The sequence below is a fragment of the Nocardiopsis synnemataformans genome, assembly GCF_965343085.1.
GTDB classification, from domain to species: Bacteria; Actinomycetota; Actinomycetes; order Streptosporangiales; family Streptosporangiaceae; genus Nocardiopsis; species Nocardiopsis alborubida.
Map to the genome: position 1 here is coordinate 1 of NZ_CBDRFA010000007.1, position 173532 is coordinate 173532.

General features: G+C 67.6%; 166 protein-coding genes, 1 tRNA gene and 4 pseudogenes. 90 read left to right on the forward strand and 81 right to left on the reverse strand.

Features of this window, described 5'->3' with window-relative positions:
- Positions 1 to 1344 precede the first annotated feature (1344 nt).
- From ACSIH6_RS05230 to ACSIH6_RS05240, 3 genes are all read right to left on the reverse strand, one after another.
- A complete protein-coding gene (locus ACSIH6_RS05230) occupies positions 1345 to 1638 on the reverse strand; it encodes a transposase (protein WP_435107068.1) in 294 nt (97 codons plus the stop codon).
- Between the two features lie 297 nt (positions 1639 to 1935).
- Positions 1936 to 2118, reverse strand: a complete 183-nt coding sequence (locus ACSIH6_RS05235; protein ID WP_435107069.1) for a DUF397 domain-containing protein — start codon at positions 2116 to 2118, stop codon at positions 1936 to 1938.
- Complete coding sequence (locus tag ACSIH6_RS05240) at positions 2081 to 2920, reverse strand: helix-turn-helix domain-containing protein (protein WP_435107070.1); 840 nt, start codon at positions 2918 to 2920, stop codon at positions 2081 to 2083. Before ACSIH6_RS05240 ends, ACSIH6_RS05235 begins: the two co-directional genes overlap by 38 nt.
- A gap of 472 nt (positions 2921 to 3392) precedes the next feature.
- Between ACSIH6_RS05240 and ACSIH6_RS05245 the strand changes: the two genes are divergently transcribed.
- A complete protein-coding gene (locus ACSIH6_RS05245) occupies positions 3393 to 4022 on the forward strand; it encodes a hypothetical protein (RefSeq protein ID WP_435107071.1) in 630 nt (209 codons plus the stop codon).
- Between the two features lie 2609 nt (positions 4023 to 6631).
- Complete coding sequence (locus ACSIH6_RS05250) at positions 6632 to 8110, forward strand: tyrosine-type recombinase/integrase (RefSeq protein WP_435107072.1); 1479 nt, start codon at positions 6632 to 6634, stop codon at positions 8108 to 8110.
- Positions 8111 to 8251: 141 nt separating this feature from the next.
- On the opposite strand, the gene ACSIH6_RS05255 is transcribed toward ACSIH6_RS05250, so the two are convergent.
- Together ACSIH6_RS05255 and ACSIH6_RS05260 are read right to left on the reverse strand one after the other, a co-directional pair.
- Positions 8252 to 10123, reverse strand: a complete 1872-nt coding sequence (locus ACSIH6_RS05255; RefSeq protein WP_435107073.1) for an NB-ARC domain-containing protein — start codon at positions 10121 to 10123, stop codon at positions 8252 to 8254.
- Entirely contained in the window at positions 10120 to 10548 is a 429-nt protein-coding gene (locus ACSIH6_RS05260) for a hypothetical protein (RefSeq protein WP_435107074.1), read from the reverse strand. Before ACSIH6_RS05260 ends, ACSIH6_RS05255 begins: the two co-directional genes overlap by 4 nt.
- A 448-nt stretch (positions 10549 to 10996) precedes the next feature.
- Here ACSIH6_RS05260 and ACSIH6_RS05265 point away from each other — a divergent pair, with 448 nt between their 5' ends.
- The 3 genes and pseudogenes from ACSIH6_RS05265 to ACSIH6_RS05275 form a co-directional block, all read left to right on the forward strand.
- Positions 10997 to 11764 (forward strand): DUF2637 domain-containing protein, encoded by a 768-nt coding sequence (locus ACSIH6_RS05265; protein ID WP_435107075.1) that lies wholly within the window; start codon positions 10997 to 10999, stop codon positions 11762 to 11764.
- A 213-nt stretch (positions 11765 to 11977) separates the two neighbouring features.
- On the forward strand, positions 11978 to 12691 hold the full coding sequence (locus tag ACSIH6_RS05270; RefSeq protein WP_435107223.1) for a DUF2637 domain-containing protein: 714 nt from the start codon (positions 11978 to 11980) through the stop codon (positions 12689 to 12691).
- A gap of 203 nt (positions 12692 to 12894) precedes the next feature.
- Positions 12895 to 13134 (forward strand): annotated as a pseudogene (locus tag ACSIH6_RS05275) (IS5-like element ISMt1 family transposase); the annotation flags it as partial.
- Between the two features lie 389 nt (positions 13135 to 13523).
- On the opposite strand, the gene merA reads toward ACSIH6_RS05275, so the two are convergent.
- Positions 13524 to 14924, reverse strand: a complete 1401-nt coding sequence (gene merA, locus ACSIH6_RS05280) for a mercury(II) reductase (RefSeq protein ID WP_435107076.1) — start codon at positions 14922 to 14924, stop codon at positions 13524 to 13526.
- A 123-nt stretch (positions 14925 to 15047) separates the two neighbouring features.
- On the opposite strand from merA, the gene ACSIH6_RS05285 reads away from it, so the two are divergent.
- Positions 15048 to 15434, forward strand: coding sequence for an ArsR/SmtB family transcription factor (locus tag ACSIH6_RS05285; protein WP_435107077.1), 387 nt, complete (start codon positions 15048 to 15050; stop codon positions 15432 to 15434).
- Between the two features lie 170 nt (positions 15435 to 15604).
- Here ACSIH6_RS05285 and ACSIH6_RS05290 read toward each other — a convergent pair whose 3' ends face one another.
- From ACSIH6_RS05290 to ACSIH6_RS05350, 13 genes are all read right to left on the reverse strand, one after another.
- A complete protein-coding gene (locus tag ACSIH6_RS05290; RefSeq protein WP_435107078.1) occupies positions 15605 to 16882 on the reverse strand; it encodes a L,D-transpeptidase in 1278 nt (425 codons plus the stop codon).
- Positions 16883 to 17109: 227 nt separating this feature from the next.
- Positions 17110 to 17517: a hypothetical protein gene (locus tag ACSIH6_RS05295; RefSeq protein WP_435107079.1), complete on the reverse strand. Its 408-nt coding sequence runs from the start codon at positions 17515 to 17517 to the stop codon at positions 17110 to 17112.
- Between the two features lie 141 nt (positions 17518 to 17658).
- Entirely contained in the window at positions 17659 to 18984 is a 1326-nt protein-coding gene (locus ACSIH6_RS05300) for an MFS transporter (protein ID WP_435107080.1), read from the reverse strand.
- Positions 18981 to 20132, reverse strand: a complete 1152-nt coding sequence (locus tag ACSIH6_RS05305) for a PLP-dependent cysteine synthase family protein (RefSeq protein ID WP_435107081.1) — start codon at positions 20130 to 20132, stop codon at positions 18981 to 18983. The genes ACSIH6_RS05300 and ACSIH6_RS05305 overlap by 4 nt, the downstream gene beginning before the upstream one ends.
- A gap of 177 nt (positions 20133 to 20309) precedes the next feature.
- Entirely contained in the window at positions 20310 to 20744 is a 435-nt protein-coding gene (locus ACSIH6_RS05310) for a hypothetical protein (RefSeq protein ID WP_435107082.1), read from the reverse strand.
- Positions 20745 to 21125: 381 nt separating this feature from the next.
- Positions 21126 to 22151 (reverse strand): cytochrome c oxidase assembly protein, encoded by a 1026-nt coding sequence (locus ACSIH6_RS05315; protein WP_435107083.1) that lies wholly within the window; start codon positions 22149 to 22151, stop codon positions 21126 to 21128.
- Between the two features lie 191 nt (positions 22152 to 22342).
- Positions 22343 to 22987 carry a vitamin K epoxide reductase family protein gene (locus tag ACSIH6_RS05320; protein ID WP_435107084.1) on the reverse strand — a complete coding sequence of 215 codons (645 nt, stop codon included), beginning with the start codon at positions 22985 to 22987 and terminating at the stop codon, positions 22343 to 22345.
- The gene (locus ACSIH6_RS05325) at positions 22984 to 23664 is read right to left on the reverse strand and encodes a DsbA family protein (protein ID WP_435107085.1); all 681 of its coding nucleotides are present in this window, start codon (positions 23662 to 23664) and stop codon (positions 22984 to 22986) included. The genes ACSIH6_RS05320 and ACSIH6_RS05325 overlap by 4 nt, the downstream gene beginning before the upstream one ends.
- A gap of 179 nt (positions 23665 to 23843) precedes the next feature.
- On the reverse strand, positions 23844 to 24266 hold the full coding sequence (locus ACSIH6_RS05330) for a hypothetical protein (protein ID WP_435107086.1): 423 nt from the start codon (positions 24264 to 24266) through the stop codon (positions 23844 to 23846).
- Positions 24267 to 24442: 176 nt separating this feature from the next.
- A complete protein-coding gene (locus ACSIH6_RS05335) occupies positions 24443 to 25033 on the reverse strand; it encodes a cadmium resistance transporter (protein WP_435107087.1) in 591 nt (196 codons plus the stop codon).
- Positions 25024 to 25539, reverse strand: coding sequence for a signal peptidase II (locus ACSIH6_RS05340; protein WP_435107088.1), 516 nt, complete (start codon positions 25537 to 25539; stop codon positions 25024 to 25026). Before ACSIH6_RS05340 ends, ACSIH6_RS05335 begins: the two co-directional genes overlap by 10 nt.
- Positions 25536 to 27509, reverse strand: a complete 1974-nt coding sequence (locus ACSIH6_RS05345; protein ID WP_435107089.1) for a heavy metal translocating P-type ATPase — start codon at positions 27507 to 27509, stop codon at positions 25536 to 25538. The genes ACSIH6_RS05340 and ACSIH6_RS05345 overlap by 4 nt, the downstream gene beginning before the upstream one ends.
- Positions 27502 to 27891 (reverse strand): ArsR/SmtB family transcription factor, encoded by a 390-nt coding sequence (locus ACSIH6_RS05350; protein ID WP_435107090.1) that lies wholly within the window; start codon positions 27889 to 27891, stop codon positions 27502 to 27504. The genes ACSIH6_RS05345 and ACSIH6_RS05350 overlap by 8 nt, the downstream gene beginning before the upstream one ends.
- A 25-nt stretch (positions 27892 to 27916) precedes the next feature.
- Here ACSIH6_RS05350 and ACSIH6_RS05355 point away from each other — a divergent pair, with 25 nt between their 5' ends.
- From ACSIH6_RS05355 to ACSIH6_RS05375, 5 genes and pseudogenes are all read left to right on the forward strand, one after another.
- The gene (locus tag ACSIH6_RS05355) at positions 27917 to 28555 is read left to right on the forward strand and encodes a class I SAM-dependent methyltransferase (RefSeq protein ID WP_435107091.1); all 639 of its coding nucleotides are present in this window, start codon (positions 27917 to 27919) and stop codon (positions 28553 to 28555) included.
- A 32-nt stretch (positions 28556 to 28587) separates the two neighbouring features.
- Entirely contained in the window at positions 28588 to 29202 is a 615-nt protein-coding gene (locus ACSIH6_RS05360; protein ID WP_435107092.1) for a methyltransferase family protein, read from the forward strand.
- Between the two features lie 98 nt (positions 29203 to 29300).
- Entirely contained in the window at positions 29301 to 29516 is a 216-nt protein-coding gene (locus tag ACSIH6_RS05365; RefSeq protein ID WP_435107093.1) for a MerR family transcriptional regulator, read from the forward strand.
- Positions 29517 to 29702: 186 nt separating this feature from the next.
- Positions 29703 to 30101, forward strand: a complete 399-nt coding sequence (locus ACSIH6_RS05370; RefSeq protein ID WP_435107094.1) for a hypothetical protein — start codon at positions 29703 to 29705, stop codon at positions 30099 to 30101.
- Positions 30102 to 30323, forward strand: a pseudogene (locus ACSIH6_RS05375) (arsenic resistance protein); the annotation flags it as partial.
- A 414-nt stretch (positions 30324 to 30737) separates the two neighbouring features.
- Here ACSIH6_RS05375 and ACSIH6_RS05380 read toward each other — a convergent pair.
- Positions 30738 to 30974 carry a hypothetical protein gene (locus ACSIH6_RS05380; protein WP_435107095.1) on the reverse strand — a complete coding sequence of 79 codons (237 nt, stop codon included), beginning with the start codon at positions 30972 to 30974 and terminating at the stop codon, positions 30738 to 30740.
- 212 nt (positions 30975 to 31186) lie between these two features.
- Here ACSIH6_RS05380 and ACSIH6_RS05385 point away from each other — a divergent pair, with 212 nt between their 5' ends.
- From ACSIH6_RS05385 to ACSIH6_RS05405, 5 genes are all read left to right on the forward strand, one after another.
- Positions 31187 to 31603, forward strand: a complete 417-nt coding sequence (locus ACSIH6_RS05385; RefSeq protein WP_435107096.1) for a hypothetical protein — start codon at positions 31187 to 31189, stop codon at positions 31601 to 31603.
- A 268-nt stretch (positions 31604 to 31871) separates the two neighbouring features.
- A complete protein-coding gene (locus ACSIH6_RS05390) occupies positions 31872 to 32882 on the forward strand; it encodes a C40 family peptidase (RefSeq protein ID WP_435107097.1) in 1011 nt (336 codons plus the stop codon).
- Positions 32883 to 33022: 140 nt separating this feature from the next.
- Positions 33023 to 33421 (forward strand): DUF6153 family protein, encoded by a 399-nt coding sequence (locus tag ACSIH6_RS05395; protein ID WP_435107098.1) that lies wholly within the window; start codon positions 33023 to 33025, stop codon positions 33419 to 33421.
- Between the two features lie 129 nt (positions 33422 to 33550).
- Positions 33551 to 34204: a DUF305 domain-containing protein gene (locus ACSIH6_RS05400; protein WP_435107099.1), complete on the forward strand. Its 654-nt coding sequence runs from the start codon at positions 33551 to 33553 to the stop codon at positions 34202 to 34204.
- A gap of 83 nt (positions 34205 to 34287) precedes the next feature.
- The gene (locus ACSIH6_RS05405; RefSeq protein WP_435107100.1) at positions 34288 to 35181 is read left to right on the forward strand and encodes a F510_1955 family glycosylhydrolase; all 894 of its coding nucleotides are present in this window, start codon (positions 34288 to 34290) and stop codon (positions 35179 to 35181) included.
- A 121-nt stretch (positions 35182 to 35302) separates the two neighbouring features.
- Here the strand turns inward: ACSIH6_RS05405 and ACSIH6_RS05410 are convergent, their stop codons facing one another.
- Positions 35303 to 36019 carry a DUF1326 domain-containing protein gene (locus ACSIH6_RS05410; protein WP_435107101.1) on the reverse strand — a complete coding sequence of 239 codons (717 nt, stop codon included), beginning with the start codon at positions 36017 to 36019 and terminating at the stop codon, positions 35303 to 35305.
- A gap of 195 nt (positions 36020 to 36214) precedes the next feature.
- Positions 36215 to 36496: a metal-sensitive transcriptional regulator gene (locus ACSIH6_RS05415; protein WP_435107102.1), complete on the reverse strand. Its 282-nt coding sequence runs from the start codon at positions 36494 to 36496 to the stop codon at positions 36215 to 36217.
- A 457-nt stretch (positions 36497 to 36953) separates the two neighbouring features.
- Between ACSIH6_RS05415 and ACSIH6_RS05420 the strand changes: the two genes are divergently transcribed.
- On the forward strand, positions 36954 to 38162 hold the full coding sequence (locus ACSIH6_RS05420) for an NAD(P)/FAD-dependent oxidoreductase (protein WP_435107103.1): 1209 nt from the start codon (positions 36954 to 36956) through the stop codon (positions 38160 to 38162).
- Positions 38163 to 38276: 114 nt separating this feature from the next.
- Here ACSIH6_RS05420 and ACSIH6_RS05425 read toward each other — a convergent pair whose 3' ends face one another.
- The 8 genes from ACSIH6_RS05425 to ACSIH6_RS05460 form a co-directional block, all read right to left on the reverse strand.
- Positions 38277 to 39371: a serine hydrolase domain-containing protein gene (locus tag ACSIH6_RS05425; protein ID WP_435107104.1), complete on the reverse strand. Its 1095-nt coding sequence runs from the start codon at positions 39369 to 39371 to the stop codon at positions 38277 to 38279.
- 100 nt (positions 39372 to 39471) lie between these two features.
- Positions 39472 to 39621: a hypothetical protein gene (locus ACSIH6_RS05430; protein WP_435107105.1), complete on the reverse strand. Its 150-nt coding sequence runs from the start codon at positions 39619 to 39621 to the stop codon at positions 39472 to 39474.
- Positions 39622 to 39697: 76 nt separating this feature from the next.
- The gene (locus ACSIH6_RS05435; RefSeq protein ID WP_435107106.1) at positions 39698 to 39955 is read right to left on the reverse strand and encodes a heavy-metal-associated domain-containing protein; all 258 of its coding nucleotides are present in this window, start codon (positions 39953 to 39955) and stop codon (positions 39698 to 39700) included.
- Between the two features lie 346 nt (positions 39956 to 40301).
- Positions 40302 to 42563 (reverse strand): heavy metal translocating P-type ATPase, encoded by a 2262-nt coding sequence (locus ACSIH6_RS05440; RefSeq protein ID WP_435107107.1) that lies wholly within the window; start codon positions 42561 to 42563, stop codon positions 40302 to 40304.
- 215 nt (positions 42564 to 42778) lie between these two features.
- The gene (locus tag ACSIH6_RS05445; protein WP_435107108.1) at positions 42779 to 43657 is read right to left on the reverse strand and encodes a M56 family metallopeptidase; all 879 of its coding nucleotides are present in this window, start codon (positions 43655 to 43657) and stop codon (positions 42779 to 42781) included.
- A 2-nt stretch (positions 43658 to 43659) separates the two neighbouring features.
- Positions 43660 to 44016, reverse strand: a complete 357-nt coding sequence (locus tag ACSIH6_RS05450; protein ID WP_435107109.1) for a BlaI/MecI/CopY family transcriptional regulator — start codon at positions 44014 to 44016, stop codon at positions 43660 to 43662.
- Positions 44017 to 44119: 103 nt separating this feature from the next.
- Positions 44120 to 45178, reverse strand: coding sequence for a hypothetical protein (locus ACSIH6_RS05455; protein ID WP_435107110.1), 1059 nt, complete (start codon positions 45176 to 45178; stop codon positions 44120 to 44122).
- A 3-nt stretch (positions 45179 to 45181) separates the two neighbouring features.
- Positions 45182 to 46177, reverse strand: coding sequence for an ATP-grasp domain-containing protein (locus ACSIH6_RS05460; RefSeq protein WP_435107111.1), 996 nt, complete (start codon positions 46175 to 46177; stop codon positions 45182 to 45184).
- A gap of 181 nt (positions 46178 to 46358) precedes the next feature.
- Between ACSIH6_RS05460 and ACSIH6_RS05465 the strand changes: the two genes are divergently transcribed.
- The 4 genes from ACSIH6_RS05465 (at position 46359) to ACSIH6_RS05480 (ending at position 49639) form a co-directional block, all read left to right on the forward strand.
- The gene (locus ACSIH6_RS05465) at positions 46359 to 47030 is read left to right on the forward strand and encodes a GNAT family N-acetyltransferase (RefSeq protein WP_435107112.1); all 672 of its coding nucleotides are present in this window, start codon (positions 46359 to 46361) and stop codon (positions 47028 to 47030) included.
- A 97-nt stretch (positions 47031 to 47127) separates the two neighbouring features.
- Positions 47128 to 48870, forward strand: a complete 1743-nt coding sequence (gene murJ, locus ACSIH6_RS05470) for a murein biosynthesis integral membrane protein MurJ (RefSeq protein ID WP_435107113.1) — start codon at positions 47128 to 47130, stop codon at positions 48868 to 48870.
- A 143-nt stretch (positions 48871 to 49013) separates the two neighbouring features.
- Positions 49014 to 49496 carry a methyltransferase family protein gene (locus ACSIH6_RS05475; protein WP_435107114.1) on the forward strand — a complete coding sequence of 161 codons (483 nt, stop codon included), beginning with the start codon at positions 49014 to 49016 and terminating at the stop codon, positions 49494 to 49496.
- Complete coding sequence (locus ACSIH6_RS05480) at positions 49493 to 49639, forward strand: hypothetical protein (protein ID WP_435107115.1); 147 nt, start codon at positions 49493 to 49495, stop codon at positions 49637 to 49639. The genes ACSIH6_RS05475 and ACSIH6_RS05480 overlap by 4 nt, the downstream gene beginning before the upstream one ends.
- A 178-nt stretch (positions 49640 to 49817) precedes the next feature.
- Here ACSIH6_RS05480 and ACSIH6_RS05485 read toward each other — a convergent pair whose 3' ends face one another.
- Both ACSIH6_RS05485 and ACSIH6_RS05490 read right to left on the reverse strand, forming a co-directional pair.
- Positions 49818 to 50237 carry an arsenate reductase ArsC gene (locus ACSIH6_RS05485; protein ID WP_435107116.1) on the reverse strand — a complete coding sequence of 140 codons (420 nt, stop codon included), beginning with the start codon at positions 50235 to 50237 and terminating at the stop codon, positions 49818 to 49820.
- Between the two features lie 11 nt (positions 50238 to 50248).
- The gene (locus ACSIH6_RS05490; protein ID WP_435107117.1) at positions 50249 to 50914 is read right to left on the reverse strand and encodes an arsenate-mycothiol transferase ArsC; all 666 of its coding nucleotides are present in this window, start codon (positions 50912 to 50914) and stop codon (positions 50249 to 50251) included.
- Positions 50915 to 51013: 99 nt separating this feature from the next.
- Between ACSIH6_RS05490 and ACSIH6_RS05495 the strand changes: the two genes are divergently transcribed.
- From ACSIH6_RS05495 to ACSIH6_RS05505, 3 genes and pseudogenes are all read left to right on the forward strand, one after another.
- Positions 51014 to 51298: an ArsR/SmtB family transcription factor gene (locus tag ACSIH6_RS05495; RefSeq protein WP_435107118.1), complete on the forward strand. Its 285-nt coding sequence runs from the start codon at positions 51014 to 51016 to the stop codon at positions 51296 to 51298.
- Positions 51298 to 52380 (forward strand): ACR3 family arsenite efflux transporter, encoded by a 1083-nt coding sequence (arsB, locus tag ACSIH6_RS05500; RefSeq protein ID WP_435107119.1) that lies wholly within the window; start codon positions 51298 to 51300, stop codon positions 52378 to 52380. Before ACSIH6_RS05495 ends, arsB begins: the two co-directional genes overlap by 1 nt.
- Positions 52381 to 52562: 182 nt before the next feature.
- Positions 52563 to 53060 (forward strand): annotated as a pseudogene (locus ACSIH6_RS05505) (pyridine nucleotide-disulfide oxidoreductase); the annotation flags it as partial.
- A 299-nt stretch (positions 53061 to 53359) separates the two neighbouring features.
- On the opposite strand, the gene ACSIH6_RS05510 reads toward ACSIH6_RS05505, so the two are convergent.
- Together ACSIH6_RS05510 and ACSIH6_RS05515 are read right to left on the reverse strand one after the other, a co-directional pair.
- The gene (locus ACSIH6_RS05510) at positions 53360 to 55801 is read right to left on the reverse strand and encodes a heavy metal translocating P-type ATPase (protein WP_435107120.1); all 2442 of its coding nucleotides are present in this window, start codon (positions 55799 to 55801) and stop codon (positions 53360 to 53362) included.
- Positions 55798 to 56019, reverse strand: coding sequence for a heavy-metal-associated domain-containing protein (locus ACSIH6_RS05515; protein WP_435107121.1), 222 nt, complete (start codon positions 56017 to 56019; stop codon positions 55798 to 55800). Before ACSIH6_RS05515 ends, ACSIH6_RS05510 begins: the two co-directional genes overlap by 4 nt.
- Positions 56020 to 56133: 114 nt before the next feature.
- Between ACSIH6_RS05515 and ACSIH6_RS05520 the strand changes: the two genes are divergently transcribed.
- Positions 56134 to 56541 carry a MerR family transcriptional regulator gene (locus tag ACSIH6_RS05520; RefSeq protein ID WP_435107224.1) on the forward strand — a complete coding sequence of 136 codons (408 nt, stop codon included), beginning with the start codon at positions 56134 to 56136 and terminating at the stop codon, positions 56539 to 56541.
- An 81-nt stretch (positions 56542 to 56622) separates the two neighbouring features.
- On the opposite strand, the gene ACSIH6_RS05525 is transcribed toward ACSIH6_RS05520, so the two are convergent.
- The 5 genes from ACSIH6_RS05525 to ACSIH6_RS05545 form a co-directional block, all read right to left on the reverse strand.
- On the reverse strand, positions 56623 to 56961 hold the full coding sequence (locus ACSIH6_RS05525; protein ID WP_435107122.1) for a four-helix bundle copper-binding protein: 339 nt from the start codon (positions 56959 to 56961) through the stop codon (positions 56623 to 56625).
- 506 nt (positions 56962 to 57467) lie between these two features.
- A complete protein-coding gene (locus ACSIH6_RS05530) occupies positions 57468 to 57767 on the reverse strand; it encodes a hypothetical protein (RefSeq protein WP_435107123.1) in 300 nt (99 codons plus the stop codon).
- A gap of 58 nt (positions 57768 to 57825) precedes the next feature.
- The gene (locus ACSIH6_RS05535; RefSeq protein ID WP_435107124.1) at positions 57826 to 58875 is read right to left on the reverse strand and encodes a flavin-containing monooxygenase; all 1050 of its coding nucleotides are present in this window, start codon (positions 58873 to 58875) and stop codon (positions 57826 to 57828) included.
- A 65-nt stretch (positions 58876 to 58940) separates the two neighbouring features.
- Positions 58941 to 60179: an MFS transporter gene (locus ACSIH6_RS05540; protein ID WP_435107125.1), complete on the reverse strand. Its 1239-nt coding sequence runs from the start codon at positions 60177 to 60179 to the stop codon at positions 58941 to 58943.
- The gene (locus ACSIH6_RS05545) at positions 60176 to 61507 is read right to left on the reverse strand and encodes an FAD-dependent oxidoreductase (protein WP_435107225.1); all 1332 of its coding nucleotides are present in this window, start codon (positions 61505 to 61507) and stop codon (positions 60176 to 60178) included. The genes ACSIH6_RS05540 and ACSIH6_RS05545 overlap by 4 nt, the downstream gene beginning before the upstream one ends.
- 93 nt (positions 61508 to 61600) lie before the next feature.
- Here ACSIH6_RS05545 and ACSIH6_RS05550 point away from each other — a divergent pair, with 93 nt between their 5' ends.
- Both ACSIH6_RS05550 and ACSIH6_RS05555 read left to right on the forward strand, forming a co-directional pair.
- Positions 61601 to 62500, forward strand: a complete 900-nt coding sequence (locus ACSIH6_RS05550; RefSeq protein ID WP_435107126.1) for a helix-turn-helix domain-containing GNAT family N-acetyltransferase — start codon at positions 61601 to 61603, stop codon at positions 62498 to 62500.
- Between the two features lie 47 nt (positions 62501 to 62547).
- Positions 62548 to 63420, forward strand: coding sequence for an alpha/beta hydrolase (locus ACSIH6_RS05555; protein ID WP_435107127.1), 873 nt, complete (start codon positions 62548 to 62550; stop codon positions 63418 to 63420).
- Positions 63421 to 63504: 84 nt separating this feature from the next.
- On the opposite strand, the gene ACSIH6_RS05560 is transcribed toward ACSIH6_RS05555, so the two are convergent.
- From ACSIH6_RS05560 to ACSIH6_RS05575, 4 genes are all read right to left on the reverse strand, one after another.
- Entirely contained in the window at positions 63505 to 63705 is a 201-nt protein-coding gene (locus tag ACSIH6_RS05560; protein WP_435107128.1) for a BldC family transcriptional regulator, read from the reverse strand.
- A gap of 399 nt (positions 63706 to 64104) precedes the next feature.
- Entirely contained in the window at positions 64105 to 64428 is a 324-nt protein-coding gene (locus ACSIH6_RS05565) for a hypothetical protein (protein WP_435107129.1), read from the reverse strand.
- Positions 64425 to 64655, reverse strand: coding sequence for a hypothetical protein (locus tag ACSIH6_RS05570; RefSeq protein ID WP_435107130.1), 231 nt, complete (start codon positions 64653 to 64655; stop codon positions 64425 to 64427). Before ACSIH6_RS05570 ends, ACSIH6_RS05565 begins: the two co-directional genes overlap by 4 nt.
- Positions 64656 to 64791: 136 nt before the next feature.
- On the reverse strand, positions 64792 to 65046 hold the full coding sequence (locus ACSIH6_RS05575; protein ID WP_435107131.1) for a hypothetical protein: 255 nt from the start codon (positions 65044 to 65046) through the stop codon (positions 64792 to 64794).
- Positions 65047 to 65595: 549 nt separating this feature from the next.
- Between ACSIH6_RS05575 and ACSIH6_RS05580 the strand changes: the two genes are divergently transcribed.
- The 3 genes from ACSIH6_RS05580 to ACSIH6_RS05590 all read left to right on the forward strand — a co-directional run bounded on the left by ACSIH6_RS05580 (position 65596) and on the right by ACSIH6_RS05590 (position 67391).
- Positions 65596 to 66459, forward strand: coding sequence for a helix-turn-helix domain-containing protein (locus tag ACSIH6_RS05580; protein ID WP_435107132.1), 864 nt, complete (start codon positions 65596 to 65598; stop codon positions 66457 to 66459).
- An 8-nt stretch (positions 66460 to 66467) separates the two neighbouring features.
- Positions 66468 to 66668, forward strand: a complete 201-nt coding sequence (locus ACSIH6_RS05585; protein ID WP_435107133.1) for a DUF397 domain-containing protein — start codon at positions 66468 to 66470, stop codon at positions 66666 to 66668.
- A gap of 186 nt (positions 66669 to 66854) precedes the next feature.
- Positions 66855 to 67391: a class IV adenylate cyclase gene (locus ACSIH6_RS05590; RefSeq protein ID WP_435107134.1), complete on the forward strand. Its 537-nt coding sequence runs from the start codon at positions 66855 to 66857 to the stop codon at positions 67389 to 67391.
- Between the two features lie 4 nt (positions 67392 to 67395).
- Here the strand turns inward: ACSIH6_RS05590 and ACSIH6_RS05595 are convergent, their stop codons facing one another.
- Genes ACSIH6_RS05595 through ACSIH6_RS05610 form a run of 4 tightly spaced genes read right to left on the reverse strand, consistent with a single transcriptional unit; the run spans position 67396 to position 70702 of the window.
- Positions 67396 to 67827: an NUDIX hydrolase gene (locus tag ACSIH6_RS05595; RefSeq protein WP_435107135.1), complete on the reverse strand. Its 432-nt coding sequence runs from the start codon at positions 67825 to 67827 to the stop codon at positions 67396 to 67398.
- A gap of 19 nt (positions 67828 to 67846) precedes the next feature.
- Positions 67847 to 68470: a dTMP kinase gene (gene tmk, locus ACSIH6_RS05600; protein WP_435107136.1), complete on the reverse strand. Its 624-nt coding sequence runs from the start codon at positions 68468 to 68470 to the stop codon at positions 67847 to 67849.
- The gene (locus ACSIH6_RS05605) at positions 68467 to 69933 is read right to left on the reverse strand and encodes a B12-binding domain-containing radical SAM protein (RefSeq protein WP_435107137.1); all 1467 of its coding nucleotides are present in this window, start codon (positions 69931 to 69933) and stop codon (positions 68467 to 68469) included. Before ACSIH6_RS05605 ends, tmk begins: the two co-directional genes overlap by 4 nt.
- Entirely contained in the window at positions 69908 to 70702 is a 795-nt protein-coding gene (locus tag ACSIH6_RS05610) for a DNA glycosylase family protein (protein ID WP_435107138.1), read from the reverse strand. The genes ACSIH6_RS05605 and ACSIH6_RS05610 overlap by 26 nt, the downstream gene beginning before the upstream one ends.
- Positions 70703 to 70955: 253 nt before the next feature.
- Between ACSIH6_RS05610 and ACSIH6_RS05615 the strand changes: the two genes are divergently transcribed.
- The 22 genes from ACSIH6_RS05615 to ACSIH6_RS05715 all read left to right on the forward strand — a co-directional run bounded on the left by ACSIH6_RS05615 (position 70956) and on the right by ACSIH6_RS05715 (position 88556).
- Complete coding sequence (locus tag ACSIH6_RS05615) at positions 70956 to 72320, forward strand: NsdA family TPR-like regulatory protein (protein WP_488185961.1); 1365 nt, start codon at positions 70956 to 70958, stop codon at positions 72318 to 72320.
- Positions 72321 to 72356: 36 nt separating this feature from the next.
- Positions 72357 to 72827 carry a TrmO family methyltransferase domain-containing protein gene (locus ACSIH6_RS05620; protein WP_435107140.1) on the forward strand — a complete coding sequence of 157 codons (471 nt, stop codon included), beginning with the start codon at positions 72357 to 72359 and terminating at the stop codon, positions 72825 to 72827.
- Between the two features lie 393 nt (positions 72828 to 73220).
- Positions 73221 to 73754: a hypothetical protein gene (locus ACSIH6_RS05625; protein WP_435107141.1), complete on the forward strand. Its 534-nt coding sequence runs from the start codon at positions 73221 to 73223 to the stop codon at positions 73752 to 73754.
- 305 nt (positions 73755 to 74059) lie between these two features.
- Entirely contained in the window at positions 74060 to 74527 is a 468-nt protein-coding gene (locus ACSIH6_RS05630; protein WP_435107142.1) for a hypothetical protein, read from the forward strand.
- 16 nt (positions 74528 to 74543) lie between these two features.
- Positions 74544 to 75179, forward strand: coding sequence for an SAF domain-containing protein (locus tag ACSIH6_RS05635; protein ID WP_435107143.1), 636 nt, complete (start codon positions 74544 to 74546; stop codon positions 75177 to 75179).
- On the forward strand, positions 75179 to 75916 hold the full coding sequence (locus ACSIH6_RS05640; RefSeq protein ID WP_435107144.1) for a CpaE/TadZ family protein: 738 nt from the start codon (positions 75179 to 75181) through the stop codon (positions 75914 to 75916). The genes ACSIH6_RS05635 and ACSIH6_RS05640 overlap by 1 nt, the downstream gene beginning before the upstream one ends.
- Complete coding sequence (locus ACSIH6_RS05645) at positions 75913 to 77223, forward strand: TadA family conjugal transfer-associated ATPase (protein ID WP_435107145.1); 1311 nt, start codon at positions 75913 to 75915, stop codon at positions 77221 to 77223. Before ACSIH6_RS05640 ends, ACSIH6_RS05645 begins: the two co-directional genes overlap by 4 nt.
- On the forward strand, positions 77220 to 78107 hold the full coding sequence (locus ACSIH6_RS05650) for a type II secretion system F family protein (RefSeq protein ID WP_435107146.1): 888 nt from the start codon (positions 77220 to 77222) through the stop codon (positions 78105 to 78107). The genes ACSIH6_RS05645 and ACSIH6_RS05650 overlap by 4 nt, the downstream gene beginning before the upstream one ends.
- Entirely contained in the window at positions 78104 to 79009 is a 906-nt protein-coding gene (locus ACSIH6_RS05655) for a type II secretion system F family protein (RefSeq protein WP_435107147.1), read from the forward strand. The genes ACSIH6_RS05650 and ACSIH6_RS05655 overlap by 4 nt, the downstream gene beginning before the upstream one ends.
- Before the next feature lie 21 nt (positions 79010 to 79030).
- Positions 79031 to 79198 carry a hypothetical protein gene (locus ACSIH6_RS05660; RefSeq protein WP_435107148.1) on the forward strand — a complete coding sequence of 56 codons (168 nt, stop codon included), beginning with the start codon at positions 79031 to 79033 and terminating at the stop codon, positions 79196 to 79198.
- A 5-nt stretch (positions 79199 to 79203) separates the two neighbouring features.
- Entirely contained in the window at positions 79204 to 79608 is a 405-nt protein-coding gene (locus ACSIH6_RS05665; RefSeq protein WP_435107149.1) for a TadE/TadG family type IV pilus assembly protein, read from the forward strand.
- Positions 79605 to 80027 carry a TadE/TadG family type IV pilus assembly protein gene (locus ACSIH6_RS05670; protein ID WP_435107150.1) on the forward strand — a complete coding sequence of 141 codons (423 nt, stop codon included), beginning with the start codon at positions 79605 to 79607 and terminating at the stop codon, positions 80025 to 80027. The genes ACSIH6_RS05665 and ACSIH6_RS05670 overlap by 4 nt, the downstream gene beginning before the upstream one ends.
- Positions 80024 to 80440, forward strand: coding sequence for a TadE/TadG family type IV pilus assembly protein (locus ACSIH6_RS05675; protein ID WP_435107151.1), 417 nt, complete (start codon positions 80024 to 80026; stop codon positions 80438 to 80440). Before ACSIH6_RS05670 ends, ACSIH6_RS05675 begins: the two co-directional genes overlap by 4 nt.
- A gap of 7 nt (positions 80441 to 80447) precedes the next feature.
- Entirely contained in the window at positions 80448 to 82889 is a 2442-nt protein-coding gene (locus ACSIH6_RS05680) for an AfsR/SARP family transcriptional regulator (RefSeq protein WP_435107152.1), read from the forward strand.
- 618 nt (positions 82890 to 83507) lie between these two features.
- Positions 83508 to 83729 carry a DUF8033 domain-containing protein gene (locus ACSIH6_RS39455; RefSeq protein WP_488185964.1) on the forward strand — a complete coding sequence of 74 codons (222 nt, stop codon included), beginning with the start codon at positions 83508 to 83510 and terminating at the stop codon, positions 83727 to 83729.
- An 86-nt stretch (positions 83730 to 83815) separates the two neighbouring features.
- Positions 83816 to 84166 (forward strand): hypothetical protein, encoded by a 351-nt coding sequence (locus ACSIH6_RS05685; protein WP_435107153.1) that lies wholly within the window; start codon positions 83816 to 83818, stop codon positions 84164 to 84166.
- Between the two features lie 106 nt (positions 84167 to 84272).
- Positions 84273 to 85511, forward strand: coding sequence for a DNA polymerase III subunit beta (locus ACSIH6_RS05690; RefSeq protein ID WP_435107154.1), 1239 nt, complete (start codon positions 84273 to 84275; stop codon positions 85509 to 85511).
- A gap of 84 nt (positions 85512 to 85595) precedes the next feature.
- Positions 85596 to 85940 (forward strand): hypothetical protein, encoded by a 345-nt coding sequence (locus ACSIH6_RS05695; protein WP_435107155.1) that lies wholly within the window; start codon positions 85596 to 85598, stop codon positions 85938 to 85940.
- Positions 85941 to 86013: 73 nt separating this feature from the next.
- Complete coding sequence (locus ACSIH6_RS05700; protein WP_435107156.1) at positions 86014 to 87132, forward strand: DUF3560 domain-containing protein; 1119 nt, start codon at positions 86014 to 86016, stop codon at positions 87130 to 87132.
- Positions 87133 to 87152: 20 nt separating this feature from the next.
- Positions 87153 to 87662, forward strand: coding sequence for a hypothetical protein (locus tag ACSIH6_RS05705; protein ID WP_435107157.1), 510 nt, complete (start codon positions 87153 to 87155; stop codon positions 87660 to 87662).
- A 130-nt stretch (positions 87663 to 87792) separates the two neighbouring features.
- The gene (locus ACSIH6_RS05710) at positions 87793 to 87990 is read left to right on the forward strand and encodes a hypothetical protein (RefSeq protein WP_435107158.1); all 198 of its coding nucleotides are present in this window, start codon (positions 87793 to 87795) and stop codon (positions 87988 to 87990) included.
- Complete coding sequence (locus tag ACSIH6_RS05715) at positions 87987 to 88556, forward strand: hypothetical protein (protein ID WP_435107159.1); 570 nt, start codon at positions 87987 to 87989, stop codon at positions 88554 to 88556. Before ACSIH6_RS05710 ends, ACSIH6_RS05715 begins: the two co-directional genes overlap by 4 nt.
- Before the next feature lie 436 nt (positions 88557 to 88992).
- On the opposite strand, the gene ACSIH6_RS05720 is transcribed toward ACSIH6_RS05715, so the two are convergent.
- Positions 88993 to 89670: a TetR/AcrR family transcriptional regulator gene (locus ACSIH6_RS05720; protein WP_435107160.1), complete on the reverse strand. Its 678-nt coding sequence runs from the start codon at positions 89668 to 89670 to the stop codon at positions 88993 to 88995.
- Between the two features lie 119 nt (positions 89671 to 89789).
- On the opposite strand from ACSIH6_RS05720, the gene ACSIH6_RS05725 reads away from it, so the two are divergent.
- Complete coding sequence (locus ACSIH6_RS05725; RefSeq protein ID WP_435107161.1) at positions 89790 to 90260, forward strand: hemerythrin domain-containing protein; 471 nt, start codon at positions 89790 to 89792, stop codon at positions 90258 to 90260.
- A 435-nt stretch (positions 90261 to 90695) separates the two neighbouring features.
- Positions 90696 to 90962 carry a hypothetical protein gene (locus tag ACSIH6_RS05730; RefSeq protein ID WP_435107162.1) on the forward strand — a complete coding sequence of 89 codons (267 nt, stop codon included), beginning with the start codon at positions 90696 to 90698 and terminating at the stop codon, positions 90960 to 90962.
- Between the two features lie 144 nt (positions 90963 to 91106).
- Here ACSIH6_RS05730 and ACSIH6_RS05735 read toward each other — a convergent pair whose 3' ends face one another.
- From ACSIH6_RS05735 to ACSIH6_RS05750, 4 genes are all read right to left on the reverse strand, one after another.
- The gene (locus tag ACSIH6_RS05735; RefSeq protein WP_435107226.1) at positions 91107 to 92609 is read right to left on the reverse strand and encodes a SulP family inorganic anion transporter; all 1503 of its coding nucleotides are present in this window, start codon (positions 92607 to 92609) and stop codon (positions 91107 to 91109) included.
- A 480-nt stretch (positions 92610 to 93089) separates the two neighbouring features.
- A complete protein-coding gene (locus tag ACSIH6_RS05740) occupies positions 93090 to 94274 on the reverse strand; it encodes an MFS transporter (RefSeq protein ID WP_435107227.1) in 1185 nt (394 codons plus the stop codon).
- Between the two features lie 189 nt (positions 94275 to 94463).
- Positions 94464 to 96089 carry a peptide chain release factor 3 gene (locus tag ACSIH6_RS05745; protein ID WP_435107163.1) on the reverse strand — a complete coding sequence of 542 codons (1626 nt, stop codon included), beginning with the start codon at positions 96087 to 96089 and terminating at the stop codon, positions 94464 to 94466.
- Positions 96090 to 96113: 24 nt separating this feature from the next.
- The gene (locus ACSIH6_RS05750; RefSeq protein WP_435107164.1) at positions 96114 to 96521 is read right to left on the reverse strand and encodes a MerR family transcriptional regulator; all 408 of its coding nucleotides are present in this window, start codon (positions 96519 to 96521) and stop codon (positions 96114 to 96116) included.
- A gap of 601 nt (positions 96522 to 97122) precedes the next feature.
- Between ACSIH6_RS05750 and ACSIH6_RS05755 the strand changes: the two genes are divergently transcribed.
- On the forward strand, positions 97123 to 97365 hold the full coding sequence (locus tag ACSIH6_RS05755) for a hypothetical protein (protein WP_435107165.1): 243 nt from the start codon (positions 97123 to 97125) through the stop codon (positions 97363 to 97365).
- Positions 97366 to 97492: 127 nt separating this feature from the next.
- Positions 97493 to 98503, forward strand: coding sequence for an ADP-ribosylglycohydrolase family protein (locus ACSIH6_RS05760; protein WP_435107166.1), 1011 nt, complete (start codon positions 97493 to 97495; stop codon positions 98501 to 98503).
- A gap of 73 nt (positions 98504 to 98576) precedes the next feature.
- Here ACSIH6_RS05760 and ACSIH6_RS05765 read toward each other — a convergent pair whose 3' ends face one another.
- Positions 98577 to 98780, reverse strand: coding sequence for a DUF2795 domain-containing protein (locus ACSIH6_RS05765; protein WP_435107167.1), 204 nt, complete (start codon positions 98778 to 98780; stop codon positions 98577 to 98579).
- Between the two features lie 319 nt (positions 98781 to 99099).
- Positions 99100 to 100497 carry a DHA2 family efflux MFS transporter permease subunit gene (locus tag ACSIH6_RS05770; RefSeq protein ID WP_435107168.1) on the reverse strand — a complete coding sequence of 466 codons (1398 nt, stop codon included), beginning with the start codon at positions 100495 to 100497 and terminating at the stop codon, positions 99100 to 99102.
- Positions 100498 to 100601: 104 nt separating this feature from the next.
- Here ACSIH6_RS05770 and ACSIH6_RS05775 point away from each other — a divergent pair, with 104 nt between their 5' ends.
- Positions 100602 to 101243 (forward strand): TetR/AcrR family transcriptional regulator, encoded by a 642-nt coding sequence (locus ACSIH6_RS05775; RefSeq protein WP_435107169.1) that lies wholly within the window; start codon positions 100602 to 100604, stop codon positions 101241 to 101243.
- Between the two features lie 41 nt (positions 101244 to 101284).
- On the opposite strand, the gene ACSIH6_RS05780 is transcribed toward ACSIH6_RS05775, so the two are convergent.
- The 10 genes from ACSIH6_RS05780 to ACSIH6_RS05825 all read right to left on the reverse strand — a co-directional run bounded on the left by ACSIH6_RS05780 (position 101285) and on the right by ACSIH6_RS05825 (position 112214).
- Positions 101285 to 101701 (reverse strand): MerR family transcriptional regulator, encoded by a 417-nt coding sequence (locus ACSIH6_RS05780; protein ID WP_435107170.1) that lies wholly within the window; start codon positions 101699 to 101701, stop codon positions 101285 to 101287.
- A 519-nt stretch (positions 101702 to 102220) separates the two neighbouring features.
- Entirely contained in the window at positions 102221 to 102457 is a 237-nt protein-coding gene (locus tag ACSIH6_RS05785) for a hypothetical protein (protein WP_435107171.1), read from the reverse strand.
- 13 nt (positions 102458 to 102470) lie between these two features.
- Positions 102471 to 103538 carry a C40 family peptidase gene (locus ACSIH6_RS05790; protein WP_435107172.1) on the reverse strand — a complete coding sequence of 356 codons (1068 nt, stop codon included), beginning with the start codon at positions 103536 to 103538 and terminating at the stop codon, positions 102471 to 102473.
- Positions 103531 to 104415: a replication-relaxation family protein gene (locus tag ACSIH6_RS05795; protein ID WP_435107173.1), complete on the reverse strand. Its 885-nt coding sequence runs from the start codon at positions 104413 to 104415 to the stop codon at positions 103531 to 103533. The genes ACSIH6_RS05790 and ACSIH6_RS05795 overlap by 8 nt, the downstream gene beginning before the upstream one ends.
- A gap of 26 nt (positions 104416 to 104441) precedes the next feature.
- Complete coding sequence (locus ACSIH6_RS05800) at positions 104442 to 106763, reverse strand: type IV secretory system conjugative DNA transfer family protein (RefSeq protein ID WP_435107174.1); 2322 nt, start codon at positions 106761 to 106763, stop codon at positions 104442 to 104444.
- Entirely contained in the window at positions 106760 to 108565 is a 1806-nt protein-coding gene (locus ACSIH6_RS05805) for a VirB4 family type IV secretion system protein (protein ID WP_435107175.1), read from the reverse strand. Before ACSIH6_RS05805 ends, ACSIH6_RS05800 begins: the two co-directional genes overlap by 4 nt.
- Entirely contained in the window at positions 108565 to 109494 is a 930-nt protein-coding gene (locus tag ACSIH6_RS05810; RefSeq protein WP_435107176.1) for a PrgI family protein, read from the reverse strand. Before ACSIH6_RS05810 ends, ACSIH6_RS05805 begins: the two co-directional genes overlap by 1 nt.
- A 1-nt stretch (position 109495) precedes the next feature.
- Positions 109496 to 110716 carry a TrbL/VirB6 family protein gene (locus tag ACSIH6_RS05815; RefSeq protein WP_435107177.1) on the reverse strand — a complete coding sequence of 407 codons (1221 nt, stop codon included), beginning with the start codon at positions 110714 to 110716 and terminating at the stop codon, positions 109496 to 109498.
- Positions 110717 to 110937: 221 nt separating this feature from the next.
- Positions 110938 to 111222 carry a pilin gene (locus ACSIH6_RS05820; RefSeq protein WP_435107178.1) on the reverse strand — a complete coding sequence of 95 codons (285 nt, stop codon included), beginning with the start codon at positions 111220 to 111222 and terminating at the stop codon, positions 110938 to 110940.
- A 242-nt stretch (positions 111223 to 111464) separates the two neighbouring features.
- Positions 111465 to 112214, reverse strand: a complete 750-nt coding sequence (locus tag ACSIH6_RS05825) for a hypothetical protein (protein ID WP_435107179.1) — start codon at positions 112212 to 112214, stop codon at positions 111465 to 111467.
- Positions 112215 to 112511: 297 nt separating this feature from the next.
- Here ACSIH6_RS05825 and ACSIH6_RS05830 point away from each other — a divergent pair, with 297 nt between their 5' ends.
- The 5 genes from ACSIH6_RS05830 to ACSIH6_RS05850 all read left to right on the forward strand — a co-directional run bounded on the left by ACSIH6_RS05830 (position 112512) and on the right by ACSIH6_RS05850 (position 117776).
- Positions 112512 to 113372, forward strand: coding sequence for a hypothetical protein (locus tag ACSIH6_RS05830; protein WP_435107180.1), 861 nt, complete (start codon positions 112512 to 112514; stop codon positions 113370 to 113372).
- Between the two features lie 514 nt (positions 113373 to 113886).
- A complete protein-coding gene (locus ACSIH6_RS05835) occupies positions 113887 to 114324 on the forward strand; it encodes an XF1762 family protein (protein ID WP_435107181.1) in 438 nt (145 codons plus the stop codon).
- A gap of 126 nt (positions 114325 to 114450) precedes the next feature.
- On the forward strand, positions 114451 to 114699 hold the full coding sequence (locus tag ACSIH6_RS05840) for a hypothetical protein (RefSeq protein WP_435107182.1): 249 nt from the start codon (positions 114451 to 114453) through the stop codon (positions 114697 to 114699).
- A gap of 68 nt (positions 114700 to 114767) precedes the next feature.
- Positions 114768 to 116594: a recombinase family protein gene (locus ACSIH6_RS05845; RefSeq protein ID WP_435107183.1), complete on the forward strand. Its 1827-nt coding sequence runs from the start codon at positions 114768 to 114770 to the stop codon at positions 116592 to 116594.
- A gap of 471 nt (positions 116595 to 117065) precedes the next feature.
- Positions 117066 to 117776, forward strand: a complete 711-nt coding sequence (locus ACSIH6_RS05850) for a hypothetical protein (RefSeq protein WP_435107184.1) — start codon at positions 117066 to 117068, stop codon at positions 117774 to 117776.
- Between the two features lie 257 nt (positions 117777 to 118033).
- On the opposite strand, the gene ACSIH6_RS05855 is transcribed toward ACSIH6_RS05850, so the two are convergent.
- Genes ACSIH6_RS05855 through ACSIH6_RS05865 form a run of 3 tightly spaced genes read right to left on the reverse strand, consistent with a single transcriptional unit; the run spans position 118034 to position 125150 of the window.
- Entirely contained in the window at positions 118034 to 120658 is a 2625-nt protein-coding gene (locus tag ACSIH6_RS05855) for an RNaseH domain-containing protein (protein WP_435107185.1), read from the reverse strand.
- An 11-nt stretch (positions 120659 to 120669) separates the two neighbouring features.
- On the reverse strand, positions 120670 to 123957 hold the full coding sequence (locus tag ACSIH6_RS05860) for a hypothetical protein (RefSeq protein WP_435107186.1): 3288 nt from the start codon (positions 123955 to 123957) through the stop codon (positions 120670 to 120672).
- On the reverse strand, positions 123954 to 125150 hold the full coding sequence (locus ACSIH6_RS05865) for a restriction endonuclease-related protein (RefSeq protein ID WP_435107187.1): 1197 nt from the start codon (positions 125148 to 125150) through the stop codon (positions 123954 to 123956). The genes ACSIH6_RS05860 and ACSIH6_RS05865 overlap by 4 nt, the downstream gene beginning before the upstream one ends.
- A gap of 453 nt (positions 125151 to 125603) precedes the next feature.
- Here ACSIH6_RS05865 and ACSIH6_RS05870 point away from each other — a divergent pair, with 453 nt between their 5' ends.
- From ACSIH6_RS05870 to ACSIH6_RS05885, 4 genes are all read left to right on the forward strand, one after another.
- Positions 125604 to 126905 (forward strand): GNAT family N-acetyltransferase, encoded by a 1302-nt coding sequence (locus ACSIH6_RS05870; protein ID WP_435107188.1) that lies wholly within the window; start codon positions 125604 to 125606, stop codon positions 126903 to 126905.
- Between the two features lie 106 nt (positions 126906 to 127011).
- Positions 127012 to 127584 carry a tyrosine-type recombinase/integrase gene (locus ACSIH6_RS05875; RefSeq protein WP_435107189.1) on the forward strand — a complete coding sequence of 191 codons (573 nt, stop codon included), beginning with the start codon at positions 127012 to 127014 and terminating at the stop codon, positions 127582 to 127584.
- Positions 127500 to 128213 (forward strand): site-specific integrase, encoded by a 714-nt coding sequence (locus ACSIH6_RS05880; protein ID WP_435107228.1) that lies wholly within the window; start codon positions 127500 to 127502, stop codon positions 128211 to 128213. The genes ACSIH6_RS05875 and ACSIH6_RS05880 overlap by 85 nt, the downstream gene beginning before the upstream one ends.
- A gap of 207 nt (positions 128214 to 128420) precedes the next feature.
- The gene (locus ACSIH6_RS05885) at positions 128421 to 131444 is read left to right on the forward strand and encodes a hypothetical protein (RefSeq protein ID WP_435107190.1); all 3024 of its coding nucleotides are present in this window, start codon (positions 128421 to 128423) and stop codon (positions 131442 to 131444) included.
- 330 nt (positions 131445 to 131774) lie between these two features.
- Here ACSIH6_RS05885 and ACSIH6_RS05890 read toward each other — a convergent pair whose 3' ends face one another.
- The 5 genes from ACSIH6_RS05890 to ACSIH6_RS05910 form a co-directional block, all read right to left on the reverse strand.
- Entirely contained in the window at positions 131775 to 131960 is a 186-nt protein-coding gene (locus ACSIH6_RS05890; RefSeq protein WP_435107191.1) for a DUF397 domain-containing protein, read from the reverse strand.
- The gene (locus ACSIH6_RS05895; RefSeq protein ID WP_435107192.1) at positions 131960 to 132538 is read right to left on the reverse strand and encodes a DUF5753 domain-containing protein; all 579 of its coding nucleotides are present in this window, start codon (positions 132536 to 132538) and stop codon (positions 131960 to 131962) included. Before ACSIH6_RS05895 ends, ACSIH6_RS05890 begins: the two co-directional genes overlap by 1 nt.
- Before the next feature lie 181 nt (positions 132539 to 132719).
- Positions 132720 to 134924, reverse strand: coding sequence for a tetratricopeptide repeat protein (locus ACSIH6_RS05900; RefSeq protein WP_435107193.1), 2205 nt, complete (start codon positions 134922 to 134924; stop codon positions 132720 to 132722).
- 870 nt (positions 134925 to 135794) lie between these two features.
- On the reverse strand, positions 135795 to 136340 hold the full coding sequence (locus ACSIH6_RS05905; RefSeq protein ID WP_435107194.1) for a GNAT family N-acetyltransferase: 546 nt from the start codon (positions 136338 to 136340) through the stop codon (positions 135795 to 135797).
- A gap of 10 nt (positions 136341 to 136350) precedes the next feature.
- Positions 136351 to 136488: a hypothetical protein gene (locus ACSIH6_RS05910; protein ID WP_435107195.1), complete on the reverse strand. Its 138-nt coding sequence runs from the start codon at positions 136486 to 136488 to the stop codon at positions 136351 to 136353.
- Between the two features lie 291 nt (positions 136489 to 136779).
- Here ACSIH6_RS05910 and ACSIH6_RS05915 point away from each other — a divergent pair, with 291 nt between their 5' ends.
- Genes ACSIH6_RS05915 through ACSIH6_RS05945 form a run of 7 tightly spaced genes read left to right on the forward strand, consistent with a single transcriptional unit; the run spans position 136780 to position 142609 of the window.
- Positions 136780 to 137472, forward strand: coding sequence for a pyruvate phosphate dikinase (locus ACSIH6_RS05915; protein ID WP_435107196.1), 693 nt, complete (start codon positions 136780 to 136782; stop codon positions 137470 to 137472).
- Positions 137469 to 138368, forward strand: coding sequence for a hypothetical protein (locus ACSIH6_RS05920; RefSeq protein ID WP_435107197.1), 900 nt, complete (start codon positions 137469 to 137471; stop codon positions 138366 to 138368). Before ACSIH6_RS05915 ends, ACSIH6_RS05920 begins: the two co-directional genes overlap by 4 nt.
- Complete coding sequence (locus ACSIH6_RS05925; RefSeq protein WP_435107198.1) at positions 138361 to 139020, forward strand: thymidylate kinase; 660 nt, start codon at positions 138361 to 138363, stop codon at positions 139018 to 139020. Before ACSIH6_RS05920 ends, ACSIH6_RS05925 begins: the two co-directional genes overlap by 8 nt.
- On the forward strand, positions 139017 to 140036 hold the full coding sequence (locus tag ACSIH6_RS05930; protein ID WP_435107199.1) for a nucleoside phosphorylase-I family protein: 1020 nt from the start codon (positions 139017 to 139019) through the stop codon (positions 140034 to 140036). The genes ACSIH6_RS05925 and ACSIH6_RS05930 overlap by 4 nt, the downstream gene beginning before the upstream one ends.
- Entirely contained in the window at positions 140033 to 140965 is a 933-nt protein-coding gene (locus ACSIH6_RS05935; RefSeq protein ID WP_435107200.1) for a DUF2797 domain-containing protein, read from the forward strand. Before ACSIH6_RS05930 ends, ACSIH6_RS05935 begins: the two co-directional genes overlap by 4 nt.
- A gap of 29 nt (positions 140966 to 140994) precedes the next feature.
- On the forward strand, positions 140995 to 141666 hold the full coding sequence (locus ACSIH6_RS05940; protein ID WP_435107201.1) for an HIT family protein: 672 nt from the start codon (positions 140995 to 140997) through the stop codon (positions 141664 to 141666).
- Between the two features lie 55 nt (positions 141667 to 141721).
- Positions 141722 to 142609: a phosphotransferase enzyme family protein gene (locus ACSIH6_RS05945; protein WP_435107202.1), complete on the forward strand. Its 888-nt coding sequence runs from the start codon at positions 141722 to 141724 to the stop codon at positions 142607 to 142609.
- Here ACSIH6_RS05945 and ACSIH6_RS05950 read toward each other — a convergent pair.
- Positions 142603 to 143925, reverse strand: coding sequence for an NsdA family TPR-like regulatory protein (locus ACSIH6_RS05950; RefSeq protein WP_435107203.1), 1323 nt, complete (start codon positions 143923 to 143925; stop codon positions 142603 to 142605). The genes ACSIH6_RS05945 and ACSIH6_RS05950 overlap by 7 nt on opposite strands.
- Positions 143926 to 144216: 291 nt before the next feature.
- On the opposite strand from ACSIH6_RS05950, the gene ACSIH6_RS05955 reads away from it, so the two are divergent.
- Both ACSIH6_RS05955 and ACSIH6_RS05960 read left to right on the forward strand, forming a co-directional pair.
- Positions 144217 to 144735 carry an ATP-binding protein gene (locus tag ACSIH6_RS05955; protein WP_435107204.1) on the forward strand — a complete coding sequence of 173 codons (519 nt, stop codon included), beginning with the start codon at positions 144217 to 144219 and terminating at the stop codon, positions 144733 to 144735.
- A 2693-nt stretch (positions 144736 to 147428) separates the two neighbouring features.
- Positions 147429 to 148907: pseudogene (locus ACSIH6_RS05960) on the forward strand (tyrosine-type recombinase/integrase).
- 168 nt (positions 148908 to 149075) lie between these two features.
- On the opposite strand, the gene ACSIH6_RS05965 reads toward ACSIH6_RS05960, so the two are convergent.
- The 4 genes from ACSIH6_RS05965 to ACSIH6_RS05980 form a co-directional block, all read right to left on the reverse strand.
- Positions 149076 to 150974 (reverse strand): ATP-binding protein, encoded by a 1899-nt coding sequence (locus tag ACSIH6_RS05965; RefSeq protein ID WP_435107205.1) that lies wholly within the window; start codon positions 150972 to 150974, stop codon positions 149076 to 149078.
- Positions 150971 to 151396, reverse strand: a complete 426-nt coding sequence (locus ACSIH6_RS05970) for a hypothetical protein (protein ID WP_435107206.1) — start codon at positions 151394 to 151396, stop codon at positions 150971 to 150973. The genes ACSIH6_RS05965 and ACSIH6_RS05970 overlap by 4 nt, the downstream gene beginning before the upstream one ends.
- A 314-nt stretch (positions 151397 to 151710) precedes the next feature.
- Positions 151711 to 151781: transfer RNA gene (locus ACSIH6_RS05975), tRNA-Ser, on the reverse strand.
- A gap of 173 nt (positions 151782 to 151954) precedes the next feature.
- Positions 151955 to 152605, reverse strand: a complete 651-nt coding sequence (locus ACSIH6_RS05980; protein ID WP_435107207.1) for a hypothetical protein — start codon at positions 152603 to 152605, stop codon at positions 151955 to 151957.
- Positions 152606 to 152731: 126 nt separating this feature from the next.
- Here ACSIH6_RS05980 and ACSIH6_RS05985 point away from each other — a divergent pair, with 126 nt between their 5' ends.
- The 5 genes from ACSIH6_RS05985 (at position 152732) to ACSIH6_RS06005 (ending at position 157828) form a co-directional block, all read left to right on the forward strand.
- Positions 152732 to 153865: a sensor histidine kinase gene (locus ACSIH6_RS05985; RefSeq protein ID WP_435107208.1), complete on the forward strand. Its 1134-nt coding sequence runs from the start codon at positions 152732 to 152734 to the stop codon at positions 153863 to 153865.
- The gene (locus tag ACSIH6_RS05990; RefSeq protein WP_017566055.1) at positions 153862 to 154539 is read left to right on the forward strand and encodes a response regulator; all 678 of its coding nucleotides are present in this window, start codon (positions 153862 to 153864) and stop codon (positions 154537 to 154539) included. Before ACSIH6_RS05985 ends, ACSIH6_RS05990 begins: the two co-directional genes overlap by 4 nt.
- Before the next feature lie 130 nt (positions 154540 to 154669).
- The gene (locus ACSIH6_RS05995; protein WP_435107209.1) at positions 154670 to 155527 is read left to right on the forward strand and encodes a CPBP family intramembrane glutamic endopeptidase; all 858 of its coding nucleotides are present in this window, start codon (positions 154670 to 154672) and stop codon (positions 155525 to 155527) included.
- 311 nt (positions 155528 to 155838) lie between these two features.
- Positions 155839 to 156306, forward strand: coding sequence for a transposase (locus tag ACSIH6_RS06000; protein ID WP_435107210.1), 468 nt, complete (start codon positions 155839 to 155841; stop codon positions 156304 to 156306).
- A 394-nt stretch (positions 156307 to 156700) separates the two neighbouring features.
- The gene (locus tag ACSIH6_RS06005; protein ID WP_435107211.1) at positions 156701 to 157828 is read left to right on the forward strand and encodes an ISAs1 family transposase; all 1128 of its coding nucleotides are present in this window, start codon (positions 156701 to 156703) and stop codon (positions 157826 to 157828) included.
- A 311-nt stretch (positions 157829 to 158139) separates the two neighbouring features.
- Here the strand turns inward: ACSIH6_RS06005 and ACSIH6_RS06010 are convergent, their stop codons facing one another.
- Positions 158140 to 158730 carry a TetR/AcrR family transcriptional regulator gene (locus ACSIH6_RS06010; RefSeq protein ID WP_435107212.1) on the reverse strand — a complete coding sequence of 197 codons (591 nt, stop codon included), beginning with the start codon at positions 158728 to 158730 and terminating at the stop codon, positions 158140 to 158142.
- A 112-nt stretch (positions 158731 to 158842) separates the two neighbouring features.
- Between ACSIH6_RS06010 and ACSIH6_RS06015 the strand changes: the two genes are divergently transcribed.
- Positions 158843 to 159355, forward strand: coding sequence for a PH domain-containing protein (locus ACSIH6_RS06015; protein ID WP_435107213.1), 513 nt, complete (start codon positions 158843 to 158845; stop codon positions 159353 to 159355).
- On the forward strand, positions 159352 to 161034 hold the full coding sequence (locus ACSIH6_RS06020) for a PH domain-containing protein (protein WP_435107214.1): 1683 nt from the start codon (positions 159352 to 159354) through the stop codon (positions 161032 to 161034). The genes ACSIH6_RS06015 and ACSIH6_RS06020 overlap by 4 nt, the downstream gene beginning before the upstream one ends.
- Positions 161035 to 161225: 191 nt before the next feature.
- On the opposite strand, the gene ACSIH6_RS06025 is transcribed toward ACSIH6_RS06020, so the two are convergent.
- The gene (locus tag ACSIH6_RS06025; protein WP_435107215.1) at positions 161226 to 161411 is read right to left on the reverse strand and encodes a DUF397 domain-containing protein; all 186 of its coding nucleotides are present in this window, start codon (positions 161409 to 161411) and stop codon (positions 161226 to 161228) included.
- Complete coding sequence (locus ACSIH6_RS06030) at positions 161411 to 162283, reverse strand: helix-turn-helix domain-containing protein (RefSeq protein WP_051064393.1); 873 nt, start codon at positions 162281 to 162283, stop codon at positions 161411 to 161413. Before ACSIH6_RS06030 ends, ACSIH6_RS06025 begins: the two co-directional genes overlap by 1 nt.
- Before the next feature lie 483 nt (positions 162284 to 162766).
- Between ACSIH6_RS06030 and ACSIH6_RS06035 the strand changes: the two genes are divergently transcribed.
- The 6 genes from ACSIH6_RS06035 (at position 162767) to ACSIH6_RS06060 (ending at position 167552) form a co-directional block, all read left to right on the forward strand.
- Positions 162767 to 163078 carry an ATP-binding protein gene (locus ACSIH6_RS06035; protein WP_435107216.1) on the forward strand — a complete coding sequence of 104 codons (312 nt, stop codon included), beginning with the start codon at positions 162767 to 162769 and terminating at the stop codon, positions 163076 to 163078.
- Between the two features lie 290 nt (positions 163079 to 163368).
- On the forward strand, positions 163369 to 163575 hold the full coding sequence (locus ACSIH6_RS06040) for a BldC family transcriptional regulator (RefSeq protein ID WP_435107229.1): 207 nt from the start codon (positions 163369 to 163371) through the stop codon (positions 163573 to 163575).
- A 32-nt stretch (positions 163576 to 163607) separates the two neighbouring features.
- Positions 163608 to 164765 (forward strand): glycosyltransferase, encoded by a 1158-nt coding sequence (locus ACSIH6_RS06045; RefSeq protein ID WP_435107217.1) that lies wholly within the window; start codon positions 163608 to 163610, stop codon positions 164763 to 164765.
- Positions 164762 to 165460 (forward strand): hypothetical protein, encoded by a 699-nt coding sequence (locus ACSIH6_RS06050; protein WP_435107218.1) that lies wholly within the window; start codon positions 164762 to 164764, stop codon positions 165458 to 165460. Before ACSIH6_RS06045 ends, ACSIH6_RS06050 begins: the two co-directional genes overlap by 4 nt.
- Positions 165457 to 166674: a glycosyltransferase family protein gene (locus ACSIH6_RS06055; RefSeq protein ID WP_435107219.1), complete on the forward strand. Its 1218-nt coding sequence runs from the start codon at positions 165457 to 165459 to the stop codon at positions 166672 to 166674. Before ACSIH6_RS06050 ends, ACSIH6_RS06055 begins: the two co-directional genes overlap by 4 nt.
- A complete protein-coding gene (locus tag ACSIH6_RS06060; protein WP_435107220.1) occupies positions 166659 to 167552 on the forward strand; it encodes a glycosyltransferase family protein in 894 nt (297 codons plus the stop codon). Before ACSIH6_RS06055 ends, ACSIH6_RS06060 begins: the two co-directional genes overlap by 16 nt.
- Here the strand turns inward: ACSIH6_RS06060 and ACSIH6_RS06065 are convergent.
- On the reverse strand, positions 167506 to 168027 hold the full coding sequence (locus ACSIH6_RS06065; protein WP_435107221.1) for a P-loop nucleotide/nucleoside kinase family protein: 522 nt from the start codon (positions 168025 to 168027) through the stop codon (positions 167506 to 167508). The two genes, ACSIH6_RS06060 and ACSIH6_RS06065, sit on opposite strands and share 47 nt — an antisense overlap.
- Before the next feature lie 57 nt (positions 168028 to 168084).
- Here ACSIH6_RS06065 and ACSIH6_RS06070 point away from each other — a divergent pair, with 57 nt between their 5' ends.
- Both ACSIH6_RS06070 and ACSIH6_RS06075 read left to right on the forward strand, forming a co-directional pair.
- Positions 168085 to 168948 (forward strand): FkbM family methyltransferase, encoded by an 864-nt coding sequence (locus ACSIH6_RS06070; protein WP_435107222.1) that lies wholly within the window; start codon positions 168085 to 168087, stop codon positions 168946 to 168948.
- Positions 168949 to 171657: 2709 nt separating this feature from the next.
- Positions 171658 to 173133 carry a tyrosine-type recombinase/integrase gene (locus ACSIH6_RS06075; RefSeq protein WP_435107230.1) on the forward strand — a complete coding sequence of 492 codons (1476 nt, stop codon included), beginning with the start codon at positions 171658 to 171660 and terminating at the stop codon, positions 173131 to 173133.
- Positions 173134 to 173532 lie beyond the last annotated feature (399 nt).

The following is a 173532-nucleotide window of genomic DNA, read 5'->3' on the forward strand; positions in this document are numbered from 1 at the left end:
GTTCTGGGTGCCCGACCTGCAGCAGTGGGTGGACGCGGTCGACCTGGCTCCGGGGATGTGGTTGCAGACCTCTTCGGGCACGTGGGCGCAGGTCTCCGCGGTCCAGGCCTGGACGCAGGCCGCGACGGTCCATAACCTGACCGTCCAGGGCGTCCACACGTTCCATGTCACTGCTGGGGACCTGGATGTCCTCAACCACAACTGCGGTGGTGGGACGACTGTCTATCGTGGGGTTTCAGAAAGAAGTGGCCAGACGGGCATGTATAACCCTGCATTTGATGATGCTGTCAATGGTGTTGCCAGCCCTCGGGGCGGAGCTGCGAGCCCGGAGTCACACCACCTTGGAAACACTAATAGTGAGTATACTAGCTGGACCACAAGCTCAAGGGTTGCACTCACAGCAGCTACTAAGGATGGAGGTGCCGGGGCTGTGCTAAGGTCAACCATTCCATCGGGTCGATTTCATGTGCATTCGAATGATCAGCCGTGGGTTGAATTTCGAGGAGAGCATGAAGTGATAATTCAAGGTAGGATGTCTGGTGAGACTTCCCCAGCGTGGTCTGGCATGTCTCCGGATGATTTGATGTTTCGCTGAAATTGAGAGGACTGGGCTTTTTGGGTACTATTGGAAGCCTGCTTTTTGAGTGCGGGATTCCGATTCACCTCCTCTGATTTTAATTGATGTACGGTGCCACTGTGCTCAGATCTTTTCTGGCGGCCTCGGCTTGATCGGTTCTTGGGAACTCTCTATTCTTGGAGGGTTGTGGTGTGGATTTTCGCTAGGGTGCGATTTTTGGGGTGGTGTATGTGGGTATCCAAATACCAAGAATTCAAGTTATCGACCTCCTTGCTGGAGCATCTTGTTTGGCCCTTGCGGAGGTCCCCTTTGAAGATTTGGCGGATGCGTGCGGCGATGGTCGAATTTTTTTTGAGGTTGACATTGTTTCGGACTCAGATCTTCTCGATATCTACAGACTGAGGCGAATGTCCGACATGGAGGGTTTGCAGAGTAAATTTGGATGGAATGAATTTATCTCGTCTTTGGGTGATGGGTGCCAGAGTGGAGTTCTCGCTGTGAGGGGTCCGGAGTGGAGGGTCATTGCCTTGACTGATTCTCGGGTTCGGTCAATAAAAGGTGCCCTCGTTGGTCCGCCGGGATACTTTGCATTCACGGATTACGTGAAAAGTATTTAGAATAATACCGTTAATATTTTCTTTGTGCTTCCTTTGGCTTTTCTGTCTCAGTTTGAGGTTTAACCTCGACTCGTCAGAAGGCTGACGTGCTCTTCTGGTCCGGTACTTCGCCCGTAACGTCCCTGGTCCGAGCAGGAGCAGGCCCTCGCGTCAGGGGCCCGGCAAAGTCGGGTAGTGGAGGTGTGACCTGTGCCCGATCACGGTGCGGTAGATTGCCGCGTTGAGTCGGCGGTGGCCGCCATGGTTGATGCGGTGACATCCGCTCGTCATACCGGACCCGGTGGGCACCGGAGCGATCCCGGCGAGTTTGGCGAAGGCGGCTTCGGACTTGATGCGCTCAGGATTGTCACCGACCACCACGAGGATCTCGGCAGCGGTGTCCGTACCGATGCCGAACGACTCGACCAGCTGCGGAGCGGCACGGCGCACGAGAGCGCTGATCATCTCCGTGAGTTCCTTGGCCTCACTGTTCAGCTACTGCCACCGCCGGGCGAGCGTGCGCAGGGCGTGACGCAGAGCGCCCTCGGGATCGTGCAGCCCTCGCGGGCGCAGACCAGCCAGGTGTTTCGCGCCGAGTTCGATGGAGGCCCTGATGTGTGCCGGGATCGCCTCCTGTCACTCGTCTCGGCGGACAGCATCCACGATCGGGGTGCCAACGTGCTGACGGCCGAGGGAACCGGAGGCAGGAGACACGAAACGCCTCTGAAGATGTCGTCTTCAGAGGCGGAAAATCGATGGGTGTCAGAGGGTTTGGTGCTTGAACTGGACCAAGAAGCCACGCCACTCCGAAACGGGGAAGGTCAGTTCGGCGTCGTCCCGGTGCTGCGTGTCACGAACATCGGCCCCGCTCGCATGCTCTCGCACCTCCACGCAGTTCGAGCCGCCGTCACTGAAGCTGCTCTTGTGCCACCTGGGCCTGTTCATCGTCCAACCTTCTGATCTCGTCCTGCAATCTGGACAGCGCCACCTCCGGGCTGGTCGCCGCGGCCTGCAGAGCTGCGAACTGTCCTCGGAACTGCGCCACTTCCACCGTGTCGGTGACAAGTTGACCTTCACGAGCGGACTCCGCGAACAGCACATCCGGTGCGTTGTCCGTCGTGATCAGCTTAAAGGCCCCCGAGTTCCCGGGATGTTTGGAAGCCCCCAGGGGCACGAGCTGCATCGTGATCCGCTCCCGTTCGGCCAGGTCCGCGACGAACGCCAACTGACCCCGCATGATCTGCGGCGATCCGTAGCGGCGCAGCAGGATCGTCTCATCCACCACCACCCACAACTTGGGACGCAGACTCTTGGCCATGCGTGTGGCCCGCTTGAACCGCTCGCTCGCGCGTGCCGTTCGCTCCTCCTCGGACAACCACTGGGCTCCGTAACGGATCAGAGTGTGGGCATAGGCCTCGGTCTGCAGATGAGCGGGCCATACCAACACCTGGTACTCGTACACCGCGCTCGCCCCGTCCACCAGGGCCGCCACCTCGTACTTCCACGCCTCACGGCCTGATCCGGTCAACTCGGCCCACACACGTTCCAGCCGCCCTGACCCCAGGACCGCGTCCAGGTCGGCGCGCAGTTGGGGAGTGGGCGCGGTCCTGCCGCATTCGATGTCGGAGATTGTGCTCTTGCTGACGGAGACCCGCCGGGCCAGCGCGGTCTGGGTCAGTCCTGCTTCATCGCGCAGAGCACGCAACTCACGGCCGTAGCGGGCCAGCGCTTTCTTATCAGGGGGCATGGCACCCATGAGACCACAAGAGCCCGGACCACACCGGTCTTTTCCAGAATTTTCCAGCCTCCTAGGGCTGACTCCAGGAAAGACACAACAGCCTTCACCTGTGGGTTTCCGGTTACGACACTGGTTTCCGTCACGCACCACGTGAGGGAGAACCCTGATGCCCCCTTCGACCGGACCATGCCGAAAGCACCGGCGACCGAACTCCACCGCCATGGAAAGAACTCCCACTCCTTATCGGGAGGAAACGGACCCTTCTGGTGAGCGCACCGCACCGGACAGGCCCCCGGCACCCTTCAAGGAGCACCGTTCCTCCAGGGCTGCCTCCGGCGGCACTGCCCCGCGTGGGTCGAGTGAGTTCGGTCCGTTGCTGCCCCCTCCCCGGGCCGATGACCCGGTGGGACACGGATACACCGCTGTGCAGGTGGTGCGGTTGGCGGTGTGGGCGGCCCGGGAATGCCGATGGGTGGACGCCATGGACCCCGCACACCGCGCGGAAACCGCATGGGAGGCCATCACCGAACATCTCCAGCTCGCCCCCGAACGCCCGCAGGAGACCGAGCTGATCGCTCTGGGCTGGAAGGCGATGAAGGCCCAGCACTACCAGGACCTTAAAGTCCGCGGACTGGGCGGCAAGGACAAGTCCCTGGTCTCCCGGGCGTTCGTGCGCTACTGGACCAGCGCCTCGGCCCCCGCCCACTCCCACGAGGACCACATCGTCGACCGCCTGGCCCTGGCCCAGATCTGGACCGCACTGAAACCAGCCCACCGCCAGGTCCTCACCGCCCTGGCCGAACACGAGGACCGGCGCCGCGCCGAACGTTCGCTGAACATGGACCCGCCTGCCTTCACCCGCGCGCTGGGGCGGGCCCGCCGCGCGTTCCTGGCCTTGTGGCACGAGGGCGAGACCCCTTCCCAGCTGTGGGGTTACGACCGGCCCGGGGCACGGCACCAGAACGTGATGTACCTGGTCCGGCTGCGCAAACGCCGAGCCCTGCAACGCAAGACCCAAGGAGGGGTCTCGCCCCGCCGACATCGCTCGCCCCAGGACCTGGAATTGAACGACGTCTTCGATCGGCCCGGACGTGTGCGTAGCCAGCAGTGACGAATAGCCAGCGCACAGGGGCGGGCTGTATTTCGTGGCTGGGGTTGAAGGTGCTCGTCCACCCAAGGGAACATCGACCACCCCAGGCGGGAAAGGAAACCCGTTTCGTGGGGTTAGGGATTTTTGTGACTCATTGTGTGGGTTTGTGGGTGATAAGCGCAGTTTCGGGGGTGTGCGCTCCCAAGGCCATTGACACTCACCCGCAACGTCACAGGAAGAACCGGCCTCGTTCGCGGGGTCGCTGACAAGAGAAAAGGGTGCCCCGAACCGGTGCTGCGAACACCGGCCCGGGGCGTGATTCCCACCTGACTACAGCAGGAGGAAACCGTGGAGAAGCATAGCGGGCGGCACCGCAGGCGCCGCCAGGGTTGGGGCGAACAGGTGCGCTGGGTTCTCGGGGCGGTGCTCGCCGCGCTGTTCTGCGGCCCCACCGGCCCGAGTGCGCGACCGGTGGCCGAGGTCCGCCCACCGCTGCGCTCGCGGAGTGCGCGAGAGAACCGTGAACCAGCCTCGGTGCGAGTTGCGGCCAAGGGGCGTACGGATGTTCCTCGGCCTCGGCCTGGAGAGGAACAGCCGAGGGAGGCTCCGGTGCGGGTGCCGCCGCAGCGAACTCCGTATACGGGGCCGCGTGGGTGGTGTGAGGACGACGAGGGGGTGCGCGGGGTGCGCCCCTATCTTGCTCGGCACGAGGACCGCGTCGTCCGTGCCCACAGCAGGGGAGGCGTGCAGGTGAGCCGAGGCAGGGAAACGGCGGGTGCTCGAGGCCCGGCGACATCACCGCTTTCTGCTCCTGGGGGCGGTGGCAAGGGTGAGTTCGCTGAGCTGGCCCACCTGGTGCGGCGCTGGCAGGCAATCTCCACCTGAGAGAATCCACGCCGGGGTGGTGCTGACCGTGGCGCCGCCCCGGCCTCACGTGGCGGAAGTCAGAAGAACCTTGCGTCAGGGCGAGGGCCGTTGGAGGGCCTGTGACTCCGCCTGTGACTGGGCCTTTCCGGGGGCCTGTGACTCCGCCTGTGCCTCCGCCCGTGGGTGGGCCGCTTTGATCGGCCCACCTCTCGGGCGTTATCAGTGCAGGTCAAAGGCCCTTTGGGTGGGCCGTTGGAAAGCCAGACTTATACCCCAATGGGTAGTCCCCTTCACGTAGGCGGGCGGGCCCGCCCCGGCAAGCGGGGGCGGACACGCCCGCCTACGTCTACCGTGGCCTCAACCCAACTGCGCCTGACTCCCTCTTCCGCTGCGCCTCCTTCTTGACGGCCTGGTCTGCCCTCTCTTGCTCTCACCAGACCAGGAGCGTGCAATTTCTGTCACGTGCCACTCGCAGGATTCTCCTGGCCAAGAAGCCATGGAAAAAGGATTTTCTCCTTCCGGATGGCAATCGCGATCCCTTCTCATGAAGAGTTGGTCTGGTGCGATCGAGGTGGTTGAAGCGCTCTCGCCTGTCGAGTGACAAAGAACGGGTTGCTGCTCCTGCGAGAAGCGCATGCACGCTTTTCCTCCGGCTTCTTTGGAAGCGGGAAGGTGGGGTGTGAACCTCCACTGAACCGGAAGTGAACCCCTGGCCAGCGACTGGGCCAGCGGGTGGGCCACTCTTAGCTGGCCCACCCCTACTCGTGCTGCTGTGCAGGTCAACGCCCCTGTGGGTGGGCCAACGGGCGTCCAGACTTATACCCAAGTGGGTAGTTCTCCTCACGTAGGCGGGCGGGGCGCCCTCCCGCGCGGGCGAGCGCGCCCGCCCCGCCCGCCTCCACGAGCGCTCTACTTGTGTGGTGTCCCTTATTTCTTCGCCTCTTTCTCAGTGAAAGTCTTTCGGCTTCATCATGAGATAAGAATTTAATTCCTTACTCTTGCGCAATCTCCAAGATCGTCCCGCCCTGGGCGTCGCATGACAGAGCTCTTTCCCCACCGGCCGTGCGTTTTTTGTTGTCCCGAGCCGCGCTTCACGCAACCTGGTCTGCCAGCGGTGAGAGGTGGCGGAGGCCGAGCCGTGTGAGGCCCTGAGGTCGGGTGTCGCATCTTCGTTGGGTGCGTCTTCATAGGGGTTCATCAGGGCGAAGAGGCCCAAGACGACGTCGGGGGAGGGGCCGAGGCGTGGTGGCGAGGAGAAGCACTGCTCGAAAACGGGACGGTTCGCGGCGGGTTCCAGGCCCATGGTGTGGCCCCGGGCTGTGGGCGAGTGGCGTGGGGCTGTCAGCGCCCCGACGTCGGCCCCACCGCGCGGCAGGGCCCAGGCGTCCTGGGGCGGGCCGGTCGGCGCGGACGGGCCGCGTGCCGGGCTCGGTGGGGCCCGCGTCGCTGGCTCCCGGCTCGGCCCAGAACGGGGCGGCGGCAGGAACCGGACGAAACCCTGCGTATCGGACGGCCAGACGGGGGTGTGCGCCCATCGGACGACGTTCCTGCTGAATCCGCTTGACCACCTCTACGAGGTCGAGCGTGGATGCGTGGTGCCCCGCCACATGCGGGGTCGTACGCCATATTCATCCAGTTCAGAAGTGGTGGTGAGGTGGGCCGAGTGGATGTGAGTACTCCAGACACGGCGGTCGAGGTCGACCCGCTGCCGGTGGTTGATGGATGTGGTGTGCGTGGAGAGCGAGACGAAGGTGAGGCCGTGCATGGCCGCGCGTGAGGGGTCCACGTTCAAACGGTGCGGATGCCGCGACGAGAGCACCGGCAGGGCGTTGGGGGCAAGGTGTCCGCAGCTCAAGCGCCGGACCGGAGGTTGGAATCCGGTCCATGGGGCGTGGGCGTTCCAGTACGAGCTTCCCCCGACCGGTGAGGGCGGGCGCCGCCAAGCCCGACGGGTCGGCCTGCCCTCCCAAGAGCAAGCCCGGAAAGGGCTGGAGCACGTCAAAGCGCTCATCGCCCTGGCGGAGAAGGACCCCACGGTCGAAGTGCAGATCGCTGACCTGGTCCAGGCGGCGTTGAAGCAGCGCCACCCGTTGCCGGAGGTGGAGGAGGTACGCAAACGGGTGGCGATGGCGGTGGACGTGCGCGCCGAACCACCCACCGTTGAGGCGTGGTTGGGGGAGTGGTTGGCGGGCAAGCCCGATCTGGCCGCGGGAACCCGGGCCTCCTACGCCGGGCACATCCGCACCTACCTCGTCCCGCACCTGGGTCGGCTTCGGCTGGACAAGCTCCAGGCCCGCCACGTCGAGACCATGTTCAACCTCATTGAGGAGACCAACGCTCACATCTTGGAGTGCCGCGAGTCCGACGACCCTCAGGTGCGGGCCTCGGTCAGGGGGCGGCGGGTGATCTCGCTGTCCACCAAACACCGCATCCGCGCCACCCTCCGCAGCGCGTTGTCGGAGGCGGTGCGCCGCCCGGATCTGCCGGTGTCGGTGAACATCGCCTCGCACGTACGCCTGCCCTCCTGTCCCAGAAAGCGTCCGCTGGTGTGGACACCCGACCGGGTGCGCCAGTGGAAGAAGGACGGCACGGTGCCAGGGGAGGTGATGGTGTGGACCCCGGAACAGACACGTACGTTCCTGGTGCACGCGAGGAAGTACCCGTGGCTGTACCCGATGTTCCACCTGATCGCAGTCAAAGGCCTACGCCGAGGAGAAGCGGTCGGACTGCCCTGGTCCAACACGAGGTTGACGGACGGGCAGATCGACATCCGCGTCCAGGTGGTCCAGTTGGCGTGGGAGACAATCACCTCCACACCCAAGAGCGTGGCCGGGCAGCGCACCATCACTCTGGATACGGACACCATCAAGGTGTTGCGGGCTTGGAAGCGGTTCCAGAACGAGGCCCGTCTCAAGGCCGGAGCGGCATGGACGGACAGCGGTCTGGCCTTCACCCGGGACGATGGTTCGGGGTGGCATCCGGGGCAGGTCAGTGACTGGTTCCTACGCATCGCCAGGGCCGCTGGACTGCCGCCGATCACGTTGCACGGGCTCCGCCACGGGGCCGCCTCGCTGGCGTTGGCCGCAGGAACGGACGTGAAGATCGTGTCCAGCGAGTTGGGGCACGCGACCACGCACTTCACCCAGGACACCTACCAGTCGGTGTTCCCGGACGTGGCCAAAGCGGCGGCCGAGGCCACCGCAGCTCTGCTGCGCGGTCCGGCTCCGGTGAGGGTCGGGTAGCCGAACCGGCGAGCACACCAGGAGCCACACGGCGTCACCGACCCCAGGCCAGTGCACGGGTTCGCCCTGGCTGGCCTGGGGTTTCCTCGCACTCGGGGCCGGTAACCGATCGGATCAAAGGTCTCATGCTTCTGCAGGAAGCTACTCTAGCGAAGACTCTCCTTGCCACCGTTGCATTTTCTGTTTGCTGTTCTTAGTTTCGGCGTGATCAGGGCCGAGGACCCGATTTTGATCGGGTATGAGGAATTTAAGGATTGCAATAGCCTTAACTGTTTCGCCGCAGGTGTAAGACCAGCGAGCGAGGTTTCCGCGTGTGGTGAGGGTGGTTGGGTGATCGTGGCCGAGGGTGTTTATTTGGTCAATGAGGAGGTGTTCGAGTTCGCGTGCAGCTCTGGTGGGGTGTCCGGCTTTGCCGCGCCAGTGGGCGAGGTTTCCGCGTGTGGTGAGGGTGTCTGGGTGGCTGAAACCTAGATGATGATAGGCTTTACAATTCATGTATTCCCAGTAGGTCACAGCCTCGCTTGCATGTCCGGCTTCTTCCAGGCTATGTCCCGCATGGAACAACACCATGTGAGTTCTAGGCACCCACAGCCAATCTTCAGTGTTCTTTCCATTGGTCAAATAATGACTTCTCAATGCGGTGGTGTTCTCGCGCAACTGTTGATTAAATACTGTGTTGCGTTCCGTCTCGGGCCACACGTCAAGGAGTGCGTCGGCCAAGGCGTGCACACTTTGGCGAGTCGGTCTAGTCGTGGTGTGTTCGCGAACCGCACGTTGGACGAGCTGGTGCAAGTGGATTGCCGGTGTTCCTGTGCTGGGAATAGCTTCAGGCTCTTGCTGAGTGGGCGGGGTGGTACGAGTGATCAGACTCAGCCGACGCAAACATGCCAGAGCAGCGTGGACATCCTGGGCTGCTAGCGTCGTTTTAGGTCCCTCTGGAGAAAGTTTGTGGCTTATGTCGAATATATATTTCTGCGCGCAACAGTCGGATAAATACTTTAGGACGGGAGGTGTGGTCAGTACATTTTCCGGGATTCCAGTTCCATTCAACAGGGCCAGTAATCCCATGAGTGGGCGGGCCACCCCCTGGGGGGTGAAGGTGTCGGCCTGGTCCAGGGACAGGTTCCAGGTCGCAGCGAGCGGGGTCAGGGTGTCCCAATCGGGGAACACCTCCTCCAGCGTGGTCATCCGGTCCTGGAACAACTCCAGATAGTCGGCACAGCCCAGGTGGAGTTCGGCCATGTAGGCCACCGCCTGGCCCAGAGCCAGCGGCAGGTGCCCCAGCGCGTCGGCGAGGGCGTCCAGCTTTGCGGTGGTCCGGAGAACTCCGGCTTGATTCAGGGCACGGGTGAGGAAGGCACGGGACTCGTCGGGGCTGTAGACGTTCACATCCAGCAGGCGACGTCCTTGGACGGTGAGGGAGTGATCGCGTCTGCGGGTGGTGACCAGGACCCGGCCGCAGGATTGGTCGTGCGGGGGCCACAGGTCCTGCACGTGAGCAGGGTCAGCCAGGTCGTCCCACACCACCAGCCAACGCCGGTCATGGTGCTTGTTGGGGTCGGCCAGCCAGGCCAGGAACAGCTGCGCAGCCTCCTCGGGACCCTCCGGAACGGTCGCATACAGATGGCGGGCGGCGTGAGCGTAGGCGGAGGCGATGCGGTCGCGGCTGGAGGCGTTGGCCCATACCAGGACGTCCACCCGCTGTTCGGGGTCGGTGACGCGGGCCAAGATGCGGGCCAGGTGGGCGGCGAGTTGGGTCTTGCCGACGCCGCCGGTGCCGGACAGGACCTGACGCGGGATGACCGTCCCGTAGCTGTGCAGCTCCCGGCCAAGCTGGTCGGTGATGGCCCGGTGCTGGTAGTGGGCGGCCTCCTCGGGGATGGCTCCGATGCGGATGGGCCAGTCCACCTCATGGGAGGCGTAGTGGTGGTGGATCTCCTGCTTTCCGGTGACCGGGCCGTGGAAGTCGCCGCCGCCGAAGTCGATGTGGTCGCCGTGGTAGAAGGCGCTCACCGCTCCGGATCCTGCCCTTCATCGCCGAGCCCGGGGCGAGGGCGGTCGACCTGCTTGCCGATGACAGGGCCGTGGAAGGTGCCGCTGCGGAAGTCCAGGTGGTCTCCGCCGTAGGAGGGGTTGTCCACACGCGCCTCCTGCCCCTGGACGATGGTGCTGCCGGAGACGTCGCCGTTCACCGTGTTCGCGGTAGTGCTCACGCTGCCCGAGCCCGGAGAAGGCGACGCGGGAGAGGATCTGGAGGTCACGGCCCAGGTGATGGCGGTGACGATGAGCGCCAGCGCGGTGGTGATGCCCGCTGACCATGAGGCGGCTTCCCAGCCGTCGCGCGTACCGGGGCCGCCGCCGAACCACAGCCCGGCTCCCAACGCGGCGAAGATCGCGACGCTTGCCGCTGCTGCCCAGATCCACCTTGCCCTGTTCATGCCATCTGATTGTGGCGCGTGTAGCCCGGCAGGGTAAGAGGTTTTGGCTGAAACGGCTGTGTGTGGTCTGGGCGACCTGCGGCGTACATAGGTCCCGCGCAGGTGTCTGGGCGTCTGTGGGAGGCTGGCGGGCGGACGCGGGGTTCGGGACCTGGGCCGCTAGGGTCACGGAACGGCAAAATGCTCCGCGAGATGGGTGCCCACCTGTACTGGACCTTGCACTGCGGAGCACACGGGGAGCATTTCAGGCCCGGATCCGGGCCTCGCGCCTCGTCTGTTCGACTCGCGCACCCCGTCTGACCTGGGTTTTTGTGGCGCACCCAGCCCGACACAATGCGAACCTTCAGCCTGTGATCGAGGGGCCACAGATCGAACTCCTCCCAGCTCACGCCAAGGTTCGCAGGGACGGATACCACGGCCCGCGGACTGAGCCTCAGGGAGCGGGGGAGTGAGCGTGATGACTTCTTCCCGTTGGTCCCGCTGGGTCACGATCGCTGCTGTGCTGCTGTTGGCGCTCATTGCGGCGGTTGTGAGCTATAGCCACATGTACGAACTGGCGCTGCGCCACGGCGAGCCCGAGTGGCGCGCGGCCCTGTTCCCACTGTCGGTGGACGGGATGATCGTCGGTGCCTCGATGACGCTGCTGAGCGACGCCCGTAACGGTCGCAAGGGCGGCCTGCTGCCCTGGACTCTGCTGATCATCGGCTCAGCTGCGTCGTTGGCAGCGAACGTCGCCGTGGCCGACCCCACGACGTGGTCGCGGATCATCCATGCCTGGCCGTCGTTCGCGCTGATCGGCGCCTACGAGCTGCTGATGAGAGAGTTCCGCACCGCTGCCCGGAGCGTGCGCAGCGCTGACGCAGTGCGTACGCACTCTGGAGACGGGCCGCTCCCCGACTCCGGGGCGGAGGTTGAGCCCGCCTCGCCGGAGCCGCAGGAGGGGCGGCACCTGCATGTGGTGAAGGAACAGCGCGTGGCCGCAGGGGACGTCGATCCGTGTGTGGCAGGTGTCGGTGATCGACTTCCTCCCCAGGTGCAGCGGGAGGCCTGGCGGTGGGCTCTGGAGAACCCGCAGGAAGACGGCGCACTTCCGACTGGCGAACAGATCGCGGCGCGCTTCCACCGGAAGGAACGTTGGGGGCGGCTGATCAAGGAATGGGGTAAACAGGGGCGCTTTGACCAGCTGCCTGAAGCGACCTCCACTGTGTCGAGGTAGTCACTGCTTCTCAGTGACCTGCAGATACAAGCATCCACGCAGTTCAGAGGGTTCCGTTGAGGGACCTTCACGGCGGTTGGGTGCCGTTGGGAGACGTTCGCGTCTCCCAAAAATCTCCCAGCCCGGGGTGGGAGACGGTCATCTCCCACCCCGGACTGCGGGGCGTTTCCTACCCCGTGAAGGTCCCTCGGTCACCAGGAAAGGGTGATCGGGATGGAGTCCTCCCGTTTGTCACGATGGGTCACCATCGCGGCCGTGCTGCTGCTCGCGGGCATTGCCGCGGTGGTGTCCTACAGCCACATGTATGAACTCGCCCTGCGCCATGGCGAACCCGAGTGGCGCGCGGCCCTGTTCCCGCTGTCGGTGGACGGCATGATCGTCGGCGCATCCGTGACACTGCTCAGTGATGCCCGCCAGGGCCGTAGGGGCGGCGCGTTGCCCTGGGTTCTGCTGATCGTCGGCTCGGTCGCGTCGTTGGCAGCGAACGTCGCGGTCGCCGACCCCACGGCCTGGTCCAGGATCATCCATGCCTGGCCGAGCTTCGCGCTGATCGGTGCGTACGAGTTGCTCATGAGCGAGTTCCGCACCGCGGCGAGAACCGTACGCACTGCGTACGCAGATGATCAGCAGGGCAAGGCGAGCGTCGAACCCGAACACGTTGGCTCCCCTGAACCAGCTGCGGGGTGGACAGAGATGGGGCTCCGAGTCGTGTCCCCTGGGAGGGGCAAGGAGGTTTCCGAATCCTTGTCGCCGTTCCAGGCCAGAGCATGGCAGTGGGCCGAGGAACAAGAAGAGGCGACCGGGAAGGAGATCGCCGATCGCTTCGGCCGCAAGGAGCGCTGGGGGAGATTGGTCAAGAAGCGAGGGCTCCAGATGCGGTGTGAGGTGGTCGAGGATACGCCCGATGCTGTTGCTGGTCGACGTTGATCAGCTGTCGACAGGAGCGGCATCTAATGCGTCGCCTGCATCGGCCCGATGCCACGATTCCCCTGGCCTTGGAGGACGAGCCGACTAGGTGCTGCGCACAACCATCTGCCAGGCCCATTTACCCTTTGTTGCAATCCGATGAGCCTTGCCGCCATGCGCTCGGCGATCCGTCGCACCCAGGGGAGCCGGGCAGCGATTAGGAGATCGCAGTCAAGGCCGACCAGGCCGCCAACCGCGCGAGGAAGGGATCGGCCGGGGGTCGTCCGGTCAGCTACGACGCCGAGTTGTACAAGGACCGCAACACCGTGGAGCGGACCATCAACAAGTTCAAGGAATGGCGGGGGCTGGCCACCCGCTACGACAAGACGCCCGAGAGCTATCTCGCGGAGCTTCACCTGCGCGGGGCCGTCCTGTGGTTGCGCAGCCTGCCCGCCACTCCATGATCCAAACTCAGAACAGACCCTAGTTCCTAAGGTGTTGCTCATTCCACCTGTACGCATGACGTATCCGCCCGAACCGCGACAAGGGCCGCGACCGGTTCAATGGACAGCTCGCAGCTCGTCATCGCCGGCCCGCCGCTGTAAGCCATTCCACTCGCCCTGATGGTCGGCGCCATCACGTTCCTGTCTCCCCACTGTCTGCCACTCGTGTTCGGCCACCTCTTGGGACGTGCCGGTGGTGACGGACCGGCGTTGGCTGAGGAGTCGGAACAGGGTGCGCCACACCCAGGGGTGGGCCTGCGCGTTCTCGGTGGTGTTGAACGCCGTGGTGAGGCGGTCGGCAAGCTGTTCGGGAGGGTGCCCATGGCCGGGGTGCCTTTCGTGGTCGTGGGTCAGGAGGCGCAGCAGGAGAGTTTGGCGACGTCGCGGGTGAAGGTCTGGGCGGCCAGCTTCAACCCTTCGGCCATGGTCAGATAGGGGCTCCAGGTGTCGGCCATGTGCTCGACGGTCATTCCCGCTCGGACGGCGTAGACCGCGGCGGCGATCACGTCCCCGGCGCCCTCGGCGACCGCGGTCACCCCGACCACGCGGCCGGTGCCGCGTTCGGCGACGATCTTGACCAGACCCCGGGTGTCGCGGTTGACCAGGGCGCGGGGGACGTTCTCCAGGGGAAGGACGCGGCACTCGCAATCCAGGCCCGCCTGCTCGGCCCGGGCGTCGGTCAGCCCGACACCGGCGATGGCCGGGCTGGTGAAGGTCACCCGCGGCAGGTACGTGTAGTCCGGTGTGCGCTCGGCTCCGTCCAGGGCGTTGTCGGCCACCATCGCCCCGTGGGCTCCGGCGACGTAGACGAATTGCGGGTGCCCGGTCACGTCCCCGGCCGCCCAGATGCGGGGGTTGACGGTGCGCAGGTGTTCATCGACCACGACCTCGCCGCGCTCGCCGATCTGGACTCCGACCTTGTCCAGGCCCAGACCGTGGGTGACGGGGCGGCGCCCGGTGGCGATCAACACCTCCTCGGCGGCCAGTTCCCCGTCACCGACTGTGGCCACTACGTGGCCGTCCTCGCGCCGCAGGCGTGAGACCGTGACACCGGTGCGCACGGTGATGCCCTCATCGGCGAACACCTGGGCGATGGCCTCGCCTGCCTCGGGCTCCTCGTTGGGCGCGAGGCGGTCCATCATCTCCACCAGGGTCACCTCGACGCCCAGGCGGGCGAAGAGCTGGGCCTGTTCCAGGCCGATGTAGTTGCCGCCCACCACCAGCAGCGACGAGGGCAGCCGGTCCTGCTCCATCGCCGTGGTGGAGGTCAGGTACCCGGCCTCCTCCAAGCCTTCGATCGGCGGCGCCCAGGGGGCCGAGCCGGTAGCGATCAGGTAGTGGGCGGCCTCGATGCGTTGGGTTCCGCCGTCGGCCGGCTCCACCTCCAGCACCGGGCCCTCGGTGAAACGGGCGTGCCCGGTCACGATCTCCCAGCCGTACTCCTTGGCCAGGTCGACGTACTTGTCGGCGCGCATGTCCTCCACCAGCGCGCGCTTGCCGCCGATCAGCGCACCGAAGTCCACCTCTTCGGCGCTGGCGCGGATGCCGGGGAACCGGTCCGCGGAGAGGGCGATGTGGCGCGCCTCGGCGGCGGCCAGCAGTGCCTTGGAGGGCACGCACCCGGTGTTGACGCAGGTTCCGCCGATGGTTGCGTGCTCGACCATCACCACCGAGCGGTCTTTGCGCCGCGCGGCGATCGCGGCGGCGAAGGCCGCCCCACCTGAACCGATGACCGCCAGATCGAAAGCCATGATCGTTCCTCCTGCACTTCGGCTACTCGGCCGACCTGGTTTTATTCGCTTTGGCAAATGTGTTTCGCCCATATAGTATCTGCTTAGGCAAATACATCAAGGGAGTGGGAGGGACGTGTTCCTGTGAACGACACCGTGAGCGAAGAGCAGGCTCTGCCCGGGTCGCAGACGCTGTTCCCCGACTCGGGGGCCGGGGTGGAGGTGGTCGCGAAGTTCTTCCGTGCTCTGGGTGATCCCACACGGCTGCGGCTGCTCGAGTTCCTGTTGCACGCCGAGCACACCGTCACCGAGTGCGTCGAGCATGTGGGCCTGTCCCAGGGACGCGTGTCGACGCATCTGTCATGTCTGGCTGACTGCGGGTACGTGGCCGCACGTCGTGAGGGTCGCCGTGCCTACTACCGGGTGGTCGACCCGCGGGTGGCCGACCTGGTGGTGCTCGCCCGCGCCCTGGCCGCTGACAATCGGTCCGCCCTGGCGTGCTGTGAGCGCATCGACGCCCACACCCATTAGAGGGGCGGCGCCTTCTCCATGGCCCTGTTCAACGCGAAGACGCAGTTGTCCCAGGCTGGGGACCGGGCCGAGCGTACCGAGTGTCCCTTCGGGCCGACAGGCGTGCGATGCACCGGGACAGAGGCGGGGCCCGCGGGGATGGCCGCAGGCCCCGGCCGGTTCAGGACGCCTTACTCGGCCTCGCCGTGAGGGGAGCCCGGGGTGCCGGGTTCGCCGGTGTCATCGGCCGTGCCGGTGCTGCTGTTGGCCAGCCATTCGTCCCAGGGGCGCTGCCAGTAGCCCCATCCGTTGTCGACTTCGAGTTCGCGGTCGGTTCCGGTGACGATCAGCGGGTCTCCCATGGAGGAGTTCTCGTAGAACCACTTGGCGTCGGAGGTGGCCAGGTTGGGGCAGCCGTGGCTGAGGTTGGCCTCGCCGAGCTGGTCGTTCCACGGGGCGGCGTGGGTGAACTCGCCGCTGTCGGAGAAGCGGACGGCGTACTCGACTTCGAGCTTGTAGCCGTCGGGACCGTCGACCGGGACGCCCACGGTGGAGGAGTCCATGACCAGCTCCTCGTACTTCTCCATGATGAGGTGCACGCCGCTGGTGGTGGTGTACCTCTCGACGTCGGCCCGGCCGATGCTGGTGGGGAAGTCCTGGATCTGTTCGCCGTCGCGTTCGACGGTCATGCGCTTGCTGTCGCTGTCGATGGTGCTGATCTGGGATCGGCCGACGGTGAAGTCGAGCTGGTGGTTCTCGACGCCGTAGACGCCGTCGCTCGCCTGGACGCCGGCCAGGCGCAGGTTCACGGTGACGTTCTGGTTGGGCTGCCAGTACTCCTCGGGACGAAAGACCGCCGCCTGGTCGCCGAACCAGTTCCAGGCCCCCAGCACCGGTTCCTCGGAGAGCACCTCCATCGCTGCCTCCACGCGCGCCTTGTTCTGCACGGGCAAGTCGAAGTTGACGATGACGGGCATGCCCACACCGACGGTCTGGCCGCTGGTGGGGAAGTTCGATTGCAGTCCCAGGCGCTGGCCCTCGGCGGCGGCGAGCGTGGAGAACGCGCTGGTGACCTCGGTCTTCTCGCCATCAGCGGTCTCGGCGGTGGCGGTCACGGTGACGTCGGCGCCGGGGACCAGCGTCCAGTCGCTGGTCCATTCGGTCTTGTCGTCGTTGAGGGAGCCGGTCATCTCGTTGGCGCCGGAATCCTCCTGCCCGGCCGTCCTGACCCGCACGTCAGCGAGGGTGCCTCCTTCGGCCTTGACGATGATCGGCAGGTCGGGGCGGATATCGACCGCACCGTCCTCAGGAGAGATGCGGACAGCGAGTTGGCTGGCGGTGTCCTGCGGTTCCTCGCCACCTGAGGTGTCGGCTCGGGGGGCCGAGCACGCGGTCGCGCCCAGCACGCCAAGGGCGAGCAGGCCGAGTGCAAGGCGTCTGTTCGGAGTGGGAGGGGTGGTGCCCGTCATCGTGGATGCTCCGTCTGGGGTTTCGGGACCTCTGTTCCGGGAGAACAGGGGAGGCCCGGGAGGAAATCGGGGGAGTGGGGAAGGGTGATGACGCGGTGCCGTCCAAGTCGCGCGGCGGCCGAGGTCGCGGGCGTCGATGGTGCCCGGCGCGAACAGGAAGCCGTCTCCGCGGTCATGGTGCGGCGACTCCGCGCGGAGAACAGGCCGGGTATTCGGAGAAACCGGGGTTAGACCCGCTGCACGCAGAGCGAGAAGAGCAGGCGCGTCCCGCTCCAGGGAACGGCGGCAGCGGTCGAGAGCTGCCACGGGAGTGCGCGTGGAAGGGGTGCTCGCAGCAGGACCGTGCCAGTGCCCAGACCCAGCAGGACGGCCTTCGCGACCGGGGAGGTGCGCTGATCGGCGCTGGCGCTCGAATCCGCCTGGCACAGATGGTGTTCTTCGGCGGTGCCGTCGGAGACGGGAGAGCCGGCTCCCGCCGACGCCGATCCGGCAACGGCGGTGGTCCCGTTGGTCTCCGCCGCCGCAGCGGTGTCCATGGCGCCGGCGGCGCAGAGGAAGTGGGCGACGAACAGCAGCGGCAGCAGCACGGCCCATGTTCGGGGTCGCCACCGCCGCCTCGGGATCATCGCCAACACGGCACAAACCCTACCCAAAGAGTCCGGCGACGACGGCCGCGAGGACGCGCCGGTGTGCCACTGACGCGTCCTCTGTCCATGCCACCGAGCGTGGGTGCCTGTCAGTCCGCGGTGGTGTGTCCCACACCGCGGCCCGGCCGGTCAGTCCACCGGTGAGGCAGCGGGTTCACCAGGCTTGGATGCGGCCGTAATCTTGCCGGTCCGGCCGATCAGCCCCACGCTCAGCGCGCACACCGCTCCCAGCGCCGCCAGGGCGAGCCAGGGAGCCGTGGTGGAGACCGGCGGATCGAGTTCCAGCCCCGCTCCGACGAGGAGGTTGCCCAGCGTGATGCCGATTCCGGAGACGGTGTTGTAGAGGCCGTAGTGGGTGGCGACCAGCCGGTCTCCGGACAGCCGGACCACCGTGTCCATCTCGAAGGGATAGACGAGCGCCGTGCCGAGGCTGAGCAGGACGACGGTGAGCATCGCAGGCGCCACGATGAGCGCGGCGACGGCCAGGGGCGGCGCCGTTGAATCGCGTACGGCTCCGGTGACGGGCGGCATCGCGAGAATGGGCAGGAAGGCCAGGGCCATGACGGCAAGGCCGCGCGGGAGCGCCTGCGCGGCGTCCCAGCGGCGTTTGGCCCAGTCGGTGATGCGGACCTGTCCGATGATCGCGACCAGTGCCGAGACCCCGAACAGGGCCGCGACCGCCGCGCTTCCGCTGTCCGAACCCAGGCCCACCGCTGCGACGGAGTCCTGGACCGCCAACGGGATCGCCAGGTACACCTGGAAGTTCAGCACGTAGGACCCGGCCATGGCGACGGTGAACACGACGAAGCCCCGGTTGGCCAGGACTGTGCGCCAGTCCTCCAACACACCGAGGACGCCTGCACGCTGCTGGACGGACGGGGCGCGCCGGGCGGGTAGAGCTCGGGCCTGGAGCACGGTCAGGGCCAGGAACAACGCCGCGGCGACGCTCGCCACCACGGAGAAATCCACGGCGATGAGCGCCATGCCGATCAGCGGTCCGATGAGGATGCCGGTCTGGTAGAAGACGTTGAACAGGGCGAAGGCCTCGACGCGCCGATCGCCGGCGTCCTGGGCCAGATAGGCGCGCACAGCCGGGTTGAACAGCGCCCCGGCGAAGCCGGTCGCGGCCGAGGCGAGCAGTAGTACCGGGAGGGAGTCGGCGAAGCCGAGTGCCGCGAAGCCCACGGTGCGCAGGGCGCAGCCGGCCAGGATCGCTGGTTTGTAGCCGAGCCGGTCGGCGATGCTACCGCCGACGAGGAACATGCCCTGCTGGGTGAGGTTGCGCATGCCCAGAACGAGCCCGACGGTCCACACGGCCATACCCACGCTGTCGGTGAGGTGGAAGGCGAGGTAGGGCATGAGCATGTAGAAGCCGGTGTTGATGGTCAGCTGGTTGACCATCAACAGCTTCACACTGCGGTCGAATCCCCGCAGGCGCCTCCAGGTCTCGATCATCGCCGTCCCTCCAACGCCATGGCCGCGTCGGCGCCGTGCCGACGCGGATCGGTGACCCGGGTGCAGCGGGTCCAGCGGGTTACGGCGCGTTCGCGCGGATGGGCGATCTCGTCGGGATCGTCGAGAACCGGCCGTCCGAGCAGACCGTGCGCGACGCAGTAGTCGTCGTTGAAGACGGTGTCGAAGTAGCGCTGGGGTCCGTCGGGGAAGACCGCGACGATGCGCTCGGTCGCCGGTCGGGTGCGCGAGAGCCAGCGGGCCACCGTGGCGACCGCGCCGACGCTCCATCCTCCGCTGGTGTAGTGGGAGGCCGTCAGGGCGCGGACGCCTTGCACGGCCTGGGCGGCGTCCACCCAGTGCACCTCGTTGAAGGCGGCGTAGTCGACGTTGCGGGGGTGGATGCTGCTGCCGAGGCCGCGCATCAGCCGCTCCCCGGCGGGCTGGCCGAAGATGGTGGAGCCGACCGTGTCGACGCCCACCACCCTGAGATCGGGGAGGAACCGGCGCAGAGCCCGTGAGACCCCGGCCGAATGGCCACCGGTCCCTACGCTGGTCACCAGGGTGTCGATCCGGCCCATCTGGGCGATGAGCTCGTGGGCGAGCGAGGTGTAGGCCCCGACGTTGTCGGGGTTGTTGTACTGGTCGGGGCAGTAGGCGCCGGGCTCGTCCGCGAGGAGTTCCCGTACGCGGTCCCGCCGGGTCTGCTGCCATCCGCCGCTGGGGTGCGGCTCGGTGACGGTGTGCACGGTCGCGCCGTAGGCGGTGAGCAGCCGTTGCATCAGCGGCTCCATCCCCGGATCGGTGACCAGCGCCACCGGGTGCCCGTAGGTGATCCCGGCCAGGGCGAGTCCCAGGCCGAGGGTTCCGCTGGTGGATTCCACGATCATCGCCTTCGGTGCGAGCTGTCCGCGTTGGCGGGCGCGATCGACCATGTACAGCGCGGGCCGGTCCTTGATACCGCCGGGGTTGTGGCCTTCGAGCTTGGCCCAGAAGCCCTGTCCAGTACCGCAGAATGGTTCTCCGATCCACAGCAGTGGCGTGTTGCCGACGACTCCGGCCAGTGTGTGCTGGGCCATCGCGGTCGGGGTGGCCAGCAGGCGGCCGGGACTGGTTTCGGGCATGGCCTCGCCCAGGGTGTTGGTCTGCACGGATCTCTCCCACCCGCTGCGTCACAGCGGGATACGTGAACCATCGGGACGCGCGCCTCGAAGGCGCCGCGGCCCGCCGTGTCCGCGCCCGGCAGGAGGCCGCGACGCGAAGACGGTGAAGGACGGATGAGGTCCTGTTCGGGCCGACGTGATCGGCCGGAACAGAAGAAGGTCCTTCTAGACTCGCCAGACACAGAGTGAGAGCAGGAGCCGGGCGGCGTTTCGCCGCCGAATCCGCCGCTCTGCGACGTGTCGTCGGAGATGGCCGCGCGGCGGAGGACACCACAGCACGGCGGTGGACGCCATACCCGTGTCGAACAGCAGCAGCCACAGCTTCGCGGTGGAACCGCGCTGGTCGGCGGTGGAACCGGCAGTGCTGTCGTGGGCGTGGTGCTCTCCCACGAAATGCTTGTGAGGGGCGGCGGAGGTGGAAACGGCACCCCTGTCCGGCTTCTCGGCCGCCGCGTGGACCGCAGGGGAAACCGACGGCGCCTCCACCGTGTCAGCCGCATGCCCAGCCAAGCACAGCACGTGTGCGACGGCAACGAACGACAGCAGCAGAAGGGGCCACAGCCCCCGCCGCTCCACGATCGCCGCCTTTTCCACGCGCACACACGAAGACTACTTAAAGTAACCACATGGTTGCGTCAGGGTTGCGATCGGAATCGGAGTGAGCTGCGTCACTGGGCTGTGGTTTGGCGTGTTCATCTGTCCGTGGTGCGGTCGGTGCCGATCGCGGAACCGACCTACGAGTGCCGTCGAGGAAAGCCGTCCACGGCTCAACGGCGACGACGTTCGGTCAGCGGTCCGCATCGCGGAGCCGACCCACCGGTCCCCTTCTGCTCCTCCCCTCCTCTCTCCGGTGTTCGACCAGAGGAGGGGAGGGACAGGGGGCCACCGGGAGAACCTGCTGCTCGTCGTACTACTGGCGCTCGTGCCTGCTGCGGCCAACATGCTGGGCGGACTCGTCGCCGTGGCCCTGTGGGTTGACCGTCAGCGCCTCACGACGAACGGGGCGGGACGGCCACCGGCTTCCCGTGCCGCGGCCTCATGGTCGGCCAACCGCTGGAGATAGGCGTTGTAGGAGTTCAGTTCTGCGTCTCCGTCACGCTCGGCCTGGCGGTCCTTGCGCCGGGCGAGCCGGTCATCGGAACGCATCCACAGCACGGCGAGCACAAGCATCACCACGATGGTGGGGATGTCACCGAACACCCAGGTGAGGCCGCCCGCCCAGAGTTGGTCATCGATGACGTCCACGTTCCACGACGGAGGCGGGGAGGCGAAGAAGCGCACGATGGGACCCGGGGACATCATCATCGCGATCGCGAAGAAGGCGTGGAAGGGTAGCCCGGCCATCATGAGCATCATCCGAATCAGGTGGTTCTTCGTCCCGGGCCACGGGTCCACCATCAACACCGGCCCGAAGAAGATGATCCCGGTGACGAGGAAGTGCAGCAGCATGAAGTAGTGCCCCCACACGCTGCTCATGAGGGTGTCGAAGATCGGAGTGAAGTAGATGCCGTAGAGGCTGAAGACGAACAGCGACAGGGTGAACACCGGGTGCGCGCCCACCTTGGCGATCGGGCTGTGCAGCAGCCACACCAGTGCGCGCCGCGGCGCCGCCCGCTTCCCCTTGCCAGCGGGCAGCGTCCTGAGCATGAGGGTCACGGGTGCGCCCATCAGCAGGAAGACCGGCGCGAGCATGGTCAGGATCATGTGCTGGAACATGTGGACGCTGAACATCGCCATGCCGTAGCCCTCGATGCCGGTGGCCGTCACCCACAGCACCAGGGCCACCCCCACCAACCAGCTCACGGTACGGCCGATCGGCCAGGGGATGTCGCGCTGCCACAGGCGGACCAGGCCGACCGCGTACAGGCCGGCGAGCAGGGCGCACAGGATCGGGAAGATCGCATAGGGCTGTGGATGCCAGGCGAGCAGTCCCTCCAGGGTGGGCGGTTCCACGGGCACCCACATCGGACCGGTCATCCCGTGGTCCATGCTCATACTGTCGTTCACAGTTTCTCCAAGAGGGCAGAGAGGCTGGGACGTCGGAGCGCGCTTCGAAACGACTGGTGCACACCGCTGGCGCGTTCCGGCCCGCGCCGCGTACGTGCATGCCGATTCGTCTCGCGCGGTCCCGGCCCCGTTGGTCGGTACGTGGTGATGGGTACGCGCCCAATCGCATCGGCGGTATCGGGCGGCCGCTTCTACAGCAGCGTCGTCCAGTAGGTCCAGAAAGCCTGGGTGATGGCCGCGATGATCGCCAGGGCCCACAGGGTGAGCACCACGGTGTGGTTGCGGGCGAGCACGTCGATCGGCCGGTGCAGAGCGGTTGGTAGGGGGACGTGGCCGGAGCGCAGGTTGTGCAGGGTGACGTACCAGAAGAGCGGGATGGTCACCGCCCACACGACCATGCAGTAGGGGCACAGCGCGCTGATCCGGTACAGGCTCTGGAAGATGAGCCAGTGCACGAAGCCCACCCCGAACAGGGTGCCTGCCTGGAGCCCGAGCCAGAACCAGCGGTCGAAGCGGGCTCCGGCGATCAGTGCCATACCGATGGTGGTCACGATGGCGAAGCCGGCGACGCCGATGATCGGGTTGGGTATCCCGAAGGCCGCGGCCTGGGGGGTGTCCATCACGGTGCCGCAGGAGAGCACGGGGTTGATGCTGCACGAGGGCACGTGGTCGGGGTCGTCCAGGACGCGGATCTTCTCGACCAGCAGTGCCATGGCCGCGACGAGCCCGATCGCGCCGCCGACAGCCAGAAGCCAGGGCAGAGCGCGGCTGATGACGGGAACCCCGGCGCCCGGGGCGGTATCGTCGGTCTCCTGGAGCACGGGTGCGGTGCTCATGCTCCCAGCTCCATGTCGATCATCGACGACAGCGTCTCGTAGTTGGGCATCGACGCGGTCTGGCGGCCGTTGACGAAGATCGTCGGGGTGCCCTGGACGCCCAGTTGGACGCCGTCGGCGAAGTCGTCGCGCACACGCTCCAGGGTGGCGGGGTCCTCCATGGTGACGGTGAACTCGTCCACGTCGAGGCCGAGCTCCTCGGCGAAGCCGACGAACACCTCGGCCTTGGATTCCTGGGACTCGCCCCACTCGGGCTGGGTCTCGTACATCCTGACGTACATCTCCTCCAGCGCGCCCTGCTCGGCCGCGGCCTCCACAGCGGTGGCGGCGGCCTCGGAGTTGGTGTGGCCGGGCAGGGGGAGGTAGCGGATGACGAGGTTGATCCGCCCCTCGTAGTCGGCGCGCAGCTTCTCCATGACGGGGAACTGGGCGCGGCAGGCCTCGCACTCGAAGTCGAGGAACTCCACCACCGTCACCTCGGAGTTCTCGGCTCGGGACAGGTAGTGGCTGTTCTCGCGCACCAACAGGTCCTCAGGCGCGAGGGCAGGAGACGGAGCGGCGGCGTTGGAGGCGCCCTCGGGAGCGGCTGGGCCTCGGTTGGCGCTGTAGGCGAAGATGCCGAGGGAGAGCACGGCACCGGTGAGCAGGACAAGGGTGACAGCGAGATTTCTGGTCATGTCACATCCAGACTTGAGCGGGTCGGCCGCGAAAGGTCCGTGTCCGCGCGCTTAACCGCCATGTCCGACAGGTCTTCGGTCGGTAGGCGGAGCACGACGGCGGTCGGGCCAGGGCACAGGGAAGAAGGCCGTACACGGGCGTGCGCGTCAGCGCCGAAGCCCGTGAAAGAGGATTCGGCCTATACCCGCTGGATGCACAAGGAGAGGAGTAGCGGTGGCCCGCTGCGCGTGGTGATGAGGGGGCGGCGGGTGAGCCATGGGCCCGGGCGCGGGGGTGCCAGCCAGAACGTGGCGACGACAACCATGCCGAAGATGAGAAGTATGAGCATCTCTGCCGCGGTGAGGCGCAGATCGACGCTGACGTCACCTTCGGTGGCGCAGACGGACCGACCGTCCTCATCCAGACCGTGCAGTGCCACACTGCTGGCCGTTGCGCCCGTCGTCTGGACAGCAGCGGGTGCCGAGCCGACCTCGGCCGTGGTGTCGGCCGTGGCGAGGGCGACGTGGCAGACCGAGCAGAGGAAATGGCCGAACACCAGCACCGAGAGCAGCAGGACCCGCATGGGGGTCCGCTGTCGTCGCGTACTGGTCACCTCGGCCACGAGTCGAACAATACCCAGGTCACCGCGTGACCGTGGTCAGACCCCGCTTTTCTCGTCAAGGGCTGCGCACTTGTTCGAAGAGGCGGTACTCCCCGTCCTTCTCTGTCCGGGTTATGGCTATCGGGAGCTGGGATGCTCGGATCCACCGGTACGTGACGGGCCCGGGCGGGGTGGGCCTACAGTCCGAAGGCGCCTCCTTCGATGAGGATGACGATGCCCAGGACGATGAGGACCAGGGGCAGCAGGATGTGCCCCCAACGGCTGAGTGCGCGGGCGATGGGGGCGCGGGTGGCCAGGAACTTGCCGACCGCGCACAGCACACCGACCAGGACGAGGAAGACCGCGGCGTAGACGGCCAGGCTGGCGTAGCCTACGGTGACGAAAACGGGGACGTAGACGCCGATGTTGTCGCCGCCGTTGGCGAAGGTGACGGTGGCGACGGTGAGCAGGGCCGGGCCGCCGTTGCTGTCGGGGGCGTCATCGTCGTCATCGCCGCGCCACAGTTTCCAGGCCGCGCGCAGGCCCAGTAGCAGCGGCAGTAGCCCGAAGTAGGCGCGCACCGCTTCGGGCAGGAAGGTCGCGCCGAGGGTGGCGGCCAGCGCGGCGGCCAGGATCGCGGCGAAGCCCAGGTACTGCCCGGCCACGATTCGAGCGGTGGCCCCGCGGTGCCCGGCACCTTGGGCGAAGAACAGCGCGAGAACCACGATGTCGTCGATGTTGGTGACGGCGAACAGGCCGACGGCCTGGGCGATGGTGGTCAGCTCCACGGGTCAGGGTCCTTGCCCGGCGGTGCCGATTCGGGCTGGCGGGCGGCGGTGAGCACGAGGAGCACCGCGCCGCCGACGATGAGGGCGTCGGCGAGGTTGAAGGTGGGCCACCAGCCGGTGTGCAGGAAGTCGGTGACCACGCCGTCCAGGCTGCGGTCGATGAGGTTGGCCAGCGCACCTCCCAGCACCCCGGTCAGGCCGATGCGGCCCACGAGCGGGGTGGTGGGAGCGGTGCGCCAGGTATAGGCGGCCACGGCGGCGGTGATGAGCCCGGTGACTGCCACGATGGTCCAGGCTGGCAGGGTCGCGCCCAGGCTGAAGGCGACGCCGGGGTTGTAGGTCAGGCGCAACTCCATCAGCCCCAACAGATGCGGTCCGGGCCCGCCGGTGAGCCGGTGCTCGGCCAGGGCCTTCAGGGCCAGGTCGGCTGCTGCGAGCGCGGCTGCGGCGGCCAGCACGCCCCAACGGGAGAGCGTGCTGACCGTGGCCGGTGTCGTCGGCGTCACGCCCCGGCCTCCACGCTCTCGCGCGGTGTGGCGGTGGCGGGGCCGCCGGGGGTCAGAGCCAGCTTGCGGGTGCGTCCGGCGCGGATGCCGTTGCCGATGACCACGACCTCGGCGACCTCGTGGACCAGGACGACCGCGGCCAGGCCCAGGATGCCGAACAGGGCCAGGGGCATCAGGCCGATGATGATGGCCAACGACAGCCCCACGCTCTGCCACATGATGGCGCGGGAGCGGCGGGCGTGGCCCAGGACCTGGGGCAGGTGGCGCAGGTCCTCGCCCATCAGGGCGACGTCGGCGGTCTCGATGGCCACGTCGGTGCCCATGGCGCCCATGGCGATCCCCAGGTCGGCCGTGGCCAGGGCGGGCGCGTCGTTGACGCCGTCACCGACCATCGCCACCGGGCCGTGTTCGCGGAGTTGGCAGACGATGCGGGACTTGTCCTCGGGGCGCAGGTCGGCGTGCACGTCGCCCGCGTCGATGCCCGCCTGGGCGGCCAGGGCGGCGGCGGTGGCGTGGTTGTCGCCGGTGAGCATCGCCACCCGGTAGCCCGCACCGCGCAGGGAGGCCACGACCTCACCCGCTTCGGGGCGCAGCTCGTCGCGCACCGCGATGGCGCCCAGCAGCGCGCCGTCCTCTTCGACCAGGACGGCGGTGGCACCCGCGTGCTGCATCCGCTGCACATCCTCGGCCAGGGGGCCTGGGTCGATCCAGCCCGGTCGGCCCAACCGCACGCTGCGCCCGTCCAGGGTGCCGGTGAGCCCTGCGCCGGTGACCGCCTCGACGTCCTCGATACGTTCGGGTGCGGGGGCGGCGGCCAAGATGGCGCGGGCCAGGGGGTGTTCGCTGCGCTCCTCCAGCGCGGCGGCCACCGCCAGTACCTGCTCGGCGGTGTGGCCGGGGGCGGGGGCGGTCTCGATGACGGCCGGCCGGTTGCGGGTCAGGGTGCCGGTCTTGTCCAGGGCCACGGTGCGGATGCGGCCCATGGCCTCCAGGGCGGCTCCGCCCTTGACCAGGGTGCCGTGCTTGGAGGCGGCGCCGATCGCGACCACGACGGTCACGGGCACGGAGATGGCCAGCGCGCACGGGGAGGCGGCCACCAGCACGACCAGGGCGCGTTCGATCCAGGTCAGCGGGTCACCGAACAGGGATCCCAGGGCGGCGATGAGCACGGCGGCGACCATCACCCCGGGCACCAGGGGCCTGGCGACCTTGTCCGCCAGGCGCTGTGCGGCGCCCTTGCGGGACTGCTCGGCCTCCACGATGGACACGATGCGGGCCAGGGAGTTGTCGGCGGCCGTGGTGGTCACCCTCACTTCCAGCACGCCGGTGCCGTTGATGGACCCGGCGAACACCTCGTCTCCCGGCGCGGCCTCGACGGGCACCGACTCGCCGGTGATGGCGGAGGTGTCCAGGCTGGTGTGCCCGGAGGCGAGGACGCCGTCAGTGGCCAGGCGCTCGCCGGGGCGCACCACCAGGGTGTCGCCCACGACCAGTTCGGCCGGGTCGACGGTGCGCTCCACACCGTCGCGCAGCACCCGGGCCTGGTCGGGGACCAGGTCCAGCAGGGCGCGCAGGCCGCGCCGGGTGCGGGCCACGGAGTACTCCTCCAGCCCTTCGGCGATGGTGTAGAGCACCGCCAGCATCGCGGCCTCGCCCACCTCGCCCAAAAGCACGGCGCCGACGGCGGCGATGGTCATCAGCGTGCCCACGCCGATCCTGCCCTTGGCCAGACGGCGCACGGTGCCGGGCACGAACGTCCAGGCCGCGACGGCCAGGGCGGCGGCCTTGAACACCAAGCCCACCAGGTCGGGGGCACCGACCCAGCCCGCGCCGTAACCGGCCAGCAGCAGCGCCGCGGCGACGGCGGCGAAGCGGATCTCACCGACCTGCCACAGCGTTTCCGGCTCGTGCTCTTGGGCCTCTTCTCCTGTGCGGGGCTCGTCGCCGCCGCATCCGCACGCGTCACTCACCGCGCACCTCCATCGTCGTCGTGGTCTGGCTGTCGGTTCCGTAGTTGGGGCACAGCGCGACCGCCTGACCGGTCGCGGCCAGCAGGATCTCGGCTGAGGCCAGCAGGTCCAGCAGTTCGGGGCGGGCCAGGGAGTAGAACACCTGCCTCCCCTCGGGCCGACCGTCCACCAAGTGGCAGTCGCGCAGGCACGCCACGTGCTTGGAGACCGTGGACTGGGCCAGCCCCAACTGGGACACCAGGTCGGCCACCCGCGCCTCGCCCTGGGCCAGACGGCGCACGATGGCCAGCCGGGTGCCGTCGGAGAGGCTGTGGAAGAGGGCTTCGGCGGCGCCCACGCCCTCGGTTGTGGCGAGGCACTCATCCGTGCTATTCATCGTCATAAGACGATCATATCCTAAAATAGCGATGATGGAAGGTGTGGGCATGCTCATGAACCGCGTGGAGTCGGCGCTGATCGACTCACCGCCCCGGCGGCTGCTCCAGCACTACGAGGCCAACCTGCTCATCAAGCTGGGCGGGCGCACCCCCGGCGCCCGGGTCGCCGAGCTGGGATGCGGACCCGGATACGGCACCAAACTCATCCTGGACACCTTCGGTGCCGCCTCCGTGGACGCCGTGGACCTGGATCCGGCCATGTTGGTCAGGGCCCGGCGGCGGTTGGAACGCCACGGGGAGCGCGTCTACCTGACCCGGGGCTCGGCTACCGACCTGGCCGCCGCCTTCGCCCCCATTGGTGGCGGCAAGGACGCCTCCTACGACGCGGTGTTCGACTTCGCGATCATCCATCACATCCCGAACTGGCGCGACGCCCTGGCCGAGGTCGCCCGCGTCCTGACGCCCGGCGGCCGGTTCTTCTTCGACGAGGTCACCGCCACCGCCCTGGCGCGTCCCACCTACCAGGCCCTGTTCGACCACCCCACGGCTGACCGGTTCAGCGCGGGTGAGTTCCTCGCCGAACTGCCCCGCCACGGGTTGCAGATCGGCACCGCCTGGCGCACCCGCATCGGCGGCGACTACCTCCTGGGCGTCGCCACCCGGATCTGAGTACTGTCCGCCCCACCTGAACGGAGACCCCCGTGGTCGTGACCGCACTCGTCCTCTATCTGCTCGGCCTGGCCCTGGCCTTCGGCGTGCGCACCCTGGCCGCGTGGCGGCGCACCGGCGACACCGGATTCCGCCGCCCGGACACCACCGCCTTCACCGCCCCCTGGTGGGGGAGCGTGCTCTTCGCCGGCGCGCTCGCCTTGGGCCTGGCCGCACCCGTGGCCGCCCTGTTCGACCTGGCCACGGCGAGCCCGCCCCGGAGTGTGGGAGCCATTGGTTTGGCCCTGATGCTGCTCGGCCTGGTTCTGGTGCTCGTCTCCCAGGGCGCGATGGGGACTTCCTGGCGCATCGGCGTGGACGAGGACGAGCGCACGGAGCTGGTCACCCGCGGCGTCTTCGCGCTCGTGCGCAACCCGGTCTTCACCGGCATGGGGGTACTACTGTTCGGGCAGGCGCTCGCCGTTCCCTCGGCGCTGTCGGTGGCGGCTCTGGTGGTGTTCGTCGCCGCCGTGCAGGTGCAGGTCCGAGCCATCGAGGAGCCCTACCTGCTGCGCACCCACGACACCGCCTACCGCTCCTACGCCGCCCGCACCGGACGTTTCGTCCCCGTACTCGGACGCCTGCTATCCACTCCTGGCCACCCGTAGGAGGCTGGTCCGGATACTGGACGCCGCTTGATCGACGGCCGACAGGGGCGAGGGTCGGGGTTGACCTTCAAGTCGACTCGAAGGTCTACCTTGGGCGCATGGTGTTGATGCGTGTCTCTGAGCTGGCCGAACGCTCCGGCGTTCCGGCCTCGACCCTGCGCTACTGCGAGGAGCGCGGCCTGCTTCCGGCCCAGCGTTCTCCGGCCGGGTACCGCCTCTACGACCAGCGGGCGCTGGAGCGGTTGGCGTTCATCACGGCCGCGAAACAGCTCGGTCTGGACCTGGACGAGATCGGTGAGCTCACCGCGATCTGAGCCGACCACCACTGCGCACAGGTCAAGGCCAGCCTGAAACCACGTATTGCCGACTGACTCGCCGAGGCCGACCGGAAGAGCGCGGCGCTGGAGGAGTTCCGGAACCTGATCAGTAACGCGCTGCGGAGCCTGGCGCAGTTACCCGACCGTGAGACCCCCTGCGACCCCAGCTGCTCCTTCCTCACCATGAACCCGTCCGCGCCGGTAGAGCCCACCCCACGGAAACACCCGGCGCTCGCGGCGGTCACCGAGGCGCCGTCGTGTTCGCTGGACGGAGCCGACTACCAGCAAAGGATCGACCGCTGGCGTCTGATGCTTCAGGACGCGCGCCAGACCTTCGGTCCCCAGGGGTGTACCTGGAGTCTTCCTTTGGACCAGGCGGGTCCCTTGGCCGAGTTGGCCGCGGCCGAACGCCAGTGCTGTTCTTTCCTGCGCCTGCGCCTGGACTTCACCGCACAGCGGGTGCGCCTGCACGTGAGCGCGGACCCCCGTCGCCTTCCCGAACCCGGCAGCCGCGCCGAACAGGCTGCCCGCCTGCTCGGCGCCTTCAACGACGCCCCCGTCGGCGTCGCGAAGGAGCAGTAGATGTCACTCGCCGAACGGCTCCAGGGCCTACTGGTCGCTGCCTCCGCTCTGGCCGGACTGGGCCTGGGGTTGGTGCTGCCAGTCGGAGAGGTGGCAGGCCACCTGGTGCTGCCCGCCCTGCTGGTGATGCTCACCGCCGTGTTCGTGCAGATGAACGCCGCCCACGTCGGCGAGGTTCGCCTGGCCAAGACCCTGGTCGCCACCAGCTTGGCCCTGAACTTCACGAACGGCGCTGATCGGGGACCATCGTCCCGCATGTCTATCTGACGTGCGTTTCCTCGCTCTCGGGCCTGCTGCCACCGCTCTTCTCACACTTGCTCTTTATACACCCGGGGGGTATATGTGAAGGAAGAGCGCCCCCCGGCTATGGGGGTATCGAGCCACAAGTAGGGGAGTAGCTCATGGCCGCCGTGTGGAATCGCAAGGTGCTGGTACGCGTCGCCGGGGCCGCCGCGCTCAGGGTGGCTCAGGAGGTCGTTACCGTCGAGCAGAGGCGCGCCGCGGCGCCGGGAGCGAACTCAGAGGGTGGTGCGACCCCTGCGGCTTTGGGTGCTCTTGCCTGCCTGATCGGATGCTTGACCCGGCTGGCTGAACAGGGGCAGCCCACCCTGGAAGGGCCGCCCCCGCCCTGAGCTGTCACCGTCCGGCGTATTCCGTGGGGTCGGCGTCCCACAGGGCGCCGCAGGAGTCACAGCACAGGTAGTACAGCTGCCCTTCGTGCTCTCGTGCGAGGTCGTTCTCCTCGGCTTCGGCTTTGACGACCATCGTGCCGCGCATGACCGGGCACTCGGCGACTTCGGTTGATTCGAGGTGTTCGGTGTCCGGCTCGTGCCCGTGGCCGTGTCCGTGACACTGCTTCTCCTGCGCGTCCATGGGGGTCTCCCTCGTTCGATTGGCTTCTGGGCGGTGCGGCGCAGGTCCATGGCTTCACCGGCCGCCGTATCGCGCTCTTTTTCGAATATACCCCTAGGGGGTATTTGCAAAACCCTATGCCGTGTGGGGGAGGAAGGCAAGGGCAGGGGGAGAGCGGTTGTCGGTTTCCGGTCTGGTCATGGTTTCTTGACAGTTTCGGTAGCCTGTCACTCGTGCCCACAGCATCGCCGACGTCAATGACGCCGCTCTGGATCAGAGCGGTCCTCACCATGCTGTTGGCCCTGGGCGTCGTGGCCATCTCCCTGTGCCACCCCCACGCGGCCTCGGCCGCCGACGGCGTCGCGTCCCCGGTCGGATCCAGCCAAGCGGCTGAGCACGTGATGGGTTCCTCCGACACCGCGCACGGCCACGAGGACGACGCGTGCGATGACAGCGCGGACGTCCTGTCGGACCAGCGCGTGGGATCGCTGTCGGCGTCTGCGCTGCTGGGCTTCGGCGTCTTCGCGTTCGTGGGTCCGCTCCTGCCCTCGCCGCGCCGGGTCGTCGGTCACCGCGCCCCCTGGTACCACCGCGTCCTTCCGCTCGGAGGCACCAGGGCACTCGTGTCCCTGTGCGTGCGCCGGGTGTAGACCGGCCGACCCAGCACACCCGACCGAACGCGCAGGCGCGCGTTCGCCTGTCGTCCGCGCGATATCCCCGGTTCCCCGAACGGGTCCGGACCAGCCGTTCTCTGAACGGCTGCCCTCGCCGACCGTTCGGCGACCCGGCCTGATCAGCACGCCTCCGGCGCCCTCGCGCCGCCCCGACACCAGAGCGCTCCGCCGTGTCGGCCCCCATCGATCTTTCCCCCTTTTCTCCCGCGCTCCACGGGGCGCGGTACCCGACTCTGAGGTCTTCATGGAGAACAACCACCGCATCGCCGGGAACCGGATCGCCTCCGGCCTGGCCTTCGCGATCATCGGGAGCCTGCTCCTTCCCTCCGCCGTTGCCCACGCCGAACCCGAGCCCACCCGTGAGGAGGTCGAGGAGCAGATCGAGGAACTCCTCCAGGAGTCGAGCACCCTCGTGCAGGAGTACAACGAGGCGGAGGAGACCCTCGAAACCGCTGAGTACAAGGCCGAGGAACTGGACGAGCAGGTCGGCTCTGAGGAGGAGCGCTACGAGGAACTCCAGACGAAGGCGGCCCGGCTGGCCAGCGCCAGCTACCAGTCCAACGACCCCGACTCGGTGCGGACCTCGCTGTTCGTCGACAACCCCGCAGAGATCTACGAGCAGTCCGCCGACCTGTCCTACCTCTCCGAGTCGAGCAGGAGCGAACTGGAGGCCTTCGCCGAGAGCGACGCGCGCCTGATCGCCCTCAAGGGCGAGGCCGAGCTCGCCCGCGACGAGACCGCCGAACAGTTGGAGGAACTGGAGGAACAGAAGGACGAGGTGGACACCAGCCTCACCGAACAGGAGGAACTCCTGGCCTCGTTCGGCGGGGAGAACCCCGCCAACGCGGGTGAGACGGCCGCGGGGGGAGGCGACGCGCCCACCTACACCGGTTCGGCCTCAGGCAACGCTCGTGCCGCCATCGACTTCGCCTACGGCAAGATCGGTACTCCGTACCTGTGGGGCGGAACGGGTCCCAACGGCTACGACTGCTCCGGTCTGACGCAGGCCTCCTGGGGAGCCGCCGGGGTGAGCATCCCCCGGACCACCTACACCCAGTACGACATGCCCAACCAGGTCTCGTGGGAGAACATCCAGCCCGGCGACATCCTCTTCTTCTTCCCCGACCTGGGCCACAACGGCCTCTACGTGGGCAACGGCCTGATGGTCCACGCTCCCAGCAGCGGTAAGACCGTCTCAGAGGTGCGGCTCGCCGACTACTGGGCGCAGCACTTCGTCGGCGCCCGTCGTCCCTAACGGGCGTCGGCCGGACCGGGACAGGAGGAGAGAGGGTGGAACACGTTCACGCGGTCGTCGGCGTCTCCCTCCGGCTTCGTGGCGGACCGCGATCACCGAGGCCGCGAAGCCAGCGGAGACAGTGGTGTTACCCTGCGGTTATGTCGTTGTCCACGTCATCGCGCAGCCGTCGCGTGGGGCTCGCCTGGGTGCGGATCCTGTTGCTGGCGGCGCTGGTGCTGGGCGTGGGCGCCATGCACACGCTCGGCCATCCGCATGACGGCGAGCACGGTGGCGGCCAGGAGATGGCGGTCATGGTCGCGGGCCCGGAGCCGGGCCACTTCGCCGTCGACACCGATCCGCCTCCCATGGATCCCACGTTGATGTGCCTGGCGATCGTGGGTGTCGCGATCGCGCTGTTGGGCGTCGCCGCGGTGGCGTTCCACCGTTGGCCGCAGGCGCCGCAGCGCGCGGTGTGTCTGCTTCGCCGATCCATCCGGAACCTCTCTCCTCCACCCCGTGCCCTCTCTCTGACGCAGTTACAGGTGCTTCGCATATAGGAGGCCCGCGGACGGATGTCGACCGGCGGGTCCGGAAGCGACGCCTGTCCTGATGTGTGCCCCACAGCCGCTGCGCCGACGCGAGTTCGTCCGTGCGGCGGAATGACTACAGAGAGAGATGAATCGACCATGAGCGTGTACAAGCGTGCCTTCGCCCCGGCGGCCGTCGCCGTCGCGGCGACCATGTTCCTGGCCTCGTGCGGTGGGACCGACGACGAGTCGACGACCGCCGCGCCGGAGTCCTCCGAGCAGAGCGAGACCGAGTTCAACGACGCGGACGTCAGCTTCGCGCAGATGATGATCCCGCACCACGAGCAGGCCGTGGAGATGTCGGAGCTGGCCGAGGCCCGGGCCGGTGAGGACGTCCGCGGGCTGGCCGCGGAGATCGAGGCGGCCCAGGGCCCCGAGATCGACCAGATGACCGGCCTGTTGGAGTCGTGGGGCGAGGAGCCCATGGACGACATGGGCGGGATGGACCATGACGGCATGGACGGCATGATGTCCGAGGACCAGATGGCCGACCTGGAGCAGGCCGAGGGCGACGCCTTCGACACGATGTTCCTGGAGATGATGGTCCAGCACCACGAAGGTGCCATCACCATGGCCGAGACCGAGATCGAACAGGGCGTCAACCCCGAGGCCCAGGAGTTGGCGCAGGAGATCGTCGACGCGCAGCGGACCGAGATCGAGCAGATGAACGACATGCTCGGCACCGGCGGCGGTGATGGCGGCGAGGACCACGCGGAAACGTCCTCCGACGACGAGGACCACGGCGGGCACTGACCGACCCGTCACGGGTGCCGGGCGAACTGCTCGGCACCCGCTTCCGCGTTGGGCGATGTCTGGTGAGGGACGGGTACGGAAAAGTGAACACGAACAAGAGGCCTCGGCTGGCGGTCGCCGTCGGGGTGAGCGCGGGCCTGATCGCCGTGTCGGCCGGGTGTACGTCGGCGGATTCGGGTGGTGTGGGACAGGGCGGGGACACGGAGTCCGCCGTGGTGGGAGTCGAGTTGCCGACGGAGGTGTCGCACGTGCACGGGGTCGGGATCGATCCCGATACCGGTGACGTCCTGGTCGCTTCCCACGAGGGCCTCTACGTCCTGGCCGCTCCAGGGGGGCCGGGAGAGGAGTCGGTGGTGCCGGAACGGATCGGGCCGGGCGTCGACCTGATGGGCTTCTCGGTCGCCGAACCGGGCCGCTACGTGGCGAGCGGCCACCCCCATGAGGGTGTCGACATGCCGAACCCGGTGGGCCTGATCGAGTCCCGCGACGGCGGGGCGACCTGGCAGGCCCTGTCCAGAGCGGGGGAGTCGGACTTCCACGCCCTGGTCGCGACCGCCGAGCGCGTGGTCGGGTTCGACGGGAGCCTTCGTGCGACCGAGGACGGCAGCACGTGGAGCACGCTCGACGAGGACATCGAACCGTTCGCCCTGTCGATGGCCGATGACGGCCGAACCGTCGTGGCGACTACACAGGGCGGGCTGATGCGCTCGAGCGACGGCGGGGCGGCGTTCGCTCCCGTCGAAGGGGCACCGCCTCTGGCGTTGGTCGACTGGGTCCCGGACACGGAGGTCGTCTTCGGTGTCGCGCCGGACGGGGGAGTGCACCGCAGTGAGGACGCCGGTGCGACTTGGGAGTCGACCGGCCGCATCGAGGGAGAGGCGCAGGCACTCCATGCCGACGCCGAACAGCTCGTCGTGGTCGCCGACCACCGGGTGAGCAGGTCCACCGACGCCGGGGCCACCTTCCGTTCCTGGTGAGAGTTGGTCCTGGAAACGGCTGGGGCCCGTCGGTGTCACGTACGAAGCCGTGCGTGACGCCGGCAGGCCCCTCCACCCGGGCGTCCTACCAAGGCGGTCCGCGCCGAGCGGGTTCCGCAGGTCAGCTCGGGCGCCAGTCGAAGGGGAAGTGCTTGCTGGATCCACCCTGGTACGGGTGAGAGAAGTCGAAGCCGGTGGCGTGGTCATCCGCCACGACGCCCCAGGTGGCGACCTGTCCGGGGCCGACCTCGGCGCCTGGTGCGTTGACGAGCTGAACCCGCCGGGTGGGGTCGGCCGTTGGACCGGTGAGAGCGGTGGCGCCGACCCTGACCCGCCCGGGGATCTCCGCTTTCCAGTAGGCGAGGTCGGCGGCGGCCTCGAAGGTGATCGGGGCGTACTCGATCCCCCTCAGCTCGCTGATGAGAGAGCCGAATTGTCCCGGCCAGCCACCTTCGCGGCCTGTGAAGATCCTCTCCAGGTGGTCGCGCTGGGCCTCGTCCGCCTTGGAGTCGATGTAGAACATCAGCTTCATCGTGGCGTTGGGGTCGTCGATCCACATGTTCCCCTCGAACTCTCCGACGGCCACGACCCCCAGCCCGCTGAGGTCGATGTCGCCGTGGTGGCCCTCATGGACCTGCCAGGCGAGTGTGAAGAGGCAGTCCCCGTGGGTGGGCGCCTGCGCGAACGTGCAGGGGCAGGGCAGGGCGCAGCTACAGACGTCGAACCACTCGCCCCGGAGGTGCCAGTCAGCACTCGGCGTCGGGGACGAGACGGTGCTGTCGGACGGCGTGTCCTGCGAGACGATCCCGTCTGGCGACCGATCGTTGCCCGCGCGCATGAGCAGAGGCGTGGGCTGGGCCCCTTTCGTTGCGCCTTCGGAGTTTCCTCGTTCCATGCCGCAGTTGCAGGTACCTGCGCACATCGCCATCACTCCTTCATTCTCGAAAAATACCCATAGGGGGTATTTTTCCACCGTAGTTATACCCCTAGGGGGTAGTCAAGAGGTGGTTCCTTGTTCGGGCTCTTCGGCGGGTCAGGAGCGGACCAGGCGGGCGATGGCGGCGGAGGCCTCGTCGATCTTCTCCCCGGCCTCGGGGCCTCCGCGAGCGGCGGCATCGGCCACACAGCAGTGCATGTGCTCGTCGAGCAGTTCCAGGGCGAGCACCTGCAACGCCCGGGTGGCGGCGGAGACCTGGGTCAGCACGTCGATGCAGTACTTGTCGTCCTCGACCATGCGGGAGATGCCTCGGACCTGTCCCTCGACGCGGTTGAGCCGCTGGAGGTTGCGGGTCTTCCTGTCGCTGCTGGTGTCCATGTGCGCTCTCTCATCCTTGGTGTTGTGGCGTGTGCGGCGGTCGTCCGGTCTGACCTGGCACCGGGTGTGTGAGAGGGCCGATGCCCCGGACCGCGCGGGCGGACTCTCTGCGGTCGGCTACGGAGAGCAGGGGGTCGACCACGGTGCCGACTCCCGGGGCGCCGCCGAAGGCCACGGCGAGGCCCAGGCCGTGGAGCCCCAGCTTGGCGGGAGCGTTCGCCCTCGGGCCTTTCCTCGTGGCGGCCCTCTTGGGAACCGCGCGGGCTTGTGACGCTCGTGTGGCGAAGGGCCTCCGGGTCGGAGGCTCCGCCCAACAACCCAAGGGATGATATGCCCCCGTAGGGTATGTAAGTCTCATTCTGTGAGCCTGCTTCACTGCTTTGCATACCCCCTAGGGGTATGTTAGTACTGGAGGTGCGACCCGCCTTCGGGTCGCCAGCTCCTGAGGAGGACAACCATGAACGCCCCCCGCGACATCGTCATCGTCGGTGGTTCCCTGGCAGGTCTGCGTGCGGCCGAGACCCTGCGCAAGGAGGGGTTCGCGGGAACGCTCACCGTGATCGGTGAGGAGGACCGCCTCCCCTACAACCGCCCGCCCCTGTCCAAGGGGGTACTGACCGACGCGGACGGCCACGTCGACCACATCGAGCTACCCCGATCCGAGGGCCTGGACGCACGGTGGCTCCTGGGCGGCCGTGCGGTCGGCCTCGACCGCGCCGCCCGCGAGGTCCACGTGCAGGACGGAACATCTGTCCCCTACGACGGCCTGGTCATCGCCACGGGGGCGCGGCCTCGGGGCCTGCCCGGTCTGACGAACGGACTGGACGGTGTCCACGTCCTGCGCACCCTGGACGACGGGCTCGCGCTGCGGGCCGCGCTCGACGCCCGGCCCCGACGCGTCGCGGTACTGGGGGCGGGGTTGATCGGCTCGGAGGTCGCCGGAGCGGTCCGGACGCTGGGGATCGACGTGACACTCATCGACAGCTCGCCCCTACCGCTCGTCGCCGCTCTGGGGGGACCCGTCGCACGCTGGATCGCGCGGACCCACGCTTCCGCCGGAGTCGACGTCCGTTTCGGAACGGGGATCCGGACGGTTGAGGGCCGGGACGGCAGGGTCGCGCGGCTCCGTCTCACGGATGGGTCCGAGGTCGAGGCAGACCTCCTTCTCCTGGCCCTCGGAGTGGAACCGAACACCGGTTGGCTGGAGAGCTCGGGCCTCCCACTCGACGGCGGCGTGGTGACGACCGCCGCGCTGTTCGCCGAGGGAACGACCGACGTGGTGGCGGCAGGTGACGTCGCCCGATGGCCGCACCCGCTCTACGAAGGTCGCCCTGTACGCGTGGAGCACTGGGGGAACGCCGTGGAACAGGGTCGACATGCCGCAGTCAGCCTGCTGCGCGGCCCGGGGGAGGCGGGGACGTTCGAGCCTCTTCCGTCGTTCTGGTCACACGTCCATGGCGCGAAGTTGCAGATCCTCGGGCTCCTGGACCTGGCGGACGAGGCGAGACTGGTCCATGGCTCCGAGGAGAAGGGCCGCTTCGTCTACGCCTACGCCCGCCAAGGCCGTCTCGTCGGTGCCGTCGCCGTCGGTTCGGCCCGCCAACTCCTGAAGTACAAACCCGCCCTCACCGATCGGGCGCCGATCGACACCCTCGCCGCTGCCTAGATGTTCTGTCCTGAGAGGCAGGGGCAAGCGGCGCCCCGTCCGGAGAAACCCCGTCCTACAGTGCGAGGACGGGGTTTTTCCGTGAAAGACGCTTGTGGGCGGGCGTACCCCTCCTCAGTTGTCCGGCACCGGGGTGAGGTCATCACCCAGGACCGTCGCGATCGCGGCGGCGCGGGAGTGGTCGTCCAGTCGACGCGTCAGGTAGGCGCAGGCGTGGCCGTGCCGGATGGACCACCAGGCGGCTGAACCGCCGATCCCGCCCTTGGCGATCTTGGCCCGGTCGCGCAGCAGCCCCAGCGTCCAGGTCAGAGCGGTTCCGAATACCTCGTCGTGTCCGGTGACCTGCGGCGCGATGAACTCGGCGTGCAGAGGGGGGCCCAACAGTGCGCTCACCGGGCCGTCCGGATCGGTGAGGACGGAGAAGAACTCCGCCAGCCCGGACGCGGTCGCGTGCAGGTTGACTCCTCCGAAGACCGACTGCCGCCAGGGGCGGGAGTTGGCCCGGTCCACGTCCAGGGCGCCGGTGGGAGTCTCCAACCACGGCGCGGCGGGAAGCCGCCCGGGCCAGCCCGGATCGGCGTACTCCAGGTCGGCGACGCGGTGCAGCGCGTGTTCTGGCACCCCGAACCAGGCGTCCAGTCCCAACCCTGGTCGCACCACGTCGTTGAACACCTCGCCCAACGACGTTCGGGCCCCCGCACGCAGGACGCCGTCGATCAGGTGCCCGTAGGTGAGCGCGTGCTCGCCCAGCGACGTCCCGGGGGTGTACTCGGGCGCGGCCCCTGCCAGGCTTCCGCGCAGTCCGGTGTCGTCCAGCAGGTCCAGCCCCGCCGCCTGGGCGGGGAACCGGGGCTGGCCCGCCTGGTGGGTGAGCACGTGCCGCAGCGTGGTGTGCTCCTTGCCGTGGCGCCCGTACTCCTTCCAGTAGTCGGCGATCGGGGTGTCAAGAGCCAGCGCGCCGTCCCGGACTGCCACCAGGGCCGCGAGCGCGGCGAACGGCTTGGACACCGAGTAGGGCTGGACGAGCGTGTCGGACCGCCAGGGGCGTTCCCGTTCCGCGTCGGCCCACCCGCCGCTCAGCCGGACGACCTCGCGCCCCTGCCGCCAGACGGACAGGCCCGCGCCAGTCTCCCGACCGTCGTCCACCAGTTCCTGGAAGGTCCGGCGCACCGCCTCGAACCCGTCCGCGGTGAATCCCTCCACCTTCATGCCACCACTCCTCGCATCCATGGTCGTGTCTCCTTCGCTGGCAGTTGCACAGCCGTAGCCGGGCCGCTCCCTTCGGGCGGCCCGGCTACGACGCGCGGGTTCAGACACCGGTCTTCGTGGACTCCTCCTCGCCGGACCGGCTGTCGGTGGACTTCGCCGAACGCATCAGGGCCAGGCCCAGGACGGAGTCGAACGGGTAGGAGATGTTGACGATGCCTGAGGTCAGACCCGCCTCCTGTGACGCGGACATGGGGTTGTCTTCTGATGCGCGGTCCCGCTTCGCGGCGAGCCAAGGGGGTGATGTGAAGCTGGACCACGAGGGGTCGTCAGACGCTCGCGACCTGGTATCCGGCCTCGTCGACCGCGGCGCGGACTGACTCGTCGGTGAAGCCCGAGCCGCCGACCGTCACCCGGCCCTTGGCCAGGTCGACCGCCACGCCGGTGACTCCGGGGATCCTGCTGACCTCGGTGCTGACGGAGCTGACGCAGTGTCCGCAGGTCATTCCCTCGATCTGGTAGACCCGCGCGTCGGCGGCGACCGTGGTGACAGCGGGGGTGGCGTCAGTGGAACAGGTGCCGCACATGTTTCTCTCCCTGGTGGTTCGGATACCCCCTTGGGGTATCTGAGAACAAGATTTAGCATACCCCTGGGGGGGTAGTCAAGCGGCATGTCTCCAACGTGCCCGCCAGGGCTGTCCCGTGGGGCTTCGGCATCCTGCTTGGCCTGCGGTGACGTGCTCGGAGGCCGCCGGGGAGGCAGGTTCACCCCCGTGCGTCAGCTGCCGCGGAGAGCCAGGAGGGGGCCCGCGAGGGAGTCCCGCGAGGGAGTCCCACGAGGGAGCCGCCCGTGAGGTGGGCCTGACAGAGCACGAGCGCCGGTCACCGCCGTGGCGGTGACCGGCGCTCGTGCGTCGGCTGTTCTGGACGTCCCTAAACGCGAGCCGCATCGCGAGGAGTACCGGCTGCCCGAAGGACGGCGGCGGTGCTGGCCTCCGGGGTCAGGTCGAGCCGACGCAGCAGCTGCGCGTTCAGGGCGACCACGACCGTGGACAGCGACATCAGCACCGCGCCGACGGCCATCGGCAGCACGAACCCGACGGGGGCCAGCACGCCGGCCGCCAGCGGTACGGAGATCAGGTTGTACCCGGCCGCCCACCACAGGTTCTGCTGCATCTTGCGGTAACCGGCCCGGGAGAGCTCGATGACCGAGAGCACGGACCGGGGGTCGTCGCTGGCCAGGATCACCCCGGCCGAGGCGATCGCCACGTCGGTGCCCGCACCGATCGCCAGTCCGACGTCGGCCTGGGCCAGAGCGGGGGCGTCGTTGACGCCGTCCCCGACCATGACGACCTTGCGCCCCTGGTTCTGGAGCTCGGCGACCTTGGCCCCCTTGTCCTCGGGCCGCACCCCGGCGAAGACCTGGTCGATGCCCAGGTCGGCGGCGACGGCGTTGGCGACGGCCTCGGCGTCACCGGTGATCATCACGACCCTGATGTCCAGGGCGTGCAGGGCCTTCACAGCCTGCCTGGACTCCTCGCGGACCTCGTCGGCCAGCGCGAGCGCCCCGATGACCTCGCCGTCGGCCAGCACGTGCAGGATGATCGCGCCCTGGGCCTTCCAGGTCTGCGCGATGGCCGTCTCGGCGGCGCCGTTCGCCTCCAGCATGCCGGGTCCGCCCACGCTGATCCGCGTGCCCGCCACGGTTCCGGCCACACCCACGGCGGTGGACGCCCTGAAGTCGCTCGCCCTGGGAACGTCGACGCCCCGGTGGCGGGCGGCGGCCACGATGGCCTTGGCCAGGGGGTGCTCGCTGTCGGCCTCCACCGCGGCGGCCAGGGCCAGGACCTCGTCCTCGCCGAGCCCGTCACCGGGGGCGACGTGGGTGACGGTGGGCTCGCCCTTGGTCAGGGTGCCGGTCTTGTCGAACAGGACGGTGTCGGCGGTGCGCATGCTCTCCAGCGCCATGCGGTCCTTGACCAGCACGCCGCCCTTGGCCGCGCGTTCGGTGGCGATGGAGACCACCAGCGGAATGGCCAGCCCGAGGGCGTGGGGGCAGGCGATGACCAGGACGGTGATGGTGCGGATCAGGGCGTCCTCGGCCAATCCGAAGACCGACCAGGCGGCGAGGGTGATGCCCGCCGAGACCAGGGCGAACCAGAACAGCCAGGCGGCGGCCCTGTCCGCCAGTCGCTGCGCACGTGAGGAGGAGCTCTGTGCGTCGGCGACCAGCCGCTGGATGCCCGCGAGGGCGGTGTCCTCGCCGACCGCGGTGATCCGTACCCGCAGCGCCGTGTCCGTGGCGACGGTTCCGGCGACCACCTGGTCACCGGGGCCCCGGCTGACGGGGCGGGACTCACCGGTGATCATCGACTCGTCGACGTCGGCGGTGCCCTCGGTGATGCGCCCGTCGGCCGGAACCCGGCCGCCGGGGCGGACGATGACCGTGTCCCCCAGGGCCAGGTCGGCGGGGGCGACGGTGACGACCTCGTCGCCGACGATTCTTTCCGCCTCGTCGGGCAGCAGCGCGGCCAGGGACTCCAGGGCGGAGGAGGTCTGGGCCAGGGAGCGCATCTCGATCCAGTGGCCCAGGAGCATTATCACCACCAGCAGGGCCAGTTCCCACCAGAAGTCCAACTCGTGGGACAGGATGCCCAGGCTCGCGCCCCAGGAGGAGAAGAACGCCACGGTGATGGCCAGGGCGATCAGCAGCATCATGCCGGGCTTGAGCGCCCTGATCTCGCTGACCGCGCCGGTCAGGAAGGGCCAGCCGCCCCAGAGGTACATCACGGTGCCCAGTACCGGGGAGACCCAGGCCGCGCCGGGCACGTCCGGAACGGTGTAACCGAGGATGGACGCGAACATCATGCTCAGGCCGACCGTGGGCACCGCCATGGCCAGCATGACCCAGAACAGCCGCCGGAACTGCCCCACGTGGTCACCGTGCCCGCCGTGACCGCCGTGATCCGCGTGCTCTCCGTGGCCGGTGTGTCCACCATGGCCCGCGTGTTCTTCGTGGCTGGTGTGGTCTCCATGACCGGAGTGGCTGTCGTGGTTCGCGTGACTGCCGTGCCCCGCGTAGTCGCCGTGCCCCTCGGCGGAGTGGCCTTCCGCCTTCACAGGGGGCTCACCGGGACTCGTGCTGTGGTGCTCGTGGCTGGAGTGCGCGTTGTGGTCAGGGGGCGTCGTGTTCATGTCGCCCAACATATACCCCTGGGGGGTATATGGCAAGGATGCGTGTCGCGCGGGGGAAGGAAGCGGGGTGCGAGCCTGGGACGGGGTCACCTACGGACGCGGACGATTCCTCCGCCAAACAGGGCGATCGACAGAGTCGGATCTGCGTTGACTCAGTAGGCGCACGTGCCGTCGCCCGCCCGTTGCGGAGTCGGAAACCGCCAAACGCTCCCGGCTCAGATCAGCAGGAGCGCGTAGAGGTGGTGAAGTTGAAGGCAACTGGACGCGATGCCGCTGGACGCCACACCCGTGCTGCCCAACAACGCCGGACCTGCCACACGGTTGCTCGAAGGGGCGTCACCGAGCAGGGCCCGGACCCGTTCCAGGACGTGGGATTCCGCGAGCGCCAGGTGCCAGCCGGGTCGAGGACGCGGATTGGCCAGAGCCACCTGGGCGATGGTGTGGGCGACCAGTTCACGATCACCCGTCGCCGTCGCGGCGTCCTCGTCGGCCCAGCGCTCCAGCGCGAAGCGCAGCGACTGGTTGAGCGTCCTCAACGGAGGGAAGACCGCTGCGGCGAGGGCGCCTAGCGTGGTGTACACGTGGTGGTTGTGCCGCAGGTGGGAGTGCTCGTGACGGAAGACCACCTGCAGTTGCTCTCGTGAGAGGACGCGCAGGAGACCCTTGGATACCAGCACGCCGCCGTGGTGCCCGGGTACGGCCATGGCGATGGGTCGTTCCTGGCCGGTGATGCTGGTGACGTCGGTGCGTACCGTGCGTATGTCCCTCCACCAGCGGGCGCCCAGGCGACTGACCCCGAAGAGGCCGACGAACAACAAACCAAGGGCCATCAACCCGAAGTGGGTGGGGACGGGCCCGTGGTCGAGGAGGAGCCTGCCCTTCCCCGAGGACAGGACCGAACCCGTAGGCAGTAGACCCGCCACGAAGACCGCAGCCACCAGGAGCGTGGTGCTCAGCACGGCCAGGGCCGTGGTGACCGCTGAGATCACCAGGATCCGTGAGGCCCAGGACGGATGGATCGGCAGCGGGCGCCATCCGAGAATCAGGCTCAACACCATCAGGACGACGGCGGGGATGAAGGTTGGCCAAGTCACGGCTACTCCTGTTGTCGGTTCAGGAGCGTTCGGAGTGCCTCCTCCTCCGAAGCGCTGAGCCCGTGGACGAACTGGTTGAGGACGTTGGAGGGATCGCTGGCGACGCGCAGGTGGTCGAACATGCGCCCGGCGGCCAGTTCTGACTCGTCGACGAGCAGCCGGTAGAAGAAGGCCCTGCCCTGTTGGGAGCGCTCGACCATCTTCTTGTCCAGGAGACGGAACAGGACGGTGTTGACCGTGGTGTAGGCGGGGGTGCTCTCCAACCTCTCCCGCAGCTCTCCAGCGGAGAGGTAGCCCTCGGCACCCGCGAGAACGGCCAGCACCTCGGCCTCTAGCTGTCCGAGTTTTCTTCGTGACATCTCATCCTCGAACTTTTCCTTGTTCTCGTAGCAAACCCGGTATCTCCCGCAGGCGTTCCGTTGACCCGAGGGGCCACACCTTCTGCGAGCCGGTGCGCGGACCTCACTGCTTGAAGCCGATGTGCAGGTGGTCCTCGTGCACGGTGTCGGTGAAGGTCGCCCCGTTGGTCGTGCTCAGAGCCCACGGCCCGCCGACCTCCGTAGCGCCTTCCGCCAGTGCCATCTCCATCAGCCTACCCGCGGGTCCCTGGGGGCCCTCTTGGCGAAGGTCGGCGACGGTGATCCCGTCGATGGCCCAGATGTCGACGGCCCGCCCATTGGTGTGGTTGCTCACCGAGGAGCTGTCGAAGACGTTGACGGGGTGGCCGGTGGACAGGACCGCGACCGAGATGGTGTGATCCGCGGTGATGTCCAGCATCATCTGGAGAACCCGTTCGTCGATATCCCCGGCGAGCACGTCCCAGCGGGCGCTGCTGGGCAGGTCGATCTTCGACGAATCCAGGACCTGGGCGGCGACACCTTCGACAGCAACCCATTCCTGCTCGCTCCCGCTTTCGGGGGCCGGTGTCCCGGTCGGGTCCGCCTGTTCCGGTGCGGCCGGGTCGCTTCCTATAGAGGCGACCTCAGTCACCTCCCAGGCTTCCCCCCTGCGGTCCAGCCTCAGGTCGATGACGCGCGTGACGGAGGTCAGGGAGTCGTCGAGCAGGGTGGAGATCTCGGTGACGGCCATGATGGAGGCCTGATCGTCGGTCAGACCGCCCAACTGCGGGTAGACGACCTGGGCCGCCCCCGCGTGGCCGTCGCCGGGGAAGAGTCCGGCGTCGGTGACGGCTTCGGAGTCGAGCCCGGCCGCGGTCAACCGTTCACGGGCGGCATCGGCGGTGCCCTCTTCTGCCTCGTAGTTGAAGACGGTCTCCAGGAAGCGTACGGCGGAGCGCTTCACCCCGGGCGCGGGCTCTCCGTCGGCGACGTCGTAGGCCGACACCGAGGGCAGAGCGGGCGCCCCCGGTTCGTTGTCGGCGGAGGAGGAGCCCGTGCCGGAGGGGCCACCGCAGGCGACCAGGAGGGAACCGGTGGCCAACACCGCCAGCGCCTGCCACGTACGTGGAGCGAAGGTTCCACGAACCGGACGGAAAGTACGTGGCGGGCTCTTGTGGGTCATGAACTAGCTGTTCCTTTCGAGCGATCGGTGGCGATCGGTGAACGCGGGCTCGGCGACGAAGGTCTCGGTGGAGTGCCGGATCATGGCCACACCCTCATGCCAGGAGTCACGGACCACGGAGCGGTGATCGTCCAGGGCCTGGGCCAGGAGCCCGCCGATCTCGTCCACGCCGGCCGCGGCCGTGAGTATGGCGCTGCCGGAGAAACGCGGATTGATCTCGAACACGTAGGGCGTCCCCGATGCGTCCACGCGCAGTTGGACGTTGAGGGGGCCGTCGGCGTCGAGTGCGTGGGCGGCCTTGACGCACTCCTCGGTGACGACACTGTCGTGTCGGCTGATCGCATAGCGCGAGGAGCCGTTCTTGAAGACCACTTCCTTGGGAACGACCGCCTGGATCCGCCGGTCCCGCCAGGCCACCACCGACACTGAGAACTCCGGTCCGGTGACGTACTCCTGCACGATGATCTGGTCGGGCTCAGTAGCACTTCGGCCCATGGCTTCCTTGAGCTCGGAGGGGTCGCGCGCGAGGAAGACGCCCCGGCTTCCTCTTCCCCGGCGCGGCTTGCCGATCACGGGGAAGGCGAGATCCTCGGTTCCACGCGTGGCCAGGCGCGTCCGTGGTACGGACACCCCGGCCTCATCCAGGAACTCCATGAGAGTCAGCTTGTCCAGGCACCGGGTCACGAGGTCGGCGTGGGGGAGCAGGATCTGGATGCCGAGCCTGGCCAGCGCCCACACCGCGACCAGTTCCTCGTCGACCAGCGGCACGATCGCACGGATCCGTTCCGCGGCGCAGATCCGTGTGATCTCCGGAACGTACTCGGGGCTCTGCCCCGGTGGGACCACGTAGGCCTGGTCGGCGAGGTAGAGGCCGGTCGCCTCGGGATCGGTGTCCACCGCGACGACCCGGTACCCCGCGTCCCGCAGTCCCAGGATCTTGCCCGCCGTGCCCTCGGCCCCCGCCGCGGTCACCAGGATGCTCGCTCTGTCGCTTGGCATGTGATCGCCCTTTCCCCAGCCGTACCTGGCGGTACGCCATCCTCAACTACTACACTAGTGGTAGATGATTTGGTGTGCGCTGAACTGGCCAAATCCGGACATCGGGCCTATTGGGCGTGACTCCATTGCCCGCTTGGGCGTCGCGATCGGTCTACTATTACAAGTGTAGTAGTTTGGGGCCATGTCTGCCACCACGCCCACGGGGACGCCCCCGGTGTCGCTGCGCGTCATGGAGCTCAGCGATGTCCCGGTCGCGGTCCACCTGCACAGGACGAACCTGCCCACCGGCTTCTTCGTCGAACTCGGGGACCGCTTCCTGAGCCGCTACTACCGAACATTTCTCACCAGCCCCGCAGCCGTCGCTCTCGTCGCCGAGGTCGAGGGCCGGGCGGTCGGCTTCCTGGTGGGTTCCACGGACGAGGCGGTGCACCATCGCCACGTGATCGACCTCAGCCGGTGGGATCTCGCCCGGGCCGGAGTAACGGCCTTGCTCTTTCGGCCCGAGCTGACCGCCCGCTTCATGCGCACCAGGGCCCGGCGCTACCTCAAGGGCATTCGCCGCGCCCCCGAACGGGCCACCACCTCCCAGGAGGGACCGCGGGGAACCGTCCGAGCGGGGGTGCTCAGCCACATCGTGGTGGATTCCACCCTGCGGCGGGGCGGGGTCGGGGCGGTACTGGTCAAGGGATTCGCGAGCATCGCCCGAGTCCACGGCGTGAAGCGTCTGAGCCTCTACACGAGCCACGACAATCACGCCGCGCAGCGGTTCTACCAGCGCCTGGGCTGGCAATCGCACCCTTGGCAGACCGACATCGACGGAAAATCCTGGACGCCCTTCACCCTCGACCTGTGAGTTCGGACTTCCTCCGCAGCAGTCCTCACCCCGAACCCCCGACCACACGAAGCGCGCTTGGATCCCCGTGACGTCCGGGTGCGCAGAACGGAGGCGCATGTCCACCGACGGTGACGACGGCCGAGACGAACCGGCCCACAGGAGTCGCGCGACGACACCCGCACAGGTCACCGCATCCCCGCCGATGGCGACCGAGGGCGGTACCGGGCTGGTCAGGTCCGGTGCTCTGATGGCCGCCGGGACCCTGGTCTCCCGGGCGACCGGTTTCGTGCGCACCATCGTCCTGGCCGCGGCGTTGGGGACCCAGCTCCTCGGTGACGCCTACAACACTGCCAACACCCTGTCCTTCATCGCCTACGACCTGCTCATCGGGGGGCTGATGGCGAGCGTCATCGTCCCCTTCCTCGTGCGGCGCCGCAAAGCCGACAGCGACGGGGGCCTGGCCACTGAACAGCGCCTGTTCAGCGCCGCCCTCCTTTTCCTCCTCATCGCCACGGCCCTCGCCGTGCTCGCGGCCAAGCCGATCGTCGGCCTGTACGCGGGAGGCTTCACCCCGGCACAGCACGAGGTCGCGGTGCTGTTCGGGCGGTATCTCCTGGTGCAGATCCTCTTCATCGGCGTGAGCGGCCTGTCCAGTGCGATGCTCAACAGCCGGAGCAGGTTCGCCTCCTCGGCCTGGGCGCCGGTGCTCAACAACCTGCTGATCATCGGTGTGGGCGCGGCGTTCCTGTGGATCGCCGGGCCGGGCCGCACGCCGGAGAGCATCACCCAGGGCCAGATCGCCCTGCTGGGGGCGGGGACGGCAGGCGGAGTGGTGCTCCAGGCGCTTGTCCTCCAGATCGCCCTGCGCAGGTCCGGGTTCCGGTGGCGCCTGCGCCTGGACCTGCGTGGTTCCGGACTGGGCGAGGCCCTGCGCTCCGCTGGATGGATGTTCCTCCTGGTCTGCACGATGCAGACCGGTTTCCTCATCACAGCCAACCTCGCCAACCGTGCCGGGGCGACCGCCGCCTCCGAGGGATCCGGGGTCGGCGCGGGGCTGACCGCCTACAACTACGCCTACCAGCTGTTCCAGCTGCCCTACGCGATCATCGCAGTCTCGGTGATCACCGTTCTGCTCCCCCGGATGAGCGCCCACGCGGCCGACCACGACTGGGAGCGGGTCCGCGACGACTTCTCCCGAGGGTTGAGGGGCTCCTCGGTGGTCCTGGTCCCCCTCGCGCTGGCGCTCATGGTGTACGCGGTGCCGCTGTGCGTCGCCGTCTTCGCCAGGGGCAGTACCTCAGTCGAGGACGCACAGGCCATCGCGGGGGTCCTCACGGTGTTCGCGGCGGGGCTGATCCCGTTCACCGCCTATCAACTGCTGTTGCGGGTCTTCTACGCCACCGGCGACACCAGGACCCCAGCCCTGCTCAGCGTCGGCAACGTGGCCGTGCACGGCACCATCGCCGTCATCTCCTACCTCGTACTTCCCCCACCCCAGGTCGTCATGGGCATCGCGGGCGGGTTCATGCTCTCCTACGTCAACGGTCTGGCCTTCGGTGGAATCATCCTCAGCCGTCGCCTCGGTAGTGTGGACGCCTCCCGCATCGGCGCGACGGTGGCAAGGCTCTACCTCACGGCCCTACCGGGCGCTGCTGTCGCATGGGCGATCCAGGTGTTCTGGTTCGATGATCCGGCTCGGGGACTCGCCGCGACCATGGCGGGCCCCATCGTGGGCTGCGTGGTCGCGGGCGTCCTCTACCTCCTGCTGGGATACCTGTTCAGGATTCCGGAGATGCGTGACCTGTTGCGCTCCGTCCGTACGCGCGCGGTGTCACGTCGCAGATCGCACACACCCTAGGTGTATCGACCTGACAGGTTAGGTACCCGCTCGGTCTGGTCCTGGCCTTCGGTGTGCGCACTCTGGCCGCGTGGCGGCGCACCGGCGACACTGGGTTTCGTCGCCCGGACACCACCGCCCTCACCGCTGCCTGGCGGGGGAGCGTGCTCTTCGTCGGCGCACTCGTTCTGGGCCTGGTCGCACCGGTGGCCGGACTGTTCGACCTGGCCACGGTGATCCCGCCCAGAAGCATGGGGACCACCGGGCTGGTCCTGATGCTGCTCGGTCTGGGTGTGGTCCTCGTCTCCAAAGCGGCGCTGGGTACCTCCTGGCGCATCGGTGTGGACGAAAGCGAGCGCACGGTGTTGATTACGCACGGCGTCTTCGCGCCCGCGCGCAACCCGGTCTTTACCGGCATGGGGGCACTGCTGTTCGGGCAGGTCCTCGCTGTTCCCTCAGCGCTGTCGGTTACGGCCCTGCTTGTCGTCGTCGCCGTGCAGGTGCAGGTCCGCGCCATTGAGGAGCCCTACCTTCTGCGCACCCCCCACGGCACCGCCTACCGCGGTTACGCTGCACGCACCGGTCGTTTCCTGCCTGGGATTGGTCGGCTCGACGTCCACGACACCACCACGGAGGAGCCCCGGTGAGCGGCTGTTGCACCCCCAGCGACCACGAGCCCACGCCGAAGGAGGAGCGCGTCGGCCGGATCGCGCTGGCCGTCATCCTCACCATCAGCGTCGCGACCCTGGCCACCGTTGGCGTCCTCGCCTTGGGGTGGCCGAGACCATGAACGTTCTCGATCGTCGGCATGCCGGTTCGGCTGGGAACTTGCGCACACCCCCCTACGCCGATCTCTCCGTCCCGTGCCGCGATACCGGTGTCAGTGAACGCTTACGCGGTCGTTGAAGTTGCCCCCCGCCCTCGACGAGGCAAGGGAACCCGTGTTCGGGCTGTGGATGGCAGGGGAATCAGGACCCAGGACGAGGGCTGATCTCCGTGATGAGTTCCTCGACGCGCTTTTTGATGTCGTCGCGGATGGGGCGCACGGACTCCACGCCCTGCCCGGCGGGGTCGGGTAGTTCCCAGTCCAGGTAGCGCTTGCCGGGGAAGAACGGGCAGGTGTCGCCGCAGCCCATGGTGACGCACACGTCGGAGGCCTCGACTGCCTCGGTGGTGAGGATCTTGGGGCTCTGGTCGGTGATGTCGATGCCGACCTCGGCCATGGCCTCGACGACGGCGGGGTTGAGGGCGTGGGCGGGGGCCGAGCCCGCCGAGCGGACCTCGATCCGGCCTTGGGAGAGGTGGTGGAGCCACGCGGCGGCCATCTGGGAGCGGCCGGCGTTGTGGACGCAGACGAACAGCACGGACGGCTTGTCATGGGTGGTCATTGGTGGTTCCTCTACTTCGGCTCAGTTGTGATGGAGGGGGAGGTTGGCGCGGCCAGGAAGGCCACGAGGTCGGCGATGTGGGCGTCGATGGCGTCGCGAATCTGGCGCAGCTCCGCGAGGGAGGCGCCCTGGGGGTCGGGTGTGGGCCAGTCCAGGTAGCGCCGCCCCGGAACGACCGGGCAGGCATCGCCGCAGCCCAGGGTCACGACGACGTCGGCCGCCTCGACGATCTCCTCGGTGAGGGGCTTGGGGTAGGCGGGCCCCAGGTCCGCGCCCACTTCGGCCAGAACCTCGGCGAGGTGGGGCTCTACCTCGGCGCCGGGCGAGGTCCCCGCGGAGGAGACGGTGACGGACCCGGTGGCGCGGTGAGCCAGGAGGGCGGCGGCGATCTGCGAGCGCCCGGAGTTCTGGCCGCACACGAACAGCACGCGCGCCGGTCGTGAGCTCGGTGCGCTGTGCATGGCGGCGAGGGCGTCCAGGCGTTCCGCGGCCAGACGCTCGGCGAGGACGTCCAGGTGGGTGGTGACCCGGGCGGTGGTGGCAAGGCGCTGGCGGGAGTCGATGATGAGCGCCTGCACGGTCTCGGTGGAGAAGCTGCCCTTGTGTCGGGCCGCCAGCCGTGCGGCTCCCACATCGACGCGTTCGTGCAGGAGTGATTGCGGTTCGGGCGTGGCCATGCTCTGGACCCCCTGGGAGAAAGTAGCCGTTGGCCAACTCATCAGTGTTAGCTGATGCGATAGTATCAGCCCATGCTGATATCAGTAGAACCTGATTTGATGAGAGTGCTGTCCGACCCGCTGCGCCTGAGGATCGTCACCCTGCTCTCCCGCGAGACCCTGTGCACGACGCACCTGATCGAGGAGACCGGGGCGCGGCAGACCAACCTGTCCAACCACCTGCGGATCCTGCGCGAGGCGGGCGTGGTGGAGACCGAACCGTGCGGCCGGTTTACCTACTACCGCTTGTGTCCTGACAAGCTCGAAACCCTGTCGGAGGCTCTGACCGGCCTCGCGGCCACGGCTCGCTCCACTGAGGCTGCGGGAAACAGGAGGCCCTGCTGATGTCACGTGTGGACAAGGTGGTCGACAGCGCGGATTCCTCCGTCGTCGCGAAACTCTCGGCCTTGGACCGGTTCCTGGCCGTGTGGATCCTGCTCGCCATGGCGGTCGGGCTGGGTCTGGGCCGGGTGGTCCCGGGACTGAACGAGGCCCTGGCCGCGATGGAGGTCGGCGGGATCTCGCTGCCCATCGCCCTGGGCCTGCTCATCATGATGTACCCCGTGCTGGCCAAGGTCCGCTACGACCGCCTTGACACCGTCACCCGCGACCGGCGCCTGCTCATCTCCTCGCTGGTGATCAACTGGCTCATCGGCCCGGCGGTGATGTTCGCGCTCGCGTGGATCTTCCTGGCCGACCTGCCCGAGTACCGCACCGGGCTGATCATCGTCGGCTTGGCCCGCTGCATCGCCATGGTGATCATCTGGAACGACCTGGCGTGCGGCAACCGCGAGGCCGCCGCCGTGCTGGTGGCGCTCAACTCGGTCTTCCAGGTCCTGGTGTTCGGCCTGTTGGGCTGGTTCTACCTCGACCTGCTGCCCGGTTGGCTGGGCCTGGACACCGGGGGTCTGGACGCCTCACCGTGGCTGATCGCCCTGAACGTGGTGATCTTCCTGGGCATCCCGTTGGCTGCGGGGTTCCTGACCCGCCGGGTCGGTGAGCGGCGGATGGGGCGGGAGCGCTACGAGTCGAACTTCCTGCCCAGGATCGGCCCGTGGGCGCTGTATGGGCTGTTGTTCACCATCGTGCTGCTGTTCGCCCTGCAGGGGGATCGGATCACCAGTCAGCCTTGGGACGTGGTGCGCATCGCGGTGCCGCTGTTGGCCTACTTCGTCATCATGTGGTTCGGTACGTTCGCCTTCGGCAAGGCGATCGGGATGGACTACGACCGGACCACGACTTTGGCGTTCACGGCCGCGGGCAACAACTTCGAGCTGGCCATCGCGGTGGCGATCGCGACCTTCGGCGTCACCTCGGGTCAGGCTCTGGCCGGGGTGGTCGGTCCGTTGATCGAGGTGCCCGTGCTCATCGGACTGGTGTACGTGTCGCTGGCCTGGCGCAAACGGTTCGCACCCGAACGCAGGTAGATGCGCCGCGCGCGCGGCCAAACCCGGCTCTGGGGGCCGGTACCGGTCTCTGGTGCGGGATCACACGCCGGGGGCCGAGGGCCGGGGGCCGGGGGCCGGGGGCCGGGGGCCGCAGCGGACGGCGGCGGACGGCGGCCAACAGGAACAGGGTTCACCAGGGCGAGGTCACCCGGGACACCACGGTCGCACAGACCACCTGGACCACCTCGCGCCCGCCCCGGTTCCTGCCCGACGACCTGGACGGCCGGGCGCTGTTCGCCATCGCCACCCGCCGCCAGCAGGCGGCCCAGGCCGGTCAGGCGGCGGAGGGCGTCAGCGATCTCGGCGACGTCGTCGTGGTGCCGAGCGTGCGCGAGGCCCGCGAACGCGGCGCGCTCAAGGCCGAGCCGATGTTCGACCGGCTCACCCGCACCGGTGTGGCCTGGGCCGACGGCACGACCCTGGACTGCGACGCCATCCTGTGGTGCACGGGCTTCCGCCCGGCCTTGGACCACCTGGCCCCGCTGGTGCCGTCAGCCGGGAAGGGGCGGATCGCACTGGAGGGGAACCGCGCGGTAGCCGAGCCGCGCCTGTCCCTCCTCGGCTACGGCGACTGGACCGGAGCCGCGTCGGCCACCCTCATCGGCGCGGCGCGCGCGGCCAAGGCGACCGTTGCTCAGATCACCCGGGAGCTTAGAGAGCGAGGCACGACCCGAAGCGGTGTGAGGTGCAGGGTGTTCAGTGCCACTGGAGAGCGCGCGCACCGCGCGGGGTGGCGCGGTAGACCCCCGGTATATCGGTGGGTTCGGCGTAGTCCAGGGACTCCAGGACCCACAGCAGCCGTCCGATGAGAGGGGGCTAGCCGATCGGAGTGGAGCCACCTCCGGGCAGGAGGTACAAACCAGACACGGCCGCCATCGCACGCAACAGCGTCCGGTTCCCCGATATGTGCGACAGCTGCTTCCGGTAAGGCGTGACTCGGACAGCCATCTTCCTATTCTCATGTGCCGGTGGACTGAGCGCGGCCGACGCTGTTGATGGCGTCGATGAGCAGCTTGGGGCGGGTGCCGATGGAGTTGCCGAAGATGGCGGTGACCGAGGCGGCCATGGCGATCATGGCCCACACCGGGTAGATGAGCCCGGTGGCGGCCAGTGGGACGCCGATGCCGTTGAAGGCGAAGGCCAGTGCGACGTTGGCGCGGGTGCGCGCGTAGGAGCCCCTGCTGATGTCGCGGGCTTGCAGGACCGCTGAGACCTCACCGCGCAGCAGCACGATGTCGGCGGACTCCACGGCGATATCGGTGCCCCCGCCCGCGGCGATGCCCACGTCGGCCTGCATGAGGGCGGGGGCGTCGTTGATGCCGTCACCGACCATGGCCACCCGGACGCCACCTTGTTGCAGTTCGCGCACGATGGTCGCCTTGGCGTCGGGCCGCACCCCGGCGTGTACCCGCTCGATTCCGACCTGGTGGGCGATGTGGGCCGCGGCGCGCTCGTTGTCGCCGGTGAGCAGCACGGGTTCCAGCCCGGCGCGGCGCATCGCCGCGACCGCTTGGGCGGCGTCCGGGCGCAGCTCGTCACCGAGCGCGAGCACACCCAAAGCGGTGGTATCGGCGGCCACGGCGATCACGGTGTGCCCGGCACTCTCCCACTGTTCGATGCGTTGGGCCAGTCCGGAGAGGTCGATGCCGTCCTGCGTGAGCAGTCCGGGGCGCCCCACCACCACGGTGCGGCCGTTCACGGTGGCGCGCACACCTGAGCCGGTCAGCGAGGTGAAGTCCGCAGCTTCGGGCACGACCAGCTCGCGTTCGGTCGCGGCGGCCACGACGGCGCGGGCCAGTGGGTGCTCCGAATGGTTCTCGGCGCCAGCGGCCAGGATGAGCAATTCCTGCTCATCGCCCAGGGCCTCGATGCCCCGCACGGTGGGCTTGCCTTGGGTGAGGGTGCCGGTCTTGTCCAGGGCGATGCGCCGTACCAGGCGCAGGGTTTGGAAGGCTTCCCCGGTGCGCATGATGATGCCCGCATCGGCGGCGGCGCCGGTGCCGCGCACGATGGCCAGCGGCGCGGCGATCCCGACCGCGCACGGGTAGCCCATCACCAGCACACTCAAGGAGGCGAAGACGGCGCGGCGCACATCCACTTCCCCGGCCAGGGCCCAGCTGCCCGTCAGCCAGCCAATCAGGGCCAGGGCGGACAGGGTCAGCACGGTGGGGGTGTAGACGCGCAGGACCTTGTCGACCAGGTGCAAGATGCCGGGTTTGAGGGCGCGGGCGTCCTCCACATGGCGCACCACCTGGGCCAGGAACCCCTCGGTCCCGGTGGCGGTGACCTCGATGAGCAGGCTGCCGGTGGTGTTGATCGCACCGCCCACGACCTCCTCGCCCTCTCCGCGCTCAGATGGGACCGGCTCCCCGGTCACGAGGGAGAAGTCGACGGCGGAGTGGCCCAAGACGATGCGCCCGTCCAGCGGAACGCGCTCGCCGGGGCGCACCCGCACCAGGTCACCCACGGCGACCTGGTCGAGGGGGACCTCGGACTCGGTGCCCTCAGCGGTCACCGTGCGTGCCAGGTCGGGCTGCAGGTCGAGCAGTTTCCGCACGGACTGGCTGGAGCGGGTCTTGACCAGCAGTGAGAGCCATTCGGAGAAGACGTGGTAGTTGACCACCAGCACGCTCACGGCGAAGAACGCCGCCGTGGGATAGCCGGGCAGTACGCCGCTCAGTCCGATGAGGCCGCCGGCGATACCGGCGAAGGCACCGGCTTCCAGCAGCACGTGCTGATTCAAGATCCCCCGGCGCGCTGACTGGTAGGCCATGCGCAGGATGTGCGGGGCGATGCCCAGCACAACGGCGAACGCCAGGAGCGCGGCCAGCCAGCCGATCACCGGCCCCTCCAGCACGCCGGTGGCGCGTAGTCCCAGCGCGGCCAGGCCAGGTGCGACGATCGCTGCGGTTCCAGCGGCCGCCGTGGCGTTCCCGGCCCGGCGCAGCAGCGCGAAGGACAGCGGCACCATCACCACGACCACCGAGGCGGGGACCAGCACCGACCAGATACCGGTGACCTCGGCGATCAGCCCGATCGCCGTGAGAGAAGCAGCGACGGCCGCCAGCAGCCGACGGCCCTCAAAGACCAGGTCGGCCTCCTCGTCCTCGAACGGGCGCAGCTTGCGCGGGTCGTAGAGGTCATAGCCCACATCGCGCAGCGTGGACAGGATCCTCTCCGGATCCACCACCTCGGGGTCGTAGTCGACCAGGGCTTGCTCGTGGGTCAGGCTCACCGCCACCGTGCCCACGCCGTCCATGCGCCCCAGCGCCTTTTCGATCGTGCCGGTGCACAGCGAGCAGTGCAGCCCCGCGATCCGGGCCCGGATACGCCGGTGCCCCGGGGTGGTGCTGGGCTCGGAGTCCCACAGCCGCGGCTGCTCCTCGTTGACGGTGGTCATCTGTGCGCCCCCTCCACGACCTCGAAGCCGGCCGTGCGGATGCGCTCGACCAGCAGCCCGTACTCGGTCGAGGCGGGGTCAAGGCGGATCTGGACCCGGCCACTGGTGTGGTCGGCCGCCACTGCGCGTACTCCTTCCACACGTTCGAGCACCCGCTCGATACGGCTCGCACACCCCTGGCACGACATGCCCTGCACCCGCAGCACCACGGTCTCCATCAGCGCATCTCCCTGTGTTGACGTGCGGTTTTACCGTTCACCGCATACGCTAGAACCTTGCCCGAGGGGCAAGGTCAAGTGTCGATAGCGTCGCAAAAGGAGACCGTCGTGGAGATGACTGTGGGGGCCGCCGCCACGGCTGCCGGGGTGAGCGCCAAAGCGGTGCGGCTGTGGGAGTCCAAAGGGTTGTTGCCCTCGGCCCAGCGGACCGGGGCCGGCTACCGGCTGTTCACCGACGCCGACGTGGAGGTGCTGTGCTTCATCCGCCAGGCCAAGACCCTGGGGCTGAGCCTGGCCGAGATCAAGGACGTCCTAGACCTGCAACGCCGCGGTGATGTGCCGTGTGAGCGGGTCACCGGCCTGTTGGACGCCCACATCGCCGACATCGACCGCACACTCGCCGACCTGCGCCAGCTGCGCCGTACCCTGACCAGGGTGCGGCGCACCGCCCACGCCAACCACTGCCAGAGCACGGATGCCGCCATCTGCCAGATCATCGAAACCGCCCCCCGCGCCGGTTGAAGCTCCCACCCCGACGCGGGGAAACGACAACGGGGGCGTGGACCGCACGGTCCGCGCCCCCGCCTTGACGCGCGAGCCGACTCAGGCCGAGGCCATCTCCCGGCACGCCTGCGCGCAGCGCCGACACGCCGCCGCGCACTCACGGCACGCCTGGGCGTCGTACTTGTCGCACTCCTGGGCGCACGCCTCACAGATCTCGGCGCACAGCTGACACACCCGCGCCGCCCACTGCGATCCCCGCGCCAGCAGCGTCACGCACAGCGCGCAGAACGCCGCGCAGTCCAGGCACAGCCGCGCGCACTGGGCCATCTCGGAGTCGTTGACGCAGCAGGTGTAGGCGCACGCCTCACACGCCTGCTGGCACTCGCTGCACGCGTCCACGCACGCCTTGTTGCGTTCCTCCACCGTTGCCACTGCCATGACCATCCCCCTTTGACCATCGTTTTCGCTGTTCAACGCGGTCGCCTGCCCGCCGGTAGCGAAAGCGTGCCCACGCGCAGCCGATCACATCCGCACGCTAAGCCCCTGCCCCCGGGGCAAGGTCAAGGACCGACACGGGCCAGCACTCCGCGCGAGGTGTCCGCGGCGTGCCTACGGGGTGCAGCCCCTTGAGGTCGGGCATGTGGCCGTACAGCGTTTCCGGGCTCACTCCGAGCAACTTGGCGATAGAGGTCACTGGCTACTCGGGGTTGGGCAGCATGTCGAGGGCTACGGAGTGGGTGCCAGACCAGGGCCACTCACCGGTCCACAATGGGCCCCTTCACGGTCCGCGCCTTGTTCACCTCGGTGAATAGCGGTGGGCGGTGTTGCTGTCGGCGTGTCGCATCAGTCCGGCCACCCACAGGTCGGCCCGTTAGGCCGAGTGGCAGATCACCCGGGAGCTGGAGAGCGAGGCACGGCCCGGAACCTCGTGAGGTGCCGGGTTTTCAGTGCCATTGGAGAGCGCGCGCACCGCGCGGGGTGGCGCGGTAGACCCCCGCGGTCTCGGTGGGTTCGGCGTAGTCCAGGGATTCCAGGACCCACAGCAGCCGTGCGATGAGGTGGGCCCGTGCCGTGAGTGGAGTGCTGTGCCGCCACATGTCGGCGATGTCCTGGGCCGAGGCCGGTCCGTCGTCGCACAGGGTCCTCAGTGCCCGGCGCCTGGCCGCGCTGAGGTGGCGCAGAGAAACCGTCTTCTCCTCTTCCACGTTGTCCATCTCGGACATGGTGGCCTCTACCTGCCGCATGCTTGTCTTCTCTCCCGTGAGCCGGTTCAGCCGGGCCATACGCGTGCGAGCGCTTCCGTCAGCGGCGTGCTCTGGCGAGAAGTCGTCGCACGACGTGGCGAGCGTCGCGTCCGACCCCGCGAAGCGTTGCCGAGGAGAAGCTGCGCTGGAACTCCAGCCCCACGTATCCCAGCCCTGGCACAGTGGTGGATATTCCGCCCCGGTGCAGCGGACGCCCACCGGAGTCCAGTGCGCCGGTCGAGGAGAGGTAGTTCAGGGCGGGTTGGTAGCCAGTGGCCAAGATGAGGGCGTCGGCCTTGTCCACGGTGCCGTCGACCCAGGTGATCTTGTCACCGTCCAAGCGGGTGAACATCTCCCGCCGGTCGGGGTTGCCCGAGGCGAAGGCCGTACGGTAGCGGCCGTCGTCGTTGACCAGGGTCGGGCCCTTCTCCCACAGGCCGCGCAGCGGTGCGGCGTCCAGACCGCTGCGGGTGAACCACCAGTGGATGTCACGTCCAAGAGGACGCTGGTTCGCCCAGGACACCGGGGAGCGGGTGGCCAGGCTCACCCGGGCCACGACAGCGAGTTCCGCGGCGATCTGCATCCCGGAGTTGCCGCCGCCGACCACCACGACGCGCTGACCAGTGAAGGGCTCGGGGATGCGGTACTCGGCGACGTGCAGCACGGTCCCGGTGAATTCCTCCAGCCCCGGTAGCTGGGGCCGGTGGGGCCGGGCGAAGCCGCCGGTGGCCGAGACCACCACCGAGGAGCGCACCTGGGAGCCGTCGGCGGTGGTGAGGAGAAACCCGTCCCCTTCGCGCTCGACCCGATCCACCCGCTGGTCGTAGCGCAGGTCCGCATCCAAGCGGGAGGCGTAGTCGCGCAGGTAGGTCACCACCTCGTCCCTGCGGGGGTAGCGCTCCGGGTCGCCTGGCATCGCACGTCCGGGCAGTGAGGAAAAGCGTGTGGGGGAGAACAGGGTCAAACTGTCGTAGTAGTGCGACCAGGAGCCGCCCGGCCGGTCGGCCGCCTCCAACACGAGGGGCCGCACGCCTTTGCGTTTCGCGGCCCAGGCAGTGGCCAGACCTGCCTGACCGGCACCGATAACGATGAGGGGGACGTCTTCCATGACGGAGATTTCCTTCGTTCGTGTGCAGGCGAAACCTCGCACGGGGGAGCGCGCCGGGGCGATGGTCAAGAAGGAGTGGAGGGAACCTGTTCGCTCCTGGTGCGGGTGGCCAGGGCGATCAGCGCGCCGAGTGCCGCCAGGGTTCCCAACACCGCGAACGCCGCTGAATATCCGCCCAGCGGACCGGCCATGGCGGCGCCTGCCCAGGGGGCCAGCGCGATGGCCAGCATGAGCGGGGTGTGCATGATGCCGTTGAGGGTGGCGTAGTGCCGGGTGCCCCACCGGTCGGCGACAGCGGTCGCCTGGAGGAGGGTGAGGATGCCGCGTGCCATGCCCGCCAGCACCGCCAGGGCCAGGACCAGCACCCAGGGACCCGGTACCAGTGCCAGGAGAAGGGTGGTTCCGGAGCAGGCGGCCAGCACGGCCGTGGTGCGCGGCACCGGGCCGGTCCACCGTTCCAGGGGCGCGTAGACTAGGCGGCCGAGCACCTGTCCCACACCGCCCACACCCAGGGCCCAGGCCGCTTCCGTCGTGCCGAAGCCCTGTCCCTCCAGCAGGGGGACGATGTTGACCACGACCGCGAAGACGGTGAAGGACCCCAGGGCCAGAGCCGTCGTCAGAGCCCAGAACGCACGGCTGCGCAACACGGTGTCCACACTCCGTCCCCGGTCGCCTCTCTGCCCGCTGCCGTGGGGGATCCACTCCCGGGGCAGGGCGAAAGCGTGCAGGGGCACCACCACGGCGAGCAGTACGGCCGCGAGCACCAGATAGGCGCTCCTCCACCCCCAGGCCCCCTCCAGGAGCGCGGTCAGGGGAGCGAAGATCGTGCTGGCCAACCCGGCGACCAGGGTCAGCGCGGTCAGGGCCCGCACCTTGCCTTCCCCGTACCAGTGGGTCAGGGCGGCGAAGGCCGGAGGATAGAACAGTCCGGCCATCGCGGCTCCGGCCACCAGCCAGGCGGCGGCGAGCACCCACACGTTCGGGGCCAGGGCGACGGCCGCCACGGCGGGAGCCGCGACCAGCGCTGCTGCCGTCATCGCCGGGCGCGGTCCCCGGGCCTGTACCCAGCGCCCCACCGGGACACCCGCCAGCCCCGCCATGATCTGGGACGCGGAGAACAGCGCGGTCACCGTGGTCAGCGACCACCCGGTGTCGGCGGTGATGCCAGCTGCCAGGACGGGGAAGGCGTAGAACAGCACTCCGTAGCTGGTGGTGACGGTGACGCACAGGGCCCACAGGCCCCGGCGCGCACCGACTACGGTGGGTGCGGGCGCGCCGGAGACCTGGTCGGGCAGAGGGGTCACGCGACCCGTTCCGGCTCGGGCAGCGTGCTCTCCTGGGGCGAGCCGCAGGAGCCGCCGCTCTCCGCGGTCGCATCCGCTTCGTCGGACAGACCTCCTCCGCTGCACACCCCCGTCTCGGGCAGGACCAGTTCGACGCGGAGGGCGGCCTCGTGGTCGCCGACCAGGTGGGCCGCGATGCTGCGCACCTGCTCGTATCCGGTGAGCGCGAGGAAGGTGGGCGCGCGCCCGTAGGACTTCATCCCCGCCAGGAAGAACCCCTCCTCCGGGTGGGAGAGCTCCCTCGCGCCGTGCGGGTAGACGGTGCCACAGGAGTGGACGTTGGGGTCGATGAGCGGGGCCAGCTCCACCGGCGCCTGGAGGGCCGGGTCCAGGCCAAGCCGGATCTCGGAGAGGAAAGACAGGTCGGGACGGAACCCGGTCAGCGCCACGACCTCGTCCACCGGCTCCAGTTTCCGGCCGTCCTCACCGGTCAGGACCAGGCGCTCCTGTGCCAGGCGCACCTCAGCGGTGCGGAATCCGGTGACCACATCGAGATGCCCGGCCTCGACGGCCTGGCGGGCGCGCTCGCCGAGGGCGCCGCGCGCGGCGAGCTGGTCGTCCGAGCCTCCGCCGAAGGCATCGCCGATCTCGCCGCGGCGCAGCACCCACACCGCCTTGGTCCCCGGGTTCTCCTCGGCCAGCGCGGCCAGGGAGACCAGGGCGGTCAGCGCCGAGTGGCCGCTCCCGACGACGGCCGTGGTGCGTCCGGCGTGGCGGGCCCGGGTGCTCGCGTCGCCCAGGTCGGGGGCGCGGTGGGTCAGGTGTGCGGCCGCGTCGGTCTCGCCCAGGGCGGGCAGGCCGTCGCCGCCCACCGGGTTGGGCGAGGTCCAGGTGCCGGAGGCGTCGACGACGGCGCGGGCCAGGACGCGCTCCTCCCCCTGGGAGGTGCGGATGCGCACCGTGAAGGGCTGCGAATCGCGGTCGGCGTCGACCACCCGGTCCCGGCCCAGGCGGCTGACCCCGGTGACCTCCGCACCGAAGCGCACCCGGTCGCCCAGGACGGCGGCGAGCGGGGCCAGGTACGACTCGACCCACTCCCGGCCGGTGGGGTAGCCGTCATCGGCTGGGCGCTGCCACCCGGCGGCGGTGAGCAACTTTTCCGCGGCCGGGTCGACCAGGTCGCGCCACATCGAGAACAGGCGCACATGCCCCCATTCGGCCACCGCGGCCCCAGCTCCCGCTCCCCTCTCCAGGACCAGGACCGGTAGTCCCCGCTCGGTCAGCTCCGCCGCCGCCGCGAGTCCCACCGGACCCGCACCGATCACCACGACCGGACGCTCCTCGACCATGACACACCCTTTCATCGATTGGTGTCTATGGAACGAGACTTTATCGATGCTCGCCTATGGACGCAAGCATAGATCTTCGTCGATAATGGCGGTATGACCGTGATGCCGCTCGAACACACCGCTCGCCGCCTCCCCGTGGCCGAGGCTGAGACCTACGCTGCGTGGTTCGCCTGCCTGGCCGAACCCACGCGAGTGCGCCTGCTGCACGTCGTCGCCACCACGCCGGGGTCGATCAGTGTGGGAGAGCTCGCCGAGATGGTCGATATCCGCCAGCCCACTGTCTCCCACCATCTACGCAAGCTCGCCGACGTCGGCTTCGTGACCCTGACGAAGGTGGGCACCTCCACCCGTGTGGCGATCAACCCGGCCTGCTGCACAGGGCTGCCGCACGCGGCCGACATCGTCATGGGCGTCCTCAGCGCCCGCCCCTGCTGCCCCACCGACCTGCCCGCCGACGTCACCACCCGAGCCATGACCGACGACGACCTGGGGCCGGTGCGGGAGATCTACGCCCAGGGCATCGCCACCGGCGACGCCACCTTCGAGACCGAGACCCCCGACATCGAGGCTCTGAGGGGCAAGTGGCTCGCCGGGCACCGTTGGATCGCCGAGGCTGACGGCAGGGTGGTCGGCTGGGCCGGGGCCTGCGCCGTGTCAGCGCGCGATGTCTACGCGGGGGTCGTCGAGACCTCCGTCTACGTCGCCGAGGACGCACGCGGGCGGGGCGTGGGCAAGGCGCTGCTGTACCGACAGGTCATGGAGGCCGACGACACCGGACTGTGGACGCTCCAGACGTCGATCTTCCCCGAGAACAAGGCGAGTCTGGCCCTGCACCACCAGGCGGGCTTTCGCACCGTCGGCGTACGCGAGCGCATCGCCCGGCACCACGGCCGCTGGCGCGACACCGTCCTGCTGGAGCGCCGTCACGTCGCCGAGGGAACCGGCCCGGGCGCCGTGCCGTGCGCCGACGGCTCCACCGGTGCCCCCGCATGATTCCTGCACCAGCTCCGCCGCCCGTTCCCGACCCGGAGAAGACGCTCGTGCCCCCCACTCCGGACTGGGTGTACGAGGCCCGCCAGGCACACGTCAAGGACATGGCCGTACTGCCCAGACCCGATCTGGCACAGGTGCGCGACCTCGTGATCGCGGGTTTGCCTGTGCGGCTGTACGTGCCCGACACCACCGCCCACCTGCCGGTCCTGGTCTACTTCCACGGTGGGGGCTGGATCCTCGGCGACGTCGAGTCCTACGATCCGGCCGCCCGCACTCTTGCCCTGGCCTGTGGAGCAGCCGTGATCTCGGTGGACTACCGCCGCCCTCCCGAACACCCCTTCCCCGCAGCGGTGGACGACGCCGAAACCGTGGTGCGCTGGGTGGCCACTGAAGCGGGAACTCTCGGCCTGGACGCCTCCCGTTTGGGCGTCGCAGGTGACAGCGCGGGCGGACAGATCGCCGCGGCCACCGCGCTCCGGCTGACCGCCAGCGGCGACGCACCGCGACTGGCCGTGCAACTGCTCATCTACCCGGCACTCGACCTCACAGCGGCACCCTCCACACCTGAGGGAAACCCTTCCGCCAACGACCCGACAAGAAGACTGCTGGAGCAGATGTTCACCCTCTACCTGGGCGATACCGACCGCACCCGTCCCGAAGCATCCCCGCTCCTGGCCTCCGACCTGGAAGGCTTACCGACGACCGTCGTGGTCACCGCCGAACAGGACCTCCTGCGAGGACAAGGGGAACAATTCGCCCGCCGAACCCGGGCCGTCGGCGTGCCGACCACTCTCATCACCGGCCACGGCCTCCCCCACGGCTTCCTGGGACGAGAGCCCTCCATCCACCCCGAAACCTCGGCCACCGGCCGATTCGGACAGCGCACCCGTACGGCGTTCGAAGCGCTCCAGAGCCGGTGACCTCGGCGACGTCCCGTGTCTGTGGGATGGGGGCGGTTCCACACGCCCGGCGTCCCTGTAGCAGTCAGCCGAGTGTGCGGGGGCTTAGGCGTTGGCGATGTTGGGTGCGTCGCCGTACAGCAGGGTGTGGATCTCGGACGCGCGGTAGCGGCGGTGCCCGCCCAAGGTGCGGATCGACGTCAACTTGCCTTCCTTCGCCCACCGGGTGACGGTTTTGGGATCGACACGGAAAGCCTTCGCCACTTCAGCGGGGGTCAGGAGTTCGGGTGCTTCGTGGTTGGTCATAGGGGTCTTTCGGTAGGAGCGGTCCCGCACACCCGGCGCAAGGGGTAGTTGGGTGTGCGGGGGTCAGTTGTGACCTAGTCACGGTGATGACGTCTCGGCAGTGGCGACAGGTCATCGTGCGGATGAGTGGTGTCTGCGGTTCCGCCGGGTCGGGTACGTGGTCGTGCTGGCCGGATACTGTGCCGGTGCAGGCCGTAGCTCCGTCCATCGCCTCACTCCGGTCCTGGGCGCCCACAGGAAGTGGGCAGCGGGAGGATATGGGAGGGGCGACTCCCCCAGTTGGGGCGTGGGGGAGTCGCCGGGGCCGCGTGAATCACGCGGCCTCAGGGTCGCGGGGCCTCTCGAACCTGCGACCCGGCACCGGGCCCGGGGCCGGGGAAAGCCCCAGGACCGGTGAGATCAGAGGGTCCGGCGTCGGATCGCTTGGATACTGGCGACGACATCGTCGTCAACCTGGGGTCTTCGGTTGGTCAGTGCCTGGCCGACGGCTTCGGTGGGCGTGGGCACCGGCCAGGTGGGGGGAGTGGCTTCGACAGCGTCGCGGAGCATGACGGCGGCTTCGTTGAAGGCCCCAGCCCTGGTCGCGTGCGCCGTGGCCTCGCGGACGGCGATGGCGCGGGAGCGCAGTAAGTTCGCACGTCTTACCCCGTCCGTAACGGTCGCGACGGCGGGCAGTGTAAGTGCCGTGTTGATCTCGGCGAGAAGCTTCTCAGCAGAGGTCATGCCTTGGCCTCCAGGCGCTCCAGCGGGCTCTTCCAGATGACTGGGTGGGTGTGGGGGTCCGGTTGCTGCTCGACCACCACGCGGGTCACCGCTCCCTGGGTCGCTCCGTAGACGGGCTTGCCCTCCAGAGTGGGGCCGAGATAACGGACCTTGGTGCCGTGCTGGTGCGCCCAGGTAGTCAAAGCGGGCAGGTCGGGCAGTTCGTGGATGTCACATACGAGGGTCACCGGACCATCACCGCCGGGAGTGTCAGGGGCACGCTTCGCACGATGGGGATGGCACCGGTCGCCACGGTGGCCCGAGCGTTCTCGACATGTGTGAGGAAGGGGCGGCATCGAGTGCTGCGGCGCCGCTTGGGGGTGCTCACCGTTCACCCACCGCCTCGATCCGTGAATGGACGCTGACCAGTGCTGCGATCAGCCTGTCCGGCTGCGCGGTGTCCAGGGTGTCCGACGCCGTCTGCTGGTGCAGGGACACGCCCTTGGTCATGTCGACCAGGACGACCCCGGGCGTCAGGTCCGGCACGTTCTTGGCCCACGCCGTGCGCATACCGGCTGCGTTCGGCTGGCTGATGGACGCCTGTTCGACTGCGGTGGTTCTGGGGATCTTCGCGCTCATGATCGCGCCCTCGTTACGACCTGCCAGCTTCGGACCGCCCTGGCCAGGTCGCCGACGTCGGCGGACGGCTTCGGACGGGAGATGTCCTGAAGGACTCCGAGCCCGAGACGGTTGAGGTCGTTGCGCCGCCGGGCCTGCTCCTGCTCCCACGCGAGGTAGTACGGCGGTATCCGGAGCGGGTTGTCAGGGGCGTCGGGGGTGGGCTGTGTGGGCGGCGCTTCCCAACGCGGGGGCGCCACGAGCGACCTGTGTGGTCGGACCTCCGACGAGTCTCGTGTGGACGGAGAAGTGGTGGGGTGAGAGGGCCGGGCGTGGTGGCGGCCGGAAACCGGGGGAGCGAGCAGGCGCCTCAGCCGCCAGAGCAGTTGCAGGCATCGCACGGGGGGCGACCTCCTGTCAATCGGATGCCGGATGGAGGGTCCGACGGGAGTAGATGAGACTCCATCATGGAGTCGCACAGTTGAAAAAGCAATGCCTAAATAGCAATGTCTAAAAAGTCCGCTTGGGGCTGTCGCGGGCCGTAGGATTTCCACACACGGAGGAGGCACCATGACGGAGGACTTCAGCCCGACCGCGAGGCGAAGGCGGTTGAGCGCTGAGCTCGCAGGCCTGCGGGAGAGACACCGCCAGCCGGACGGGCGCAAGACGACTTCCGCCGATGTCGCCGACGCTCTCGACTGGCAGAGATCCAAGCTGTCCAGGATCGAGACCAACCAGTGGAAGCGACCGAGCAGACGCGATGTCAGTGACCTTCTGAACTACTACGGCGTCACCGACGAGACCTACCGTGACTACCTCCTTGACCTGGTCAAGGAAGGGCGTAGCCGGGCGTGGTGGACGGACGTCGAGGACCTCTACGGATCCACGAACTACATCGGGCTGGAAGCCGTCGCACGGCGGGCCAGGAGCTGGGGAGTCATCGTTCCCGGCCTCTTCCAAACGCGGGACTACGCCGCCGCGGTGGTGATGGGAGGCGGCATCCGGGACCTGACCGAGGTCGACCGACGCGTCGACACAAGAATGACCCGCCAGCTGATCCTGGAACGTCCCGAGCCCCCGCAGGTCTGGGCCGTCGTGGACGAAGCGGCCATCCGCAAGCCCGTTGGCGGACGCGAAGTCCAGCGAGGCCAGGTGCAGCACCTGCTCGACCTGACCCAGGCCGAACATCTCACCCTCCAGGTGATGCGGGACGCGACGGGAGCCCATCCGGGGATGGGCTCGTCGTTCTCGATCCTGGATTTCGAGTCCGGGGACAGACCCGTCGTCCATCTGGAGACCCTCACCGAGAGCCTCCTGCTGGAGGACCCCAAGAAGACCGACCGGTATGACCTGATGTTCAGCCACGTATCGGCTGCGGCTGCGTCGCCGGTCGAGACAGCGGACTACCTGCATGAAGTGCTGCACGACCTGTAAGGAAAACTGTGACTCGTCTACCCCACTCCGCCGATGACTTCGAATACCGCAAGGCCAGCTACTCCACCGCACACGGTCAGGACTGCGTGGAAATCGGCGACCTCCCCGGGGCATCGGCCGTGCGTGACACCCAGCACCGCGAGCAGGGAGCACTGCTGTTCGAGTCCACCGAATGGACTCGCTTCCTGACGGTCGCGAAGGCCAGGTAGTCCCCGAAACGGAAGGGAGCCCCACCGACCGGCGGGGCTCCTCATCTGCTCCGCCAGTGAAAGCAAGCGCTCCTTCGAGCATCAGACACCCACCTGAAGGCCTTCTTCTGCCAACAGCCGGATACGGCTGCCGTGATCTCGGTACGCTCCTGAGGCACGATGACGGCGAGGCCCAGGGGGCGCGTGATGCGGGAGATCGAAACGAAGTACCGGGTGACAGACCCCGAAGCGCTCATGCTCGCACTCAAGGCCGCCGGGGTCGAGCTGGGAGAACCGGTCTTCCAGGACGACCAGGCCTACGCCCCCGGGGGCTGGACACCGGAGATGGGCAAGGTAGGCCACACCTTCGCCCGGTTGCGCAGCCTGGACGGCGGCGTGCACGTCTTCACGACGAAGACACCGCTGGCCAACTCCATGGAATGCGTCGAGCACGAGACGGTCGTCGCCGACCGGGAGCGGATGCACGCCGCCGTACTGGCCATGGGCTACGAACCCACCGTGCGCATCGTCAAGAGCCGACAGACCGGTGCCGCCGATGAGATCTCGGTGTGCGTCGACGTGGTCGAGGGTGTGGGGGCTTTCGTCGAACTGGAGCTCGTCATCGACGACGACCGCGACGGCCTGGCGGTACAGGCCGAACTCGACTCCTGGGCGCGCGGGCTCGGCGTGGAGTTGGAGCGCACCACCGACACCTACGACACGCTCGTACGCGCAGCGGCCTGAGGGATCACCAGCCGTGTGGGGCGAACCCCGCTCCGTCGAGCCAGGCCCGGATGCCCTCGGCAGGGTAGGCGATGGTGTTCGACGGCAACAGGTGCGGGTCCACCCACACGAGCTTGCCGCACTCGTCGGGTTCGGCGTTGCGGGGCTCGCCCTGCCACTCGGTGGCCACGAAGAACACACCGATCCGGGCGTGCCCTGGCGCCTGTTGGTGATGGACGACAGCCGCCAGGGTGAGGTGGTCGGTGTCGATGAGGACTGCGGTCTCCTCCTGCGCCTCACGGGCGGCAGCCACGTGCAGGGGCTCGCCCTCCTCCAGGTGCCCGGAGGGCAGGTGCAGCATCCCGTCGCAGTACCCCGTGCCCTGCCGCTCCAGCAGCACGATCTCGCCGTCCCGGTGCAGGATGACGTGAACGTCGACAACACTGGTGTGCGGCATGGCGGGGTCCTGTTCATGATCAGGCAGCGGCTCGATCCTGCGACCATAGCGCCCTGATGAGGCCCGCGAGGTGCGACACGGTCTTCTTCACTCCTGGGGAGGTGTCCACGACCTCGGTGAGTACACCCTCTCGGGACAACTGGTCGGCGACCCGTGCGTAGAGCGCCACCTCCCGCGCCGCGGTGGTGGGGTCGTCTTCGAACCGACCGTGTGAGCCCCGCGCGGTCAGCCGCTCGCGTAGCTCCTCGGCCGGAGCGGTGAGGATGACCTGGAGGTCCGGCGGCTCCGCGAACCTGTTGAGTTCGCGCACGAACTTCTCGGGGACCTCGTCCAGTCCGGCCTGGAGCACGAGCGAACTGGCGGTGTAGCGGTCGCACAGTACAAGGTGGCCGTCGGCGAGGGCGGGCCGGATCTGGTTCTGGAGGTGGTGGTAGCGGTCTGCGGTCACGAGACAGGCCAAGGAGAGCCCGCCTAATTCTCGGGTGCTGGTGCGGGCGAGCTGGCCGATGGCCGCCCGCGAGGGTTGGGTCGTGGCGAGCACCGGCGTACCCGCCGCGGCCAGGAGCCCGGCGAGAGCGGCGACGGTGGTGGACTTCCCGGCTCCGCCGGGGCCGTCGAAGGCAACGAACATACCCTTGCTCACGCTGCGCTCCTTCGCTCGTGCTCCCCATGGGACAGTCCGACCAGAGCGGCGCGCACCTCGTCCACGCTGGCCTCACCGAACTGGATGTTGGAGGAGAAGTTGAACTCGTCCCTCTGCCTCATGCCCTCGTCGACGCCCTGGTCGGTGAGATCGACCGCGGTGTAGTTCAGGAGCTGGGCGGGGGTGTAGCGGCCGGTGGCGATGAGGCGACCCCATTCCGGGGTGCCGGGATAGGGCCGGAACTCGAACACCGAGGACCGGAAACGGCCGGGCGCGGTGGCGGTAAGGTCCCACAGCTCGCGTACCAGAGCCACGGTTTGAGCCATCTCGGCACGGGTCTCGCTGGGAAAACCGACGATGAAGTAACCCTTGACACTGATCCCGCGCGCGACCAGGCGTGCCACGGTGGAGCGGATCATGTCCCGGGTGATCCGCTTGTCGATGTGGGCGAGCATCCGTTCAGAACCGGACTCAATCCCGAGCGCGACCTCACGCAGGCCGTTGGTGAGCAGGAGGTCGAGAGTCGCGTCGCTCTCCCGGGCCAGGACGTTGATCCGTCCGGTGGCGTCCCACACCGCCCATTGGCCGACACGGTGTTCGGCGAACCCCGCCATCATCTGCGCGATGACGCGTCGGGCACCGAGGAAGAGGTCGTCCACGAACCGGAACGCGCTCACGCCGAGGGCGTCGCGCAGGTGCTCCATCTCGGCGACCACGTTCTCCGGATGCCGGACCCGGATGGTCACGTCAGGGTTCGCTGACACAGCCGCGCCGCAGAACGAGCAGTCGTAGGGGCACCCGCGCGCACCGACCATGTTGGCCTCCAGGCGCCCGTTCTCGAAGTGCGGGTCCTGGGCCAGGAAGAGCCGGTCCACGAACGGCAGGCCGTTGATGTCGGGTGCCAGGTGGTGTCCCTGCCCCGGCCTGCCGCCGGTGACAGGTGTCTTCAGGATCGGGTCGAGCCACATCACCCCGGGTAGGTCGCCCCGGGTGCGGTGGTCGGTGAGCAGCTCGACCGTGCGGGTCTCGCCTTCGCCGATGACCAGCGCCTCGCATCGGGCCATGCGGGGGTCGGTGAGGATCTGGGTGGGCATGGCCTTGGCCTGATGGCCGCCGAGCATCACCTTGATGTCGGGGTCCAGCAAGGAGGCGATGCCTGCGGAGATCTCGTAGGTGGGGGCGAGTAGGTTGAACCCCGCCCAGCCGGGACGTGCGGCGTTCACGACTCGGACGACGTCGGCGACCGGGAGGCCCAAGGCTTCGGCGTCGAGCACGCCGACGTTGAACCCCGCGCGGGCAGCGTAGGTGGCGATGTACCCCATGCCCAGGACAGGCAGGGTGAAGTCGTTGACGCGCGGGCGTTCCGCGTAGTCGCGCAAGGGGGCGTTGACGAGCAGCAGGTCGAGGTCGCGAGCGGGGTCGTGGCCGCTGATCAGCTCATGAGGGCGGTTGGTCCTGTCCACGAGGTCCTCCCAGTGCGAGGGTGAGCACGGTCAGGGTGGAGAGTTCTGAGGAAGTGGTGACGAAGGTCCGCCACAGGCGGGCGAAGCTAAGTTCGTCGGTAGGCCAGTTGAATCCGGGGACGGAGTCGGCAGCCCACTTGCGCACGGCCATGTCGCCGTAGGGGTAGAAGGAAAAGTCGCCGGTGTAGTCCGCGAGCGCGGCACCGGCGGTCCAGGGGCCGATCCGGGGGACCGCTTGGACCTCGGCCACGAGGTCTTCCGGAGGCAGCTCCGCCCACCTGTCACCGAGTTCGATGAATGCCTGGGCGGCGGCCGTGAGGGGGCGGGCCTTGAACTTCATGCCGAGTTCGGCGAAGTCGGACTCGCGCAGGGCGAGGACGGTCCGAGGAGTCGGGAAGGGGTGAGGGCCTTCTTCGGCGGGTGCCCCGAAGGCTTTGCTGACCCTCTGGTACATCAACCGGGCCTGGTCCGCGCGGATCACCTGACGGATAATCGCGGTCGCCAGTGCATCCCACAGGTCGGGGTTGCGTAGGCGCTGGACGGGCCCCTGTCCTACCAGCGTGGAGCGCAGCTCGGAGGGGGTCCGGTCGGATAGGTCGGCGGGGTCGTAGAGGTCCACTGAGGGTCCGGGGCCGGAACCTCCGCTGATGCGTGTGGTCGTGATCTTCTCGCCAGCGAGCGCGAGCCAGACGTCGGTGGCGGTGAGCACCGTTCGGCGGCGCCCGGTTTCGTTGGTCTGCCAACCGGGGTGCTCGCAGATCAGGTGCATGAGAAGTCCTTCCGGGGGTGGGCGATGGCTGTGACTATTCCAGCCCTCTCAGGGCGTCTCTGCTCGTTTTGCGCCACTCCTCGTACAGCTGGGAAAGGGGTCGGCCGGTACTGGCCACGTCGGACTGGATGAAACCTCCGGACGCCAGTGTCACGGGCCGTTACGGTGAGACAACCATTTCCTGGGCCGTGTCGGTATGGGTGCGTGGCCGGGGACCCTGCCAAAGCTGCCAAAGGTGTTTCGGAGAGCGGAAATGCGCAGCCCCAACCTGAAGCTGAAGGCCGTGATCACTGAACTCGGGTGGTCACAACAGCAAGTCGCAGCTCGGTTCGTGCGCGTCGCGAGAGAGATGGGGCACTCTGACCTGCTGAGCGTGGGACGATCCACCATCTCCATGTGGGTCACCGGCACACAGCCGCAGGGTCATGCGCCGGACGTGTTGCGTGAAGCGCTCGCCCGAGGACTCGCGCACCCTCTGCACCTGGAGGACATCGGGCTGGGGCGTTCCCCGATGCCGCCTGTCCAGAGCCCATGGGAGGCCGATACTCTGGCCGCGCTGGCCGAGGTCGGGAGCGACGTGCACAGAAGGCGATTCATCGGCACCGCCGTCTACTCAGTGGCCGGACTCGCGCTCCCCGGGGGATCCTGGTGGCGGGCGAGCGTTGACCGTGCAAGCGCCCGGTCGGCGGGCCGTGGGGTCGTCACGCAAGAAGACGTGGAAGCGATCAGGGACGCGACCCGTCTCTTCCAGCGCCTGGACCAACAGCGAGGTGGAGGCTACGGAACTTCTGCCGCCACCGTCTTCCTCACCGACGAGGTCCTCCCGACGCTGCGCAGGCAGGCTCCCGAACGGATCCGTCATGAGGTGTTCTCCGCCGCGAGCGAGCTGGTGTACGTCCTGGGTTGGTCCTCCTTCGACGCCAACCGCCACGGCACGGCCCAACACCTCTTGCAGTTGGCGGTCAAGCTCGCCGCTGAAGCCGGGGACCGGGCCCTGGCCGGTCACGTGCTTCGGGCTCTGGCACACCAGGCCATGGACCTCGGGCATTTCCCGCAGGCCGCAGACCTGACCGCCGCCTCCATGGCCCCGGCCTGCTACGGCGCCGCGAGCCCTCGCGAACGCGCACTCCTCGGCGTGGTGCACGCCCGCGGACTCGCCCGCGTGGGTGACCGCAAAGCCTCGGCAAAAGCCCTCCTCCAAGCCGAGAACGACCTTTCCGACGCCACCGACGGAGACGACGAGCCCGGTCGAGTCTGGTTCTTCGCCCAGGCCAGCCTCGCGCACGAGACGGCTCGGACCCTTCAGGCGATGGGCGACCTCGGTGCCGCCCAGCGCGAGTTCGAGCGCAGCGCCCAGCTACGCGGTGCCGAGTTCTCGCGCACCCATGCTGTGACCCTCGGGTACCTCGGTGAGATCCAGGCGGACCGCGGTGAGATCGAGGCGGCGTGCACCACGTGGACCCAGGCGTTGGACGCGATGAGGGGAGTACGGTCCGGGCGGGCCAAGAACACGGTCCAGACCATGCGCACGGTCCTCGGTACCGTGCGCGGCCGCGGGATCGACGCGGTGCGCGAGGTCGATGCCCGCGCAGCCGAGATCCTGCGAGATATACCCTGATCCGGGCCCGCCCCAATCCGAAGGGACACAGGACTCATGGAGATCACGCTCCGCCCCATTGCCACCGTCGTCGGCGGACGCGCCGAGGTCGCCGACGACTACTGGGGAGGAGTCCGGTCGATCATCCGGCTCAGCGAGGACCTGCCCGTGAGCACCCTGAAGGGCCTGGAAGAGTTCAGCCATCTCCAGGTCGTGTGGCACTTCAGCCAGGGCTCCGGCGCCGACGTGCACCTTGGCGCGCGAAACCCCCGTAACAACCCGGACTGGCCGGAGACCGGCACGTTCGTCCACCACAACCACCGTCGGCCCGCCCGGATCGCCATCTCCCATCCGCGCCTGCTCCGGATCGAAGGTAGAGACCTGCACGTCGAGGATCTGGACGCGGTTGACGGGACGCCTGTCCTGGACTTCGCGCCGTGGTTCGACGAGTTCGGCCCCCGTGGAGACGTGAGGCAGCCGTCGTGGCCGGGCGAGATGCTGAAGGATTACTGGGCTTCCGCGGAGTAACTCTCGGCAGTGCTCCAACTCCTCGAAGGTCAGATCTGCCAGAGATGTCTTCCTTGGACGTGTTCACGCTTCAGGGAAAATGCCTCGGTGTTCCCTCGGACACGGTGCGGTGGTTCGAAGGCGGTATCTGACACTCGTAGAAAACATAACCACACTTTCAGGGGTGTCTCACTTCTTCCTATGAGGAATATGGGGCACCCTTTTCGGCGCCTGGGTTCGCTAGAGACGTGATCCATAGGTGAGACCAGAAGGTGAGGTTTCGTGATGGAACCTTACCTATCGGTGAGGGTTCTCTTACTTGGAGGAGATCTGGGGTGCTGCTTATTGGAATGAGGGCGGTCCGGCATTAGCCTCGTCACTCCGAGTGATAGTCGAAGAGGCTCTGGAGGCAGGATGAGGCTCCACAGCATTGCAGTGGTGACCTTTGTGATGACGGCCAGCGCTGCCTGCACGACTCAGGGTGCGGAACCGGACGATCCTCCGAGCGAGCAACCTGACGCGTCGTCTCCACCCGAGGTGTCGACGGAGGAGGCCGCGCTGGAGGCCTACGAGTCCATGTGGTCTGTGCTGGTCGAGGAGTCCCACCACGTGGACCCCGACTACTCGGACCTGGAGCTCTATGCCAGTGGGGACGCGTTGGCCTTGGTGGAACACGGCTTGAACGCCGAAGCCGAGGATGGATTCGTCTCACGCGGCGAGCCCACGTTCAGTCCGGAAGCTGCGGCGGACGATGACGAACTCGTGACGATCGAGGACTGTATGGACTCGACCTCTTGGCTTCGCGAGGACGGCGAGACAGGAGAGCTGGTAGAGCCCTCTCCGGAAGATCCTATTCTTCGGCAGGTGGACGCCACCGTGGATTTCGACGGGCTCTCATGGAAAGTGACCGACCTGCGAATTTGGGAGAGTGGATCGTGCGATGGATAGGAGACTCTGCTTTCTTGGCGTTGGGGACTGCGACTGTGCTCCTCTGTGTTGCAGCACCAGCATGGGCAGATCCTGAATTTCTCGGTGGTCACGTGGAATGCGGTCCATCAGGCGGGACAGGCTGCGATGTCGGTGCGGAGTCCGGGGGCGGGAGCCCTGGAGCCCCCGGCGCTGGCGGCACGGACAGCGGCGGAGACGGCGAGGGGGCGCAGGAGGCGTCGGCCGAGCCCGCGTGTGAAGTGGCCGGGTCTTTGGCGCGGTGCAGCACCACTGTCGGTGGTGGCGGGGAAGCCGCTGAGGAGGAGGTGGACTTCGAGGCGCTGGCGTTCGCGGCCCGCGCGGCCTTCACTCTCTCGGAGCCGTCCATCTCGATGTCGCCGAGCGCGGATTCCCCGGTTCTGGTGCGAGTTCCGGTGTGGATGTGGATCGGCACCGAGGACTGGCAGGAGGAGACCGCGACCGCGACGGTGCCCGGTGGTTCGGTGACCGTGACCGCCACACCCTCCTCCACCTCGTGGTCGATGGGTGACGGGACCACGGCGGACTGCGAGGGCGCCGGGACCGCCTACGACCCCCAAGAGCACGACCCCGCCGAGGAGTCCCCGGACTGCGGGCACACCTACACCTTGATCGGAACCCACGACCTGACCGCCAGCTTGTCCTGGGATGTGGAGTGGTCCAGCTCCGACGGGGAGAGCGGCACGCTCCCCGCGCTGGTCACCGAGACCTCCACCAGCGTGCGGGTGGTCGAGTCCTCCGGGGTGGTCACGTGAGGACGAGGGAGACGTGATGGTGGCGACGGCTGAGCCCCGCACAGGGGAGAAGATGGCTCCGGTACGGCTCGCGGGCAGGTCGGGCCGCCGGTGGCGTTCGGTCCTGGTCGCGGTGGCGCTCATGGCGGCCGGTGCCACGGCGGTGGTGCTCGCCCTGGGCCAGGTCGACCAGCGGGTCCCCGTACTGGTCGCGGCGGGGGACCTTCCCGCCGGCCACCAGCTCACCGCCGCCGATGTTCGCGTGGTGGAGGTGGCTGGGGCCGAGGGCGCCTCGACGGTCTCCGACGTCGACCAGGCGGTGGGCGCCACCCTCACCGTGCCTGTCGTGGAGGGCGCGGTCCTGCCGGAGACGGCCCTGGGCCAGGAAGGGGACCAGCTCGCCGCAGGGCAGGCGACGGTGGGCGCCCAGCTCACCTCCGGGCGGATTCCCTCCTCGGTCCGGGCGGGTTCGCAGGTGACGGTGGTCATCACCGACGACGGCGGGCAGGCGTCCTTCCCCGCGCTGGTGCAGACCCTGACCCCCCTGTCCGAGGAACCGGGCAGCGATGTCTTGGTGGATCTGGTGGTGGATTCGGCTCAGGCGGCGCAGCTCGCCCGAGCCGCGGCCGAGGAGCAGATCACCGTGGTCCACACCCCGCATGGGGGCAACTGATGATGGTTGCGGTGTTCTCCCTGTCGGGCGCTCCGGGGGTGACCACGTTGTCGCTCGCCCTGGCCAGTACCTGGCCCGCACCAGGCATGGCGCGGGTGGTGGAGGCGGACGCCTCAGGCGGAGATGTGGCCGCGTGGTGGCGTCTGGCGCCGTGGCCGGGGGTGGTGGATCTGGCGGCGGCCAGCCGCAGCGGCCAGGACCACGAAACCCTCGACCTGGGGTCCTTCTCGCAGGTGTTGCCGGGCGGGCTGCGGGTCTGCGTGGCGCCGCCCACGGCTGAGCGCACGACCGGGGCGGTGGGGGTGCTCGCCCACAACCCCAAAGCCCTCACCGAGACTGTGGTGGATCTGGGGCGGGTGGCCCCATCCACGCCTTCTGCCTCCTTGCTGGAAGCGGCGGATGTGGCGGTGTTGGTCACCACCGGCGACGTCGCCCACCTCAAACGCGTCAAGGAGTCCGCCCCCGGGCTGCGTTCGCGGTGTGCGCATGTGGGCGTCGCCGTGGTGGGTGCGGACCGGAGTGCGGCGGAGATCAGCGGCGCGGTGGGTCTGCCCGTGTGGGCGCGTGTGCCCCATGATCCGCGCACGGCCGCGTTCCTGTGGGGGCAGGGCGAGGTGCGCCGGGTGAACCGGCGCCCACTCATTACCGCCGCCCGGACTCTGGCCCACGCTCTCGAAGAGCAGGGGCGAACCGAATCCTCCTCCTCTGCCTCGGCGCTGGCTGCGGAGGTGCCATGAGCCAGGAGATCGTTGACCGGGTTCCGGTGGTCACCGCGGAGGCCACTCGACGGCTGAGCGTCCGCGCGGCGCAAACCGACCCGGTGGTGGGGCAGGAGTACCGGTCCCTGGCACGTCGGGTCATCCGCCAGATCCTGGAGGAGCACGCCAGCCGGGCCCTGGCCACCGGCAATCCGGTTCTGGACCGTCCCGCCGAGGACGCTATCGCCCGTCAGGTGCTGGCGCGGGTGTGCGGGCTCGGCCCGTTGGAATCGCTGCTGGAGGACGGCGAGATCGAGAACGTCAACCTCACCGGGACCGCGGTGTGGGTGCGCTACGCGGACGGTCGCCGCGAACACCTGCCACCTATCGTGGACAGCGCTGACGAGCTGGTGGCTTTGGTGCGTCGGATCGCCGCCGACTCACCCACCGGGGAGCGCCGCTTCGACCCGGCCGCCCCCATCTTGGACATGGCCCTGGCCGACGGTTCCCGGCTCAACGCCATCCTTGATGTCTCCCACCAACCGGCGGTGTCGATTCGCCGTCACCGCTACCGCACCACCGGCCTGGGCGAGCTGCGCCGACTGGACACCCTGGACCCCACCCTGGTCGCTCTGCTGCGTGCCGCTGTGCGTGCCCGCAGGAACGTCGTCATCACCGGCGGAACCGGTGCCGGGAAAACCACTCTGCTGCGCGCCCTGGCCACCGAGGTCCCGCCGCAGGAACGTGTGGTCACCATTGAGGACGTGCCCGAACTCGCCCTGGAGCGGGACACCTCCGCGCACCCGGACGCGGTCGCCCTGCACGCCCGACCGCCCAACACCGAAGGCCGCGGCGAGGTCACCGTCGCTGATCTGGTGCGGGCGGCGCTGCGGATGTCCCCGGACCGCGTCATCGTTGGAGAAACCCGCGGCTCGGAGACTGTTCCGCTGCTGACCGCGATGTCGCAGGGCAACGACGGGTCCTTGACCACCCTGCACGCGGCCAGTTCGGCGGGGGCGTTCACCAAGTTCGGTGCCTACGCTGCCCTGTCCGACCGGCTTCCGTTGGAGGCCACGTCTTTGTTGGTGGCGGCGGCCGTGCACCTGGTGGTGCACCTGTCCGCGACCCCCACCGGAGGGCGCCGGGTCACGAGCGTGCGTGAGGTGGTGGGCTCGGACGGCGCCCAGGTGCTCTCCAACGAGATCTACCGCTATGACACCGTGCGGAACTGTGTCGCCTCCGCTGCGCCTCCCAGCCCGGATACTTCTCAGGCCCTCGGCTCTGCGGGGTTCGATGTTGCTTTGCTGGCCGGTCCTGCGCCGTCGGTGAACGGGCGGCGGCGATGAACCTCCCCGGATTGGTGCTTGGAGGCCTGGGCGGTGCGCTGCTGGGCGCGGGCGTGTGGCTGACGCTCCGACTGTTGGTGGGGGCCCTGCCCGACCGCACACCCACATCCACATCCACAGCGTTGTCCCTGGAAGGGGTGACTCGGGCACGTCTTCTCCGCGTCGCTGGGGTGGTGGCGGCCGGGGCCGTGGTGTGGGTGCTCACTGGCTGGCCGGTGGCCGCGATCCTGGTCGCCGTCGCTACGTGGTGGCTGCCCCGACTGCTCGGCCCGGACCACGAACACACCGTCCAGGTCGCCCAGGTCGAGGCGGTGGCTGGCTGGGCCGAGCAGATCCGCGACCTCATGGCCGGAGCTGCCGGGTTGCACCAAGCCATCGCGCACACCGTCCCCACCGCCCCCGCGCCGATCCGCGCAGACGTCGCCCACCTGGCCGACCAACTCCAACACGGCGTCCCACCCGAGGACGCCTTGCGCGCGTTCGCAATGCGGGTGGACGTGCCCACCGCGGACCTGGTGGTCGCGGCTTTGTCCGGGGCGGCCACCCGCCAGGCTGCCGACCTGGGCGGACTGCTGTCCTCCCTGGCCCAGGCCGCACGCGAGCAAGCGGCGATGCTGGTGCGGGTGGCCGCCACCCGCGCACGGGTGCGCACCTCCGCGCGCATCATCACCGGCACCACCCTGGGCATGGCCGCCATCCTGGCCCTGATCAACGCGAACTACCTGGCCGCCTATGACACCGGCACCGGGCAGGTAGTCCTCGGCGTTATTGGTGCTTTGTGGGCGGTGGGCATGGTCTGGCTCGCCCGCCTGGCCCGCACCGACCTCGGACCCCGCGTGCTCGCCCGCGAACACCCCAAAACCGCATCGGAGGTGGACGCGTGAACCCGTTCCTGCTGGCGGCGATCGGAGGCTCCTTGGTGGCGGCCGGGGTGTGGGTGGCCCTCCTACCCAGGCTGTCCCGTCCGTCCCTGGCCGAACTCCTCGCAGATCCACTCCCACCCGCTGAGCCCGCTCCTGGCCAGGAGCAGACAGCCGGTTCCTCGGGGTGGTCGCGCAGGCTCGGCGCCCCCGCGGTGCCGCTGCTCGCCGCTGTCGGGTTGCCGACCAGCCGCACCCGCCGCCACCTGGCCGCCTGCGACCGGGACGTACCCGGATACCTGTCCCAGAAAGCCGCCATGGCGGCCCTCGCCCTGGTGGTGCCACCTTTCCTCGCGGCGGCTCTGACCGCGTGGGGCATCGCCGTATCCCCACTGTTCGGCATCGCGGCGTGGGGGGTGTTCGCGCTGGTGCTGTGGATGGCCCCCGACCTGGAGGTCCGCGACCAGGCCAAGGAGCGGTCCGAACAGATGCGACACACCATCGCCGCGGTCTGCGACCTGGTCGTCATCGCCCTGGCCGGAGGCGCCGGAGCCACCGGCGCCCTGACCGACGCCACCAGCACCAGCGACACCTGGGCCATGCGCCGCATCCGCACCGCCCTGTACGCCGCCACCATCCGCCACGACCCCGCCTGGGTCGCCCTCGAAGAACTCGGCGAACGCTACGACGTGCCCGCCGCGGCCGAACTGGCGGCGAGCCTGCGCCTGGCCGGAGCCGACGGCGCCCGCGTGCGCGCGAGCCTGGCCGCCAAAGCCACCTCCTTGCGTACGCAGCACCTGGCCGAACTCGACGCCCACGCCCAGTCCGCCACCGAACGCATGAGCCTGCCCGTGGTGCTGATGTTCGCCGGATTCCTCGTCTTCATCGGCTACCCCGCGCTGCACCTCATCCTCACCGGAATGTGACCCCACCCTGGAGAAACGACCATGCTCTCTTACCTCCTCGCCCGCTGGCGCAGACACACCCGCCCCGATGACGGCTACTCCACCGAAACCGTCGCGGTCACCGCCACCCTGGTCGCCCTGGGCCTGGGAGCCCTCGCTTTGATCGGCCCCGAGGTCCTGGAATGGGCCGGATCCATCAGCCTCGGATAACACCGATGCGCCCCCTGGCCCCACCACCCACCGACCCCGACAGCGACCGGGGCAGCACCGAGCTGGTCGTGGCCACCCCCTTGATGCTGCTCCTCCTCGTACTGGTGGTCCAGGTGGCGTTGTGGGCGCACGCCGACCACGTCGCCCAGACCATCGCCCAACACGGCCACGCCGCCACCCGGGGGGTGGAGGCCACCGAGGCCGACGGGCACACCCGCGCCACCGAGGTCGCCACCCAGCTCAGCGGGGACCTGCTCGACGGTGTGGACATCGAGGTCGAGCGCACCGCCACCACCGCCACCGTGCGCGTGCAGGCGAGTGTGCCCACGATGATCCCCGGCCTGGACTGGCCGGTGAACGCCGAGGTCTCCGGGCCCGTGGAACGCCTCACCCCAGGCGGCGGGCCATGATCGGCCGAAGCGGGGGAGGGGACCGGGGTTCGGCGTCGGCGGAGCTGGCCCTGCTCACCCCGATCCTGATCGCCATCGCCCTGCTGGTGATGCTTGCCCACCGCATCATCACCTCGACCATGGCCGTGGACACCATCGCCCACGCCGCAGCCCGGGCCGCCACCCTGGAACGCACCCCTGCTTCCGCTTCCACTGCTGCTGAGGCGGCCGTTGCGCAGGCGGTGCGTACGCACTCCCTGAGCTGTGCCAGCTACGACCTGGCCTTGGACACCAGCGGCCTGGCCCCCGGCGCCACCGTGACGGCCACGTTCACCTGCCACGCCGACCTGTCCGACCTGACAGGCCTGGGACTGCCCGGCACCCGCAGCATCGAAGGGGTTGCCTCATCGGTGGTGGACACCTACCGGAGCACCCCATGAGAGAACCACACCACTCCGATGACGGGGGGCAGGCGACCGCGTTCCTCATCATCATGGCCACCGCCCTCCTGCTGCTGGTGGCGTTCGTCTTCGACGTCGGCGGCGCACTCGCAGAACGCTCCCGCACCCTGAACCTCGCCCAGGAAGCAGCCCGCGCGGGAGCCCAGCAGATCGACCTGGCCGCCTACCGCGCCGACGGCACCCTGATCCTGGACCCCACCGCCGCCTCCGCCGCGGCAACCGGGTTCCTCACCGACGCCGGAGCCCAGGGCACCGCATCAGTGGACGGCGACGTCATCACCGTCACCGTCGAAAGCACCTTCACCTTCCGCCTGCTGCCGTTGGGCTCGCGCACCGCTTCGGGGACCGCGAGCGCCACCCCTTTGACCGACCCGGCCACACCCACGCCGTGAGGCACCCATGACACACCTGCGTCTTCGCCAGTTCGCCGTACTCCTGACCACCGCCGGCCTGCTCGCCGGGCTGCCCTGGCTGGCCACCACCCTCACCTGGCCCACCCTCGACCTCACCCTCCTCAACGTCGAGGTCCACCTGCGCAGCGCACGCCTGCCCGAAGGAGTGGCCACCGCCGCCCTGATCACGCTGCTGTGGGGAATCTGGGGGCTGTACCTGCTGGCCTTGGCCACCGAAGCCCTCACGATGGTGCGCCGCAGGCCCGTTCACCTGCCACTGTTGCGCCCCTTACAGCTCCTGGCCGCCACCACCCTGAGCACTCTGGTCGTGACCCCGACCGCCGCTCACGCCACGTCCACCACCAGCACGGTCACCGCAGCACCCGAAGAGCCAGATGACACCGCCCCGGCCACGACAGCGGAGGAACCCGACGAACCCGTCCTGGTCGAGCGTTCCCGCACCGTGGACGCCTTCGGCTACGACTCCGCCGAACTGACCGAGCAGATGCGCACCAACGTTGAGGCCAGCGCCGACCTCATCTCCCGCCACGGAGCCCCCGAGATCCCGATCGTGATCACCGGGCACACCGACGCGGCAGGGGACCCCGACTACAACCTGGCCCTCTCGGAGCGGCGCGCGGAGGCGGTCGCGGACGCGCTGCGTACGCACCTGGGTGAAGACGGGGTGGTGATCGAGACCCGGGGAGAGGGAGACCAGGCCCTGCTTGAGGCCGACGACGACGCCGAGCAACGACGCGTCGAGATCTCCTACAGTGTCGTCGTCGCTCCGCCCACCGAACCCACAACCCCCGCAGGACCCGACGACACGGGGACCGCCGACGATTCCGACGACGCTCAAGGCCCGGCTGTGGGCCTGTCCCTGCCCAGCGGGCTGATCCTGGTCATGACCACCGGTGTTGCTGGAATCCTGACCGGCGCGGCGATCGAACGGCGCCGAGACCTGCGCGGCCAGCGCGAAGATGAAGGGCAGGAGAGCGACGGCTTCGAGGACAACGACCCAACAGAGGGTGCGTCCGAGTCCACCACGTTCGCCACTGGTGCCCAGGGCCGAGTCGATAGCCAGGATCAACAGGACCTGGCAATCCTGGATCTCGCCCGAGCCCCCGGGCTCGGCATCACCGGCCCCGGCGCCGAAGGGGCGGCCCGCACGCTTCTGGCCCGAGCCTTGGAGACCACCGACAGCGATCTCACCATCGTTGTCCCCAGCGCCGACCTACGCTCCCTGTTGGAGGACACCCGGCGTTTTCCCCTGCCAGGCGAAGACTCCCCGGTGATGGTCACCGACACCGTCGAAGATGCTCTCACGCTGCTCCAGCTTCAGGTGCTTGCCCGCCATCGCGCCGAGGACGAACAGGCCGAGGACGACGGCATCGCAGCCGCACAGGGGCCCCAGTTCGTGTTGCTGACCCGGGCCGAGACAGGCGTCGCCGCGGAGGCCACCTCCCTACTTGCCCACACTGATCGGATGCCCCTCAGCGCCGTCCTGCTCGGCCCCTGGCCGGACGAGGCTGGTGCGACCTGCACCCTCGACAGCGAGGGCACCATCACCGAAGCAGGGCCCCCCTTTGCCGATGTGGTTGGCCACCGGTGGGCCCCCACCACCTCCACAGAGCTGCTTCAGGCCCTGACCCGCCACCAGAGTTCTCCGACGCCCACCAAGGCCAGCGAACAGGACGACGACCACGACGACGAAACCCGCGAGGTCGCGCCCTCTCAGGCTTCGCCAGAAGGGTCCATCAGCCCTCAGACGAGCGGAACTGTGTCGATCACTGTGCTCGGCCGCATCACCCTGGCCGTCCACGGCCAGCAGGTGCGTCCCCACCGCAGGGCCGCCTACGAAGTTCTGGCCTACCTGGCCGCCCACCCGGCCGGGGCGCGTCTGGAGGCCGCGGTCGACGCGATGTGGCCCGCCGACGCTTCTCACCGCGGCATCCGGCGCTTCCATGATGCCTGCACCGCCGTGCGAACAGCGTGCCGTCCCCTTCTCGGGGAGGACGCGACAGCCGTCATCACCCACGACGGTGACTTCTACCAGCTCAACAGGGACCTGGTGGTGTGCGACCTGTGGCGGATCGACCAGCTCCTGGACGAGGCAGACCACAACGGCGATGCTTCCTCGCTCGTCACGGCCGCAGCGGCCATGTTCGACGACGACTTCGCCTCCCAATCCGACTTCGTCTGGGCCGAAGGAGTGCGCACGCGAATTCGAGCCAAGCTCGTTTCCGCGTTGACCGAGTGTGCGAAAAGAACGGAATCAGACGCAGCTATTTCGATGCTGCAAAGAGCGCTCAGAATCGAACCGACTGCCGAAGAAGCCGCGCAAGAACTCGCTGCCAGGTATGATGACAAGGCGGATGCGAGGTCGGCCGAACGGGTCCGTGCCTCACATAAAGCGGCCCTCGAAGAAGCTGGAACCTCCCTCCGGTAGCCGTTTCTTTTCGGGTGCTGACGGCGGCGCCCACGAAGCATAGAAGTGTTCCGGTTTTGCCTTTCCTGCTTTGTGGTGCTCCATATTTTCCCCAGGGTCGCATCTCTCCCTTTTCTGCGGTGGCTGGGTCCGCCCCAGGGCTAGCCGTACCCCTCGCCGTGCACCCCACCCCTCTGGTTGGCTGGTCCCGGCGTGTGTAAAGCCCCAGTTCAGAAGACCCTTAGGGGTCACCGGCAGTACCCCGGACTGGTGCCGCCTGCGGCTATAGAAAATTCGGCTGGCGGTCGCTGGCGTGTCCTTGTTCCTTGAATCAGCGTGATCTCCCTTGTCTTTGAGTTACTCCTCCCATTTCTATTATCCATCCCTTTCTTCCATTTGATTGTGGCCACTGTTGTTTCCTTGCGATTCCTTCCTTTGGTTCATGTGGCGCTGATTGATTCGCCTGAAAAAGGGTGGATCTAATTCCCTTCGCTCTGTTATCCGTGCCTGCGTTTTGGGTATGTTTATAGGTGACTAGCAAAGGGAGTTGATCATATGTCTGTCGTGTCGATTAGGCATGATGTTGGCGGACCGTTCGGTCTGCTGTCTGGCCGTACTCCGTTCCAGTCCCACGGTGCCATGCGTGCCCACGGATTCCCGTTGAGCAGTACTGGGCGCCTTCCTGCGGAATGGGTCGAGGTCTACCGTTCCGACCGCGAGAGCCCCGGAATCGCGTACGTCGTCTACTCCTACGCGACCCCTATCGCATGGGTGCGTAAGGACGGCGAAACCGTCATCCCCGACGTTGGCTATTCGGTGACCACGTCACGGCACCAAAGCCTGTGCCGCGCGTGGATCTAGCCCGATTGTCCGGCAGTGCGCCCGGTCACACACGCGCGCGCTGCCCACTGTCGGACTAGCTCACGCCAGCAGAAGGGGAAACGAAAATGCGAGTTCTTTTCGTCGGATTCTTCCATGACGGGCCGGCCTGTTCCTTCGGTGATGTCGGCACCGAAGCGGAAGCGTTCACGTCGCGCGCCGACGCGGGACGCAAGCTGCGTGAACGCGTCACCGGTAGCGGACACTGCGACTCGGCCTATCCGTTCTGCCATGAAGACATGGTGGCCACGCACGTGTGGGAGGAGTGTTCGGAAATCCTTCCCGCGTCCGAAGACGCCTACATCGACCTGTATCGAGTTGTTCCCAACGACCGTGAGGGATGGGGCTACGTCGCGCCCGAACCGGAATGGCGGATTACGGTCGGTCCCCGTGGCGGGATCCATTTCGAGTCGTTCTAGTTTGGCCGCGATGGTGGGTCGCAGCACACGCGTTCTGTGATCCGCCACCGAGGCCAACAAGAATCCTCGGAACCGAATCACCGTATCCGTTTCCTAGGGAGGAAACATGACGACGGTAACCGAAACGACGCGTCCGACCGAACCCAAGGCGCCTTTGTCCGGAGAGTTCACCGCCACGCGCGCCGAACTGCTCAACGCGCTGACCACGGTGGGCGCGTCGATCTCGACCCAGCCCGCCATCCCCGTGATGGCTGGTGTGCTGCTGGAGAGCCAGGGTGCGGACCTGTTGGTCCGTGGCTACGACTACGACACCAGTACCACCGTCCGTATCGTCGGCGCGGTCCGCACCTCCGGGCGCGTGTTGGTCTCACACGCGCAGCTGAACAAGCTCTTGACCGTGTTGGTCAAGGGTGTGCGCAAGCGCGACGCGGACAACCTGCCGGTGACCATGCGTGTGGAGGACACCCAGTTCGCCACGGTCGAGTTGGCCGACAGCGTCATCCCCTTGGAGCTGCTGCCCGTGGAGGACTACCCGGACCTGCCCGAGCAGCCGAACGTGTTCGCGCACGTGGACGCTGGAGAGTTCACGGCCGAGACTGGGCGCGTGCTGCGCGCGGTCGGTCGCGATGACACCCTGCCTGCTCTGACCGGCATGAAGATCGACGTCGGTGACCACGGGCTGACTCTGGCAGCGACCGACCGCTACCGTCTGGCCGTCGGCTACGTGCACGCGGACATCGCCACCGACGCGCCCGAGAAGGGTGCGCTGATCGACGGCGCGCTGCTGGGCAGGATCCTGCCCAAGCTGGCCGGTGGCGACATCCGACTCGGCTACGGACCAGGCCCGTTCGGTGGCCTGGTCTCGCTGGAGAGCGGACACGTGTCGGTGGTGGCGCGCCTGCACAACGACGGTGAGTTCATCAAGTACGCCGAACGCCTGCCCACCGTGGTCCAGGGGACCGTTGTCCTCGACCGTGCCGACCTGCTGACCCAGACCGAGCGGGCAGCGGGTGTCCTGGCGGCCACGATGTCGAAGTCCCAGAACACGCCGGTCGAGGTCACCGTGTCCGCTGACTCGGTCCGCGTGGCGCCCCATCTGGGGGAGGGTGCCGAACACGTGCGCACCCGCGCGCTGTCGGCGCAGGTGAGCGGTATCAGCGAAGCCACCTGCTTTGGGCTCAACCACGTGTTCCTCATCGACGCGCTGAAGAGCTTCACCGGCGACACGGTCACCCTGCACACCATCTCCCCGACCAAGCCGTTCCTGCTGACCGACGCTCCGGGCGGGCTGGTCGACCACACCGCGTTCCGCCACCTGCTCATGCCAGTGCGGCTGACCGCGTAACGCAACCGCCTGGTCCGTGCACCCCACGGGTGCGCGGACCAGGCCCCACCCCGGTCACCCACAACGCCTTACGGAGTTGTCGCCATGGCGCTGCTGAACCTCCAGATATTCGCGCTCGCACCCGAGCACACCCAACCGTTGAGCCCTACCCGCCAGTTCGAGGTCTTCGAGGAGTTCACCGGCGCGGTGATTCCCCTCCTGGAACCCACCTGCAGGGACACGACCCCGAGCACGGTGGTACTGGGATGCGCCGTCACGCCCTATGAGGGCGGCGCCCTGATCACCGTCGTGTGTATGGCCGCGTCGGCCGACACCGCCACGGACGAAGTCGCCCGACCGCTGGAAGCGGTCATGGACGACGGCCTGGACTTCTTCGAGGACTGGACACTTCACGCTGGCGAAGTCCGAGTGACCTGCGCCGACAACTAATCCCGCAGCACCCAACCAGGGTTCTGCACCCCTACCCCGATGACCGCACGTTCGGTTCAGGAGGTAACCCACGATGTCCATCACCATCCGCCACACCCGTGCCACGGGCACGCTCGTCTACGGCACCGCCAGAGGCGACGGTGCCGCCCCCGTGCTCAAGGCGGCGCGGTTCCGTCCGTCCCGCCACCTGCCCGACGGCGCTTACTGGTACCTGCCGCAGTCCCGTGACAAGGCAGCCCGACAGTGGAACATCACCGAGGCCGCGGACACGCTGCGCGCGGCCGGATTCACCGTCGCCGTCGAGATCGACGACGCCGCTTCCGGTCGGTCCTTCGCCGAAGCCGAAGCAGAGCGGTACAAGCGGGCGAACGAGCGCACGGAACGCTACGACACCTACACCAGCAACGCAGCCGACCGCTCCCACACCCACGAGCAGGCCTACCGCACCATGGCGGACCACTGGCCGCTTGGGCAGCCCCTGATCAACGATGCCGCACGGCGCTCGCACGCCCGAATGCTCTCCGCGGACAAGCGAGCCCGAACCGAGGGCGACAAGGCCAACCACTGGGCCACGCGCGCTGACACGGCCGGACGTTACCAGAGCGGTCGACAGAACATCCCGACCACGCTGCGACGCATCGAGAAACTGCAAGCCCAGCAGCGCCGCATCGAACGCGAGCTGGACGGCCCGATCGACGTGCTGTTGGCGAGCACCACACCGCCTGAGGGCGCCGTCAAGGTGGAAGAGACCCCGTGGGGCATCGCCTACCGACTGGTTCCCGTCGGAGAGCGCCGGGCACGGTTGGAAGCCGACCTTAGGCAGGTGGTCGAGGAGATCGACCACTGGCGTGACCACGTGGCCCAAGCGCAGCAGCGAGGGGTCAAGGTCTGGGACGCGACGGACTTCGCCAAGGGCGACTTCGTCAAGGTCCACGGCACGTGGGTGGAAGTCCTGCGCGTCAACCCCAAGTCGCTGACCGTGCCGTGGTCCCACATGTGGGTCGGCCGCAAGGTCTATACCCGCGCCGACGCCGAATCCAGCGACCGGGGTCGCCGCACCGACGGCAAGCTCTACACCGACCTGTTGCCCTACGACAAGGTCACCGGCCACGCGAGCGCGGACGACATCCGCCGCAAGTTCCCCCAGCAGGCCACCGAGCCCCACCCCAGCACGGAAGGAGAGGAAAAGTGATCACGCTGCCACATACCGGCATGCGAGCCCCCACGGACCGCATCCGCGTCACCAGTCTCAAGGAGGTCGACACCGGTGACGGAATCGCCTGGACGGCGGTGCTGCGCGCCGACCACCGCAAGCTCGGCACCCTCGGTGACCACGGCAGGGGCGGCGCGACCCAGCTCTACCCCGTGAACTCCAAGGCGCGACAGATCATCGAGGTGTTCACGGCCCTGTGCCGCGACCGCGACGGCGAGCCCATCAGCGAGGAGTTCGTCCTTGCCGCACTCGCCGAAGAGTACGAGTGGGCGCGCGACGTCGCCAAGGCGGACCGGACGGGGCACTACCTGGTGCGCTACTTCGACCGCATCGACATCCCCGGTTCCCTGCCACCGTTCACGCTCGCGCACGCCACTCCGCCCGACTACGCGCCCGCGCTGAAGGCCACCGAGCTCGTGACTTTGCCGCCCGAAGCCGTCCGCGCCGAACTGTGGATGGGCGAGCGGGGCTGGGTCGAGTTCCACCGCACCGCCGAGGCGAGTGAGTGACAACCCGAGCGTGGACGCGCTCACGCCCGTTCACGCTCCATAGGTCGGGGCCGACCTGTAGGCGCAGGTCGGCCCCTGCACCGCACCCCGAGAACCAACGAGATGACATCGCAGAACGAGGAGATACGGCATGTCCAGCGTACCCAGCGCGCCCGTGGTGGGCGCTTCCGTGCAACCCGACACCTGCCAGGTGATGGTGTGGCTGTGCCCCGCCGGGCAGCTCGCCCACCTGGTGCCGTTGCCGCCCGCCAGCGCCCGTGAGCTGGCCTCCCAGCTCACCACGGCAGCCGACGTCGCCGACCAGCTGAACAAGGGGGAGGGATCATGAGCACGCGCGGAGCCATCGCCGTCCCTGCCACCAGCGGCAAGGGCTGGTGGGGGCGCTACCACCACTACGACGCGCACCCCCTCGGACTCGGAAGGGAGCTGTTTCACCTGTACCACGACACCTTCGGCCGTGACCACGAGGCCATGGCGAAGGTGCTGGTCAAGGACCACCCGGCCGGATGGTCCACCGTCGTTCGCCCTTACACGCCCCAGGTCTTCGAGCGTGCCGACTTCGAGCAGGCCGGATTTCGCGACCTGAACGACCCCGACTTCGACCTCTACCCGCTCTGCTACTGCCACGGGCGGCGCGAGGAGACCGAACAGATCCTCACCTGCCGGTGCCCCAGCGACCCCGAGGGCTGCGCCCCGGTGTTCATCGAATGGGCCTATACGATCACCAAGGCGGGCATGTTCGTGGCCACTTCCTGGCACCCCGACCCCGGGGCGGGGCAGGCGTTCGTGCACCGGCCGGTGGCGTTCGTGGACTGGGACCGCACGACTGAACCGGACTGGCGAGAGGCGCAGCAGCGCGCGCGCCTGATCGACGTCCCGGATCTGACCCTCTGAGGGCTTCGACCCACACCAACGCGTGTCGGTCCTGGTGCCTGCCGGACAGAGAAAAGGGGTGGCCGGACTAGGTCCGGTCACCCCGGTCAGAACTCAAAGTGACTAGCAAAGAGATCGACCAGGTCCCACGGTAGCGCACCGGCCCACGCCCGCACATCCGCTGAACCGGTCGACACCGACAACGCCTCGGAGGGGCAGCGCCCGCGCCGTCACGAACGCGGCGGCGGCACCCTCGCTGGCAACGGATGCACCCCTGCGTACGCACTGCCCACCAGGTGTGGACCGGTCGCCGCGAATTGGGGGTGCTGGACCACCTGGTTGCCGAACACGGCTGGGCCCGCGCGGCGGGTGGGGCCGATCGGCAGCACTGCTTGGCATTCGGCCAGTCGGTAGGGCCATGCCAGGCCCGTGTGAGGAACGATTCCCGTCCAACGGCTCACGTTGGGCGTGAGCGCGAATACGAGTCCGGGGCCAGCTCCAATGCTCCAGGAAAGGCGTCGAAGGCCAGGACTACCTCCCGGATCAGCGACTCGCCGTCGCCGGGCTGATCGCGGTGGCGGTAGGTCCGCAGCCAGTTCTTGCTGCCATACCGCACCGCGGCCAGGGCCATCTCCCCGATCAGCCGGAGCCGGACGTCTTCGCGGCCGTCGATGCCGAGCTTGCCCTCCAACAACTCGACGAGTCGCGCCTGGAGGTCCTGGGTCGTGCCCGCGTGGTAAACGCGCAGAGCCGGGGTACGGGCCGCCAGCCCCCGGGTGAGCAGGTAGCGCCTGGTCCAGTCCGGGGAGAGGCCGCGGACCGCCTCCGCGTAACAGTCGCGCAGGTGCGGCAGCACCGGACCGGTGAGCCGGAGTTCTTCCACCTGGGCGGCGTAGGCGTCCCACAGCTCGCCCTCGGCGGCCATGGCGACCTCCTCCTTGGAGGAGTAGTAGCGGAAGAAGGTCCGCACGGACACCTCGACCGCGTTCACCAGGTCGTCCAGGGTTACTTCGTCGAAGCCACGCTCCTGGAACAGGTGTAGCGCGGTGTCGGCGAGGATGCGGCGGGTGCGCAGCTTCTTGCGCGCGCGTAGCGGGAGTGAGGACTCCTCGAGTTCGGAGGGGCGACCGGTCATCGGGCCAGCATAACCGCGATGGGACAGGGCCAGGAATGCCCGTTGCCCATTTTTGCCAGTCATGGAATAGTGCCAGTGACTGGCTTTTTCCTTGTTGCCCCTTCCGCGAGAGCGAGCACATGAACGACGCGAGCAACGCCGACCACGACGACCGCGTACAGGCACTGGGCGACCAGCTCGTCAAGGTCCACAACATTCTGCGAGGTGAACTCAACTCCCTGCGGACCGCCCTCGACACCGCCCAAGGGGAACCCTCCCCGCCACCGCGTCCCCTGGAGGAGCAGCTCCGCAAGAAGTGCCTCTCGTTCTGCACTTTCCTGCACGGCCACCACACAGCCGAGGACGAACACATGCTGCCCGGCCTGGCCGCGAGCCACCCGGAACTGACGCCGGTCCTGGAGCGCCTGACCCGCGAGCACGGGGTCATCAGCACGTCCCTGGACCAGATCGCGAAACTCGTGGAGAACGGTGACCCCGCCCGGATCCGCGGCGACGTCGAGCGCCTCGCCACCGAGGTCGAAGCACACCTGGACTACGAGGAGAAGCAGATCGTGGAGGCCTTGAACTCCTACGGCCCCGTGGAGATTTGAGCCTCGGCACACCAGGCGGGCCGTCGACGGAGTCCCGTCGGCGGCCCGCTGTCCGTTGATGAGCAAGCACGCGCAGGCGCCGCATCGAGGACACACACGTCAGTCCTCATCGCGATCCTCCGCAGGCGAGGGCTCCGCGCCGGAGTCGGCCATCCCTCCACGCCGGGAGGAACGCGGTTGCGTCGCAGATGAGCGCCCCCACCCAAGCCCCGTCGACCACCTCTCCGCTCCCAGAGCGGGCGTGCTCGACCCTGCCCGGGTCATGACTCCCTACGCGAGGCGCCGGGGTGCACCCTTGCAGTAACTACTCTTACGTTAGAGTAGGTTCGAGTTGGCAAGCCGTACCGACTCGCCCCCAGCCATACCGCACGACCTGAGCGCATTCGGGCCACCCCAGCGCCAGAGCCCCCGCCAGAAGCACAGGACGGGAACGCCTTGAGCGACTACCGAAGCGCTGACATCTCCACACTTCAGAAAGAGTTCGTCAGGACCAGTACTGCACTGTCGAGGCGGTACGTCGCCCTACACGACCAGGCCCCGGACGCGTACGAAGAGCAATGCTGGTTGGACCGGATCATCGAACTGCGCACTCAGAAGCGCGGCGTGGAGTACACCGACAGGGGTGCCCTCATTCGTTGTATCGACCAGTGGGCCACAAGGCTGAACGATCTGGACGTGATGGAGCGGGGCTACCAGGCCTGAGGAAAGCTTCCCTGCGGGGCTGCTCGGCTCCTGGCCCGTCGGTCCGCACCTCCTACGGCCCCGCGCATGCTCGGGACGGAAAGTCAGAGCGGGTCGCCATGGTGTTCCCCTGGCGGCCCGCTCCACGTTCGTTCGCGTTCCTGGTCAGTGCCCGCCGACCAGGGTCCCGGTCAGTTCCTTGTGCAGGTGGGCGCTGGGCTCGTTCAGCCCGGTGATCTCCACCTCCACGTCGTGCTTGCGGAAGTGCTCGGTCACCTGGTCCAGGGCTGCGACGGCGGAGGAGTCCCACACGTGTGCGCCGGACATGTCCACCACGACCTTGGTCAGACCCTGCTCGGCGTAGTCGAAACGCTGCACCAGTTCGCCGGTGGAGGCGAAGAACAGCTCGCCGTTGACCGAGTAGACCCGGGTTCCGCCGTCGGGGTCGAGCACGCTGGTCAGACCGGCGTGCACAGCGGCCTTGCGGGCGAAGAGCACCATGGACACGATCACACCCACGATCACGCCGAGAGCCAGGTTGTGGGTGTAGACCACCACGGCGACGGTGACGACCATGACCAGGGTCTCGGTCCAGGGCATGCGCTTGACGGTGGCGGGGGCGACGCTGTGCCAGTCGAAGGTCACGATCGCCACGAAGAACATCACCGCGACCAGTGCGGCGATCGGGATCATGCCGACGATGTCACCCAGCCCGACGCACAGGATGAGCAGGAACACACCGGCCAGGAAGGTGGAGACACGGGTGCGGGCGCCGGACTTGATGTTGATCATGGTCTGGCCGATCATCGCGCAGCTGGCCATGCCGCCGAAGAAGCCGACCAAAACGTTGGCGATGCCCTGGCCCCGCGCCTCACGGGCGTGGTTGGAAGAGGTCTCGGTCTGGTCGTCGACGACCTTGGCGGTCATCAGCGACTCCATCAGACCCACCAGCGCCAGGGTGATCGCGTAGGGCAGGATCAGTGTCAGCGTCTCCAGATTGACCGGCACGTCGGGGATCAGCGGGATCGGGAAGGTGCTGGGCAGCTCTCCCATGTCGCCCACGGTGCGCGCCGGGATCCCCATGGCCAGGGCGCCCACGGTGAGCACGACGATGGCCACGAGCGGCGCCGGGACGGCCTTGGTGATCAGGGGCAGGCCGAAGATGATGCCCAGGCCGATGGCGACCATGGCGTAGATCGGTACCCCGGCTCCGGCCAGGTGCGGCAGTTGGGCCAGGAAGATGAGGATGGCCAGGGCGTTGATGAACCCGGTCATGACGCTGGGCGGCACGAACCGCATCAGCTTGGCCACCCCGAGCAGGCCCAACGCGACCTGGATGAGACCGGCCAGGATCGTGGCGGCGATGAGGTAGTCGACGCCGTACTCGATCGACAGGGGAGCCACCACCAGGGCCATCGCGCCGGTGGCGGCGGAGATCATCGCCGGGCGCCCGCCCAGGAAGGCGATGGACACGGCCATGACGAAGGAGGCGTACAGGCCCACCCGGGGGTCGACCCCGGCGATGAGGGAGAAGGCGATGGCCTCGGGGATCAGCGCCAGAGCGACGACCAGTCCGGCCATCACATCCGCGCGCAGTTGCGCTCCGCTGGGCATCTTGGACATCAGGGACCCGCGAGGGGTCTTCACAGGCAGATTCATGGAACCCATCTGGTTCGGGCGGCCCGCGGTACGGACAGCGTTGTTCACGTCAGGTGTTCGGCGGCGGCGCGCGGAGCCGAGCCGCTGGCTCAGGTGAGTCGGCGGCGGGTGGGCGCCTGGGATTTCCGGTGCGGCACTCGGTGGGTGCCCCGGAGCGCGGCCTCGTCGCCGCATGCCCGGCCGTGTCCGTCAGAACCGGCCGGAAAGAGGGCGGTGATTCGCGAAGTGGCTCGCGTGATCAACCTGGTCCAACCTTACGCTTACGTAAGAGTTCGAGTCACGCAGGGCGACTGAGACAACTCTCACATGGGCACCATTTGTGCCGTTTTTCCAGATGGGGGCGGATTATTGGAGTAACGAACGCGTTTCGGGTCCGATAACACAAAGTGAGTTTCTGATACGAAACCTGGGGCGTTCACATCTTCGGATCACCCTGGGGGTTGTTCCGCATGGCTCGGTCCGCTCCAGTCGCCCGATGAGCGTGGCCGCTCACGTGCCGGGTGCCCCTGTGCGCGGATGTGAGCGGTCGGCTCTGGGTCGTCGGGCAAAGCACACCGCGACCGCCGTCAGGCCGCACAGCACGGCCAGTCCCATCACCCCGGGTCGGTAGGAGCCTGCCCACTGGTGGGCCAGGGACAGCAGGATGGGTCCCACGGCGGTGGAGGCCACGGCGACGGACTGCGTCACCCCACGCAGCGTTCCGAGGTTGGCCGTGCCGAAGTAGTAGGGCAGCGCGGCGCTCTCCACCGCGCGGGCCCCGGACGCCGCCGCTCCCAGCGCGATGCCGTACAGCAGGGCGGCTGGCCCCGGTGAGACCAGCGGCAACAGGACGAGCGCCCCCGCGTGCAGCGCCATGGCCACACTCATCAGGGCCTTGGGGGAGAAGCGGTCGGCCGCGAAACCGAACAGCAGGGCCGAGCCCAGCCCGGCAATCGTCTGGGGAAGGAAGTTGGCCGCGGCCTCGACCGGTGTGAGCCCCTGTTCTCCCAGGACGGAGATCTGATGGAAGAACACGGCGGTGACCACCAGGCCGCTGCACGCGACCGCTCCGGCCATCGCCCAGAAGACCGAGGTGCGCATGATCGCCCTCAGCGGCCACTGCGGCTCCACGGTGACGGTGGGAGTCCTCGTAGGGAGCACGGTGGTCTCGGGCTCGGCCCGGGTGACCCCACGCAACCCCCACCACGCCAGCGGCAGCACGATGACCCAGATCAGGACCGCCTCCGCCATGAAGGTGTACCGCCAGCCGAGCAGGGTGATCACGCGTTCGGCGATGAGCGGGAAGAGGGAGATCCCGGCAGCTCCGACCGAGCTGGTCAACCCCAGCAGGACACCCCGGTTGCGGGTCACCGAGACGGCTACCGCGGTCGTGGCGATCAGCGACATCCCGCCCTGCCCCAGGGCTCGCACACCGACGAACCCCACCGTCAGGCCGACCAGTTCCTGAACACTGGCCAGAACGAGCAGGAACCCCCCGAACCCCAACGCGACCAGGCCCAGGATCCGCTGGACGCCGAACCGGTCCACCGCGCGCCCCAACCAGGGGAGGGCGAGCGCACCGGTCAGCGTGCCGACCATGTAGGCCAGCGAAACGGCAGAGCGGCCCACTCCCAGGTCCGCGATGACGTGGTCGACGAAGACGGCGATGCCGGCCGTCTGCCCGGGACCGCTCATCGCCAGGACCAGAGCTGAGGCGGCGACGATCCGAAGAGTGGAGCGACGCCCGGCTGCGTCACTGGTCACGTGTTCAGCGGGAAGCGCGGTTGACAGCACGACTCCTTCGATGCGGGGGAGGGAGGGGCGCCCATGCGGGTTGGCCCCGCAGGCCTTCGGACGCCTTCCCGAGCAAGGGAGGCCGACGTTCTAGTATTCCTCGTCAACTCCACCCGCCAGCAGCGGTTCCATGAACAGCGTCGGGTGGTCGCGCTCGATGACCTTCAGGCGCCACTTGTTGTGCACCAGCACCAGGAGCTCACCGTCGGTGCGGCGCTTGAGCACCTCGGCCCCCGACAGGGCGTGCAGGACGGGAGCGGACTCGGTGTCGGTGCGCCGGGCCACCGAGTACTCCAGCGGCGAGGCCTCGATGGGGCTGCGGAACTCCTGCTCCATACGGTGCCTGACCACGTCGAACTGGAGCGGTCCGACCGCCGCCAGGACCGGCGCCTGCTCACCGCGCACGTCGGAGGTCAGCACCTGCACCACGCCCTCGGCGTCGAGCTGGGCGATCCCGCGCTGGAACTGCTTGTACTTGCCCGCGTCCACGGCCCGCGCCACCACGAAGTGCTCGGGGGCGAAGCTGGGGATCGGCGGGAAGTCCACCTTCGGGCCGTCGTAGAGGGTGTCGCCGACCGCCAGCGCCTGGGCGTTGACCAGCGCGATCACGTCGCCCGGGTAGGCGGTGTCGATGGTGGAGCGGTCCGAGCCGAACACGGCCTGGGTGTACTTGGTGGCGAACGGGCGTCCGGTGGAGGCGTGGGTGAGGACCATGCCCCGGTCGAAGCGGCCCGAGGTGATGCGCAGGAACGCCATCCGGTCCCGGTGGTTCTTGTCCATGTTGGCCTGCATCTTGAAGACCTGGCCGGAGAACAGCTGCTCCACCCGGCGCAGCTCACCCTTCACATCCGGTTTGGGAGAAGGCGCGGGGGCCAACTCCACGATGGCCTCGAGCAGCCGACCCACGCCGAAGTTGGGCAGGGCGGCGCCGAACAGCACCGGGGACGACTCGCCCGCCAGGAACGAGGCGGCGTCGAAGTCCGCGCCCAGGGCTTCCAGGAGTTCGATCTCCTCGACGGCCTGGTCCCACTCGGTCCCCTCGATCCGCGCGGCCTGCTCATGTGTGAGCGCTTCCTCGACGGCCTTGGTGGCGCCGCCGGGGGTGCGGGTCATCTTGGTGTAGACGCCGTTGCCGCGGTCGACGAGGCCGCGGAAGTCACCCGCGATGCCGACCGGCCAGTTGAGCGGGGTGGGGCGCAGTCCGATGCGCTGCTCGATCTCGTCCAGCAGCTCCAGCGGCTCGCGGCCGGGGCGGTCCCACTTGTTGACGAACGTGATGACGGGCATCCTGCGCGCCCGGCACACGTCGAAGAGCTTGAGGGTCTGCGGCTCCAGGCCCTTGGCCGAGTCCAGCAGCATGATCGCGCAGTCCACGGCGGACAACACGCGGTAGGTGTCCTCGGAGAAGTCGGCGTGGCCGGGGGTGTCCACCAGGTTCAGGACGCGGTCGTGGTAGTCGATGCGCAGGGCGGCCGAGGTGATGGAGATGCCGCGGTCCTGCTCCATGTCCATCCAGTCGGAGGTGACGCCCTTGCGGTCGCCCTTGCCGTGGACGGCGCCCGCGGAGGAGATCGCCGCCGCGTGCAGGGCCAGGGCCTCGGTGAGCGTCGACTTTCCGGCGTCGGGGTGGGAGATGACCGCGAAGGTCCTCCGCCGCCCGGCCTCACGGGTGACCGCGGCCGCGGCCTTCTCCGAAACCGGCGCTGTCGTCGTCACTTCGCGTCCTCCATCACTGCCGAATCACGTACTGGTGGGCTGCCGGTTCCGCTGCTCCCGCAGCCGTCCGGCGAACTCCTCCGCCATCGCCAACTGGTCGCGCAGGGCCTGGCAGCGGGCCGCGATAGCCGCCTCGAAGGCGTCCAGCCTCTCGCCCAGGCGGTCGCGCTCCTCCTGGTCGGTCCCGGCCGAGTTCAGCCGGTCGAGGGCCTCCAACAGCTCGCGGGTCTCCTCCAGGCTGAACTCCAGAGGTTTCATCCGCTTGACCAGGTCGAGGCGGTCCACGTCGGTCTCGGTGTAGAGGCGAAAGCCACCGCGTGAGCGCGCCGAGGGCTCGACCAGGCCTACTTCGCCGTAGTAGCGGATGGTGCGCAGGGACAAACCGGTCCGCTCGGCGACCTCGCCGATCTGCATGTGCTGCACCTGGGCCATCGCGGCACTCCTTCTCGTCAACTCTACTCTAACGTGAGATTTGTTTGGGTGGTGTTGGCCATTGAGTGCGCAACGTTAGCGCGCCCGTACGCCAGGAGGGCGCCCTGCCACGTCAGATGATCCGTCTGGGATGTGGGGGAGTTCGTCAGCGAACGCACGGACTCTGGGATCCGCGTCCGCCGCATTTCCCGATGCGGCTGGCCCGGGGGCCCTGCTCCTGGGCGGCGTGCCGGGGCGGGAATGTCTATCTGAGGCCATGGGTGCTGACGTGGTGCTTCCGAGGTGTACGGCTCTGCGTCGTCTCCTTGAACTTCGTCCCGCTGCGTCCTGTGCGCGACGCGGGCACGTCCGTCCGAGCCAAGCAGCAAGAATCCGCTCCCGGCCGACAGGAGTCGGGTGCAAGCTGCGAACTCGGCAGCCCCTGAGTGCTCAAAGGTCCTGATCGTGTTCGATGGAAACGGGGCTGTATTTCTACCCTCACGTCAAGGTAGTGTTTGCGTGCGGGCGGCAACAGCCTCCTCGGGGTCCGCCTCTTCCCCCTCGGTGCGGGCACCGGGGAGCGCCGCCGCACCTCACGCACGGCCCCCGACGACGGAGCAGCATGGCCCACTACCGGATCCATCTCAGAAACGGTTCCCGGCACACTCACCAGGCCACCCGCACACGAACCGACGCGCACAACCTCTACCTGGAGGAGCGAACCGCTGGTTCCTGGAGCGAGGTCACCGCCGCGCCGTTGGACGACGTCGCGTCCCTACAACGGCGTTTCACCGAGAACGACGGCTCGTGGACCTGGTTGAACGAGTCCTTGCCAGCGCCGGTGGGGGTGCGTGGCTGGCACTGACAGACGCCGCCTTCGCGCGGCCTCGAACGTGCCCGGCCCGGCCCTGCGACCGCCGGGCCGGGCACCTCATTTCCACCGGCGAAGATCTGAGTCCCGGGGCCAGGACCCCATCGACGGAAGCGGGCACATGTCCCCTGAACGGACTCCCTCCACCCCGCGCGCTACCGGCGCCGCCCCCGACCATCAACGGCACGCGGGCTGCCTGCTCGCGTCGGCGTGTGGCGACGCTCTCGGGGAGTCGCTTGCCGAACGCTCCCGGGGCGCTCTTTCCACAACCCCCGGATCCCCTGACACCATCGACGGGACAGCGCCGTTGCGCTCCACCGCCAGCACCGCACTGACCCTGGCGCTCGCAGACCAGCTGACGTACGGCTCCTTCCTGCCCAACACCGAACTGGATCAGGACGCACTCGCGCGCCGACTGGCCCGAACGTGGCGCGACGACGCCTCACGGGGCTACGAGGCCGGTGCGGTGCGCGTCTTCCTGGGCATGCAGAACGCCATTCCCTGGCAGGAGACCACGGCCCTTGACTCCGCCAGGGCGTCCGGCGACGACACGACGGCACCAGTGCTTCCCATCGGGCTGCTCTCGCTGCCGCTGAACCGACTGACCCAGATGGCCCGGGCAGCCGCGCGGGTCACCCACACCCATCCCCTGGCGCTGGACGGCGCGGCCCTCCAGGCCTGCGCCATCGCCTACGCGCGCCGTTCCCCCAACGACCAGCCTTTGGCGGCGACGCATCTGATCTCCACTGTGGGCCGCTATGCCACCACTCCGGAGCTCCGGACGCGACTGTCCCGCCTCAGCGGCCTCCTGCGCGGCTCCTACACACCCGCCGACGTCGCTCGGGAGCTGGGCCGCGGACCCAGCGCGCTCGAAACGGTTCCCGCCGCACTGGCGGCCTTCCTCCACTCACCCGACGATGTCGCCGCAGCGGTGCGCTTCGCCCTGGACGTCGGGGGCCAGTCCACCCGGCTCGTTTTCCTGACCGCAGGACTGGTCGGAGCGCGATGCGGACGGGATGCGATTCCGCACGCCTGGGCCGCCCGGTTGGAGGGGTGGAGGGGCATCATCGCCACGGCTCAGGCACTCCACAAACGAGATAAGCAACTCCTGCACTCCGGCTCGCCCCGGTGAGCGGTGGCCCCTTGCCCGGCCACCACTTACCGAGCCCAGCCCCCTGGCGCGGCCCCGTTCGATCGGGAGGCGCTCAGGTCGACCGGGGAACCTCGGACAGCTGCGGCCACAGGTCGCGCAGACTGGAGTAGGTGCCCTCGGGAAGCTGCCCCAGAGTCCTCAGGACCTCCTCCGACGCCCCGCGCAGATCGGCAGCGACGATGATCTGCCGACGACTGAGGACCCCGAAGCTGAATGCTCCTTCCAGGCATTGCGCGATCTCTGTGCGTGTGACCACCGTCGGTACCTCCAGGTGTACGTGCGCGCTATGCGCGAGGGGTGGGAGTAGCGGCACGGGCGCTGGTACGAAGTGGAGTCGCGCCCGCGCCGCCACGGGCGGGGCGGTGAACAACCAGGAAGCAGAACCGCCCCATATTAACTCTACCCTCTCGTGAGAGTAGAGTACCGTTCGGTCCCTGGATTTCGGATGCGCGTATCCGGTCGCCGTGTTTCGCACGAACCTGACGGGGCTCCGTGGCGTTTGAGCGAGACGTCCGCGGAAATCGGGTCCTGCCGAAAGACCCGGCCCGTGGCCCTGAGAACGGGCGATAGAAGGGTCATCCGGCCTTCTGGGCCTGCTCGGCGCGGCGCAGGAACGCCGCCGAGACCAGGGTGAGGAAGGAGAGCGCGGTCAGCGCGGCGAACGCCCACGCGTAGCCGTCCCCGTCGGAGGAGGCTCCGGCCTGGGCGAGCACCACGACCACGCCTGCGGCTCCGACGGCGCCGCCGACGCGCTGGACGATGTTGACCAGGGTGGTGGCGTCACCGATCTCGGCGGTGGCCACCGAGGCGTAGGCCGCCGCCGTCGCGGGCATCTGGGCCAGGGCCACGCCCGCACCCCGGGCGATGAGGACCACGATGAGAAGCGGGGCGGCGGGGGTGTCGGTGGCCAGGAACGGCAGCGTGGTCAGGACCAGGATCGCCGCCCCCGCCAGTGTGACACCGCCCGCTCCGTAGCGGTCGCTGAGTGATCCGCCGAGGTAGAGGGCGGCGGCCGATCCCAGCCCCATGGCCAACAGGAGCAGCCCTGTCTGCGCACCGTCCCGGTCCTGTGTGAGTTGCAGGTACAGCGGGAGCAGGAGGAGGCCGCTGTACATGTTGGCGCCGGTGAACCCGGTGGTGAGGGTGGCCCAGGCGAAGGTCGGGCGGCGCAGCAGACGCAGGTCGATGAGCGGGTGGGCGCCGCGCAGCGCGGTGAGGACGAAACCAGCGGCCAGCACGGCCCCGGAGACCACCGCGACCACCGGGAGGGCGGAGGGGCCCGCACTTCCGGCCTCGGTCCCGCCGTACAGGAGCAGGGACAGGCCCACGCCCAGGAGTACGAGTCCTCTGAGGTCCAGGGGGCGTGCCGCACTGGTCGCCCCGGCGGGCACCAGGCCCCTCGCGGCGATGAGCGCGGCCACACCCACGGGCACGTTGATCCAGAACAGCCAGCGCCAGGACACCGCTTCCAGCAGCAGCCCGCCCACGGCCGGACCCACCGCGGGGCCCAGGCTGATGACCACGCCCAGGGCGCCCATCAGCCTGCCGAGTTGGGAGGCTCCGGCCACCGATCCGATGACGGCCTGCCCGGCCGGGACCATCAGCCCTGCGGCGAGCCCCTGAAGGACGCGGGCTCCGATCAGGGCGGGCAGTCCCGGAGCCAGGGCGCACAGCACCGAGGCAACAACGAACGCGGCCAGGGACGCGGCCCACAGGCGCCCGTACCCGTAGCGCCCGCCCAGCCAGCCCGCCGCTGGCAGCGAGAGCGCCAGGGAGACGAGGTAGGCGGTGGCGACCCACTGCACGAGGCCCAGGGTGGAGCCGAGGTCGGCGCGGATGCTCTCCAGGGCGAGGTTGGCCACGGTGGAGTCCAGCATCGCCAGGAACGCCCCGGCGCCGGTCACCGCGGCGATCCACCAGGTACGGGCCGGGATCGGGGGCGGGGGTTCGGTGCGGGTGTCAGGGTCGCTCACGGCAGCGGGCCTCCGGCACTGATCGGGGTCTGGCTTCGAGCCCGGGTCCGGGTCCGGGTCCGGACACTTTTCATGGTACAACGGTACGATAAAAAGGAGGTCGGATGCCCAAGCGGGTCGATCACGAGCAGCGCCGCGGCGAGATCGCGGCGGCGCTGGTGCGCTGCGCCCGATCGCGCGGCCTGCACACCGTCGGATTCCGGGAGGTCGCCGCCGAGGCGGGGATCTCGGTGAACCTGGTGCAGTACTACTTTTCGACAAAGGAGCAACTGCTCCAGGGCGGCCTGGTCCACCTGCGCGCGCGCATCACCCAGCGCCTGCGCGAACAGCTGGCCGCGCTACCGGACCCACACGATCCGGAGCAGCGGGTGCGCACGATCCTGGCGGGCCTTCTGCCCACGGACGAGGCGAGCACCGACCTCTACTGCGTGCACGCCGCCTACGCGGCCCTCGCGCTCACCGACCGGGCCCTGGCCGCCCAACCCCACGCCTCCGGGCCCGACGAACTCCACCCTGAGCTGTGCGACCTGCTGGAGGAGGCGCGGATCCGGGGCCGGTTCTCCCCGGAGCGCGACGTCCGCTCCGTGACCACCGGACTTCTGGCACTGGCCACCGGCCTGTCCGCCTACGTCGTCTCGGGATTCCAGGGCGTCGACGAGGCCGCCGGGGAGCTCCAGGGCCGCCTCGACGAGGTCTTCACCGCCTCCGCGCCGGAGGTCCGGGACACACCACCCTCGGGGCGGTGAGCCGGGGCGGCGGACCGGATCCCACGCCGACCGCCGCCGCATCACGGACGGTCCCGCGCGCCGCCTTCGAGCCGGGCACGTTGGTCCTGGAGCCGACCGGCGAACTCCTCGGCCATGTCCAACTGCTTGCGCAGGACGCGACAGCGCTCCTCAGCCACCTCGCTGAAGGAGTCCAACCGGGCCAACAGGCCGGAGCGCTCATCCGGGGTGCCCCCTCCTGCCTCCAGGACGTCGAGGGCGCCCAGCAGGTCGCGCATCTGGTCCAGGCTGAAATCCAGCGGCTTCATCCGCTTGATGAGCAGCAGCCGATCGACGTCAGAGCCGGTGTAGAGGCGAAACCCGCCCTTGGAGCGCGCGGACGGCTCCACCAGCCCGACTTCCCCGTAGTAGCGGATCGTGCGCAGCGACAACCCAGTGCGCTCGGCGACCTCGCCGATCTGCATGTGGTCTTCGCCCATACGGCCCCCTTCTGGAACGGCGCGCTCTGGCGCCGGCGAGCAGCCAGCTCGCGCACACAAGGTTGCCACGTGATGGAACCCGGCGGGGTCGTCAGCGGCCTGGAAGGGATCGGGGGCCCTCGATCGTTGCAAGGTACGACGGCTCCGACGACGCGACGAGCGTCGCCTGATGCGGCATGAGTGGGCGCGAGACCTACCCCAACGACATCATCTGATCAGGGGGTGACACGTCTGTGTCGCCCCCCAACGGACGTTTGGTTCCAGTTGAACCACGCACCCTGCCCGACGCTGTGGAGACGGGCTTCGCGTGTTCCGCACGCAGCGCGAGGTAGTTCCGCACTGACCGGAGACGCTGCTGGGTGCCTTCTCGTCAGCTTCACAGACCACGCGAAAACGCAGGGTCCTTCGCGAGATCGGCTGGCAGAGTTCGGTGCGGTCTCCGCTCGGTGCCGGAGACCGTACCGGGGTCGAGGTGGGCATCCCGGTGTGGCGACCAGCACCGCAGGTCAGTCCGTGTATCTAGCTCTCCGCGTCGCCGCGACGGAGCCGCCGCGGGTAGCGCACCGTCAGGAACATGCCGATCGAGATGACGGTCAGCCCGGCGAGCCACAACACCGGCGGCCAGGTCAGCGACGTGCCGGTCAGCCAGGGGTAGAAGGCCAGCATGACGGCGAGGACGACGGGGAAGCCGACCAGGTCATACCCGTCAACGAAGCGGTTGCGTGGAATCAGGTGCTTCTTCGTGCGGTGGGGCATGGCGGGCTCCATGTCAGGGGGAGGGGCGCACGGCCCCCATGAACCGCGGGGCGTAGAACGTACTTTCGATGGACTCCACCCGCACGTCCTTGCCCGTCGAAGGCGCGTTGACCATCTGCCCCTCACCGACGTACATGGTGACGTGGGTGGGCGGATCCCCCGGGGCGTAGGGGCTGGTGTCGTAGAACAACAGGTCACCCGGGGCAAGTGCGGCCACATCCACCCTGGTTCCGGCCTGGTACTGGTCGGTGGTCACCCTCGGGATATCCACCCCCGCCGACTCCCACGCCCGCATGGTGAGTCCCGAGCAGTCGAACCCGTTGGGGCCGACTCCTCCCCACACGTAGGGTGTGCCCACCTGCTCCAAGGCCCACCGCGCAGCGCGGTGACCGGCCTCGCTGCCGCCTTCGGCCCCAGCGCTCACCGACAGACTGTCGTAGCGGTCGACCTCGGCCATGACGTCGTCCACGTACCAGTCGGCCGGGTTGTAACGGAACAGGGCGTCTTCGAGGTCATCACGGCTCGAGAAGTCCACGGGTGCGCCTTGGGCGCTCTGACAGAGTTCGACGGCGGTCGAGGCCACGCTGTCGAACACGTTGTGCGGGTCGGGTTCCCCGCTGCCACGGGCGCTCACGCCGTACCTGTCCCAGTTCGCCGGAAGGTGCTGGGTCACCCCGACCGCGGCGTCGTACTCGTCGTCACCGTCCCACCGGCCGCCGTCGGTGTCGTAGTGCGGGGTGAGGTTACCGCCGACACCGGAGCCGTCCAGGCGCGGCCCGACGAACGGCGGATCGGTGTCGCCGTCGGGGGAGATGGTGGCGGCGGCGCCGTGGTCGGACTCCACCGCGCCGATCCCAGCCAGGACGGCCCATCGCATGCCGGTGCAATGCGCGTACTCCTCGGTGGCGAGGATCTCGGGGCCGCGCACGTACGCCTGCAACAGGGTGGGGTCGATCCCCTCCACGCGGTCGGGCGCCCCAGCGCCGGGGGCGTCCAAGGCCGAGACCGCCACCGAGATCAGCAACGCGGGCACGAGAAGGACCCCCAGCCCGAGGGTGAGTCCGCAGCCGACGCTAGCCACGCGTGTCCCTCCAGTCGAACAGGGCCGGTTGGTGCGCTTCCTCGGGCACCAGGCCGGTGAGTTCGCGAGGGCGCAGGTGCGGGTCGTCCAGGCGCGTCCACACCCGCCTGGCGGGGTGGTCGCCGTGTATCGCGGTGGCCACTGGCACGGGCGTGTTGGCGCCCAGCGCTCGGCGCACGTGAGCTTCACGGGTGTGGGATGGCAGGTGGAACAGCACGATCCCGCGCACGTCCGCGGTCGTCGCCAGCTCGTGGTACGCGTCGAGTTTGGCGGCCAGACGACGCAGCCGCTCGGTGCCGTTGTCGTACTCCAGGAAGAAGGACACCGACGTGGAGCCCAGGGTCCACTGCCCGCCGCCGTCGGGGCGGACGATGTCGCCCCACAGGTCGGCGCACTCACCCTCGGTCCACCACACAAGGTCAGCGTCGTTGGTCTTGTCGCGGGTGTGGGCGTACAGGTCGGTGAAGACCTGGTTGACGCCCACGGTGTGGGAGAGCTGGGTGGTGGTGGCGTTGGCCAGGGCGCGGTCGCGCCGGTAGCCGAACTCGCGCAGGGTCCTGCCGTCCTCGGCGGCCAGGATCTCGGCGCCGGGCTGGTCGAGCACATAGTGCCACGGGGAGCCGCCGCGGGGCTGCCAGGGGCGGATCCGGTCCAGGGCGCGAAGCCGGTGCAGGGTGGCCAACCTCTGTTTGGCGGTGTTGTAGGAGTTCCACCCCAGGGCGGTGAGCTGGTCGGTGGTGAACACCTTGTGGCGCCAGATCAGCCGCATGAGATGGCGGTCGCGGTCAGTGAGGCGGCGGGCGAGGGTCTTGATCACCTCGGGGGAGCTGCGGGGGCGGATGGGGGCGCGGTGGTCGGGGCGAAGGACGACGGACACGGTTCAACCTCCAAGAGGCGTGGTGGTCAGGGTCGGGTGCGGTTGGCGCGGGCTGCCTTGCGCACGGCGGTGGCCCGCCCCGGGATCGGGGGAGGCAGGGGCCGGGTGCGCAGGGTGAAGGCGGGGGCCAGGGCTCCGTCGGTCACCAGTCGGGTGGCCGCCTGGTATCTGGCCAGGTGGGACAGGTCGTGTTCGGTCAGTTCGGGCTGGACGTGGCGCACCAGCGCCCGGGAGTCTTCCGGGCTGAGGTCGAAGAAGACCTTGGAGCGGGCGTTGGTGCTGGTGGCCTCGCGCAGATCGCGGGGGAGCTGGGCGAGGTCCTGGTGGGCGATCACGAGTCCGGCGCGGTAGGCGCGCGCTTCGGCGAGCATGTCCCCGAGCCCGTAGGGCAGGGTCAGGAAGTTGTGCGCCTCATCGAGGAAGATGCCGATGTCCTGGCGGTCTCCCTCGCGCTGACGTGCTCTGGACAGCACCGCGTTCCAGGTCTGGGCCAGCACCAGTGACCCCAGCAGGGAGGCGGTGTCCTCACCCACCACACCCTTGGGCAGGCGGGCGATGACCACGGCGTTGTCATCGAGCAGGCCGGGCAGGTCCAGCGCCTCGCGCGGGCGCGCGGCCAGCAGATCACGGGCGAAGTCGCGCAGCAGCACGGCGCGCAACTTGTTGAGCAGGGGCGCGGTCGCGTGCGAGCAGGCCTGATCGGAGAGGTTGTCGTACCAGCGCCAGAACCCGCCCAGCACCGAGTCCCCCGCCAGGTGGGCCGTGGTGCGGCGGCGGAAACTGGAGTTCTCCAATAGACGGGGGATGTTGGCCAAGGACGCCTGCGGAGTGGCGGACAGGGTCAGGCAGCAGGAGCGGAGGATGTCGTCGGTACGCGGCCCCCAGGACTCGCGGTAGATCCGGGAGAAGATGCCGGTGACCATGTCGGCCACCCGGACCGGGTCGGTGCCACCGAGCACATTGAGGCTCGGCGGTGGCGCGTCGTCGTCGGGGTCGATGAGAATGACCCGGTCCATCGCGGACTCGGGGATCCGGGACAGCAACAGGTCGCTCTCGCCCTTGGGCTCGATGACCACCACACCGCGCCCCTTGGTGATGTCGTCCAGCGCCATCCCCATGAGCAGGGTGGTCTTCCCGACGCCGGTACCGCCGATGATGTGGGTGTGCTGGCGCGCGTCAGCCGTGCGCTGGGCGACGGTGCGGCGTTCACTCTGCTCGGCCGTGCCCAGGACCCGGGTTCTCGGGGCGTCGGTGGCCACCTGGGGCGGGGGTGGCACGGTCCGAGCGGATGCGCGCTGGAGCCCGGGAACGGTCTCGTCCAGGGGAAGATGGGCGAGCGCCGCGAGTTCACGCGCGGTCAACAGGTCACCGTCACCCATCGTGCGAGCCTGACACCGCACCTGCGGCGCCAGAAGCAGCCGGTGGCGCCGGTAGTAGTTGTGGCCGCTGAAGACCGCCCACGCGGCGGCCAGGGCGTGGGACCGTCCCCGGCGCCGCTGTCGGGCTTGGCCGCCGGGGCCGGCAGAGGTGACCAGGTACCGGACCTGGGCCGCCAGCCTGGGTTGGGTGGACTTGTTCAGGATCGCCTGGATCTCGCGCCCGACCTCGGGCCGCAGCGCCAGCAGGTTCGCCGCCCGGTGATGTCCGGGTGTGATGGCGTCGAACACGCTGCTGTTGGGCGTGTAGTCGTAGCGCAGCGAGGCCGCTGCCCGGTTGGCGCGGCGCAGCCGACGCCCGGTGATCGGCCGTACCCCCACCTGGACCAGGACCTGCTCGTCACCGGTCAGGTCTCCGGCGGCGCCGATGAGGGCCCGCAGCGGGTCTTCCTCGAACTTGTCCTTGATGGGGTAGTGGTCGGGGCGGGCGAGGCGGACCGAACCCGCGTGGGCGTACACGCCACTGCGTGTGGGCGCGATGGGTCGGGTGGTGGTCGAGGCTCCGGGCCAGGCGGAGGAGATGGCGCGTTCGACCATCCCGGGTGGCAGGGGGCCGGGCACCCACATGCGGATGCGCAGCCCGTGCACGCTCATGGCGTACTCCCACGCCAGGTGCGGTTGCCCGAAGAGCACACGTTTCCAGGCCGGGCGCAGTGTCCCCAGTATTTGACGCCACAGGTCCTCAGCCCCGGCCAGGTCGCTCTGTGGCGGGGGCAGGATGTCGACCAGGCGTGCGCCACGCATCCAGGAACGCTGGCGCGCCCACCTCGCGAGGTGGCGAACAAGGACGAGCCCTGTCACCGTGATCGGCAGGGCTGCGGCGAGCGCGAGGCCGTGGGAGAGCACCACCCCGGCCAGGAGGGCTCCTAACGCGGCAGGGATCTCGTCCAGTTGGATGAGCCAGCTGGTCACAGGAAGTCCTCCTCGTCGTCGCCGAGGGTCGAAGGACCTGCGAGGTCCTGGTCCGCGGGAGGTTGGTGCGTGAGTTCGGCCGGGTTGGTGGTGACCAGGGCGTGCTCGGCGTCGCTGGCCACCACCCGGTAGGCCACCCGCAGGTCAGTGCCGCTGCACAGCAGGGCGTCCCCCCGCGAGGCGGTGAGAAGGAACTGCTGCTCGCCCTCGGAGAGGTTGAAGGCCCGGGCGACTTCCTCGATGGCCTGAGGTGCTTGGCGCATCAGGATCTGCGTCGCCGCGTTGGCGACCACGGCCTTGCCCAACTCGCTCCCGAGAACGTCGGCGGCGTCCTGGGTGGCCACGGTGAGACCCGTCCACCGTTTCCGGGCGGCCTTGGCCAGCCGGAACAGGAACTTCGCGCCTTCGGGTTCGGACATGAGCAGCCAGGCCTCGTCCACGAGCACCATGCGCGGGTGGGTGGCATCGCTGTCGGCCACGGTGCGCCAGATCGAGTCCAGGGCCAGGAGCGTCCCGACGGCTTTGAGTTCGTCGGGCAGCGCGCGCAGCGACCACGACACCAGATGACCTGCGGGTCGTTGGGTGGTGGGGGCGCGAAACAGTTCGGCGTAGCTCCCGGACACGTACGGAACCAGCTGTACGGCCAGGTCCTGGGCGTGCTCGTCACCATCGTCCTTGAGGGTGGCGACCAGGTCCGCCAGCAGCGGGGCGGGTCGCGTCCAGGTCGACTCCGTCGCCGTGATTCCAGCCTTGCGGTAGGTAGTGACCAGGGCCCGGTCCAGGGCGGCTCGCTGCCGTGCGGATAGGGTGCCGCCGAGCATCACCGCCATCAGGGTGTGCAGGAACAACGCCCGGCGAGAGACCGCGTCGCGTGCGGCGGAGTGGTCCACCGTCAGGTCCAGGGGGTTCAGGTGCACACCGGGCGCACCGAGGCGGATCACGGTTCCACCGACTGCTTGGGTGAGCCGCGTGTACTCGTCTTCGGGGTCAATGACGGCCGCGGTCACCCCGGAGTAGAGGGAGCGCAGCAGGTCCAGTTTGCAGAAGTAGGACTTGCCCGAACCACTCCTGGCCAGGACGACGGAGTTGTAGGTGTCCATCGACCACCGGTCCCACACCACCACTCCCGAGGAGGTGGAGTTGAGGCCATACAGGACCGCGCGGTCGGTGGTCTGCACGGCCAGGTCCGGGCTGGCGAACGGAAAGCTGGCGGCGAGAGCTGAGGTGTCCATGCTGCGCCGTTGCTCCAGCAGGTCCACTCCCACAGGCAGCGCGGACACCCACCCCTGGAGTTGGCGGTAGGACGCGGGTCGGGCGTCCAGGAGCATCGACGCGGTCAGGGAGCGGACGTGGTCGACCTCTTCGGCCAAGGCTTCCTCGGAGGTGGCGTGCACGGTGAGGTAGAGCCCGACCCGGAAGAGTTTGCCCTCACCGCGTGCGAGGCTGGCGGCCATCTCCCGGGCGTCCTCGGCGGCGACCTCCGCCTCGAAATCCTCCAGCTTCCCCTTCTCCGCGGTGGTGCGGCTGGAGGCTTCGAGCTTGGACATCTGCCGGCGCAGCCGGTCGGCGGCGGTCTGCGGGGGGATCGGCTCGATGTGTAGTGACACGTCGAGTCGACCGGGGTAGGTGAGCACCGGTTCCAGCCAGCCGTAGCCGACCTCGGCCGGGTAGCCGGTGATGGCCCAGCTCGCGCTCACCCCACCCCCCACGCGCAGGTGACGTGGAGCGATTTCCACCTGGGCGACCAGGGGCCCCACCCCATCAGGTGAGGACGTTGTTTCCCTGCTCTTGCTCTTGCGCACTACTGCTCCTTCTCGGTGACAGGGCCGGTGATGACCGCGCTTGGACTGGACAGTCCTTCGGGTGGCACGTGACGGCTGGAGGGGTCGGCAGCCGAGGCGAGCACCGCGGCAACCTGGGGGCCGGTGAGCACCACCGCGCGTGATCCGGCGGCGGCCAGGGAACGGACGGCGTCGTCGGCTCGGCGCCGCACCGTGACCGCGGCATGGGCGGCATTGCCGCCGCTCTCCCGCAGGACCAGGATGATCTGCCGCCGGAGGAGGTCGCGGGTCTGGGCTAGTTCGGCGAGGTAGTCGGCGTGGTCGCGGGCGGCACGCTCCAGTGCCGGGTGCGGCAGCTCCGGTGCCGCCCGGTCCAGGGCGTCGACCAACGGGTCCAGTCGGATGGACTGCGCGCGCACCAGGAACTGGGCGGGGGCTTGGAGGGAGTTGAGGTAGGCGGCGAATCCGTTCACCAGCCCGGCCTGCTCGGAGGGGGTGCGCAGCGCGAAACTCACCGTGCTGCACGAGACGAGGACAGCGGATCCGTGTTCGGCCAGGTCGAGGATCCCGTCGTCGGTGATGGCCCGTACCGGCAGGTCCAGTGGGGACGGTAGTGGTGGGGTGGTGGCGTCGATCCATGACGGCAGCGGGGTGGCTTGGTGGGCGTCGGTCGCACGCCGCTTGGGGGAGCGGGCGAAACGCCACGCGGCCAGGATCAGCCGATCCAAACTCAGTCCGTCCCTGCGTACCAGGGCCGCCGCGACGGCTGCCCCCATCACCGGAACCGCCGCGGCCACGAACACCAACGGCGGCACCACGGGGGTGAGGGCGCTGTAGGCGGCCCACAACCCGATCGCGGGTACCCCGATGATCACCAGCTGCCTCGCGGTCAACCCGGCGAGGATCTTGTCCTCGCGCTCCACATCAGCGGGCATTCGCACACGCGACATGTCAGGGCCTCCTTCGACGGGGACGGGCAGGCGCGGGGAACAGGGCGTCCTGTTGCGGGCGCGGCCGGGGCGGGGGCAGGGTGCGGGCCTGCGGCAACATCTCCTGGCGCGGTACGGGTTCCTCCCAGTGCGGCAACGGCTCCTGTCGCCACCGTGGAGACGGCACCCGGGGCGGGCGGGGCAGCTCGGGCTGGTGGTAGCGGCGCCGCTCACGCAGCCGGGCCTGCTGGCCGCGGTCGATTCGCCGGTCCATCCCCGAGATCGGGTCCTGCCGGTACGGCAAACGCCCAGAGAAGTTCGGCAGCTCGGGTTGGACCCACCGGGGGCGCCGCAGGGGGCCCGGCGAAGGTGAGGCGCCGACTCGCCCAGCGGAACCGGAGGCGACAGCGCGCCCGGCCTTCCCGCCCGTCTTCGCGGCGGAGAAAGCCCGACCGATGTTGCGGAACACCAGCAGGCTCGCCGCGACCTGGGCCACACGCACCAGTGGGGACGACTGGTAGTTGAACACTCGTTTGAACGCCCAGAAGGGGATGCGTACGAGCACGTACATGCAGCAGATGATCAACAGGACGTCGATGACGCCCTGGGCAGCCTCAATGAAGTTGGGGGCGGCGTCACGGGACAGGAACAGGGTCACCATCAGGCGCAGCACGATGGCCTGGGCGATCTGGATGACCACCAGCGCGCCCATCGCACGCCACCACAGGCGGGCGATCCCGTCGGTCTGGGGGAGCGCGTGACCGGCCAGCGCGAGCGGTGCCACCGCGGTCAGGAGGATCCAGAGCACGATCCGCACGATGGCGGCGAGCATGAAGAAGAAGGCCAGCAACGAGCCGATCAGCATGAGCAGCAGCATCACGAGGGCTTCGCCCTGGGGGTTGCCCAGGACCCGGCGGATCGTTTCGGAGATGCTGTCGACGTTCGCGGCTCCGTCGAGCATGTTCACCGCGATCCCGTTGGCCAGCTCGCGCATCATCTCGGTCAGGAGGAAAGAGCTGTTGGCGGCGACGAAGCCGAGCACCAGCCTGGGCAGCACCTCTTTGACCCCGGCGGAGGTCTGCACGCTCTGGTAGGACATCAGCAAGATCCCGGCGGCCACGACCACCAGGACGTAGGAGCTGTTGGCGACGGTGAGGGTTTCACCCCAGGCGGTCCGGACCCCCTGGGTGGGCGGTGGTGTGGCCAGTGCGGGCAGGGCCGCCAGCGTGATCGTGAATTCCACGGCGTCCGCGATAAACCCCGCGACCCACTGATAGAAACCCACGGTGACGCGACACCCGTAGTCCAGTGGCCCGCACTCCTCAGGGTCGGTGGGGGCAGGCTCGGGCGCATCCTGTGCCACCTCAGTGGGAAGCGGCAGCGCCTGGGCGCCAGCGGGTGAGCCCAGCAGGATCACCGCGCTGACACCGGCGGTGAGAAGTAGGGGCCAGCAACGCTGTGCCATCACAGCCCCACGAACCCGCGCAGGATCTCGACCAGGATTGGGGCCAGGATCGCCACCAGATAACCCATCGCCGCGTACTTGAGTGTGTCCTTGGCCTTGTTGACCTCGCCCGGGTCACCACCGGCCAGTAGGTAGCGCAATCCGCCGACGGTCAGCAGCAGTGTCGCCAGTACCACCAGCAGGCCGACCAGCCAGTTGCGGATGTTGCTGATCACCGTGTCCAGATCGCTGACCCCGGGGTTCTCCTCCTGCGCCCAGGCGGGCCACAGGTCAGCGGAGACCACGACAATGGCTGCGGCCAGCGCGCAGATCACCCCTAGTCGGACGCCATTCTTGAGGGCCTGCATAATCGCCACCTCAATTCGGTGAAGCCCCGCGAAAGTGTGGGGAGAACACGCGGACCACGGGCCGGGGCGAAGGGCCGACAACTCCTTTCCCTAGGGGTTCCGGTGGTGGGCGTTCGATACCTTCTTCGCCCCGGCTGTGGTGATCCCCTTGCGAGGGAGGAGAGATCTCTCCTCACCCATCAAGAGGAATTCAGGGCGCGATCGCGCTCATCTGCTCCGGCGATTTTCTTTGCAGACAGGGAGACCGCCACCTTCTCCTCGGCGGCGCGACGCCAGCGGCGAGCGGTGATATAGGTCAGACCCAACTCCTCGGCGACCGTGGCCAACGTGGTGCGCTCCAGGCGGGTACGGGCGACCAGGTCCGCCTCCACCGGAGTCAGGACACCGCCGGCCACCATCGCGGCCAACACGGTGACCGCGCCCCGCCCATCCATCACACGATCAGGGGTGAACGTGTCGGGATCCCACCGGGTGGACCGGCGGGCATCACGGGCATGGCGGTAGCCGCACCGGTAGGCGGTGTTGGCCACCGCCGACCACAGCCGCGCCCCCACATCCCCCACCCCAGCGGGGATGGACCGCACCTGCTCCAGAAGAGCGACCAGCATCTCCGCCTCCACATCAGCGATCTGCTGTGCGGGCACACGGCCGAACCGGCACGCGATGACCATCCGCGGCAACATCGCCCCAGCAGCGATCACCGTCCAGGTCGCCTCACCCGCGCGGGAGAGCGCGAACACCCGGTGCCAGAGCGCATCGGCGGCCGTGCCCGGCCCATGACGCAGCACCGTGATCACCTCCGAGGCCGTCAGCGCGGGGGCGTCGACCTCGTTCAGCTCGGCGGTGGACAGAGTCGGCTGGGCGGGATCGGCGGTGAGCAGAGCGACCGATTTCCCAAGAACCACGAACGGTTGGTCTGAGTGCACCATCGTTGAACTCCCTTCGAGGAAACGGGAGTCCCATGGAGCACAACCCACGACGCATAAAATGAGCAGAAGATCAGCACGGAGAACTGCTCACGCTTCTGCGGAGGTTGCCCACAGATTTGCGTAAGCCATCTGCTCGCAAGAGTGCTTAAAGGCCCGAGTAGAACACCGAACAAGGACGCGATGAGGGCCTGTGCGTACGCACGGCGTACGTATTTCTTCTAAGGCAATGAGCGAAAACGCCCGTCCTGTTCCTCTTGATCAGTGAGGCGTTCGACAACCCCAGCCGACCGAAACACGATGAGCCAACGCACCCTTCCACGCCGACGGCTACTGCTGCTGGACGGCAGCCCCGGAGCAACCACCCTGCTCGTTCTGGCCGCCCACGGCGCGCTCCCCAGGTTCGACGCCGTGCTGGCCCCCGACACCGGGTGGTATCCCACCCACACCTACCGCTACCTGGACACGCTGCGCCCCATCGCCACCGATGCCGCCATGGAGTGGGCCCGCGCCGACACCGGCAGCGTTGCCCAAGACAGCCTCGGCAGCCTCCTGCCGTGCCCGTTGCCGCTGTTCACCCTCACCGCTGACGGCATCCCCGGGCGCCTGCCCCAGGGGTGTGCGCGCCGCCAAGCCCAGGCCCTGACCCACCTCATCCGTCGCCTTCTCGGCTACCCGCGCCAAAGCACGCTCCCTGACGGGATCGTCGCCGAATGCGCGGTGGGGCTCGGCGTCGACCACACGTATCAGGTCCCTGCGGGGCCGCCCTTCGTGGTTTTCCGGTATCCCCTGGCCGAGATCGGCTGGACCGCCCGGGACTGCCGCGCCTTCCTCCACCACCACGGACTCGGAGAAGCATCGGACTTGGCCTGCGTGGCATGCCCCAACCGGAGCGATCACGGCTGGGCCCACCTGCGGGCTACCGACCCGGAGGGGTTCGCGCAAGCGGTAGCGGTGGACACGACGCTGCGGCACGGCCACCCGAACCCGGCACTGCGCGGCATGCCGCTCGGCACCACCTACTTCCTCCACCCCGACCGGGTCCCCCTGGACCAGGTTGACCTCACCCCTGACACCGGTTTCGCCCCGGAGGGTTGCAAGCCGTGGGCATGCCGCGGTGACGGGAGCGGCACGACGCTCGAAGGAGGGGGCGGGCGATGACCGCGACGCTGTTGCCGGACCCACTGTTGGGCCCTGAGGGCGAGGAAGTTTCGATCGGGTCGATGTGCACTGGCTATGCCGGACTCGACATGGGCGTGGCCGCGGCACTGGGAGGCAGCGCCCGCCTGGCCTGGGTCGCCGACAACGACCCCCACGTCACTCGGCTCCTCCCTCCGCGGTCATCGGTACGCACGCCGGCAACCCGGAGACGGCACTGCGTACGCAGAGCCGCCGTTCGTGTACGCATGGGGCGACTACGCAGCCGCCGTCCACCGATGGGAAACGGTGTTCGGGCGGACGGCACCACCGCCGACCGGGCGCGGCACCCGAGGACAGCCCCGGCTGGGTGCCGCCATGGTCAAGTGGAGGATGGACCCCCCGGAGGGTGGGTCACCGACCCGGACCTCGGGTTGCGGCGCACCGCCCAGCTCCAAATCCTCGGCAACGGCGTGGTGCCGCAACAGGCCGCCCATGCCGTCCGGCACCTCCTGGCTGAGTGCACCGGAGGTGGCGGATGAAGCTGTCCCTGATCCCGGTGCCGTTGGTCGAAGCGAAGGCGTTCATCGAGGTGTGGCACCGCCACCTCAAACCGCCGCGAGGCCACAAGTTCAGTCTCGGTGTCGTCGGTGAGAACGGTGTCCTGGTCGCCGTGGCGGTGGTGGGGCGGCCCGTCGCTCGGGGTCTGGACGACGGCCGCACTCTCGAAGTCACTCGCATGGCCAGCGACGGCACGTCCAATGCCTGCTCGATGCTCTATGCCGCTTCCTGGAGGGCGACGCGGGCGTTGGGGTACCGGCGTCTGGTCACCTACACACGAGCCGACGAGACCGGCGCCTCTCTGCGCGCGGCCGGGTGGAAACAGGTCGCGGCATTGCCGCCGCGAGAGTCCTGGCATCCACCGCGGCAGCCACGGGCCGAAGGTGTCCCGCGGATCCGTTGGCAGGCGCCGTGAACCCTCGCATGTTCCTGCTCCCCGTCACGTATCCGGAGCGACCGCGTGCCGCGGCATTGCCGAGCGGTGCCGCACGGCAACGTCACAGGGCTTCTCCGAGCACCCTTACCTGAAGGTGACACCCCTATGTCCGAACAGGAAGAAAATGCCTCTGACCAGCTAAAACACGAACCTCAAGGCGGTAAGGGCCTCTACCCTGAAAGCTCCACGAACGCGGACAAACCGAGGCGTTCGCACGGCAAGGGTGCACGCACCGACAGCTTCGAGGTCGACCCTGCGGAGCTCGTGGCCCTCACACCCCAGCAGCACGCCGCTGCGGTCCAGGCCCTGACCGAGCTGCTGACCCAGTACCTCCACCACACGAACGGACGCTGAGCCCTGCGCCGCGGGTGTGCGTACGCATACGCCCCATGTCGCGTACGCACACGTAAGGACCGAGAAAGGTGAGTAGATCCATGCGGGTCGCGATGTACATCCGCATTTCCACAGACGAGGCACGTCAGCCCTTCTCCTTGGAGGCCCAGGAAACCAAACTCCGCGCCTACATCGAAAGCCAGGAGAACTGGGAACTGGTCACTGTCGTGCCGGAGCAGGCCTCGGGAGCTACCATCGACCGGCCCAAGCTGGCCAAGCTCCTGGCGTCCGCACGTGCTGGGCGCTTCGATCTGGTGCTGGTCTACCGCGTGGACCGGTTCTCGCGCTCCGTACGCGGGCTGGCCCATCTCCTTGATGAGCTGGACTCAGCGGGGGTGGCCTTCCGCTCGGCGACCGAACCCTTCGACACCACCACCCCGGCGGGGCGCATGATGGTGCAGATGCTGGCCGTCTTCGCCGAGTTCGAACGCGCCACCATCATCGACCGCGTCATCAACGGGATGGAACGCAAGGCCGCGCGCGGCGAGTGGTGCGGCGGGTCACGTCCCTACGGCTATCTCGTGGACCCCACCAGCGGAAAACTCGCCGTCAAGGAAGACGAAGCACCCATCCCGCCACGGATCTTCGACACCTACGTGCACCAACGCGTGGGGGCCAAGGAGATCGCGACCCAGCTCAACGAACACGGGTATCGCACCAAGAACGGCAGGCCCTGGAGCAGGGACGCGGTACTCACCGTCCTGCGCAACCGCGCCTACCTGGGTGAGGTGTTCTTCCGCGAGGTCTACTATCCCGACTCTCATCCTTTGCTGGTCGACCCAGACCTGTTCGCTACGGCGCAGGAGATCCTGCAAGCTCGCGGTGAGGACCACACCAAACGGGCGGGAAACTCCTCTGACTACCTGATGTCGGGGCGCATCACCTGCCCGCTGTGCGACAAGCACTACCTGGGCAACGCGGCCACGGGCAACAAGTACCGATACCGGTACTACACCTGCTACTCCCGGTTGCGCTATGGCAAGAAGACCTGCTCCGCTGATCGGCTGCCCGCTGACCAGCTGGAGGAGGCCGTCGTTCAGGCGCTGCTGGACACCTACGAGCGCAGTGATCTGGTGGAGGAGGCCATTCAGGGGGTGGCCCAACGGCACAGCCAGATGCGTGATCAGCATGTCGCGGAGCGTGCCGTGGTGAGAAGCGAGTTGACGACGGCTGAAGGTTCCATTGAGCGGTACCTGCGTGCCTTTGAGGCCGGGACCATGCCCGAGTCGGTGTGTGGGCCGCGTCTGAGCGAACTCGCGTCCACGGTGGCGCAGTTGCGCCACCGGGAGAGTGAACTGACCGAATTGTGTGAGGCCCCGCAGGAGGGGCCGACCGGAGAGGAGATCAGCGCGATGCGTACGCAGATACAGCATGCCTTCGCCAACGGAAACCCGGCGACGAAGAAGAGCTTGGTGCAGAGTCTCGTCGCCGAGGTGCGCATCACCGGGCCTCGGCGTGTTCAGCCCGTCTTCAGAGTCTTGACCAGTATGAACGCGCCCCCAGCCGCCTCAGCGGCGAAGGTTCGCGCAATGTCTGGAACGGTGCACCCGGCAGGATTCGAACCTGCGACCATCGGATTAGAAGTTCGCTGGTTTCGTGCCGCCCCGTGTCGCTACGTACCGTTTCATGCCACCCCATCCAATCCGCCGTGCCATCCGGTGCCATGTCGTGCCGCCCGGTGTCGTCCCGGTCCAAAACCGCGGAGCGCGAACGGAGCACACACGGCCGGTTGGCGGCGTCCGATGGCACCTCGCGAGGTCCTCGCGAGAACGCTACTCCCGCGTCAGAGAAGCCGGTCCCGGTTGTTTTCGGCTTCGACACGAACCAGGGCGACGAACCGCTCGCGGATCTCCTGATCGTAGGCCTCCCAGTCTTCCTGGTCCATTTCATCGTTGTCCGGGTCGGTCTCGGGAAGTTCTATCGGCCCGCCGAAGGTCTCATTGAGCTGGTCTGCGTGTTCGTGGAAGAGCGTTGCACATCCTTCGATCTCGAGGAGGAGGTCCTCAACAGATCCGGGGCGGGCCGTACCGGGTCCAGCGTGATGGTGCGGATCGAGGCCAGCAGCGCATGCCGCAGACTGGGGTCATCGCTGTGGCGCTGCGCCATCTCCTCGGGTGAATCTCGGTCTCAACAGGCCGTAGGCTTTCAGAACGCGGATGGGTGTGTAATGCTGGGATTCTGCTCCAAGCGGTTCGGGCTGTACCCGGACTGACACGGGCCAACGGCAACGCGGCGGGCACGTACCTCGGCCGACACGCCTCTTCAGACTTTTCCTCCCTCCATGGGCGTGCTTGTGTGCGCCTGTGTGGCCTACACAGAGGACATTCGTGTACATCGAACGATTCGTTGCCCACCACACCCCGACCAAGGCACGTATCTTCGCGCTCACCATCGACGGCGATCACCGTCTCCGCGCCGTCACCACCTTGTCCGCCGACCAGACTCTGATCACTGAGGAACTGGTGGATGCCCTCAATCTCCGCCTCTTCGAAGGCCGAGAAGATGATGTGAATGGCGTGCTGGAACGGCTCCCCGCGCCGGTGCAGACTGCCGTCCGCCGTTGCCTCCACGACGTTGGCAAGCCCGACCCCCATGGCTACACCGATATGGGGCCCATCAGTGTCGTCCGCCAGCTCTACTTCAGCGACAATCCCGAGGAACTGGTCGAGTTCCTCGATGCGGCTTACATGATGGGATTCGGGATCCGCGTCTCGAACGAGGTCCGCAGTGACGGAGACATCGGCTGGAGCTTCGAGATGCGCTCGGAAGAGGCGTTCGTTCCGGCCAGCGCTGAGCCACGCAGCTGGCCACTGCCGGAGGGCATGAGGACCATCAGGGCTTGGACCTCGCGCGAACCTACCGGTGGACATCCAGCTCGCGCGGCGCTCGCCATCGCAGACCAGGCATCTCGGCAGGGTAAGTACGTGCGTATCCACACGTTCGCTCACGGGAGCAGCGACGACCCCGAGGGCACACTGACCTCGGAATTCGCCGTCGATGTGTTTGATGCCCCGATCCCCCCTGAGGAAGAGGAGTGATAAGGGGTAGTAACACAAAGCGAGTACCCGTTTTTAGAGGATGATGGCGGTAGCGGTCGTGGTGATATCCACGGTCCGCATACAGCATTGCGTGCCGGGTTTCTTCGAGACTGGTGTGCCGGGACTGCCTCCCATTGCCGATCCTTCTGCACCCTTTCTAAGTGATCATGCTCTGCCGTCACCAGGGTGACCTGAGATGGCGGAGGCGAGAGAAATTCACGCCGCCTCATAAGACATGATCGGGTGGGCCACTGTGCTTACTCATTGTGCGGGTTGGTGTCGTCCAGGGATGGCCCTCGGTATTCGGGATGAGCTCGGTCAACGGCACCAGCGACGTGGAGGGGGTATGGATGGCGGGTACGCCAGTCCCAGGCCGCAGACTGGTGGCACAGCTGTGCGGCAAGGGTCGCCAGTTCCTGTTCCGAGCGTCCTCCACAGTCAGCGATGAGAAACTGAACCGCGGTGAAGCCGTGCCAGTCCTTCTTCAGGTGAACGCGACGGTCTGTATCAGGGAGGGTGAAGCGGGTATAGAGGCCGCCGACACGACCGTCAGAGCCGAAGCCCTGGTAGGTGCGTGAGGCTTGGGCGATGTACCAGGTCGTGACGCCGGTGCTGGAGGTGCGGCGGTAGAGGTAGTCCTGGGGGTTCGCCGGCCGTATGAGGGTCGACCGGCTGCGCGCGGTGTTCTCGACTGGTACGGGAACCTCGCTGTAGGAGGTGTTGACCGAGACCACCGCGATTGACCTTCCGTTCCTGCGCAGAGGATCACCGGGCAGAGCCCCCTGCCCGAGTGACTGGTGTTGCAAGCCGGGCCAGATGGTCCGGCATGCCTCGGCGTCGACGAAGATGATCAGGGGACGGTTGGTCGGTAGGGTGCGCAGTGCCGCCTCGACCTGGTCGCGTACTTTCTCGGCACCTTTCTCATGGCGTGCGTGGCCGTCCTGGCCGATAGGGCCTTGCCCGAAGGCGGCCTCGGCTTTGGCCTGGAGCAGCCAGTCGTTGGTGGTCGGATCGTAGGTCGTGGTTCGCCAAGGGATCTCCGGATGAGCGCTGGTGTGCACAGCGGTGAGGACCTCGACCATTTGTGTCTGGTTGGCTCCCCGCGGAGTGCGGGTGCTCTTGCGCTGTTGGCGTAGGTGGATACCGACCAGGATCGCTTCGTCGTCCATCCGCACGGCTTCGGGCAGCCGGTGGTCTATGGCACCGAGGCGAAAGAGCAGGTCACGCGTTGCGTTGATCGCTGGGTGATCCTTCTTCTCGCGATTCTTGGCGGCCTCGGAGGCGTCGGTGTCCGATCCGAGGTCGATGGTTTCGGTGGGTTCCTCCTCCTTGGGTTCGGGTGGGTCCTTGCGGGCGAGGAACTGGGAGACGACGCCCTCGCTGTAGAGGCTGCGCCGCAGGTCTCGCTTGTGGTCGTGGGAGGCGGTCTTGTCCTCGCGCTGCTTCTTGGTGGGCTTGGGCGTCCACACGGTCTCGACCAGGGCTCCGGTGAGCATGCCGTCGCGGAACAGCGTGTGCAGAGGGGCCAACTCCTTGTGCCACACGACCGGTTGGGGAGAGTCGATCGCTGGTATGCGGCGGAAATGGGCGTACAGGTTTTCCGAGAGCTGATGGTCGGTGCGATCAGCGCACTCCACTGGTTGGTCGGGTGTTGAGGTGTAGGCAGCGAGCGCCGTGCTGACGCGCTTGCGAGTGAAGCCCTCGCTATAAAGCACGAGGATTCGGACCTTCTCGTACCCTGTGGCGCGGATGGCGTGCTCGATGTCTTCTGGACGCAGTTGCCCGGTCATGGGGCGGACGAGCTTCTTCTTTGAAGCGGGCGTGAAGACCACGGGGGTGATACGGGGGCGCTTGACCGTGTCGGTGATGTGCTCGGAGAGCGTCTTGATGAAGCGTGTTCCCACCCCCTTGCCGATGGGGTATTCCTGCGGACCGGGTAGGAGGACGCGACCTGATCCGCCTAGGACTGCCAGTTCTTCGTTGGAGGGAAGGTCGATCAGTTCCAGCCCGCACTCCTGGACGATCTCGGCGGCGAAGTTGCGTGGGTACGCCTCCCACTGCGGTTTGTCGTCCCCGTCTCGTGCCGCGAGGGGGCGATGGCCCACGGGGAGCCGTAGTAGGGCCTGCTTACCTCGATCGAGCACGACGGTGCGGGTGCGAGCCCAATGGGTGGCAAGTCGGGTGAATGTCGGAATGACGTGGACGGCGAAGAGTGGCTCCCCAGGCAGAGTGATGACGCGGAAATCCAGCTTGTGCATCGCGAATCCCACGCGTTTGGGGCGCAGGGTCTCGTTATGCGTTGGCAGATCCCATGACCACAGACTGCCCTGGGTGTCCATTCTCCACGTTACGTTGACGGTCTTTCCCTCGCGGCTGAGGGTGAGGGGTTTTCGGGCGAGGCGTTGGGCGAAGGACCAGGTGGCGACGTGGTAGAACCACCCGGGGGCAACGGGCCTGCCCTCCTGCGAATTCCGGACGAAGGAGGCGAGTTCGTAGCGTTCGATGTCGGCTTCGCTCAGGAGGGGCGCCAACATGTTGGCGTCGTCTCCCTTGCGCACCAATCGTTCCCAGGTGCGGACCGCGCCGGCCATCAACCGGGGGTCGATGGGGTCGGTGGTGATCGCCACCATGGGGGTGATCTCGTCCGTGTCGACGTGATGGTAGGTGTTGGGCATCAGCACTACCGGTTGACCGGTGACCGCACTGAGAGCTGAGGCCAGACCAGCGTAGGGCGGCTGTTTGAAGCGCTTCTTGGATCCGGTATCGGTGTCGTTGTAGCCGGGGAGCCTTTGCCAGGCGGCGGAGAAGTCTGGGCTAAGGGGGTAGGCGGTCACGGTCCCTAGACCGGTGTGGGGGAAGAGGTAGGCCAATGTCGTGATCATGGGAACGGCTCTCAGTGGTTGTCGGCGAAGTCGAAGAAGGCGTCGAGCGTGGTGCCGTAGAGCTCCCGCATGAGGGGCAGGGCACCCTTGCTGGCCCAGTCGGCACGCAACTGCCGGATCAATGAAGGCAGGTCCGAGCGTCCGGAGGAATCGATGAAGGCATGGTCGACGAGCTTGATCCGACCGGGTGTCCCCCCTCGGCGCGCGCGGCCGACGAGCTGGATCAGGGAGATGACGAGTTCGGCTGCGATGGCCCTTTTCGTCACGTCGGGCAGTGAGCGGAAGTAGCGCTCGTTGGTGACCAACTCCTCGAAGTAGTGCCCGGCCACTTTCCGTCGACGCTGCATCTCCAGCCAGGGTGTGGCGCTGCTGCGTGCGTTGGCCAGGCTGTGGGAGCCGAGGAAGGCGAGAAGTTCATCCGGATCGTCGACGAGCGGAATCGGGCGGATGGCCACCCAGATGGAGCCGATCGCGGAGACATGGGTATCCGGCGCCAGGATGTTGAGCCCGCGCTCGGCTCGACCTAACGGAGCGATGAGGATCCTCGCGCCCGGAAGATGCGGGAAGCCTTCCAAACGGTCGCCGGGAAGCTCCTGAGAGACTCCCTCGTGGTGTACGACCGAGGCGCCCAGGGCTGGGGTGTACTCACCCGGGCGGACGGCAACGACCAGCGAGTTGGGCTGGGCACCCCCGTGGATCAGTCCTTCGGCCAGGTAGCGGCAACTGTCGTAGGACGTGGAGGCGAGCAGAATCCGATCCTGTACGCCACCGGTCCCGGATTGCTGGAGAACGTCCAACTCGTTGCGGAGCAAGGGCCACAGCCGCTCGCCCATGAGGCGAGTCGCCTCGACACGCTCCTTCCCGGACAGGCCTGAGACACGGACCTGATCCCGCTCGAGTCCGCGCACAGGGACAGACTCGATGTCCACAGCTCCCGGGTTCTGATCGGGAACCCACCAGGTCGGCTCGACATGCACATGGTGACGATGCGCTCCAGGCGCATACGCGGTCGCTGACAGCCCCAACACCGCCCGGCCTTGCCCGCACCGGGCATAGGAGGTGATATCGCCCAGAGTTGCAACGTAGGAGTGAGGGTCGCCACCGAACGCGGCCACACTGAGTTTGGTGTCCCCAGACCTGCCATGGCGGATGTCCTCGGTGAAGGCGAACATCAATCGACCGAGAGGACCGTGCGGGATGGCTCGCCACGCGCTGTAGGACCCAAGCACATCGGCGATTTGTCGTACTGATGCCATACCGGCTTGCGTGAACGCCGGAGCCCCGTGCACGAACTGGTACATCAAGAGCCGCAGCGGTTCCAGGAAGGCGCGGCGCAGTAGCCGATCAGTGACGTCAGCGCGCAGGCGCTGCTCGGGAACCCAACGGTGCAGGAGTTCATCGATCAGACGACGGATCTGGTGAGTGTCACCGGAGGGCTGGCGTGGGTGGACGACCTCCCGCAGCAGCCGACCCAATGGGCGCACGTGCTCAGGGAGTTTGTCGACAGCGACATGCTCGTCCGTGAGGTCGCGGAACAGGGAGCGATGGTGTGATTGAGGATCGTTCTGCTGCTCACTCCCGACGATGAGCTTGGGGTCGTTGGCCATATAGGCCCGCAGTTGGGTGACGAGCCAGGTATCCCACCGCCGAGGGATGATCCACCGCTTCTCGCCCGGCCGGTGCCGCTTGCTCCGGGACTTCTGTCGCTCGGAAGGGCCGAGAGTACCGTCGGCCAGGGCGTTGATGTAGGTCTCCGCCAGCCAACGGGTACTGGCGATCGTGTTACGCAACCCCTGAGAGAGCCGGGCTGGAAGACGGCCGAACGCATCGATGTGCTCAGTGTCCGCATCCAGCAGTGGACGGTCCTCTCGGTGGTCGCCCCAAGCCAGGGTCAGACCACGGCCTTCACTACTGAGCACGTGGGACTGGAAATCATCGATCTCGTCGATGACGATCAACGGGCAGCGGCGCATCACCAGTTCTTCGATCGGCAACCGGTCCACGACCAGCCCGTCGTCCAGACTGACCGGGACGTGTACGCGTCCCTGATAAAAGTTGGCGTGCGTGGTCACGATGACCCTCGCGGTGCAGGCCTGCCGCTGTGGCTCGAACTTCCCGCACGTGGACTGGAAGGGGCAGGTCTGCGCACGGGGCGGACTTTTGCGACGACGCACGGAAGCTTGAGCGGGCTCGTCCGGAGCCAGTTTCACACAGGGCTCGTTGCCTGCGTCCCAGGTGTCGACTTCACGCTCGGTCGATGTGGCTGACGGAAGCGCGCAACCGTAGCCGAGCTTCTCCTGAGCCCACAGGCGCAGACCCGAGTCGGGCTCCTGCTCCATGACGCGCTGGAGTTCTCTCATCTGCGCATTGGGCGACATCAGTGGAACGACCAGCCCATGGGGGTCGATTCCCTGACCGCGCAGATCCTCCTCGATCCCGTGCGCCAGCTTGACCACGTCACTGTTGCGAGGAACGACGAGAGCAATGGTGACGTCCTCTTGGACGGCCCAGGACCCGAGTACCCGCATCTTCACGCTCTTCCCGAAACCGGTAGGAGCGTTAAGCACGGACACTCGCCCTGACCGAACCCGCAGCACGTCGATGGGGGACCGACTCTCCCGGCTGCGAAGGCGCTTGAACAACTCGGACAGCACCGAAGCCCGGTGCATTCCGTTGGAGGCCTCATCATGCAAGGCCGCTAGTTCCAGCACCTCACCGAGCTTGATGTCGATGTCCTCCCGAGCCGGTGCTGTGGCAACGTGGGGTGGGGCCGTGACGGCGGCGATGTGGTGGCCTTCGAGTGTGAGATGCGCGGTCGCGACGGAGGGCACACGGTCCCCGAGCTGAGGAACCCGAACAGTGGTGACGTAGTGCCCGGGTTGGGCAATCGCACGATCGGTCACCGACCCCGCTCGGATCAGATCGATCTCGTTGAGGAGTTCGTCAGCGCAAGCACGTGGATCCATTCCATGACGAGGAAGGAGGAGTCCGTCCTCATCGAGCGCATACTGGCACAGGCTGCCGTCGCCGTCGATGAAGCGTTTCAGTTCGCTCTCGAACATTTTTTCGTTGCTGAGAGGGTTGGCTCGATGGTCGAGTAACCGCCCGAGTCGGCGCAGGTCCTCCTCGGGAAGATGGGGATAGCGGTCCCACGCGTGAAGCTCTCCACTGATCAGAAAGTGAGCCGCTTCGACCGTTGGAGTTGGGAAGTGGGCCTCGGCGAGGGCACATGCGGCGGCCAGGACCCGTGGCACGATGCGAGGGTCGCCGGAACTCTCGTCGAACGGGGCACCGGTCATGCGTTTTTCACCTTCCGCAACCGCTGCTTGACGTCCTTGACGACATCGCGGGCCAGTACGACCTCGTAGCGGTGACGCGGGTTCAGCAGGTCGTCGAGTTCGTTTCGTTGGGTCTCACCGCGGTGGTCGGGAAGCACGATGGTCGGCGCTGCCGGAGGCTTGGCCGCAATGCGCTCGGCCAAGTGCGCGGCGTGAGTGACGTCCTTGACGTCCAGGTGCTTGGTCCATTGCAGAGCGGGGATGCGTACAGTGATGTCGTACATGTCTTTACTCGGCCACAAATCCACCTCCACACTTCGGGAACGCAACCGTTCCAGCTGCCTGAAGAGCTCGATCTCGCTGATACCGGGTACAACGATGAAGCGCCATACCGCTTGTTCGACACACACCGTTTGGTCAGGGCCGTCGGAGCGGAAGCGGCGCGTTTTCGGTTGGCGAGGTACGTCCCCATCACGCGGTTGCAGCATGGGCAACCCACGTCGTCGCTCCGTGCGCACGTAGTAGACAGCGTTGTGCGGTGCATACTGGCAACGAACCTCGGTGTCCTGGACGTACATCGGCCACCGGCACACAGGGCACGGCCACCAGAAATCTCCTTCGAACCTGCGCTCTGGCGGAATCAGGACATAGCGCACCTGCCGCTGGTCTCCCCTGACATCGGCGAACTCGTCGACGAGCTGCTGACGTGTGCCACTGGGGTTCTCGACGATGTACTTCCGGTGCGCTGTGTACTCCCGATCAGTGGCGCCCTCCTTGATGGTGGCGAACGCTTGGTGCTCGATGAGTTCGGCACGTGTCCATGCCCACGTCGGCATCCATCCTCTACCACCGGAGCCGTTTTCTCCTTCGAGAAGAGCGACGATGTGCTCACAGCCGTACTCGTAGACGCTGTCGCTGAGCTGGACCTTCTCATGGCGGTCGCCGCCGTGGCAGACGGCCAGATCGCCGACCGGGTCGTCCTCGAAGAGCGCGGGGGCCATCTGGCGGAGCGGTCGGGACAGCGCGCGGATCAATGCGCTTGGGGTATTCGGGCCCTGACCCGGGCCGCAGGCGTTCATGATCACGCCTGTCATGCGCGCGAGCTCTAGCCACGCGTCCTTCTCCGCGTCGAACACTGTCCATGCGTATCCGGCTCGGATCGCTCCAGTGACGAGCTTGTCCCTGCGCAGTAGGCGTTCTTCGGTAGGCAGCATAAATAAACCCCATCTCACTTCACATAGTGATCACGACAGAGCTGTCTGTGGTTGAAGAAGCTAGCATGTCTTCGTGGTGCGCGTGGGGGCTTTGGGTGATCTGAGGTGCCTGAGCGGGAACCATGTCGACAAAACACCCAAAGCTCTTATTTTTTATATATAGATCAATATCTGGATGGAATAATCGGTCGCCGGTGCTGAAGCAGAGGTTGCCTCAACTCGTTGAAGTAACACCCTTGCCTTCGAGCAGGAGCTTGTGAAACAACTCTTGCGGCGTGTAGAACCCCAAGCACACGGGGGGTGATGAGGAACCTGGTGTGTCGGGATCTCGTCCTGCGGCGGGCCAAGTGGTCAGGGTGGGCTCGATGAGTGCCCAGTGGTCGTCGGACGGGGCAGGATTCGAACCTGCGATCATCGGATTGGAAACCTCTGTAGAGCTACGGAGTAGAGCAGATGACCGAGCGGACTACCTTCCTCGACCCTGATCCGCGCGATTGGCGTTCTCGAAAGATTCATGTCCGGCCCTTCCGCTGGTACGCCACAGTCGAGCTCGACCGTGATGGGTACGTCGACGCCGAGAACGCACGGGGAGACGGCGCTGATCTGCCTGCTGCCTACAAGGAGGCCGTCGGTAGGGCGCTCAGTGTGTCCATGGACCGCATCTGGTACGACGGCTATCCGGGATCTTTCTCCTATGGGGACGGGTCGCGCTGGGTGACCCTGTTCGTTCCATTCCCCCACGTCGAGGCAGCTCTCGAAGCTCTTCGGGTGGCCGAGCTCGACCACGACTACAGCAAGCTCCACGCACTGGCCGACCGATTGGCGCTTCCCATCGATGACTGGCTTGCTCCCGGCGAGCGGGAGCTGGTTCGCGGTGTCGACTTCGCTCCGCCACCCGGTACTTTCCTGCGGTTCCTCCGGGGCAAGGCGAAAAAGTGCGGTGTGCGCCTCAACGGTCGGGCGACCGCCGGGAGCGTGTGGGTTCGCCCGATACTTCCGCCCGATGCGAAGCAGAGGCGGGAAGAGTTTCCCGAGCAGTACCCCGGGTGGGTTGACCGCTGGACCGGACACGTCGAACCGGAAGGTGCTCCCTTCCGGCCATGGGTGGGCGGTAGACAGCAGAACCTCAGCGCTGGAGCGACACCCGTTGAGTTTCGCGCGGTGGAGACGCCGAGCGGTGGGAAGTGCCCCTGCGGCATGAGCCTGCAGGAACCCGGGGACAACGGCAAGAGGCACGCCACCCATCATGCGGCGTGGACGTTCGGCATCCGAGCCCCCAAGAATCTGATGTGGTGGGGAAGCCTGGCTCTTGTGACGACACAGTCGCCCATTACCTGGCGCAAGCTGGTCTACCAGGTGGCTCGAATGCCGCAGAGGGAGAACCACTACGACCTCAACTCGTGGTCCCACCTGGGGGAAGTCGAAGTGACACCGGACAACGTGCGAGCGTATCTGTTGAAGGCAAACGGGTACGTCATCGGCTACCTGGCCGCCCACGACACCAATCAGCACCACCACTGGAATTTGATCGACAGGTCGGGGCGCGGCGACCAGGACGACACGCTGCGCCCGCGCATCGACCTGGTCTGGGTGGCGAACGTCTATCGCCGACAGGGTGTTGGTGCCACGCTCGTGCAGGCACTCGCGGACGACTTCGGGTGCAAGGTCACCGATGTGTCGTGGTCCACTCCGATTAGTGACGCCGGTCTTCGCCTTGCTCGTCGGATCTCACCCGAGGGCACTTGGGTCAGTTGACCCGGCAGTGTTTCATTTCGGGTGTGGCGAAGCCTCTGGTGCGTGCCGGGATTGTCTCCATCCACCCTTGTGACGGAGCAGACATCTGCCGGGGGAGCGGCGCCGGGTGCGCCGTGGCGGGTTCGCCTCCCGGGAGGCGGCCCGCGCCGCCCTGCGCAGAGCCCGAAGCAGCGAAGCAGCCCGGACGGATCCTGCGGTACGGACGGTCGCCGAATGGCTGCGGTACTGGCTGGACACCAGGACCCGGTTGCGTCCGCGTACCCGGGTCGGCTACGTCGAGCACATCGACCGCTACCTCAACCCGTATCTGGGAGAGGTGCTGCTGGAGGAGCTGACCCCTGCCCTGGTGCAGGAGGCGTTCGACCGGATCTCCCGCCACACCCTGGCCGGAGGAGTCCTTCTTTCCTCGACGACGGTGCAGCGGGTGCGGGCCACGCTGCGGGCTGCGTTGACACCGCGGTGCGCGAACGTCTGCTCCCTGCCAATCCCGCCCAGGGGGTGCGGTTGGAGCCCGGGGCCGGCGCGCGGCCGGTGGTGTGGACCGACCAGGCCGTGGCCGAGTGGACTCACGGTGGGGCGCGGCCTGCGGTGGCGGTGTGGACGGCGGAACAGACCCGCGCCTTCCTGGGCTTCGTCTCCGAGGACCGGTTGTACGCGCTGTTCCACCTGGTGGCGATGACCGGGCTGCGCCGGGGCGAGGTCGTGGGCTTGCGGTGGACCGACATCGACCTGGTCAAGGGCACGGTCCGCATCGCGCGTCAGCTCCAGTCCAACCGGGGCGGTCTGGTGGAGTTGGCGCCCAAGAGCGCGGCGAGCCGCCGCAAGCTCGTGCTGGACCACGCCACCACGGGGGTGTTGCGCCGTAACCAGTGGCGCTGGCAGAAGAAGGCGCAGGCCCGCGGGCAGGAGTGGGATCCGCGCGGGTATGTGTTCACTGGGCTGAGGGGTGGGCCGTTGACCCCTGAGCGTCTGTCGCGCCTGTTCCGGAAGCTGAACGCGGAGAGCGGGTTGCCGCCGGTGCGGTTCCACGATCTGCGCCACGGAGCAGCGACATTGGCACTGGCCGCGGGGGTGGAGTTGAAGGTGGTGCAGGCGATGCTGGGGCACGCGAGCATCGTGCTGACCGCCGACACCTATGCCAGCGTCCTGCCGGAAGTGGCCAGGGAAGCGGCCGAGAGGACCGCGTGGCTGGTGCTGCGCGATTCCGGGAGGGGCCGTCGGTGCGCGCAGGCGCGGCGTGGGCGCCGGGGTTTGGACCCAGCTCGGGCCCACCCTGGACCCATCCGCGCGACAGCTCGCCTGCGATGACTCGATGCACCCCTTCTGAACTGGTTTTTTGTGGCGCACCCGGCAGGATTCGAACCTGCGGCCATCGGATTAGAAGCGATGACCCTCCATCACACCCGGCACGAAACAGCTTGTCACAGCGGCCCAGTACTCTGAATGAGAAGCGGGTGCCGCCGCCAACATGATTTCTCAAGGACATATGTGACCACGCCAGCGAAACGCGCGCGCATGATCGGCCTCGCTCTGCGGGAGTTGGGCAGTGAGAACGCCCACCATGAGTTCGAGCATCTGTGCCGGCATCTTGCCAGGCAGCGGATCGCCAGCAATGTGCTTCCTGCGGCTGGTCCCATAGCCGGTAGTGGGGACCAAGGTCGGGACTTTGAGACCTTCCATAGCTACCTGCGCGAAGAGCTACCCTTCGCCATCACAGGTTGGTCGGTTCTGGCATCCGACGACACGGTGGTGTTTGCATGCACCATCCAGTCGGAAGGCTTGGCTGCCAAGATCCGCGCTGACGTCAAGGCAATCTGCTCGGAGGGAACGCCGGTCGATCGCATCTACGTGTTTGCCACCGAAAGCGTGAAGGTGGGGATGCGGCACGGACTTCAGAAGGAAGTTCGCGAGACGTACGACGTCGCTTTGGAGATACTCGACGTCAAGGCACTCGCGGAGTTGCTGGCCGAACCAGACCTGTTCTGGGTTGCTGAAGACTACCTGCACATGCCGGAAGCGCTGCGACCGCCCACTCCAGTAGAAGATCCCGCGTTGCCAGGTTGGTACACGATGTTGCGGCAGGACTGGCAGGAACGGGAAGACCCGTTGCTGAGCCTCGCTGACCTTCTGGAGATAGCGAGCGGGTTGCGGCATGCCACGTTCCATGAGGAAACCCAAGGTGACCTCGCTGGCTGGCTCTCGCTAATGGAGGGCCTTGTCGGACAAGCTCCGGGGCGGGAGGTGCGCCAGCGCGCCCGCTACGAGATTGCTGTGGCGACCCTGCGCGGCGCTGGTGACCTGCGGCCCGCTGAGCAGCATGTCCGGGACTTCTTCGATGATACCGGTTCCATCAAGAGTCCGCCTCTGCTGATGGATGCAAGTATCTTGCTGCAGTATTGCGAGACCGCTTGCATATGCGGAGCAACTGACTTGGAATTAGAAGAGACGTCTCATTGGGGCACGGTTGTGCGTCAGCGAGTTGACCTTCTTTTGGTGGAGAACCCGCCACCGAATGCTCGTGCGGTGCTCCTCGAAACCGCTGCCCACCTCGCTCTCCATTTTGACTATACCGGGCAGAGGACGACCGATACAGGTTCCCCCGAAGAGATGCAGTCCATGGCAAAATCGGCTAAGGCCGTGGCCGAGAATGCAGACTTTCCGACACTGCCAAGAGATATGCCGTTCGTCGACCTTGATGGTGGTATGGCTCGTCTGCAGGAACTTGTCGATTTGCTTCCGCAGGCGCCGATGTTCCCGATCGACACGTTTGCGGCGCTGTTCGACATGCTCTCCCCAGCACTCATGAGACACCGACTGTTCCCGACGATCAGGGATGGCATCGATGCTGCCACGGCTCAACAGGCAGGAGATGCCGCCGTAGCCGACCGCTGCCGCGACCGGGCGATGAGGCTACTCAAGGGGGGCCGCCTACTGGATGCGCTCCAGGTGTTCCATGAGGCCAAGGTCAACTGGTGGCACGGGGATACTACACGCAGCTCATTGCTGGCCATGGGCTTGATCGCCGACATTTATCGGCGCCTGAATATGCCACTGGCGGCTAAGAAGTATGCTTTGGCCCTTGCCTTCGCGGCCCAGCAAGCACCCGATCCCGAACTTCGCAGCCTGGTGCCTCAGGGGCTTTTCCTGGCAGCCACCTGCGATCATCAAGCTGGCGCGTGGATGACGGCTGCCGAGACCACCTATGCCGCTGTTCTGGCGCAGATGAACTACGCCACCGATCCTTGGAACAGCGACCGGTATCCCTACATCCAGACTGCCATGACCGAGCAGGCGTTTTCTATGCTGGCCGCTCAGCAGCACCGGCCCTCCATTGCTCAGCCGCTGCGCGAGATCCTGGACACGGCTGGATTCGGTCCCTTCCTGGAAGCAGCCTTGGTCACCGTCGCTGACCAGCCGGGCTGGGAAGAGGCGGAGTGGGTCGCGGCGGGAGAGGACATGACCGCGCCACCGTTCTCGGATGTCGGTGCGCAGCGCTTGATCAAGTTTTCCGTACTCGGGCTGCGCTGGACGATCCGTTGCCGCAACGAGAGGCACACCGTGCTCGCTGCCGAAGCATTTTCCGCAGCGGTGCAGGTGTTACTCGTTGATCTGGCCCTGCACGATCCTCTGCTCCTGCCTGGCGAAATCGACGTTGAGATCGGTCTGCGTGAACATGGGCAGGTGGAAGTGTCCTCGGCTGGGTCGAAGCCCGATGGGTCTCGAAGTAGCCACTGGCGAGTACAAGCTCCTGTATCGGACAATGAGGATAGTCAAGAGAGGAATGCCGATCTTCTTGCGGCTCTACTCAGTATCCTGATATCCCATTCGGTTCTGCCGCAGGAGAAGTTCATGACTTTGGTGGAGGACACTTTCAAGGCTGGCCTGGCCCATAAAATTGAGGTGGGCCGCCCCTACCGGCAGCTCGCCGACCTGTACGGCCCAGACCACGTTTCCCCTGGGTCGGAGATAGCGGTTGGTGCGGTCGGAATCCACGTTCCATTTCCTGACCGGTGTGCGCCGGAGTTGCAGGCACCGACCACGCCTGGCCCTGGATATACCAAGGAAAAAGCGCTGGGGGCTGTGCGGGCGCGTTATGACCGAGTTGTGCCAATTATCCGCCATACACTGTCACGCCTGCTGTCCGATAGTCAGGCTCGGGAGGTCTTCACTCAACTTCGAGAGGACGGGTGGAAGGATTGGCATCTCCTGCAGGCTTTGGCCAGCCTTGTGATCAACGCTAGGGTGGCCGCCAAGTACGGTAACCCGTCTTGGGGGTCTATGGATTCCTACCGGCAGTCGTTTATTTCCGAGATGAACCGGCCAGAAGGCTCAGGCGATTTTTCGATTCCGGTTGGAGAGGTGACCAAAGATGCCTTGGAAACGGCCCTAAAGACGACGTCAGTGTCAACTCTGATGACATGGGGCTTGGAGATTCGCCAAGAGAGTGTGGATCCCGACGCCATACTAGAATTTCTTGGTAATCGCTATGGATACTGGTCCGATGACGTAGAACATGAGGATTTCTTTTTGCTTCGATAGATCATCCATAGGAGCGTATTTCTACCTGCGAATACCCAGCGCGAAACAACCACGGAACTTGAACGAGCCCTGGCCCAGGGACAGTCGCTGGAAGCTGCCCCGACCTGCGCTTTGAGCTGTCCTGTGCCTGTCGGTGTACCCACGTCCAAACGCTGACATGGATGCCAGGGGAGGTTGCCTGAGGGCGTTCCTGTTTCGTTCTGGGTGTGATGGAGGCTGTGGTGTGTGCCGGGATCGCCTCCCGTCACCTGTCCTGGAAGGCTCGGGCAGCGAGCTGGACACATGTCGGCCCCCGGTGGGTATTCCGGGGGCCGACGTGGTGTAGGAGGGTCAGCGGTCTTGAGTCTTCACCTGGCGGAGGAAGGTGTTCCACTCGGGAGAGGGGAAGGCCAGCTGCGTGTCGTCGGGGTGCTGGGAGTCGCGGACGGCGGAACCGGTCGGCAGCTCCGCCACCTCGACGCAGTTCTGGCCTCCACCTCCGCTGTAGGAGGACTTGCGCCATGACAGGTTCTGCATCAGTGTTCGCTCTCTAACGCCGCCAGGACACCCTGGAGGAACTCACGTGACTGAGCTGGAGTGGATGCCGCGTTGTGTACCGCGTGCCATGTCGCGTTATACCGTGCCAGCTCAGGATCGGTCTCTACGAACAGACTATCCGTGGGAGTCTCGGCGAACCCGATCGAAGGGTCCAGGGGTTCGGGGAAGTCCATGATGACGAAGCTTCCCAGCGTCGCGGCGTGCAACCCCGCGCTGAACGGCAGGACGTGGATGTGGATGTTCGGCCGGGTCGACACCTCCACCAGGTGCTCGAGCTGCTCCCGCATGATGTCGAGGTCCTGGGGTTGGCGGCGCAGGGCGGCCTCGTCGACCACCGCGTAGTACTCCGGTGGATAGAACCGGGTCAGGATCTGCTGCCGTTCCATCCGAGCGTCCACGTGCCGCTTGATCTCGGCGTCGTCCAAGGCCGCGGTCCCCCGGGCGAGCGCGTCCGCGTAGCGCGGGGTCTGCAACAGCCCGGGAACGACCTGGCATTCGTAGGTGCGGATCACCGAGGCTTCCGTCTCGAAGTCCGGAAGCGCGTGCGTGCCGAACACGTCGCGGTACCGTGACCACCATCCCCGCTCTCCCGCCTCACGCGCCAAGGAGTGCATGGCTTCGCGGGTGCCCGTGTCGGTGATCTCGTACAGGTCCAGCAGGGCGTCCAGGTCGGTGGCCTTGACGGTCTTCAGGTCGCTGGTCTCGATCCGGCCCAGGCGGCTCTTCGGGATGCGGGGTTTAGAAGGTTAGTTGCAGATCTCTAAAAGACCAAGGCTGGGCAGGGCTTCCATCGATATCCCGGCCATGAAGCATCATTTTCCTAGGAAGAAACCCGAGCTGCCCGGAATTGACCAGGCGAGAACTTAGGATTTCAGCGGAAGTCCAACACTCATTTTTTTCCAATTCGTGAACCAAGAGACTGAGGTCAGTTGTTCCGTCAACAAGGATTTCTTTTGCGACGCGGGCTGCCAGGTCGTTAATTTGTTCATATTTTTCCGAATCTTTCAATTTTTCTATTAGGTCGATAATGGCACGAGGATCCTCTAGGGGAATAGATCCTCTGGTGAGGAAGCTGGCCTGCAATTCTGCTTGCGCAGACCGTCCGACGGGCGGTTTTTGCCGCACAAGTTCTTTTTTGAAGGGATGTTCTATCTTACTGTTATTCTTTTCAAGAATTGCGTTAAATATTTCTTCTTTTGGGATCTCCACTGGTTGAAGGGTTGGCTTTAAGTTGGTGGGTGGTGTAGTTTGGTTAGCACGGTTGGAGAGTGTTTCGGCAGCCTTGTGCTGGCCCATTCTGTGGAGTTCCGAGACTAGGCAACCGATGGCTCCGGGATGCAAAAGTGGGGCGTCGGTGGCTGCGCGACCGGAGAGTACGGCCAAGGCCTCTCGTGTTCCATTTTTATGCAACTCATTTAGCAGATATCCAACAGCGGGAACATTGGAGAGAGAAATTCTCTTGGCCGCGCGGTTGGAGAGTGTTTCGGCAGCCTTGTGCTGGCCCATTCTGTGGAGTTCCGAGGTTAGACAGCCGATGGCTCCGGGGTGGAGGAGGGGAGTGTCAGTTGCTGCACGATTGGAAAGAACGGTCAGCGCCTTCTGTTTCTCCATCCTGTATAGGTCGCGAATGAAATAAATAACGGAATGTGGGCGGTCGAGAGGGAAAATTTCTGCGGCGCGATCCAGTACAGTTCCACTGCCCTCCATGTTGCCTTTTATGCGAATTTCCTCTTGCAAGAAGATAATGATTCGCTGCTCGAAGGAAGGATCCTCTTTCTCTGCGCGCTTCAGTAGCTCGCGCTCAGCCTCCTCCTGCCCTGATGCTTGCAGTGCTTTCATTAATTCGATGATGGAATAAAAGTCCTCCAGGGGGGCGTTCCTGGCTGCGCTTTTTGCAAATAGATTAGATGCTTCTTTCTGGCCTTCTTTGTGTAGTTCTCGGAGTAGTCTGGCGATGGCTTTTGGGTCGGTTAGAAGGGCATGGACTACGGTCCAGCGGGCTTCATGTTCGTATGATTCGTCATCTAGGGTGAGGCGTTTGAAAAGGTTGACGACTGTCGAAGGGTCTTGGGTTGCAAGGGAGCGGTAGTATAGTAAGACAGCGTGCTTAAATAAGCCTCGATTTGCGGCTGCTATCGCTAAATTATGAAGGTCTTCCGAATTATTGGTATGCTTCAGCAAGGATTGCCATAGGCTCGGGTCGCCAAGCTTGTCTGCACGTTGGATGCGTAGGTGTTGGTTGAGGTAATCGGCAGGCTCATAGGTAGGTTCCAAGCCAGCCTGGTTGATTGACGTGTACAGACACGTCAAAGCGCAGCGAATGTCAGTCCGTTCCCCGTTGGCGCGTTGCCCTGTGTATAGGGCAGTCAGAGCTGCGGTGGCCCAGTTGGGATCGGTCGGACGCTCGCGCGAATCCAACAACCCGTTGGCTGCCTCCGCCAGCAGCGCAGTTGAGAGTGGACCACGATGCCCCATTCGTCGAGCGTCAATAGCAGAAGTAAGTAAAGCGTGCTCAACTGGGGTGAAAGTATGTCCTGGGCCATCCAAATATGCCTTAAGAAGTTCAGGGCCCCCGCTAAGGTGTTGCACTACTCGCCCTCGGTCGCGCGCTCCCGCACGGCTGGCATCATCCATCCGTTGGTCATCGTGTTCTGCGGCCAACCGGGCCCATTCTTGCTGTTCATTCGGGGTTAGGCGGTCAGGCACCTTGATCTGGACGGTGGCTGTGGATGTGAGCAGAGCACGAACATAGCTGTGGGGATCGCGGTCAGTGCCGGGACGAGTCAGTTCCTCCCAGTACGGCTTGGTCCACAGTGTCCCCACTGCCAGAATACCGTTTCGGGTCAATAGCAGGTCGAGTAGAGCGGCGGCGGCTTCGGGTGCTTGGGTGCCGTAAAAGCAGCGCTGAGCCTCATTGAGCCAAAGTACCGTCTTGTCGTCCATGCGTCCGGTGGATACGGATTCGAGTAGGTCGATGGGATTCTGTGGACGAAGCAGGGTTCGGTCAGCGGCCATGTCGTGTAGGGCTTCATGCAGTGCCCGAGTCTTGCCAGTGGAGGAGTCTCCAGTCAGCATTACTAGCGTTGAGGTAGTCCCTGCCAGTGCTGGTTTGAGGTGCTTACGCAGTTGTGTGTCGTGGGCACGGCGCAAGTAGGGGGTCAGGAAGGGGTAGTCACCCGGGTCAGGAGACGGTAGGACTGCCTGGTGCACTTCGAGTGCTGCTGGACCGATGTGCTTGACCTTGTGCGATCTACTTGGGGTGGGTGTGCGTTGTGGTGGGTTTGCTGTGTTGATGGTTACGGAGCCGTGGCTATGACCGATCTGGACCGTAGTGCCGGAGACATTGCCGACGGTGTTGGCCACATTGGTTGATCGAGGCAGGACGGACGACGCAGAGTTCGGGGAGTCTTCGTGCGGGTTGGTCCTGTTCCCTTGTTCAGTTGGAGGCGTGGGGAAGCGGCGAACGGCCCATGTGACTAGGGCTAGCAACGGCGTCAGGGCGATGAGAATGCCGACGATCCATCCTGCGGCTTCCCAGCTTTGACGATGTATGGGACCTCCACCCAGCCCCAACACGGCAGTCAGAGTGCCCAGGACCATCATGGTTGCCGTGGTTGCCCATATCCACGTGGTTGCCTTGGGAAACATGGGGCTGATTGTGCCCTACTGGGCCGGGTAACGCACGGGGATCGTGATTTGCTAGTTCGAGGGACCTTTCGTAGCGGACTTGATGGGGGCTGGGGTAGGCGCCGGGATCGCCTCCCGCCACCTGGCCTGTGACCTGGACTTGGGGTGGGACCTATGGTTTGTGCGTCACCGAGTTCGCGGTGTCCACTCGTCGTCCAGGATCGAGTGGACGATGGAGTCGCGCCAGGCGTCCCGGGTCCACAAGTGGCGCCGGATCCGTCCCTCTTCCACCATGCCGGCCCGGAGCATGACGCGCTCGGAGGCCTGGTTCTCCGGAGAGCGGGCGCCCCATATCCGCTTGAGCCCCAGCTCGTCGAAGCCGAGCCGGAGCAGGAGCTGAACGAGTTCGCTACCGAACCCCTGCCCCCACAGGTCGGGTCGCAGGGCGAACCCGATCTGCGCGCTGTGGGGGCGCTCGTCCACGGCCAGGCGCGCGGCGCAGACAAGCTCCTCCTGTCGCGCGACAGCGAGCATGTAGACGCCCCTGCCCTCCTGCTCGGAGCCGGCGATCGCGGCCTCCACGATGGCCGCGCACCGCTGCCTGGTACGCGGTGTGAAGGACAGGTGCCGCACCGCCTCCGCGTCTCCATAGACCCGGAGCAGGTCCTCGACATCGGCGGGCCGCAGTTCCCGAAGGGTGAGCCTGGCGCTGGAGAGTTCGACTGGGTGCATGTCCGGCAGGCTAGCGGCCCGAGGTCAACGCCGAGGCGGGAGTGCGGCTGTAGGCCTCGATCTCCTGACGGAGCCGGGCTACGGCCTTGCTGCCGGTGTAGTCCGGGCCGCGTAGGGCGCCGTGCACGCGCATGACGCTGTTCACCACGCCGGACACCCGCTTCGTGGCGGGCAGGCCCAGGACTGGTTCAAGGGCCTGCGCGGCACCCTCGATCTCTCCCAGGCAGACCCGGGCGTAGCTGAGGTCGGCGCGTGCTCCGGCCTTGACTTGGTAGGCCCAGGCGGCGACCCCCTCCGCGGCGGCGGTGACCAGCCCGTCATGGAAGCTATGACTGGCTGGTCATGGCCTTCTGCGTGTGGCCTGGCCACAGTGGGCGCATGGATGGACTTGCAGAAGAAACCCGCGCTCTGACGCGGCTCAGCTCGGGCAGGTGCGCCGATGGTGGCTGACCTGCTGATCCAACGGCTGGACGCCGACCACTGGGGCTTCAAAGCCGCCCGGCTGAGCGAGGCCGCCGAACTCGGGTTCCCGGTGCCGCCCGCGTTGTGCCTCCGGGCCGAGGACCTGTCGCGAGCGACCGCCGAGGCGGTGAACGCAACCAGGACCTGGCTCCGCCTGTACCGGCCCCGCCGTGTGGTGCTCCGGACCAGCGCACACGAGGACCTGGCGGAAAGCGCACAGGCAGGCCGCACTGTCTCCCTGCTGAACTGTCCTCCCGACGCTTCGGCGCTGTTGCGCACCATCGACCAGGACCTCATCATCACCGAGAACCTCGGCGGTGGCAGCGGGGCCTGCGTCATGGTCCAGGAACAGGTCGAGGCACCCCTCTACGGCGTGGCCTTCTACAAGGACGACCACCTGACGGTGGAAGCGGCTCGGCACGCCGACGGCATCACCGCAGGGCGCCCGCCTCAAGCACGAGCTCGGGTCGAGGGGAACCGCTTCCACATCACGACCCAGGAGTCACCCATTCCGGGGATACTGCTGACTCGTCGTCTGCTCCAGACCTGCCGTCTCCTGCACGAGCACTTCGGCTTCGGAGTCGACGTGGAGTGGGCGTGGACCGGCGCGTCGGTTGTCGTGCTCCAGGTCCGTCCGATCACCAGGAGCCTCCTGGAGCGCGCCGAATGAGCGCGATGAGCAAGCTCGACACCATGACAGCCCTGGGCAATCACGGGCTGCTGCGCATGCCCGTCCAGATCTACCGACGCCCGGGGAGGGTGACGGCCCGGATGATCCGTAGCGGTGTGGGCACCGGCGAGGCCTTGGTCGTTCGGACCGGATCCGAGACCGAGGAGCGGAACCTGCCGCGTCTGGTCGGCGCGGACGCCGAAGTTGCCGCGGCGTGGATCAACGAACTGCCGCCGTCGTTGTCCGCGTTGGTCCAGCCCTACGACCAGGTGCTGTTCTCCGTCGAGCTGGCCGTCTACGACGGCCTGGAGGCAGCCGAGATCGTCCCCGGTATCTGGGAGCTGGACAACCAGCTCACCCCGACCGTGGTCGGTGTCCAAGGTGACCGAGTCGACCTCACAGCTCTCGACACCGGAACCGGCCAAACAGCGCGTTTCCACGACCTCGTCCGTGGCCACTACGAGAGTCCCGCCCAGGTGGACGACTGGCAGGTCGCCACGGTTGTGGAGTGGATTCGCGGCCGCCGCCCCGACCTGGCCGCTCTGCGCCGGGACCTCGGCCACGCCTTCGGGCTCAAGCTGCACTACTCCACCCGCTTCGGGCTCTCCCCGCAGAACCTGCGGAGCACAGTGCCCCACCGCGAGACCTGGACGGGGAACCACAACTCACCCCGCCCCGCGGCCACACTTCTGGCCTCCACGAACGAACCGATTCCCAGCGGTCCGCTGCTGCTCGATGTGTCCCTCGCACGTGAACAGTACGCCCAGCTCACACGCTTTCTTGACCGCCTGCGGGAGGCGGGTACCAGCGAGGTCTACCTGCGTTCCGGATTGCTCTCCCACCTGGCCATCAACCTCCGCGAGGCCGGAATCACCGTGAGGAGCGCCCATGGGTGAGTTCTGGGTGGTCGAAGGCATCGACGGAGCAGGCAAGAGCCACCTCCTGTCCCTCCTCACCGACAGCACCCGCGAAGCGGTCGTTCTCCGCAAGGACGCCCTTCCCACGTCAGGAGGCCCCTGGGAGGACGAACGCCTGTCAGCGATGCACCGCTTCACCTGGGGCTACGACCACGCCGAGCCCGTGTGGCACTACCCGGCCCGCTACTGGCTGCACACCCTCGCCGGCTGGTACGAGCTGTTCCACCACGTCCACGTGGCACCCGCGCTCTCCTCCGGCCGTTCCGTCGTGGTCGACGGCTGGTACTTCAAGCACCAGGCCCGGATGGCGCTCTCCGGTGACGAGCGGCTGGAGGACCTGGCCGCGCGGGTGTTCTCGGCCCTTCCCCAGCCGGACCACGTCGTCAAGCTGTCCACCCCCGCACACCTGGCCGCGGCCCGCCGCGACGGAAACTCCAAGCCCTCCGAACACGGAGCCTTCGTCACCGGCGAGGCGACCACGTCCGCGCGGAGCTTCACCGACTACCAGACCCGCACCGACCTCGCCCTGGACTCGCTCCTCGCCGCCCACCCCGCCCCCGTCCACACCGTGGACAGCGGCTCCGGCACCGAGCACATCCTGTCCCTTCTCCGCAAGAAGGCCGCGGCATGACCACCACCGCGCCCGCGGCCGTTCCCACCGGTCACACGATGGGGGAGCGGCTGGCCGACTACGTGCTCCCCAAGATCCCGGTCGACCTGCTCACCGCCACCAACGGCCGGGCCTGGGTCTACCCCAACCGCTCCCTGTCCTTCCTCCTCGGCGGGGACAAACGCGAGGGGAAACGGTTCAACTGGCGCCGCCCCTACTTCACCGTCGCCGACCGGGCCCTGCACTGCGTGGTCCCGCCGGGCCGCGACTACGCCCACCACTACACCCAGCTCATCCGCGCTGCCTGCGCACTCACCGGGCTCCCCACCGACGTCACCACGGAACCCCCGGTACCGGAACAGGGCCTGGAGTTCATGGACCACTGGCTTCCCGCACGCCTGCCCGCCAGCGACCGGGTGATCCTCGGCTACGTCGAACCCCTCCTCCGCGACCGCACCACCGACTGGGTCCACCGGCCCGGGTTCGGCTGGCGTACCGCACGCGTCGGCAACACCACTGTTCTCCTCCTGGGCTGTGAGTTCAGCTTCTGGGGCGACCTCGCCGGAGACCTGGTCACCGCCCTGGCCGCACGCGGGCACACCGGGGGAGTGGTCTACGTCGGCAAACTCGGCGGGCTCCAGCCGGACATGGCACCCAACACCCTCGTCGTCACCGGCACCACCACCCGCATCGAGGGCCGCCGCCTCACCTGGAACAGCGCCCTGGACCTCACCCAGACCCCCGCTACCCTCCGCTCCGGAGTACGGCACGCCACCGTTCCCAGCGTGCTGGACGAAACCCGCACATGGTTCGAGGCCCACAGGGCGGACTTCGACGTCGTGGACCCCGAGATCGGCCACATGGCCCGCGCCGCCACCACCGCCGGCGTCCCCTTCGACTACCTGCACATCGTCACCGACAACCTGTGCGGCACCTACGAACACGGCCTCTACGGCGAGCGCGCCGCACCCGTGGCCACCGGGCGCCGCCGCTGCCTGCACGACATCGAGACCATCCTGCACCGGAGTCTGGCATGACCATCACCGCACCCGTCACCGTCCTCGGCCTGGACTGGAGCACACCGGACACACCGCGCCTGCGCACCACTGACACCGCCGCCCCTGACGGCAGCCAGCTCCTCCCCCTCCTGGGAGAACACACCTTCCGCGTGGACGGCGACGAGCGCTACTGCGTCGGCTGGTTCGACCTCACCGTCCCCGAGGGCAGGCACGTGCGGTGCCGCACCGACGAGACCGTCACCAGGGGACGGCAGTGCCGACGCTGCCAGTACAAGGAAGGCTTCGTCGCCGCCCACCAGGTCCACCACAACCCGCACGCCCTGCCGGACAACATCCGCGACTACCTCCAGCAGCCGCACTGGCTCTACCTCGACGTCTTCGCCAAGGGGATGACCAAGGTCGGCACCGCCGCCGAATCCCGCCGAAGCAGCCGCCTGGCAGAACAGGGCCCCGTCGCCGCCGTCTACCTCGCGCGCACCTGCGACGGCATCGCCGTCCGAACCCTGGAGTCCGCCGTCTCCCGACACCTCGGCCTGCCCCAACAGGTACCGACCCGCCGCAAGGTCCTCGGCCTCCAGGACCGGGTGGACACCGCCGCGCTCACGATGCGGCTCACCGAACTCGCCGCCGAGGCCACCGCCTACCTGGCCACGATCACCGCGGACCAGCCGGGCACCGAGGTGTTCCCCGACCCCGAAGCGTGGGCCCGCCCCGCGTGCGCCACCACCGTCTTCGACGCCGCCCCGGTCCTGGCCTATCCCGCAGACCTCACCGAGGGCGCCCACCACCTGCGCGTCACCGGAGCCAGCGGCCCCGTCGCCCTGTTCACCACCGAATCCGGCCCCGACGCGGCCCGCTACTGCGCCGACCTCACCGCGCTCATCGGCCGCCGACTCCTCCCCGCCACTCCCGAGGACGCGCCCACCAGCGCCCCGACCCTGTTCTGAACCCACCCCTACCTGTGAAACGGAGATCCGTGGACGACACCCTGAGCGAGATCTGCACCTTCTGCTGCGAAGTCGAAGGCGGCGACGACTCCAACCTCTTCTACGACCTGGGCCTGGCACGCGCCCGCTCCGACTACGTGGTCCACGAGAGCGACCACTTCGCCGTCATGCCCTGCATCGGCGCCCTAACCGACTGGTACCTGCTCATCGTCTCCAAGCGCCACACCCTGTCCGTGGGCTGGCTCGACGACGCCGAACGCGCCGACCTGCGCGCCCTCATCCCGCAGGTCACCGACCTCGTCCGCAGGCGCAGCGGCCTGGGCAGCCTCGTCTTCGAACACGGCAGCCTCGACTTCCGCGACAAGGGCGGCGCCTGCTACGACCACACCCACATCCACGTCGTGGCCACCGACCGCGCTCCCCAGGCCTTCCTCGACCAGATCCCCGCACCCGTCACCATGCGCCCCTGCCCGGACTGGATCGGTGCCGCCCGCCACCTGGTGGAGGACCGACAGCGCTCCTACCTCGCCCTGGGCACACCCGGACAGGACTGGATCGGCACCGCCACCGGAGCGCCCTCGCAGTTCTTCCGCCGCTGCCTGGCCTCTTGGATGGGCGCCGAGGAAGGCGAATGGGACTGGCTCACCTTCCCCCAGACCGACAGGGTCCACCGCATGAGCAGCCTCCTTGCCGCGGGCTGACACCCAATCCCCGCCCACGAAGGAGGAACCGGCGCCCCGGCGTAGGCTGGGGCGCGTGGTTCACACCGAGGACTTCGTGCGGCGCGCGACCCGCGCCGTCCACACCGCCGCTGACACCCTGGGCCTCACCCCGTCCCAGGAACCCGAGCTGATTCGGGCGGGGGAGCGGGCCGTGTTCCGCCTCGACGGCGGCAGGGTAATCGCCCGCGTCGAGCGCTCCGCCGACCGGACCCCGGAGGCCGCCCGCGAGGTACGCGCCGCACGCTGGCTCGCCGACCAGGGCATACCGGTGAGCCATCCCCTCCCGGGTGAGCAACCCGTCCCGGCCGAGGACACCGTCGTCACCCTCTGGGAAGCGGTGGACGGGGAGTGGACCGTCCCCCGGGAACTGGCCGTGCTCCTGCGCTCCCTGCACCGGCTCGCCCCGCCGCCCGACCTGGGCCTGCCCGACCTCGATCCCTTCGACCGGATCCGCGAGCGCATCGACACCGCGCCCCGGCTCACCGGTCCCCAGCGCGACCAACTGCACCGGGTCCACCACGACCTGGCCCAGCGACTTCCCACGGTGCGTCCCGTCCTGGGGCGACACGTCATCCACGGCGACGCGAACATCGGCAACGTGCTGGCCACCGACCACGGGGTCGTGCTCTTCGACCTGGATGGCATCTGCTGGGGCCCGCCCGAGTGGGACCTGGTCCTGACCGCCCTGTACCGGGACCTGGGCTGGCACACCGACGCCGAGTACGCCGACTTCTGCGACGCCTACGGATTCGACGTCACCGCCTGGGAGGGCTATCCCCTCCACAAGGCGATCCGCGAGCTGCGCATGACCACTTGGCTCGCACAGAAGGGCGGCGAGAGCCCCGAGATCGACGCCGAGATCAACCGGCGCGTCACCGACCTGGGCGATCCCGAGTGCCCCCGGTCCTGGCACCCCTACTGACCGGCGGCCACCACGGCGCGCGCCTGGCGCAGGAACCGCGCCGCTCCGGGCTGGTCCCGGTGGGGGAGTATCTGCTTCGCGAAGTCGCCCAGGTACCCGGCGCACCGCGCCGACGAGGTCGCCCGGACCAGGGGAACCGCCTGCTCGCCGATGTGGCTGGCCTCCTCCACCTCGCCCTGGCCGAGGACGGCCGCGGCCAACACCAGGCGGGTGAACACCCGGCTGCGCGCGTACTCGTCACCGGTGGAGGCGGCCAGGCTCTGCTCGGCCAGGCGGCGGGCGACGTGTGCGTGCCCGAGATCCCGATGGCAGCGCGCGACCTCGTCGGAGTACTCCGAGTGGTCGAAGTACCTGATCCACTCCGGGTCCGTGGCGGGTTCGCGGCTCCCGAACGCCCGCTCGGCCTCGCCCATCGCCCGGAAGCAGTCGCTCCTGTCCTTGCGGGCGGCGTGGGCACGGGCCTCCATCATCAGGAACTGGGAGCGCATCGTCGCCGTGGCACGAGCTCCAGCGCCGGTGAGGGCAGCGCGCGCCAAGTCGCGGGCCTCGGCATGCGCGCCCAGGTAGTTGGCCTGGTGGCTCATCGCGGACAACACGCTCGCCCCCAGCAGCCGGTCCTCGGCGTGTGCGGCCAAGTCCAGGGCCTGGACGAAGTAGCGGCGGGCGGCGCCGTTGCGCTGGGCGTCGTAGGACATCCAGGCGATGGAGAGGACGAACTCGGCCGTGACCGTGAACAACGACCGCCGTACCGCTTCGGCGTGCGACCGCCGCAGGAGGGGGACGACCGTGTCGTTGAGGTAGTGCACCGCCGTGGTCCTGGCGTTCTCGCCACCGAACCGGTTGTCCAGGGCGCCGAACGCCGCGGTCGCGGCGCGAACTGCGGCCACCGGGCCCTCCTCGACCAGAGGGGTCTCCTCGGAGGAGGCCGTGTTCCGTACGAGCCAGGAGAGCACGGCCGGGCTAGTCGCTGAGGTCCCGGTTCCCTCCTCCATACCCGGTGTGTGCTCGACGTCCGCCTGGGCCAGCCGTCGCAGGACCGAGGAGGCCTCCTCACCCGAGTCGTTCAACCCCAGAGCGAGCTCGGCGGGCACCCGCGCCATCTCGGGCGTCGGGATGTCGTGTCCGTGCGTGATCCCGTCGAACGCACGGATTCTGGACTCGGGCTTGCGGATCTCGCGGCTGCCTTTCAGGACTCGGGAGACCATGGCCTGGGACAGGTCGCACATGCGGGCGATGGCGTCCTGCGCCAGGTCGGTGTGCCGCAGCAGCAGCCGGATCAGCGCGTTGGGGTCCCGGTCAGCGACTGCCCGCCGCACCTCGGGGATGCTCCAGAACCGGCTTGGAACGCACGAGCAGTCACCGGGTTTTCGTGCACGACCGCAGTTTCCGCAGAACACGGCATACCTTCCGAATCGCTTCGCCGGAGGGAGAGTGGAGTGGCACCGAATCCTACGGTGACACCAGATCTCGGGGCCATGACCGGCCTGTCATAACCACCATGCCCGCTCCGTCATAGCGATGTCAGGTGTTTCTCCAGACAGTGAGTACATGAGTATCCCAACGCATGGCTCGCTTCCTCCGGGCTGCTGCTTTCCCGCGGAGGGCTGATGCGACGCCTTCCTTCCCCGCGCCCGCCTCGGGACGAAACGGTGTTGCTGCCTCGGCGCATCAGCTTCGATGACCCGAACACCTCAGGACTGCTGTGCGGTTCCGACACCGCTCACCTCTCCCAAGCCCGCCGATGGGCGGCTCAGGCCACCCGGACCACACCGTCCGCCGCGCATCCCTTGGTCGTGTCCCTGGCCGAGCTGCACACGAACGCTCTACGGCACACCGCCTCCGGGCTACTCGGCGGGCAGGTGCGGATCGAGATCGAGCGGCGCCGTCTCCTCTTCGTCCTGCGCGTGATCGACGACGGGCCTCGCCCCGGTGCGGCGGCAACCGTGCCCCAAACGGCTCCTTCTTCCTCACCGGGGGGCGCGGGGCCGACGTTGGCCGAGAGCGGCTACGGCTTGGCCCTGGTCGACGCGATGGCCCTGTACTGGGACTTCTCCGTGGGTCGTAGCGGTGGATTGACCGTTCGTGCGGCCTTCGACCGGTCCGGACGCACGCGTAGCCAGCAGTGACGAATAACCAGCGGACAGGGGCGGGCTGTATTTCGTGGCTGGGGTTGAAGGTGCTCGCCCACCCAAGGGAACATCGACCACCCCAGGCGGGAAAGGAAACCCGTTTCGTGGGCTTAGGGCTTTTTGTGACTCATTGTGTGGGTTTGTGGGTGATAAGCGCAGTTTCGGGGGTGTGCGCTCCCAAGGCCATTGACACTCACCCGCAACGTCACAGGAAGAACCGGCCTCGTTCGCGGGGTCGCTGACAAGAGAAAAGGGGGCCCCGAACCGGTGCTGCGAACACCGGCCCGGGGCGTGATTCCCACCTGACTACAGCAGGAGGAAACCGTGGAGAAGCATAGCGGGCGACACCGCAGGCGCCGTCAGGGTTGGGGCGAACAGGTGCGCTGGGTCCTCGGGGTGGTGCTCGCCGCACTGTTCTGCGGCCCTACCGGCCCAAGTACGCGACCGGTGGCCGAGGTTCGCCCACCGCTGCCCTTGCGGAGTGCGCGAAAGGACCGCGAACCAGCCTCGGTACGGGCTGCGGCCAAGGAGCGTACGGATGTTTCTCGGCCCCGGCCCGGAGAGGAACAGCCGAGGGAAGCTCCGGTGAAGGTGCCACCGCAGCGGACTCCGTATACGGGGCCGCGTGGGTGGTGTGAGGACGATGACGGGGTGCGCGGGGTGCGTCCCTACCTCGCTCGGCACGAGGACCGCGTCGTCCGCACGTATACCAGGGGAGACGTGCAGGCGAACCGAGGTGAGGAAACGGCGGGTGTCCGAGGCCCGGCGGTACCACCGCCTTCCAACCCTGGGGGCGGTCGTAAGGACGAGTTCGCTGAACTGGCTCACCTGGTGCGGCGCTGGCAGGCAATCTCCACCTGAGAGAATCCACGCCGGGGTGGTGCTGACCGTGATCACGGGTCGGCGCCGCCCCGGCCTCACGTGGCGGAAGTCAGAAGAACCTCTCGGGTAGTCGTCAACACCTGCGCCTGTGACCTCGACACCAGAGCCGGGCAGGTGGCCTCGCCCGTACGTCGTGTCAGGGCGTGGGCCGTTGGCGGGCCTGTGACTCCGCCTGTGACGGGGCCTTTCCGGGGGCCTGTGACTCCGCCTGTGCCTCCGCCTGTAGGTGGGCCGCTTTGATCGGCCCACCTCTCGGGCGTTATCAGTGCAGGTGAAAGGCCCTTTGGGTGGGCCGTTGGAAAGCCAGACTTATACCCAGTGGGTAGTCCTCTTCACGTAGGCGGGCGGGCCCGCCCCGGCAAACGGGGGCGGACCCGCCCGCCTACAGGTACTTTGACCTCGGCCCACCCGTGGCTGTCTCCCCCCGCCCGCTGCGCCTCTTCCCGGACGGCCTGGTCTGCTCTCTCTTTCTCTCACCAGAGCAGAGACGTGGGAGTTCTGTCACCTGCCACGTGCGGGCTTCCCCTGGCCGAGAAGTCATGGAAGAAGGGATTTTCTCCTCTCTGATGGCATTCGCGATCTCTTTCTATGAAGACGGTCTGGTGCGATCGAGGTGGACGGAGCGCTCTCGCCTATCGAGTGACAAAGCGCGGGTTCCTGCTCCTGTGAGAAGTGCAGGCGCGCTTTTCCTCCGGCTTCCTTGGAAGTGGGAAGGTGGGGTGTGAACCTCCACTGAACCCGAAGTGAACCCCTGGCCAGCGCATGGGCCACCGACTGGGCCGCCGGGTGGGCCACTTTTAGCTGGCCCACCCCTGCTCGGGATGCTGTGCAGGTCAGCGCCCCTGTGGGTGGGCCAACGGGCGTCCAGACTTATACCCAAGTGGGTAGTTCTCCTCACGTAGGCGGGCGGGGCGCCCTCGCTCACGGGCGAGCGCGCCCGCGCCGCCCGCCTCCACGGGTGCTCTACGCGTGCGGAATCCCTTCTTTCTTCGCCTCTTTTTCAGTGAAAGTCTTTCGGCTTCATTGTGAGAGAAGAATTTAATCCCCTGCTCCTGCGCAGAGACCAAGATCGTCTAGCTCCGTGCGCTGCATAACAGCGCTCTCTTCTCCCTCTGCCCGTGTGTTTTTTGTTGTCCCGAGCCGCGCTTCACGCAACCTCGTCTGCCAGCGGTACGCGGTGACGGAAGCTGAGCCGCGTGAAGTTCTGAGGTCGGGTGTCGCATCTTCATCGGGCGCGTCTTCATAGGGGTTCATCAGGGCGAAGAGGCCCAAGACGACGTCCGAGGAGGGCCATGGCGTGGTGGCGAGGAGAAGCACTGCTCGAAAACGGGATGGTCCGGGACGGGTTCCAGGCCCATGGTGTAGCCCCAGGGTGTGGGTGGGTGGTGTGGGGCTGTCAGCGCCCCGACGTCGGCCCGACCGTGCGGCGGGGCCCCGGGCGTCCTGGGGCGGGGCGGTCGGCGCGGACCGGCCGCGTGGTGGGCTCGGTGGGGCCCGCGTCGTTGACCCCTGGACCAGCCTGCGGCAGGAGGGTGGCAGGAACAGGGCGATGCCGGGCGTATCGGATGGGTGGGCGGGGGTGTGGGCCCATCGGATGACGGTTGTGTCGAATCCGCTTGACCACCTCTACGAGGTCGAGCGTGGATGCGTGGTGCCCCGCCACACGCGGGGCCGTACGCCGTATCCGTTCAGCTCAGAGGTGGGCCGTGTGGGTGTGAGCACTTCGGTCATGGTGGCCGAGGTCGGCTCGCTGCCAGTGGTTGGCGGATGTGGTGTGCGTGGGAAGCGAGACGAAGGTGAGGCCGTGCATGGCCGCGCGTGAGGGGTCCACGTTCAAACGGTGCGGATGCCGCGATGAGAACACCGGCAGGGCACTGGGGGTGAGGTGTCCGCAGCTCAAGCGTAAGACTGGAGGTTGGACTCCGGCTCATGGGGCGTGGGCGTTTCAGTACGAGCTTCCGCTAACCAGTGAGGGTGGGCGCCGCCAGGCCCGACGGGTCGGCCTGGCCTCCCAGGAACAGGCCCGGAAAGGGCTGGAGCACGTCAAGGCGCTCATCGGTCTGGCGGAGAAGGACCCCACGGTCGAGATACAGATCGCTGACCTGATCCAGGCGGCGTTGAAACAACGCCGCCCACTCCCCGACCTGGAAGAGGTACGCAAGCGGGTCGCGATGGCGGTGGACGTGCGCGCCGAACCACCCACCGTTGAGGCGTGGTTGGGGGAGTGGTTGGCGGGCAAGCCCGATCTGGCCGCGGGAACCCGGGCCTCCTACGCCGGGCACATCCGCACCTACCTCGTCCCGCACCTGGGTCGGCTTCGGCTGGACAAGCTCCAGGCCCGCCACGTCGAGACCATGTTCGCGGCCCTCGAGGAGACCAACAGCCACATCCTGGAGTGCCGCGAGTCCGACGACCCCCAGGTACGGGCCTCGGTCAGGGGCCGGAGGGTGATCTCGCTATCCACCAAACACCGCATCCGCGCCACTCTCCGGAGCGCGTTGTCCGAAGCCGTCAGGCGTCCGGATCTGCCGGTGTCGGTGAACATCGCCTCGCACGTACGCCTGCCCTCGTGTCCGAGGAAGCGTCCGCTGGTGTGGACACCCGATCGGGTGCGCCAGTGGGCCAAGGACGGGACCGTGCCGGGAGAGGTCATGGTGTGGACCCCGGAGCAGACCCGCGCCTTCCTGGTGCACGCGAGGAAGTACCCGTGGCTGTATCCGATGTTCCACCTGATCGCGGTCAAAGGCCTGCGCCGAGGAGAAGCAGTCGGCTTGCCTTGGGCTAACACCCGGCTGACGGACGGGCAGATCGACATCCGCGTCCAAGTCGTACAACTCGCGTGGGAGACAATCACCTCCACCCCGAAAAGCGCGGCGGGCCAGCGCACCATCACCCTGGACGCCGACACCATCAAAGTGTTGCGGGCATGGAAGCGGTTCCAGAACGAGGCCCGCCTCAAGGCCGGAGCGGCATGAACGGACAGCGGTCTGGCCTTCACCAAGGAGAACGGTTTGGGGTGGCATCCGGGGCAGGTCAGTGACTGGTTCCTACGCATCGCCAGGGCCGCCGGGTTGCCACCGATCACATTGCACGGGCTCCGCCACGGGGCCGCCTCGCTGGCGCTCGCGGCCGGGACGGATGTGAAGATCGTGTCCAGCGAGCTGGGGCACGCGACCACGCACTTCACCCAGGACACCTACCAGTCGGTGTTCCCGGACGTGGCCAAAGCGGCGGCCGAAGCCACCGCCGCGCTGCTACGCGGTCCGGCTCCGGTGAGGGTCGGGTAGCCGAACCGGCGAGCACACCAGGAGCCACACGGCACCACCGGCCCCAGGCCAGTGCACGGGTTCGCCCTGGCTGGCCTGGGGTTTCCTCGTGTCAAGGGCTGGAAATCGATCGGGTCAAAGGTCTGATGGCATTATGGTTACGCGAAAAAAGCTCTGGTGGCTTTGGGATTATTCAGTGTTTTGAATATGGGAAAGATGTATTCTGCAAATGGCTAGCCAAGAATCGTCTTTCGTTTCTATGTAGAGCTTTTCTGCCCGTTCTAGGGCAGTCATTGCATCCTCTGTTCTGCCTGCATCTGCAAGTGAAAGGCCGAGGCCATGCAAAGTCCATGCCTCGCTGTGGCGATCTCCTAGTTCGAGGCAAAGCGCGAGGGCTAGCTCATGGGATTCAATGGACTCTATAATCCTTTTAAGCTGTCGGTAAGTTAAGCCTAGCCCATGCCTTGCTGCAGCTTCGCTTTGAATGTCTTTATTCAGCTTGCAGTGATCGAGGGCCAGATTATGAGCAGTTATGGCATTCTCAAATTTTCTTGCCTCACGAAATCCAAATCCGATGATGTTCCAAGTTGCGGCTGCTTGGTGCCGTCCACCGGCCCTTGTTTCGACGTATTGAATGATGTCGTGCATGGTGAAGTTTTCAACAAAATGATCTCGCAGGAAAAATGAGAGGACCTCCGGAAGTCGGATGGCAGCTTTCCAATTGTTTACTTCGCGAGATGTCTGCACTACTGCCGCTAGGTTAGCATTCTCGTTTTCTAGCCACGAAAAGGCCTCATCTGGCGTCGAAAAAATGCTCGGATTTTTAGGGCGGTGGCGTATGGTTAAGTTGGCCTCTTCTGCTGTTTTTAAGTAGTAATCTATGATGCGCTCCAAGGCTTCGTCTATGAGACTCTTTAAGTTTTTGTCTGAAGCTTTCTCTGAGGCGATGCTGCTGGCGTAATCTGCTAGCAAATCATGCATGCTCCACTGGTTGGAATCTGTGTTCCGTGTGACCAGATGAAATGTGGAAAGTTCATCCATAAGTTCGGTGACGTAATCATCGGTTTTGTTAGTTAGGGCAGAAATAGCAGGGACTGTGAAGCTATGCCCGGGTGCGGCACCGAGGAGTGTGAACACCCAATTTTGATCTGGGCTTAACTGGCTAATGGAAGTGTCGAATATTGCTTGGATCTGGCGTTCGTCATCGGCGAGGTTTTGTAAGCGAGAGTTGGCATCCATGAGCTTACTGACATGGCTTAGAATGCTGCGGCTCTGATAATTTATGAGTACGGCGCTGGATATTTGCAAGGCGATGGGCAGGTTGCCGCAGGCGCGTGCAATTTGCTTCATTTCCGAAATGTCATTAATTCGTGGGTCCGAGGGATTGGCTCGGGAAAGCAATTTGGTTATCAGTTTTACGGAGTTCGAATCGCTTAGGCATTCTATGCGGATGCAAGGCGCGCCGAGAGTTGTGATCCTATTTCGAGAGGTGACTAGAAGTCGATGTCCCCCATGCCCAGGAATTAGCGCCCTGACTTGGTTTGCGCCTGAAGCGTTGTCTGCCACCACCAAAACTGGTGCGCCTTGCTGTTTTTCGATGTTGTTTAGGTGCATCCTGAAGAGTGTAGTGCACTCGTTTATTTCGCTTGGTATTTCTGGCCTGGGAACTCCAAGGGTGCGTAAAAATGCGGATACTGCTTGTTGTGGAGACATGGGACTCTGGTCGTAGCCGCGCAAGTCGATGAACAGAGCGTAAGAGAACCAGTTTTCTTTCTTTGCTTGATTTCCTATAGCCACTGCCAAGGCTGTCTTTCCCACGCCTCCGGCTCCAGCTATAACTGTAACTGAATTCTCATCTTCGATAGTACTGCTGGCGCCCTGGCTTGTCGGTTTTATTAATCTTGCCAGTTCCTTCAATTCTTCGTTGCGGCCAATGAACCCCGGGGCTACCGCGGTCAAAGAAGGAAAGCCATCTGGTAGTAATTTTGGAGAATAATGGTGATGGTTAATCTCCTGTTTTCCTGTTACGGGACCGTGGAATGTGCTGCCATGGAAGTCGTTGTGGTCGCCGCCGTAAGTAGAGCTCACTGCTTCGGCCCCTGCCCATCTTCTCTGAGTCCGGGATGGGGCTGGTTAACCTGTTTGCCGACTACCGGCCCGTGGAATGTGCTGCCATGGAAGTCGTTGTGATCGCCGCCGTACGAGAATTTCTCCACGTGTACGTCTTGACCCTGGGCCACGGTGGCACCGGAGATATCCCCGCTCTCCGTGTTCGCGGCAGCTTTTTCACTGTTTGAACTTGGAGGTGGTGTGGGGAGGGGCTGAGGGGACATGGCCCGGGCGATGGCGGTGACGATCAGTGCCAGGGCGGTGGTGATGCCCGCTGCCCAGGCGGCGGCTTCCCACCCTGCTCGTGTGGCGGGGCCTCCGCCGAACCACAACCCGGCTCCCAGCGTGGCCAGGACCGCGACGGTCGCCGTGCTTGCCCAGATCCACCTCGTCTTAGTCATGCATCTGATTGTGGCGCGGTAACCCCGGTCTGATTGCGGGTTTCGGCGGAATCGGCCGTATGCGGCCTGTGGGGCTGCGCGGCACACAGGGCCCGGATCGCGTGTGTCGGGGCGGCTGTGGGGCGCTGGCGGGCGGACATGGGCCGCCCCGGCCCGGGCCCGCAAGGTCACAGGACGGCAAAATGCTCCGCGAGGTGGGTGCCCACCTGTACTGGACCTTGCACTGCGGAGCACACGGGGAGCATTTCAGGCCCGGATCCAGACCCGACGCCTCGTCTGTTCGACTCGCACACCCCATCTGACCTGGGGTTTTGTGGCGCACCCGGCAGGATTCGAACCTGCGACCATCGGATTAGAAGTCCGATTCTTTCGTGCCTCTACGTGCCACAGAGTGACGTTTCGTCCCTATCCATCCGATCGTCACCATCGTTTCGTGTCAAGAGGTGTCACCCGGTGCCGTCCCAGTCCGGAACTGCAGAGCACAAACGGAGCACACACGGCCTGTCGGCGGCGTCCGATGGCACCTCGCGAGGTTCTCGGAGCGACCGCTCGTTTGCTTCAGGGCGCGCGCCTGGAGCGTTCGGTTCGGGTCTGTCCCAGGCGCGGGACCCAGCCCTCGGGGCGTCCGTTCCCGGCGGGCTTGGCCTCGGCCGTGGAGCCCTTGAGTAGGCCGGTCGCCCGGGCTACAGCCAGAGCGGGGGCCACGTCGAACTCGTCCCTTTGACGCCTCGCGTACCGCGAGTCCTGGCGGGCGGCGAAGGTCAGGGCCGCGTCCAGGGCCTCGCGCCACTCCTCCTCGGTTCCGGTGCCGCTCTCGGCCAGTTCCAGGACGCGGTGCACGAGGGAGAACCCCTCGTTCCACTCGTCCGTGGAAGTACGCAGGTCGAGAAAGTTCAGGACCTTCTCGACTGCCTTCTCGACAGTGGACAGGTGGGGCAACAGCAGATTCAGACCGTCGTTCTCGATGAGGTCGGGGTAGTCGATGCGGTCCCAGACAGCCCCATCCCACCAGTAGGCGAAGCCCTGCTCGCGATCGTTCTCCAACGCGGTGAACCAGGTCCAGGGCAGCCAGTCGGGACCCGCGTAGGGGTCATAACCCTCGACGTCCATGTGATCGTCGCACTCGTGGTCGGCACCGACGAGCACCCCGCGTCCGCCCTCGATCCGAGCGAGCCGCCACTCGTTGCCGCCCCCGTCGTCGTGGTGCACGACCGCGTCGGCGTAGCTGTGCTGGTTCTCGCTGCCGCCCGCCTCCAGGACGGCCAGCGCGGCGGCGCGGGATAGTCTGCTCGGGTGTTCGAGACAACAGCGTGGGCGGAGCGCATGCTCCGCCCCATGCGAAGAGCGGGAGCCACCGACGCCCTGCTCCCCGCGGCCCTCGTGGCCCTTTCCTTCGTCCCAGGAATCGCTCAGCAGGGAGTCGACCTCGCGGAGCTGCCGGACGACCGGCCCTTGGACGGCCTGGGCCTGGTCCTCGTCGGTGCCCAGGCTGCGCCTCTCGCCCTGCGGCGTCGGTTCCCCGTCACCTGCCTGACCGTGGTCGCCGCCGCGTTCACGGCATTCCAACTGCTGCGCTACCCCAACGTTTTCGCCTCCCTTGCACTGATCGTGGCCCTGTACACCGTCGGTACACACCCGCCGCGCCGTCCCGCGCCGGTGGTCGCGGGGGCGATCACCACCTACGCGCTCGTCTGCTACTCCCTGCACCTCGCGGGCTCCCGTGCCACCGTGGCCGACTATTTCTCCTTCGGCCTCGTCCTGGTCGCGTTCTGCGCCCTTGGCGGGTGGGTGCGCGCCCGCGCCCTGGACGCCGAGGAGCGCCGCCGCCGCGCGGAGGCGGACGCCGCTGCCGCCGAACGCGCCCGTCTCGCCCGCGACCTGCACGACGTCGTCACCCACCACGTCACCTCGATGGTGGTGCAGGCTGACACGGCGGGTTATCTGCTGGAGCGGTCCGGCCGAGTGGGAACCACCCTGACCAGTATCGGGGAGACCGGTCGGCGCGCCTTGGACGACCTCAGACACCTGCTCGGCGTCCTGGACGGACGCGAGGACCGAACCGGTCCCTCGCTCAGCGAACTCGCCAGCCTCATCGAGCGCTCCCGCAACGCTGGGCAGAGCGTGGAACTGGTCGAGGACGGCGAGCCCCGACTGATGCGCCCCCAGGAGGAGGAAGCCCTGTACCGCGTCGTGCAGGAGTCCGTCACGAACGCGCTCAAGCACGCGCCCGGCGGACACGTCGTCGTCCGCATCGACCACGGGGACGAGGTGGTCGGCGCCCGAATCACCACCGGGAACGGCACCTCCACGGCCGAGGGGGCCGGCTCGCCCCGGCTCCGACCGGGTGCCGGGCGCGGCCTGACGGGCCTGCGGGAGAGGGTCGGCGCCCTCGGCGGGGAGCTGCGCGCAGGTCCCTCCGATGACGGGGGCTTCACCGTGTACGCCGGCATCCCCAGGGGGAAGACGTGAACGGTTCGCACATACGCGTCGTGGTCTGCGAGGACGACGATCTGGTGCGCGCCGGGTACGCCGCGGTGCTCGACGCCCAACCGGACATGGTCGTGGTGGGGCAGGCCCGCGATGGGGCCGAGGCGATGAGCGTCATCCGGGACCTACGCCCCGACGTCGCGGTGATGGACATCCACATGCCCCACATGAGTGGTATCGAGGTGACCACCGCTCTGGCGGAGCCGCCGGACCCCCACCCGGTACGGGTTCTGATGGTGACGACCTTCAACCTGGACGAATACGTCTACGAGGCGCTGCGGGCCGGCGCGAGCGGGTTCCTTCTGAAGGGCGCCCCGTTGCCCGAGCTGATCGCGGGCGTGCGCACGGTCGCCAAGGGCGAGGCCCTACTGGCACCCTCGGTGACCCGGCGGCTCATCGGCGAATACGCCCTGCGGATCCGTCCCGCCGACCCCGCCCCTCCCGTGGTGCGCCACGAGCCGCTCACCGAGCGCGAGCACGAGGTGCTGCTCCTCATGGCGGAGGGGCTGTCCAACGGGGAGATCGCCGAGCGGATGACGATCGCGCATGAGACCGTCAAGACCCACGTGTCGCGGATCCTCACCAAACTTCGACTCCGCGACCGGGTCCAGGCCGTCGTGTTCGCCTACCGCTCGGGACTGGTGCGGCAGGGCTGAGGGCCGAATCCCCCTGGAGAGCTACCGAAGCGCGCTCGCGCGGGTGATGTGGCCGGCGGGTCCCCTTCCCTAGCCTTGGGGGCAGGTCAGAGCGCCCCCGCGCCCCCACGTTTTTGGAAGTGATCCCGACATGTCCCATGACATCGCACCCGTGTCCACCCCTCGCAGGACCCTGCGAAGGGCCTCGCGCCTGGTACTCGTCCTGCTCCTCGTCGGCGCCCTGGCCGCGCTCCTCCCGACCGTGACGGGCGCGGTGGGCACGTCGGTGTGGGCTCTGCCCCTCGGCGTCGCGATGTCGGTCTTCGGTCTGTGGGCCTACCGGATCGTGATCCGCCGGGTCGACAGGAGGGAGCCGCTCGAACTCTCCCGAGAGGGGGCGGCCGGGATCGGGTGGGGGACAGCGGCCGGGATCGGCCTGTTCACCGCGACCATCGCGGCCATCGCCGTCTTCGGGGGCTACCGGATCCTCGGCTGGGGGTCGTTCGAGGCCTTTCTCGCCGTATTCGGACTGATGTGCGCGGTCGGTGTCGCGGAGGAGCTGCTGTTCCGCGGAGTGATCTTCCGCTTCCTGGAGGAGACCACCGGGACCTGGGGCGCGCTCGCCGTCAGCTCCGTGCTCTTCGGCGGAGCGCACATGATGAACCCGAACGCGACACTGTGGGGCGGGTTGGCCATCGCTCTGGAGGCCGGTCTCATGCTCGGCGCCGCCTACGTGGCCACGCGCAGCCTGTGGCTGCCGATCGGCATTCACATCGGCTGGAACGCGGCGCAGGCCGGGATTTTCGGCACCGCCGTCTCCGGCAGTGAGGGCGCGTTCGCTGGGCTGTTGCTCGGGGAGACGAGGGGGCTCACCATGATCGGTGGGGGTGCCTTCGGCCCCGAGGGCAGTATCTTGGCGGTGCTGTTCTGCGGCGCGGTCACGGTGTATCTGCTGCGCGTGGCCCACCGCAGGGGCCACATCGTTCCCCGGGCCGCCCGTCGGGCCTGAGCAGGGTGCCGGTCGGGGCGCACGATGGTCTGGCACGCCGGATGCCGCCGCCCGCACAGCCGCTACCAGCTGACTGTTCCTGGCCTTCGCCGATATCGCTTGTACAGTGGTCCGCTACCGCGAACTCACCGCATGAAATGAGCTCTTGGTCGATACGGTTCTGGCGCCGCCAGGTGTAGATCGTCTCGGCGGGAGGTATTGAGGTCCTGAGCGTGTAGCGCCCAACCCCATGGGAACCCGCTGAGGGGCTTGTCCCTGGATCCTGGACACGCTGAACCCGGCACGAGCCGGGAGGAAGCGAGAATCAGGACATGGCCCGTAAGAACTACTCCGAGGACTTCCGCCGACAGGCGATCGACCTCTACCTGAACACCCCGGGCGCGACCTTCAAAGCGATCGCAGCCGATCTGGGCATCGCCCGCGGCACCCTGCAGAACTGGGTCTACGCCCAGCACCCCGAAGGACGCCCCTCCCCAGAACCCACCGCATCCACCACCGCACCGGCCAAGGGCGAGAGTGCTGCGGCCAAGACCGCCCGTCTGGAGGCCGCCCTGGCCAACGAACAGGCCGAACGCCGCAAGCTGGAGACCGAGTTGATTGACCGGACGGCCTTCGCGACTCGGGCGGAAGCCCAACGGGAGGTGTTCTCCTACGTTGAAGGGTTCTACAACCCCTGGCTACGGCACTCGGCCAACGGCCAGCTCAGCCCAGCTGAGTATGAGCGTCGCCACACCCAGCAGGCCCGAAGTGGCCCTACGGATCTGACTGAAGCCGCGTAAAACCCCAGCTCACAGGTGTCTACTGAACTGAAGCAACTTCAGAACTCAACAGCCGACCACGCAAGACGCTCGGCTGGGAAACCCCAGCCGAGCGCCTCACTAAGCTACTCCAAACGAGCAACTGACCTTCTGTGTTGCAACGACCTCTAAAATCCGCCGTGTTCCGGGGGCCGACGTGATGCAGGAGGGTCAGCGGCCTTGAGTCTTCACCTGGCGGAGGAAGGTGCTCCACTCCAGGGCTTTTTCAAGTTCCGTTGTCGCGGAGATGATCCGGTTCGGGATGGTTTCGACCGGATACACAAGCAGGCACGGGCTTCGTGATCATGGAGGTGTCTAAGCCAGCTGATCTCGAAGGTCTCCCGTGCCTACTCTTCCATCATCCCCGATCCCCGCCGTGCTCGCGAAACTGGGCCCGCTCGATACCGATGCCATCACCGATCTGCGCTCCTACCTGGACACGGTCCCCGACCCCCGCTCCCCACGCGGACGCTGGTACTGCCTGACCAGCATCCTGCTCATCTGCGCCTGCGCTGTGATCTGTGGAGCCAAGGGCATCGACGAGCTCGCCGAATGGGGACAACGCGCCCCAGCCGACCTCTTGGAAACGATCGGCGTGCGCCCCCACCCGCTCAGGTGGCGACGCACCCCTTCCACACCCACCCTCGACCGCGTCCTGGCTCGCATCGACGGCGACGCGCTGGATGAGGCCATCGGCGCCTACCTGGCCGACCGACACCAGGCGGCCACCACCAACGACACCTGCCCACCGTCCAGGCGGGAAGCGATCGCCGTCGACAGCAAGGCATTGAAGGGCTCGGCCCGCCTCGCCCAGGCACGCCGCCACCTGCTCTCGGCCGTCACACACCAGGCTCCGGTCACCCTGGCCCAAGCCGAAATCGGGTCCAAGACCAATGAGACCCGGCACTTTCGCCCGCTCCTGGAGGGCCTCGACCTGACCTGCCGGGTGGTCACCTTCGACGCCCTGCACACCGTCAAAGCCCACCTGGCCTGGCTGGTGGAGGCCAAGAAGGCTCATTACATCGCGGTGATCAAGACCAACCAGCCCACCGCCCACCTCCAGATCTCACAGCTGCCCTGGAAGGACGTGGCCATCGCTCACAGCGCTTCTGACCAAGGGCACGGGCGCCGCGAGTCCCGCTCGATCAAGACCCTGGCCGCCGCCGACAGTCTCGGCGGTATCGCCTTGCCTCACGCCAAGCTCGCGATCAGGGTGCACCGCCGCCTCCATCGTCGTGGTGCACGACCGCGTCGGCGTAACTGTGTTGGTTCTCGCTGCCGCCTGCCTCCAGAGCGGCCAGTGCGGCGGCCCGGGCCCAGAGGACACCGAAGGGAGGTAGATCCTCGGGACGCCCAGGGACGTGGAACTCCATGCTCGGTCCCTTCCGGTAGGGGAGATCAGTCGTGGAGTGAAGCTACACCGCAACTCCGACAGCCCAAGCAGAGTCTCTGTGCGGGCCAGGAACTTGGCAGGCATCCGCAACGACTCGCGACGCCTCCTTGAGGCCATCTGGTCCCAGACGTCCGTGAACCCGACTCCGACAAACGCTGGACACACCACCTGGTATCCGGCCGCCTGGAACGCCCAGGCGAGGTGGACATGCAGGTGAAGGTGCTGGTGGGGGTGCGGCACAGACCGGGGAGCCGCGAAGAGGACACGCATCCGACACCACTCCCTTTTTTGGGACATCGGTATGTGAGCCGACCGCTGGGGAAGCCGGGGTTGTTCGTCCTGCCAGAGTCGGGACGCGGGCTCGCAGCACGCTCGAACTCCGATGTAGTCCCTGGGGAGGGGTGACAGTGGAGCCGCGGGGATCAGTCGCCGCGAACGACGCCCCCTTCAAAGGTGCGGATGACGGTGGCGGCGACCCCGTGCCGGGGCAGCTTGCCGTTGCGGGCCTCCTCGCAGCCGGCGAAGACGAGTGACCACAGAGCGTTCTCGATCCATTCGGCGTCAAGGTCCCGGGTGAGCGTCCCCTCTTCCTGGCCGCGTCGGATCAGTCGGATGATGGCGTCGTCGCTGCCGTCCGTGGAGCCCTTCTCCTGGTCGTCGCCGTCCTCCTCGGAGCGGTAACCGTAGAAGAGGAAGAGAATGCGGTCGCCCGCGTTGACCAGACCGGTGATCAGCTGCCGGAGCGCCTCGTCCGCGCGGCCCTGGCCGACCGCGGAGCCCGCGACCACCTCCGTGATGGCCTGCTGGGAGTGCTCCAGCACCGCCCGGTACAACTCGGGGCGGTCCTTGAAGTAGCGGTGCAGGGTGGAGCGGCCGACGTCGGCCGCCTTGGCGATCTCGACCAGCGGTGCGGCGGGGTCGCGAACCAGGACCGACACGGCGGCGTCGAGGATGGCGCGGCGGGTGCGTGCGCGCGGGCCGCTCTCCGCGGGTGTGGCGATGGTCTTCGTCATGGGCAGATGTTCTCCATAGTGGGTCAGTTAATTCTCTTTTGGGGACACTGATGTCCCATTCGGATGCTACGGTGATTCTATCGGCGGACTCTTGAAAGCTGGAGTGTGCAGTATGACAACGCGGATCGTCGAGGGAGGCGCGGTCTGGTTCCGTGTCCCCAGGTATCGGGTCGAACCGAGGGCCCGCTGGTGGTGGATGGCCCGTGCGGCGCTGGGGACCTTGACCCTCCTGGGTGTGGCGGGGGTGCTCTACCTCTGGTTCGGCGGTCTGCGCCCGTGGCTGGGGCCGCCCCTGGTGATCGGCCTGGTCGTCTCGGTGCTCTACGTCGCGATCATGCCGTTCTGGCGGTACGTCGTCCACCGCTGGGAGCCCACGGACGAGGCCGTGTACGCACGGACTGGCTGGTACGTGCGCGAATGGCGGGTGGCGCCGATCTCGCGCATCCAGACGGTCGACACCAGCCAGGGCCCGATCGAGCAGATGATGGGGCTGTCGACCCTGGCCGTCACCACGGCGTCCGCGCACGGCGCCATCTACATCAGCGGGCTCGACCAGGCCACGGCCGCTGAGGCGGCCCAGCGTCTGACTCAGATCACCCAGCTCACGCCGGGAGACCAGACATGACCCCCGAGCAGAAGTCGCCCGAACTCGGCGGTCGGGAGTCCGGTACGGTCGCGGACGAGTCTGGGCCCGGGCCCGTGGACACCGGGATCGGTTCCGTGCAGGGGGCGGTAGACCCGGAACCCGGGACGGAGACGGGAATCGTCGAGAGCGATGTCCCCGTCACCGGGGCCGACGAGGTGCCGTGGGAGAGACTCGACGCCAGGATGATCCTGGTCGACTTCGTCAAGTTGGCCCTGGCCCTGGCCCCCGCCGGGTTGGCCCTGTGGGTCTTCGATGTCGAGCCGACACTGGCCACCACCTGGCCGCTGGCGCTGATCGCGCTGTTCGGCCTCTACAGCTTGGCCAACGGAATCCTTCGCTGGATCAAGACGCGCTACCGCCTGACCCCAACCCACGTGGAACGATGCACCGGGCTGTTCGTCCGCCAGTACCGCTCCATCCAGCGCGACCGCATCCGCAGCGTGGAGTCCGAGGCCCTGCTCAGGCACCGGCTGGCCGGGCTGCGCATGGTCGACATCGGTGCCGGGCAGCAGAACACCAGCGGTGAGTCCGCCCTGATCCTTGACGCGGTCTCACACCGGGTCGCGGAGAGCCTGCGTGAGCAGTTGCTGGAGGACCCGGCGGTCTCCGAAGACGGTTCCGAGGACGAGCACGAACAGGTGATCCAGGACGTCCGGTATCACTGGGTCTTCTACAACATCCTCAACGGCTACGCCTACGTGGTGGCCATCGGCCTGCTGTGGGGCGGGTACTGGCTGCTCATCGGCTTCGGGGTTGATCCCCTCCCTCTGGTCAAGCGGGTCGTGGACTGGGAGGTCATCGGCTGGGCGTGGACCTTGGTCATCGCGCTCCTGGCGGCCGGGGTGCTCGGCGTGCTCTACCTCGTCTGGGGATTCTTCAACGAGTACTGGCGTTTCCGGCTCTCCCGGGTGCGGGGCCGCGACGGGACCCTGCTGCGCACCACACAAGGGTTGCTGCGCACCAAGGAGGTCGACCGTGAGGACCACCGGATGCGCGGAGTGCAGATCTCTGAGCCGCTGCTCTGGCGGTGGATGCGCATCGCCGACACCGACGTCCTGACCACGGGCCTGTCGATTTGGAGCATGGCGCCCACGATCCTCCCCCGAGGACCGGTCTCCGTCGCTCGGCGAGTGGCCGCGGATGTGCTCCAGGAACCGAGCCCGCTCGAAGCGGAGCTGCGGTGCCACCCGTGGTCCGCGCTGCGCCGCCGACTCCTCTGGGCCACCCTGGTCACGGTGGGGCTGGTCCTCACCACCGAATGGGTGCTGACCACCGCCGAGGCGGCCTTCTCCTGGCCTTGGTGGGTGACCGCGGCCGCCGTATGGCCCGTGGCGATGTTCCTCGGGGGCGTGGGCTATCTGCATCTGGGACACGCCCTGGTCGGCCGGTACCTGGTGGTGCGCGGTCGGGTCACCCAACGCGACACGGCGGCGCTCCAGACGCGCGCGGTCAGCGGTGTGACCGTCCGGCAGTCACTGCTCCAACAGAGGCTAGGCCTGGCCAGCGTCTCCTTCACCACCGCCGCGGGTACGGGCCGGTACGGCACCGCCGACCTGTCGACCGTCGACGCGGGCGCGTTCGTCCGCGGCGCCGCGCCCGACCTGTGCACGCCGTTCCTGGAGGGCGGATCTGCCGGAAAGGACACCGGACTGGTGTAGAACCGGTGCGTCCACGTGGAATCGAGCCAACCGCGAAACCGGGCCCGCACGCTCGTGTCGTGTGCCGGATGTGATGGAGGCTGTGGCATGTGCCGGGATCGCCTCCCGTCACCTGTCCTGGAATGCTCGGGCAGCGAGCTGGATACACGCCGGCCCCCGGGTGTTCCGGGGGCCGGCGCGGTGCAGGAGGGTCAGCGGTCTTGAACCTTCACCTGGCGGAGGAAGGTGTTCCACTCGGGAGAGGGGAAGGCCAGCTGCGCGTCGTCGGGGCGCTGGGAGTCGCGGACGGCGGAACCGGTCGGCAGCTCCGCCACCTCGACGCAGTTCTGCGCTCCTCCTCCGCTGTAGGAGGACTTGCGCCACGACAGGTTGTGCATCAGTGTCCACTCTCTAACGCCGCCAGGACACCCTGGAGGAACTCGCGTGACTGAGCCGGGGTGGACGCCGCGTTGTGCACCGCGTGCCACATGGCGTTGTACCGGGCCAGCTCAGGATCGGTCTCTACGAACAGACTATCCGTAGGAGTTTCGGCGAATCCGATCGAAGGGTCCAGAGGCTCCGGGAAGTCCATGATGACGAAGCTGCCGATCGTCGCGGCGTGCAGGCCGGCGCTGAACGGCAGGACGTGGATGTGGATGTTCGGCCGGGTCGACACCTCCACCAGGTGCTCCAGCTGCTCCCGCATGATGTCGAGGTCCTGGGGCTGGCGGCGCAGGGCGGCCTCGTCGACCACCGCGTAGTACTCCGGTGGATAGAACCGGGTCAGGATCTGCTGCCGCTCCATCCGAGCGTCCACGTGCCGCTTGATCTCGGCGTCGTCCAAGGCCGCGGTTCCCCGGGCGAGCGCGTCCGCGTAGCGCGGAGTCTGCAACAGCCCGGGCACGACCTGGCATTCGTAGGTGCGGATTACCGAGGCTTCCGTTTCGAAATCCGGAAGCGCGTGCGTGCCGAACACGTCGCGGTACCGCGACCACCATCCCCGCTCTCCCGCCTCACGCGCCAAGGAGTGCATGGCTTCGCGGGTGCCCGTGTCGGTGATCTCGTACAGGTCCAGCAGGGCGTCCAGGTCGGTGGCCTTGACGGTCTTCAGGTCGCTGGTCTCGATCCGGCCCAGGCGGCTCTTCGGGATGCGGGTGCTCTGCGCGGCCTGCTCCAACGTCAGCTTGTGCTGGGCGCGTAGGCGGCGCAGCTCGGCGGACAACCGCCGTCGACGCACGCTGGGACTGTGGGTGCGCGGTATCCGTCTCATGACACTGATCCTAACCTTCCCAGTGGGATCATGGATTCCCCTTGACATTTGGGAATCCCTAGTCATGCTTGAAGGGTCAAGGTGGACCGAGCTTCCCAGCTCATACCCGATACCGCTGCGCACGCGTGCCATACGTGTGGCCAGAGGGCCGTGGAGCATCGAGAGAAGGCGAGGCTCGCGGGCCACCTCAGACGAGAAAGTCCCGGCGACTGTTACAGCAGCCCCGGGACACGGCCTCACCCATGCGTTCTCGACACTCCAGGTGACAACATGCAGGAGAGTACCCAGCTCGGGATAAGCCGGGGTAACGCCCCCGGCCCTTCCGACGCCTTGCCGCGGCTGCCTCGCCGCATTCGCTGCGCCGACCCGAACACGTGGATCGCCGAGTTCGGACACGAACCGCATCACATCCGCACGGCCGCCCGCTGGCTGTTTCCACGCTGTAGCTCGCCCGCGAGCCAGCGCAAACGGCTGCTCGAGGCTGTGACGATCCTCCACCGCAACGCCTTGGCGCACACCGCCTCTGGCCTGCCGGGCGGGACCGTGCGGATCAGGCTGGAGAAACAGCCCTTCTCCTTCAAACTGGCGGTGACCGACGACGGGCCCCGTCCGGGAGCACCGTTGACCTTCCCGGTTCCCATCGAGGCCCCTTCCGCCGAAGGGTGCCCCGAACGGCAGGGGAGCGGGCTACGACGCCTGGCCGAACTCGCCCTGTACTGGGAATGGGACGGCTGCGCCGGAGGACCCGTCACCGTGTGGGGGATCTTCGACCGCCACCTCCCGCCCACGCGATAACAGCAGCGCCGCGGCCTGGGACGTCCGCCACGGCCCCGAGCACGACGAAACCGCCCGCGCCCTTCAGCGCGGGCGGACCACCGCCCGGCCACCGTGCCGACGAGCCCTCTACGCCCGCTTCCACGGCCCCGAGCACGCGTGCCCGCTGATCGCACTCACTCCCGGCGGTAACGCCACACACCCTGTCCGGCGTCTTCGAGGCTCTTCCCGAGGAACACGAGGACCAGCCGCACAGGCCGTACCCCCGTGAGCCTCACAACCTTCAGAGAGGAACCTGTTGCCTCTGTCCTCTGGACCGACGGACACCCGCTCTCCGAACCCTCCGCGTACTCACGCCAGGAGAGGTCGCCCAGACCTTCCGCGTGGACGCCAGGACCGTCTCCCGGTGGGCCAAGGAAGGCCGGATCACCAGCTTCCGAACCCCCGGTGGCCATCGCCGCTTCCTCAAGCACGAGGTGGACGCACTGCTGGCCGCGAGCACCTTCCTCACCCGCTGACCCTGACCCCCGACGACCAAGAAAGCACCCTCATGTCCAGGTCCATGCTCTACCTGCTCAACGTCTCCAACGCCTCCCGGCTCAGCGCCGACTCCGGGTGGATCTACGCCGACATCCTCACCCCGGCACTCACCGACGCCGGATACGACGTCACGCTGGTGTGCCCCATCCCGGTCACCGACACCCGCGTCCGCCACATGGTGCCCCCGCCCGCGGCCACCAGCAAGTACCGCGTGCGCCTCGTACACGACGTCGGCTACCTCGCCCAGCTCCTGCGCGCCACCCGCCCGGACACCGTCGTGGTCAACCAGATCGAGGCCGCCCCCGCCGTCCGCACCGCGATGCTCGACGCGGGTAGCGACGCCCAGGTCATCGGCTACTGCCACTACCTGCCCTTCTCCGTCGACGAACACGGGCACCTGGTCAAGGACGCCTCCCTCAGCGACGGCGGCCTCGAAGTCCCCCTCCGCCTGGCCTTCGCCAGCGGCCTGGCCGCCTGCGACCGACTCCTCGTCCATTCCCGCACCGCCCGGGACTGGGTCCTCCAGGCCTCGGCCACCTACCGGGCCGGCGTCGACGACCGGATCCATATCGTGCCGCCTCCCCGCGATCCCCGCCTGGTCCGCTCCGACGCCACCGCTCCCGAGCACCCGACAGGTCTGTACAACCACCGGCTCTACCGCCACTACGGCACCGGCCACTTCGTCGACATCGCCCAGCGGGTCACCGCCAACGGCCTCGCCCTCCGCGTCATGGACCTCTTCGGCCGCCGCGACCCCAGCCGCATCGCCCTGGACCCCAGCCCCGAACACGCCCTCGCCCGACTCTCCGCGACCCCCGGAGTCACCGTCTGCACCGATGGCGGCGACCGCGAACGCTACCGCTCCTTCCTCGCCGAGAGCACCCTCGGGTTCGCACCCCTGCGCCCCGGATGCACCTGGTCCATGTCGATCATCGACCTGCACGCCATGGGCGTTCCCGTCATCGCGCCCCGGATGGCGTGGATGGCCGAGGCCGTCCACCAGGACCTGCTCTTCGACCCCCACGACCTCGACGGAGCCGTCAAGCTCGCCGACCGCCTGGTCCAGGACCCCGCTTTCTGGTCCGCTCACAGCCGCCACGCCCACGACTCCACCCGCCACCTGGCCCCCGAACGCGTGGCCGCCCGCTACCTGGAGGCGATCGCGTGAACCCCCGCCCCGACGCGGTGATGCTCTCCTTCGACGAACCCCTCGCCAACGACCTGCACACCCGCCTGGAACGTGTCCTGGAGCGCCCGGTCAAACGCCTGCACGGCGTGGTCGGCATGCGCCGCGCCTACCGGCTCGCCGCCGAATTGGTCGACACCGACGCCTTCCTCCTCGCTGACGGCGACTTCCACATCCACACCACCTTCACCCTCGAACCCGATGCCCTGGGCGAGGACGTGGCCATGCGGGTGTGGAAGGCCGCCAACCCCGTCACCGGCCGCGCCTACGGCTACGGCGGGATGAAGCTCATCAGCCGCGACGCCCTCCGCCACCTGGGCGAGGCCGTCGATGTCCTCGCCGCCCTCCCCGGGCGGGTGGAGTTCCTCGACCAGGTGGCGGGCACCACCCGTTTCGACCAGAGCCCCTACCACGCCTGGAAGGCCGCCTTCCGGGAGGTCGCGATGCTCACCCGCGGCTGCGAATACGGGGCCGACACCGACACCACGCGCGAGCAGCTCCGCGCCTGGTCCGCCCCGGCCAGAGGCCGCTTTACCCGTTGGGTCCAACGCGGTGCACGCGATGGCTCCGCCTTCGCCCGCAGCACACCCGACGACGCCCCCGCCTGGCAGCGTCTGAACGATCCCGTGTGGCTGCGCGCCCAATTCGACGCGGCCTGCGCCCAGGAGCGGTCGTGAGGCGGGCCGTGGCGCTGGTCGAACCGGCCACCGAACACGCGGGGCACTGGCAGCACGCCCTCACCCACCTCGCCCGTGCTGCCGCCACCGCAGGTCACCGGGTCGCGGTGATCACTCTCAACGGAATGCCCGTCCACGTGCACACCCTGCTCCAGGAGCACGGGGTCCGAGTGGCCACACGGCCGGAGGGCAACAAGGCCCGCCTTCTCCTCGCCCTGGGGAAGGGCGCGCAGCGCTCCGCCGCGAGGGCACGGCTCCTGCTGCCACACCGGCGACTCCCGCACCAGATCACCCTGGTCGCCCGATGCCTGACCGAAGCCGCCTCCCTGCACACCGCACGCCACCTGCTGGGCCGCACCCCCGAGACCGCCGTCATCCTTACCGCCAGCGAGGCCCTCCACGGCCTGGCCCGCGTGTTGTCCCGGACACCGCACCTGCGCGTGGTCCACGAGGTCAACACCACCGAGGACCGCATCGTGCGGGCACTCGGACGCCTCACCCCGCCCAGGCGGGTCCTCGCCCTGTGCCCGACGCGGTCCGTGGAGGACGAGGTACGCGAACGCTTCCCCGCACTCAGGACCGTAGTCCACCCCTTCGCCCTCGCCGACCCCGACGAGCGCATCAGGCCGGGCGAACGCACCCGCGCCCGACAGGTCCTCGGTCTGCCGGAGGGGGAAGCCGTCCTGTGCCTGGTGGGCGGATGGTGGCCGCACAAGGACATGGCGACCGTGACCACCGCGCTGGAACACCTCGCTCAGCCCCTTCACGTCCTCGTCGCGGGCAGCCCCACTGATCCGGACCTGCTCGACCGTATGGCCAGAGCACCCGGCGTCGCCCTCCGTGCGCTACCCGGCCCACTGAACCCCGCGGACATCCGGCAGGTCTACGCCGCCAGCAGCTTCACCGCCGTCATCCGGCACCCAGGAGCGGGCAAGGAGTCCGGGTTGGTCGCGGACTGCGCCCGCTTCGGCGTCCCGCTCCTGCTCTCCGACCACGGCCCCGCCCTGACCGGGTGCGTCCGATCCTGGGCCGCCGTCATCCCGCCCCAAGACCCACTCGCGCTCGCCCACGCCATCGACAAGGCCGCGACGCACCCGCCGCTGACACCCCCGCCGACAGCGGCTGAGGACCTCGGGCTGCGCACACCGGCCCGGATGCTCGCGCTTCTCCAGAACCTGGCCACCGAGGAGGAACAGCCATGCCCCCACCGCTGATCGCCGTCATCGGACCCGTCGAGACACCCCTGCTCCACGCCTGGATCGACCACTACCGGGCGCTCGGAGTCCGCGACTTCCACCTCGCACTCCACCTGCCCGAGCACGCACCGCAGGGAAGCGAACAGCGCCTACGGGAGACGCTCAACCGCTTGGGCGTCACCCCGGTACTGGTCGAGCACGGTCCCTGGCATGAGACCACCAACGCCAGCCTGCGCGACCGCCTTCGGGCCCACGCCGACGCCGAGTGGCACCTGATCGCCGACAGCGACGAGTTCCACACCTTCGCCACCAGCCTCGACGACACCGTGACAGCAGCGGAAAGCGCAGGACACACGGTGGTGCGCGGACTGATGCTCGACCGCGTCACCCGCACTGGACACCTGAACGGATGGTGCCCGCCCGAAGCAGAGGCCATGGGGGAGGACCCGCGAGCACGGTTGGATGCCGCCTACCCCCTGGGCGGCTGGCTCACCCACCGCCTACTGCTGGCGGACCCCCGCAAGATCGTCCTGGCCCGCTCCGGCGTCACCGTCTCCTCGGGCAACCACCGCGCTCCGGGCCACCACCCCGCCCACGGACCGGTCGCGGTGGTCCACCACTTCAAATGGCGGCACGGAATCGACGCCGACCTGCGGCGCCGGGTCGACCGCTTCGCCTCTGGCACCTGGACCGAGACCAGCCCAGCCGTCCGCCACGAGGCCGCCCGGCTCCTGGAGCACCTGCGTCAGAACGGAGGACGGATCGACACCACCGACCCCGTACTCCGATTCCGGACCGTCACCCTCGACCGCACCCCGTCCGGTTGGCAGGACGAAGCCCACCGGATCCTCACCCACTGGCGGCCGGTCCACGCGGAAACGACCCCGGAGCGATGACCTCCTCGTCCTCATCCTCTGGCGGGTCGAACCTGGCCACGAAGTCCGCCAGCGCCTCCGGGGTGACCGTCAACGCGTTGGCGTCCTGGCGGCGGTTGCGCTCCGAGAGCCGCCGCAGCAACTCCTCGTGTTCCACGGGGAAGTACAGCAACCTCCACCGCGCCCCCGCCGACTCCACCAGCTTCTTCCACTCGGCTCGTTCAGCACACCGCCACAGACCGTGGTCCACCACCACGTCACGCCCCTCGCACACCAACGAGACCAGACGCTCGCGCACCCACTCCACGACCGGGGCTTGGCGCTCGAAGTACTCCCACTCCGGATAGTCCACCCCGTACCGGCCGTGCCGTCGGTGGACCTCCTCGTCCACCGACAACCGCACCACACCGCGCGGCTCCAGCACGGTCCGCGCGTAGGTGGTCTTTCCCGAGCCGGTCAAGCCGACCAGCAGGAACACCACAGGGACCCGTCCCACACGTCCTCCTTCCCGGAGTAGCTGATGCACCGCTTCACCCGAGCAACCCTACGAACAATGATCCGACACGCGCCCGAGCCCGTCTCCGCACGAGCCATCCGGTGGCTGGACCACGAACTCACGCACAGGCCCGTCACCGCCCTCGCCCAGGCACGGTTCGGAGGCCGGTTCCCGGTCACCACCAGCGACATCATCCAGCGCTACCTCTACACCTTCGGTACCTGGGAACCCCACCTGACCGCGTGGATCACCCGCCGCCTCAAACCCGGGGACACCTTCGTGGACGCGGGCGCGAACATCGGCTACTACACGATGCTCGCCTCCCACCTCGTCGGTCCCACCGGGCACGTCGTCGCGATCGAACCCGTTCCGCGCTTTCACCAGCACCTGCGGACGATGATCCTGCTCAACGGTGCGTGCAACATCCGAACCGTCGCCCAGGCCGTCGCGGCGGAACCCGGATGTGTGGACATGTTCCTGGCCGACCCAGGCAACCTCGGCGGCACTTCCACGGTCCGGCCGCGTGTCGTGCACGAATCCTTCCACACCAGCGCCGCGCCGCTCACGGGAATTCTCGACCCTGCTGAGGTCAGGAACGCACGGCTGATCAAGATCGACGTCGAGGGGGCCGAAGTCGCAGCGGTGCGGAGCCTCCTGCCCGCGCTCGGAACGCTACGGTCCGACGCCGAACTGATCATCGAGATCACTCCGCGAGCTCTGGCGAAGCAGGGACTCGACCCGAGCGCCGTGATTGGACCGCTGAGGGAAGCGGGCTTTCACACCTACCGAATCGCCAACGAGTACGACGCGACCACCTACCCCACCGCGATCAGGAGGCCCATCCCGCCGCAGAGGTGGGAGCAACCGGTCGCAGAGATGAGCGACCTGGTGTTCTCCCGGATCGACGCGGACCACCTCTGAACCGGAACGTAGCTGTCCAGTAGAACACGATGACTATTTCGATCGGCGGGGTTGCAGGTTCTCGCCCATCCAAGGGAACATCGACCACCCTCAGCGAAAAGGACACCTATTCGCTGGGCCTTGGGTTGCTTTGTGCCTAATTGTGCAGAGTGGGTGAGAAGCGCAGTTTCGGGGGCGTACGGCCCCGGGGCCATTGACACTCACCCGCGGCCGCACAGGAAGAACCGGCCTCGTTCGCGGGGTCGCTGACAAGAGAAAAGGGTGCCCCGAGCTGGTGCTGAGAACACCGGCCCGGGGCGTGATTCCCACCTGACTACACCAGGAGGAAGCCATGGAGAAGCATAGCGGGCGGCACCGCAAGCGCCGTCAAGGTTGGGGCGAACAGATGCGCTGGGTCCTCGGGGTGGTGCTTGCCGCGCTGTTCTGTGGCCCCACCGGTCCGAGTACGCGACCGGTGGCTGAGGTCCGCTCACCGCTGCCCTCGCGGAGTGCGCGAAAGGACCGAGCACCGGTCTCAGTGCGGGCTGCGGCCAAGGGGCGTACGGATGTTCCGCGGCCTCGGTCCGGAGAGGAGCAGCCGAGGGAGGTTCCGGTGCGGGTGCCGCAGCGGACTCCGTATACGGGGCCGCGTGGGTGGTGTGAGGACGATGACGGGGTGCGCGGGGTGCGCCCCTACCTCGCTCGGCACGAGGACCGCGTCGTCCGCACGCACAGCAAGGGGGTTGTGCAGGCGAACCGAGGTGAGGAAACGGTGGGTACTCGAGGCCCAGCGACATCACCGCCTTCTGCCCCTGGGGGCGGTGGCGAAGGTGAGTTCGCTGAGCTGGCCCACTTGGTGCGGCGCTGGCAGGCGATCTCCACCTGAGAAGGAAGAACTCAGGTCAGGGCGGTGCTGACCATGATCACTGGTCGGCGCCGCCCCGGCCTCGCTTGGTGGGGGTCAGAAGAACCTTCCGGGTAGTCGTCAACACCTGCGTCTGTGACCTCGACACCAGAGCCGGGCAGGTGGCCTCGCCCGTACGTCGTGTCAGGGTGTGGGCCGTTGGCGGGCCTGTGACTCCGCCTGTGACTGGGCCTTTCCGGGGGCCTGTGACTCCGCCTGTGCCTCCGCCCGTGGGTGGGCCGCTTTGATCGGCCCACCTCTCGGGCGTTATCAGTGCAGGTGAAAGGCCCTTTGGGTGGGCCGTTGGAAAGCCAGACTTATACCCAGTGGGTAGTCCTCTTCACGTAGGCGGGCGGCCCCGCCCCGACAAGCGGGGGCGGATCCGCCCGCCTACGTCTACCGTGGCCTCAGCCCACCTGCGCCTGACTCCCTCTTCCGCTGCGCCTCCTCCCGGACGGCCTGGTCTGCCCTCTCTTCCTCTCACCAGACCAGGGGCATGCGAGTTCTGTCACCTGCCACGCGCAGGATTCCCCTGGCCAAGAAGCCATGGAAAAAGGATCTTCTCCTTCCGGATGGCAATCGCCATCCCTTCCCATGAAGAGTCGCTCTGGTGCGATCGAGGTGGCCGGAGCGCTCTCGCCTATCGAGTGGCAAAGCGCGATTTCCTGTGCCTGTGAGAAGCGCATGCGCGCTTTCCCTCTGACTTCCTTGGAAGCGGGAAGGTGGGGTGTGAACCTCCACTGAACCCGAAGTGAACCCTGGCCAGCGCATGGGCCACCGGCTGGGCCAGCGGGTGGGCCACTCTTGGCTGGCCCACCCCTGCCTGTGCTGATGCGCAGGTCAACGCCCCTGTGGGTGGGCCAACGGGAGTCCAGACTTATACCCCAGTGGGTAGTTCTCGTCACGTAGGCGGGCGGGGCGCCCTCGCTCACGGGCGAGCGCGCCCGCCCCACCCGCCTCCACGGGCGCTCTACTTATGTGGCATCCCTTCTTTCTTCGCCTCTTGCTCAGTGAAAGTCTTTCGGCTTCATCATGAGAGAAGTATTTAATCCCTTGCTTTTGTGCAGGCTCCAAGATTACCCAGATCCGGGGTGCTGCATCGCAGCCTTCTCTTCCCTCTCTGCCCGTGTGTTTTTTGTTGTCCCGGGCCGCGCTTCACGCAATCTCGTCTGTCAGCGGTACGCGGCGGCGGAGGCCGAGCCGCGTGAGGTCCTGAGGTCGGGTGTCGCATCTGCATCGGGCGCGTCTTCATAGAGGTTCATCAGGGCGAAGACGCCCAAGACGACGTCAGGGGAGGGCCGAGGCGTGGTGGCGAGGAGAAGCGTCGCTCTGGAACAGGGCGGCTCGGGGCGGGTTCCAGGCCCATGGTGTGACCCTGGGACGTGGGCGGGTGGCGTGGGGCTGTCAGCGCCCCGACGTCGGCCCCACTGCGCGGCGGGCCCCCCGGGGGCGCCCTGGGGCGGGCGGTCGGCGCTGACGGGCCGTGTGGCGGGCTCGGTGGGGTCCGCGTCGTTGACCCCTGGAACGGCCCTGGTCAGGGCGGTGGCAGGAACAGGGCGAAGCCGGGCGTATCGGATGGGCGGGCGGGGCTGTGTACCCATCGGACGACGGTTGTGTCGAATCCGCTTGACCACCTCTACGAGGTCGAGCGTGGATGCGTGGTGCCCCGCCACACGCGGGGCCGTACGCCGTATCCATGCAGCTCAGAGGTGGGACGTGTGGGTGTGAACACTTCGGTCACGGTGACCGAGGTCGGCTCGCTGCCGGTGGTTGACGATGTAGCGGATGTGGTGTGCGTGGTGATCGAGACGAAGGTGAGGCCGTGCATGGCCGCGCGTGAGGGGTCCACGTTCAAACGGTGCGGATGCCGTGACGAGAACACCGGCAGGCCACTGGGAGTGAGGTGTCCGCAGCTCAAGCGCCGGAGCGGAGGATGGAATCCGGCTCATGGGGCGTGGGCGTTCCAGTACGAGCTTCCTCCGACCGGTGAGGGCGGGCGCCGCCAGGCCCGACGGGTCGGCCTGGCCTCCCAGGAACAGGCCCGTGCGGGGTTGGAGCACGTCAAGGCGCTCATTGCCCTGGCCGAGAGGGAGCCGGTGGTGGAGGTGCAGATTGCTGACCTGGTCCAGGCGGCGTTGAAGCAGCGCCGACCACTCCCCGACCTGGAGGAGGTGCGTAGGCGTGTGGCGATGGCGGTGGATGTGCGCACCGAACCTCCCACCGTTGAGGTGTGGTTGGGGGAGTGGTTGGCGGGCAAGCCCGATCTGGCCGCGGGAACCCGGGCCTCCTACGCCGGGCACATCCGCACCTACCTCGTCCCGCACCTGGGCCGGCTGCGAGTGGACAAGCTCCAGGCCCGCCACGTCGAGACCATGTTCGCGGCGATTGAGGAAACCAACAGCCACATCCTGGAGTGCCGTGAGTCCGACGACCCCCAGGTGCGGGCCTCGGTGCGCGGTCGGTGGGTGATCTCGCTGTCCACGAAGCACCGCATCCGCGCGACTCTCCGGAGTGCGTTGTCCGAAGCCGTCAAGCGTCCGGATTTGCCGGTGTCGGTGAACATCGCCTCGCATGTGCGGTTGCCTTCCTGTCCGAGGAAGCGTCCGCTGGTGTGGACACCCGACCGGGTGCGCCAGTGGAAGAAGGACGGCACGGTGCCAGGAGAGGTGATGGTGTGGACACCGGAGCAGACCCGCACTTTTCTGGTGCACGCGAGGAAGTACCCGTGGCTATACCCGATGTTCCACCTGATCGCGGTCAAGGGTCTGCGCCGAGGAGAAGCGGTCGGACTGCCCTGGGCTAACACCCGGCTGACGGACGGGCAGATCGACATCCGCGTCCAGGTCGTGCAACTCGCGTGGGAGACGATCACCTCCACCCCGAAGAGCGCAGCGGGCCAGCGCACCATCACCCTGGATGCCGACACCATCAAGGTGCTGCGGGCTTGGAGGAGGTTCCAGAACGAGGCCCGTCTCAAGGCCGGGGCGGCGTGGGTGGACAGTGGCCTGGCCTTCACCAAGGAGAATGGCGCAGGATGGCATCCGGGGCAGGTCAGTGACTGGTTCCTGCGCATCGCCAGGGCCGCTGGACTGCCGCCGATCACGTTGCACGGGCTCCGCCACGGAGCCGCCTCACTGGCGTTGGCCGCCGGGACGGACGTGAAGGTGGTCTCGGCCGAGCTGGGGCACGCGACCACGCACTTCACCCAGGACACCTACCAGTCGGTGTTCCCGGATGTGGCGAAGGCGGCGGCCGAGGCTACCGCCGCACTACTACGCGGCACCTCGGCTTCGGTCGGGTAGTCCAACCGGCGAGCACACCAGGAGCCAGACGGCACCACTGACCCCAGGCCAGTGCACGGGTTCGCCCCGGCTGGCCTGGGGTTTCCTCGTGCCCGGTGCGTGTTCCCCATCGGATCAAAGGTCCCCTGGAGGTGGCCTGGGGGAAGTGCCCACCCCGGTGAGCATCGTGCCTTTCACACCATGTTGTCGCCTAGCAACTGTTGTCGTCGGGGCCGGTTCCGGCCACCGAGCCCAGTAGGACTCAGGGACACCATCTGGCGAAGGCAGCGCTCCGTTTCTACGGGCGTACGTGTTCACCTGCGCGAACGCAGTCACTCTCCGTATCGCCCGTGGTCAAACTTCCCGAAGGTCTCTCTCACCCAGGGTCACGCTCTTCACTCTGGGCTCATGGCGTGCTGC

Excerpts from the sequence above, each read along its gene's own strand:
- ACSIH6_RS05230 (WP_435107068.1), bottom strand. The coding sequence starts at position 1,638 with ATGATCAGCGCTCTCGTGCGCCGTGCCGCTCCGCAGCTGGTCGAGTCG.
- ACSIH6_RS05235 (WP_435107069.1), bottom strand. The coding sequence starts at position 2,118 with ATGAACAGGCCCAGGTGGCACAAGAGCAGCTTCAGTGACGGCGGCTCG.
- ACSIH6_RS05240 (WP_435107070.1), bottom strand. The coding sequence starts at position 2,920 with ATGCCCCCTGATAAGAAAGCGCTGGCCCGCTACGGCCGTGAGTTGCGT.
- ACSIH6_RS05245 (WP_435107071.1), top strand. The coding sequence starts at position 3,393 with ATGGACCCCGCACACCGCGCGGAAACCGCATGGGAGGCCATCACCGAA.
- ACSIH6_RS05250 (WP_435107072.1), top strand. The coding sequence starts at position 6,632 with ATGGCCGCGCGTGAGGGGTCCACGTTCAAACGGTGCGGATGCCGCGAC.
- ACSIH6_RS05260 (WP_435107074.1), bottom strand. The coding sequence starts at position 10,548 with ATGAACAGGGCAAGGTGGATCTGGGCAGCAGCGGCAAGCGTCGCGATC.
- ACSIH6_RS05270 (WP_435107223.1), top strand. The coding sequence starts at position 11,978 with ATGGAGTCCTCCCGTTTGTCACGATGGGTCACCATCGCGGCCGTGCTG.
- merA (WP_435107076.1), bottom strand. The coding sequence starts at position 14,924 with ATGGCTTTCGATCTGGCGGTCATCGGTTCAGGTGGGGCGGCCTTCGCC.
- ACSIH6_RS05290 (WP_435107078.1), bottom strand. The coding sequence starts at position 16,882 with ATGACGGGCACCACCCCTCCCACTCCGAACAGACGCCTTGCACTCGGC.
- ACSIH6_RS05300 (WP_435107080.1), bottom strand. The coding sequence starts at position 18,984 with ATGATCGAGACCTGGAGGCGCCTGCGGGGATTCGACCGCAGTGTGAAG.
- ACSIH6_RS05320 (WP_435107084.1), bottom strand. The coding sequence starts at position 22,987 with ATGAGCACCGCACCCGTGCTCCAGGAGACCGACGATACCGCCCCGGGC.
- ACSIH6_RS05325 (WP_435107085.1), bottom strand. The coding sequence starts at position 23,664 with ATGACCAGAAATCTCGCTGTCACCCTTGTCCTGCTCACCGGTGCCGTG.
- ACSIH6_RS05350 (WP_435107090.1), bottom strand. The coding sequence starts at position 27,891 with ATGACGATGAATAGCACGGATGAGTGCCTCGCCACAACCGAGGGCGTG.
- ACSIH6_RS05355 (WP_435107091.1), top strand. The coding sequence starts at position 27,917 with ATGATGGAAGGTGTGGGCATGCTCATGAACCGCGTGGAGTCGGCGCTG.
- ACSIH6_RS05365 (WP_435107093.1), top strand. The coding sequence starts at position 29,301 with ATGGTGTTGATGCGTGTCTCTGAGCTGGCCGAACGCTCCGGCGTTCCG.
- ACSIH6_RS05370 (WP_435107094.1), top strand. The coding sequence starts at position 29,703 with ATGAACCCGTCCGCGCCGGTAGAGCCCACCCCACGGAAACACCCGGCG.
- ACSIH6_RS05380 (WP_435107095.1), bottom strand. The coding sequence starts at position 30,974 with ATGGACGCGCAGGAGAAGCAGTGTCACGGACACGGCCACGGGCACGAG.
- ACSIH6_RS05390 (WP_435107097.1), top strand. The coding sequence starts at position 31,872 with ATGGAGAACAACCACCGCATCGCCGGGAACCGGATCGCCTCCGGCCTG.
- ACSIH6_RS05395 (WP_435107098.1), top strand. The coding sequence starts at position 33,023 with ATGTCGTTGTCCACGTCATCGCGCAGCCGTCGCGTGGGGCTCGCCTGG.
- ACSIH6_RS05400 (WP_435107099.1), top strand. The coding sequence starts at position 33,551 with ATGAGCGTGTACAAGCGTGCCTTCGCCCCGGCGGCCGTCGCCGTCGCG.
- ACSIH6_RS05410 (WP_435107101.1), bottom strand. The coding sequence starts at position 36,019 with ATGCGCGCGGGCAACGATCGGTCGCCAGACGGGATCGTCTCGCAGGAC.
- ACSIH6_RS05415 (WP_435107102.1), bottom strand. The coding sequence starts at position 36,496 with ATGGACACCAGCAGCGACAGGAAGACCCGCAACCTCCAGCGGCTCAAC.
- ACSIH6_RS05420 (WP_435107103.1), top strand. The coding sequence starts at position 36,954 with ATGAACGCCCCCCGCGACATCGTCATCGTCGGTGGTTCCCTGGCAGGT.
- ACSIH6_RS05425 (WP_435107104.1), bottom strand. The coding sequence starts at position 39,371 with ATGAAGGTGGAGGGATTCACCGCGGACGGGTTCGAGGCGGTGCGCCGG.
- ACSIH6_RS05430 (WP_435107105.1), bottom strand. The coding sequence starts at position 39,621 with ATGTCCGCGTCACAGGAGGCGGGTCTGACCTCAGGCATCGTCAACATC.
- ACSIH6_RS05435 (WP_435107106.1), bottom strand. The coding sequence starts at position 39,955 with ATGTGCGGCACCTGTTCCACTGACGCCACCCCCGCTGTCACCACGGTC.
- ACSIH6_RS05440 (WP_435107107.1), bottom strand. The coding sequence starts at position 42,563 with ATGAACACGACGCCCCCTGACCACAACGCGCACTCCAGCCACGAGCAC.
- ACSIH6_RS05450 (WP_435107109.1), bottom strand. The coding sequence starts at position 44,016 with ATGTCACGAAGAAAACTCGGACAGCTAGAGGCCGAGGTGCTGGCCGTT.
- ACSIH6_RS05455 (WP_435107110.1), bottom strand. The coding sequence starts at position 45,178 with ATGACCCACAAGAGCCCGCCACGTACTTTCCGTCCGGTTCGTGGAACC.
- ACSIH6_RS05460 (WP_435107111.1), bottom strand. The coding sequence starts at position 46,177 with ATGCCAAGCGACAGAGCGAGCATCCTGGTGACCGCGGCGGGGGCCGAG.
- ACSIH6_RS05465 (WP_435107112.1), top strand. The coding sequence starts at position 46,359 with ATGTCTGCCACCACGCCCACGGGGACGCCCCCGGTGTCGCTGCGCGTC.
- murJ (WP_435107113.1), top strand. The coding sequence starts at position 47,128 with ATGTCCACCGACGGTGACGACGGCCGAGACGAACCGGCCCACAGGAGT.
- ACSIH6_RS05485 (WP_435107116.1), bottom strand. The coding sequence starts at position 50,237 with ATGACCACCCATGACAAGCCGTCCGTGCTGTTCGTCTGCGTCCACAAC.
- ACSIH6_RS05490 (WP_435107117.1), bottom strand. The coding sequence starts at position 50,914 with ATGGCCACGCCCGAACCGCAATCACTCCTGCACGAACGCGTCGATGTG.
- ACSIH6_RS05495 (WP_435107118.1), top strand. The coding sequence starts at position 51,014 with ATGAGAGTGCTGTCCGACCCGCTGCGCCTGAGGATCGTCACCCTGCTC.
- arsB (WP_435107119.1), top strand. The coding sequence starts at position 51,298 with ATGTCACGTGTGGACAAGGTGGTCGACAGCGCGGATTCCTCCGTCGTC.
- ACSIH6_RS05510 (WP_435107120.1), bottom strand. The coding sequence starts at position 55,801 with ATGACCACCGTCAACGAGGAGCAGCCGCGGCTGTGGGACTCCGAGCCC.
- ACSIH6_RS05515 (WP_435107121.1), bottom strand. The coding sequence starts at position 56,019 with ATGGAGACCGTGGTGCTGCGGGTGCAGGGCATGTCGTGCCAGGGGTGT.
- ACSIH6_RS05520 (WP_435107224.1), top strand. The coding sequence starts at position 56,134 with ATGACTGTGGGGGCCGCCGCCACGGCTGCCGGGGTGAGCGCCAAAGCG.
- ACSIH6_RS05525 (WP_435107122.1), bottom strand. The coding sequence starts at position 56,961 with ATGGCAGTGGCAACGGTGGAGGAACGCAACAAGGCGTGCGTGGACGCG.
- ACSIH6_RS05530 (WP_435107123.1), bottom strand. The coding sequence starts at position 57,767 with ATGCGGCAGGTAGAGGCCACCATGTCCGAGATGGACAACGTGGAAGAG.
- ACSIH6_RS05535 (WP_435107124.1), bottom strand. The coding sequence starts at position 58,875 with ATGGAAGACGTCCCCCTCATCGTTATCGGTGCCGGTCAGGCAGGTCTG.
- ACSIH6_RS05545 (WP_435107225.1), bottom strand. The coding sequence starts at position 61,507 with ATGGTCGAGGAGCGTCCGGTCGTGGTGATCGGTGCGGGTCCGGTGGGA.
- ACSIH6_RS05550 (WP_435107126.1), top strand. The coding sequence starts at position 61,601 with ATGACCGTGATGCCGCTCGAACACACCGCTCGCCGCCTCCCCGTGGCC.
- ACSIH6_RS05560 (WP_435107128.1), bottom strand. The coding sequence starts at position 63,705 with ATGACCAACCACGAAGCACCCGAACTCCTGACCCCCGCTGAAGTGGCG.
- ACSIH6_RS05565 (WP_435107129.1), bottom strand. The coding sequence starts at position 64,428 with ATGACCTCTGCTGAGAAGCTTCTCGCCGAGATCAACACGGCACTTACA.
- ACSIH6_RS05575 (WP_435107131.1), bottom strand. The coding sequence starts at position 65,046 with ATGAGCGCGAAGATCCCCAGAACCACCGCAGTCGAACAGGCGTCCATC.
- ACSIH6_RS05580 (WP_435107132.1), top strand. The coding sequence starts at position 65,596 with ATGACGGAGGACTTCAGCCCGACCGCGAGGCGAAGGCGGTTGAGCGCT.
- ACSIH6_RS05590 (WP_435107134.1), top strand. The coding sequence starts at position 66,855 with ATGCGGGAGATCGAAACGAAGTACCGGGTGACAGACCCCGAAGCGCTC.
- ACSIH6_RS05595 (WP_435107135.1), bottom strand. The coding sequence starts at position 67,827 with ATGCCGCACACCAGTGTTGTCGACGTTCACGTCATCCTGCACCGGGAC.
- ACSIH6_RS05610 (WP_435107138.1), bottom strand. The coding sequence starts at position 70,702 with ATGCACCTGATCTGCGAGCACCCCGGTTGGCAGACCAACGAAACCGGG.
- ACSIH6_RS05615 (WP_488185961.1), top strand. The coding sequence starts at position 70,956 with ATGCGCAGCCCCAACCTGAAGCTGAAGGCCGTGATCACTGAACTCGGG.
- ACSIH6_RS05620 (WP_435107140.1), top strand. The coding sequence starts at position 72,357 with ATGGAGATCACGCTCCGCCCCATTGCCACCGTCGTCGGCGGACGCGCC.
- ACSIH6_RS05625 (WP_435107141.1), top strand. The coding sequence starts at position 73,221 with ATGAGGCTCCACAGCATTGCAGTGGTGACCTTTGTGATGACGGCCAGC.
- ACSIH6_RS05635 (WP_435107143.1), top strand. The coding sequence starts at position 74,544 with ATGGTGGCGACGGCTGAGCCCCGCACAGGGGAGAAGATGGCTCCGGTA.
- ACSIH6_RS05640 (WP_435107144.1), top strand. The coding sequence starts at position 75,179 with ATGATGGTTGCGGTGTTCTCCCTGTCGGGCGCTCCGGGGGTGACCACG.
- ACSIH6_RS05645 (WP_435107145.1), top strand. The coding sequence starts at position 75,913 with ATGAGCCAGGAGATCGTTGACCGGGTTCCGGTGGTCACCGCGGAGGCC.
- ACSIH6_RS05650 (WP_435107146.1), top strand. The coding sequence starts at position 77,220 with ATGAACCTCCCCGGATTGGTGCTTGGAGGCCTGGGCGGTGCGCTGCTG.
- ACSIH6_RS05660 (WP_435107148.1), top strand. The coding sequence starts at position 79,031 with ATGCTCTCTTACCTCCTCGCCCGCTGGCGCAGACACACCCGCCCCGAT.
- ACSIH6_RS05665 (WP_435107149.1), top strand. The coding sequence starts at position 79,204 with ATGCGCCCCCTGGCCCCACCACCCACCGACCCCGACAGCGACCGGGGC.
- ACSIH6_RS05670 (WP_435107150.1), top strand. The coding sequence starts at position 79,605 with ATGATCGGCCGAAGCGGGGGAGGGGACCGGGGTTCGGCGTCGGCGGAG.
- ACSIH6_RS05675 (WP_435107151.1), top strand. The coding sequence starts at position 80,024 with ATGAGAGAACCACACCACTCCGATGACGGGGGGCAGGCGACCGCGTTC.
- ACSIH6_RS05680 (WP_435107152.1), top strand. The coding sequence starts at position 80,448 with ATGACACACCTGCGTCTTCGCCAGTTCGCCGTACTCCTGACCACCGCC.
- ACSIH6_RS39455 (WP_488185964.1), top strand. The coding sequence starts at position 83,508 with ATGCGTGCCCACGGATTCCCGTTGAGCAGTACTGGGCGCCTTCCTGCG.
- ACSIH6_RS05685 (WP_435107153.1), top strand. The coding sequence starts at position 83,816 with ATGCGAGTTCTTTTCGTCGGATTCTTCCATGACGGGCCGGCCTGTTCC.
- ACSIH6_RS05690 (WP_435107154.1), top strand. The coding sequence starts at position 84,273 with ATGACGACGGTAACCGAAACGACGCGTCCGACCGAACCCAAGGCGCCT.
- ACSIH6_RS05695 (WP_435107155.1), top strand. The coding sequence starts at position 85,596 with ATGGCGCTGCTGAACCTCCAGATATTCGCGCTCGCACCCGAGCACACC.
- ACSIH6_RS05700 (WP_435107156.1), top strand. The coding sequence starts at position 86,014 with ATGTCCATCACCATCCGCCACACCCGTGCCACGGGCACGCTCGTCTAC.
- ACSIH6_RS05705 (WP_435107157.1), top strand. The coding sequence starts at position 87,153 with ATGCGAGCCCCCACGGACCGCATCCGCGTCACCAGTCTCAAGGAGGTC.
- ACSIH6_RS05710 (WP_435107158.1), top strand. The coding sequence starts at position 87,793 with ATGTCCAGCGTACCCAGCGCGCCCGTGGTGGGCGCTTCCGTGCAACCC.
- ACSIH6_RS05715 (WP_435107159.1), top strand. The coding sequence starts at position 87,987 with ATGAGCACGCGCGGAGCCATCGCCGTCCCTGCCACCAGCGGCAAGGGC.
- ACSIH6_RS05720 (WP_435107160.1), bottom strand. The coding sequence starts at position 89,670 with ATGACCGGTCGCCCCTCCGAACTCGAGGAGTCCTCACTCCCGCTACGC.
- ACSIH6_RS05725 (WP_435107161.1), top strand. The coding sequence starts at position 89,790 with ATGAACGACGCGAGCAACGCCGACCACGACGACCGCGTACAGGCACTG.
- ACSIH6_RS05735 (WP_435107226.1), bottom strand. The coding sequence starts at position 92,609 with ATGGGTTCCATGAATCTGCCTGTGAAGACCCCTCGCGGGTCCCTGATG.
- ACSIH6_RS05740 (WP_435107227.1), bottom strand. The coding sequence starts at position 94,274 with ATGAGCGGTCCCGGGCAGACGGCCGGCATCGCCGTCTTCGTCGACCAC.
- ACSIH6_RS05750 (WP_435107164.1), bottom strand. The coding sequence starts at position 96,521 with ATGGCCCAGGTGCAGCACATGCAGATCGGCGAGGTCGCCGAGCGGACC.
- ACSIH6_RS05755 (WP_435107165.1), top strand. The coding sequence starts at position 97,123 with ATGGCCCACTACCGGATCCATCTCAGAAACGGTTCCCGGCACACTCAC.
- ACSIH6_RS05760 (WP_435107166.1), top strand. The coding sequence starts at position 97,493 with ATGTCCCCTGAACGGACTCCCTCCACCCCGCGCGCTACCGGCGCCGCC.
- ACSIH6_RS05775 (WP_435107169.1), top strand. The coding sequence starts at position 100,602 with ATGCCCAAGCGGGTCGATCACGAGCAGCGCCGCGGCGAGATCGCGGCG.
- ACSIH6_RS05780 (WP_435107170.1), bottom strand. The coding sequence starts at position 101,701 with ATGGGCGAAGACCACATGCAGATCGGCGAGGTCGCCGAGCGCACTGGG.
- ACSIH6_RS05785 (WP_435107171.1), bottom strand. The coding sequence starts at position 102,457 with ATGCCCCACCGCACGAAGAAGCACCTGATTCCACGCAACCGCTTCGTT.
- ACSIH6_RS05810 (WP_435107176.1), bottom strand. The coding sequence starts at position 109,494 with ATGTCGCGTGTGCGAATGCCCGCTGATGTGGAGCGCGAGGACAAGATC.
- ACSIH6_RS05825 (WP_435107179.1), bottom strand. The coding sequence starts at position 112,214 with ATGGTGCACTCAGACCAACCGTTCGTGGTTCTTGGGAAATCGGTCGCT.
- ACSIH6_RS05830 (WP_435107180.1), top strand. The coding sequence starts at position 112,512 with ATGAGCCAACGCACCCTTCCACGCCGACGGCTACTGCTGCTGGACGGC.
- ACSIH6_RS05835 (WP_435107181.1), top strand. The coding sequence starts at position 113,887 with ATGAAGCTGTCCCTGATCCCGGTGCCGTTGGTCGAAGCGAAGGCGTTC.
- ACSIH6_RS05840 (WP_435107182.1), top strand. The coding sequence starts at position 114,451 with ATGTCCGAACAGGAAGAAAATGCCTCTGACCAGCTAAAACACGAACCT.
- ACSIH6_RS05855 (WP_435107185.1), bottom strand. The coding sequence starts at position 120,658 with ATGATCACGACATTGGCCTACCTCTTCCCCCACACCGGTCTAGGGACC.
- ACSIH6_RS05860 (WP_435107186.1), bottom strand. The coding sequence starts at position 123,957 with ATGACCGGTGCCCCGTTCGACGAGAGTTCCGGCGACCCTCGCATCGTG.
- ACSIH6_RS05865 (WP_435107187.1), bottom strand. The coding sequence starts at position 125,150 with ATGCTGCCTACCGAAGAACGCCTACTGCGCAGGGACAAGCTCGTCACT.
- ACSIH6_RS05870 (WP_435107188.1), top strand. The coding sequence starts at position 125,604 with ATGACCGAGCGGACTACCTTCCTCGACCCTGATCCGCGCGATTGGCGT.
- ACSIH6_RS05885 (WP_435107190.1), top strand. The coding sequence starts at position 128,421 with ATGATCGGCCTCGCTCTGCGGGAGTTGGGCAGTGAGAACGCCCACCAT.
- ACSIH6_RS05890 (WP_435107191.1), bottom strand. The coding sequence starts at position 131,960 with ATGCAGAACCTGTCATGGCGCAAGTCCTCCTACAGCGGAGGTGGAGGC.
- ACSIH6_RS05900 (WP_435107193.1), bottom strand. The coding sequence starts at position 134,924 with ATGGACGACAAGACGGTACTTTGGCTCAATGAGGCTCAGCGCTGCTTT.
- ACSIH6_RS05905 (WP_435107194.1), bottom strand. The coding sequence starts at position 136,340 with ATGCACCCAGTCGAACTCTCCAGCGCCAGGCTCACCCTTCGGGAACTG.
- ACSIH6_RS05915 (WP_435107196.1), top strand. The coding sequence starts at position 136,780 with ATGGTGGCTGACCTGCTGATCCAACGGCTGGACGCCGACCACTGGGGC.
- ACSIH6_RS05920 (WP_435107197.1), top strand. The coding sequence starts at position 137,469 with ATGAGCGCGATGAGCAAGCTCGACACCATGACAGCCCTGGGCAATCAC.
- ACSIH6_RS05925 (WP_435107198.1), top strand. The coding sequence starts at position 138,361 with ATGGGTGAGTTCTGGGTGGTCGAAGGCATCGACGGAGCAGGCAAGAGC.
- ACSIH6_RS05930 (WP_435107199.1), top strand. The coding sequence starts at position 139,017 with ATGACCACCACCGCGCCCGCGGCCGTTCCCACCGGTCACACGATGGGG.
- ACSIH6_RS05935 (WP_435107200.1), top strand. The coding sequence starts at position 140,033 with ATGACCATCACCGCACCCGTCACCGTCCTCGGCCTGGACTGGAGCACA.
- ACSIH6_RS05955 (WP_435107204.1), top strand. The coding sequence starts at position 144,217 with ATGCGACGCCTTCCTTCCCCGCGCCCGCCTCGGGACGAAACGGTGTTG.
- ACSIH6_RS05970 (WP_435107206.1), bottom strand. The coding sequence starts at position 151,396 with ATGACTAAGACGAGGTGGATCTGGGCAAGCACGGCGACCGTCGCGGTC.
- ACSIH6_RS05985 (WP_435107208.1), top strand. The coding sequence starts at position 152,732 with ATGCGAAGAGCGGGAGCCACCGACGCCCTGCTCCCCGCGGCCCTCGTG.
- ACSIH6_RS05995 (WP_435107209.1), top strand. The coding sequence starts at position 154,670 with ATGTCCCATGACATCGCACCCGTGTCCACCCCTCGCAGGACCCTGCGA.
- ACSIH6_RS06000 (WP_435107210.1), top strand. The coding sequence starts at position 155,839 with ATGGCCCGTAAGAACTACTCCGAGGACTTCCGCCGACAGGCGATCGAC.
- ACSIH6_RS06010 (WP_435107212.1), bottom strand. The coding sequence starts at position 158,730 with ATGACGAAGACCATCGCCACACCCGCGGAGAGCGGCCCGCGCGCACGC.
- ACSIH6_RS06015 (WP_435107213.1), top strand. The coding sequence starts at position 158,843 with ATGACAACGCGGATCGTCGAGGGAGGCGCGGTCTGGTTCCGTGTCCCC.
- ACSIH6_RS06020 (WP_435107214.1), top strand. The coding sequence starts at position 159,352 with ATGACCCCCGAGCAGAAGTCGCCCGAACTCGGCGGTCGGGAGTCCGGT.
- ACSIH6_RS06025 (WP_435107215.1), bottom strand. The coding sequence starts at position 161,411 with ATGCACAACCTGTCGTGGCGCAAGTCCTCCTACAGCGGAGGAGGAGCG.
- ACSIH6_RS06030 (WP_051064393.1), bottom strand. The coding sequence starts at position 162,283 with ATGAGACGGATACCGCGCACCCACAGTCCCAGCGTGCGTCGACGGCGG.
- ACSIH6_RS06045 (WP_435107217.1), top strand. The coding sequence starts at position 163,608 with ATGTCCAGGTCCATGCTCTACCTGCTCAACGTCTCCAACGCCTCCCGG.
- ACSIH6_RS06060 (WP_435107220.1), top strand. The coding sequence starts at position 166,659 with ATGCCCCCACCGCTGATCGCCGTCATCGGACCCGTCGAGACACCCCTG.
- ACSIH6_RS06070 (WP_435107222.1), top strand. The coding sequence starts at position 168,085 with ATGATCCGACACGCGCCCGAGCCCGTCTCCGCACGAGCCATCCGGTGG.
- ACSIH6_RS06075 (WP_435107230.1), top strand. The coding sequence starts at position 171,658 with ATGGCCGCGCGTGAGGGGTCCACGTTCAAACGGTGCGGATGCCGTGAC.